Consider the following 175,431-nt stretch of genomic DNA (forward strand, 5'->3'; position numbering starts at 1 on the left):
AACGCCGCCCGCGCCGGCAGGCGCCACGCCGACGGCACCGGCAGGCGCGACGCCGGCGGCACCGGCCGCGGCTGCTGCGCAGACCGCGGTTCCGGTCGGCCAGAAGGCGATCTTCTATGAGGAACGCACCAGCGCGGCGCAGGGTTCGGCCGAGCCCGGCAGCATCGTCTGGTCACTGGTGCAGGAATCGCCCGGCGGCGACCTGCCGCCCGAGCCGGCGATCCGTGCCGAGGCGACCATTCCGGGCAAGGACATCCAGTTGCGCATGACCATCCGCCGCAACACCGACCAGACCCTGCCGGCGAGCCACATCATCGAGATGATCTTCCTGACGCCCGACGGCTTCGAGGGCGGCGGCGTCGACAACATATTGCGCGTCGCCATGAAGAGCTCCGAACAGGACGCCGGCAGCCCGCTGATCGGCATCCCGGCCAAGATCGCCGACGGCTTCTTCCTCGTCGCGCTCAACGACACCAAGGCCGACGAAGACGCCAACATGACCCTGTTGCGCGGCCAGGACTGGATCGACGTGCCGGTGGTCTACAAGACCGGACGGCGGGCATTGCTGACCATGGAAAAGGGCCTTCCCGGCGAGAAGGTGTTCGACGAGGCGATCAAGGCCTGGCAGGCCAAGACGGCGGGTTGAGAAGGCGGCGCAACGGTCGCCTTCGTTCAGAAACCCTGGAACAGCATGTCGAGTGCGGCGACGATGTCGTCGTGATGCCGGGAAAGATTTCCTTCGACCTCCGGCAATTCGGAGGCCGTCAAGGCTGAGATGAACTGTGTGACCATCACATGGTCTTTGCCGTCGATGGCGAAGGTCGGGTTTAGTCGGCGGCCCGGCACCGGAGCCATATTGGGCGGCATCAACGGAATGACGACTCTCGTAGTCAACCTATCAAGAAGGTCGGCCTGAACATCGAGGAGATAACCGTCGCCGTCGATATTCCGATAAAGATCGTAGCGTGCCATCAAAACAGCCGGTATTTGGCCAATGGCAGTCCGTTGCGCTCCACGTAGGCGTTGGAACTTTCAATCGCTTCCTTGTTCTCTTCTTGCCAACGGCGCGTTTTTTCCGCTGCAATTGCCTTGGCAATACCTGCTGCGGCAGCGCGGGAGATGTTGATGCCCAGCGCTTTGGCATCTTCGATCAGCTGGGCGTCAATGGACGTGTTGACCGACTTTCGCTGAGATTTCTGCGTCGATTGCAGCATGGAAATCGCCTTCCTTTATGCGCATAATATACGCGCACCAAAGGCCGCATGCAATCTTCACCCTTCCATCTCTTCCCGCAGCATCTCCAACTCCAGCCATTCTTCCTCGAGCGCCGCCAACGTGGCACGCTCGTTGTCGAGGGCGGCGATCGTCTTCTGGAAGGAGGCCGGGTCGCGCTCGTAATAGGCCGGGTCGGCGATGTTGTTCTCCAGCCGCGAGATCGATGCGGTCACCGCCTCGATTTTCTTGGGTAGGGACTCCAAGGCGAACTTCTGCTTGAACGACAGTTTCTTCGCCGGCCCTTTCGGCGCCGCCGGCTCGCTCCTGCCCGGCATGGGCACATCGCCGGCTTCGGCCTTGGCGCGTGTCTTGCGATCGTCGAGCCTTGTGCCGCCGCGTTGCGCCAGCATGTCGGAATAGCCGCCGGCATATTCGACCCAGCGGCCGCCGCCGTCCGGCGCGATGATGCTGGTGACGGTGCGGTCGAGGAAATCGCGGTCGTGGCTGACCAGGATGACGGTGCCGGCAAAACCGGCAACCAGTTCCTGCAGCAGTTCCAGTGTCTCCATGTCGAGATCGTTGGTCGGCTCATCGAGCACCAGAAGGTTCGCCGGCCGCGCCAGCACGCGCGCCAGGATCAGCCGTGCCCGCTCACCGCCGGACAACTCGCGCACCGGCGTACGCGCCTGTTCCGGCTTGAACAGGAAATCCTTCATGTAGGAGACGACATGGCGCTGCTCGCCATTGATGACGAGGTTCTCGCCGCGCCCATCGGTGAGATATTGCGCCAGCGTCTCCTGCGGGTCGACGGCCTCGCGCTTCTGGTCGAGCGTGGCGATTTCCAGATTGGTGCCGAGCCGCACCGATCCTGCGTCCGGCGCCAATTCGCCGGTCAGCATCTTCAGGAGCGTCGTCTTGCCGGCTCCGTTCGGCCCGACAAGACCGACGCGGTCGCCGCGCTGGATGCGGGTCGAGAACCCCTTGACCACGGTGAGATCACCAAAGCTCTTCTCGATGTTCTTGGCTTCGATCACCAGCTTGCCGGATTCGGCGGCGTCGCTTGCCACCATGGTCGCGGAGCCTTCGGCGCCGCGATGGCCGCGAAAGCGCTGGCGCATGGTCTGCAGTTCGCCCAATCGGCGCATGTTGCGCTTGCGCCGCGCCGTCACGCCATAGCGCAGCCAGTGCTCCTCGCGCACGATCTGGCGGCCGAGCTTGTGCTGCTCGCGCTCTTCCTCTTCCAGCACTAGGTCGCGCCATTCCTCGAAATGGCCAAAGCCCTTGTCCAGCCTGCGGGTCTGGCCACGGTCGAGCCAGACGGTGGCGCGCGACACGCGTTCAAGGAAGCGGCGGTCATGCGAAATGACGATGAGCGCCGAGGAAGTCCGGACGAGCTCCTCTTCCAGCCATTCGATGACAGACAAATCGAGATGGTTCGTCGGCTCATCAAGTAGCAGGATGTCGGGCTCTGGCGCCATGACACGGGCAAGCGCGGCGCGCCTGGCCTCGCCGCCGGACAGGTCGCCTGGCCGTTCCTCGCCCGACAGGCCGAGATGCTCCATCAGATAGCTGGCGCGGTAGGGATCGTCGGCTGGCCCGAGCCCGGCTTCGACATAGGCCCGCACGTTCGCAAAGCCGTCCATGTCGGGCATTTGCGGCAGATAGCGCACTGTCGCGGAAGGCTGGCGGAACACCTCGCCGTCCTGCGGTTCGATCAGGCCGGCGGCGATCTTGAGCAGCGTCGACTTGCCGGACCCGTTGCGGCCGACCAGCGCGATCTTGTCGCCGGTCGACGCGGTCAAGGCGGCGCCGTCGAGCAGCGGCGTGCCGCCAAAAGTCAGTTTTATCCCGTCGAGATTGAGAAGAGGCGGGGCCATGTCAGCTTTCAGGCAATGGATAGGGATGGGCGAGCAGCAGCGCTCGGCCATGGCCAAGCGCGACGTCGAGGCGGCCCTTGACCTCGTTGGAAATGGTCAACGACGAACCGAAAGCCACCTCGACCTTGTCGAGCGGCCATTTGGCGCCGGTGACGGTCAGGCCGGAGAGTTCGGAGAAGCCAAGGATCGAAAACAGCGTGCCGTCGGCATAATCGAAGCTGGCCCTGCCGAGCAGCAAGGGGACAGCTTCCTCGGCACCGCTGGTCAGAAGCACATCCGTTCCGGCCTCGGCCAGCCGCAGGCCAAGCGCCAGGTGCAGGAAGGCGTGGTCGGCGCGCTTGCCGCCGAAGGCGCCCGCCAGCACAAGGCGCGTCGCCCCGCGTTCAAGGGCTGCCGCGATCGCCAGTTCGCCGTCGGTCTTGTCCTTTTCCGCCGGGAAGGTCTGCCTGGGCACGGCGGCGAGATCTTCCGGCAGATCGGCTGGTACGGAATCGAAATCACCGACCCACAGTTCCGGCACAAGGCCCAGCATCCGCGCATGGCCGATGCCGGCGTCGGCGGCGATGACGCGCGAGCCTTCGACCTGGCGGTCGAGCCGGGGCGTGCGGATGAGGTCGCCGCCAAGCAGGATGGTGAATGTGCTCATATCCCGTCGCCCTTACCAGCCCGGCACTGGAAACGGAAGGCGGCAAACTCCCACTTGCGTGTCCCATCGGCCGGGCTTATGTGTCGAAACGCTCTAACGGGGTGCCGGACGCGACTTTCGCGGGCCGGCTGAGAGGCAGTCTCGCCAACCCGCTGAACCTGATCCGGTTTGTACCGGCGGAGGGATTAGACGTTTCGGACAATCCGACGCCTCAATTCCTTTCAACGCAAACGAAGGAGGCGCCGATGCGCACGCTTTTATATTCCCTCATCGCGGCCACGGTAGTGACCCTGTCCGGGCCGGCTTTGGCCAAGGACAAGCTCACCGTCTACACCTATGAGAGCTTCACCGCCGACTGGGGTCCAGGCCCGGTGGTGAAGAAGGAATTCGAAGCCGAATGTGGCTGCGATGTCGAGTTCGTCTCGGTCGCCGATGGCGTGGCGCTGCTCAACCGCGTCAAGCTGGAAGGCGCTTCGACCAAGGCCGATATCGTGCTCGGCCTCGACACCAATCTCACCGCCGATGCCAAGGCGTCGGGCCTGTTCGCGCCGCACGGCGCGGTGAGCGATGTCAATGTGCCGGGCGGCTGGAGCGACGATACTTTCGTCCCCTTCGACTATGGCTATTTCGCTGTCGTCTACGATACCGAAAAACTGAAGACGCCGCCGAAAAGCCTGAAGGACCTGGTCGAGGGCAGTGCCAATGACAAGATCGTCATTCAGGATCCGCGCACGTCGACGCCCGGTCTCGGCCTGCTGTTGTGGGTGAAGTCGGTCTATGGCGACAAGGCGCCGGAAGCCTGGGCCAAGCTCAAGGCCAAGGTGCTGACCGTGACGCCGGGCTGGAGCGAGGCCTATGGCCTGTTCACCAAGGGCGAGGCGCCGATGGTGCTGTCCTACACCACCTCGCCGGCCTACCACATGGTCGCCGAGAACACCGAGCGCTACCAGGCGGCATCCTTCGAAGAGGGCGAGTACCTGCAGATCGAAGTCGCCGGCATCACCACGACAGGCGCCAAGAACCCGCTGGCGGCCAAGTTCATGGCTTTCATGACCGGGCCGAAATTCCAGGACGCCATCCCGGAGACCAACTGGATGTTCCCGGCCGGCAAGACCGACAAGCCGCTCAACCCTGCCTTCGACAAACTGGTCAAGCCGACCAAGACCTTGCTGTTCAGCCCCGAGGAAGTCGCGGCCAACCGCAAGGCCTGGGTGGACGAATGGCTGGCGGTGATGAGCAAGTAGGTTTTGTGGGCTAGTCTCGTGAGATGACCGCCAAGGAACACAATGTTTCCCAAGTCGACGTTGGTTCTCAGTGCAAAAACGCGCTCTGACCCCCGCATCACAGCCGGCATTGTCGCGCTTGCCGCAACCTCGCTGCTGATCGGAGGCGCTTTTGCCGGGCTGCTAGTCGAAGGCGCGCACGATTTTTCCGGCGCCTGGGCCGCCTTCGATCCTTACCTCTTCCGTGTCGTGCGCTTCACGCTCTGGCAGGCGGCCCTGTCGACGCTGCTCTCGGTCGGGCCTGCCCTGTTCGTGGCGCGGGCGCTGTCGCGGCATCCACGTTTCCCCGGCCGCGCCTTCATCCTGCAGCTCTTCGCCGTGCCGCTGGCGCTGCCGGCGATCGTCGCGGCGCTTGGCATCCTGGCGCTCTACGGCCGAGCCGGCTATTTCGCCGGCCTGTCCAACTGGGGTGGCGGCCAGGGTTGGCCGGGCATCTACGGCCTCTCCGGCATTCTCGTTGCCCATGTCTTCTTCAACCTGCCATTGGCTACCCGCCTGTTCCTGGAGGCGCTGCAAACCATCCCCTCAGACCAGTGGCGGCTGGCGAGCCAGCTCGGCATGGGAGCGCGACCGGCGTTGCGGCTGATCGAATGGCCGACGCTGCGGGCCGCCTTGCCCGGCGTCGCCGGACTTGTCTTCATGCTCTGCATCACATCCTTCACCATCGTGCTGACGCTCGGCGGCGGACCGGCCGCGACGACGCTGGAGGTCGGCATCTATCAGGCATTGCGCTTCGATTTCGATCCCGCGCGGGCTGTCGCGCTGACATTGCTGCAGATCGCGCTGACCTTTGTCGTGGTGCTGGCGTTGACCCGGCTTGGCGCCAATGTCGTCGGCGACACCAACCTGCCGGTCGCGCCGCGCCGCTATCTCTCGGTCGACAGGACTGAGGCCGTGCTGAATGCCCTGCTCATCGGGCTGGCGCTGCTGTTCGTGGTGGGACCCATGGCGGCGACCGTGGCCGCCGGATTGGGCGCCGATCTCGGCCGGCTGGCCGGTGAGGCCACTGTCCGGCAAGCGACACTGACCAGTGCCGTGCTCGCGTTCCTGTCGGCGTTGCTTTCGGTGATGCTGTCGCTGGCTCTCACAATGGCGCGGAGGGCGCTGGCATTGAACCGCCGCTCCGGCTCAAGGACACTGCTCGAACATGCCACCGATACCGGCGCCGGCTTTGTGCTGGTCGTGCCGCCGATCGTCATCGGCGCCGGCTGGTTCCTTCTGTTGCGCCATCTCGGCGATGTCTTTGCTGTCGCTCCGCTCATGGTCGTCACCGTCAACGCCGTCATGGCAATGCCTTTCGCGCTGCGCGCCGTCCGTCCCGCCTATGATGCGGCAAGCGAGCGTCACGAGCGGCTCTGCGCACAGCTCGGCATTTCCGGCTGGCCAAGACTGTGGCTGGTCGACTGGCCGTCGCTTCGGCGGCCGCTCGCCACCGCCTTTGCCTTCGCCATGGCGCTGTCGCTTGGCGATCTCGGCGTGATCGCCCTGTTCGGCAGTGATTCCGTGCAGACCTTGCCCTACCTTCTCCTGGCGCGCATGGGCAGCTACCGCACGCAGGACGCCGCCGGCCTGGCGTTGTTGCTGGGCCTTGTCTGCCTGGCGCTGGTGCTGGCAGCGGACCGGCTGGGAAAGGGGATGGCCCGCGATGTCTGACGGGGCGGCTGACGGCAAAGGGGTTGCGGTGCGGCTGGACAGGGTCTCGTTCAGTTATGGCGAGGCGTTGTTCGCCTTCGATGTCGGATTCACCGCGACGCGGATCACCGCCATCATGGGGCCGAGCGGTTCGGGAAAGTCGACGCTGCTCAATCTGGTGGCCGGGTTCGAGACGCCGCGATCCGGCCGCGTACTGGTCGGCGGGGCCGACGTAGGTGCCGAGCCGCCGGCGACGCGGCCGGTGTCGATGGTGTTCCAGGAAAACAATCTTTTCGCCCATCTTTCTGTCCAGCAAAATGTCGGGCTCGGCCGTTCGCCATCGTTGCGGTTGACCGAAGCCGACCATGCCGATATCGCGGGCGCCCTTGCGCGCACCGGCCTTGCCGGCAAGGAGAAGCGGCTGCCGCGCGAGCTTTCGGGCGGCGAGCGCCAGCGCGTCGCCCTGGCCCGCGTGCTGGTGCGTGACCGCCCGGTGCTGCTGCTCGACGAACCCTTCGCCTCGCTTGGGCCCGCCTTGCGCGGCGACATGCTCGACCTGGTTGCCAGCCTCCATGCCGAGCGAGGCATGACGGTGCTGTTCGTCACGCACCAGCCGCAGGATGCCCGCCGCATCGCGCAGAAGGTGGTGTTCCTGGACAATGGCACCATCGCTGCCTCAGGCACCTCGGATGATTTCTTTGCAGGGGCTGGGCCGGAGGCGTTCCGGCGCTATATCGGTGCCGGTGCCGGGGATGCGTTATCACGAGATATTGCCCGGAAGCGGACATAATTTACGCTCAAACCGGCTTGAGGCGATGTGGCGCTTGCTTGCCATGACTGGAGTAGTGTGGCTAGGTCCGCTCGATACCGGTCCGGCACAGGCCGTGATTTGCCTACAGCATCTGCTGCCCGCCCAGAGGGGCGCGTGACGGACGCTGTAGCAGTTTGTTTTGCGCATGCCGTGGTCATGCGCAAGGACCTGAAAGGAAGCCATTCTGGCGATCAGCGCTGACAGGCTACGAATGAATCCGCTGGCGCGGTTCCTGGCGCTGGCTGGCTTTGCCGTGGCGCTGGCAAGCTGCCAGATGTTCACGCCTCCGGAGGTCCAGGAATCCGGCTTCCAGCCATCCGACAAGCCGATCACGGTGGACAATGTCGCCGCCAACAACAAGCTTGCCGAACTCGCCAAGGCGCAGCATCCGCGCATCCTTGCAACGTATGGCGGCGAATATTCCGATCCCAAGCTTGAGCGCATGGTCGCCAAGGTGGTCGGCAATTTGACCGTGGTATCGGCCAACCCGACCCAGACCTATCGCATCACCATCCTCAATTCGCCCAACGTCAACGCCTTCGCGCTGCCGGGCGGCTATCTCTACATCACGCGCGGCCTCTTGGCGCTGGCCAATGATTCGTCCGAGCTCGCCGCCGTCATCGCGCATGAAATGGGCCACGTCACCGCCAATCACGGCCTGCAGCGCCAGCAGCTGGAGGCCGAGGAAGGCCTGGCGACCAAGGTCGTTTCCGATGTGCTCGGCGACAGCCCGACCGCCAAGGCAGCACTGATCCGCGGCAAGCTCAGGCTGGCGCAGTTCTCGCGCAATCAGGAACTGGAGGCGGACGCCATCGGCATCAAGTCGATCGGCGAAGCCGGCTACGATCCCTATGCCGCCGGCCGCTTCCTGCAGTCGATGTCGGCCTACACCGATTTCCGTTCGATCAGCGGTGCCACGGACGCCAGCCTCGACTTCCTGGCCACCCACCCCAACACGCCGCAACGCATCGATCTGGCACAGCGCCACGCCCGCCAGTTCGGCGCGCCCGGTTTCGGCACGCGCGACCGCGATTCCTTCCTCGCCGGCATAGACGGCCTGCTTTATGGCGATACGCCGGAAGAAGGCTATGTGCGCGGCGAAACCTTCCTGCATCCGGGCCTCGGCGTGTCGTTCACCGTGCCGGACGGTTTCATCATCGACAATTCAGCGGCAGCGGTTACGGCGACCGGTCCGGGCGACATAGCGATCCGCTTCGACGGCGTTTCGATCGACAAGAACCGTGCCCTGACCGATTATATCAGAAGCGGCTGGGTGGCCGGCCTTGACGACAGCACCGTCAAGCAGGAAACCATCAACGGCAATGAGGCGGCGACCGCGCACGCAGGCGCCGAAGGCTGGCAGTTCGATATCGCCGTGATCCGGGCCGGCGGCCAGGTCTACCGGTTGCTGACCGCGGCGCCATCGGCCAGCACCTCACTGGAGACGGTGGCGCGCTCGGTCAGTGGCTCCTTCCGCATTCTCAGCCCCGCCGAAAAGGCGGCACTGAAGCCACTGCATATTCGTGTGCTCACCGTACAGCCGGGACAGACCATGGGTTCGCTTGCCGCCCAGATGGTGGGAGTCGACCGCAAGCTCGACCTGTTCCGCGTGCTCAACGCGCTGTCGCCGGGGGCCGCGGTTTCGGCCGGCGACAAGGTCAAGATCGTCACCGACAAGTAAGCGCCTGTCGCGGGAATCAGGCGGCAGTCGCCATGAATTCCGGGTTCTGCTTCACCAGCGCGACCTTGAGCTTTTCCATGGCGCGGGCCTCGATCTGGCGCACGCGTTCCTTGGAGATGCCGAGCGTTTCGCCGAGAGCCTCGAGTGTGGCGCCCTCGTCGGTAAGCCGGCGTTCCTCGATGATGCGGAGTTCGCGGGCGTTGAGAGCTTGAAGCGCCTCCCTCAGCCAGAGCGAGCGGCGCGCGACGTCGATTTTGTCGCCGACAATCTCGTCGGGCAAGGGATCATCCGAGACCAGGAAGTCCATCCGCTCGGTCGCACCCGCATCGTCGGCAAGCGGCACGTTGAGCGAGGAGTCGGGCGCCGACAGGCGTGAATCCATCAACTCCACATCAGCTTCGGAAACGCCGAGCGCAACCGACACCTCGCGGTAGAGAGTCGTGTTGGAGAGCGGTTCGGCGCCGTTCGCGAGACGGGCACGCAAGCGCCTGAGATTGAAGAACAGGGCCTTTTGCGCCGAACTGGTGCCGCCGCGCACGATCGACCAGTTGCGCAGGATGTAGTCCTGCATCGAAGCGCGAATCCACCACGTCGCGTAGGTCGAAAACCGCACCTCGCGCTCCGGCTCGAAGCGGGCGGCAGCCTCGAGCAGGCCGACATGGCCTTCCTGGATCAGGTCGCCGAGCGGCAAGCCGTAATGGCGGAATTTCGAGGCCATGGAAATGACCAGCCGCATATGGGCAACGGTGATGCTGTGCAATGCGTTCTGGTCGTTGTCCTCTTTCCAAAGCAGTGCCAGCCGATGCTCCTCGTCGCGCTCGAGGTAAGGCGCCCTCATTGCCGCGCGGACCATGACCCGACCTGCCGTGTCTTCCATCATAAGGCGCTCCTTGGCTCAGGCGTGCGAATGACAAACTGGCAGGAACCGGCTTGAAATGACGGCGTCGTGCCCTAGAACAGCCAAAACTGCCGTGCGCGGGAAAGGTTCCGCTGGCGCAGGCAGGCGAGCGATGACGTCCGGGCAATTTCGGCACGGCTGCCCGGAATCCTGATGCTGCAACGCAATTCCTTTTGGAGTATTTGATTTCTGGAATTAGCCCTCTTTGAAATTTTGTTCCTTATTTTTCCGAGCTGCATCTGTCATTTTCCAACTCTCACAACATGCCTGATATCAGGCCAAGGACGGGATCACAGAAAAATGAAATGGCTGAAGTCGCTCATCATCGCCGGAACGCTGCAGGTCCTGGCGGTCGCATCGGGGCATGCCGGCGCCAATCTCGACCAGATCAAGCAGGCCGGCGTCATCAAGGTCGGTACGGAAGGCACTTACGCTCCGTTCACCTATCATGATGCATCCGGAGCGCTCGTCGGATTCGACGTCGAAATCGCCAAGGCGATCGCCGACAAGCTCGGCGTCAAGGCGCAGTTCCTCGAGGGCAAGTGGGACGGCCTGATCGCCGGCCTCGACGTCAACCGCTATGATGCCGTCATCAACGAAGTCGGCATCACCGATGCCCGCAAGGCCAAGTATGATTTCTCCGATCCCTACATCGCCTCCAAGGCGGTGCTGATCGTGCGCGGCGACAATACCGACATCAAGACTTTCGCCGATCTCAAGGGCAAGAAGTCGGCGCAGTCGCTAACCTCCAATTTCGGCAAACTGGCCGAGTCGAATGGCGCCGAACTGGTCGGCACGGACGGCTTCGACCAGTCGATCCAGCTGCTTTTGACCGGCCGTGCCGACGCCACCATCAATGACAGCCTGTCGTTCCTCGACTTCAAGAAGCACAAGCCCGACGCCAATGTGAAGATCGCCGCCCAGGAAGAGAATGCCGATTACTCCGGCGTCATCGTGCGCAAGGGCGATCCGGAGCTGGTCGCGGCCATCAACAAGGCCCTGGCCGACATCAAGGCCGACGGCACCTACCAGAAGATCGCCGACACCTATTTCGGCCAGGACGTCTCGAAGTAATTCATAAGGCGGGGCGGGTTGTCGCCCCGCAGCCCATCCAGCGGCGAGCCGTCTTTGACGGCTCGCCGCTTTTGTCGTGATATGGCTGACGCATTCGCGCTTCGATGACGCTGCCCGTCCCTTCCGGAGGATATTTCGTGCCGCACTGGCTGCAACTGATGCTGGATTCGCTGCCCTCGCTGCTGTGGGCAGCGTTGATCTTCACCGTGCCGCTGACGCTGCTGTCCTTCGTGCTCGGCCTGACGGTGGGATTGGGCGCGGCGCTCGGCCGGCTGTTCGGGCCGAAGCCGCTGGTGGCGCTCGTGCGCTTCTATGTCTGGATCTTCCGCGGCACGCCGCTCCTGGTGCAGCTGTTCCTGATCTTCTACGGCCTGCCGTCGGTCGGTATCCTGCTCGACGCCTTTACCGCGGCGCTGATCGGCTTCACGCTCAATATCGGCGCCTACACGTCGGAAATCATCCGCGCGGCGATCGGCTCGGTGCCGAAAGGCCAGTGGGAGGCCGCCTATTCGATCGGCATGACCTGGAGCCAGGCGATGCGGCGCACCATCCTGCCGCAAGCCGGCCGGGTGGCGGTGCCGCCGCTCTCCAACACCTTCATCTCGCTGGTCAAGGACACGTCGCTGGCCGCCGCCATCACCGTGCCGGAGATGTTCCAGGCGGCGCAGCGCATTGTCGCCACCACCTATGAGCCGCTCATCCTCTATGTCGAGGCGGCGATCCTCTATCTGGCGATGAGTTCGGTGCTTTCGGCCTTGCAGACTCGGCTGGAGGAGCGGCTCAACCGCTATGGCGGCTTCCTGGAGGCACGCTCATGATCGGCCTCACCAACATCGAAAAGCGTTTCGGCGACAATCTCGTGCTGAAGGGGGTGACGGTTGCCATCGCCGAAGGCAGCGTTACCGCGCTGGTCGGGCCTTCGGGCGGGGGAAAAAGCACGCTGCTGCGCTGCATCAACCTGCTGGAGATACCAACCTCGGGCACGGTGCGGATCGGCGACGAGACGCTCGAGTTCCGTCCCGGCGGGAAGGTGTCGGCGGCGGACATAAGGCGTCTGCGCCTGCAGACCGGCATGGTGTTCCAGAATTTCCAGTTGTTTCCGCATCGCACCGCCATCGAAAATGTCATGGAGGGGCTGGTCACGGTGCTGAAATGGCCGGAGGCGCGCGCCCGCGAGCGGGCGCTCGCGCTGCTGGAAAAGGTCGGCATGGCGCACAAGGCGGATGCCTGGCCGGCGACGCTGTCGGGTGGCCAGCAGCAGCGCGTGGCGATCGCCCGGGCGCTGGCGCCGTCGCCGAAGGTGCTGCTGTGCGACGAACCGACTTCGGCGCTCGACCCGGAGCTGGCGCAGGAGGTGGTCGATGTGCTGAGTCAGCTCGCCAGCGAGGGAACGACCATGGTGATAGCGACGCATGATTTGCGCCTCGCCTCCAAGATCGCCCAGGAAGCGGTGTTCCTCGACGCCGGCGTCATCGTCGAGCAGGGGCCATCCGCCACGCTGTTCGGCAATCCGGAGCGCGAACGGACCAAGCGGTTCATCGCCACGCTGAAGCAGGAGGCGGCGGAGAAGGAGAGTGGCGCATAGGTGCGGCAATCTCCGGCGATCCCAAAGAAAACCCGGCGCGATGAACTGACCCCGTAAAGTTGGACGGTTCATTGGTCTGGTAGATTTAAGGGCTGGGTCCTGTATTGCACTGGGGCCAGCCCTTTCAGTTTCAGTTTGATGCGGCGGTGGTTGTAGTAGTCGATGTAGTGCTCGATGGCCGTATCGAGGCTTTGGACGGTTTCGAACCTTTCCGGATGGAAGAGTTCGGATTTGAGCGTGGCGAAGAAGCTCTCAATCGGTCCCAGCCCGCCAGGCAACCCGCGTTGCGAATGTTGAACAAAGCCGCGGTCTGTCGGTACGAAAGCCTGTCGTCCCAAATCCGCTGCAGAACCGACAGCTTGAATTCTGCGTCGTAGTGGCTGTGCTTGCGCGACAGCCCGGCATCGCCGTGCGCCTGGTACGCAGCGACCCACTTGCGAACCGCCGCAGCGTCAGTGCCAGCAGCGGCGCCAGCGCTTGCGTAACTCTCGTCCCCGCTCAAGGAGCGCTCAACAATCGAGCGCTTCTCAATCTCGCTGAATCTGGACATGCAAAACCCCCGAAGGTTGTGTCCAACTTTCGGGGGTCAGTTCACGAGGCCGGGTTTTCGTTAACTCGAAGGCGAAAAGCTCAGGCAGCTTCTTCCTGCTCGGCTTCCTCATTGTCGGCCTTGGCGCCACGCTTGGGGCCTTTGTTGAGGTTGACCTCGATCAGGCGCACGGCTTCGGTTTCCGACATGCGGTTTACGGCCGCGATCTCGCGAGCCATGCGGTCGAGCGCTGCCTCGTAGAGCTGGCGTTCGGAATAGGACTGCTCCGGCTGGTTGTCGGCACGGTAGAGGTCGCGCACGACTTCCGAGATCGAGATCAGGTCGCCTGAATTGATCTTGGCATCATATTCCTGGGCACGGCGCGACCACATGGTGCGCTTGACGCGGGCGCGACCCTGCACGACTTTCAGCGCGCGCTCGACATAATCCTCTTCCGACAGCTTGCGCATGCCGATCGAGGTCGCCTTGGCGACCGGCACCTTCAGGCGCATCTTGTCCTTCTGGAAGTCGATGACGAAAAGTTCCAGCTTGTGGCCGGCCACTTCCTGCTCGTCGATCGAGACGATCTGGCCGACGCCATGCGCCGGATAGACGATGTACTCGCCGGTCTTGAAACCGTGACGCGCGGCAGTGGACTTCTTCTGCGGGGTGATCGTTGCCATTACGCCCTGAACTCCTTGTTGTGGGCCGGCGGCGGTGCCGGCTGAACTCGCGTGATCGGGGTCACCGACCATTAGCCGCACAACAGATGAACCCACCGGAAAGGCCGGGACCGGCAAACCGCACGAACTGCGGCCGCCTGGCCCAGATCGCTCTGGTCCGGAATGGGATTTTCACCTTTCAGTGATTTGGGGCGTCTGCGCCATAAATCGACGTTGTGTCACCGGCATGTTTCGCTGATGTAACACAAAAAGTCGGAAGAATCAAGGTTTTGCTGCGTAAGCGAAGGCCACAACCAATCGCCGCCTGTCAAGGCGGTTAATCCGACCTGCCTGTTACGCTGCGTCATACAAGCCTTTACAGCGGCGTTGTCAATCGCCTTCGCCCGGCTCGGCGGAGAAGTATTTCTCGAACTTGCCGGCCTCTCCGTCGAAGGTCTTGGCGTCGGCCGGCGGCTCCTTCTTGGCGGTGATGTTGGGCCATTTCTCGGCGTATTCGGTGTTGATCTGCAGCCATTTGTCGAGGCCGGACTCGGTGTCGGGCTTGATCGCGTCGGCCGGGCATTCCGGCTCGCAGACGCCGCAGTCGATGCACTCGTCGGGATGGATGACGAGCATGTTCTCGCCCTCGTAGAAACAGTCGACCGGACAGACCTCGATGCAGTCCATATATTTGCATTTGATGCAGTTGTCGGTCACGACATAGGTCATCGGTCGGCTCCGGGATGTCCCGTTTTTGTTGGCTTTTTTTGTGAGGTAACGCCTTTATCGGCCGCTTGCAAGGGTGGCCATTCCCAGTGGCGCCAGGGTTTGGGAATGGAATTCCAGGCGGCCGGTGCCGCGAGGGCCCGACATGCCCCACCGGCCGTCGCGTTTGCCGGTCCCGGTTCTGCTTTTTGTTTGTCTTTGCCCTCGGGAAACACACCCCCGCGTCTGGTCGGCAAGGCTCAATCTTCGTCGAGCAATCGGTCGGTCTGGCGGCGCTCTTTTTTGGTCGGGCGGCCGCTGCCTGCCTCGCGCAGCGCCGGGATAGCATCGGGAAGGGCGTCGGCCTTGGGTGCGGGCGGCGGCGACATGTCTTCATAAAGAGTGCGGGCTTCCTCGGCCGGGCCGCGCCGAACACCAGCGCCGAGCACCTTCCAGACGAAGATACGCCGGTCGAGCGTGATGGTCAGCACATCGCCTGGCTTGACCAGATCGGAAGCCTGCGCTGCTTTGTCGCGATTGATGCGCACGCGGCCGGCTACAACCAATTTGGCCGCCAGCGAGCGCGATTTCACCGCGCGCGAGAAGAACAGCCATTTGTCGATGCGCTGGCGGCCTTCAGCAACCATCGAAGCGAGCCTACTTCTTTAATTGGTCGCGTAAGGCTGCGAGCTTGGCGAATGGGGAATCCGGGTCGAAGCGCACCGGGCGCTCCTCGCGCGGCTTGGGCTGGAAGGCGGGCTTTCCGCCCCCCTTGCCGCGATCGGGCCCGTTGCCTTCCGGCCTGCCACCCTTCCAGTCGGGGCGGCCTTCGCGGCGCTCGGGACGCTCGCCTTGCGGGCGGCCGTCGCGACGCTCAGCGCCTTCGCCTTGCGGCTTGGGCTTGAACTTCGAGCGGTCGAAGCGTGGCTTGCCGGCGCCGTCGCGGCGCCCTTCATGGGCGGGACGGTCCGCGGGCGCGCCTGTTGCCGGTGCGCCGGCGGCATCGGCCGTCGCATTGCCTCGGCCGCGCGCCTGTCCGTTCTGCGGGCGGTTGTTGCGGCCGTCGCGATGGCGCGGGCGCTGGTCAAAGCGACCTTGGCGCCACAACAGGATCGGCTTTGGCGCTTCGGCTTCCGGCGCGTGTTCGCCGGCAGCTTCCGCAACCGCCACTGGTTCGGTGGCTTCCGTCGGCGCGGAGGCCTCGACGGTCGGCTCCGCCGCTGCGGCGTTCTCTTCTGTGGGCGCGGCTTCAATCTCGGCGGTTTCAGGTTCGGCCTGCGGTTCAACCGGCGCCGGCTCGACCGGTTCAACGGCGGCTTCGGCTACTTGCGCCTCTTCACCGGCAACTTCAGCCGTGGCTTCCGCCTGTGCTTGCGCGACAGGCTCTGCTGCCGTTTCCGCGATGACCTCGGCCGGAGTTTCGATGGCGGCCTCGGCGGCTGCCGTTGCCGAACCCTCGGCCGCTGCCTCCACGGCCGCATCTACAGCGCCGGCTTCCGTTACTGCGGCTTCCACTGCCGCCTCTTCCGCCGCCTTGGCTTGTTCCGCGCGGGCTGCCTCGTCGGCTGCCTGCTTGGCTGCGGCGGCTTCCCGCGCGGCAGTGTCCTGCGCTTCCAGCCGGGCCTTGACTTCAGCAGCCGGTTTCGGCTCGGCGCGATAGCCTAGGCCCTTGAGGATCTCTTCCATGTCGTCGGCGGTGGCGCCGAGGATCGACATCATCGGCGGCGTCACCATGAAGGACTGGCCGTCATAGGCGCCGTCCGGTCGTTGGCCGAGGCCGGGCTTCCAGTTGGTCGCCGGGCGGATCAGGTCGGCCAGCCGCTCGAGAATATCGATGCGTACGGCGCGGCGGCCGAGATTGCGGTAGCCGGCAAGCTTGTAGAACGCCTTGTCGAAGGCCGGATCGATGACCACCGAGGTGCGGCCCGACGCCAGCGCATGGACGACGTCGCCGAAGCCAGGCTTGTCCTTGCCGTCGTTCTTCAGCGCCCACAGCAAGGTCACCAGTCCGGCGGGTGCCGGCTTGATCATAGCCGGCACGAAGACGTGGTAGGCACCGAAGCGCACGCCGAGCCGGCGAAGTGCCGCGCGACCTTCCTGGTCGAGCGACTTCATCTCCTCGGCGATGTCGCGGCGATTGATGAGGCCGAAATTCTCGACCAGCTGGAAGGCGATGCCGCGGCCGATGCCGGAAATCTGCTCGGCATTCTTCAAGTCGACCAGCGGCTTGAGCAGCGACTCGATCTGGAAATTGACGAAACGTTCGGCGCGCGCGGCGACCTTGTCGCGCGCCGGGCCGGTCAGCTGTTCGTCTGCCAGCAGCACCAGACGCGGCTTCAGCGCGTCCTCGCCCGAAACCAGCGTGCCGATCGGCGCGCCGATCCAGCGCAGCGTGCCGTCCGAACCGAGCGCGAGATCGCCATTGGCGCAGGCGCCGAAGCGCTCCGCGCGTGCCTCGAATTCGGCGGCCAGCGCCTTTTGCGCGGCCGTGCGCACGGCCTTGGCGTCCTCGCCGCCGGCGGTCTGGTCGGCGGTGAAACGGAACCCTTGCAACTCGCCGACATGATGGCCTTCGACAAGGACGGTTCCGGTAGGGCTGATTTCGGCTTCAGGCATGGTATTTTCTCTAAGGCGCCGCATGAGGACGGAAGTCCTGCGGTCTACGAAGCGTTTCGTCAACCGCTCATGCAGCGCATCCGACAATCTGTCTTCGATTTCGCGCGTCTTTTCCCGCCAGTGTGCCTGATCGGCCAGCCAGCCGGGCCGGTTCGACACGAATGTCCAGGTGCGGATCTGGGCGATGCGGTGCGACAGTGTATCGATATCACCCTCGGTGGTGTCGGCGCGGCGCACCTGCTCGGCCATGTAATTCTCGTTGACATGGCCATGGCGGGCGAGATCCATGTAGATCGAGGCGATGAGATCGGCATGCTGGGCCGGCGCAATCTTGCGATAGTCCGGCAGCGCGCAGGCTTCCCACAGCAGCGCCACACGTTTGGCATCGGTTGCGAGCGCGCGGATGTCTTCGTCGCGGGAGAGATGTTCGAGCGCTTGTGCATCGACGGCCGGCAGGGCACGTGTCAGGCCCTCGACCGGGGCGTTGGTTTCGATCGATCGCTTCAGCGCATCGAGGCTGGCGAAATCGAATTGCGCGGTGCGCCATTGCAGCACCTTCACCGGGTCGAAGTCATGGCCCTCGATCTTCTGGACCAGATCCTCGTCGAGCGGATCGACCTGGCCGGTGACGCCAAACGTGCCGTCGCGCAGATGCCGGCCGGCGCGGCCGGCGATCTGGCCGAGTTCGGCCGCCGTCAGATTGCGGTACTGGTAGCCGTCGAACTTGCGGTTCTGGGCAAAGGCGACATGGTCGAGATCGAGGTTGAGGCCCATGCCGATCGCGTCGGTGGCAATGAGGTAGTCGACATCACCCGACTGGAACAGCGCCACCTGGGCATTGCGGGTGCGGGGCGACAGCGCCCCGAGCACGACGGCGGCACCGCCCTGCTGGCGGCGGATCAGCTCGGCGATGGCGTAGACCTCGTCGGCGGAGAAGGCGACGATCGCGGTACGCCGTGGCAGGCGGGTCAGTTTCTTGGAGCCGGCATAGGCCAGATGCGACAGCCGCGGCCGCGTCACCACCGAGACGCCCTTCAGCAGCCGCTGGAGGATGCCGTGCATCGTGGCCGCGCCGAGCAGCAGCGTTTCCTGGCGGCCGCGCAGATGCAGGATACGGTCGGTGAAGATATGGCCGCGCTCGAGGTCGCCGGCCAGTTGCACCTCGTCGATGGCGACGAAGGCGGCATCGGTCTCGCGCGGCATGGCTTCGACGGTGCAGACCGAATATTTGGCGCCTTGCGGCTGGATCTTCTCCTCGCCGGTAATCAACGCCACCTTGTGGGCGCCGACCTTCTCGCAGACGCGCGTGTAGACCTCGCGGGCCAGCAGCCTCAGCGGCAAGCCGATGACGCCGGTTTCGTGCGCCACCATGCGCTCGATGGCGAGATGGGTCTTGCCGGTGTTGGTGGGGCCAAGCACCGCGGTCACGTCGCGGCCCGACAGGATCAGCGGCTCGGTGTGTTTCTGCTGGATGTTCATCGGCTCGGAAATAAGGCTTTCTGGCCTCTCGTGGTCGGGAGCGTGCCTGGACGGCGCGTATGACAGCCGACACATAGGGATTTCGGGCGCGAAGCGAAAGCGGAATGTTCCAACCGGTTTCCGAAGACGTCCGCGTCAGCCCGCAAATCAGCCCCTGCTTAACAGTTGGAACGAGTCTGGAACGAATCGGCGACGAATCGGTGACTCCGTCAGATTCAGCTTTTGTTCACGGCTAGATATGGATTTTGTGACCACGAGTCTCACCACATGCTGAATCGCCGGATTGGCCCGTTTTATGCTAGGCGGGCGTTGCCGTTAATCTTTGCCTGTGAACGATGCGGGAGGATCGGTATGCCCCGCTCAAGGTTCTGAAATCGTTAATCTTTCTGAACTCGATATTAAGGAATAGCAGGCAATCGCGGCCATTAATGTTAACATTGCGCTCAAAGCCGGAACGAATCGGCGACAAATCAGCGTCAGAGGTTTTTTCTCCTTTTGTTCCCCCAATATCTTGTGTTGTGAACAGCTTATCCACCGAGAATCCACAGGCTTGAGCACAGGGTTTCGCACAGGCGCGCTGCCGCCATTAACCTTTGCGTGCCGGATTGGAGCATCGCGCAAGCGAAGCCTTCCGAGGCCTCAGGCGTCATTTGAAAGCGGACCGATTTCCCGGTCCGCTTGTTGGGGGACACGCGTCGATCCCAGCCGTTGGCTGAGGTGAGAAGACGTCTCAGACGAAGTACTGGCCACCGTTGGCGGTGAGGGTCGAGCCGGTGATGAAGCCGGCGTCTTCGGAAGCGAGGAAGACGACGCAGCGCGCGATCTCTTCCGGTTCGCCGAGGCGGCCAACCGGGATTTGCGGGATGATGCGTTCGTTGAGCACTTTCTCGTCTATCGCCTTGACCATCTCGGTGGCGATGTAGCCCGGGCAGATGACGTTGACGGTGATGCCCGCGCGCGCGCCTTCCTGCGCCAACGCCTTCGAGAAGCCGATGTCGCCGGCCTTGGCGGCGGAGTAATTGACCTGGCCGGCCTGGCCCTTCTGTCCGTTGATCGAGGAGATGGTGATGACGCGGCCGAACTTGCGGTCGCGCATGCCGCTCCACAGCGGATGCGTCATGTTGAAGACGCCCGACAGATTGGTGTCGATGACCTCTTTCCACTGCTCGCGCGTGATCTTGTGGAACATGGCGTCGCGGGTGATGCCGGCGTTGTTGACCAGCACCGAGACCGGGCCGAGGTCGGCCTCGATCTGCTTGATGCCGGCGGCGCAAGCGTCATAGTCGGCGACCGACCATCTGTAGACCGGAATGCCGGTCTCGGCCTTGAACTTCGCCGCTGCGTCGTCGTTGCCGGCATAATTCGCGGCAACCGAATAGCCGGCAGTTTTCAAAGCGATCGAGATCGCCGCGCCGATACCGCGCGATCCACCCGTGACGATTGCAACTTTGGTCATGTGTCCTCCCTTTGGTCGGAGGGGCGAATGGGGAGCAGCCAATAGCGAATGGGGATTGATGTCCCGCAGCGCTGAGGCCGTTCTTCCCTATTCGCTCCTCCCTATTCGTTATTGGCTAGGTTAAATCGCTTCGACGCACATGGCGACCCCCATGCCGCCGCCGATGCACAGGGTGGCCAGTCCCTTCTTGGCGCCGCGTCGGCGCATCTCGAAGACCAGCGTATTGAAGATGCGGGCGCCCGAGGCGCCGATCGGGTGGCCGATGGCGATGGCGCCGCCATTGACGTTGACGATCGCGGGATCCCAGCCCATGTCCTTATTAACGGCGCAGGCCTGCGCGGCGAACGCCTCGTTGGCCTCGACAAGGTCGAGATCCCCTGCCGACCATCCGGCCCGTTCCAAAGCCTTGCGCGAGGCGGGAATGGGTCCGGTGCCCATGATCGCCGGATCGACGCCGGCGGTTGCCCAGGACGCTATCCGCGCCAGCGGGGTGATGCCGCGCCTGGCGGCTTCCGCTTCGCTCATCAGCAGCGCGCCGGCGGCACCGTCATTGATGCCGGAAGCGTTGGCCGCGGTCACGGTGCCATCCTTGTCGAAGGCCGGCTTCAGCTTGGTCATGGCATCGATCGTGGCGCCGTGACGGATGTACTCGTCCTGATCGACAACCATGTCACCCTTCTTGCCCTTGATGGTGAAGGCGACGATCTCGTCCTTGAACTTGCCGGCCTTCTGCGCGGCCTCGGCCTTGTTCTGCGAGGCTAGCGCGAACTGGTCCTGGTCATCGCGGGTGATCTGGAACTGGCGGGCGACGTTCTCGGCGGTGTTGCCCATGTGGTAGCCGTTGAAGGCGTCCCACAGCCCGTCCTTGATCATGGTGTCGATCATCTTGTAGTCGCCCATCTTGACGCCGGCGCGCAGGTGCTCGGCGTGCGGCGACAGCGACATCGATTCCTGGCCGCCGGCGATGATCACCTTGGCGTCACCGGTGGCGATCTGCTGCATGCCGAGCGCGATGGCGCGCAGGCCCGAACCGCAAACCTGGTTGAGGCCCCAGGCGGTGGTCTCCTTGGGCAGGCCGGCCAGGATCGAGGCCTGGCGGGCCGGGTTCTGGCCTTGCGCCGCGGTCAGCACCTGGCCGAGGATGACCTCGTCGACCTCGCCCGCCTCGACACCAGCACGCGCCAAAAGTTCCTTGACGACGACGGCGCCGAGTTCATGCGCGGGCGTGGCGGCGAAGGCACCGTTGAAGGAGCCTACGGCCGTGCGCGCGGCGCTGACAATGACGATGGAAGCGGACATTTTCTTCTCCAGACTTCAAGGGTGTTGTTGTGCCGTTGAGGACTTTTCTTGCCCTTTCCCAACCCCAAGTCAAACCGGAAATCGGCATGACGCCCATGCGCCGCAAGCAGGCCAAGTCTCGCCGCCCCGGTGGCCCAGCCGCTGCTGCGCAGCATATTTAGCCTGCCATGCAGCATTATATGATCCCGCAGTGCACAAACTGCTTGGAATTGTGAGGCTTTTGCGCATATCCTCAAAAAGGGCGCAATCGTTACCGGCTGCTTACTCAGGCGTGCCGGTGTCCGGGGAGGATGCAGATGGCCGCAAAAGACGACCCGATCATTATCAAGAAATACGCCAACCGCCGCCTCTATAATACGGGGACGAGCACCTATGTGACGCTCGAGGATTTGGCCGAAATGGTCAAGAAGGGCGAGGAATTCACCGTCCAGGACGCCAAGACCGGTGACGACATCACCCATCCGGTGCTGACCCAGATCATTTTCGAGCTGGAGAACAAGGATGGGCAGAACATGCTGCCGATCCCGTTCCTGCGCCAGCTGATCGCCTTCTACGGCGACCAGATGCAGATGATCGTGCCGAGCTTCCTCGAGCAGTCGATGATCGCCTTCTCAAAGGAACAGGAGCGGTTCCGCGAGCAGATGAAGGGCGCCATCGGCAAGTCGCCGCTGGACGTGATGAAGATGGCGACACCGATCAAGGCGCTGGAAGAACAGACGCGCCGCAACATGGAAATGTTCCAGAATGCGATGCGGCTGTTCACGCCATTTCCGCCTCTGGGCTCGGCGCCCGCCGCGGCTCCAGCCGAACCGGCCAGGAAAGAAACGCCGGAAAAGCCGGACGATCTGCAACAGCTGAAGGACCAGATCGCGGCCATGCAGCGCAAGCTCGACACGATGTCGTAAGCGCATAGCGCTCACGACATTTATGGCAGCAATCCTTCATAGCGGCCGCGCGGCCGGATGATGCTGCCGCTCACGATCTGTTCGACCATGTGCGCGGCCCAGCCGACGCTGCGTCCAAGCGCGAACAGGTGGAACGGTGCATCGCGCGGCAAGCCAAGGCCGCGCGTCAGCACGGCCAGGGCAAAATCTATGTTCGGTTGAGCGCCGGTCGCGGCAATGGCGGCGGCTTCCAGCGACCGCAACGTCTCGTCGGTGTTGTCGAGGCCCGCCAGAAGTGCTGCGGCCCGGGGATCGCCCTCGGGATAGAGCGGATGGCCGAATCCCGGCAGTGGCCGGTCGTGGCCAAGCCAGCGCCGGATCGCGGCATCGGCGCCATGCCGCGCCGCGTCTTCGGCGAGTTGCATCACCGCTTCGCCAGCGCCGCCGTGGCGGGGACCGGACAGTGTCGCCAGGCCCGCCAGCAGACACGCGGCGGGCGAAGCTCCGGTCGAGGCCGCGACGCGGGCCGCGAAGGTCGATGCGTTGAGTTCGTGATCGGCGAGCAGGACAAGGACACGACGGATCGCTTCCGCGCCATCATCGCCCACCGACCAGCCCTGTGCCAATCGCTGGTGCACCGGTTCCGGTCCCGCCATGGCACCGAGGGCGCTGGCCAGAACGCCGATCGCGTGCGCGGCGTCGGCGCACAGCGAGGCAGCACTTCGCCCAAGCGAAGGCCGCGCCTGGCCGGCTAGCAAGGCGAGTTGCGCAAAGGCCGAGGCGCGACCGATCTGGGGCGGTGCATCTGGCGACGGCGCTTCAAAACTGACCGGGCCGGGCAGAGCCCAGAGCAGTCCGGCGGTTTCTTCCAGCGTGGTACGGTCGGACAGCGCAACGGCGTCCCGGCCCCGATAGATGAGGTGGCCGTGCCAGACTGTCGAGATCGCGGTGACGATCGACGGCTCGCCCCAGGCGATCGCGCTTTCGGCAATGGCCGCAGGGCTGCGCCCGCGCGCCCTTCGCGTTGCCAGCGCCGCGATGTCGTCGGCGCGGTATTGGCTGCGGCGCGGGTCGTCCCGGTCCGGGCGCATGCCGATGCGGCCGCGACTGACATAGGCATAGAGCGTCTGCGGCCTCACCCCAAGCCTTTCCAGCGCCTCTTCCCGCGACAACCATTCCGACATATCGGTCCTGATATTGATTCAATTGATCAAGATTGATGCCTATGTTGCCCTGCCTTATCTCCCATCTGGAAAAGCTTCAAGGAGACAAGGCTATGGCGAATGGGCTCGATGACGTGGTGGCGGCCGAAACCGTGCTGTCCGACGTGGACGGTCTGGGTGGCCGCCTGACGATCCGCGGTCATTCGCTTGGGGAGTTGGCAGGGCGATGGAGTTACGCCCAGGTCGCACGCCTGCTGCTGGACGGGTTCTTCGACGATCTGCCTGGCGACGCCGAACTGTCGGCAAGCTTGGGTGAGGCTCGCGTCGAGGTGTTCGACCGGCTCGCGGCTTCGCTGCCCTTGCTGGCACCGCTCGATATCTACAGCGCCATGCGCGCCGGCATGGCCTTGCTGCCGGATGGCGAGACGCTGACGGACGCCTTGCGGCTGCTCGCGGCGCCCGCGGTGCTGACGCCGGCCCTGCTGCGCCTGCAGCGTGGCGAGCAGCCGATCGCACCCGACGGCAAGGCGGACCATGCCGCCGACATGTTAGGGATGCTCAGGGGTTCCGTCCCGTCGCCGGCATTGGCAAAGGCGCTCGACACCTATCTGGTCACCGTCTGCGACCATGGCCTCAATGCCTCGACCTTCGCCACCCGCGTCGTCGCTTCGACCTTGGCGGGCCTGACATCATCGGTGCTGGCCGGCCTTGGCGCGCTCAAGGGGCCGCTGCATGGCGGCGCGCCCGGCCCGGTCATCGAGATGCTCGACGCCATCGCCGCGCATGGCGACGCTGCCGGCTGGCTGCGCGACAAGATCGCGCATGGTGAGCGCATCATGGGCTTCGGCCATCGCATCTACCGCGTGCGCGATCCGCGTGCCGATGTGCTGAAAGCGGTGGTGCGCAAGCTTGGCGGCGAGGGCGATGCCGGCCGGCGGCTGGCTTTCGCCGAGACCGTCGAGCAAACCGCGCTCGACGTGCTTCGGATCGCCAAGCCGAAGCGCTCGCTGCAGACCAATGTCGAATTCTACACCGCGCTGGTGCTGGAAGCGGCGGGATTTCCGCCCGGTGCCTTCAGCAATGTCTTTGCCGCCGGGCGCGTTGCCGGCTGGGTCGCGCACGCGCGCGAGCAGCAGACGACCGGACGGCTGATCCGTCCGCAGTCCCGCTATGTCGGGCCGGTGCCGGGCCTCGTCGCCTAGATTCTCTGTCGGTTTCGAAAATTACGGCCTCTCCGTATTGCAGCGGAGGGGCTTTTCGCATGACCGAAATTTCATGTGATCAGGCGACCGTGTTCGTGTTCTTGCCTTGGCTCGCCCTTATATGCTGCACTGCACCATAGGCCGGCGACAGCTGCTTCCCTCCAATGACGGTGGGGCAGGCCGGCGCATCAGGATGACAGGAACGCCATGACGAAGAACGGCAAGGCGGAGGAAAAGAAGAAGATCAACATCGCCCTCCAGGGAGGCGGCTCGCACGGGGCCTTTTCCTGGGGCGTGCTCGACCGGCTGCTGGAGGATGGCAGGCTGGAGATATCGGCGATTTCGGGCACCAGCGCCGGCGCCATGAACGCGGTCGCATTGGCCGATGGTTTCGTGCGTGGCGGGGTTGAGGGCGCCAGGCGGAAGCTGGACGATTTCTGGCAGGCGGTGGCGGCAAAGGGCCGGTTCAGCCCGGTGCAGCGCATGCCGTGGGATGTCGCCTGGGGCAACTGGTCGATCGAGAACACGCCGGGCTATGTGTTCTTCGACACCATGTCGCGGGTGTTTTCGCCCTATGTCGCCAACCCGCTCGGCCTCAATCCACTGCGCGACGTGGTCGCGCGGGAGATTGACTTCAAGAATGTTCGCGCCTGCAAGTCGATGGAACTGTTCATCTCCGCCACCAATGTCGAGACAGGGCAGTTGCGGGTGTTTTCCGATGGCGAGATCGACCTCGACACGGTGATGGCGTCGGCCTGCCTGCCGCAACTGTTCCGCGCCGTCGAGATCAAGGGGGTGCCCTATTGGGACGGCGGTTATGGCGGCAATCCGGCGCTCTACCCGTTCTTCAAGACGGCGGCGACCGAGGACGTGCTTCTGGTGCAGATCAATCCGGTGGTGCGCGAGGGAACACCAAGAAGCGCCAACGAGATCCAGAACCGCATCGACGAGATCACCTTCAATGCCGGCCTGCTGCGCGAATTCCGCTCGATCGCCTTCGTCAAGGAACTGATCGCCGCCGGCCGCCTGCCGCATGGCGAATATCGTGACATCCGCATGCATCGCATCGATGCCGACGAGGCGTTCAAGGATTTGTCGGCATCGTCCAAGGTCAATGCCGAATGGGCCTTCCTGACCTATCTGCGCGACCTCGGCCGCACCGCCGCCAGCGACTGGCTGGAAGAGAATTACGACGCGGTCGGCAAGCGGGCTACGCTCGATCTCTCGGGCGAACTCGACGATGGGTTCAAGCCGGTACGCGGTCCCGCACCCGGCCGTCGGGTGAAGGAATTTCTCGCCGTGCGCAAGAACCCGGAGGCCGAGCGCCGTCGGGCCTAAATCTGACGGCACAGGCTTCGAGGGGCAGCGTTTGCCGGCAATCGCGGGCGAACATCCGCGGAGCTTCAGCGCGGTTGTTGGCGTGACAGCAACCTTGGCGTGCGGAAGAGCCCTCATCATCCTGACGTCTGCTGCCACTGACGGTCAGGGGCACCGCCCCGGGGCGCTCGTTACCTGCTCACATGCAGCGCTCGATACAGAATTGCGAATGGGACAGATACACCCGGTGTTCCCGCGCCTGCCTCGCGCCGCGGCCGACATCGCACGTGTCAGGGCACGACGATTCGGGACGTTATCGCGTCGGCGCATTGGCATTTGCAGCATCTGGTTTGACTTCGGTGCATTGGGATCGGCAAGCCTGATCCGAAGGGGCTGCCGTGCCTTTTCCTGAGCAATTCCAGGCTTTTGGCTGAGTATCGTGGCGCCGCAGCCATTGTCCCTCGCCGATCGCACTGACGCGGATCGTCGGTTTGTGCCCGAGCTTCAATCAGCGACGTGATGCGGATCGCGACTGTTTTCCGGAGACGGCCCAAGGCGAGCGGGGCTGGTCGTCCCGTAGCCGGCGTTTCAGGGCCTGCGTGAGCCGGCGGGCCGCTTCGTCAAGTAGACTGGCAAGTCACGAAGAACGGTTTCATGGCGGCCACACCTTGTCCGGCTATGCAATGCTGCTGCAACTTTCGGACTATATTGCGATGCAACTTTGATGTAGAAGCGCGCTCGCCGATCACGGCAATTTGAACACGGTCAGGCGCGCACCCATATCGGCGACGCGCCCGCGTCATAAGACGCGGTGCTGGCCGAACCCGCAGTGGAAAAATGACGATGCCTAAAATCAGGTTTCACAAGCTTGCAGCCATTGTTGTGCTCATCGGTTTCGCCGCGTGGATGGCGACAGGCGAGTTCTCGTCGGTCGGCAGTGTAGCGGCCAACAAGGCCAAGGCAGCCGAGGTCGAGCAGGGCAAGGCGCCGGACGCGAGCAAGCCGAAGACGGCGGAAGCCGAACCGAAGGCCCCGCTGCGCACCGTCGCGGTGGTGACGCCGCCTCGCAAGACCTATGCGCGCGCCATTCGCATTTCAGGGCTAACCGAAGCCGACAAGCGCGCGGTGCTGGCAACCCGCGTCGCCGGCGTCATCGACAGGCTGCCGGTCAAACAAGGCGATCACGTCAAGACCGGCGACCTTGTGCTGATGCTCGCCGCCGAGGAAAAGATCTCGATGGTCGACAATGCCAAGCAGCTCGTCGCGCAGCGCCAAGCCGAGCTGGACGCGTCGTTGCGGCTGATGAAGACCGGCAATTTGCCCAAGCTGCAGCTCGACACTGCTCGCTCCAATCTGACCCTAGCGCAATCCCAGCTGGACACCGCGCAGGCCGAGCTCGACCGCAACGAAGTGAAGGCGCCGTTTGACGGCGTCATCGACCGGGTGCCGGTGGAACTCGGCAGCTCCGTCATGCAGGGCGGCGAGGTAGCGACCATCCTCAAGCTCGATCCGGTGATCGCGCGCGGCGAGATCAGCGAGCGCGACCTCGGCTACCTCAAGATCGGTGACAAGGCCAGCGTTCGGCTGGTCAGCGGCCAGACCGTCGAAGGCACCGTGCGCTATATCAGCCGTGACGCGTCGTCGGCGACCCGCACCTTCCGTGTCGAGATCGCCATCCCCAATGCCGATGGCTCCGTGCCGGCCGGCATGACGGCGGAAATCCAGCTCAGCGCGTTGCCGACCGACGCCGTCCTGCTGCCGCGCTCGGTGGTGACGCTCGGCGACAAGGGTGATCTCGGCATCCGCGCCGTCGGCAAGGACAACAAGGTGGCATTCTTCCCGATCGACCTGGTCGACGATACGCCGACCGGTCTCGTGCTCGGCGGCATCCCGGCCGACGCGCGCATCATCGTCGCCGGCCAGGAACTGGTGAAGGAAGGCGATGAGGTCAAGCCGGTCGAGGCCGACCAGGCGACCATCAACAAGCTGATCGGCGAAGCCACCGCCGGGACGCAGTAGCGCGGGGCGCCGGCGCCGGGCCTTGCCCGGCGACAGCATGTCCGTTCGCCTCTCCCGAAAGCAACAGCAGGCATAAGTCATGGATATCGTCAGACTCGCAATCAACAATGCCCGCCTGACCATCTCGGTCCTGGTCTTCCTGCTGATTGCAGGCTGGGTCGCCTATCAGTCGACACCGAAGGAAGCGGAACCCGACGTTCCGATTCCGATGATGTATGTCAGCCTGATCTATCAAGGCATTTCGCCTGAAGATTCCGAGCGCCTTCTGCTGCGGCCGATGGAAAGCAAGCTGAAGAGCCTGAAGGGCCTCAAGGAGATGCGCTCGGCCGCTTTCCAGGGCGGCGGCTATGTGCTGGTCGAGTTCCAGCCGCAGACGAACCTGGCGACGGCACTGCAGGATACGCGCTCCAAGGTTCAGGACGGCAAGGCCGACCTGCCGCAGGCGGCCGAGGAGCCGGTCGTCACCGAGGTCAACATTTCCGAATTTCCGGTGCTCGTCGTCACGCTGTCGGGCGAATTGCCCGAACGCGTGCTGGCGGCCGCGGCGCGCGAACTGCGCGACCGTATCGAGGAAGTGCCCGGCGTCCTCGAAGGTTCCCTGCAGGGCTCCCGCGACGATCTGGTCGAAGTCGTCATCGATCCGATGAAACTGTCTTCCTACGGCTTGCAGCTCGATCAGCTGATCGGCGCAGTCGGTGCGTCCAACAGCCTGGTCGCCGCCGGCAACATCGAGGGCTCCCAGGGTAAATACGCAGTCAAGGTGCCGTCGCTTATCGAGAAGCCCGAGGATGTGGCGGCACTTCCCGTGGTTGCCGGTCCCAATGCCGTGGTTCAGGCCAAGGACATCGCGACGATCCGCTCGACCTTCGCCGATGCCACGACGATCACGCGCCTCAACGGCAAGCCGGCCATCGCCATCGAGGTCAAGAAGCGTATCGGCGCCAATTTGATCGACACGCTCACCAAGGTCAGGGAGGTGTCCGACACCTTCGTCAAGACCATGCCCGAAGGCATGCACGTCACCTACACGCAGGACAAGTCGGTCTTCGTCAACCAGTTGCTCGGCGATCTGCAGAACCACGTGATGATCGCCGTCATCCTGGTGTTCATCGTCATCCTCTACGCGCTGTCCGGGCGGGCCTCGCTGCTCATTGGGCTGGCCATTCCGTCATCCTTCCTGATCGGCATCCTGCTGCTGGCCATGATGGGCTACACGATCAACATGATCGTGCTGTTCAGCCTGATCCTGGCCGTCGGCATGCTGGTCGACGATGCCATCATCGTCACCGAGTTCGCCGAGCGACGGATGAGCGAGGGCATGCCGAAGCAGGAAGCCTTCGCGCTCGCCGCCAAGCGCATGGCCGGTCCGGTCATCGCGGCAACGATGACGCGAATCGCCGCCTTCTCGCCGCTGCTGTTCTGGCCGGGGATCATCGGCGATTTCATGAAGTACATGCCGATCACGCTGATCGTCACGCTGTCGGCCTCGATGCTCTATGCGCTGGTCTTCGCGCCGACGCTGGGGGCGATCTTCGCCAAGGCGCCGCAGCATCACGAGGATGGCAATCGCGACGGCTGGTACATGGCTGTCGTCAAGCAGGCAGTACGCTTCCCCATCACCGTGATGGTGCTGACCGTCGTCTTGCTGGCCGGCATCTTCGTTGGTTATTCGAAGTACGGAGCCGGCGTCGAGTTCTTCCCGAGCGTCGAACCCGACTACGGCCTGCTCTATGTGCATGCCCGCGGCAACCTTTCGCTGGCCGAAATGGATACCGCGACCAAGATTGCCGAAAACCGGCTGCTCGGCTGGCCGGGCGTGAAGTCGGTCTATACCCGCGTCGGCAAGTCCGAGGGCGGCGGCCAGGATGTGCCCGAAGACGTCGTCGGCGTCATCCAGTACGAATTCATCGATTGGCGCGAGCGCAAATCGGCCAACGATATCCTGAACGACCTGCGTGGCGTCATGGCCGGCATTCCCGGCGTCGATGTCGAGGTGCGCGTGCCGGAAGCCGGCCCGCCGACCGGCAAGCCGATCCAGATCAGGCTTTCGGCCATCGACCCCAAGGGATTGGACGAGAAGGCGCGCGAAGTCGCCGCGCGTATCGCCAAGGTGCCCGGCGTCATCGACATTTCCGATGGCTTGCCGCCGCCCGGCGTCGATTGGGCACTCGAGGTCGACCGGGCCAAGGCTGCCCAGTATGGCATCAGCCCGACCTCGGTCGGGACGGTGGTGCAGCTCGTCACCAACGGCCTGAAGCTTTCGGAATACCGGCCTGCCGGTGCTGACAAGGCGGTCGACATCCGGCTGCGCTTGCCGGAGGACCGGCGCACGCTGTCGACGCTCGACGAGCTCAGGGTGCAGACCTCGCAAGGATCGGTGCCGATCTCGAACTTCGTCGCGCGCAAGGCGAAGCCGAGCGTCGGCATCCTCAACCGCATCGACGGCGCCCGTACCGTGGTGGTGCAGGCCAACGTTGCCGCCGGCGCCCAGGTCGCCGCCGTGCAGCAGCAGGTTACCCAGGCGGTCACCGACATGAATCTCGGCAGCGGCATCCGCTGGAAGCTTGCCGGCTCGAACGAGGACAGCGCGGAGGCCAGCGCCTTCCTCAGCAAAGCCTTCGGTGCCGCTATCTTCCTGATCTTCCTGGTGCTGCTGGCGCAGTTCAACAAGTTCACCAGCGTCTGGCTGGTGCTGTCCTGCGTGGTCATGGCGACGATCGGCGTGTTCCTCGGACTGCTGATCACGGGCGAGACGTTCGGCATCGTCATGTCGGGCATCGGCGTCATCGCGCTGGCCGGCGTGGTGGTCAACAATAACATCGTGCTGATCGACACCTATGACCGGCTGCGTGAAGAGGGCTGGGACAAGATGGACGCGGTGCTGCAGACCTGCCGCGAGCGTGCCCGCCCGGTCGTGCTGACGGCGGTATCGGCCATTCTCGGCGTGCTGCCGATCGCCTTCGGGCTTGGGCTCGAAATCTTCCATCACGAGACGACGATCAACGCGCCGTCGACGCAATGGTGGATTTCGCTGTCCTCGGCGATCGTCTTCGGCCTGTCCTTCGCCACCATCCTGACGCTGGTGGTGACGCCGTCGATGCTGATGGTGTTCACGCGCGCCAAGGTCAAACCCGGTGCGCGGCGCGGCTGGTTCAGCCGCCTGTTCCGGCGCGGCAAGGGCGAGATCTCGTCGGACACGCCGGCAGCGGATGCAGGCGCCGAGCCGGCAATTGCCTACCCGAAAGCCGCCGAATAGACAGGCTTGCCGATCTGACTGGCAAAGGCCGCCCGGAACAACCGGGCGGCCTTTTGCATTTTCCCCAAGGCCGATGCCACGCATCGTCTCCGAAGCAACGCAGAGCGGGGAATTTGTCATGCCGATCAGCACCATCCTCATCATCGTCCTGATCCTTGTCCTCATCGGAGCGGTGCCGGCCTGGCCACACTCGCGATCCTGGGGCTATGGACCTTCGGGCATTGTCGGTGTGGTGCTGGTGGTGATTCTCGTGCTGGTGTTGATGGGACGGCTCTGAGCGGCTGTTGCCGCTGGCCGGCTTGGCCGCGACGAGCCTCAGGCTGCTTCCGCGGTGCCATTTACGGTAGCGATGCCGATATCTTCGAGAGCCTCGGCGACCGCCTGGTCGAGCGGCGTGTGGGGGATTTCGCCGATGATGCCTTCCAGCCGCGTCGAGGCCAGACGGTGCGGCTCGAAGCGCAGGTATGACATCGAGACTATCTCGCGCCACATCGCCACGAACGGGCTGCCGGCGCGCAGCACCCACCAGGGCATGGAAGTCATCTTGAGCTGATGGCCGATGGCCTTCTCGGCGGCCGCCTTGATCTGAAGATCGGTGACTGCGTGTCCCGGAAAGTTCAGCGCCTCATAGAGGCCGAGCTTGTCGAGATTGCGGGCCAGCGCGACGAAACCGACTGCGAAGTCCGGGAGATAGGCCCATTCATGCACGAGGTCGGACGGACCAGGCGCGGTGTAGATGCCCTTGTTGATCTTGGCGGCGACGATCTGGTCAAACCAGGAGCCGCTGCCGGTGCCACCGAAGAAATCGCCTGCGCGCAGAATAATGGTGCGCACGCGGCCGGCCTCGGCCTCACGGCGGAACAAATCCTCCATGGCGCAGCGAATGCGGCCCTTTTCAGCGGTCGGGTGGAAGGGGGTGTCTTCCGTGATCACCGCCGGCATTGGCGAGCCGTAATTGTAGACGGTGCCGGGGAAGAGGTGCAGCGCGCCGTTGGCATGGCAGGCGGCCATGACATTTTCTGCCATCGGCAGGCACTTGCCCCAGTCGGTGTAGATCGGGTTGAGGCCGTTGAAGATGATTTCGACGCCCTCGGTGGCCTGGATCAGCGATTGGCGATCCAGCGCATCGCCGGCAACAGCCGTGGCGCCCTTAAGCTCAGCCGGCACCTTGCCGGTACGGGTGACTGCGCGGACGTCGAAGCCGGCGTCGATGAAGGCCTTGGCAACCACGCGACCGAGCCGGCCATTGGCGCCGAGAATTGCGATCTTGGTCATTCTTCGTCTCCTTGTTCGTTTGAAGTGCGGGGATTCGTTTTGGAGTGCCGGGGTTTGTTTTGAAGTGCGGGTTTGCCGTGAAGCGACGGGACAAGCCCGCCGCTTTCTGGATCTTCCGAGGACCGTCGTTCAGCGGCTGCCGAAGAGGTCGCGGTTGCTGCCCGGTATGACAGGCTTCTGATTGGTCGGCTCCGATTCGCTGATCGAGGTCGTGGTCGTATTGTCGGTGCCGGCGACGGCCGGCTGGCTGGCATTGCCCGAGCCAAACTTGTCGCTGCCGGCAAAAGCGGTGCTGGCGGCGATGAGAAGGGCAGCGGCGGTGAGTGCGATCTTGGTCATTGGATTACTCCTGGTTGGTTGTTGCAGTCCGTATCGGTGTTTGCAGGGTGAATATGATTGATTCATCAATGAATTGAAATTGACTATGAATGCAGGTTTGATATTCATTATTGAATGGATGACATCGACTGGAACCTGATCAAGAGCTTTGTCACCGTGGCGGAAACCGGCAGCCTGTCGGCCGCGGCGCGAAAGCTGTCGGCAAGCCAGCCGACGCTTGGACGTCACATCGGGGAGTTGGAACAGGCGCTCGGCGTCACGCTTTTCCGGCGCGGGCGAAACGGCTACGCGCTGACGGAAGCGGGAGCCACGCTATTCGAACGCGGCAAGGTGGTGAGCGAACAGGCTAGTGCCTTCTCACGGCTCGCGCTGGGCTCGGTCGAGGCGATCGAAGGCACGGTGCGGATTGCCGCCAGTGAAGTGGTGGCCGCCTATGTGCTGCCCGACATGACGGCGCGGCTCGGCATCGAGGAACCCGGCATCGAGGTCGAGATCGTTGCGTCGAACCAGGTCGAGAACTTGTTGCGCCGGGATGCCGACATTGCCATCCGCATGGTCAAGCCGGCGCAGAACGAACTGGTGGCGCGCAAGGTCTGCGATATCCCGCTCTGCGCCTGCGCGGCCATCTCCTATCTCGATGGGCGCGGCCGTCCCATGGGGCCGGCCGATCTCGTCCATCACGCCCTGATCGGCTTCGATCGCAGCGACGAGATGATCCGAGCCTTTTCCCAATATGGTATCCCGGTCACCCGAAGCAGTTTCCGCTTCAGGGCCGACAATCAGACCGTGCTCTGGGAAGCGGTGCGGGCGGGAAACGGCATTGGTCTTGGCCAGGAGCCGCTGGCAGACCGCGATCCGCTGGTGGAAAAGGTGTTGCCCGGACTGCCATTGCCTGCTCTCCCGATATGGCTGGCCATGCATCGCGACGTGCGCGGCAGCGTGCGCATCCGCCGTGTGGCCGACTTTCTCCATGAGGAATTGAAACGTTATTCGGCGGGCGCGGCATCCGGAGCGAATTCGGCGCGGTGAGCCAATCCGGCCATCAGCAAGACGACGATAAGCAGAACCGCCATGGCGATGAAGATCGGGCCGAAGCTGGAATGCTCGGCGACGAAGCCGATCGCCGACGGCGCCACCAGAATGCCGGAATAACCCATGGTGGTGACGACGCTCATGCCGGTGCCCGACGACATGCCTTCCTGGTTGCCGCCGGCCGAAAAGATGATCGGCACCATGTTGGCGATGCCGAAGCCGCACAACGCAAAGGCTGATATGGCGAGCCAGGGCGAGGGCGACAGGCCGGCGATCAGCATGCCGGCGGCCGCGACGATGGCTGAGCCGCGCAATGTCATCACCGCGCCGAAGCGGTTGCGGACGCCATCGCCGAAAAAGCGCATGATCGCCATGACGCCGGAGAAGGCCGCATAGGCAAGGCCGGCGACGGCGAGGTCGGCGCCGAGTTCCTGCCGCAGATAGAGCGCCGCCCAATCGAGCACCGCGCCCTCGGAAATCATCGTCAGCAGGGCCATCAGGCCGATCAGGTAGACCAACGGATTTGCCGGCAGGGCGAATTTATGATGCTCGGCCGCCTGCGGCTTGTTTTCGGCCACGATATGGGGCACCGCCGCCGCGATTGCCGCGAAGGCGAGCGCGGTCACCACCGAAGCATGGGCGAGGTGGCCATAATTCTGGATGGCAAAGCCGCCAAGGGCGCCGCCGGCGAAACCGCCGAGGCTCCAGAAGCCGTGCGACGAGGACATGATGGCGCGCCCCAGCCGCCGTTCCACCACCACCGCATTGGCATTCATGGCTACATCCATGCCGCCGATCGAGCCGCCGAAGATGAACATGGCGACGGCCGCCAGCGGCACGTCGGGCGCCAGCGCCACGACCAGCAGGCCGAGGCTGCCGCAGAGACCGAACCAGCGCAGCACGGTGCGCGAGCCATGTTTGGAGATCAGGTGGCCGCACCATGTCATGGCGGTGACCGCGCCGGCCCCGAACAAAAGGATCAGCAGGCCGAGCGTGAATTTCGAGATGTCCAGCCGCGTCAGGAATACCGGAATCTGTGGCGCCCAGCTGCCGGTCAGGAAGCCATTGGCGAGGAAAATGGCCGCGACTGCCCATCGGCCGCGAATGGCAGTCTGCATGGCGTTCGGCGCGTTCATGAGGCGAATCCGGTCAGAAAATGGCTTTGCGCGGCAAATTAGATCGATTCAATTTTCAGTCAAGCGCTCTTTCGGGAAAGCATTTGGGCCAAACGGACTCAGTGATCCTTGGGACGCCTGGCTTCGAATTCCGCCTTCTTGGCATCCGAAGCCTCTGTCTGGTTGAGCGCCTGCCACTGCGCATAGGGCATGCCGTAGACGATCTCGCGCGACTGGTCCTTCGAGAGATCGACACCCTCGGCATTGGCCGCCTCGCGATACCAGTTCGACAGGCAGTTGCGACAGAAACCGGCGAGGTTCATCAGGTCGATATTCTGCACGTCGCCGCGTTCGCGCAAATGCTCGACCAGCCGGCGAAAGGCAGCGGCTTCGAAGTCGCGCTTCTTTTCGTCGCTGAGTTCGGTCATCGAAACCTCCATCATAGCGGCCCGGTACGCGAGCCGAACATCTTTACCGCATGTATATCGGGACGGCGGTCGATGGCGTCAACGATCGGCGCCAGCCGTTCGGCCCAGGCGCTGGCGCCCTTCTGGTCCGCTATCAGGTCCTGGCGGATTTCGATCAGCGCATGGGCATAGCCATTGACGATGGCGTGCTTGAACATGGTGTCGCCGTGCAGAGCGCCGTCATACGGTTCGTTGTCGCCGACGATGAGGTCTTTGTCTTCAGCCAGCATGTCGATCAGCAGCCGCGCCACCCGGTCGTCCTTGTCCCAGAGGATGCCGACGTGCCAGGGCCGCTGCTTGCCTTGCATGGCAGGCGTGAAGGAGTGCACCGAGAAGATGAAGGGCGCCTTGCCGGCGGCTTGCGCGACCGATGCAATCATGGCGCCGATCGCATCGTGATAGGGACGGTAGAAGCGATCAAGCCGCCTTTCGCGTTCCTCCGGCGCCAGGGGATAATTTCCCGGAATAATGGTGCCGTCGTAGAGCTGGCGAATGAGGGTTGGATCGTCCTCGCCGCGATTGGGATCGATCAGCAGCCGTGAGAAATTGGCGAGCACCGCAGGCGCATCCAGCAGGGCCGCCAGTTCGCGCGTCACGGCTTCGACGCCGATGTCGTAAGCGATATGGCGCTCGAATTCGACCGACGGCAGCCCCAGGCTGCCATAGTCCTCCGGCAGGTCGCGGCGGGCATGGTCGGCCAGGAGCACGATGCCTCGCTTGCGGTCGCCCTCGACGATATCGAATGGCGCGAAAACTGTGGATCGGGTCATTGGCGGGAAATGGGCTGTTCGCTGGCTTCCGGGGAGGGTGCTATCGTCATTCCACGAAGACGACGCGTGCGCAATGCCGTTGTTTGGCCAAGGTTTCCGCTGAAATCTGGCAAGGGGCGACGGATCGTGCGCCGAGAGCCTTCCTAAATCGATTGGATTGGTTGAAACGGTGCGTTGACATGCGCCCGGACTTTTCCGAAAAGGGGCGCAGAGAGATGCTGATGTGGTTCTTGAGGGGTTTTGGAATGGGTTCCGCCGGCAGGCAGCGCATGCGCTCCGGCTTCGCCATGCCGCTCCTGATCCTGACCGTCGGCGTGTCGGCTATGGTCATGGCCTCGCCGGCGCGCGCCGATTTCCGCGTCTGCAACGCCACACAGAACCTGGTCGGCGTCGGCATCGGCTATCGTGCCAAAGCCGGCTGGATCACCGAGGGCTGGTGGCACATCGAAGGATCGAGCTGCAAGACGTTGATCGAAGGGCCGCTGTCATCAAGGTTTTATTATCTTTATGCAGAAGACGCGGAGCGCGGTGGACGCTGGGACGGCCCGATCAACATGTGCGTGGCTGAAAAAGAGTTCAAGATCGCCGGCGTAAGCGACTGCGTCGCCCGAGGCTTCCAGCGCGCCGGATTCCAGGAATATGACACGGGCGAGCAGGCAAGCTGGATGGTCCAGCTCACCGATGAGCCCGCAACGGGAGGCGCCCCAGCCGCCCCGGGAACGAATAGTCAATGAGACGTAGCCGCAAGGTCAAGATCCTAGCCACAATCGGTCCGGCCTCCTCGTCCGAGGAGATGCTGCAGAAGCTGTTTGAAGCTGGTGCGGATGTCTTCCGCATCAATATGAGCCATACCGATCATGAGCTGATGCGCACGCTGGTCGCACGCATCCGCGCCGTCGAGGAAAAAGTCGGCCGGCCGATCGGCATCCTGGCCGACCTGCAAGGTCCGAAGCTGCGCGTCGGCAAGTTCGCCAACGGCAAGGAAGTGCTGACGCTGGGCCAGACGTTCACGCTTGACGACAATCCCGAGCCCGGCACCTCGACCAGGGTCTACCTGCCGCATCCTGAAATCCTGAGTTCGGTCGAGGCTGGCCATCGCCTCCTGATCGACGACGGCAAGCTCGAGCTGAAGGCGGTGAAGAGCGACGGCAAGTCGATCGCCTGCACCGTCATTGCCGGCACCACCATTTCCGACAAGAAGGGCGTCAGCCTGCCCGACACCGACCTGCCGGTCGGCGCGCTGACCGAGAAGGACCGCAAGGACCTCGACGCGGTGCTCGCCACGGGCGTCGACTGGGTTGCGTTGTCCTTCGTGCAGCGGCCGGAAGACTTGGCCGAAGCGCGCAAGATCGCGCGCGGCCGCGCGCTCATCATGGCCAAGATCGAAAAGCCGCAGGCCGTCACCCGCCTGGCCGAGATCATCGAATTGTCCGACGCGCTGATGGTTGCCCGCGGCGATCTCGGCGTCGAGATGCCGCTGGAAGCCGTGCCCGGCATCCAGAAGCAGATCACGCGCGCCGCGCGCCGCGCCGGCAAGCCTGTGGTGGTCGCCACCCAGATGCTGGAATCGATGATCACCGCCCCTGTGCCGACCCGCGCCGAGGTCTCCGACGTTTCGATCGCCGTCTTCGAAGGCGCCGACGCCATCATGCTGTCGGCGGAATCGGCGGCGGGCGCTTATCCAGTCGAGGCGGTTGCCATGATGAACCGCATCGCCACCAAAGTCGAAACAGATCCGACTTATGCCGGCATCATCAACGCACAACGTTCGGAGCCGGAAGCGACCGGCGCCGACGCCATTTCGCTGGCCGCCCGCGAAATCGCCGAAACGCTGAAACTGTCGGCGATCGTCACCTACACGGCATCAGGCACCACCGGCCTGCGCGCCGCGCGCGAGCGCCCGCAAGTGCCGATAATCGCGCTGTCGCCGATCGTCAACACGGCGCGGCGGCTGTCGCTTTTGTGGGGCACGCATTGCGTCGTGTCGCCGGACGCCACTGATCTCGATGACATGGTCAACCGCGCCTGCCGCATTGCGCTGGAAGAAGACTTTGGCAAGCCGGGCGACCGGGTCATCATCACCGCAGGCGTGCCGCTGCGAACCCCGGGATCGACCAACATGCTGCGCATTGCCTATGTCGGATCGGAAACCGGCCGGTAATCGGCCGCCAGCCTGGTCGCGATGCTGAGCGCTCCTGCCGCGGCTTCCGCGTGGTTTCTTCGCTGGAGAAACCGCCGCGCGCGGGGGATAGGATCGTACAGATACTGATCCGGGCCCAGCATCTTTCGCGGGTTGAGCTCGGTGGTATCGAGCAGATCGAAATCGACCTTCGCAATCGTGCAACGCCATCCGGCGTTCCGCGAGGCCCAGCCCCTTTCATGGTGTTCGAGCAACCGCTCTCGCGCGCAATAGCCGTGATAGTCGAAAGCGATCAGGCCGTCCGTCACTTAGATATGGTTTCCTGAAAAGCCTTCGTCAGGAATGATCCGTTCGCCGTAAAATCCCTCCACAGGCGGATGCTTGAGGAAGGTGCCGGCAAGAATGGCGCATGCGCCGTGCCCGAAGAAGATGCGATCCGGCAACGCCCACCGCTTTTCGGGATTTCTCTTTATGCCGTGTTTCAGGATGTACATGCCGCTCAGGTCCCGGTGGCGTCTTGTGATGACCATTTTCGGATGGCATGCATCAGGTCGGCGCGAGTTCCGCTCCAGGTTCCTTGATGTCGGCGCATTTGCCCACGCCATAGGCGTCGCCGGCGATCCGTGCCTCCACCTTCCTGGCAATCGCCCGCAGATCGATATCCCTGCCGGCGACCCTCTCGATGGCGCCGATGACGAGGTCGGCGGCGATCCAGTCCGGCTTGTGACCGAGATTATGCACCCAGACGAGCTCGGCGCCTGAGATGTCGCGCACCAGGCCAACGGAATGGATATGCGCGTAGACGACCTTGTCGCGGTCGCCGGAGATGACCACGGTCGGCGCCGTGATTTCTTTGTAACGAGGCGCGGCGCCAAGTGCATACCGATAGAGGCCGGCGACGTCGGTGGCATTGGCGCGGAAGGCCGATGGCCGCAGCACCAGCGGGATCGCGGCTGAGGCGAGATAATTGTCCGGCGCCTTGTTGGGCGAGAAGACGCAGGTCGTGGCGTCCGCCATCCGCAATGTTCCCGCAGGATAGCTCAGGGTCTCGGAGAACAGCCGGCCGATCACCGGAATGATGGTCAGGTCGTAGTACCAGGACGTCGCGCCGCCCGGCCAGGGATGGGTTGCCGGTGCCAGGAAGACGAGGCCGAGCGTCTTGTCCGCATGCTCGCGGCCGAAAGCCGCCGTCACCACGCCGCCGAAGGAATGGCCGACAATGATTGCCCTCCTGATGCCGAGACGGCCCATCAGTGCGGCAATGGTTGCGGCTTGCGCCGATGGATCCTCATTGTTGCCTGGGCCGCGTCCCGACCAGCCAAAGCCCGGCCGGTCGAAGAACAGCATTTCGGCACGGCCTTCGAGCAGTGGCCTCAACGGCAGCATCTGATCCCTGAGATTGGCGCTGGCGCCATGGATGAAGACGATCGGAGGCAGATCCGCATCGGCTGGGGCGGGGATGTGGACATAGTGGATGAGGGCGCCGTCGATGTCGGCGAATTCGCCGGCCGGCGGACTGCGGTGCTCGATCAGCCATGAGCCGACGCGGGTCACGCCGACAAGGGCAAGGACAAGCGCCATCAGGAAGGCGAGCGCGGCATAGATCAGGTTCATGCGGGAATATACGGGAATGGAGGGGGATAAGTAGGGGAGTAGGGGAGTAGGGGAGTAGGGGCTCTTCCCCAGTCTATCAAATGCCTTCGCCGGCAAGCTCTTCCGACAGGGTGGCGACCTGGTTCTGGGCGCTGCGCATCATCGGGTAGATGGCCAGCACCTTTTGCCAGGCCTCGAGCGCCGATTGCTTGTGGCCTGTCTCCGCCATGATCTGGGCCAGGCCCGACAGCGCGCCGAAATGGCGTGGCTCGAGCTGCAGCGCGCGGTCGATGTCGGCCATCGACTTGCCGTAGTTCTTCATCATGAAATGCACGGTGGCGCGGCGGTTCCAGCCTTCGGCGTAGTTTGGCTGCAAGGTCACCACCTGGTCCAGGAAATCGAGCGCGACATCGAACTTCCGATCGTTCATCGCTTTTTGCGACCACTGCATCATCAGGTCGATCGAGGCGCTGCCGGACTGGAACCATTCGTTCCAGATGTTGCCGGCAATGCGCTCGGCGGCCTTTTCGTTGCGCTCGCGTTTCAGGTCGGAGAACAGCTTGTCGATCCGCGCCTGCTTCGTCATTGGCGGGGCCGGAGTGTCCCGGGCCGCGGGCTGGGCATCGGAGGGCGCCGACTGACCATCCGTGGCTGCGACCGCGATCGGCCGATCACCGGCCTGCGTCGGCAGGGAGATGACGCCGGAAACCAGGAAAGTCGTCAAGAATGCAAAAAGAATCCGCATCGCCCGAGTTTACTCCCGGGCGGCGGAACATCAAAGTGATTTAGCGTGAGAAGATCGGCAGGCCGACAAACATCAATGGGCGGAGGCAAAAAGCCTCCGGCCGAAAACTCAACCCTGGCGCGCCTTGTAGCGGGGGGCGGTCTTGTTGATGATGTAGACGCGGCCCTTGCGGCGAACCAGCTGGTTGTCGCGGTGACGCGCCTTCAGCGCCTTGAGCGAATTCTTGATCTTCATGGTCTTGCCTGTCGGTGTGGACCCGGTTCCGGGTCGAAATTTTAAGGCGCGCCAGAAGACGCGCCTTTTGAACGGTGGGTGGCTCATAAACGAGGAGCCTTGCCCATGTCAACCGTAAGTCGATCGCAAGCGTGCTCCGCGTCCTGATATCATCAAATATCCGCCATGTCGGCCCCGTGGCATTGCGCGGCCATGAGCCGGCTGGGATGATGCCGTTTGCTTCAAGTGATTTGGGGACGACCATGCGCCGAATATTCCTGTCCGCCTGCCTCGTCGTCCTGGCGGCGAGCGCGGCTGCCCGAGCGCAGGAATGCGACCGTTCCGACGACAGCCAGCAAATGATGAACATCTGTGTCGGCGAGGACTATCAAGCCGCCGACGCCAGGCTCAACAAGGCCTATCAGGACCTGATCAGCTCCGATGATGCCGATGGAAAGAGATCGCTGCAGGCGGCGCAACGGGCCTGGATCGCCTTCCGCGACGCCGAGTGCACGCATTCCACAGCCGCCAGCCAAGGCGGGTCCATCCATGCGATGGAGGTCTCGCAATGCCTGACCGGGCTGACCAATGATCGCATCAAGCAGCTCGCCGCCTCGGCCAATTGCGAGGAAGGCGATGCGACTTGCGCCAGTCCCGGCGAGGACGAGAGCGACGAGGTGCAATAGGCGTGTTTGGTATCAGAGCGGTTGTTACGCAATTCCGGACGGAAAACCGTTACACATTTTTCCCGGAATTGCTCTAACCGCGGCGGCTGATGCGTGTGAAGTGGCCCATCTTGCGGCCGGCCCGGGCTTCCGCCTTGCCGTAGAGGTGCAGCATCAGGTCGGGCTCGGCGAGCAGTTCGGGAACGCGCAGCACGTCGTCGCCGATCAGGTTCTCCATCACGCAATCGGAATGGCGGTCGGGGCTGCCCAGCGGCAGGCCGGCAATGGCGCGGATATGTTGCTCGAACTGCGAAACGATGCAGGCGGCTTCGGTCCAGTGGCCGGAATTGTGGACGCGGGGCGCGATCTCGTTGGCCAGCAGCGAACCGTCGGCCAGTACGAAGAATTCGACACCGATGACGCCGACATAGTCGAGCGCCGACAGGATTTTCGTCGCCGCGTCTTTCGCGGCCCGCGCGGTCGCCGGCGCAATGCCGGCCGGCACGGTCGATGTGTGGAGAATCCCATTGCGATGCACGTTTTCGGCCGGATCATAGCCGGCGACAGTGCCGTCCAGCCCCCCCGCGGCGATAACGGAAATCTCGCGCTCGAACGGCACGAAACTTTCCAGGATCAGCGGCACATTGCCCATTGCCTCGCAGGTGCCGGCGAAACCGCCGGCTTCGATGTTGCGGAAGACGCGCTGGCCCTTGCCGTCATAGCCCATGCGCCGCGTCTTCAGGATGCCGCTGCCGTCGAATGCTTTGAGCGCCGCCGCCAGCCCGTCGTCGGTGTCGACCGGACTGAAATCGGCGGTGGCGATGCCGATGCCGTTGAGGAATGTCTTTTCGCTCACCCGGTCCTGCGCCACGTCGAGCGCGCGCGGCGGCGGATAGACCGGCACCTTGGCGGCAAGCGCGGTTGCAGCGGCCACCGGCACGTTCTCGAATTCATAGGTGACAACGGCGCTCGCCGTGGCCAGTTCAGCAAGCGCGGCCGGGTCGTCATAGGGGGCCGTGATCTGCCGGTTGGCGACCTGGGCGGCCGGGCAATCCGGCTGTGGCTCCAGCACGACGGTGCGGTAGCCGAGGCGGGCAGCGGCCATTGCCAGCATGCGACCAAGCTGGCCGCCGCCAATGATGCCGATGGTCGATCCGGCGGGCAGGCTCACGGTGTATCCGTCGGTTCGGCCGCGACCTTGGCGGTCTGCGAGGCGCGCCACGCGTCGAGGCGCTGGGCAAGCTTGTCGTCATTGAGCGCCAGCACGGCAGCGGCCAGGAGGGCGGCGTTGGCCGCACCTGCCTTGCCGATGGCCAGCGTTCCGACCGGAATGCCGGCCGGCATCTGGACTATGGATAGCAGCGAATCCTGGCCCGACAGCGCCTTCGATTCCACCGGAACGCCAAACACCGGCAATGGCGTCATCGCCGCCGTCATGCCGGGCAGATGCGCCGCCCCCCCGGCGCCTGCGATGATCACCTTGTAGCCGGCGGCCTTGGCGCCCTTGGCGAATTCATAAAGCCGGTCGGGCGTGCGGTGCGCCGAAATGATCAGCCGCTTATGGGGGACACCAAGCGCCTCCAGCGTCTCCGCTGCCTGGCGCATCGTCGCCCAGTCGGATTGGCTGCCCATGATGATGGCGACGTCGGCGCGTTGATCGTTCAAGCTTCTGCTCCCCGGCGACAAAGGCGCGCCTTAGCGGAATTCGCGCGGGGCCGCAAGGATTTCAGGCCATCGGCGAGGTGCCAATGGCCATATCCGGCTCATACCGCCGCCTTGCGGAAGCGGGCGACGAAGTCGTCGAGTTCGGGCCGCTCCATGTCGGAGATCGCCCAGTAGGAGAAGGCGCCGTCGCTCCAGTGCACCATCGCGAAGCCGCCGGAGGAAAGATCGTCCGGCTGAGTGGTCTTGCCGCCCTGCTGCGGTTCGGCGACGAGCGTGATCAGGTGCTCACGGTGACGGTAGACCAGTGCCGGCACCGGCCGGCCTGATATCACCTCGACCCGGCCGCCGATGAGGGCGAAACCGTCCTGGGCAAGGTCCGGCGCGGGCGGTGAGACGCCGATCCGGGCGTCGAGCCAAGGCTTGACCGTGTGGCGGTCGGAGGAAACGATGTCGATCGGGCTTGCGGCGAGCAGGCTGCGGCGATGGCCGCTGGCGACAGCGGCGGCAAAGCCGTCTTCCGCGCCGTTGAACATCACCCATTGCGTCGCGCCGCTGGCCAGCACCGCGCTGATCATGATCGATGCGGCCATGGCGCGCCAGTCGAACGAGCCGAAGCGGCGTGCCCTTGGCGATGTCCGCGCCTGCGAAGGACGCGTCCCGGCTTCCCGTCGCTGGCCTGCGCCGGCAATCAATCCCGGGAGCTTCGACGGCGTGCCGCGCTGCGGCTGGGCCGCATCGGCTTGGTCCTGCTGGTCGGTGCCCGCCATGCCGATTGCCGCGATGCGGGTCCGAAAGGCGTCGCTGACTTCGGGGCGCGGCAAGCGGCTGACCGCGCCTCGCAAGGCAAGTATGCGGGCATGCTCGGCGGCAAGCCGGGGGTCGGCGGCGATGCGACGCTCCACGGCAAGGGCCGCCGCCGCATCAAGCTCGCCATCGACAAGGGCGTGGATCATCAGTCTGATACCTTCGGGATCATTGGGCAGTCCGTCGTCATGGCCGGTCATGGCGCTCTCCCCAGTTCAGATGCCAGCAGGCTACGGGCACGGGCCAGCCTGGACATCACCGTGCCGATCGGCACGTCGAGCATGGCCGCAATCTCGCGATAGCTGAGGCCGTTAATGTCGCGCAGCACCAGCGTTTCGCGAAACGGCTGCGGCAGGGCAGCGATTGCCGCCTCGAGTGCCGCCGTATCGGCCCTGGCGATCAGGCTCGCTTCCGGACCGTCCCCATCGGGCAGGCTGGTGCCATGGGCCGCCGCCATGTCGTCGAGATCGCCCAGATCACCGACGGCCATCATGGCGCGCGGCCGATTGCGAGCCATCCAGGTGTAGGAGGTGTTGCGCACGATGGTCAGCAGCCAGGCACGGGCATTGCCGCCGGCATAGCCCGACATGCCGGCATGCGCCTTGATGCAGGCGTCCTGCACGACATCCTCGGCGTCGGCGGCATTGCCGGTCAGCCAGCGGGCAAGCGCCAGCGCGTCGCCGAGATGCGGCAGCACCACCTGGTTGAAGCGCTCTGCCTGGGCCCTCTCGCTCAAAGCAGCACCATGATCCCCTCCGGAGCGGACAGGCCGTGCCGCCTCAAGATGCGCCAGCGATTTTGCCTGGCTTGCAGGGGCAAAGCCCCCGGAAACGGGCAAAGTCGCTTGCCTTGCTGAAAGTGAATTCATCTGCCTCACCAGTGTCAAGCGCCATGAAAGGAAAGCGCGCCACGGAGGAGGGACTGACGACGGTCATGCTCGCCAGCGCATGACGGCGGCTGCCGCCGCAGCCAGGTTCGCTGTGCTCGCGATGATGGGGCATGCCGATCTCCTCAACGCCAGTAGTGGCGTATGTCGAGGAGACTTGTTGAGGAGACGATTTATTCCCGCACGGGCAAATCCGGCTGTTCACGGTCGCGTGATCAGCCGGTGCTTTCGGCATGGTCGGTTGGCGATCAATCCGGCCAGCGCAAAACACCCGACGAATCCTTGCGCGCAATTTTCATCGCGTCGCCCGGGCGCTCCTTCGCGGTCAGCACGGCGTGCAGGCGCTCAGCGACGAGTTCCGCCTCGCCCGGATGAAGATTACAGGGGTCGAGGAAGAAATGGCCGCGCTCGACCTCATGGTTGCGCACGATGATCGGCGGCGAGCCGGCGGCAAGCGCCGAGGCAAGACCGGCGGCGGTGAAGCGGCTCTCGGGCGAGACGAATATCTGCAGCCGGTCGAGCGGATTGGCGGTGGGGTCGGGAATGATGATGGCGGCGATGCCCGGCAGTCCCTGCAAAGCGTCCTTCCACAGATTGAGTGCCGCCTCCTCGCGCCGGCGGATGCCGGCATGGTCGCGCTTCTCCCAGGCTTCGAGCGCCGCCATGGTGCCGGCGATGCTTTCCTTGCCGACCTTCATGGCGCGGGCGACGCCGCGGTTCTGCAGATAGGCTGATCGCACAAGGTCCTTGCGGCCGGTGACGATGCCGCTGGTCGGCCCGCTCAGGAATTTGTGGCCGCTGTAGACGACGACATCGGCGCCGCGCGCGAGGAAACAGCGCAGATCGTATTCGGACGCGGCGTCGACGATGACAGGCACGCCCTTGGCGTGGCAGATCTCGCAGAACTCCTCCAGCGACAGCATGCCGTATTGCACGGTGTGGTGGGCGACGACGTAGAGGCCCGCCGCCGTGCGCTCGTTGATCGCTTCGCGCACATGATAGTCCTGGGTGACGCTGACCGTGCCGGCGGGCACTACCCTGGCGCCGGCAACGCGGACCGACTGGTCGATCGGCGCGCCGTAATTGACGATGTGGCCAAGCTGGATGACGACTTCCGATTTGAGGTCGCCGGTGTCGTCGGGCAGACGCTCGATGGCGAGCAGGTTGGTTCCGGTCATCGCTCCGGCGATCGCCATGGTGATGCCGCTCGCGCAACAGGCGGTGATGAAGCCGGCCTCGCCGCCAGTGAGGCGCGCGACAACCGTGCTCGCGGCGCGCTGGAGATCGTCCATCTCCACCCATTGCGAGGCCATTTCGGCCATGGCGCTGATGGCTTCCGGGACGATGATCGAGGCGCCGAGCGCGGTCATGGTGCCGGAGACGTTGATGATCGGCCGCAAGCCCAGCCGTTCGCGGATGGTGGTGTTGGAGCCGGTGTCGGAATAGGTTTTCATGTGAGCAAATCCCGTGGGTGGCAGGTCAGGCGGCGATCTCGACGACCGCTTCGATTTCGACGGTGATGTTTCCAGGCAGCGAGCCGACGCCGATCGCCGAGCGCGCGTGGCCGCCGATCTTGTCGAAGACATTAGCGAACAGGTCCGAACAGCCATTGACCACCTTTGGATGGTCGCTGAAGGTCGGCGTCGCATTGACGAAGCCGAGCAGCTTGACGACGCGCACAATGCGGCCGAGATCGCCGGCGGCGGCATGCATGACGGCAAGCAGGTTGAGCCCGGTCAGCCGGGCATGCTGATAGGCCTGTTCGACCGTCACATCCTCCCCGACCTTGCCGGTGCAAAGTGTGCCGTCGGCGCGCAGCGGCCCCTGGCCGGAGAGGAAGATCAACCGGCCGCTCTCGGCATGGGTGACGAAGTTGGCGATCGGCGTCGGCGGCTCGGGCAGCGTCAGGCCGAGTTCGGCGAGCCTGATATAAGGCGTCATGGATGAAGGCTCCTTGGGCGGCCTGGCCGCCTGAGTTTAGAAGTGCGAGGCGCGGAAGCGCGCCAGGAAAGTGCGGAGGCGCTCGTTGGTGGTCTCCGCCGCGAGGATCTCCCTCGGCGGTCCGACGGCGCTGACGCCGCCGTCGGCCATGAAGACGATGCGGCTCGAAGCGTCGCGGGCGAAGGCCATTTCGTGGGTCACCATCAGCATGGTCATGCCGTCCTCGGCCAGGCTGCGCACCACGGCCAGCACCTCGCCGACCAGTTCGGGGTCAAGGGCGGAGGTGATCTCGTCGAGCAGCAGGATCTTCGGTTCCATGGCCACGGCGCGGGCGATGCCGACGCGCTGCTGCTGGCCGCCGGAGAGTTCAGCCGGCAGGCTGTCGGCCTTGTGGGCGAGGCCGACGCGGCCGAGCCAGTGTTCTGCGATCGATCGCGCCTCGGCCTCTTTCTTTCCCCGCACCTTGGTCAGGCCCAGCATGATGTTGCCGGCCGCTGTCAGGTGAGGGAACAGGTTGAAGCTCTGGAACACCATGCCGGTCTCGGCACGCATGGCGGCAAGATCGCGCTCGCTGCGGCGCTGGCGCGTTCCGGCCTCACGGTAGCCGACCTCGTTGCCATCGATGCGGATCGAGCCGCTTTCGTAGCTTTCGAGGAAGTTGACGCAGCGCAGCAGGGTGGTCTTGCCGCTACCGGAAGGGCCGATGACAGTCACCACCTCGCCGCGCTTCACCTGAAGGCTGACGGAGCGCAACACCTCGACGGTGCCGAAGGCTTTTGAGACGTCGCGCACGTCGAGCAGTACCGGACCGGCGTTTGGGGCTTCGGACATCGTGCTATTCCCGGATGAAGGAGAAACGCCGCTCGAGCCGCCGGCTGGCGAGCGAGAGTGCGTAGTTGACCGCGAAATAGATGAGCGCGCCCAGTATATAGAGCGGCATCGCTTCATAGGTACGGCCGATGACCTGGTTGATGGCCTGCATCAAGTCGGTGATGCCGAGCAGCGACACCAGTGCGCTGCCCTTGACCGCGTCGGTGACCCCATTGATCCAGGGCGGCAGGAAGCGCCTGAAGGCCTGCGGAAAGATGACGTAGGTGAGCCGTTGGCGAAAGGTCAGCCCGATCGCCATCGCGGCCTCGGACTGTCCCTTCGGGATCGAGCCGACCGCGCCCCTGAGATACTCGATGACCTGCGCCGTCTTGAACAGAGTGAGCGCGGAAACCGCGGCCCAGAACGACGGCAGATGCAGCCCGATCGCGGGCAGGCCGTAATAGACGAAGAACATCAGCACCAGGATCGGAATGCCGCGAATGGTGTCCGAGAAGATGCGCACCGCCCAGCGCAGCGGCATTGGTCCATAGACCAGGCCAACGCCCAGCAGGACGCCGGCGATGAGCGACAGAACCACGACCAGCAGCGAGACCCACAAGGTCACGGCGAAGCCTGCGGCAAGGAAGGGCAGTGCGTAGAGGATCTGGCCCGGCATGTCAGCGCGCCGCCCTGAACCGGCGCTCCACGAGCCGCAGTCCAAAAAGCATGATGTAGCCCGTCACCAGATACATGGCGGTGGTGACTAGGTAGACCTCGACGATGCGGAAGGTGTTGAAGTTGATCCACTGGGCGCCGAAGGTGAGTTCCGGCACCGAGATGACCGAGGCGATCGAGGTGTCCTTGAACAGCGAAATGAAGGTGTTGGAGAGGGCCGGCAGCGTGATGCGCAGCATGGTCGGCAGGCGCACATGAAGCAGCCTTTGCCAAGGCGTCAGGCCGATCGCCTTGCCGGCGTCGAGCTGTCCGCGCGGGACAGCCTCGAGGCCCGAGCGAAACACCTCGACCAGATAGGCGCCGCTATAGACCGACAGGGTCAACACAAATGAGGTTGGTGCGCTGTAGGCCAGGTCGACCACGGTCGGCAGGCCGTAGAAGACGAGATAGACCAGCAGGATCAGCGGCACGTTGCGGATGAATTCGACATAAGCCGCGATCACCGCCCGCACCACGCGTCCGGCCGAGACATACCAGACCGCGAGCACCAGGCCGATGACGACGCCGATGGCGATCGAGATCACGGCAAGTTCGAGGCTGAGCAGCAGGCCGCCCCAGAGCTTGTCGAAATGCCGCCAGATCAGGTTGAAATTGAGGGCATAGCCCATGCATCCGCCTCGGTGTGAAGGGCGTCGAGTCGATTGCGGAAGGACTGGAATGCCGCCCTTCCGCAATCCGGGATCAGATGACCGGGAAGCCGGGGTGACGCGCCGGCGGTTCCTGGCCGAAATAGTCCTTGAAGGCTGCGTCGTAGAGCGCTGATTCATGGCCGAACATGGCGATGGTGAAGGTCTGGTTGACGAAGGTCAGCCAGTCGAGATCGCCTTGCCGAAGTGCTGCGCCGTAAAGCATCGAATACCAGCTCTTGCCGGCATCAAAATACTTGTCGGGATTGCGCGAGGCGAGCCAGCGAACGGTGGACAGGTCGACAGCGGCAGCGTCGGCGCGCTTGGATTCAAGAGCCTGCAGCACGTTGGCCTGGGTGTCGATCTGCAGCACTTGCGCCTGTGGCAGAGCGTAGTGGACCGAGCTTTCGGCGTCGACATTCTGCAGGATGGAAATGCGGGTCGCCGAACCGCCGGCGAGCAGCTTGTCGAAGGTCTTGTTCTCGGCGGTCGGCAGCGTCAGCAAGGCAACGCCCTCGACATAATAGGGTCGGGAGAAGTTGATCAGCTGCGAGCGCTGGGCCGTCATGGTCATGAACTGGATCGTTATGTCGACCTTGTTGGTGGTGACGTTGGGAATGCGCTGCGCCGGATCCTGCATGACGAACTCGACCTTGGTCGGATCGTCGAAAAGGCCCTTGGCGAGGATGCGGCCCATGGTGATGTCCATGCCGACCAGTTCGCCGGCATCGTTCTCGAAATGCCACGGTGCGTTGGTGCTGCCGGTGCCGACAATCAGCTTGCCGCGGTCGAGCACGGTGCGCAGCAGGCTGTCGGATGCGGCTTGCGCTGCGGCCTTCTGCGCATCGACGGTTGCCAGAACGCCTGCCGTCGCAAGTCCCGCCATTCCCAATTTCAGAAAATCACGTCTTCCGGATGTGTCGTTCACGGCGACCTCCTTTCGTGTTGTGTTCCCCATGCACAGGCCATGCACGCGACAGCGATTATCAAAGATTGTCTCTTACAAGAGACGCATGTATCCTGTACAAGACAGATACTAACACCGGGAATCGACAATGCAAGATGGTAGTGTTTTGGCTGTTTCAGCCGACGAGAAGACGCCGGGCTCCCGTGAAAAGGGTCTCAACCGGGTGCTGGAGATCCTGGAATTTCTTCACACGACGCAGCGTGCGATCGGCATTGGCGATCTCGCCAAGGGGGTCAATGCGCCGCGTTCGACCACCTACACGCTGGTGCGGTTCCTGGTCGATGCCGGGCTGCTGGAAATGGCCGGCGATGGCAACCGCGTCTATTTCGGCAAGAAGCTCTACCTCTACGGAATGGACTATGTGCGCGGCAACGACCTGTTGCGACGCGGGCGCCAGGAGGTCGATCATCTGTCGCGCGAGACCGGCGAGACCTCGGAACTGTGCATGCTGCAGAGCGGCCGTTACACGATCGTCCATTCCAGCCCCGGCACCAGGCCGTTCCGCATCAGTTCGGCCACCGGCCTGCAGATACCGCTGCCCTGGACCGCCTCGGGCCGCCTGCTGCTTGCGGGGTTGGATAGAGCGGCGATCGAGGCCATGGTGTCGGACGACGATCTCGTGCTGCCCGACGGCCGCAAGCTGCGGCTCGAGGATTTCATCGCCGACATCGCAAAGGCAGGGGTGACCGGCTACTGCGTCACCTCGGGTCTGGTCGACGCCTATACGAAATGCCTCGCCGTGCCGGTCTTTTCAGCGCCAGGCAAGGTCGAGGCAACGATGTGCCTGGTGGTTCCGATCGACACGTCGGAGGAGCGGACCGCCGATCTCATCGGCCTGCTGCGCGGCCGCGCCGCCGGGCTTTCGATTGGGGGGTAGGCGCCAGGCGCTGTCCGGCCGAACCGATCGCTCAGTTCAACCTTCCGATAACATCGGGGATTTCGCTCCAGTGGGAGACGATGGCGGCCGCGCCAAGCGCCAGCAAGCTGTCGGCATGCTGGCTTGAGCAGTGCGACCCGCCGACAAATCCGACAACCGGCATTCCCGCCGCGATCGCCGCGGTCACGCCTGCGATGCTGTCTTCGATCACGCAGGCGCGCTGCGGCGGCACGCCCATTTGCGCGGCGGCATAAAAGAACAGGTCGGGAGCCGGCTTGCCCCTGTCCACCAGGACGGAACTGAAGATGTAGGGATCGAAATATTTCCTCAGGCCCGTCACCGAAAGAGCCAGATCGAGCTTGTCTGGCCGACTGCTCGAGGCGACGCACTTTCGCAGGGCAAGCGAGCCGATCACCTCGGCAGCACCGGGAAGTGCCTGCAAGTCCGTGCTGATGGCCTCCTGAACACGCCTTTCGACGGCTCTGGCGAAGTCGCCGCCGATGGTGAGGCCGGTCTCTTTCTCGATCGAAGCGATCATGTCGTGCTGGGACATCCCGGCAAACCGTCGAAGCACGATTTCAAGTGTGTAGTCGGGAAATCCGCGCTGGCCGAGTTCTTCGGCGTCAACGCGACAGGCGATGATTTCGCTATCGACGAGCACGCCGTCGCAATCGCAAATGACAAGCTCAATCGACATGTGCAGTCCTTGGAATCCGATTTATTTGCCGGCAAACTTCTGCGATTGATCGCTGCCGGCCAGGAGAGTCGAGCGTGTTTACATGTATGGAGTAAAACTCCACACGTGTAAACACTATGGAGTGAAAATCCTTTTCACAGTATGTTCGGCGGGCCGGAGACGGCGGCAGGCGATCCCGGCGCGGAACAGGGTGGCCGGTTTCACCAGAAATTTGCACAAGGGCACGCAGCCTGGGATAGAAGACGTCATGAGCGAAGACTTGGCTATTCCCGATTCGACACAACGGCGCGATCGGACCGCGCCGGACCAGGGTCCGCTGGATCGGCTGGAGGCGAGGATTGGCGATCTGCCGACGGCGCTGGCGCGAGCGGCCGTCTACATCGTCGAAAATCCGGAGAAGGTGGTTCGCTATTCGCTGAAAGAACTCAGCAAATTCACCAAGACGGGCGAAGCCAGCATCGTGCGACTATGCCATATAGCGGGGTTCGAGGGTTTTTCGGAATTCAAGCTGGCGCTTGCCGGCCAACTGGCCATTCGACGAACCGCCGGCGTCCAGGCGGCGGGGGATGAACAGCATCCGGTGATTGCGATGGGGCACGAACTGGCGCGTTCCATCGACCATACCGTCGACGGGATCGATCTCTCCGAGATCGAACGTGTCGGCCGGCGACTGGGCAAGACCGTGAGGATCGATGTTTTCGGCTCCGGCGTTTCGGGGATCATCGCCGAACTCTTCGCTTACAGGCTGTTGCGTGCCGGCCTGAATGCCCACGCGATCCGCGATATCACGCTCGCCAATGAAGTGGCCAACGGGCTGGACGCCCGCGCCGCGGCCATTGCCATTTCGGAATCCGGCGTGACGGCAAACACCGTAGAGTTCCTGCGTTCGGCCCGATCGGCGGGCGCCTATACGGTTGCCGTCACCTGTCACTCCAGGAGCGATCTTGCCAGGACCGCCGATGCGGTCCTGCTGATGGCGCGGCTAAACATTCCGGCCTATGGCGGCTATATCAACGCCGTGCCGCGGGCCGTCTATGTCGCCGAAGCACTGTCGGCCTTTGCCAGCCCTTCCAGATAGGCTCTGTTGCCCTCGGTCTATCGAGGGGACCAATCTCCAGATCAACGCTCGATAGCCCTTCGCGGGGTTATCATGACGTTTTCTCAAGAATGGAGCAAAACTCCATTGCGCAATCCAAAATTCGGAGTTACGCTCCGTATCAGATGGCGCTTCCCCGTGGAAATCGATGAGCGGCTTGAGCCCTCTGCCGAAATGCAACTCTGACAAGCCGGGTGCCCCGATGCTTCTCATTCAGTCGAGCCAGACCGCAAGGCGCGATGTCGCTTTCCATCTCCACTCCCAGACCAATCCTCAGCTTCTGGAGGAAGGCGGGCCGCTCGCCGTCGCACGAGGGGAGGGGGTGCGTATCTACGATGGTGGCGGCAAGGCCTATATCGATGCCATGGCGGGTCTTTGGTGTGCGTCGCTCGGCTTCTCCAACAAGCGGCTGGCGGCGGCAGCTGGCCGGCAATATGCCGAACTCGGCTTCTATCACACCTTTTTCCAGCGCACGTCCGACGCTGTGGCCGGCCTTGCCGAAAGGCTGGTCGAGTTGACCGGGATCGAGAATGGCAAGGCCTATTTCGCGACCTCGGGATCGGAAGCGAACGAGACCATGGTCAAGCTCGCGTGGGTTTATCATTCCGTTCGCGGCAAGCCGACCAAGCGCAAGGTGATCGCCCGGGACCGTGCCTTCCATGGCTCCACCATAGCCGCCGCGTCTATGTGCGGCCTCGACTTCATGCATCGGGAGTTCGGGCTGCCCTTGCCAGGCTTTCTTCACACGCTCTGCCCCTCACCCTATCGCGGCATGTACCCGGACGAGAGCGAGGCGGAATTCGGGGAACGGCTCGCCCACGAACTCGGACGCATGATCCTGCGCGAAGGACCGGACACGATCGCTGCTTTCATCGCCGAGCCTATTCAAGCGGGCGGCGGCATCATCGTGCCGCCGCGAGGCTATTTCGCCCGGATCCAGGAGGTGCTCGACAGATACGACGTTCTTTGCCTCGACGACGAGATTGTCTGCGGCTTTGGACGCACCGGCAACTGGTTCGGCAAGGAGACCGTCGGTATGAAACCCGACATGATGGCGCTGGCGAAAGGCCTGTCCTCCGCCTACTTCCCGATCTCCGCGGTTGTCATGGCCCCGGCGATTTATGAGGCAGTGCGGGAGTTCAACAAAGCGGGCGGCAGCTTTGGTCATGGTTTTACCAATTCCGGACATCCCGTCGGCGTGGCCGTCGCCTCGGAGGCGATCCGGATCTACGAGGAGATGGATGTGGTCGAGCATGTCCGTCGGATGGGCGCGCGTCTTCACGGCCATTTTGAGGAGATGGCCCGCGACTCACCAATCATTGGCGAGGTCAGGGGGGCGGGTCTCATGCTCGGCATCGAGATCGTCGCGGACAAAGCTACCCGCCAGCCTTTCGCGCCAGCCTTCAAGGCGGGCCTTTCGTTCGATCGCCTGGCTTATGAGAACGGTCTCGTGGTTCGCTGCATGGGAGACGTGCTCGGCTTCTCGCCGCCTCTCATCGTCGACGAAAACGATATCGATGAGATTGCCGAACGCACGTGGAAGAGCCTGAAGCAGTTGCAAGGGCAGTTGCTGTGAGACGGCCCGGGTTCGTCTCCGCGTCGCATCCATGCCCCACAGCGGCGTATCGCGGAGTAAATCTCCATATTTTTTGTCATAAAAATGAAGCGTTACTCCATCATTATCCGATGAGAAAGCCCAGTGTTTACACGCCCGGTTTTCGCCGACATGAAGGAAGCAGCGCGTGAAGCCGGCCAGCCTGGAGATCAAGGGACTTGCAAAGCGCTTCGCCAGCGTCGAGGTGCTCCGGGATCTCGATCTGGCCGTCAAAGCTGGAGAGTTCCTGTGCCTGCTCGGACCCTCCGGCTGCGGCAAGTCGACCTTGCTTAGATTGCTGGCGGGTTTCGAGCAGCCGAGCCAAGGCGACATCACGCGGGACGGTCAGAGCCTGCTCGGAATCCCGCCGAGCCGGCGCGACATAGCCATGGTGTTCCAGAGCTTCGCGCTCTATCCGCACATGTCGGTGCGCCAAAACCTGGCGGCACCGCTGATCATGCGGCGGCTATCCTTTTCACAACGCCAGCCGCTGGTCGGAGCGTTTTTCCGGGGCACCCGGACGATCCGTGCCGAGATCGCCGGCGAGGTGGAGCGCGTGGCGTCGCTCCTGCACATCGAGGCGCTGCTCGACCGCAAGCCGGGACAATTGTCAGGTGGCCAGAAACAGCGCGTGGCCATTGGCCGGGCCATCATCAGGCAGCCGCGTCTGTTCCTGATGGACGAGCCGCTGTCCAGCCTGGACGCGGTGCTCAGGTCACAAATGCGCGCCGAACTGACCGATCTGCAGCGACGGCTTGGCATCACTACGATCTATGTCACGCACGACCAGACGGAAGCCATGACCATGGCCGACAGAATTGTGGTGATGATGGACGGGCGGGTCATGCAGGTCGGCACGCCGCTCGAGGTTTTCCACGATCCGCACCATATTGCCGTCGCCAGGTTTCTCGGCACGCCGGAAATCAATCTGCTGCCATGCCAGACCGTGGACGGGGGCCACATCCTTTGCCTCGGGCACAGGCTGGCCGCGTCGCTGTCTCCGGACCAGCCTGAGGCCGCCGAGATCGGCGTGCGCCCGGAGGATATGCGCGTGGCGCCGATTTCAGGAGCTGACCCTTCCCTGCCGTGGCGCGCCAGCATCGACCATATCGAACAGGTCGGGCACGAAGCCTTGATCCGTGTAGTGGTCGATGGTCCGCAACGATTCCGGCTGGTCGCCCGGCTGACTGGCGAGATGCTGAATGGTTTCTCGCCGCCCGCCGATGGCAGGGTCTGTGTCGGCTTCGACGCGGCACAGGCCAAGGTCTTCGACGCGAACGGGTCCCGCCTGCGCTCATCCGCCCGTGGAGCCTGCGCCCCGCGCCTGGCGCTGCTCGGGAACAAACGCGCATGACAGCCATGGCCCTGCCATCGCGTCGCGTCGTACACGCCGGGACAGACCGTTCCCAGGCTATCCAAGGCTGGGTGCTCGCCATGCCGGCCGCGATGCTGCTCGCGGTGTTGGTCATTGCCCCTTTGCTCATCGTCTTTGGCATGAGTTTCACGGATTACAGCCTGGCGGCCAGCCATTGGGCCTTCATTGGCCTCGACAATTATACGGAGATCTTTCGCGACCGCAGGGCTTTCGGCGCGGTGCTCCATACCGCCGCCTATATCGCGATCACGGTACCGCTTTCGGTCGGCCTCGGTCTTGTACTTGCGCTTCTCATCCAGCAGCGGAGGACGCTGCGCAATGTCTACGAAGTCGTGTTTTTCCTGCCGGCCACCAGCACCTTCATCGCCATGGCCATCGTCTGGCAGTTCCTGCTGCACGGCCGCATCGGGCCGATCAATGACTGGCTTGTGGCGCTCGGGCTGGGAAGGGTCGATTTCCTGACCGACCCGACGACCGCGCTCGCCACGCTCGCCGTCATCGGGGCGTGGCAGCTGGTCGGTCAGACGACGATACTGACGCTGGCGGGGCTTGCCTCGGTCCCAACCGACATCTACGAGGCTGCTGAACTGGACGGGATGACGAGGGGCTGGGACAGGTTCCTGCGGGTCACCATGCCGATGCTGGCGCCGACGCTGCTCTTCGTGACGGTCACCACGACCATCACCGCTTTCCAGGTCTTCGATTCAGTTGCCGCGCTGACACAAGGCGGTCCCGCCGGTTCGACCGAGACCTTGCTCTACAAGATCTATCTCGAGGCCTATCAGTACACGAACATGGGCTATGCCGCGGCACTGTCCGTGCTGTTCCTGGTGTTTATCGTCGTCTTCTCGATGATCCAGATCCTGTTTGCCGACAAAAGGATTCACTACTGATGGGCGCGCGGGCAATCCCACCCTCGCGGCATATCGCCGGAGCCATCGGCGCCAACACGCTGCTGATGGCGGCGGCCGCCATCGTCCTGATGCCTTATGCCTGGATGCTTCTCACCGTCACCCGGGCCCCGGCCGACATCTTTTCCGACCCGTTCGGCCTGCCGCACGATCCCGGCATCGTGGTCGAGAATTTCCGGCGCGCGTTCCAGACGGTGCCGATGGCGCGCTTCCTTTTCAATGGGGTCGTCGTCGTAGCGTCCCTGCTTGTGCTGCAGTTGGCGGTCGCCGTCCCCTGCGCCTACGCGCTGGCGAAATTCCGGTTTCGCGGCAATAGGGTGTTGTTTGCGATGGTCGTCTCGGCGCTTTGCGTCCCCATTCAGGTGCCGATGCTGCCGATCTACATTGCGCTGGCGTCGCTCAATGCCCTCGACAGCTATTTCGCGCTCATCTTTCCCTTCATCCTCTCGCCGTTCGCGATCTTCTTGCTGCGGCAGCGTTTCAAGTCCTTCCCGGACGAAATCATCCAGGCGGCGCGCCTCGACGGTTTCAGCGAAATCGAAATCCTGCTGAAACTCGTCGTGCCGAGCGCCAAGCCCGTCATTGCCGCCTTTGCCATCTTCTCGATAACCGCGCACTGGAACGATCTCTACTGGCCGCTGATCGTCGTTTCCTCGCAGACCATGGCAACGCCGCCGCTCGGCATGCTGTTTTTCCGCGACGGCGACATAGGCACGGACTACGGCGCCCTGATGGCCGGGGCGATCGTGACCGTTGCGCCGGTCATGGCCGTCTTTCTCGTTGCTCAACGCCATTTCATACGGGGCCTCGCCATGACCGGCCTGCGTTGAACTGAACATTTCCACCCGCGCGGCCGCAGCCCCGCCTTGCCCAACTCCAACACGAAATCAGGAGACGATCCGTCATGCCCAGATGGTTGAAATATCTTGCCGCGGCCTGTCTTGCCGCGTTCATCGCGCCGGCGCCCGGTATGGCCGAAACGGTCACCCTCAACGTCCAGTATGCCTGGCCTTCGCACAAACGCTTTCACGATCCGCTGGCCGAAGCCTTCATGAAAGAGCACCCCGACATCAAGATCAACTATCTGGCGCCGGCGGCGAGTTACACGGATGGCCAGCAGCGCATCCTGCGCTCGGCGGTCACCGGCAACCTGCCTGACGTCTACTATTCCGGCTACAATTACCTTGGCGAACTCGTTCACGCGCTCGCGGCCAAAAGCGAGATCTCCGATCTCTCGCCGCTGCTGACGGCTGAAGGCGCCGACTGGGTCAAGGCCAATTACTCGGACGCGATCCTCAACCTGGGCCAGGTGGATGGCAAGCAGTGGGCGATCCCACTCACCGCATCGACACCGATCATCTACTACAACAAGGACCTCCTCGCTTCCGTGGGCGCAAACGAGGAGGTGCTGAGGACCTGGGAGGGCATCATCGGCGCGGCGGAGAAGATTTCCGACGCGGGCGCCGCGGACGGCATGTCCTATGCCGTCAACGAATGGGGCGACGACTGGCTCTGGCAGGCGCTAATCCTGAATTCAGGCGGGCAGATCATGAATCCCGACAAAACCGCCGTTGCCTTTGGCGATGACAGCGGCAAAAGCGCGGTGACGCTGATCCGGCGCTTTGTCACCGAGACCAGGATGCCTTTCCTCGATGAGGATCAGGCCATCCAGCAATTTGCCGCGGGCAAGCTCGGCATTTATATCGGCTCGACGGCTGAAGTGCGTGTCATGGGCGACGCAATCGGAGGTAAATTCCATTTCGCGACCGCCCCCTATCCGGCGCCGCTGAAGGGTGCCGGCGGCTTGCCTGTCGGCGGCAGTGGGGCCGTCATTACCGCCACGGATCCGGCGAAGCAGAAAGCGGCCTGGGAGTTCGTCAAGTTCGTCACCGGCCCGGCAGGCCAGAAGATCGTCGTTTTGGGCTCCGGTTACATGCCGACCAATCTCGAGACGGTGAAGCCGGGCTATCTCGGCAACTTCTACGCCGAGCATAAGGACTGGACGACGAGCCTCGGCCAATGGCCGATCGCCAAGCCCTGGTTCGGCTACCCCGGCAGTTCCGGGCCGCGCATCTGGGACGAACAGAAGGCCGTGCTCTCGCAGGTGATGCGCGGCGAAGTGACGCCGGAGGCCGGATTGGCCGGACTGGTGGAAGTGACCGCGCGGCTGGCAAAGTCGACGAACTGACCTGGCAAGCGCGCGGGTCAGTTGGCCTGCGCGCCCCTTTCGACGCGGAGTTGCCCTTGAGCAAAATCATCCACCTTTCCGATATCTATATGTGCCCGGCCGGGGAGCGTGTAGTCGGCTTCGATCCCGCCGCCCGTCTTCAGTCCGTGATAGCGGCCCTGAACAGCGAACATGGCGATGCCGATCTCGTCATCATCAACGGCGATCTTGCCGACCGTGGGGACGAGGCCTCCTACGGACGGCTGCGGAGGCTGCTGGCCGACCTTTCCATTCCGGTCCGGCTGATGCTCGGCAATCATGACAACCGGCAGGCGTTTCGCCGTGTCTTCCCCGAAAGCCATGACGATGGCAACGGCTTTGTCCAGGCGGCCGTTGCGCTTGGTCCTGAGCGTCTGATCCTGCTCGACACGCTCGATGAGGCGAGGCCGAGCGCGGGTTTTCTCTGTTCATCCGGCTCGCCTGGCTGGCGGCCGAGTTGAGCGGTCATCCGGTGGCGCCGACGATCCTCTTTCTGCACCACCCGCCATTCCCGCTCGGCGTCGACTATTTCCGGGAAATGCTATTGCGAAATGGCGATGAGCTGGAAACGCTCCTCGACCGTCATCCTCAGGTGAAGCATGTGGCCTTCGGCCACGTGCATCTCACGGCTTATGGCTGGTCAAGCGGCAGGTCCTTCTCGGCAACGCGCGGAACCTGCCATCCGATCCACCCTCTGTTCGAGGGAATGTCCACCCGTTACGTCGATCGGCCGCCATCCTACGAGGTCGTGCTCGTGGAGGGCGGCCGCATCCTCGCCCATTCCATGGAGGTCGCGGACATGATCGTTGCACGTGAATATGCCGACGATGATGGCGGACCTGGCCGGATCGAGTTGCTCAAGCCGGAAGTGCAATGGGCCCGAAAGTGACGGCGGGTTCCGTCTCAGGCGATGATGTCTGGAATGATCTTGTCTTCCAGTTTCATCAGCCGGTCCTTGAGGGCCAGCTTCTTCTTTTTCATGCGCTGGATCTGCAGCGGGTCGCAATTCATGGCGATCATCGCGTTGATCGCGGCATCGAAATCGGCGTGTTCCTGCTTCAGCCGGGAAAATTCGAGGCGAGTATCGGCCTGTTCCTGATCGGACATTCTCTACCGTCTGCACGTCTGCGGCGCCCAAATACTGGGCCTGGTTGGGCGGGGGCGGCAACTTCTGCCACCGGCGCGCAGCCCATATCACATTTCACGTTGTCGTGGAATGCTACCACGCAGCATTCGACATCGCTGCCTGATGGTGGCACACTGTCATTGTGCCGTCACAGATGCGACCTGCGGTGGACGTGCCTTTGACGGCTGCAATCGAGGAAACCATGAAAGGGAGAACCAATCATGTCTCTTGCATCCCATCTTGATGAGTTGCAGCGGAAACACGGCGACATCGAACGCGAAATCGATGACGCGATGAATCACCCGTCGGTCGACGATCTCGACATCGTAAATCTCAAGCGACGCAAGCTGGCACTCAAGGATGCGATTGAGAAACTGAGGGCGCAACCAACCTCGCATTGACGCTCACCTGACATAGTCCGCTCACCACTGGCGGTCTTCCTTGCCGGCGGCGCCTGCCGCCGGTGCAGTGGTTTTAATTTCAGCGCTTCCATAAGTCGAAGCTAATATCCTTCACGCTCATTTGTGCCCGGCCGCCTTCAGGTCGGCGTGCTGTTTCAGGTCCCCGGCGGGATCAATTGCTGCCAGTGGCGACCTGTCGCCATTGACAAGCCATCTTTGCTCCTCCACCTCATGCCCGGACTTCAGCGCATCGGACCCGGCTTGTGCGTCCAGCGGACGCACGGGCTTCAGAGAGACGCATAGCGCTCCAGAGAGACGCATGGCGCTCCAGAGACAAAAGGCTGCCGGCATGACCGGATATTTTTCCTTTCCCTTCCCCCGCCGCACCTCGGTCGGCGTCGATGTCGGCGGTGTGGTCGTCGGCGGCGGCGCGCCCGTCGTCGTGCAATCGATGACCAATACCGACACGGCCGATATCGACCAGACGGTCGCGCAAGTCGCGGCGCTGCACCGCGCCGGTTCCGAAATCGTGCGCATCACCGTCGATCGCGACCAGAGTGCGGCCGCCGTGCCGCGTATCCACGAGCGACTGTTGCGGCTCGGCATCGATGTGCCGCTGGTCGGCGACTTCCACTATATCGGCCACAAGCTTTTGGCCGACCATCCGGCGTGCGCCGAGGCGCTGGCCAAGTACCGCATCAATCCCGGCAATGTCGGCTTCAAGGACAAGAAGGACCGGCAGTTCACCGATATCGTCGAAATGGCGATCAAGCACGACAAGCCGGTACGCATCGGCGTCAACTGGGGCTCGCTCGACCAGGAACTGTTGACCCGGCTGATGGACGACAACCAGGACAAGGGGTCCCCCTTGACCGCGCAGGAAGTCACGCGCGAGGCGATCGTGCAGTCGGCGATCCTGTCGGCCGAGATGGCCGAAGAGATTGGCCTTAGCCGCGAAAAAATCATCCTTTCGGCCAAGGTCAGTGGCGTGCAGGACCTGATCGCCGTCTACACCGAACTCGCCACCCGCTCCAATCACGCGCTGCATCTCGGCCTCACCGAAGCCGGCATGGGCTCCAAAGGCATCGTTGCTTCTTCCGCCGCGATGGGCATCCTCCTGCAGCAAGGCATCGGCGATACCATCCGCATCTCGCTGACGCCGGAGCCCAACGGCGACCGCACCCGCGAGGTGCAGGTGTCGCAGGAACTGCTGCAGACCATGGGCTTCCGGCAGTTCGTGCCGATCGTCGCGGCCTGCCCCGGCTGTGGCCGCACCACCTCCACCGTGTTCCAGGAACTGGCGCAGAACATCCAGGCGGACCTGCGCAAGAACATGCCGGTGTGGCGTGAGAAATACCCGGGCGTCGAGAACCTCAAGGTCGCGGTGATGGGATGCATCGTCAACGGCCCGGGTGAGTCCAAGCATGCCGATATCGGCATTTCGCTGCCCGGCACCGGCGAGACGCCGACCGCGCCCGTCTTCGTCGACGGCAAGAAGGCGGCGACGCTGCGCGGGCCGTCGATCGCGGCGGATTTTGAGAAAATGGTCGCCGACTATATCGAACAGAGGTTCGGTCAGGGCGGCAAGGCCGCGGCAGAGTAAGCCAGATGCGGCGTTTCCCCTGGGCGACGCTGATTTTCCTGTGCGGCATGGCCTGGTCGACGCTTGCCCAGGCCGACCCGCCGCAATCGGCCAAGCAGCGGCTGATCGACAAGGTCTGCAACCTGATCCAGGCGCATGCCGACCAGAACAGTCTCCCCCGGGACTTCTTCGCCCGCCTCATCTGGAAGGAAAGCCGGTTCGATCCCAATGCCGTCAGTCCCGTCGGCGCCGAGGGCATCGCCCAGTTCATGCCGGGCACCGCGAAGATGCGGGGGCTGGAAAATTCCTTCGATATTAACCAGGCGATCCCGGCGTCGGCTAGATATCTCGCCGAAATGAAGACCAGCTATGGCAATCTCGGCCTGGCTGCCGCCGCCTACAATGCCGGTGAGAGCCGGGTGTCGCGCTGGCTGAATTCCGGTGGCTTCCTGCCGATGGAGACGGAAAGCTATGTCTTCGACGTGATGGGCGAGCCGGTCGACAAGTTCACGGACCGGGCCTATGCCGGAAAAGTCGAGCCACTCGATGGCAAGCTGGATTTCGCGGTCGCCTGCCGCAAGCTGCCGGTGATCATGTCGAGAACGGTGGCGATGGCCTCGATCAACATCAAGCCATGGGGCGTCCAGGTGGCGGGCAATTTCCGCCGCAGCGCCGCGATCAGCCAATGGCTCAGGGTGCGGGGCCGTTTTCCGGCCCTGCTTGCCGGGCATGATCCGGTGGTGAGCCGGGTGCGCACGCCGATTGGCCGGCGCGGCATCTACGCCGTCAGGATCGGGATCGACGACCGAACTGCGGCCAATGTCATCTGCCAGAAACTGCAAAGCGTCGGTGGCGCCTGCGTGGTGGTGCGCAACCGGTAAAGATCTGAAGACGGCGCCCGTCGCATCCAGCAACAATTTCAGCTATAGCGGCCACCATCTCTCCTTGGGCAGCAGCCCTGTCATCGCGAGCGCCCATGTTCGACGGATACATCATCTGCGGCACGCCCAGAACCGGCAGCACCCTGCTGTGCAAGCTGCTGGCGGCCACCGGAACGACCGGCGATCCCCACTCATTCTACCGGCGGCAGGATGTGTCGGAGTGGGCTGAGCACTGGGGACTGCCCGCTCGCGACACGATGGGCGAGCTTGAATTCCAGCTTGCCTATCTCAATGCGGCGATCGGTGCAGGCAAGGGCGATACTGAAATCTTCGGTTTGCGCCTGATGCGGGAGAACCTGGGCGAACTTTCAGCGAGACTCGACGGGATTTTTCCGGAGCTCGCGTCGGACAAAGCGCGTTTCGAGAGGGCTTTTGGCCGTGTCCTCTACATACACCTGTCGCGCGAAAACAAGCTCGCGCAGGCCGTCTCCCTGGTCAAAGCCCGGCAAACCGGTCTTTGGCATATCGCCCCCGACGGAACCGAAATCGAAAGGGTAGGGCCTTCTAGGGAACCTCACTATGATTTCGAGCGCATCAAGGGTGAGGTCGAAGAATTGGAAGCCCATGATGGCGCCTGGAACATCTGGTTCGCGCAACAGGGCATAGCGCCATTGCGGATCGGCTATGAGCACCTTGCCGCCGAGCCGGCCGTGGCACTGCTGCGCATCTGCGAAGCCCTGGGCGCCCGGGCACCGGATGCCCGGCATGTCAGGCCCGGCGTCGCCAAGCTCGCCGACGAGACAAGCCTGGACTGGATGCGCCGCTTTCATCTGGACGCAGCCGTCTGAGGCGTTGATGGGTGGTCAGGCCGTCTTGGCCACCACCGTCTCGCTGAGCCAGGTGCCGATCTTGGCGCCGAGGCGATCGGGCGAAACGGGCTTGGGCAGATAGTCGTCCATGCCGGCCTCGATGCACTTGTCGCGGTCGCCCTTCAGCGCATGCGCGGTGACGCCGATGATCGGGATGTGACCGCCCGACGAAGCTTCGATCGTCCGAATGGCGCGTGTCGCCTCGTAGCCGTTCATTTCCGGCATCGAGACGTCCATCAGAACCAGCCTCGGGTGCAGCGACCGGTACATTTCGACCGCGGTGCGACCATTGCCGGCGATGCGATAGCTCAGGCCGAGCCCATTGAGGATCTGGCCGAACACCATCTGGTTCACGTCGTTGTCCTCGGCGATGAGGATGTCGATCGGGCTGTTCGGCGCGGCATTCGATTCTGGCACTGCCGCGACCGGTACGGCCGGGCCACGGATAACCGTGAAGGCCGGCGGAGTCGCCTGGGGCATCGGATGGACCGGCTCGCGGATGAACTGCGCCTTGCCGACCTGCGAGCGCGCCTTCTGGATGACCGAGATGACCGTGCCGAGCAGGACCGCCGACCGGGCCGGCTTGGTCAGATGCGCCGATATGCCGAAGTCGATGATCATCTTGCCGAAATCGACCTGGTCGACCGAGGTCAGGATAACGACCGGGATGGCGGACAGCCGGCTGTCCGCGGCGATGGCCCGGGCGACATCGGCGCCGTTCATGCCGGGCATCTGATAGTCGAGGATGATACAGTCGACGCTGGCGCCGAGTTGGCAGGCGCGATCGAGGAAGGCGAGGCCAACCGCGCCGCTTTCGGCGGCGGCGCAGTCGAAGCTCCAGCTTCTGAGCTGTTCGAGCAGGATCTCGCGGTTGACCGGATTGTCATCGATGACCAGCACGCGCGCGCCAGTGACGTCCACCGGCACGATAGCATCGCGCGCCTCGGCGCGGTGGACCGGCAGCGGCACGGCGAACCAGAAGACGGAGCCGCGGCCGATCTCGCTCTCGACGCCGATCTTGCCGGCCATCAGGTCGACGAGACGGGCGGCGATGGCGAGCCCAAGGCCGGTGCCTTCGTGACGACGGGTCGAGGAGCCATCGACCTGGGCGAACTTCTCGAACACGTTCTGCAATTTCTCGGCCGGGATGCCGATGCCGGTGTCCTCGACGCGCAGCTTGAGCTGGACCACGTCGTTGACGGTTTCACCGCCGACATCGATCAGCACATGGCCCTTCTCGGTGAATTTGACCGCATTGCCGACCAGGTTGGTGACGATCTGCCGAAAGCGGCCGGCGTCGCCGACGACATAGGCCGGCAGCCTGGGGTCGACGCGCACGATAAGTTCCAGGTTCTTCTCGGCGACGCGCGCCGACACAAGCGTCGCCACATCCTCCACCGCTTCCGAGAGGCGGAAGGGGGCAGGATCGAGCGTCAGCTGCCCAGCATTGATCTTCGAGAAATCGAGAATGTCGTTGATGATGGTGAGAAGCGCGTTGCCTGATTTGACGATGACGTCGGTGAAGGTCTTCTGGCGCGGGTTCAACTCGGTCTTGGCCAGCAATTCGGCCATGCCGAGCACGCCGTTCATCGGCGTGCGGATCTCGTGGCTCATATTGGCCAGGAATTCCGACTTGGCGCGGTCGGCGGCCTCTGCCTTGAACAAGGATTCGGCCGACTGGGCAAAGGCGCGGCGGATCGCTTGTTCCATCGGCCGGAAGATCCAGAAGGCGACGATGGCCAGGACGGCGAACAACAGGCCGCTCGCCCACAAAAGCAGCCGGTCGCTGGAGGCGTCCGCCAGATGGCGTTCCTCGTCCATCGCGGTGCGGACACGCACCAGCATGGGCTGAACGAAAAGGTCGTTCTGGTTGCGGATTTCGCGAGGGCTCCATTCATCGGTCTTTTGCGCCACCGACATCAGATTGAAATTGCGAACCATGTCACGCGGCGACCAGAACAGATCGCCGTTGACGGAAGCGGCTGCCAGTTCGTTGACGGTCTTGGCCGACAGGCGCTGACGTATCGCCGCGAACTGGGCGGTCAGTGCCTCGATCTCGCTGGTCAGACGCTCGGAATGATCGCGCGCCGAAGCCGTCAGCGCATCGCGCGTCTCGATCCGCCAGGCGGAACTGGTTGTCTCGGCGAAGCTCGTGGCGTTGCGCAGGTCGCGGGTGAAAACGACGAGATTGCTGCTCAGCGCATCGATCTCATGCCGCAAGGAATTGACGCGATTGAGCGCACCCATGATGGCGGCCGAAGCCAGCGCGAAAACCAACAATCCTGAAAGATAACGTATCCGGACGGACCGGATGAAAGAAGAATATTCCGGCATGCGCAACCCCAACACATACGCATTCTAAGAATTGGGATTACGCTTCATTTACATTAAGATTTCGTTGGCACAACCACAGGTGCAATGTGCAACCCGATATGGGCCTTCCGTCAGCTGTTGCGGGTTGCCACGAAGGTCGCGGCGGCCTTCAGCAGGGCCGCCTTTTCGCCATAGGGTTCGAGCAGCGCGTGCGCCTGGCCGACAAGACCGTCGAGCTGCCTGCGCGCCCAATCCGCGCCGTGCAAGGCAACCAGCGTCCCCTTGCCCGCGGCGGCATCCTTGCCGGTCGCCTTGCCCATCTGCCTGGCGTCGGCCGTCAGATCCAGCAGGTCGTCGGCGAGCTGGAAGGCAAGGCCGATCGCCGACCCGAACTCGGCCAGCCTTTCCCGGTCATCGGACTGTGCGCCGGCCAGGATTGCACCCGCCTCGCAGGCGAAGCGGATCAAGGCGCCGGTCTTCATCGCCTGCAGCCGGATGATGCCGGCCTCATCCGGTCGCACCAGCTCGGCTTCGAGATCAAGCTTCTGGCCGCCCACCATGCCGCCGGCCCCGGCGGCGCGGGCCAGCGCCAGCACCAGCGCAGCCCGCCGCTCCGCCGGCAGCGCGGTCGCTTCGCCGGCGAGGATATCGAAGGCGAGCGTCAGCAGTGCGTCGCCGGCCAGGATGGCGGTGGCCTCGTCGAAGGCCTTGTGCACGGTCGGCTGGCCGCGGCGCAGGTCATCATCGTCCATTGCCGGCAGGTCATCATGGATCAGCGAATAGCAATGCACGCATTCGAGTGCCGCCGCGACGCGCAGTGCCGCTTCACCATCGGCGGAAAACAGTGCCGCGCTTTCCATGACCAGGAAGGGGCGAAGGCGCTTGCCGCCGTTCAGTACGCCATGCCGCATCGCCGCCATCAGGCGATCGGGCCGCGCGATCTCGCCCGATAGCGGGCGGTCGTCGAGCAGCCGACGCAGCATCACCTCGACGGCGGCCGCGCGCCTGATGAGCGCCATTTCGAACGCCATTTCGCCCTCATTCGTCATGGCCGGGACCGGTAGCCGACACTCAGACGTTGCGCAAGAAGGCAAGCGCCATTATGCCGGAGCAAGGAGAAGTACGGGTTGGGCGGCTTGGCGGAACCGATCGTCGATCATGAGACCGAAAAGCTGGACATGGCGACGAGATCGCGAGGCTTGAACCGTCGCAGTCTCAGACGCTGGGTCCGGCGCGGCATCGTCGTGGCCGCCGTGCTGGCGCTTATCCCGGTGGTGCTGACCTTTCTCTACCTGCCGTTCTTCGTGCATCCGGTATCGACGCTGATGCTGAAGGACCTTGCAACCTTCTCCGGCTACGACCGGCGCTGGGTTTCCATTGATGACGTGGCACCCGTGCTCGCCCATTCGGTCATCATGTCGGAGGATGGGCAGTTCTGTTTCCACCGCGGCGTCGATCTCGGCGAGCTCAGGGGCGTCGTCGACGATGCGCTGGCCGGCGAGGCGACGCGCGGCGCCTCGACCATCACCATGCAGACGGTGAAGAACCTCTTCCTCTGGTCACGGCCGCTGGGCAGCGTGCGCAAGGTCGTCGAACTGCCGCTGGCCGTCTATTTCGACGCGGTGATGTCGAAACGGCGCATCATGGAGATCTATCTCAACATCGCCGAATGGGGGCCGGGCATCTACGGCATCGAGGCGGCGGCGCAGCACCATTTCGGCATTTCCGCAAAGCAGTTGTCGCGCCGGCAGGCGGCCCTTCTCGCCGTCACTCTGCCAAACCCGATCGCCCGCAATCCGGCAAAACCCGGACCGGGCCTCAGACGGCTTGCCAACCTGATCGAGCGGCGCGCCGGGCGCTCAGGCGCTTATGTCGGCTGTCTGGACTAGCCGGTACAAAAAAGATTCACCGCAGTGCTGGCCAAAACGGTGTCAGGCGTGTATAGGCACCCGACTTTCTCAGATTTAGGCCCCGACATGGCCCTTTCACGAGGGCGGGCGGGGCTTTTGACCATGTAGTGGAGCATATCCATGGCCGTTCCGAAACGCAAAACCTCTCCGTCCAAGCGCGGCATGCGCCGCTCGGCCGACGCCCTAAAGGCCCCGACCTATGTCGAGGACAAGAATTCCGGCGAAATGCGCCGCCCGCACCACATCGACCTGAAGACCGGCATGTACCGTGGTCGCCAGGTGCTGACGCCCAAGGAAAGCTGAGTCCAGCTTTTTTCGAAGGTTAGAGTTGCAAAAGACCGGCCTCTGGCTGGTCTTTTTGCGTTTGGTGCGGCGTGCGCGCCGGCTACCTCAAGCGCCGAGTTTTCGTCTCTCGTTTTTTCATGTCGGCCGGGCAAACGGCTGACATGGTTGTTGCGTCCGGTCTTCGACCGTGTTTGCGGCCGTGCACGAAAAATCTTGACGCCGTGCCTGTGGAGCATTCTACAGAAGGTGCCCCCATATGGAGACGCCAGATGTTCGGTGCCGTCCCGCTTTTGATCGTGCCTTTCGTGCTCTACAATCTCGGCCTGCTCGGTATTTTCGGCGGCGGCGACGATCCGTGGGCGAGCGAGATATTCTCGTTCCGCATGATGTCGGGCGGGGTGTTCTCGATGACGCTCGGCGACCTGATCGTGCTGATCGGGTTGATCTTCCTGTTCCTCGAAATGGTGAAGTCGGCGCGCACGACCACGGCCTCGATCATGGACCATCTCCTGTCGACGCTTGTCTTCGTCGCTTTCCTGGTCGAGTTCCTGCTGGTGAAGGGTGCCGCCCACTCCATCTTCTTCACGCTGATGATCATCGCGCTGTTCGACGTGCTGGCCGGGTTCGCGGTGTCGATGCGGTCGGCCAGCCGCGACATCAATTTGAATTGAGGCTCAGCCCGGGTCAGCGGTGAAGCCGGCGGCTTCAATGCCGGCAATCGCGGCTGCCTCGTCATTGTCTGATGTGTCGCCGGAAATACCGACGGCGCCGATGATGGCGCCGGATTTGTCGCGGATCAGCACGCCGCCGACGACCGGCAGCACGCGTCCCCCCGACACGTCGGAAATGCCGGCAACCAGATGCGGACGTTCCTTGGCGAAGGCCTCGACCTTGCGCGAACCCATGCCGATGGCCAGCGCGCCATAGGCCTTGCCTGCCGACATTTGCGGGCGCAGGAACGAAGCGCCGTCCTGGCGCTGGAAGGCGACCAGGTGCCCGCCGGCGTCGAGCACCGAGACGCCGAGCGGCTTGAGCTTGAGATCGGCGCCCCTGGCGAAAGCGGCGTTGATGATCTCGGCGGCCTTTTCGAGCGATAGCACGGTCATGGCGATCTCCTGCTGAACAGCCCAATCATCGACGGCCAGCCGGACGAGGCAATCCCGGTTTCGGTTGAAATTGCTTCCTGTGAAGCCGCGGGATCAAGGCACTCCGGTCCGACGGCGTCACGACCGCTCGATTCAAGGCGAGGAATTGGCGGAAAGGCGGGGCGTTACTTTTTCTTGGCGCGGGCCGGCTTCTTGGCAGGGGCGGCAGGCGTGTTGGCTAGATCTTCGGCTTCCTTGGCGAGCCGCAGCGCTCGCAGCTTGTCGGTCTTGGCCTTGCGGGCGTCGCTCTCGGCGACGTATTCGGCCATGGCCTTCTGACGGACCGTCGCCGCCTCCTCCTGCTTCTTGAAGCGCAGATCGGCACGCGCGCGGGCAGTGTCCCTAGAGTTCTCAACCAAGAGCCTATCCAATCCCGTCACGTGTGATTTCCGTCCCTTGTAGCAGAGCCGGCCTTTCAACGGGGAAAATAGTTGGTCAGGCGGCCGGGCTGGCGTTGAGGCCCTTTTCGGCAACGACCGCTTCATAGGCGGCCCGCAGCGTCGCGCGGACAGAGGGGCCGGGCGCTGTATCGAGGGGTGTGCCGAGGTGCTCATGGCGCAACTCGGCCATGAATTTCTCCCACATTGGCGGTCCGCCCCTTTCCAGGAGTTCGGCGCGGATCGAAAGTTCCTCGCTGGTCGGCAGCCAGACGCGGCCCCAGGCGCCGAGATGGGCCAGGATGGGCACCAGCGTGATGGCCATCTCGGTCAGGCTGTAGATCGCCTTCTGCTTGTGCGAAGGATCGTCCGCCTTGGTCAGCATGCCGAGCTCCATCAGCCGCTTCAACCGGTCGGCGAGGATGTTAGAGGCAATGCCTTCCATCGACCCGTTGAGCAGTTCACGAAAATGGCGCCTACCGCCAAAAATCATGTCGCGCAGGATGATCAGGCTCCAGCGGTCGCCGAACACCTCCAGCGAGAGGTTGATCGGGCAGCCGGACCGGCGATCGAGGGTCATTCCATTTTCTCCACAAAACCGGTTGCATTATCGTATCGGTTTTATTATCGTGCAACCGATTGCAAAATGCAAGCAGATGAGAAGGCCATGAGATGACAACCAAAGACCGTCCCGAGATCATATCCGAGACCTTCGGCGATCCAGCGGATCCGGCACTGCTGCTTATCATGGGCGCTATGGCCTCCATGCTTTGGTGGCCGGAGGCGTTTTGCCGGAAGCTGGCGGATGCCGGCCTATACGTGATCCGCTACGACAATCGCGATACCGGCCGGTCGACCAAATATCCGGTGGGACAGCCGCCCTATACTTTCGACGACATGGCCGAGGACGCAATTGCCGTTCTCGACAGCCACGGCATCGGCAAGGCGCATGTCGCGGGCATGTCGATGGGTGGCATGATCGCACAACTCGTCGCGCTCAAGCACCCCTCCCGTGTCGCATCGCTGACGGTGATCAGCAGTTCGCCCGTGGGGACCGACACCTCGCATTTGCCGCGGACGACCGACGCCTATTTGGAGCATTCGGCCGAGGGGGCCAAAGTCGATTGGGCGGACCGCCGCCAGGTCATCGATTTCATGGTCAGGAATGCGCGGGCAATCGCCAGCACCACCCATCCGTTCGACGAGGAGGGGATGAGAGCGTTCATCGAACGGGATTATATAAGGTCCGGCGGCTTCCTGAGCGCCACCAATCATTTCATGCTCAAGGGCACGGATCAGTGGAAGGGTCGCCTGCACGAGATGAAAGCGCCATTGCTGGTCATCCACGGCACGTCGGATCCGATCTTTCCGGTCGAGCATGGCGAGGCCCTGGCCCAAGCTGTTGCCGGCGCGAAACTCCTTCGCGTCGAAGGCGGCGGTCACGAACTGCATCCGGATGACTGGCCTGACATGGAAGCCGCCATCGTCGCGCACGTCCGATCCAGCTGAGACTTCGCGGGTCAGCCTTGATGAGCAAGGCTCACCGAAATAGTTAAGCAGATGATTCAGTATTGCCGCAGAAACAGACGAGCACAAGAATGTCCCTGACGCTGCATTTCCATCCGCTGGCCTCCTTCTGCTGGAAGCCGCTGATCGCCCTCTACGAGAACGCCACGCCTTTTTCGCCGGTCATTGTCGATCTCGGCGACGAGCAATCGCGCGCGGCCTTCCTGAAGGTTTCGCCGACCGGCAAGATGCCGGCGCTGCGCGACGACGCGCGTGACCGTACGGTGCTGGAATCAACCATTGTCGTGGAATATCTGGCCGCGCACTATCCGGGATCGGTCGACCTCGTGCCCGCCGACATCGACCTGGCGCTGGCGGTCCGCCAGGCCGACCGCTTCTATGATTTCTACGTGCAGGAGCCGATGCAGAAGATCGTCGGCGACAGGTTGCGGCCGCTGGACAAGACCGATCCATTCGGTGTCGAGCAGGCGCGCGGCCAGTTGCGCAATTCCTACGCCATCATCGAACAGGAGATGCAATCGAGAGAGTGGGCTGTGGGCGATGCCTTCACCATGGCCGATTGCGCTGCGTCTCCGGCGCTCTTCTACGCCAACAAGGTCGAGCCGTTCGGCGACAAATATCCTGCCGTGAAGCGCTATCACGACCGCCTGCTGCAACGCGCCGCCTTCATCAGGGTGATCGAGGAGGCGCAGCCCTATTTCAAGCTCTTCCCCTACAACAACGGCTGATCGCGATGCTGCATGATCCCGCCCAGCTCGACCTGATGTTTCAGGCGCTCGCCGATCCGGCGCGGCGGCAGATGGTCGACCGGCTGTCACGCGGCCCCGCCTCGGTGAGCCAGTTGGCCGAGCCGCTGGCCATGTCGCTGTCGGCGGTCGTCCAGCACCTCAATCTCCTGGAGGCGAGCGGCCTCGTGCACACGCTGAAGGTCGGGCGGGTGCGCACCTGCCAGATCGAGCCGAAGGCACTGCGAGCGGCCGAGCACTGGATCGACGAGCGTCGCCTCTCATGGGAACGCCGGCTGGATCGGCTCGGCGATTTCCTGGCCGAGAGCTAGACAGGGCGGGTACCGCGGCTAAAGCGCGTCGCGTCGAAAAGGACACTTGCGACCCGCCTTAGGTCTTTGCCCGATGCATGTCGTTGTCGCAAAACCGAGATCACTTTTGCGCGACATGCATTGGAAGTAATCAGGCTTCCCAGAATTGATCGAGCCAGATGTTGAGTCTCAGGAAGCCGGCATTGCTCACCGTATAGACACGCCTCGTGCCTTCAGGCTTGGCGTTGACCAGTCCGGCATCGAGCAACACTTTCAGATGCTGTGACACGGCCGGACGGGAGACCGGCAGCCCAGCCGCCAATTCGTTGACGGTCTTCGGACCGCGTCGAAGTTCTTCCAGAAGATGGCGCCGATTGGGGTCGGCGATCGCCATGAAGGCGTCGGAAAACATCATGCCTCATTTGTGAGGCAAAGTTTTTCAAATCTCAACTGTTTGCTTCTGCTTTTCTTCTCGGGTCAAGCCGCAATGCTTCGGGGGTCACCGAACGGTCGGCCGGCTGCGTCTTGAAGGCATCGCGATCCTCGATCGGCACCGGAGCGCGGCGGCTGATGCGCAGCAGCGTGTAGCCTGCCAGGGACAGATGCGCCAAGGCGGTCGCCAGGAACAGGCCCTCCGGGCGCATCCAGCCCATCAGGGCCGCCGCCAGCAACGGCCCGATCATGGTGCCGAAGCCGTAAAGCAGCAGCAGGCCGCCCGATACCTTGACGAAATCCTCGGAGCGCGCGTGGTCGTTGGCATGTGCCACGGCAATCGAATAGAGCGTGTAGGCGAAAGCGCCATATGCGGCGGTGAAGACGAGGACGAAGACTGCGGAGCGCGGCTCGAACAGGAAGATGAGAAGCGCAAACAGTGCCGCGCCGCAAGCGGCACCGGCCAGCACGAAACGCCGGTCGGTCTTGTCGGAGAGACGCCCGGCCGGAAGCTGCATGGCGGCACCGGCGACGACCACAAGGCTCATCATCAAGGCGATCTCGGCAGTAGGGATGCCGATGCGGGCTCCGTAGACCGCGCCAAGCGTGCCCCAGGCGCCATTGGCGATGCCGATCAAGAGGCAGGCAATCGCCGACACCGGAGAGTTGGCGTAGAGCCCCCTGACGTCGAGCTTGACGTCCTGCAGCGGCTTCGGATGCGAGGCCGTCGAGACCGCGGTCGGAATGAGCGACAGGCAGAACAGGATGCCAGTGATCATGAACAGCGACGCCGATTTCACGTCGCCGCCGGCGACGATCATCTGTCCGCCCATGATCGAGGCATAGGTGACCATCATGTAGAGGCCGAAGACGGTGCCGCGGTTCTCGTTGGTGGCCTTCTCGTTCAGCCAGCTCTCGATGACCATGAAGGCGCCGGCCATGGTAAAACCGGTGAAGGCCCGCAGCAGGATCCAGACATACTCGTCGATGACAAGGCCCGTCAGCAGCGCCACGATGGCGCCGGACGCGGCAAAGGCGCCGAAGGCACGCACATGTCCGGCGCGGCGCACGATGCGCGGCGCAAAGAAACAGCCGGTGACGAAGCCGCCGGCCCAGGCCGTGCCCATCAGGCCAAGCGACGCGGTCGAGAACCCTTCCACCTGGCCGCGCAGAGGCAACAGCAGCCCATGCAGTCCCGATGCCGCCAGAAGGAAGGCGGTGCCGCGAAGCAGGGAAAGGATCGGTCTGTAGGCTGCGAGCATTTTTTGATCCGGCTGGACTGGGAGGGACGCAGGTTTGAAGACAGTCGCATTCGGGCTTTTCGGCGGCGGGCGGTTACCTCAGCGAATTATCCGCGGCGAAACAGCGCCTCGGCGGCCGACTTGGTGTTGTCCTTGGTCTTGAGTTCGGCCTCCAGCCGGGCGATCTCGTCGCGCAGGATGCCGATGCGCTCGGACAGTTCACCGACGGAAAGCAGCGACAGGTCCTGCCCGATCTCGTGCGGGCGCGCCTTCTTCTTGGGTTCGTCGTCGAAGATCGCCATCGTTGCTCCTCCTCCGCCAGACCAGATTGGCCATTTGCCTGATTTGGCAATGAGCATACATAGGGCAGGGGTGTCGATGCAAACAGCCGGCAAGAGCGCGGCGAGGAAAGACGGGAAACTTCATGGCGAGCGGACAGAAAATTCCGGCACGGATGACGGCGATCGCGATCTCGGAGCCGGGCGGCCCCCGGGTGTTGAAGCCGGAAACGCGCGACGTGCCGCTGCCCGGCCCCGGAGAAATCCTGATCAAGGTCCATGCCGCCGGCGTCAACCGGCCCGACGTCCAGCAACGCAAGGGCGCCTATCCGCCGCCGCCCGGCGCATCGGACCTGCCGGGCCTCGAGGTGTCGGGAGAAGTGGCTGCTCTTGGCGACGAGATATCGCGCTGGCGCATCGGCGACCGGGTCTGCGCGCTCACGCCCGGCGGCGGCTATGCCGAATATGCTAGGGTTCATGCAGGCAGCGTTCTGCCGCTGCCGGCGGGTTTCACCCACACGGAAGCTGCGGCGGTGCCGGAAAACTACTTCACCGTCTGGCACAATGTGTTCGAGCGCGGCGGGCTCAAGAAGGGTGAGACACTGCTCGTCCATGGCGGCTCGTCCGGCATCGGCACCACGGCGATCCAGCTCGCCTCGGCCTTCGGCGCCTATGTCATCACCACCGCCGGATCCCAGGAGAAATGTGACGCCTGCCTGAAGCTCGGTGCCGATCGCGCGATCAATTACCGCGAGCAGGATTTCGTCGCCGCGGTCAAGGAGGCGACCGAAGGCCGGGGCGCCAACGTCATCCTCGACATGGTCGGTGGCGATTATATCCAGCGAAACTACGAGGCCGCCGCTGTCGAGGGCCGCATCGTGCAGATCGCCGTCCAGGCCGGCGCGGTGGCGAGCGCCGACTTTTCCAAGGTCATGGTCAAGCGGCTGTCCCATACGGGTTCGACGCTGAGGCCGCGCACCGTCGAATTCAAGGCCGCGATCGCGGCGGCGCTGGAGGCACAGGTGTGGCCTCTCCTGGGCACGCGCAAGGTGGCGCCCGTCATGGACATGATCTACCCGCTCACGGATGCCTGGCGGGCTCACGAGCGGATGGAGGAGGGCGAGCATATAGGCAAGATCGTGCTCGACGTCGGTTAAACCGGCATCACCTCAATCGCGGCACGTCCCCGGTGCGCGCCCTTGCTTACAAGATGAACAGAAGCTTAATGGTGCAATGCAGCATTTGCATCATTGCTATGCAAAATCAGCCGTTCAAGTCCTCATCGATGATCACTATTTGAGCATCATCGAAACGAACCCAATTCAGGAGGACTACCATGAACCCGATCCGCGCTTTCCGTAACTGGCGCATGTACAACGAGACCGTTCGCGAACTGAACCGCCTCAACGCACGTCAGCTGAGCGACCTCGGCATCAACCGCGCCGACATTGAGAGGATCGCCCGCCAGGCGATCTGATTGCAAGCGCGACCTCGCCGCAAGGCAGGGGTCGCAATGCAGAGCCGCTGTAGACGCTTGTCGTCGCCGGTTCCGAACCCGCTGGACCCTGTCCGGCGGGTTTTGTCTTTTGGGAGCAGAATAGCGGCGGAGGCAAATCGCGCCTGCCAGTTCGCGGTTTCCGGTGGGCTTCTCCAAAAACGTTGCGAAACAGGCAGGGAACGGTTATACAGGCCGCGAATTTCCCATTTTGGTGGCTCTAAACCACCGCCCGCGCGGGAACGCGGGCGAACGAGAAGGATTTTGCACATGGCCAATACGCTGCTGATGCCCAAGGCGACCGCCGTCTGGCTGGTCGACAATACCGCGCTTTCCTTCGAGCAGATCGCGCAGTTCTGCGGGCTGCATCCGCTCGAGGTCAAGGCGATCGCCGACGGCGAATCGGCGCAAGGCATCAAGGGCATGGACCCGATCATGACGGGACAGCTGACCCGCGACGAGATCGCGCGCGCCGAGAAAGACCCGAACCAGCGCCTGAAGCTTTCCGACCCCAAGGTGCGGGTGCCGGAATCCAAGCGCAAGGGTCCGCGCTACACGCCACTGTCGAAGCGTCAGGACCGGCCGAACGCCATCCTGTGGCTGGTGCGCAACCATCCCGAACTCAAGGACGCGCAGATTTCGCGCCTCGTCGGCACCACCAAGTCGACGATCGAGCAGATCCGCGAACGCAAGCACTGGAATTCGGCCAACCTTCAGCCGATGGACCCGGTGACGCTGGGTCTCGCCTCGCAGATCGACCTCGACATGGAAGTCAACCGCGCCTCGCGTGGCCGCGAGCAGGCGCAGCCGGTCGGCGACACGCTGCTGCCGGCGGCATTGACCGAGCGGCTGGTGCCAGCGCCGGAGAAGCCGAAGGACGAGGATGCGGAGCTCGACGCCAACGCCGTCTTCGCCAAGCTGTCGGCGCTGAAGTCGAAGGATACCGACAGGGACGACGAGGAATAGGCGTCGGCTCTTCCTTCTCCCCTTGTGGGAGAAGGTGGCCGAGCGAAGCTCGGTCGGATGAGGGGTGTTCCAGGGAACACCGACGCCTCACTCCGCTGGAACACCCCTCATCCGTCTCGGCGCTGCGCGCCGATCCACCTTCTCCCACAAGGGGAGAAGGAAGAAACCGTCAGCTTCGCGCCGCGCGGTCCGGCGCCATGCCGTAATCCTCGCTGCGCTCCACCGCCCGGTAGAAATCGGCAAGCTGCTTGCCGCGTTCCGGCTTGAAGATGCGCCCTGCGATGACCACCGAGGCGATGCGATCGATGCGGAAGGCGCGGAAATCATCGCGCATCTCGCACCAGGCGACCAGCGTCCACACCTTGCCCCAGAACCACAGGCCGAGCGGCCTGATATCGCGCGCGGTGCCGCGGCCGGCTTCGTCGGAGTAGTCGATGGTCAGCACCTGGCGCTTTTCGACCGCGCGTTCGATCAGGTCGATCGCCTCGCGGGCGGCGTCGCTGACCACCCACATCGGCGTGTGGATCTCGGTGCGGGCGATGCGGTCCTTTTCGGCATCGGGGAGCACGGCACCGATCTTGACCAGCGCTTCGTCGGCCGCCCGCGCCATCGCAGCGCCGCCAAAGGCGCGAACCATGCGGGCGCCGGCAACCAGCGCCACGATCTCGTCACGCGTGAACATCAGCGGCGGAAGGTCGAAACCCTCCCTCATCATGTAGCCAACGCCGGCCTCGCCATCGATTGGCACGCCCGTCGACTGCAGGTCGGCTATGTCGCGATAGATGGTTCGCTCGGAAACCTCGAGCCATGTGCCTAGCTTCTGGGCGGTGACCAGACGGCCACCACGCAGATGCTGCACGATCTGAAAGAGCCTGTCGGCGCGGCGCATCGTTTGCTTCCCCAGTGTTCTTCCCATGCATGCCGTGGCTCCCGGACCGGATCCACTTCCACGTGACATGCATTACGGTTTCAGCCCTTCGCGCTTGCGCTGCGTGGCGACAAATTCCGCGCCGAAGGACAGTTTCCTCGTCGTCGTCGTCTTCCCGTCGAGCACGCGCCAGAAGGGAGCGATGTCGCGGAGCGTCATGCCGCGCTCGACATCCTCCTTGGCAGCCTCGGCGACCGTGCGCAGATGATAGCCTATGGTGACCGGGCATGTCACTTCGGCGCCGTGCTCGATGGCAAGCGCCGTGCGCAGCCCACGAACGTCCATCTCGACGCCTTCAGGGATAGAGCGGATGAAATCATCGACCTGGCGCGCGGTCGGCACCAGCATCGGCTGGCCTTCGACGACGTCTCCCACCGTGCGCGGCGTTGGTTTCACACCGCTGATGCCAGGCGTGTTCAGCCTGTCGTTCCAGTTTTTCATCGATCGTCCTCTCGGCCGGCCATGCGCATCATCCCACCATCGCACGCGCCTCCTGACAGCATACTGTCAGGAGGCTTCAGCATACTCCTTGGCGAAGAGCGTCCGCATCTGTGCGAGATCGCCGCCTTTTTCCGGGTAAAGCGTCTGCAGAAAGGCAAGGGCGAAAGTGCCGGGCGCCGAACCCGGCGCGGACACGATCCTGCCGTCGGCCACGGCATAAGGCACGTCCTGATAATTGCCTTCGCCGGCATAGCCGGTCTCGCGGTGCTTGATCCAGTCACGGCCATTGCTGGTATGCCTGGCGTTCTCGAACATACCGGCTCGAGCCAGCGCAAGCGTCCCGGCGCAAATCCCGCCAACGACACCGCCGCGCCTGGCGACGGCCGCCAGCAGTTCGGATATATCCGGCGGCGCCTTGCCTGCCCACTGGTCGGAACCGATGACGGCCACTGCATCGAGATCGGTATTCTCATCGACGCTGGCCGACCGGACTGGCGTCAGCCGAAAACCGCTGATTCCGGTCACCGGCTTGCCTTCGGGCGTAACCGAGACGGCGCGAGCGCCGAACCATTCGACCGCCGAGGCCGCCAGCAGCCCATATTCCCAGTCAGCAAAACCCTCGATGAACAGAAAGCCGATTGTCTTCCGATCGGGCATAAGCTCGCTCCATCCCTCGCGCGCTGGACCTGATATCTGGGTGCTGACGCGCCAGCGTCCAACGCTGCGTTGAAAATTTCGTCTCAATTGCCGTGATGGCGACGTTCGGCATACATGTCGGGCCAGCCGATATCCTTGCGAATGTCGGCGGGCAGCGCATTCATGAACCGCTGGGTCCGGATCTCGTTGCGCATCGTGCGGATCTTGCCGACATAATGCTGCATGCCGCGCAGAATGGTAAAACCGTTCATGACCAATCTCCTCTCTCTAACTGGAGACAGTATCGCACACCCCTCCTGACAGCAGTCTGTCAGGAGGATGGCAGCTCGTGCGACGACAGTTCCGTTCTTGCAGTGACAGGTCATTCGGCTGCGGATCGTTCACCAGGATCAGGGTAATCGGGGCCGTATTGTTCATCGCCCGGTGACGAACTGTCGGGATAGGCGGCCTTCAGCGAGGTGGCCGGAGTTCTGATATGAAAGGAGAAAATTCTTCCCCCAAAAACAGGGAGACGACCATGAGCTTGCAACTGACAGGAATTCACCATCTGACAGCCATCACCGCCAATGCGCCCGGCAATCTTCATTTCTACACGAAGGTGCTGGGGCTGCGGCTGGTCAAGAAGACGGTGAACCAGGACGATACCTCGGCCTACCATCTCTTTTATGCCGACGGCGAGGCAACGCCGGGTACCGACCTCACCTTCTTCGACTGGCCGGTCGGCCGCGAACGGCGTGGCACGCACAGCATCGCGCGGACCAGTCTCAGGGTCGGCAGCCGGGAGAGCCTTGCCTGGTGGAAGCAGCACCTTGCCAGCGAAGGCATCGCTACAGGAGAGGTTGCCGATATCGGCGGTTACCCCAGCCTGGATTTCGAGGACCCCGAAGGCCAGCGCCTGCGGCTCGTCAACGATGACGGCGAGGGCGGCAGCCATCCCTGGCTGCAAAGCCCGGTGCCGGCGGAGCATCAGATCCGTGGGCTCGGGCCGATCGTGATCAGTGTCCCCGACATCACCAACACCGAGGCGGTGCTGACCGAGGTGATGAACATGCGCAAGGCGCGTGATTATGCCTCGCCGGATGGCGAGGGCCAGGTCCACGTCTTCGAGATGGGCGCGGGCGGGCCGGCGGCGGAGCTTCATGTGGCCGTGCAGCCTGGCCTGGCGCCCGCAAGGCAAGGCGCCGGTGCGGTTCACCACGTCGCCTTCAGGGCGCCGGACCAGGAGACGTTGCATCAATGGACAGCGCGCCTGGCCGAATTCCGGCTGCCGTCGAGCGGCGAAGTTGAGCGCTACTACTTCCGCTCGCTCTATTTCCGCGAGCCGAACGGCATCCTGTTCGAGATCGCCACCGACGGGCCGGGGTTCACCGCCGATGAGCCGCTGGAGACGCTCGGCGAAAGCCTTGCCCTGCCGCCGTTCCTGGAGGCAAAACGCGCCTCGATCGAGGCCGGCCTCAAGCCGCTGAAATAGATCGCTGCGCGGTCAAGGCGGGCGCCGCGTTCCGGTTCGGGATCGCGGCGCCTTTTCTCTTTCACGGAGACAGAACGAACCGCTTTGACAGGTGTCAGCGTTGCTGGTCAAAGGCTACATGACGAAACTCCTCGCCCTTGTCATTGTCGGGTTCATGGTGATTCAGATCATCAAGCCGCTCGGTTGGCCCGGGCTCAGGCGTCGCGGCGATTTCTGGAAATTGGCATTGCTCGCCATGGCGGCAATTTCGCTGGCGGCCGTGCTCGGGCATTTGACATAGGCCCTCGCGACACCTGCCGTCGGCTTCAGTCCGCAAGCACTGGGCCGACGAGATGTTCCGCCCACGCCCGGTAACCGGCCTCCGAGGCATGAAACCCGTCGGAGGCAAAGCCGGCCTCGGGATTGGTGATCGGCAGGCGCGGCGCCGGCACCGCGCCGCGTTCCAGGCAGAGGCGTTCGCCCATCCGGTTCATCGCGGTGGCGCGGATCTCGAGGATCTTGCCGAGCAGCGCCGGCATGGCCGGCGCACGCGTGAACTCCAGCACCGGCGACCATACCACGCGTGCTTCGGGCCATTTGGCGCGCAATGCATAGAGCAGGCCGCCGAACTCTCTCTTGAAACGCGGTACGGAATGAAAATTCTTGGTGTCGTTGGTGCCGATGGCAAGCACGATATGCGTCCACGCATCGGCCGACAGATTGGGCAGGACGTGGTCGCGGATCTGGCCCGACGTCGCCGAATTGAAGCCGGCGGCACGCCAGCGCACAGCGCTGCCGGTGCGCTGCGCAAGCATGACGGCAAGCTGCGCGGCAAGGCCGTTTTCGGAATTGCCGATGCCAACCGACGCGGCGGAGGAATCACCCAGCACCAGCAGCGAGATCGCCGGCTCGTTGCCGGCGAGATCGTGCATGACCGGTCCTTGCGCCGGCAGCATGCGCGAGGTGCGGCGGCGCACGCCCAACCCCTGCCAGACATAGACAGGGAAGGCGAGCCAGGTGAGGATGGTCGGAAAACCCATGGCAATACCGTGCAACAATCCGTGGCAGCCTTAGCGCATGTTTTGGCCGGCGTGAACGGATCCCTGCTTCATCGGCCGATGCCCTGGAGCGGCTCAGCGATTGGTAGAATCGCTGAACCGCTCTAACTCTTTGTTTTCACGCAATTCCGCAAGGGAAAGCGCTACGCGCTTTTCCCTACGCGCTTGCTTAGGGGCAGGCGTCGTCCTGCCGCGACCTGTTCCCATAGTTGTCGTGCAACCGCACCCAATCCATCGAAGTCCCATAAGGACCAGTCTCGCCGCGGCCTTTCGGCGCCATGTCGAGATATTGATAAGCGCCGATGAACTGCTCGCTGCCACGGGCGCGCGACATGAAGGTCAGAAAGATGTCGCCGGCTTCCTCCTTGTAGAAGACAGTGGTGCCGGGCAGGTCCTTCGACGTCGACACAGGTGTTTCGAAATTGTAGACGGCTTCGCCGGAGGCGATCTGCCTGTCGGTGAAAGAGACCTGCATGTCGAAGTTGAAGTCCGAGGCGTAAGAGGACACCCAGTCGAACTTCCAGCCCATGCGCTGCTTGTAAGGCAGCAGCTCGGCGAGCGGCGCGCGCGCGATCACGACAAGCGACACGTCATGATGCCTGAGATGTTGGTTGGCGCCGTCGATGTGATCGGCGACGAAGGCACAGCTCTCGCAGTGATGCGTTGAGCCTGGCGCGAACACGAAGTGGTAGACGATCAACTGGCTGCGGCCGGCGAAGAGATCGGCCAGTTTCTTCGGTCCCTGTCCCGTCTCGAAGACATAATCCTTCCGCACCTTCAGCCAAGGTAGCTTCCGCCGCTCGGCCGCAATGCGTTCGCGAAGCCGCGTCAGTTCCTTCTCGCGGGCCAGATGTGCCTTATGAGCCTCGAACCATTCTTCGCGCGAAACGACCTTGTTGCGATGCATGAACTTCTCCCTGTCTGCACCCCAAGGACGTACGGGATGGGCGCAAGCCGACATCGCCGCTGCCAGGAACGCCCAGAGGAAATAAGAATGCGAATGCCTTGCCCCAAGGGCCGGTGCGACAAAACGAAAAACCCGGGCATGTCGGCCCGGGTTTGACGGGAAGGGACAGCAGTGGGTCTTCAGGCAGCCTGTTCCAGGCTCGCCTTCCATTTACCGAGTGCCGCCAGGTGGTTCATGTGGGCGCGGTGGGTGAAGGCGGCCTGGCCGGCGGCGACGTTCGAGGCCTTGCCGCTCCAGGCCTTCTGCGGGGCGGCCTGCAGCGCGCGGCCGTAGGAGAAGGTCAGCTTCCACGGATGCGGGCCGATGGCATTGATGGCATTGAGGTTGGCGGTCGCCTCCTCGTCCTCCTGGCCGCCGGAAAGGAAGGCGATGCCCGGCACCGCCGCCGGCACCGTCTCGCGAAACAGTTTTATGGTCTTTGCCGCGACTTCCTCGGGGCTGTCCACCGTGCCCGACGTTTTGCCAGAGAGCACCATGTTGGGCTTCAGGATCGTACCTTCGAGCACGACACGGGCGGCATAAAGCTCGTCATAGAGCTTCGTCAGCGTGGCCTTGGAAACCTCGTAGCATGTGCCGATGTCGTGGGCGCCGTCCATCAGCACTTCAGGCTCGACGATCGGCACGATGCCGGCTTCCTGGCAAAGGGCGGCATAGCGGGCGAGCGCATGGGTGTTCGCGCCGATCGAGGTGGCCGAGGGCACGCCCCTGGTCGTGTCGATGTCGATCACCGCGCGCCATTTGGCGAAGCGGGCGCCGAGCTTGTAATAGTCGGCCAGGCGCTCTCGCAACCCGTCGAGGCCCTCGGTGATGGTGTCGCCGGGAAAGCCAGTCAGCGGCTTGGCGCCGGCATCGACCTTGATGCCGGGAATGGCACCTGATGCCTTGATGATGTCGACCAGCGGCGTCCCGTCGGCGGCTTTCTGGCGGATGGTCTCGTCATAGAGGATGACGCCGGAAATGTACCTGGTCATCGCGTCCTTGGTGCGGAACATCATCTCGCGATAGTCGCGACGGCTGTCGGCGGTCGATTCGACGCCGATGACGTCGAAGCGCTTCTTGATGGTGCCTGAGCTTTCATCGGCGGCCAGCAGGCCCTTGCCGTTGGCCACGATCGCGGCGGCAATGTCTTCGAGACGTTCGCTCATCATGCTTCTCCTGAACCGGTTGATCTGCGCCTAGCAGAACATTACCGCCAAAGGAATGACGCCGGAAAGCTCGAATCGATTGAAAGTCGCCGGCGCCGCCGCCGGCTCTCCTCGAGTTGATCGGATTGTTGGCGAGCCGCCGAACGCCTCAGCGCTTGAGCACGTCGACGCCGGGCAACGGCTTGCCTTCCATCCACTCCAGGAAGGCGCCGCCGGCGGTCGAGACATAAGTGAAGTCGTCGGCGACACCGGCATGGTTGAGCGCCGCCACCGTATCGCCGCCGCCGGCGACCGAAACCAGCTTGCCGGCCTTTGTACGCGCGGCCGCATGCCTGGCCGCCGCCACCGTGGCGTGATCGAACGGCTCGATCTCGAAGGCGCCGAGCGGACCGTTCCAGACCAGCGTCGCCGCGCGATCGATCCACTCGCCGATGGTCGTGACGGTCTTGGCGCCGACATCGAGGATCATGCCGTCGGCTGCCACGTCTGAGATGGCGACGGTTTCGCAGGCGGCACCCGCCTTGAATTCCTTGGCGACGACGCCGTCGACCGGCAGGATGATGGCGCAGCCGGCTTCGGCGGCCTCGATCATGATCTGCTTGGCGGTCGGGGCCAGGTCATGCTCGCACAGCGACTTGCCGACATCGGTGCCGCGCGCGGCGAGGAAGGTGTTGGCCATGCCGCCGCCGATGACCAGCGCGTCGACTTTCTTCACCACGTTCATCAACAGGTCGATCTTGGTCGAGACCTTGGCGCCGCCGACGATGGCGACAACCGGACGCACCGGGTTGCCCAGTCCTTTCTCCAGCGCCTCAAGCTCGGCCTGCATGGTGCGGCCGGCGAAGGAGGGCAACAGGTGTGCCAGCCCTTCAGTCGAGGCATGGGCGCGGTGGGCGGCGGAAAAGGCATCGTTGACGAAGATGTCGCCATTGGCGGCGAGCCGTTCGGCAAAGGCGGGATCGTTCTTCTCCTCGGCCTTGTAGAAGCGGGTGTTTTCGAGCAGCAGGACGTCGCCCTTGTCCATGGCGGCGACAGCGCTTCCCGCCGTGTCGCCGACGCAATCGCTGGCGAAGCCGACGGGGCGGCCGAGCACCTGCGCGGTCGCCCTGGCGATCGGCTCCAGCGAGAATTCGGGTGAGGGACCATCCTTGGGCCGGCCGAAATGGGCGAGCAGGATGACCTTGGCGCCCTTGCCGGACAATTCGGCGATGGTCGGCGCGATGCGCTCGATGCGGGTGGCGTCGGTGACCTTGCCGTCGGCGACGGGAACGTTGAGGTCGACGCGCACCAGCACGCGCTTGCCGCTGATGTTGCCGATATCGTCCAGTGTCTTGAAGGCAGCCATGCCGGTCCCTTTCGTCTGAAAATCGCCGGGACCATACCCCGCATCGGCGGCGATGCAAGGCTTTGGCCGGGGTCGGATGCGAAATTTTGAGACGGGCGCGGACATAGTCGGTGAAGACCGCCCGCCGTATGTCGGGCGGTGCGAACGGTCTGCCGTATCAGCTTTCGGCCGATGCCTTCTCGATCGGCGGCTCGGGGGCGTCATCCGCCCGTGCCGCCACCTGCGCCTCAGCCGGCTTGCGCCAGTCGCGGATAAAGGCGATGAGACGGTCGCCGATCTCACCGGCGCTGAGGAAGACAGGTACGCGCGCCACCGGCGCGGTCGGCTCGAAAGACAGGCCGAGACCGGTGATTTTGCCCTTGTCGTCGACGTCGCGCACGATCAGTTCGATCGGACCGAGCAGCACGCGGTCGGCATATTCGGCATGGCCGCCGAGCCGCGCCGTGACCAACGCACCGACGGTTTGCTTCTGCTCGGCCTCGGTGAGACCGGGCGCATAGGCGGCTTCCAGTTCGGCCGCGGAACGCGCCGGATCGACGGCGAAGGCACCGAAGAAATCGGCATCCTCCGGATCGACCACGGCGCGGCTGGCGAACAGCTTGTCGAGCAAGCGCGGATAGCGGTCGGGCACGAAGATGTAGACCTGATCGCCGGCGGCGAGCCGGCCCATGTCCTGGAAACGCATCGAGCGACCGTCACGCAGCACCAGCGAGGGCCGCGCCCAGCGCGGGATGCGCTCGCCGCGCGCCACCGGACTGCCCGGCGCCACACGATAGGCAAGGAGCTCGTGATGCGCGGAGCCGGGCAGTTCCAGCTCGACCTTGTCCAGCGGTCCGAGCCGCGCCGGCACGATCAGGCCCAGGCGACGCGCCAGTGGGCCGACGGTCCAGCCCTGGATGACCAGCGACACCAGAACAATGATGAAGGCGGCGTTGAAGATGGTGCGGCCGTTCTCCAGCCCGCCGAGCAGCGGTGTAATGGCGAGCAGGATAGATACGGCGCCGCGCAGGCCGACCCAGGAGACGAAGGCGACTTCGGGACGCGGCAGGCGGAACGGGACCAGGCAGAGCCAGACCGCGACAGGGCGGGCGACGAACATCAGGAACAGGCCAAGCAGCACCGCAGGCACCATGATCGCCGGAAATTGCGAGGGCGTGGCGAAGAGGCCGAGGATCAGGAACATGATGATCTGCGCCAGCCACGACATGCCGTCCTGGAAGCGCTTCAGGATGGTGACGGCGCGGATGTCGGAGTTGCCGGCAATCAGGCCTGCGATATACACCGCCAGGAAGCCCGATCCGCCGATCGCGCCGGCGGCTGCGAAGACCATCAGCGACAGGGTCAGCACGAAGATCGGCAACAGGCCATGGTCGAGGTTGAGCCGGTCGACCAGGCGTACGATGGCGAGGCCGCCAAGCACGCCGACGATGGCGCCGAGGCCCATGTTGACGAGGAAGCCGAGCATCAGATTGGTGACCAGGACGTTGGCTTCGGGATTGGCGTGGGCGGCTATGATCTCGACCAGTGTGATGGTCAGGAAGATGGCGATCGGATCATTGGTGCCGGATTCCACCTCGAGCGTGGAGCGCACGCGCTCGCGCAGGTTGATCTCGCCGGCGCGCAGCAGGAAGAACACCGCCGCCGCATCGGTCGAGGCGACGGCGGCGCCGAGCAGGAAGGATTCCAGCCAGCTGAGGTCGAGCAGATAATAGGCGGCGGCGCCGAACAGGCCGGTGGTGAGAAGCACGCCGAAGGTCGCCAGCGACAGGGCAGGTCCCGCCGCCTGTCGCAAAGCGTTGAGCGGCGTGCCGAAACCGGAATCGAACAGGATGACGGCGAGCGCCAGTGAGCCGGCAAAATAGGCGACGCGGGCGTTGTCGAATTGGATGCCGAGGCCGTCGGTTCCGGTGGCGAGCCCGATGCACAGAAACAGGAGCAGGAGCGGGGCGCCGAAGCGGAAGGCGATCAGGCTCGAAAACGCGGCGGCGACAACAAGCGCCGTGCCGACCAGCGTGACGAGATAGATCGCATGCTCCATCCGTGATTTGCCCCTCGAATTCCTCTGCTTGCTGGCTTTACGGCAGAGTGGGGCGAAGGCGTGACCAGCACAAGGCGGGAGGGTGGTTTTTTGCCCCGCGCCGCTGATTTTCGCGTTGCTGCTCCGGCAAACGAAAACGCCCGGACGAAGCCGGGCGTTTCGAGTGTCGAGAAGACGGATCTTCGATCAGGCGATGGTCTTGCCGAAAGCGACGGCGGTATCGCCCATGCGGTTGGAAAAGCCCCATTCATTGTCGTACCACGACAGCACCGAAACGAAGTTGCCGTCCATCACCTTGGTCTGGTCGAGCGCCATGATCGAGGAGCGCGGATCGTGGTTGAAGTCGATCGACACGTTCGGGTGATGGGTGACGCCGAGGATGCCCTTCAGCCTGCCGTTGGAGGCGGCGATCACCGCCTCGTTGATTTCCTGCACCGAGGTCGACCGCTTGGCGATGAACTTGAAGTCGACGACCGACACATTCGGCGTCGGCACGCGGATCGAGATGCCGTCGAGCTTGCCCTTGAGGTCGGGCAGGACGAGGCCGATGGCCTTGGCGGCACCGGTCGAGGTCGGGATCTGCGACAGGGCGGCGGCGCGGGCGCGGTAGAGATCCTTGTGCATGGTGTCCAGCGTCGGCTGGTCGCCAGTGTAGGAATGGATCGTCGTCATCATGCCCTTTTCGATGCCGACCGTCTCGTGCAGGACGGCCGCGAGCGGCGCCAGGCAGTTGGTGGTGCAGGACGCATTCGAGATGACGATGTGGTCCTTGGTCAGCTTGTCGTGGTTGATGCCGTAGACGACGGTCAAGTCAGCGCCGTCGGCAGGTGCCGAGACCAGCACGCGCTTGGCGCCGGCGGTCAGGTGCGCGGCGGCCTTGTCGCGGGCGGTGAAGATGCCGGTGCATTCGAGCGCGATGTCGACGCCGAGTTCCTTCCATGGCAACTGCGTCGGATCCTTGATCGCCGTGACCTTGAACTTCTCCTTGCCAACGGTGATCTGGTCGCCGTCGACCGACACTTCATGCGGGAAACGGCCGTGCACGCTGTCAAAGCGCAGCAGGTGGGCGTTGGTCTCGACCGGGCCGAGATCGTTGACGGCGACGACATCGATGTCCCCGCGGCCGGACTCATGGATGGCGCGCAGGATGTTGCGGCCGATGCGGCCAAACCCGTTGATGGCAACTCTGACGGTCATTGTTCTCTCCCTGGGAGCTGGAAGGCAGACGATTGGTCCGCAGCTTCATAGCGGCGGACGGGCGAAGAATCCAGCCGCAGCGGGCCGGATTTAAATCGATTAGGTTAGGCCAGTTCGGCAAAACCGCTTTTCACGCGATCTCGCCGGACCCCCAAAGTCATTTACCGTGCAAGCGAGCTTCCGCTGCCTTGGCGGCCGCCTCGGCGGTGATACCGAAATGCGGATAGAGCTGCTCGATGGTGCCCGAGGCGCCGAACCCGGTCATGCCGATGAAGATGCCATCGGAGCCGATAAGATGATCCCAGCCCTGGCGGATGCCGGCCTCGATCGCCATCTTGATCGGCGCGTCGCCGATCGTCTTCTTGCGATAGGCGTCGCTCTGCTTATCGAACAGTTCGAAGCAAGGCACCGAGACGACACGGGTCGGGTGGCCATGCTTTTCCAGAAGGTCGCGGGCGCCGAGCGCGATCTCGACCTCGGAACCGGTGGCGAAGATCGTCACCGCGGCTTCACCGCTGGCGGCGGCGAGTTCATAGGCGCCCAGGCTGCTCAGGTTGTTTTCGGTGAACTCGGTGCGCACGGTCGGCAGGTTCTGACGGGTCAGCGCCAGCGTCGACGGCGTCTTTTCGGATTCGAGCGCGATCTGCCAGCATTCGGCGGTCTCCACGGCGTCGGCCGGACGGAACACATTGTGATTGGGAATGGCGCGCAGGGCCGCCATGTGCTCGACAGGCTGGTGGGTCGGGCCGTCTTCGCCCAGACCAATGGAATCATGGGTCATGACGAAGATCGAGCGGATGCCCATCAGCGAGGCAAGCCGCATCGACGGACGGGCATAATCGGAGAAACACAGAAAGGTGCCGCCATAGGCGATGAGACCGCCATGCAGCGTCAACCCATTGATGGCCGCGGCCATGCCATGCTCGCGAACGCCGTGGTGAACGTAGCGCTGGCCGTAATCGTCCGGCGTGATGTTCTTGGTCTGGCTGGTCTTGGTGTTGTTGGAGCCAGTCAGATCGGCCGAGCCGCCGATGGTCTCGGGTACCACGCCGTTGATGACTTCCAGCGCCATTTCGGACGATTTGCGGGTGGCGACCTTCGGCTTGTCGGCCGTAAGCTTCTTCTTGTAGTCGGCGATCACGGCGTCGAAATTCGCCGGCAGCTTGCCCGCGGTGCGGCGCTCGAACTCGGCCTTCAGCTTCGGATCGGCCTTGGCGAGGCGGCCTTCCCAGTCGGTACGCGGTTTTGCGCCGGCCTTGCCGGCGGTGCGCCAGGCGTCGAGGATGTCGGCTGGAATCTCGAAGGGCGGCGAGTCCCAGTTGAAGAACTTGCGCGCGCCGGCGATCTCGTCGGCGCCCAGCGGCGAGCCATGCGCCTTGTTGGTGCCGGCCTTGGTCGGAGCGCCGAAGCCGATGGTCGTCTTGCAGGCGATCATCGTCGGCTTGTCGGAGTGACGGGCGGCCTCGATAGCGTAGGCGATCGCTTCCGGATCGGTGCCGTCGATATGGCTGGCATTCCAGCCGGATGCCTGGAAGCGGGCAACCTGGTCGGTGTTGTCGGCGAGCGAGACCGGGCCGTCGATCGAGATGTTGTTGTTGTCCCAGAAGACGATCAGCTTGTTGAGCTTGAGGTGGCCAGCAAGCGCGATGGCTTCCTGGGAAACACCTTCCATCAGGCAGCCGTCGCCGGCCAGCACATAGGTGTAGTGGTTGACGAGGTCGTTGCCGAAGGCGGCGTTCATGATGCGCTCACCAAGCGCGAAGCCGACCGAATTGGCGAGGCCCTGGCCGAGCGGACCGGTCGTGGTCTCGATGCCGGTGGCATGGCCGTATTCGGGATGGCCCGCTGTCTTCGAGCCCAGCTGGCGGAAGTGCTTGATCTGGTCGATGGTCATGTCTTCGTAACCGGTCAGATGCAGCAACGAGTAGAGCAGCATCGAGCCATGGCCCGCCGACAGGATGAAGCGGTCGCGGTCGGCCCAGTGCGGGGCCTTGGGATCGTATTTCAGGAAGCGGGTGAACAGCACCGTGGCGATGTCGGCGCAGCCCATGGGCAGGCCAGGATGGCCGGAATTCGCCTTCTCGACGGCGTCCATGGAGAGAAAACGGATCGCATTGGCCATCCGGTCATGTTGTTCACGCGACGTCATGGTACCTCCAGGGTGGGGGTTTGGGGGCTTGGGAGAGCCCTTGAAAAGGGTGCGCGACACATAGCAGGCGCGGGCTTTTAGTCAACAAATCGGGTGCACATTTGCCGGTCTTGTGATGTCGCAGGCGGGCCTACTTTAGCGTTAGCGGGGGACAGTCGCGAGAGCTTTGTTGACGTTGCCTTCACCCGGTGCCTAATGTTTCAGACATAACGCGTTCTGAACGCGAACGATTCGGTGATGGGCAGGGCACAGGACGAAGGCCATGACCGGGGAAACCACGCTCAAGGAAGTAATCGCCAGGCTGAGCAAGGCCATCGAGGGGCTGGAAAACGCCGTCGCGGCCAAGCTCGAGCACGAACGCGACTATTCGGAAGCCGAGGCAGAAGTGCAGCGGATGAATGCCGATCGCTCGCGGCTGGCGCAGGAGCTCGACAATTCCGAAGCGCGCGCCGAACGGCTGGAAGACGCCAACAAGGAAGTCTCGCGACGGCTGGTGACCGCGATGGAAACCATCCGCGCCGTGTTGGACAGATAGGAGCTGGCCCGATGGCACAGGTCACGGTTTCAATCGACGGCAAGCAGTACCGCATGGCCTGCGACGAGGGCCAGGAAGAGCATCTGATCGACCTCGCCGAACGCTTCGATCGTTATGTCTCGCATCTGAAGGATTCTTTTGGCGAGATCGGCGACCAGCGGCTGACCGTCATGGCCGGCATCATGGTGATGGACGAGCTTTCCGAACTGCAGAAGCGCGTCAAGGGCATGGAGAGCGAAGTGCTGACCTTGCGCAAGACGCGCGACGAGGCACTGACCAAGGCCGACAAGAGCGACAGCGTGCTGACCAACGCGCTCGGCGCCCTGGCGCAGCGCATGGAAGACCTGGCGACGTCGCTGGCGATCACCAAGGCCTGAGGCGGGCCTCGCCGATCCCTGGCGTTTGTCTCATGCCCAATGTCACGCCTTATTTTCGCCCCGATCCGCGGGCGCGAAAAAAATTTTTGCCCGTCGGGTGAATAGCCGTCATCTCCACCGTTTAATCAGTCACGTAGCGGTGCTAGGAATAGGTGCCGGCGCCGGCCGGCGATAGAATGCAGGCTAGATTTCATTAGGGGTAGGGATAGGTCATGAGTCTTCGTATCAACGACATCGCGCCGGACTTCACCGCCGAGACCACGCAAGGGACCATCAAGTTCCATGACTGGATCGGCGACGGTTGGGCGATCCTGTTCAGCCATCCGAAGAATTTCACGCCGGTCTGCACGACCGAGCTTGGCACGATGGCGGGGCTCGAGGGCGAGTTCAAGAAGCGCAACGTCAAGATCATCGGCATTTCGGTCGACCCGGTCGAAAGCCACGGCAAATGGCAGGACGACATCAAGACGGCGACCGGCCATTCGGTGCATTACCCGCTGATCGGCGACAAGGACCTCAAGGTCGCCAAGCTCTACGACATGCTGCCAGGCGGCGCCGGAGAAACCTCGGAAGGCCGCACGCCCGCCGACAACGCCACCGTGCGCTCGGTCTACGTCATCGGACCGGACAAGAAGATCAAGCTGGTGCTGACCTATCCGATGACGACGGGGCGCAACTTCGACGAGATCCTGCGTGCGGTCGATTCCATGCAGCTCACCGCCAAGCACCAAGTGGCGACGCCGGCGAACTGGAAGCAGGGCGAGGACGTCATCATCACGGCCGCCGTTTCCAACGAGGATGCGATCAAGCGCTTCGGCGCCTACGAGACCATCCTGCCCTATCTCAGGAAGACCAAACAGCCTTCCGCCTGAAGCCGGCGCATCGGAACAGTTTTTGGTTTTTCCGCTCCTGCGAGCCAAGTCATGCTTGACTGGCTCGACGGGGCGGACAACCATGCTTGCGGCGGGTTCCGGCGGAGAAAATCGTTCCTGCCGGCTGTGAGCGATGGAGCCGGAAGTGGATGTAGCTTTGGCCAGACCTTTGGTCAGCGGCTTCTATGACAAGCCGACCGGAGCCATCCAGTATGTCGTCGCGGACCCGACGACGAAGCGCTGCGCCATCATCGATCCGATCCTGGATTTCGACGAGAAATCCGGCGCAACGGGTACGAGGAGCGCGGATGCGCTGCTCGCTTTCATCGGGGAAAATGGGCTGGAGCTCGAGTGGATCCTCGACACCCATCCCCACGCCGACCATTTCTCGGCTGCGCACTATCTGAAACAGAAGACCGAAGCGCCGATGGCGATCGGCGACAGGATCGTCGACGTCCAGGCACTATGGAAGGTCATCTACAACTGGCCCGATTTTCCCGCCGACGGTTCGCAGTGGGACAGGCTGTTTGCCGAAGGCGAGACGTTTCGGATCGGAACCCTTCCAGTCAAGGTGCTGTTCTCACCCGGACATACGCTGGCCTCGATCACCTATGTGCTCGGTGACGCCGCCTTCGTGCATGACACGCTGTTCATGCCCGACAGCGGCACGGCAAGGACGGATTTTCCCGGCGGCAGCGCCGCGCGGCTCTGGCGTTCGATCCAGGACATCCTGGCCTTGCCGGAGGAAACCCGGCTGTTCGTCGGCCATGATTACCAGGCCGGCGGGCGCGAGCCGATGTGGGAAAGCACGGTCGGGGCGCAAAACGCGACCAACATCCATCTTGTCGCTGCCCGCAGCGAGGCTGAGTTCGTCGCCCTGCGCGAGGCGCGCGACCGCACATTGCCGATGCCGCGGCTGATCCTGCATGCGCTGCAGGTCAACATGAATGGCGGACGGCTGCCGGAGCCGGAAGCCAATGGCCGGCGGTACCTCAAGTTTCCGCTTGATGGGCTTTGAGGGTACGCTCCGGCTTCTTGTATACAAAAAGGGCGGCGCCAGTTTCCTGACGCCGCCCTCTATTTCGTAATCGGTCCCGGCTTTAAGCCGCCGGCTGTGCCTCGATGGTGCGCAGCGCCTGCATCTGGCGCTTGGCGGCGGCCTTGACGGCATCCTGCACCTTCTCGAAGGCGCGCACCTCGATCTGGCGCACGCGCTCGCGGCTGATGTCGAACTCGGCCGAAAGCTCTTCCAGGGTGAGCGGCTCCTCGGCGAGGCGACGCGCCTCGAAGATGCGCCGCTCGCGATCGTTAAGCACGGCCAGAGCGCCCGACAGCATGCCGCGCCGGTTTTCCAGTTCGTCCTGCTCGATCAGCATCTCTTCCTGGCTTTCGTGGTCGTCGACCAGCCAGTCCTGCCATTCGCCGGACTCGCCTTCCGTCGCCCGGATCGGCGCGTTGAGCGACGCGTCGCCGGACAGGCGGCGGTTCATCGACACCACTTCGGCCTCGGAAACGTTCAGCCGCGTGGCGATTTCGGCGATCTGGTCGGGCTTGAGATCGCCGTCGTCCAGCGCCTGAATCTTGCCCTTCACCTTGCGGAGATTGAAGAACAGGCGCTTCTGGTTGGCGGTCGTGCCCATCTTGACCAGGCTCCACGAGCGCAGGATGTATTCCTGGATCGAGGCCTTGATCCACCACATGGCGTAGGTCGCGAGGCGGAAACCGCGCTCGGGTTCGAATTTCTTGACGGCCTGCATCAGGCCGACATTGCCTTCCGAGATCACCTCGCCGATCGGCAAGCCGTAGCCGCGATAGCCCATGGCGATCTTGGCGACGAGCCTCAAATGGCTGGTGACGAGCTTATGCGCGGCCGTGGTGTCTTCATGCTCGGCATAACGCTTGGCGAGCATGTACTCTTCCTGCGGCTGAAGCATGGGAAAGCGGCGGATTTCTTCCAGATAGCGGCTGAGGCCGCCTTCGCCGGAAACGATACTGGGTAATGACTGGGCCATGATAGCGCCCCCTCTCTATTGGAGTAATGCCCCCGAAACGCGGCGGGCATGTGACGCGAGCACCAAAAGGCTCGCCCGCGACATCAGATCTTATACAGGAACAAAACCAGAAAAGACAGGCATTTGTTCAACACGAAACAGTGTGTCACGCTGAAGTGAACAATGACAGTCAGGTTTTTTGATGGTTGGTTCAGAGTTTGCGGAAGCCGTCGACGAGTTCCTCCATATCCTCCGGTATCGGCGCCTCGAACCTCATCGTTAGATGGGTAGTGGGGTGCCGAAATGCAAGGAGCCAGGCATGCAAAGCTTGCCGGGAAAATGTCTTGACCTGAGTTTTCAGGGGCTCCGGCAGCCGATTGGCCTTGGTGCGGAATGCCAAGCCGTAATCGGGATCGCCGATAACGGGATGGCCGATATGGGCCATGTGGACGCGGATCTGGTGGGTGCGGCCGGTTTCCAGCCGGCATTCCACGAGGCTCGCGGTGGCGAATTCCCGCTGGCCCTCGCCGAAGCGCTCTTGCACGGCAAAGCGGGTGACGGCGTGGCGCGCGTCGTCGCGGCCTTCCGGCACGACGGCGCGGCGCACCCGGTCGGCGGCGCGGCCAAGCGGCGCATCGATCGTGCCGGTCGGCCTTTGCGGTGTGCCCCAGACCAAAGCCAGGTAGGCGCGTTCGAGGTCGCCGGTCAGGCCGTGGTCGGCGAAGGCTTCCGATAGCGACTTGTGGGCGCGGTCGGTCTTGGCGACCACCATGACGCCGCTGGTCTCCTTGTCGAGGCGGTGGACGATGCCCGGGCGACGCACCCCGCCAATGCCCGACAGGCTGTCGCCGCAATGGTGGATGAGCGCATTGACCAGCGTGCCGGTCCAGTTGCCGGCGCCGGGGTGTACGACAAGCCCCGCCGGCTTGTTGATGACGATCAACTCGTTGTCTTCGTAGAGCACGTCGAGCGCGATGTTCTCGCCCTGCGGCAGCGCCGGTTCCGGTTCCGGCATGGCGACCGACACATTTTCTCCAGCGCTCATCTTGCGCTTGGTTTCGTTGACCGGCTTGCCGTCGATGACGACGCCGCCTTGCCTGATCAGCATCTGCACGCGACTGCGTGACATGTCCGGGCCAAGCGCTGCCGCCAGCCACTGGTCGAGGCGTTGGCCGGCCGCATCCGCGCCGGCGACCAGCAAGGTGGGCGCGGCCTCTATCAATTCAGGGGCCTCTTCGCTATGAGCGCTCATCGAAAAACCATTCCGGAATATTTGCCATGGCCCGGCCCGATGCCGATGAAGAGCAGGAAAAGCCGCTTGACCCCGCGGTCGACAAGCTGCGCGGCAGGCTCATCCGCTTCATGGCCATCAATCTCGGCCTGCTCCTTCTGGCTCTTATGGTGGTGATCGCGGCGATTGTCTACAAATCACGCAAGGCAACGCCGGTGAGCCCGCCGCTGGCCGGCGACGTCCAGGTGCCCGCCGGCGAACCGCTCAGCGGGGACATCGTGCTGCCGGTAGGCTCCCGGGTGGTCGGTCAGTCACTGTCGGGCAGCCGCCTTTCCATCGACGCCGAGCTTGCCGACGGCAGCCGTGCGATCTTCGTCTATGATATCTCCGAGCGCCGCCTGATCGGCCGTTTTGCAATCCGCAACAAATAGGCAGGCGGCAATGCAGCAAACAAGTTTGCGGCGGACATGACCGGGTTTGCCGAACATCGCCGTGTCGCGACCGTGGCGCTGGTCGTCGCCGATTATGACGAGGCGATCGCCCGGTATGTCGAGCGGCTGGGTTTTACCCTGACCGAGGATGTCGATCTCGGCGGCGGCAAGCGCTGGGTGACCGTCGCGCCGGCCAACGGACAGGGTGCCAGGCTGCTGCTTGCCGAGGCGTCCGACGAGGCGCAGAGGAAAAGCATCGGCAACCAGACCGGCGGCCGGGTCTTCCTGTTCCTCGAAACCGACGATTTTGCCCGCGATCACGCCGCCATGCTGGACAAGGGCGTCGAATTCCGCGAGGCGCCGCGCTTCGAGCCCTACGGCACCGTGGCCGTTTTCGCCGATCTCAACGGCAATCTCTGGGACCTGATCGAGCCGAAACGCTAGCTTGTGGGCGGTTTTTCGTTCGATGCTGCAAAGCCGCCGAACCCCAGTTGCTTTTTCCCAGCCGCCAGCCTATATCGCCCCTTCTTGAACGCGCCCATCGTCTAGCGGTCAGGACACCGCCCTCTCACGGCGGGAACAGGGGTTCGATTCCCCTTGGGCGTACCAAGCAGCGGCCCGGTCGTTGCCCTCCAGACAATCCAACAAGTTCGGACCAGCACCTGCATGGGCTCGGCATGCCTCGAAAGAGTGCACGATGCCCCGTGAAAAACCGGCAGTTCCCATGCCCGAATCCACCTGCCGGAAGCCGAGTTCAGGGCGGTCGCCTGGGCCATCCTACCGCAAGATGATGGCCTTCACGGCTATCGAATCCTGACTTGGTGCGTGGGACGGCAGGCACGTTAAGGTTTGGTTTACCAATAGCCTGTCTACTGGAGACAATTCGCTTTCGGCCCGCGACCACGGATGTACTGGCGCAACTGTCGAGGCGGAAAGGAAAGGTCGGCTCAGTGCCGGCCTTTTTGTTTTCGGCATTGGCTCGCATCGGTCTCGGTCAGTCGCCCGGGCGGCTTCGCAGTCGGCTCTCTCCGAACAACTTTTTGGCGAGGGATATTGCCATTGCCCGTATCGGCCCTACCATCGATTCCGGCAGTCCGACGCGGATTGCCGGCTGGTCGTGACGATGAGGCATGCGATGAAAGGCGTTGCAAAGCTGGTGATTGCGGGCGTGATATCGACAGGTGTCGTATGCGCATCGGTTGCCGCAACGCTCAACACCATGGACGATGTCGGGGCCGCGATCCAGTCGTGCTGGACGCCGCCCGCCGACGCCGGGAATTCGACTGTAACCCTGAGCTTCAGTTTCAAGCGCGACGGTACTCTGATCGGCGTGCCGCGACCAACCGCCGTCAAGGTGGCCGGCGACGACAAGGCGCGTCAGTCGTTCATCGAGGCGGCAATAACGGCGGTGAAGAATTGCACGCCGCTGAGTTTATCGCCGGAGCTGTCACGAGGAATTGCCGGCAACGTGTTCACGCTGCAATTCGTTTCGCCCAAGCAGTAGCGGCGCGCCTAAAAAATCTGCCATGGGGTGGGCATCAGCGTGGCTGGTTCGTCTGAATCGGAGAGCTGCGTCGGGCGTCTTTCCCCAAATCAACGGCTCAGGCGCCGTACTTCGGCATGCCGTGCCAGATCCGGTGTTTCAAAGACATAGTCGCTCCAGGCCGATTCAGGAATCTGCCCGGCCAGATAGCACTCGAGCAACAGGTTTTGCTCGGGGTTGAGCGGCCGTGGGCCACGCTCGTGATCCCGCCCGAGAGAGTGAAGAAGGTTTCTTGTCAGTTCCGACACCGTGAAGTGGATCGACATCTGCGTTCTCCTTCGCCCCTCAACGCAGCAGCACGAGCAAAGGTTTCAAGGCAGAGACCGGTAACGCCCGATTGATCGCATGGCTCGACGCATCGGCCTGCCGACAGCCGCGGATCTGTCTCCGTTGCTTCCCGGTTCGTCTCAATCTTGAAATAAAAATGTAATATGGAATTTACATGCAGGATTATACTACACTAGATGAAGGTCTGTTCAGGTCAGAAGTCTTAAAATATTAGGTATAGCTCATTTAGTGAAAGTTTGCCCAAGTCGAAAGAGCGTAGTTCCGGACTATCGGCAACAAGGATCATGGCGTTCAGATGACCCGTTTCTGTCTTTCCATGATGATCGCGCTGGCAACGGTCGCTGCGTTTGCGTCCGGCACGACATCTTCCTACGCGGACAGTTGTGGTGCGATCAAAAGTCAATTGCTGTCCGCTGCCCGCGGCGGAGGCGTGAGCCCGGCACTGGCTCAGCTTCGTCGCCAGCTCGCGGCGGTCCAGGGCCTGGAGAGGCAGCGCAAGTGCACCGCGCAAAGTGCCGCGGGCGGCTTCTTCAACGCTTGTGCCGACCTCGCTCGAAACCGGACGGAGGTGCAGCGCCAGATCGCGGCTGCGTCCAATTCCGGCCGTGACAATTCGGGTCTGCAGGCGCGGTTCGCGGCGCTCAGCTGTTCATCGGGGGTAAAGCAGGAGCGCCCGGCGCCGAAGGCGAAATCCACGACGGCAGCGGCCGGGGCCACGACCGGCGGCAATGCGATGCTGTTTTGCGTACGCCTTTCGGATGGGTATTTCTTCCCCGCGCCAAAGTCGCAATTCGCCGGCAACCGCGATCTCAAGGAAATGGCCGATCAATGCCGTTACATCTGCGATGATCCGGCGGTCGATCTCTACACGCTGAGCGATATCAGCCAGGAAACCGACAGCATGGTGGCGCTCGACACGCGCAAACCGTACACCGAGTTGCCGGCCGCTTTCCGGTATCGTGACGATGCCAATTTCAAGGCCTGCGACGTCAAGCGTTATTATCAGCGGGTTGCCGAACTGAGGGCTAGGACGGTGACGCCCACGAACATGACCAATGCAATCATCCCGTTGCCTCAGGCAAAGCCGGACTTCGGCAGCGTCGCGGCAATTCCAGAAACCGACATCGAGGCTCCGGGTGCCGCTCAGCTCCAGTCGATCGAGCCCGGCAAGCGCACCGTGCGTGTGGTCGGTCCCGCCTTCTTCCCGGCTGAATGACAGGCTGGGGCCAAGCAACCGAGGAAGGGCGCGGCGTCGCTATAGGACATTGTTCGCGGGAGCGGTCTGGCGACACTGTCAAACGCCGAACTTCTATTCGCAGACCATGCGAACCCTTTGGCCGGGCGCGCTCACGTTCCTGCATGCCAATTGCTTTTCGGAGTCCGATGACGGGGAAGGCGGCGGTGACGCCCTGGTCTGATGCCGTCTGTGCGGCGCAGGTTTCAGGGCCTTGCGCTCGGAAACCTGTCCGGGGGGTTGTGGCGGCCCCGGAAAGGCGCCGTTGTCGACCTGCGGCTGGTAATCGACATTGGGCGGAGGCCGGTCCCAGATACGCCTGGCGTCGAGCGGCCGCGGGATGATGACCGTGCCGTCATAGCTGCGCGAGCAGCCGCCGCCGAAAAGCAGCGCCACGCCCACCAAGAAAGGCCCTATTCGTCCATACATTAGCAACACCCCTGCGCATGCTTATAGCGCGGCCTTGCCGCGCGCCACAACCGGACGGAATAACGCAGCAGGAACAGGCCGGTTGCGCCGTTAAGGTTAGCGGATCGTTAATGCTTCTGCGGCACATTCCGCCGACGAACCGCGGAGGGAGGGTTCGGCCTTGATTTTCGGGGTGGGGACAGCATGGCGGAATCGAACGAAGCAATCGGCGCGCGCGGCAAGCGCGAGCCCGGCAAGGCAGCCGCGCATGGCGGTGATGGATCGTCCGGCGTAGACATGGATCGCGCCGGCGCGCTTCGCCAGCTCGTCGAAGCGGCTTCGGACTGGACCTGGGAAACCGACGCGGAGCTTCGCTTTTCCTGGCTTTCTCAAGACTATCAGGCTGCGACGGGCATCGATCCGGCTGATGTGCTTGGCCGGTTCCGGTTCGATTTTCTCAGTCAGGTCCGGAAGGGCAACCGCAGCGCGGCAGCCCATCTGGAGGACTTGCAGGCGCACCGGCCGTTCCGCGACTTCGTCTACGAACTGAAGGGTGGCCGCCCCGACTGCCGCTGGGTGCTGACGTCAGGTTTCCCGCGTTTCGACAGTGACGGAAAATTTGCCGGCTATCGCGGCATAGGCCGCAATGTCACCGCGCTGGCCAGCGCCTTCGAGGATATGGAGCCGCCGGCTGGCGGCGAGCCCGTCCAGCATCTTGCCGATCTCGAGCGGACGATGGACGCCATGCATATGGGCGTCGTGCTTCTGGATGCCGGGCTCGACACGCTGATCGTCAACAAGGCCTATCGCGACCTCTCCAGGATTCCGGATGGGGCCGTGACGGTTGGAGCGCCGTTCAGCCTTTTGATGGAACTCAACCGCCGCAACGGCATCTATGGCGACATCGACGAAGAGCAATGGCAGCGCTACCTCGCCACTCGCATCGAGGAGATCAGGGGCGGTACCGTCGCACCTCGGGAGTTTGTCCACACCGACGGGCGGACCATGATGTTCTCGGTCACGGCTCTGTCGGGAGGCAAGCGGCTGCTGACCTACTATGAGGTCACCGAGGTCAAGCGTCGTGACGCGGAGATCGAGAATGCCAACGCCAAGATCGCCGAGACATTCGCCAATCTCCGCACCATGGTCGATCAGATGCCGATCGGTGTCCTCGTCCTCGATGCCGACATGCGTGCCGAGGTCATCAACCGCGCCTTTTACGATTTCTGGCAGATCGACGCCCGGCGCGCCGAGATCGGCTGCAGCTTCCGCGATCTGATGGACGCGAGCCGCGACATAGACCCCTATGGTTCGGACGACGCGACATGGCAGCGGCATGTCGCCGAACGCGAGGCTGAAATCAGAGCCGGCACAGCCGGATCGCGGCAGTTCCCGCGCAATGACGGCCGGACGCTGATCTCGTCGATGGCGGCGCTGGCCGGCGGCAAGCGGTTCATTTCCTACGTCGATATCACCGACATGAAGGACCGCGAGGCTGAACTTGCCGAAGCACTGGAGAAGGCGCGGCTGGCGGAGGCCGTGATCAACGGCGTCAAGGATCCGATCTTCGTCAAGGACGACAATCTGCGCTTCGTCTTCGTCAACGAGGCCTTCGCGGCGCTGTTCAAGCAGGCGCCGCAAGCCATGCTTGGCAGGCCGGGAGGCGATTTCCTCGGGCCGGCCGACGTCGCGCTGTTCGAAAGCAGCGAACGTGAGGTGCTGGCTGGCGGGCGGCAATATGAAGTGGAAGAAAGCTTCGAGGCCGACGGCGCCAGCCGTTCGCGCATCGTCAGGAAGAACCGCGTCCGCATGGCAAGCGGTCGCGACTATGTCGCCGGCTTTCTCTTCGATATCTCCGACATGAAGCGGCGCGAGACCGAAGCCGAAGATGCGCGCAAGCATCTCGCCAGCGTGCTGGAATCGCTGCCGGCAGGCGTTATCATCTACGACCGGGACGACAAGTTCGTCTTCGCCAACCACAGGCTGCAGGATTCGCTGCCGGCGCTGAAGCCGTTCTGGCAGCCCGGCCGCACGTTCCGCGAAGCGCTGGAGTTCGGCCATTCGGTCGGCTATTTCCGGTCGAGCGGCGATCCTGGGATCGACAGCCTCTACGAAGTCGATTCCGAACGCTGGCTTGATGGCATCCTGGCGCGTTACCGCCTGCCGAATTCCTCCTATGAGCGCCTCAATGGGGATGGACGCTGGTACCAGGTCTACGACATGCGCACCGGAGACGGCACCTTCATCGGCGTGCGCGTCGACATCACCGACCTGAAGAGCCGCGAGGCCGCGCTTCATCACTCGATGCGCCAGATCGATCTCTTCCGGCATGTCATGGACGAGTTGCCGGTAGCCGCCTTCATCAAGGCGCAGGACCTGAGCATCGAATTCGTCAACAAGGCCTGGTGCGCGCTGACCGGTCTCGCCAAGGACGATGTCATCGGCCGGACCGACCGCCAGCTGTTCAGCGGCGAGGAAGCAGAGGGCTTCAGCCAGGACGACACCGATGTCGTGACGAACGGCAATGTGCGTGAGGTCGAGGAGCCCGTCACCCATCGTGACGGAACGGTGCGGCAGTTGGTGACGCGCAAGAGCCGCCTGGTGGCCACGGACGGATCGGTGCATCTGGTCGGCTCCAGCACCGACATCACCTACGTCAAGGCACGCGAGCAAGCTCTGGAAGAGAGCATGCGCGAGAACGAGGTGTTCCGCAGCCTGATCGACAATGTACCGGTGTCGATCTACGCCAAGCGCTCCGATCTCAGGCAGTTCTATGTCAACAAGGGCTGGTGCGACCTCACCGGCTTCAGCAAGCAGGAGGCGATCGGCAACACCGACGTCGAGATCTTCGGGCCTGATGGCGAGGCCTTCGTGGCCAGCGATCTCGCCGTGCTGCGTACCGGCGAGACCCAGGAGATCGAGGAGACGGTGCGCCTTCCCGACGGCAGCGTCAGGCATCAGTTCGCCCGCAAGGGCGCAATGATCGCCTCCGACGGTTCACTCTATTTGATCGGTTCGACGACCGACATCACGGAACTGAAGCAGCGCGAGGCGGAGCTCAGCGAAGCGCGTCAGCGCGCCGTGCTCGCCGACCGCGCCAAGTCGGAATTCCTCGCCAATATGAGCCACGAGATCCGCACGCCGATGAATGGCGTGCTGGGCATGGCTGAACTGCTGGCCAAATCCAATCTCGACCCGAAGCAGAAGACATTCACCGACATCATCGTCAAATCGGGCAATGCGCTGTTGACCATCATCAACGACATCCTGGATTTCTCCAAGATCGATGCCGGCCAGCTGGTGCTCGACCCGGCGCCCTTCAATCTCGCCGAGGCGATCGAGGACGTGGCGACGCTGGTGTCTACGCGGGCCAAGGAAAAGGACCTCGAGCTCATCGTGCGCATCGAGCCGCGGCTCGAGAGCCTGTTCATCGGCGATGTCGGCCGCATCCGGCAAATCGTCACCAACCTGCTCGGCAATGCGGTGAAGTTCACCGAAGAAGGCCATGTGCTGGTCGATGTGACCGGCGAACGGGTTCCGACGGGAACCAGGCTGACGATTTCGGTCACCGACACCGGCATCGGCATCCCCGAGGAAAAACTGAAACTGGTGTTCGAGAAATTCAGCCAGGTCGACACGTCGTCGACAAGGCGCCACGAGGGCACCGGGCTTGGCCTTGCCATCACCTCGCGGCTGGTCGACCTGATGGGTGGCGACATTGGCGTCGAGAGCGCCGAAGGCAAGGGGTCGACCTTCTGGTTCACGGTGACGCTGCCGGGGGCCGGGCAGCAGAACGGGCAGCGCATCACGCCGGTGGACGTGACGGGCGCGCGCGTGCTGATCGTCGACGACAATGCCGTCAACCGCGCCATCCTGACCGAGCAGATGACCTCGTGGACGTTCGATTCCTGCGCGGCCGAAAGCGGCGCGGAAGGTCTCAAGGTGCTGATCGCCGCGGCAGCCTATGGCGTGGCGGTGGATTGTGTCGTGCTCGACTATCAGATGCCTGAGATGAGCGGCGCCGAAATGGCGCGCATCGTGCGCAACACCGAGGGCCTCGCGGACACGCCGATCATCATGCTGACCTCGGTCGACCAGTCGCTTGCCAACACCAGCTACCGCGATCTCGGCATCGACGCGCAGTTGATCAAGCCAGCACGCTCCTCGGTACTCCTGGAGACCCTGGTCGCGACCATCCAGCGCCATCGCCACGCCACCAACGACCAGGCCGTTCAGCCGCCAGCGGGCGAGGCGCTCGAGATTACCCCGCGGTCGCCCCTGGCGCCTTCCGAGCAGCGCGCGCAGCTGCAGCCGCCGCCGGTTCGTCCCAGGCTGCCTGCCACCGGGGGCGGGCACAGGCTGGATATCCTCGTGGCCGAGGACAATGAGGTGAACCAGATGGTCTTCACCCAGATCCTCGGCGAGACCGGCTACGGTTTCGAGATCGTCGGCAATGGCCGCAAGGCACTCGACGCCTTCGGCACGCTCAATCCGTGCATGATCCTGATGGATGTCTCGATGCCGGAGATGAGCGGTCTCGAAGCGACGGCCGCGATCCGCCTGCTGGAGCAGGAAACCGGTACGCATGTGCCGATCGTCGGCGTCACCGCGCATGCGCTCAAGGGGGACCGCGAACGCTGCCTGGAGGCGGGCATGGACGACTATCTGCCCAAGCCGATCAGCCCCAAGGCCCTGCTCGAGAAGGTCGAGCGTTGGGTCGGCGCCGGCCGTCAGGTCCATCGCAACGCGGGATAGCGCCCGCCCGCGTCGCCTGGATTTAGGATCCAGTGAGGCAAATCGAGGGAATCAGCACGGGATTTGCCGCTACCTCCGCGTGCAGTGACTATGGTGCGATCGCGCCATATCAAAGATGGTGTCCAGCCGGAACAATAGCAAAATCGAATTCCGCTCTTCTCAGTTACGGGCGGGAGCAGCGACCGCCTGCAAGAAACAGTGTCACTCTACCCCAACGGACCTGTTTTTGGCGATGGCCCGGCCATGACACGCTCTGGCTGCGAGCAACGCGCTCCCGTCCGGATTTTCTTCACTTGGGAAAGCCCCCGTCGAATTCCGGGTGCTTTCACCCGTCGAACGGCTCAAGCCCCTGATTCCGGCGGTAAACTCGGACCGCGCCGCGAAGCGCCCGACACCGGTGCTTTTCCCGGTGCCGGCGACGCGTTACCGGGCTGACATGAAACTGTCATGCGACTGTTATAATCCAAGGCTATTGGCCTCAGCGGGCGCCGGAAAGAAGTGGCGCCGAGAGACCATCTTCCGAACAGGAGCAGGCCACATGAGACATTTCATCCGCTCGGCGGCCGTTGCGATTGCAATGGCTGCGGCGTCCACCCTCACCCTTTCCGCAGCAATGGCAGCTGATCTTTCCGGCGCCGGCTCGACCTTCATCTATCCGGTGTTCGCCAAATGGGCCGACACCTACAAGAAGGACACCGGCATCGGCCTCAACTACCAGTCGATCGGCTCCGGCGGCGGCATCAAGCAGGTCATCGCCAAGACCGTGACCTTCGGCGCCACCGACAAGCCGATGTCCGACGCAGACCTCGAAAAGAACGGCCTCGTGCAGTTCCCGATGGTGATGGGCGGCATCGTGCCGATCGTCAACCTCACGGGCATCAAGCCGGGCGAACTGGTCCTCGACGGCAAGACGCTGGCCCAGATCTATCTCGGCGCCATCACCACCTGGGACGACGCCGCGATCAAGGCGCTGAACCCCTCGCTCACCCTGCCGTCGACCGCGATCGCGGTCGTGCATCGCTCGGACGGTTCGGGCACGACCTTCAACTTCACCGACTACCTGGTGAAACTGTCGCCCGACTGGAAGGACAAGGTTGGTTCGGACACGGCCGTCGAATGGCCGACCGGCGTCGGCGCCAAGGGCAGCGAAGGCGTTGCCAACACCGTCAAGCAGACCGACGGCGGCATCGGCTACGTCGAATATGCCTATGCCAAGCAGAACAAGCTGTCCTACTCCAAGATGGTGAATGCAGCCGGCAAGGTTGTCGAGCCGTCGCTCGAATCCTTCGGCGCCGCCGCTTCGAATGCCGACTTCAAGGGCGCGAAGAACTTCAACGTCATCATCACCAACGAGCCCGGCGACGCCACCTGGCCGATCGCCGCCTCGACCTGGGTGCTGATCCACAAGGCTCCGGACGATGCCGCTGCCACCGGCGAAGCGCTGAAGTTCTTTGCCTGGGCCTATAAGGACGGCAAGGAAACCGCCAAGGCGCTCGACTACGTGTCGATCCCCGACAGCGTCGTCGACCTGATCAAGGCTTCGTGGAAGGCCGACATCCAGGCCGGTGGCAAGCCGGTCTTCGCTGGCGAGTAACATCACCCTAAGGAGCGCCGCTTCACGCGGCGCTCCTTTTTCTCAACACAAAGAGCCGAGCTTGACATGAGTGCTGTCCAGGAAGCCTTGCCAGCCATTAAGGGCTCGCGCGACGTCATCGTCAGACGCTTCGCGTTAACAGATTCGATCTTCCATGGGCTGACCCGCGCCGCCGCCATTCTCGTGCTGGTGCTGCTTGGCGGCGTCGCCATCTCGTTGTTTGCCGGTTCCTGGCAGGCACTGTCGACCTTCGGCTTCTCGTTTCTGACCAGCGAGAGCTGGAACCCGGTGACGGAGAAATTCGGCGCCCTGGCGCCTATCTATGGCACCATTGTCACATCGGCCATCGCCATCCTGATCGCCGTGCCGCTCGGCATCGGCATTGCCATTTTTCTCACCGAGCTTTGCCCGCGCCCGCTTCGGCGCCCAATCGGCATGGCGGTGGAACTGCTGGCCGGCATTCCTTCGATCATCTACGGCATCTGGGGCCTGTTCGTCCTGGCGCCGTTCCTGCAGACGACTGTGCAACCCTTCATCATCAGTGTTTTCCATGGCATTCCCGGCCTTGGCAGCCTGTTTGCCGGTCCGCCCTACGGCATCGGCCTGCTGACCTCGTCGCTGATCCTCGCCATCATGGTGCTGCCCTTCATCACCTCGATCACCAAGGACGTGTTCGACACGGTGCCGCCGGTGCTGAAGGAGTCCGCCTACGGCATTGGCTGCACGACCTGGGAAGTGACACGTCGCGTCGTCATCCCTTACACCCGCATCGGCATCATGGGCGGCGTCATGCTTGGCCTTGGCCGCGCGCTCGGCGAAACCATGGCGGTGACCTTCGTGATCGGTAATGCGCACCGCATCTCGACCTCGCTGTTCGCGCCGGCAACGACAATCTCCGCGACCATCGCCAATGAATTCACCGAAGCCGTCGGCGACCTCTACACGTCCTCGCTGGTGGCGCTCGGCTTGATCCTGTTCGTCATCACCTTCCTCATCCTTGCCATCGCACGTTACATGCTGATGCGCATCGACGCCCGCACCGGAGCCTGACCGATGTCGACAGCCTCGTCGCTTCACAGCCGCCGCAAGACCAGAAACTCGGTGATGATGACGCTGTGCGTCGCCGCCGCGGGCATCGGGCTTGCCTGGCTGGCACTGATCCTCGGCGCTCTGGTCTACAAAGGCGCAGCCGGGCTCTCCCTTGATGTGTTCACGCAGATGACGCCGCCCCCCGGCGATGCCGGCGGCCTGCTGAACGCTATCTATGGCAGCGTGGTGATGACCGTCATCGCCGTTATCGTCGGCACGCCAATCGGTGTTCTGGCCGGCACCTATATGGCCGAATATGGCCGCTTCTCGAAACTCACCACCGTGGTGCGCTTCATCAACGACATCCTGCTGTCGGCGCCGTCGATCATCATCGGCCTGTTCGTCTACGAATTGATGGTGCGGCCGATGGGGCATTTCTCGGCGATCGCCGGCGCCGTCGCGCTGGCCATCCTGGTCATCCCCGTGGTCGTGCGCACTACCGAGGACATGCTCAACCTGGTGCCGAACGCCTTGCGCGAAGCCGGAACCGCGATCGGCGCGCCGCGCTGGGTGGTCATCAAATCAGTGGCTTACCGTGCAGCACTTTCCGGCATCGTCACCGGCATATTGCTGTCGATCGCCCGTATCTCCGGCGAGACGGCGCCGCTGCTCTTCACCGCGCTCAACAACCAGTTCTGGTCGAGCAATCTCAACGCGCCGATGGCCAGCCTGCCGGTCACCATCTTCCAGTTCGCTCTCAGCCCCTATGAGGAATGGCAGCAGCTGGCCTGGACCGGCGCACTCATAATCACATTGACGGTTCTCGCGCTCAGCATCTTTGCGCGCAGCCTGACCGGACGCAGAGAGGACAAATGAGCCAGATGTTGTCTCCAGACATGACGATTGCCGCCGAGGCAGCCGCCAAGGCGAAGATCGAGGTCAAGAACCTCAATTTCTACTACGGCCAGTCGAAGGCGCTGAAGGACATCACGTTGTCGCTGCCCGAGCGCAGCGTGACGGCCTTCATCGGTCCGTCGGGTTGCGGAAAGTCGACGCTGCTGCGCGTCTTCAACCGCATCTACGAACTCTACCCCAAGCAGACCGCCGAGGGCCAGGTGCTGCTCGACGGCCAGAACGTTCTCGATCGTTCGCAGGATCTCAACCTGCTGCGGACCAAGATCGGCATGGTGTTCCAGAAGCCGACGCCGTTCCCGATGTCGATCTATGAGAACATCGCTTTCGGCGTCAGGCTCTATGAGAAGATCAGCAAGGCCGAGATGGACGGCCGTGTCGAGCAGGCGCTGAAGCGCGCCGCATTGTGGACCGAGGTCAAGGACAAGCTGAACGCCAGCGGTCTCAGCCTGTCGGGCGGCCAGCAGCAGCGTCTTTGCATCGCCCGCACCGTGGCGGTGAAGCCGGAGGTCATCCTGCTCGACGAGCCGGCCTCGGCGCTCGATCCGCTGTCGACCGCCAAGATCGAGGAACTGATCGACGAGTTGCAGGCCGACTACACGATCGTCATCGTCACCCACAATATGCAGCAGGCGGCGCGCGTGTCACGCCAGACGGCTTTCATGTATCTGGGCGAACTGGTCGAATTCGACAAGACCGAGAAGATCTTCACGTCGCCTCGCGAGAAGCGCACGCAGGACTACATCACCGGCCGCTTCGGCTGATATCACGCATACGAGGACCAGGATCATGGCCGAACATACAGTCGCAGCCTTCGACGAGGATCTCGGACAGATCAGCAGGCTGATCAGCGACATGGGCGATCTCGCCGGCACGATGGTCGGCGGCGCCACCAAGGCGCTGCTGAATTCCGATAACGCGCTGGCACAGCGGGTCGTCTCCGACGACGCCATCATGGACGCGCGCCAGCGCGAACTCGACGACCGCGCCATCACCCTGATCGCCAAGCGCCAGCCGATGGCCGACGATCTGCGTCATGTCGTCGGCTCGATCCGGATGGCAGGCGATCTCGAGCGCATCGGCGACCTTGCCAAGAACATTGCCAAGCGCGTCGGCTCCGTCGGCCTCTCCGCCACGCCGCGCGACCTGTCGCATTCGATCGACTCCATGGCGCAGCTGGTGCTGATCCAGGTGCAGGGCGTGGTCGAGGAATACGCGGCCGGCGATGCCGCCGCGCTCGCCAAGCTCAGGAATGACGACGAACGCATCGATGTCAAATACACATCGGTGTTCCGCGAACTCCTGACCTACATGATGGAGGATCCGCGCAACATCACGGCTTGCACGCATCTTTTGTTCTGCGCCAAGAATCTCGAACGCATCGGCGACCACGTGACCAACATTGCCGAGAATGCATATTATGTGCTGACCGGCACGCAACTGCCCGCCAACCGTCCGAAGCAGGACGAGACGGCGATGTCGGTGCCAGCGGCTTGACGGCAGGGATGATCAATCGATGATCGCGCCACGCATCATGGTGGTGGAGGACGAGGAGCCGCTCGGCGTGCTCCTCCGCTACAATCTGGAATCGGAAGGCTACCAGGTCGAGGTGGTGACACGCGGCGACGAAGCCGAGATCCGCCTCCAGGAGAACGTGCCCGACCTCCTGGTGCTCGACTGGATGGTGCCGGCGGTTTCCGGCATCGAACTCTGTCGGCGCCTGCGAATGCGGCCCGAGACCGAGAGGCTGCCGATCATCATGCTGACGGCGCGCGGCGAGGAGAGCGACCGCGTGCGCGGCCTCTCGACCGGCGCCGACGACTATCTGGTCAAGCCATTCTCGACGCCGGAATTCATGGCCCGGGTCAAGGCGCTGCTGCGCCGCGCCAAGCCGGAAGTGCTGTCCAGCGTGCTCAAGGTCGGCGACATCGTGCTCGACCGGGAATCGCACCGGGTCTATCGCAAGAAGAGCGAGATCCGGCTCGGACCGACCGAGTTCCGCCTGCTCGAATTCATGATGCGTCATCCCGGCCGCGTGTTCTCGCGCAGCCAGCTGCTCGACAACGTCTGGGGCGAGACGATCTATATCGATGAACGCACCGTGGACGTGCATGTCGGCCGGCTGCGCAAGGCGGTCAACAACGGCCGCATGCCGGACGTGATCCGCACCATTCGCGGCGCGGGCTACGCGATCAGGGAAGACTGAAATCAGGCTACATTCTTGCCCGGAACGCCGGGCCTCGCCAGCACGCCCGGCGCGAAAATCTCCTGGTCCACGAAGGTCAATGCGCGCATGGCGCAACCTTCGCGGATGAGCGGCAGCTCGTTCGGCTCGGTGTCGAAGGAAATCGATTCCGAATGCTGGCCGCCGGCGGTCTGGGCGATGGCCTCGCGCAAGGCCGGCTCGATCAGGTCGAAGGCGGCGGCGCTGACGCCGACCATGGCGACGGGTGCGGGATCGATCAGCGCGAACAGGCTGCCCAGCCCATAGCCCAGCGCCTCGCCGGCCTTGCGATAGGCTTCGCGCTCCGGTCCGTCTTTCTCCCTTGCCGTCGCGGCGAGTGCCCGCATCTGCGCATCGCTGACATCCGCGACCGGTTCGGCGTCCTCGCCAAGCTGCCTGGCGTTGCGCCAGATGGCGTAGTTGCCGGCATAGGCCTCGACGCAGCCGCGCCGCCCGCAGCGGCAGAGTGCGCCTCCCGGGCGATGGATCATGTGGCCGAACTCGCCTCCCGATGAATGCGTCCCGGTGAACAACTCGCCCTTCAGCACCAGGCCCATGCCGATGCCGTGCGAGAGCAGGATGGCGATGAAGTCGTCGCGGTAGCGTTCGGGGTCGCGCCAGCGCAGCGCCACCGCCATCATGTTGCAGTCGTTCTCCATGGTGGCGGGGATGCCGAACTCGGCTTCAAGTATGTCGGCGAAGGGAATGTCCGTCTGCGGCGTGATCGGCGACCACAGCATCGCACGCGCCTCGGTGTCGGTGATGCCCTGGATCGCCAGTGCGATGCGGGCAATACTACGGACGTCGAGATCGGGGTCCTCGAGGCGCCGCCGCACTATTGCCGTGCATTCGCCGATCAGCGCCTCGCGCGACATGGTCAGCGTGTCCAGCCGGCGCTGTTCCTCGGCGACCACCTGGCCGGAATAATCGATGACGGCGACGGACAGGAAATTCAGCGACAGCACCACGGTCATCACAGCCGCCGCCTCGGGGTTGAGGCCAAGGCCAACCTGCGGCCGGCCGCGTTTCAGTAAACCGGCCTCGTTCGGCTTGCCTTCGGTCAGGATACCCTCGTCGATCAGGTCGGCTGATATCGCCGATATGGTCGAGTGGCTGAGGCCGGTGGTGGCGGCGATCTCGGTGCGCGAGGGCTGACCACCCTGACGCACGGCTGCAATCACCATGGCGCGGTTGCGCCGGCGCAGATCGTCGTGGCGGATTCCGACCGACATGCTTCCCACATCCTCCCCGTCGCCGCGGTTCTTGACACCCCCCTCGAACATCTCCGGCAACGGATCGAATACTGGCAGAAGCGGCAGGAGCTGTCATTTATTTATTGCGGGACTCGAAAAAAGGTTCCCGGCACCTCAAAATCCATCAGAATCGATGTTGACAGTGTTCCGACGATGGATCAGTGTTTTTTCGAGGCTCGAAAAAATAGGGCCTTTGTGCCGGCCTTCGGGCCAGTTTGGTCGCGCCATACGCGGCGCAGGGAGGATATATCATGAAGAGATTCACAGTCGCCATCCTGGCGGGTGTCGCCATGTCGCTGACGCTGGCGTCGGTGGCGCAGGCGAAGGACAAGGTCATCGGCGTTTCGTGGTCGAATTTCCAGGAAGAGCGCTGGAAGACCGACGAGGCCGCCATGAAGAAGGCGATCGAGGCCGCGGGCGACAAGTACATTTCCGCCGATGCGCAGTCCAATCCCGGCAAGCAGCTGACCGATGTCGAAAGCCTGATTTCGCAGGGCGCCAATTCGCTGATCATCCTGGCGCAGGATGCTTCGGCCATCGGCCCAGCGGTGCAGAAGGCGCTCGACGAGGGCATTCCGGTCGTCGGCTATGACCGCCTGATCGAAAACAAGGACGTCTTCTACCTGACCTTCGACAACAAGGAAGTCGGCCGCATGCAGGCTCGCGAGGTGTTCAAGGTGAAGCCTGAAGGCAATTACGTCTTCATCAAGGGCTCGGGTGCCGACCCGAATGCCGACTTCCTGTTCTCGGGCTCGATGGAAGTGCTGAAGGAAGCCATCGACAGCGGCAAGATCAAGAATGTCGGCGAAGCCTATACGGACGGCTGGCTGCCCGCCAACGCCCAGAAGAACATGGAGCAGTTCCTCACCGCCAACGACAATAAGGTCGACGCCGTGGTCGCGGCCAATGACGGCACCGCCGGCGGCGTCGTCGCGGCGTTGACGGCGCAGGGGCTCGCCGGCACCGTGCCGGTCTCTGGCCAGGACGGCGACCACGCCGCGCTCAACCGCATCGCGCTCGGCACCCAGACCGTGTCGGTGTGGAAGGATGCGCGTGAACTCGGCAAGAACGCCGCCGAGATCGCCTCGCAGCTCGCCGACGGCAAGAAGATGACCGACATCGCCGGCACGAAGGACTTCACGACGCCTGGCGGCAACACCGTCAAGTCGCTGTTCCTGACCCCGGTCGCCATCACCAAGGACAATCTCAACCTCGTCATCGACGCCGGCTGGATCAAGAAGGACGAAGTCTGCGCGGGCGTCGCCGCCGGCAGCGTCGCGGCCTGCAACTGAGTTTGACCGCTTGAAGAAATGAAGGCGCCGCGGCCCCCAAGCCGCGGCGTTTTCTCAAAAAGATTTGTGTTTCCGCATCACGCGGATAGCTTCTAGGCTGGGTTCGGCATCCGCGTCAGACGGCCAGCCGGTTGGAGGAAATCATGACCGACACGACGTCCAACCTGCAGGCCGATACCGCGCGCGCTTCGGAACTCGGCGCGGTCGCCCGGTTCCTGAAAGCGACCGAGATCGACACCCGTATGCTCGGCATGATCGGCGCCCTGCTGCTGATCTGGGTCGCGCTGCATGTGATTTCGAGCTTGCGTCTTGGCGTCAATCCGCTCGATTTCGACAGCCGCACGTTTCTGACGCCGCGCAATCTGTGGAATCTGTCGGTGCAGACGTCAGCGGTCGCAATCATGGCCTGCGGCATGGTGCTGGTCATCGTCATGCGCAACATCGACCTGTCCGTCGGTTCCGCCGAGGGCCTGATCGGCATGGTCATGGGTTTTGCCCAGGTGCACTTCCTGGTCCGGTTCGTGGGGCTTGAACTCGGCAATCCATGGATCTGGGTGCTGGCACTGGTCATCGGCCTGGCGCTCGGCCTTTTGATCGGCGCCTTCCAGGGCTTCGTCATCGCCTATCTCGAAGTGCCGGCTTTCATCGTCACGCTGGGCGGCCTGCTGGTCTGGCGCGGTGCCGCCTGGTGGGTCACCAGCGGCCAGACGGTGGCACCGCTCGACGCCACCTTCCAGCTGATGGGCGGCGGACCGGCCGGATCGATCGGCGCGACCTGGAGCTGGGTCGTAGGAATCGTCGCCTGCCTGGCCGTCGTGTTTGCGCTGTTCAACGGGCGGGTGCAACGAAAGCGGTTCCGCTTCCCGCTGCGGCCGATCTGGGCCGAGACGCTGCTCGGCGTCGTCACCTGTGCCATCATCATGGGCGCGGTGTGGCTGGCCAACTCCTATCCGTGGCCGATCGGCATCGTGAACCGGTACGCGGCCGCCAACAACATCACCGTGCCGGAGGGCGGGTTATTCATCGCCCACGGCATCGCCATACCGGTACTGATGGCCGTCGCCGTCGGTCTGGTCATGACCTTCATCACAAAACGCACCCGTTTCGGCCGTTATGTCTTTGCCATCGGCGGCAATCCGGAAGCGGCCAACCTCGCCGGCATCAACACGCGCTGGATCACCATGAAGGTGTTCATGATCATGGGCGTGCTGGCCACGATCGCCGCCGCCATTTCGTCGGCCCGGCAGAACTCGGCCACCAATGTGCTTGGAACATTGGATGAGCTGCTCGTCATTGCCGCGGCCGTCATCGGCGGCACGTCGCTTGCCGGCGGCTCGGGAACGATCATCGGCGCCATGCTCGGCGCGTTGCTGATGCAGTCGCTGCAGTCGGGCATGGTGCTGCTCGGCGTCGATTCGCCGCTGCAGAGCATCGTCGTCGGCGCCGTGCTGGTCATCGCGGTGTGGCTCGACACCGTTTACCGCAAGCGCGTTTAGGGAGGCATCGCCGTGATTGACAAGACTGCTCCTGCAGCCACCCTGCTGGTCGACATGCGTAATATCTCGATCGCATTCGGCGGCATCCGTGCCGTCGACGATGCCTCGATCGATCTTTTCCCCGGCGAGGTCGTGGCGCTGCTCGGCCACAACGGCGCCGGCAAGTCGACGCTGATCAAGATCCTGTCCGGGGCCTACAAGCGCGACTCCGGCCAGATATTCGTCAATGGCGAGGAGGCAGCGATCTCCAACCCGCGCGACGCCAAGAAATACGGCATCGAGACGATCTACCAGACGCTGGCGCTGGCAGACAATGTCGATGCCGCCGCCAATCTGTTCCTCGGCCGCGAACTGATGACTGCCTGGGGCACGCTCGACGACGTCGCCATGGAGGCCGAGGCGCGCAAGGTAATGGGGCGGCTCAATCCTCGCTTCCAGCGTTTCAAGGAACCGGTGATCAAACTGTCGGGCGGACAGCGCCAGTCAGTGGCGATCGCACGCGCCATCCTGTTCAACGCCCGCATCCTGATCATGGACGAGCCGACGGCGGCACTCGGCCCCCAGGAAACGGCACAGGTCGGCGAACTGGTCAGGCAGCTCAAGTCCGACGGCATCGGCATCTTCCTGATCAGCCACGACATCCACGACGTGTTCGAGCTTGCCGACCGGGTCTGCGTGATGAAGAACGGTCAGGTCGTCGGCACGGCACGCACCACGGATGTCACCCAGGACGAGGTGCTGGGCATGATCATCCTGGGTAAATGTCCTCCAGGTGCCATACCGGGGCCGGGTGCGCTGAAGATCGCCGCCTGAGGCCGGCGAGGCTGCTCGGGCACGCCCCTTGCCGTTCACATGATATGCCAGTGATCACGATGGCTTGGCCTGACCATTGTGTTGGCCCGGCGACTTGCCCATAAAGGTCCTGTTTGATCGTGGACCGCATCATCAGTTGAAGAAGCTTTTTCCAATCGTCGCCTTCATTGCCGTCGCATTGATCAGCATGACCATGGCGGGATTCGCTTATTTCGCGACGCAGGAAGCCGCCCGCATCAAGTTCGAAGGGGCGGCCGATGACGCCCTCAATCGGATCGAGAGCCGCATCGACCTGCATCTGTCGCTGCTGCGCTCGACGCAGGCCCTGTTCGACGCGCGCAACGGCGATATTTCCCAGAACGAGTTCAAGGCCTTCTTCAAGGCGCTGGATGTCGACAGCAATTTCGGCGGCCTACGCGGCATCGGCTTCCTGCGGCTGGTCAAGACGGGCGACGAGGCAACGGTCGAACGCGACATCCTCCACGATTTCGGCGCCAGCCATCCGGTCTATCCGGATACGACGCAGCCCTGGCGGACGCCGATTGCGCTTTTCGAGCCGCTGGATGCGTCCAACCAGGCCAGCATCGGCTACGACATGTTCAGCGAGCCGGTGCGGCGCGCGGCGATCGAAAAGGCGATGGCCGACGACCAGCAGCATGCAAGCGGGCTGGTGCAGCTCGGCCAGGACACTGGTGCCGCGCAGACCTTCACCGGCTTCCTGGTCTTCGTGCGGCTCAACGTCGAAACGGCGCCGGAGGTCATCAACGCATCGCGCTCCTCGACCGCCGGCTTTCTCTATGCCGCCTTCCGCGCCCGGGACCTGTTCCAGATCGCGCTGAGCCGCGCGCCGCTGCTGCCGGTCAATACAGAGATCTATGACGGGGCGGCAAACAGCGACAATCTGTTGTTCCGCTCGGAGACGCCACCGGCTTCATCTCTGGGAGACCGGCTGCTGGTCACCCGCAAGATGACCGTGGCGGGGCGCCCTTGGACCGTTCTATTCAGGCCGACCAGTGCCTTCTCGCAACCCTCGTCGCGCGCCATCCCTGTCATGCTGGGACTGTTCGGCCTGCTCCTGGCCGGCGCCATCGCGCTGGTGGCGCGCTATCAGGAGCGGGCCTATGACGCGGTGTCGGCCTTGCATGAAACAACGGAAAAGAGCCTGCTCGAAAAGGACCTGATGCTGCAGGAGATGAAGCATCGCATCAAGAACTCGATCACCAGGGTGCTGGCGATCGCCCGGCAGACGGCGTCGCGGGCAACCGACGTCAATGAGTTCTCCGCTTCCTTCTCGGCCAGGCTGCAGGCGATGGCCGCCTCGCAGGACATGTTGACGCGCTCGCGCTGGCAGAAAGCCGACCTTGCCGACCTGCTGCGCATCGAGCTCGGCCAGGTGTTCGGCAAGGAGCTGCCGGAGGGGCTCCTGTCAGGCCCGGAGGTGCTGCTCGATGAAACCACGACGCAGGCGCTTGGGCTGACCTTTCATGAACTCGCCACCAATGCGCTGAAATATGGTGAAGCCGGCAATTCCGCGAATTCGTCCAAGGGGGATTGGGCGCTTAAAGTGGACTGGTCGCTGGAAGGGCGTGGACGCGAGCGAATCCTGGCGCTGAACTGGCGGGAAGCTGGAAAAAACAAGATCGAGGCGCCGGCCGTGACCGGATTCGGCACGAAACTGATCGACCTCAACGTCACCCGCGAATTGCGCGGCACGATCAAGCGCGATTTCCAGGCTGACGGCCTGAAGGTGGAAATCAGAATTCCGTTGGTCGGCTAATCCTGCCGATCGGCAACGGCCAAGAAAATCCGGAGGCCGGACATGGCCCCCGGTTTTGTATTCCATTAGAGCGGTTCAGCGTTTGATAGAAATCGCCGAGCCGCTCCTGATTGCTCTAATCGCTGAATTAGTTGCAGCGGGCCGTGTAGATCCGGCCGCGATGATCGCGATACTGGCAGTAGCCGTTGCGCAGGTTGCGAACCAGCAGGCCGGACCCGGCACCGACGGCCGCGCCGATCAGCGCGCCCTTGCCGCCGCCGACCAACCCGCCTACGCCCGCACCGATCAAGCCGCCGCCGACGACGTCCTGCTCGGTCGTGGTGCAGCCGCTGACGGCGACCACCGCAACCATGGCAATAAGTATTTTCCGCATAGAGTCACTCCTCACTTGTGTCCACACTTTAGTAAGCTCCAACCGCCGTTTAGCACGAAACGACGGCCTTTGCTGCTGCAATTTATTGTTGACTAAGGTGGTCTTTTTCTGGGCGGATCGTGTTCGATGCCATGAGGCGGTCGGAAATGGTCAACGAAGCGTCAAGGCTACCGTCTGGCCGCACCTTCCAGACAATTTGATCGTGGTCGCCCTCCAACGCGGGATCGACCGCGACGCATTTGGTGACGACATGCCGCGCCTGCCCCTGTACGTCGCCCATCGCAACGGGTCGCTTAGCGGTGCACCCGTCAGCAGTCGCAAAAACACTGACAGGGACCTGCAATTCCCGGCATTCGGCCAACGCGGCTATGTGTTGCATGACAGATGTTCCTCTGGCCGCAATAACGACCAACATCGTCAGAAAGTTCCTGTCATTCCAACGGGGCTCCCACGGTCGAAGGTGCGCCCGCGTTGACCGATCGGCGATTTCAACAGCGCGCACGGTGAGGAGAGCAGGACCTAAGTCAGGTCAACTGCCAAAGAACGGCCAGCAACATTATCGCGGCCAGGGCAAGAACGAGCCCCTTCATCAAACCCTTGCCTGCGTCAGGGAGTGTTCTTGCGGAGGATTCGGATTCCTGAAATTCGCCCATCGAAATCCGGGCGGCTTGTTCCAGTCTGTTCATGTCGGCAACCGTCAAGACGTTCCTCCCGTACCGCGCTGCAAGCCTGCCAACAATGTCCGAAAACGGGGTGGGTTCCGGCGATGTCTGGGAAAAACAGTATTCGCTCCTATGGTGAACAGCCGGTTAAGAATCGCTGCTTGCCGGGCTCTCACTGCGTCTCGAAATTACTGTGCGGAACGACCAGGCGGTATTCGAGGTGGCCGTCGCCGATATCGAGGTTCGCGGTTCCGTTCAGGGACGCTGGCACCACACGCTCCAACGCGACGCTGCCGAATCGCTTTTGGCCGCCCCCATCGTCGTCGGTCCCTATCGTTTCGGCCCATGTCAAAGACAAGGCTACGTCACCCGTGGCGGCGGCGTCGAGGTCGGCGGTGACCTCGACGAAACCGTCCGGCCGGGACAGAGCGCCGTAGCTGACGGAGTTGACGGCGAGTTCATGCATCGCCAGGCCAATATGCAGCGCGGCGTTGGGATTGAGGTAGGGATTGGCGCCACGGAAGCGAAGGCTGTGCGATGGGTTCGCTCCGTAGCGGCCGACCTGGCTCGCCACCAGTTCATGAAGGGCTGCCCCTCGCCAGTTGGAGGATGTCACCAGATCCTGGGAGGAGGCCAGCGACTGCAGCCGGCCGCGGAAGCGCGTCAGGAAGTCGCCGACGCCGTCGGAATAACGACCGGTCTGGGTCGCGATGCTCTGGATGATCGCCAGCAGGTTCTTCGAGCGGTGGCTGACTTCACGCAGCAACGTCGTCAATGTCTGTTCGCGCCGCTTCTGCTCGGTCGTCTCGACCATGGTGGTGACGACGCCTTGTACATCGCCATCATCGCCTCGGTCGGCGTCGACCCAGATCTGAAACCAGCGAACGCCGTTCTCGACCGGGACACTGATTTCAAGGCGCTGAGCATCGCCGGTCGCGACCACCTCGCGCTTGGCGGCGGCGATACGGTCTGCCTGCGCCATCGGCAGGATGCCATTCCCCTCGACCTCATCGGAGGCCCAGGGCGCGCGCATGTTGCGAGCCCATACGGTCTTCATCTCGCGATCCTGATAAAGGACGGAAATGCCGGCATTGTGCAGGGCGTGAAGAAGGGCACGGCCGAGCTGCATGCCGCTTTCAGCGGGGTGCATGGCGATGACTTCATCGCTCCGTGCGCCTTCCGTTTTATCTGAAGTCCTGGAGCGCATAGGTCAATCTGTTCACCCAACTCAGGCTGAACGGCTCACTGTCGAATGGGTTCCCCTAAAAGCGGTCCGCCGGACGGTGTCCATTGAAGGACGCCGCCCGGCGGTGGCTGGAAACCGTTTGAGGGGTGCGGCTTCCAGTGTTCGCCTGATGACTCGCCAGCCTCACGCCCGCCTGAACAGGCCGGCCAGAAGCGAAATGATCAGGAAAGCCAGGAAGATGAAGAACAATATCTGCGCGATACCGGCGGAGGTGCCGGCAATGCCGCCGAAACCAAGCGCGCCGGCGATAATCGCCACGACGAGAAATACGAGCGCCCAGTAAAGCATGGCTCATCTCCTTCCAATGATGCGACAAAAACGTGGGTGGATGCGGTTTGTTCCACCATTCGCCGAAAAAGACGGTGCTTGCAAATCGTTCCGGGTGGCGCGGGCCGGAAAGTCGCCAGTGGCCGATCCGGCTTGTCAAAAAGGCCGCCGGAAACAATCGCATCCAACGGCCTTGATGTCTCTGTCCTGCGTCCGAGGCAGCGATCTATGCGGCAGCCTTGGCCTGCCGGTCGAAGAACAGCGCCTGGCTGATCAGCGCCTTGACCATGTCGGGATTGAACGGTTTGGTCACGAGGAAGGCGGGTTCGGGGCGCTCTCCGGTCAGGAGACGTTCGGGAAAGGCGGTGATGAAGATCACCGGCACCGATGTCGACGAGAGGATTTCGTTCACGGCCTCGATGCCTGAACTGCCGTCGGCGAGCTGGATATCGGCCAGCACCATCTTCGGCCGGGTCTTGCCGAACATCGTCACCGCTTCGGCATGGGTGCGCGCCGTTCCCACGACCCGATGACCGAGGCTTTCGACCATCTCCTCTATGTCCATGGCGATCAGCGGCTCATCCTCGATGATCAGCACGTCGGTCGCCACCTGACGGGAAATCTCGTTGCTTGCCTGGGCGAGCAGCTCGGAGAACTGCTGGTCGCCGACATCGAGGATTTCGGCCGCCTCGTCCTCGCTGAAACCTTCGACGGCAACCAGCAGGAAGGCCTGGCGGGGAAGCGGCGCGATCGCATTGAGGTTGGCGGCCGCGCGCTGCTCCCAGGCCGATTGTGACTGCTCCTGCGGAACGCGGATGGCAACGGATGTGAAGAGCTTGGCAAAAACCTTGTACAAGGCGATCCGGTCACTCGACGCCTCCGGGAAGATGTCGACATCGGCAATGATGGCCTCAAGCATCGCGGCGACCAGCGCGTCGCCGCTCTCCTGCGATCCCGAGACGGCACGCGAGAAGCGCCGCAGGAACGGCAGATGCGGAGCGATGGTGGCGGACAAGCTCATGATGAACGTCTCCCTCAGATGACGCGGTTGGATGCATTGCGGGTCACGCTGATTGCAAGCCCCGTGGAAATAACGCCGCTTTTCCGAAAAAGTTCCGCCGATATGGAACGAATCAGTGGCAATGGCGTTTGGACGTCGGGTTGGGCAAACCAGACGAGGGCAACGCTTGTCTTGTGTTGTGTATGAGCGGCTTGAGTTCTGGGAATAAAAGGGCGAAATGAAGGATATGACGAAAGATATTCTGGCTGGCGCCGCGGGCAGGCGCCGGAACGGCGTCGGCGACCCTCTTGGGCCGAACTCCGAAATCGGGCGCAAACTCAAGCAATATTATGACGAGCTGGTCTCCGACAATGTGCCGGATCGCTTCGCCCGGTTGCTCAGCCAACTGGAACAGGCCGAACCCGCACAGAAGAAGGACTGAGGCATGGCAGCGGTCTCCCAAGGCTTCAAGACCGATTTGCTTGGAGCAATCCCAAGCTTGCGGGCTTTTGCCGTGTCGCTGACGCAGAATGCCGACAAGGCCGACGATCTCGTTCAGGAAACGCTGGTCAAGGCCTGGGACAAGCATGAGAGCTTTCAGCCCGGCACCAACCTCAAGGCGTGGCTTTTCACGATCCTGCGCAATGAATTCTATTCGCAGATGCGCAAGCGCGGCCGCGAGGTGCAGGACAGCGACGGCATCATGACGGCCCGGCTTGCAGTGCACCCGGCCCAGCACGGCCAACTCGACCTCAAGGATTTTCGCGGCGCGCTCGAGCAATTGCCGGAGGACCAGCGCGAAGCCATCATCCTGATCGGCGCTTCGGGCTTCTCCTATGAGGAGGCCGCTGAAATCTGCGGTTGCGCGGTCGGAACGATCAAGAGCCGCGTCAGCAGGGCCCGCACGCGCCTGCAGGAAATCCTGAAAATCTCCGGCGAGGACGAGTATGGTCCCGATGCGATCTCGGCTCAGGTCACGGGGACGGCGGCGCATTGAACGCGGGCCGAATAACGGCGATGCGGACGTGTCGCGTCAGTCTCTGCCAGGTCAGTCTCTGCCAGGGGAGCCGCGACCGTAGGCCAGCGCCACGGCTTCGACGAGGTCTTCGCCTGAATAGGGCTTGGTGACCAGCCTCACCCCGGGGAATGACGCCTTGATCTCGTCCGCATCCGAATAGCCGGACGCGAAAACGAACGGGACGCCGGTTTCACGCAGGCCCGCGGCGAATTCAAGCGTCGAGGCACCGCCCAGCACTAGATCGACAATGGCCGCGTCGAAATCCGTCGCGACCTTCCGGCCATCGACCTCGGACAGGTCGCGGGCAACCACCACCTCGCTTGCACCGTGGTCGCGGCAGAGTTGCTCGACATCCATGGCTATGAGGTATTCATCCTCCAGGACAAGAATGCGCAATCCGTCAAGTAATTGAGGCACAGGCAATTGCTCCTTGAAACGTCCGGACTAATGATCGCAATTCGGTGTGTTGTCATTTAAAAAAGATATGCGTCGCCGATGAAAGGCCAATCTCAGGCAGGCGCGTAGAACGGACCTGCTGGCGGCAGGCATTTGCAAGGGGCGAGATGCCAAGCAAGACCGAGCGCGTTTTTTCAAGCCGGCAATATCCTTGCGAGCAATGGCCGTTACGGCCGCTGATCTGACGCAGGCTTCTTGCCAGAGATGGGGATCGGGTGCGCATGACCTGGTTTTCGCCTAGTTTGCCCCGGCATCGGAACCTTGGGACGCGCATCGCGTTTGAAATCGAGCAATCACAAGGAGTTAAGCAATGGCAACCGCCGCAGGGAAAACCGCCAACGAAGCCCGGACGAATTCGGATCTTGAAGCCGACATCAGGCAGTTGAAGGCCGATATCGACAAGCTCACCAAACAGTTGGCCCAGACCGGTGAACACGGCTACGGCACGGCGCGCCGGGCGGCGGCCGAAGGCGTCGAGCAGTTGCGCGCCCAGGGGGAGGCCGCCTTCGACAGCCTGCGCGGCAACGCCAGGGATATCGAGGCGCAGATGGTGGCAAGCGTACGCGAAAAGCCGGTAACGTCGCTGGCAATCGCCGCTGGCGTCGGCTTCCTGTTCGCGCTGCTCGCGCGTCGCTAGTTTCGCCGAGATGGGACTGCTGGCTTCCCTGCTCTCGGGTTTCGCCTCGGGTGAAACAATGGCTGCGGTGCGCCGCGCGCGCACGGCGGCCATCGTCTATGCGCTTGCAGCGCTGGCGGCATTCTGCGGCCTCGGCTTCCTGGTCGGGGCGGCTTACATCTGGACATCGGCACGCTATGGATCGCTGGCTGCCGCGGTTGGTTTCGGTGTCGGCTTCCTGGTGATCGCGGGCCTTGTTGTTCTGATCCATCGGCTGGTGTCGGGCGCCCAGGTCCGCCGCGAAGCAAGGCGGCGCAAGGCCGACATGAAGGCGATCGGCATTGCGGCCGCGCTCGCGGTGCTACCGACTTTGCTCAAGGGAAAAGGTGGGCTCAAGGGAAAAGGTGGGCTCAGGGGAAAAGGTGGGCTCAAGGGAAAAGGTGGGCTCAGGGGAAAAGGTGGACTCGGGATCATTCTTGGTCCGGCCGTGGCACTCGCGGCCTATGCCATCTACCGCGAGAACGCGAAGTCCGACGCCGACCGTCCGGATGCCGGCGAGGGATAGCAGCGCCGGCCGGCTCGCCTCGTGTCACTTCGACAGATCTTCCAGCGCCATCGATATCTCGGCGAAGACGCCGTCGCGCCGGACACTGTTTCCACCCTGCTATCCAACCAGGTCTCCAACGGCTTGCCTTGATGTCCTCGCCGACCCGAGACAACCCTGCAGCCGGAACCATCCTTGCGAGGGACCGTTACCCGAGCGTGAGTTGCCGATCGCGCCAGCCGACGCGGAACCAAACGAGGAACCGCCATGACCAAGAACATTCCCGAAAACAAAGCGCGTCAGGGGCGATGGGGTTGGCATGGGTTCCAAATCCTGATCGCCGGACTACTCCTGGCGCTCATCGCCTGGGGCGTCGCCGAGATCTACGGCGAGTTGATCAAAGCACCGAACACAGGCGAACAACACGTCCCCGCTCCGCCGGATTCCGGCCCGGCGCCCTCCGGCTAAAATCGCGGCTCCCGTGGCTTCACACCGCATCAGGCGGCCTTCGCCTGGGCCACGCTGGCCGGCACCAGCACATTGAGCGCTCCGGGTTTGATTTCGATCGTCGTCTCACGATCGAGCCTGACCAGTTCGCCATCCATCACGGCGCGAAATTTTCTGCCGCCGGAATGGATTTTCAGCACTGCACGGTCGGCCTGATGGATTTCAACGTGCTCGTTGTCGCGCCATTTGCCGCGCGCCATGTTGAAGAAGAACTTGACCAGTTCAGCCCGCTGTTGCGCCACCGTGACGTAGATGCCAAGCACGCCGCCCGCAGGGTTGTCGGCATAAGGCAAATGGCCTTCGCCGAACAGATTGTTGGTGACGCCGATGCCCGATATGCGCGCCGTCACCTCGGCGTCGCCAATGGCGAGCGTAACGTTCATTGCCGGGGGGTTCTTGATCGTCGCCCAGGCGGCCTTGGCTGAAGCCCCGATCTTGCCCAGGCGCGAGCCGAATTCCATCTTCTGGCGCAGTTGCACCATCTTGGCATGCATGCCGATCGAGAACTGATGAACGAATGGCTGGCCATTGGCCGTGGCCATGTCGACCGCAATGATTTCGCCGTCGGCGAAGGATTCCAGCGCGGCATCGAGCGACTGCGGAATGCCGAGGCCGCGCGCGAACAGGTTCATCGTGCCGGCCGGCAATATGGCGAGCGCCTTTTTCTTGCCCATCAGCCTCGCAGCCGCGGCTGAGATGGTTCCGTCGCCGCCGCCGGCGAGCACGACGTCGACGGTGCGGCGCGAGACGGCGCTGTCGAGAGTTTCCGCGATATCCCGGCCGGCAACGATGTCGATGCTGAGAGAATGGCCCGCCGACTCCAGCGTCTGACGCATCCGGTCGGAAAAGGCCATGAGATCGGTGGTGCGCAAGGTGCCGCCGTCCCGGTTCAGCACCGCCGCAAAATTCATGCCCGGCTCCGCTGTTCAGTCAAAACTGGCCAAGGCGTACCTAGCCGGAGGCTGGAACGCAGCGGACCAGGAAAGGTTCCGCTTGCGCTGGAATCCAGGCCAGTATCCAAGGCCGGAATCCAGGGGTTGCGTCGGTTGGCGGTTACGCATCCGCTTGGTGGTTTTGGTCTCGGATGTCGCGGTTTTTTGTCGGAACAACAGCATGGTCACGACGTTGTGAACCTGTAGAGATGCCGCGCCCGATCTCCCAGCGACGGTTCAACCGGACGTGGCGTGCACGAAATCAGGCACGAGGAGAGATTATCATGATCCGCACCCTTTTAGCGACCACCGCCCTTGCAACAATGGTTGCAACCGGTGCCTTCGCGCAAAACGCAACCCCAGCCCCCGCGAACCCACCGGCCGCCCAGGAGCCGGCAGCGCCAGTGATCCGGGCGGAAGGCAGCATCGTCACCAATATCATCGGCGAAACCGTCTATAACGGCACTGGTGACAATGCCGAGAATATCGGCAAGGTCACGGACGTCGTCTTTGACAAGGACGGCATGGCGAAATCCGTCGTCATCGGCGTGGGCGGCTTCCTCGGCGTCGGAACCAAGAACGTCGCCTTCGACTATGACAAGCTGCAATGGGCCGAGAAGAACGGCGACCGCTGGCTCGTGGCCCAGACAACCAAGGACGAGCTGACGGCGCATCCGGAGTTCGACAGCAAAGTTTATGCGCCGGCCCCGGCCGCATCGACGACTGCCCAGGCGCCGGCCACGTCGACCGACACGGCACAGAAGCCCGCAGAGGCGAACGCGCAACCGGTGAAACAGGCTGATGGCAACCTGGCCACAAACATCATCGGCGAAAATGTCTACAACGGCACAGGCGATGACGCGCAGAAGATCGGCGACGTGAACGACATCGTACTGACCAAGGAAGGCAAGGCGCAGTCGCTGATTATTGGCGTGGGCGGCTTCCTCGGCATGGGCGAAAAGAACGTCGCATATGATTTCGCCAAGGCGCAGTGGGCACAGAAGAATGGCGACCGCTGGCTGGTGGCGCAGACCACCAAGGAAGAGCTGCAGGCGCAGCCGGACTTCAACCGCAAGGCCTATGATCCGGCGCCGGCCACGACGGCATCGAACGCACCGGCGGCAATTGCGCCCGCGACGGCGCCTTCCGCCGCGACAGCCCCCGCTGCCGCTCCGGCGGACAAGACGGCGGCTGCGCCGGCTGACGCCACGGCTCCTGACCAGACGAAGACCGCAGCCATCGACAAGTCGAAGCTGACGGAGATGCCGGTCGGCGAGATCAGGGGTGACGATCTGAAGGGCACGACGGTCTATGGCGCCAACGACGCCAAGGTCGGCGAGATCGGCGATGTCGTGCTGGCGCCCGACAAGAAAACCGATGCCGTGATCGTCGATGTCGGCGGTTTCCTCGGCATCGGCTCGAAGGAGGTCGCGGTCGGCATGGATAATTTGAAGTTCATGACCGACAAGAACGGCAAGAAGTATCTGTATACGACCTTCACCAAGGAGCAGCTTGAGAAGCAAGCGGCTTACGACAAGGGCTCCTACGCCCAGAAACGCGACGAGCAGCGCCTCGTCGTCCGGTAGGCAAGGATGCGGGCGGTAGGGGAAGTCCCTTACCGCCCTGCTTGCGACCTGGCATATCCAGCCACCCCGTTTTCCGTCAGTTCCCAGAGTGCAAGCGACTGGTCGAGATGTTCGGCCCGCCAGGCAAGCAGCCTTTCGGCGAATTCCAGCCGGGTGGAACGGTGTGCCGGACTGCTGGCGAGGTTCTTCAGTTCGCCAGGGTCGTCCTCCATGTCGAAAAGCAGGGGCGGCAAGCCGCCGCCAAAATGCACATATTTGAATTTCTGTGTGCGGATGACAGCGAGGTTGCACTGGCGCGAGGTAATGCCGAAGTGCTGTTCGGCTTCACCGTCCGCGACCGAGCGGAAGTCGAACTCCCAGTGCGCGGCGTCGCGCCAGACGGCTGGAGTTCCACCGCTCAAGAAGGGTTTCAGCGAGCACCCGTCAAGATGCGGCTCGGGAGCCACGCCGAGCAGGTCGATGAGCGTAGGCAAAATGTCCACCGCCTCGGTGAAGCGATCGATCGTGCTGGCGGCGGCCTTACGGTGGCGTGGATCGCGGATGACCAGCGGGATATGGTAGCTGCCGTCGAAATAGCCGCCCTTGCCCAGCATGAAATGGTCGCCCATCATTTCGGCGTGGTCGGAGGTGAGCACGATAATGGTGTTGTCCCACGCGCCTTCGGTCTTCAGTGCTTGCCATAGGCGGCCGAGCTGCGCGTCGACCTCCGAGATCATGCCGTAATAGATTGCCCGGATACGGCGGAAATCGTCCTCGCTCCAGTCGTGTACCTTGCCCGTGGCGCCGGGGCGGAACTTCGCGCGTTCTTGCCGGCCAAGATCATAGGCGATGTAGGGGTGGCCCTGAGCTTCGGCACGCCAACTTTCCGCGCGGTGAAAAGCGGGGCCGTCCCCCGGATCGTATTGGAAGTTGTACGGTTCCGGCACGATGAAGGGCGGATGCGGGCTGATAAAGGAAAGATGCGCAAACCATGGCGTGGCTTCCTCTTGCTCGCTCAGCCAGCGGATGAATTCGCCGGCGAGGAAGGCCGTTGGCGTCTGATCCTTCGAGTAGATGGGTGGCGCCTCAGTCACCGCGCCGTCCGCCTCGCCAACGGGACGATGGATATCAGGACTTCCAGCGCTGGCATCGATGCCCTGCTGCTTCAGCCAGGACAACCACTGCTTCTGATGTTCGGGCAGCAATTGGCGCACAGTGAAGCCGGGCAGCACGCCTTCGTAGCTGTGCAACCGCGGATCGGCCGGTGCAAGCTGGCGCGGATCGAGCGACACATCGGTATAGCCGAACAAGGTTGGATCGTAACCGACGCTGCGCGCGGCAAGCGCAATATTGCCGTGGCGGGCATCGAGCGGTGTGCCGTTGCGACATACACGGTTGTTCATCTGGTAGAGGCCCGTGTAGAGGCAGGCACGCGCGGGCGAGCACGGAGCCGCACCACCGTAATGGCGCTTGAACAGCACACCTTCGGCGGCCAGGGCATCGGCATTCGGTGTCTTCACCTGGGCATGGCCGGCAGCCGACAGGCAGTCGCCGCGCCACTGGTCGCAAGTGATGAGGAGGACATTCGGCCGCCTGCCTTTTCCAGTCACTTGCGCTACCCCTTCCCAGTATATTCGAATGCGCACATGGAACCGATTTCCATCAACCGCGCAAGACCAGGCTGTTGGCTGGATGGTGAACAAGCGCGTTCTCATTGTTCACTTTTGAAGCACAGTCCATTCTGTGTTTGCCGCCTTTGCCACAATCGATCGCGTCCTCATATTGGCGTGGACAGCGGCGAGGCCGCACCAGCACCAAGGGAAGGAGCAAAGACCATGCTCGACCAGATCAAGGGCCTGCATCACGTCACCTCGATGGCCAGGGATGCACGGCAGAACAATGATTTCTTCACCCACAAGCTCGGCCTGCGCCGGGTCAAGAAGACGGTCAATTTCGATGCGCCCGACGTCTACCATCTCTACTATGCCGACGAGGTCGGAACGCCGGGTTCGGTGATGACCTATTTCCCCTTTCCCAATATCGGCAAAGGCCGCCATGGCGTCGGCGAAGTCGGCACCACGGTCTACTCCGTGCCGGAAGGCACGCTCGCCTATTGGGAAAAACGCTTCACCGACGAAGGCGTAACCAATGTCGCCCGCGAGGACAGCTTTGGCGAGAAGCGGCTCGGATTTGCCGGCCCGGACGGCGATGGCTTTGCCCTCGTCGAGGACAAGGCCGACAGCAGAGCGCCCTGGGTGAAGGGCGGCATTGCCGCGGACGAGGCGATCCGCGGCTTTCACTCGGTTTCGCTCAGGCTGAAGGATGGCGGCGCCACCGAGGAGCTGTTGAAGTTCATGGGCTACGAGGAGGTCGACAAGTCAGGCAATGTCAGGCGGCTCGCCATCAGGAACGGCAACGGCGCCGATGTCGTCGACATCGAAGCGCTGCCGACTGCCCCTTTCGCCGATCTCGGCGCGGGCTCCGTCCATCATGTCGCCTTCTCCGTCGAGAACCGCGCCAAGCAGCTCGAAGTGCGAAAAGCGCTGATGGATACAGGCTACGGCGTGACGCCGGTGATCGACCGCGACTATTTCTGGGCGATCTATTTCCGCACGCCAGGCGGCGTGCTGTTCGAAGTCGCCACCAACGAGCCGGGCTTCGACCGTGATGAGGACACCGCCCATCTCGGCGAGGCGCTGAAGCTGCCCACCCAGCATCAGCACCTGCGGCCCTATCTCGAACAGCATCTGCAGAAGCTGGAGGGCTGAGACGATGAGCAAGGACGCTTTCATCCACAAGGTGCTGCCCGGTTCGCCGGGCGGTCCGCTGCTCTTCGTCTTCCATGGCACGGGCGGCGACGAGAGCCAGCTTGTTTCGCTGGGGCGTGATCTCGCGCCCCAGGCCACCATCATCTCGCCGCGCGGCGATGTTTCCGAACAAGGTGCGGCGCGTTTCTTCCGCCGCACCGGCGAGGGCGTCTACGACATGGACGACCTGGCGCGGGCGACGGGCAAGATGGCTGAATTCGTCAAGGCCCATGTCGAGGCTGCGACGCCGTCGGCCGTGCTGGGCCTCGGCTATTCCAACGGCGCCAACATCCTGGCCTCGCTGGTGTTCGAAGCCCCTGACCTGTTCGACGCTTCGGTGCTGATGCATCCGCTGATCCCGTTCGAACCGGAGGTGAAAGGCAGCCTTGCCGGCCGTCACATCCTGGTGACCGCCGGCAGGCGCGATCCGATCTGCCCGCCGAACCTGACGGCGCGGCTGGAAGCCTATTTGCGTGCCGATGGCGCCGATGTCACAGTGGAGTGGCACGACGGCGGGCACGAGGTGCGGCCAAACGAAATCGAGGCGGCGCGGCGGCTTTTTGCCGGTGTCGCCCAAGGAGTGTAGAGATGCCCGATCAACTGCCAGAGATCGAACTTGAAGATCGCGGATCCAAGGGCCGCTACTTCCTGCGCGGCCCCGGCGGCGCCGAGGCCGAGATGACCTTCACCAAGATCGGCGAGCACCAGCTCATCATCGACCACACCGAAGTGCCGGACGCCTTTCGCGGCCAGGGCGCCGGGCTTCGGCTCGTCACCCGCGCCGTCGAGGACGCGCGGGCAGCGGGCAAGAAGATCATCCCGCTCTGCCCGTTCGCCAACGCCCAGTTCCGCCGCCATCCGGAATGGGCCGACGTGCTGAAGCAATAGGTCGGACAGGCTTTGTCATTTGCGCGGGTAGCACATCGTGCCTAAGTGGGTATGATATATCGCTCCCGCGCCGATGAACGAACCGAATGACCCCCTATGACAGACTCCGACCTCGTCCCCGTCTTCGACGGCCATAACGACACGCTGCTGAGGCTCTATCAGTCCAAGGACAGCGACGTCGAAAAGCTGTTCATCGACGGGAAATCGGGCGGCCATATCGACCTGCCGCGTGCGAGGGCCGGCGGATTCGCCGGCGGCATGTTCGCCATCTTCCCGCCGCCGGTCGAGAAAGCGCGGCGCAGCGCCGTGCCTTCGGCGCCGAGCGACAGCGAGCCGCTGCCGCCCGAGGTTCCGCGCGCCGATGCGCTCAACTCGACGATCGCCATGGCGTCCATCCTGTTCCGGCTTGAGCGCGCCGGCGCATTGGCGATCTGCCGCAGTGCCGGCGACGTGCGCAACGCCATGGCACAAGGCACGATTGCCGCGGTGTTCCACATCGAGGGCGTCGAGGCGATCGATCCCGAACTCACCATGCTCGACGTTCTACATGCCGCGGGCCTGCGTTCGCTCGGCATCGTCTGGAGCCGGCCGAATGCGTTCGGTAATGGCGTGCCGTTCCGCTTTCCGTCCTCGCCCGACACCGGACCTGGCCTGACCGATGCCGGCAAGGCGCTGGTCAAGGCCTGCAATGAGCTGAAGATCATGATCGACCTCTCGCATCTCAACGAGAAGGGCTTTCGCGATGTTGCAGCACTTAGCGATGCGCCGCTGGTCGCCACCCACTCCAACGTGCACGCGATCTGCGGCCATTCGCGCAATCTGACGGACTGGCAGCTCGGGGCGATCCGCGAGTCCGGCGGCATGGTCGGCCTCAACTTCGCCACCGGCTTCCTGCGCGAGGACGGCCGCATGAATGCCGACACCAGCCTCGACATTATGGTGCGCCATATCGATTCCCTGCTGCAGGCTTTGGGCGAGGACGGCGTCGGTCTCGGCTCGGATTTCGACGGCGCCATGATCCCGGCCGTCATCGGCGACGTCGCTGGCCTGCCGAAACTCATCGATGCGCTGGCGGCGCGCGGTTTCGGCCGCGCACTGATCGAAAAGATCGCCTACCGCAACTGGCTCAGCATGCTGGAAAGAACGATAGGTTAGAGTGGCTTATTCGAAGCCCATGCGCTTCAGCCAATCCTTGCCGACGCCACGATCCCTGATGATCGGCAGCGGATTTTCGGCATCGAGCCGCGCGCAGATGCGGTAGACTTCGAGCGTCTCGGCGCTCATCTCGCCCTGCTTGTAGAAGAACATGGCGGCAGCATAGCGCGTGCGGCCCGACCATTTCTCGCCGAGCGGTGTGTTGACCAGCTCCCACTGCTCGGCGGCTTCGCCTTCTTCCTGGTGCTTGCCCGCTTCCTCGGTCATGGTCAGAAATCCGATGGCGGGTTGGCGGTGCGGCGGTCGAGCTTTATGAAGGGTCGCGCCACGACCTTGGCCCGTTTCATCAGCTTCTGGTACTGCAGCTCGCGCATGGCGTAGATCTCGACCCAGAGGTCCTCCACGACTGTATCACCATAGGGCCGCGCCAGCGAGGCGATGGCGATGTTGCGCTTGGCCATCGGCGACCACATGGCGGCGCTGACCAGGCCGACGTCCCTTGACTTCTTGTGGTAGACGATCGCGTGTTCGGCCGGGATGTTGCCCTCGATCTCCAGCCCGACCACGACATGGCGAAGCTTGCGTTTCGCCCTCGCTTCGAGGATGGCACGACGGCCGTTGAAATGGCCCTTTTCCAGATCGATCATGAAGCCGAGCCCGATCTCGTCGGGCATGCGCAGGCGGTCGGCGCGGATGGCGTGTTCGGCGGTGGTGAAATCGGCGTTGGCGACGATCAGCCCTGCTTCGAGCCTAGCTCGATTAAGCGCGGTGTAGCCGATGGCGCGGATGCCGCGAAGTTCGCCCGCGGCCATCAACCGATCCCATAGGCTGAGCGCCTTGTCGGCGGGCACGAACAGCTCGTAGCCGAGATCACCGGTAAAGCCGGTGCGTGAAATGATGACCGTGCCGTCGTCGTGCGGGAACTCGGCAAGGTCGAATATCTTCAGCTTCTCGACACCGGCGAAACCGGCATCGCGCAGCACGGCGAAGGCGGTTGGGCCCTGCAAGGCGAGCCCGGCGACGGCCTCCGTTTCTTCCTCGACAATGACGTCGAAGCCAAGGGCACTGTCCAGCAGCCACGGCAGATGCCGCTCCTGCGAACACAGCCGGAAGCGTGTCGGCGACAAGCGAAAAAGCGTACCATCGTCCAGGACAAAACCTTCGTCGTCACACCACGCGGTGTATTGAACGCGGCCCGGCCTGAGTCTGGTGACATCGCGCAAGGTGACGCGGTCGAGGAAGGCTTCGGCATCCGGTCCCTCGATCCGGTATTTGGTCATCGGCGAGATGTCGAACAGTGCTGCCTGGCTGCGGATGGCGAAGTATTCGAGCTCCTCGTCCCAAAGCGAATGCGGCGCGCGGTAGCCGGCCCAATTGTACCAGTCCTGGGTCTTGGCTAGGGCGTCGATACGCGGTTGGAACGGCGTGCCAATGCGCAGCGTGCGGAAGTGGGATTGCGCCAGGGTGCGGACCGCGTTGTCGAGCTGACTGGTCATGGCAGCGTTCCTTCGCAGTGGAAGGCGGCGTTGATTAGCTGAAGCATCAAATCACCCTTTCATCGCTATGATGTGCCGTGCGGCGTTCAAGCCGGGCGCACCCGAAACACCACCACCGGGATGCGAACCCGCACCGGCCAGGAACAGCCCGTCGAGCGGCGTGTCGTAGCCCGACCGGCCGGAGACGGGGCGCGAGATCAGCATCTGATCGGCCTGCAGTTCACCATGGTGCCAGTGGCCGCCCGGCATGCGGAAGCGCTTCTCGATGTCGGCAGGGGTGAGCAGTTCGGCCTGAACCACGGTCTTGCCTATGCCAGGTGCGTAGGCTTCCAACTGAGCCATGATAGCCTCGAGGAATTTCGGCTTGACGGCATCCCAGCCTACCTTCAGTGCATAAGGCGCATATTGCACCACGGCCGACAAGACGCAGGCGCCGCCTGGCGCGAGCGATGGGTCCGCAAGGCTGGGCAAGGTGATTTCCATCACCGGCTCGGGCGAGAATTCGCCATATTTGGATGGATTGAAGGCACGCTCGACATGATCTGGGGAGGGCGCAATGATCAGCCGCCCCTTGCTGCCGGCAACATCGACCCCGGAAAATTGCGGCGACCGGTCGAGCGCCAAATGGAGCTTGGCGGCATCGCCCTTCATGCGGATATTTCTGACCTTGCGCATGAAGCCGGTGTCGATCCCGCGCGGCCCGACAAGATCGAGGAAGGTGGTCGCCGGATTGATGGCGGAGACGATCGTCCTGGCGCGAAGCTCCTCGCTATTGTCGAGTACGACGCCGACGGCGCGGCCTTTCTCGACAATGATCCTTGCGACGGGCACCGACGTGCGGATCGTGACGCCAGCCTTTTCGGCGGCAGCGCGGAGGGCGGCGACCACCGCGCCCATGCCGCCCTGGGGCAGTATTTGCGCTCCGGCCGCACCGCCGATCTCTCCGGCCAGACGGTAATAGAGGCCGAGCAGCGAGGTCGGCGAGCGCGGGCCAAGATGGCTGCCGAGCGTGGCATCGAAGGCGAGCAGGCCTTTCAGCCTGTCGTCGGCGAGCTGCTCGTCAAGCAGGTCGGCGACGTTCATCAAAAGCACGCGCAGGAAGTCGCGCATGTCTTCCTTGCCGAGCTTCTTCAGCGCCAGCGCTGTCTGGCCAAGTGCCGCGCCTTCGAACAGCGACATGCCGCCGAGATCGGGCGGGCGTCGAGAGAGAAAGGGCTTCAGGATGCCTGCGTAGCGCAGCAGTTGCGCGCGCAATTCCTTCCAGGCGGACTGTTCCGACGAACTGGCGCCGGTCAGCACCTCGCCATAGGCGCCATGCAGGACAAGCGGTGGTCCATCTTTCGACAAAGCGACCGACGGGGCAAAGTCGGCGCGAGCGATTTGCAGCCCGTGTTTTTCCAGCTCCAGCGTCTTCACCACATCGGGATGCAGCCGGTTCAGCACATGCGCGACCGACGAGATGCGAAAGCCGGGCGCGAATTCCTCGGTGCGCGCGGCGCCGCCGAGATCGGCTCCGGCTTCCAGCACCAGCGCCTTGCGGCCGGCCTTTGCCAGCGTGGCGGCGGCGACAAGCCCGTTGTGACCGCCTCCAATGACAAGCACATCCCATTTTGGCGCATCAAATGACGTCATGGGCCGGGCTCATATGCGAGGTGGACTTTGCGAGATCGCGCAGGATTTCGGCTGCGGCGTTGCGTCCGGGCGCACCCATGACGCCGCCGCCGGGATGGGTCGAGGAACCGCACATATAGAGCCCACTGAGCGGTGAACGATACTGCGCGTAGCCCGGCACCGGGCGGTTGAACAGCAATTGGTCGAAGGTGAGTTCGCCCTGAAAGATGTTGCCTTCGGTGAGGCCGACCTCGGCTTCGATCTCGCGCGGCGTGCGCACCTCCATATGGACGATGCGCTCGCGGAAACCCGGCGAATACTCAGCGATCTGCGCGACCACGCTTTCGGCAAAACCGTCGCGATCGGCGTCCGTCCACTCGCGACCAGCGATCTTGGGCGGCGCGTACTGCACGAAGCAGCTCATGAAATGCTTGCCAGGCGGCGCCATGGTCGGGTCGAGCGTCGTCGGGATGACCATGTCGAGGAAGGGATCGGCGGACCAGCGGCCGGCCTTCCAGTCGTCATAGGCGCGCTCCATGCGCTCCATCGAATCGGTGAAATGCATGTCGCCGCGGTAGACCGGCGAGTCCTTCGGCAGCGCGGGAAATTCCGGCAGCGAATCGAGTGCGATGTTGACTTTGCCTGAGGAGCCCCGGATCTTGAAATTCTTGACCCGGCGCAGGAAGATGTCGGGCAGTTCCTTCTCCTCGACCAGCTTCAGGAAGGTGCGCTTCACGTCGGCATTGGAGACGACCAGCTTGCCGTAAATCTCCTCGCCGCCGGCCAGAACGACGCCTTTCGCCTTGCCTCTGTTTACCAGCACGTGGTCGACCTCGGCGCCGGTGCGGATGGTTCCACCCGAGGCCTTGAAGGAAGCGGCCAGTGCCTTGGTGACCGCGCCCATGCCGCCGCGCGCATAGCCCCAGGCACCGACCGAACCGTCGACCTCGCCCATATAGTGGTGCAGCAGGACGTAAGCCGTGCCGGGCGACATCGGCCCGAGTGCCGTGCCAATGATGCCGGACAGCGCGAAGTTCGCCTTGATGACATCGGTCTCGAAATATTCGTCGAGGAAGTCCGCGATGGACATGGTCCAGAAGCGCAGGGTCAGCGCCATTTCCCCGGCGGAGAGACCGGCGAATTTCTTGCCGAGAAAGAGCAGTTCGCCGAGATCGCGCGGACGCAGGCTGGTCGGATCTGGCGCCGTGCGCATCAGCAGCGGCTGGATGAAGCGGCACTGTCGCGTCACGTCGCGGGAATAGCGGTCATAGGCCTCGGCATCCCTTTTGGAGAAGCGGGCGAATTCGCGCCGGTGCGCGTCGTGGTCGCGGTAGTTGGCGAGATAGTCGCCATCCCGGGTGAAGACCGCGCCGCCTTCATAGGAAATCACCTGCAGGCCGAAGCGCGGCAGCTCGAGATCACGCATGATCTCGGGCCGGAACAGCGAGCAGACATAAGAGCAGTTGGAATAGAGGAAGCCCGGCGTCAGCTCGCGGCTGGTGGCGGCACCGCCGACCCAGTCGTTCTTCTCCACCACCAGTACGTCAAGACCGGCGCGCTGCAGGTAACAGGCGTTGACCAGGCCGTTGTGTCCGCCGCCGATGATGATCGCGTCCCAAGCTTTCATTTTGGCCCAGTTCTCATCTGCGACCCTTCATTTTCGCGTGATCTGTTCCCGAATACGTGGAATTTGGCATGGTGTCAGCCATTCTGTCCAGCCATTCTGAATGAATGTTCAACAAATGATGTTGCGTTTTTCCAGACATGGATTACGCTTTGCCGGGCGTTCGAAACAGGCATTCGTCGGGACCGAGGGCTGATGATCGAAACGGCGGAGGCCGAGCCGGAATATGACGATGCCGCCATCCGCTCTTCGAGGCGCTATGGGGTTGAAGGGATCGCTATTCGGCCATTGCTGTCGTGGTCGGTCGGCCTATGTCGACAACATTCGAACCCGGGAAGCCATGCAGAAGGTGCTTGACAGTGGCGGGCACCGTCCCACTCATCTTCGCGGGTGGAAGCCGGATGCAAAGGGATAGCCGGCGATGCTGGAGACCATCATACGCATGAAGACGGCAGACGCCAGGGACGCGCTCCTTGAACCCGTACGGAAGGCTGAATCCGAAAAGCGCGGGCGCAAGGCCTCTAAGGAGATCAGGCAACTTCAGCTTATCGAGGCGACGATCGATTCGCTGGCCAAGCGCGGCTATTCGGAAACGACGATGGCCGATGTCGCCGATGGCGCCGGTCTGTCGCGCGGCATCGTCAATTTCCATTTCGAGAGCAAGGAAAAGCTGCTCATCGCGACCTTGCAGTACATGTATGACGAATACTCGGCGCATTGGCGAAATGCGCTGCAGAAGGCAGGCGACGATCCTGCCGACCAGCTCCAGGCGCTGGTCGCGGCCGATTTCGACCGCTCGATCTGCAACAAGCGCAAGCTTGCCGCCTGGTGCGCCTTCTGGGGCGAGGCCAAATCGAGGCCGACCTACCAGGCGCTGAGCAGCGCGCGGGATGCCGTTTACCAGAATATTTTCATCGACCTCTGCACGGCGCTCAAGCAAGGCGGCGGCTATGCCTACGAGCCGCAGGTCATGGCGCTGGCTCTAAGCGCCATGCTGGAAGGCTTGTGGCTGCGGTTGATGATGGGCACCGAGGACACGACCCGCGAGACGGCCTTGCAGGCAGCCAATGAATTCCTGTCGGCGGCCTTCCCGAAACACTACCCACGGAAGGCGGCCGGCCCAACGAAATCATAAGAAAACCACAGAGGATGGAGCAGCAATGAAGACACTGACAAGACGCCTGACAATGACGGTCGCACTGGCCGGTGCACTGGCGGCTTCCGCCGCCGCCCTGGCGATCGCCGCCGACAAGGATCTTATCGTGTTCGACTGGTCCGGCTACGAGGCCCCGGGCTTCCACCCGAAATACGTCGAGAAGAACGGCGATTCGCCGACCTTCGCCTTCTTCGGCGATGAGGACGAGGCGTTCGAGAAGGTCCGTTCCGGCTTCAAGGCCGACCTTGGCCATCCCTGCTCGCAAAGCGTGGTGAAGTGGCGCGAGGCTGGCCTGCTGCAGCCGCTCGACACCTCTAGGATCACGGGCTGGAAGGACCTCAATCCCGGCATCATGGCGATGAAGAATCTCGCCACGACCGATGACGGAAAAGCCTGGTTCATGCCCTGGGACTGGGGCAACACGCAGCTTACCTACAATTCCTCCAAGATCGACGAGAAGGACGTGCAGTCGCTGAAAGCGTTCGCCGATCCGAAGTTCAAGGGCCGGGTCTCGATCGGCGACAATGTCGACGATGCCTATGCGCTGGCGAGCCTCGCCATCGGCGTGAAGGACTGGACCAAGATGACCGACGACCAGTTCAAGCAGGCCTCCGACTTCCTGCGCCAGGTACACAAGAACGTGCGCTCCTACTGGACCGACACCACCGACGTCGTCCAGCTTCTGAGCGGCGGCGAGGTCGATCTCGCCTGGGCCTGGAACGATGCGACCGTGCAGTCGGTCGCCGCCGGCGTGCCGATCAAGTCGAAGAAGGACACGGCGGAAGGCATCTCGACCTGGGTCTGCGGCTATGTGCTGTTCAAGGACTCACCCGGCAATACCGACAAGGCCTATGATTATCTCAACGCAGTCAACGATCCGGAGATCGCCAAGGTGCTGGTCAAGGATTGGGGCTACGGCCAGGCCAATGCCAAGGGCATGGCCGGCGTCGATCAGGCCGTCCTGAAGGAAAAGGGCTATGACGACGTGCAGAAATTCGTCGACAAGACGCTGTTCCAGCAGCCGCTGCCGTCCGATCTCAAGCTCAAGATGATCGCCGAGTTCGAGAAGATCAAAGCGGGCTATTAAAACCTTTGCCTGGCGGACCCGTCCGTGCGCCGGCAGGAGCGGTCGATGGGCTCGCCAAAGCGCTTGAATTTGCCTAACCTCGCTCTCGGCATCTTTCGCGATGGGGGAGTTTTTCGCACCATGAATTCCGTGCTTCGCCGCCTTGTCATCGCCGCCGCCTGCACGTTCGGTGCCGGCGCGGTTTACGCGCTCGCCGAGGGCGGCGGCGACCTCGTCGTGTTCGACTGGTCGGGCTATGAGGACCCGCTGCTACACCCGGCGTACACGACCAAATATGGCGCCGAGCCGACCTTTGCTTTCTTCGGCGACGAGGACGAGGCGTTCGAGAAGATGCGGGCGGGTTTCAAGGCCGATATCGCGCATCCCTGCTCGCAAAGCGTGGTGAAGTGGCGCGAAGCCGGCATGCTGCAGCCGCTCGACACGTCCAGGATAGAAGGCTGGAAGGATCTCAATCCCGGTATCATGGCGATGAAGGATCTCGCCGTCACCGCCGACGGCAAGGCCTGGTTCATGCCATTCGACTGGGGCAACACCTCGCTGCTCTACCGCACCGACAAGGTGACGGCCGAACAGGCGCAGTCGCTCAAGATTTTCGCCGATCCGCGGTTCAAGGGCCGCGTCACCATCGGCGACAATGTTGATGACGCCTATGCCTTGGCGAGCTTGGTCATCGGTCTCAAGGACTGGACCAAGATGACCGACGACCAGTTCAAGCAGGCGTCCGCTTTCCTACGCGACGTGCACAAGAACATCCGTTTCTACTGGACCGACGACACCGACCTCAACCAGGCCTTTATCGGCAACGAGGTCGATCTCGTCTGGGGCTGGAACGAGACCTTCGTGACGCTGAAGGGACAGGGCCTGCCGATCGCCATGAACCGAGAGACCAAGGAAGGGATTTCGACCTGGGTATGCGGCTATGTGCTGATGAAGGATGCGCCAGGCAAGCTCGACGAGGCCTATGATTTCCTCAGCGCCGTCAACGCGCCCGGCGTGTCGGACTATTTGGTCAAGACCTTCGGCTACGGCCACGGCAATGGCGCCGGGATGGCTGAAATCGACCACAAGGTGCTGGCCGACCGCGGCTTCGACAATCTCGACAAGTTCCTCGACAAGACCCTGTTCCAGCAGCCGGTGCCGCCGGAGCTGAAGAAGCGCATGATCGACGAGTTCGAGAAGATCAAGGCTGGGTATTGAACGACAAGATCGAAAGAACCGACGTCGTCATCGTCGGCGCCGGCTTCACCGGCCTATCGGCCGCGATTGAATTGAAGCGCGCCGGCGTCGACTTCGTGCTTGTGGAGGCCCGCGATCGTGTCGGCGGCCGCGTCGAGACCGTGCGAAATGGACTTGGCGAGCGCATCGACAGCGGCGGCCAGTTCCTGTGCGAGGACATGCCGCAGCTGATGGAACTGGCCCGGGCTCGCGGCAAGACCTTCGTCGAGACTTACGTCGAGGGTGATTTCATCACCCACCCGTCAATGTCGGTCGACCAGGCCGAGCGGACCTATCACGCCTCCATGGCAATCCGCGAACGCATGAACAGGATCGAGCCCAACGATCCTGCCATTGCGGGATTGACCGTTGCCGGGTGGCTGGAGACGCAGGATGACGCGGGCGAGGCCAAGGCGGCCTTCCGGTCGATGATCGAAGGCCTGTGGTGCCTGGCATTGGAGAAGGTGCCACTGTGGTATCTCATCGACAATGACCGGCGCATCACCAACGAGGTGCCGGAGCTGCAATATTCCCTGCGCGAGACCATGCAGTCGGTGGCCGATGATCTGGCTAGGGACCTCGGCGGCCGTGTGAGGCTGGGTGAACCGGTGACCCACATCGAATACGATCAGTCAGGGGTTCGTGTTGTGTCGAGCAATGGCGTGGTCGAAGCGCGCGAAGTTCTGGTCGCCGTGCCGCCGGCGACAGCCGCGAAGCTCGATTTTACGCCAGCCTTGCCAGCAGCCCTGGAAACGGCGCTCGGCGCCTGGGAAAGCGGCGCGGTGATCAAGATCCTGCTGCGCTATCCCAAGCCATTCTGGCGCGAACGGAATTTGAGCGGGATGGTGATGTGGCGGGATCTGCCAGGGCTGTTTGCCTGCGACGCCAGCAGGGATTCCGAGCATGCGGCGCTAGTCGTCTTCATTGGCGGGCCGCTGGCGCTGCGCTGGCACGAACTCGGCGAGGCGGACCTGCGGGCGCAGGTGACGACGAGGCTTGTGGAGGCTCTCGGTTCCGAGGCTGCCGATAGTCTCGATTTCAACCGCCGCGACTGGACGCATGATGGCTGGAGCGGCGGTGCCTATAGCGACCTGATCGTCGATGTGACGGCGAGGGATGCCGAGCGCACCATTCTTGCCGGTGCGCCGCCGGTGCATTTCGCTTCGTCGGAACTGTCGCCGTCATTCCCGGGCTATGTCGAAGGCGCGATCGTGGCCGGGCGCATCGCGGCGCGCAGGATCATCGCCGATGTTCAGTCGGCCATCGCGACCAGGGCTTCGGGATCGTAGGCGAGGCGGATGGAGGTGCCGACCGGGATATCATCGGCACCGAAATCGTTGGTCTCGGTCACCGACAGCGGCTTTTCCAGTCCGGGGATCTCGACGATCAGATGGGTGATCTCGCCGAAATAGTGGCGCTCGACCACCTTGCCGCCGACCTCGAACTTGGCTGTCGCATTGTCCCATAGCACGCGCAGGCGCTCCGGCCTGATGCCGAGCGTGGCGCCGCCGCCGTTGCGCACGAAAGCCTTGGGCTTGTCGGTCTTGATGCGGCCGAAACCCAGCGTGTCGACGATCAGCGAGGCGCCGTTCTCCTCGACGATCTCGGCCTTGACGAAGTTCATGCCGCCAAGGAAGTCCGCGACCTGGCGGTTGACCGGGCGCTGGTAGATTTCCTTCGGCGAGGCGACCTGGGCGATCTTGCCGCCGAACATCACGGCGATGCGGTCGGACATGGCGAGCGCCTCGTACTGGTCGTGGGTGACCAATACGAAGGTGATGCCGACGGCCTGCTGCAGGCGGCGCAGTTCGACCTGCATCTGCTCGCGCAGCTTCTTGTCGAGCGCCGAGAGCGGCTCGTCGAGTAAAAGCACCTTGGGCCGCATCACCAGGGCGCGGGCAAGCGCGACGCGCTGGCGCTGGCCGCCGGAAAGCTCCGTGGCAAGCCGTTTGCCGAGGCCGGTGAGCGAGACCTGCGCCAACGCTTCCTCGACGCGGCGCTTCTCCTCGCCGCCCCGCAGCTTCAGCCGCTTCAGTCCGTAGGCGACGTTCTGCTCGACATTGAGGTGCGGGAAGATCGCATAGCTCTGGAACACCATGTTGGTCGGCCGGCGGTTGGCCGGGATGCCTTCCATGGACTGGCCGCCAACCGCGATCGAACCGCTGGTCGGATTGTCGAACCCGGCGATCATGCGCAAAAGCGTGGTCTTGCCGCAGCCGGACGGACCAAGCAGCGAGAAGAACTCGCCTTCCCTGATGGTCAGGGAGGCGTCGTCCAAGGCCTTGAACGCTCCGTAGCTGCGGGTGACGTTGCGGATCTCGATCATCGGTCTTTCGGATTGGATCCTGTCCGCGTGAATGCGCTCGATCCGCGGCTGCTCAGGCATAGAGGCCTCCCTCGTTCTGGGTGCGTCTGGCCGCGCGGCGACGCAGGATTTCGGCGATTGTCATCAGCAGGAAGGAGGCGACCAAGAGCAGCGTGCCCAGCGCCAGCACGCCGGGCAGTTTCGAGGCGAAACGCAACTGGCCCCAGATGTAGATCGGCAGCGTCGCCTCGGTGCCGGTGAGGAAGAAGGCGATGATGAATTCATCCAGAGAGATGGTGAAGCAGACCAGCAGGCTGGAAATGATCGCCGGAGCCACCATCGGCAACGTCACGCGCCGGAAAGTGCCGAAGGCGCTCTCGCCGAGATCGGCGGAGGCTTCCTCGAGGCTGCGGTCGAAACCTTCGAAGCCGGAGGTCAGCACTGTCATCGAATAGGGAATGCAGATCAGCACGTGGCCGAGCACGACGGTGAACAGCGACAGGCTCAAGCCAAGCTGCAGCATCACCAGCAGCATGGAGATGGCAACGATCACTTCGGGCAGCACAAGCGGCGCCATGATCAGGCCATTGATGGCGCGGCGGCCGGGATAGCGGTAGCGGGTGATCGAGCGGGCGGCGAGGATACCGAGTACGGTGGAGAGGATGGCCGCCGAGACGCCGACGATCAGGCTGTTCCAGGCGGCGTCGAGCAGCGCCGGTGTGCGCGGCAGGTCCTCGTACCATTGCAGAGTGAAGCCGGTCAGCGGGAATTTCGGCGTCGCCGCCGTGTTGATCGAGAAGATCGGCAGGAAGATGACGGGCAGATACAGGAAGACGATATAGAGGAACGCGTAGGCGGACAGCCAGCCGCCCGGCAGGAAGCGCCGCGCCCTCATCGCGCCATCCTTTGCAAAGTGCGGATGATCAGCACCGTGGCGCCGGCCATCAGGGAGACGATCAGCATGGTGGTGACGGAAAGTGCGGCACCGAGCGGCCAGTTGGCTGCCTTGCCGAACTGTGCCTGGATGGCGTTGGCGATCATAACGCCGTCCTTGCCGCCGACGAGCTTTGGCGTGACGTAGTCGCCGACCGTCGGGATCATGACGATCAGCGCCGCGGAAATGATGCCAGGCGCCGACAGCGGCAAGGTCACGCGCAGGAACGAGCGCAAGGGGCCATCGCCAAGATCGGTGGCCGCTTCGACCAGCGTGCGGTCGACCTTCTCCAGGGACACGAAGATCGGCAGAATGGCGAAGGCCGCCCAGGCATGGGTAAGGGTGATGATGACGGCGCTCGAATTGTAGAGCAGGGCTGTCGACGGTTCGTCGATGATGCCCAGACCCATCAGGCCGGAATTCAAGACGCCGTTATAGCCCAGGATGACCTTCCACGACATCACGCGCAAGAGATAGCTGGTCCAGAACGGGATGGTGATGAGGAACAGCCACACGCTCTTGTGACGGCCGCCGTGGAAGGAAATGAAGTAAGCGATCGGGTAGGCGAGGATGACGGTGAACAGGCTGACCGTCAGCGAGATATAGAGCGAGCGCCATAACAGATCGCGGTAGATCGGCTCGGTCAGCGCGACGCGGTAATTTTCCAGCGTGAAGGTGCGGTCGATGGTCAGGTAGTGCTGTGTCCAGAAGGAGTGGGCGATGACCACCAGGATCGGCAGGACCAGCAGGATGAGCGCGTAGAGCAAGGTCGGGCTGATCAGGGCAAAGCCCTGTACGGGCTCGGATTGCAGAAGGGCATTTCGTCTGGCCCGCGTCATGCGCAACGGGGGCGACCCTTCCGCAGCCACCGTCATTGGAGCGCTCCGGGTGTGATCTCGGTTGCTGGCCTGGACTGTCCCGCCATACGGCATCCCATTGGGCTGGTGCCGGCTTTTGTTCCCCTTGCCGGCTTTCTTTCATCATGCGCGCATCCGCGGATTGAAATCAAGCGCCATTTCTGCAATGTTGATTGAACGGACATTCAAAATCGTGTGAGCGGAGCGATGATTTCGGCCATAGCGAACCGGATTGATGCCCGGGAGAATTCGGTGATGTGGAGGCGATGATGGCGGCGGTGAGAGATCTGAAGGCAGGCGAAACGGCTGGCCCTGGCGACGACGATGCAGTCGAGCTGGCCAAGCGTCATCTCATCCAACCCTGGCCTTATGCCGGTTCCGTCGGTTCGGAGGCGCGTGCGCTGATCGGCGAGGGCGATGGCATCTATATCACCGACAACACCGGCAAGCGGCTCATCGACGGCCCGGCCGGCATGTGGTGCGTCAATGTCGGCCATCGTCGCGAAGAACTCGCCAGGGTGATGTACGACCAGGCGATGGCGCTGTCCTACAACACGCCCTGGTACACGATGAACGCGCCATCGGCGGAGCTTGCCAAACGTATCGCCGGCCATGCCCCAGGCGACCTCAGCCATGTCTTCTACACCACGGGCGGCTCATCCGCGGTCGAGACGGCGTTGCGCTTCATGCAGTTCTACAACAATGTACGTGGCCGGCCGGAAAAGAAGCTGATCCTGAGCCGTGGCGGCGCCTACCATGGCTCGACCTATCTTTCGGCCTCGCTCAATGGCCGCCCGCGCGATCGCGACTGGATGGACGGCGCCGACGAGCTGGTGGTCAAGCTCTCCTCGCCCGACCCGTTCCGGCGTCCGCAAGGCATCAGCATTGCCGCCTTCACCGATTTCCTCGTCGACCAGTTCCGCGACACGGTCGCGCGCGTCGGAGCCGACAGAATAGGCGCGTTCGTCGGCGAACCGGTGCAGGCGTCCGGCGGCGTCGTCGTGCCGCCCGACGGCTATCTCAAGCGCATCCGCGAGATCTGCCGTGACAACGACATTCTCTATGTTTCCGACGAGGTGGTGACGGGCTTCGGCCGGCTTGGCCATGTCTTTGCCTCCGGCGACGTCTTCGGCATCGACCCCGACATGATCACCTTTGCCAAGGGCGTCACCTCAGGCTATTTCCCGCTGGGCGGCGTCATCATCTCGGAACGGCTGCTGGAAGAGCTGCGCCGCTCGAACCATCCCGACGCGATGTTCGGCCACGGGCTGACCTACACCAGCCATCCCGTCGGCTGCGCGGTGGCCTTGAAGAACCTCGACCTGCTGGAGGAAAGCGTGCTTGCCCACGCGCAGGCGGTCGCCCCCTATTTCCAGGCGCAGCTGAAGACGCTGGAAGAGCTGCCGCTGGTCGGCGAAGTGCGCGGCGTGGGGCTGATGGGTTGTGTCGAATGCGTCGCCGACCGCGAAAGCAAGGATCCGCTGCAACTCGACAAGAATGTCGGAAAACGCATCGACGCCCACTGCCATGAGCTTGGCCTGCTGGTGCGGCCACTGATCAACATGTGCGTGATGTCGCCGCCGCTCATCATCACGCGCGAGCAGATCGACGACATGGTCGGCATCCTGCGCGAAGGCATTTCGCGCACCATGGACGATCTCAGGAAAGAGGGTGTCTGGCGGGGGTGATAGCCAATCTCCCTCTTGTGGGGGAGAGCTTCGCGGCTTGCGCGGCTACCCTTGCGATCTCAGCGCATCGTTCAGGTTCCACATGTCCTTTTCTTCCGGCGCTGTTTCCAGGCCGAGCACCGGAAGCTGCTTGCGCAGATGGTCGTGGTGGGTGCGCACCCCATATTCGAGGTCGGAGAAGTAAAAACCCTCGAAGGACTCGGACAGCATGGATTCGTTCGACCAGACCGAAAGCTGCACATCTTCCGACATGGTGTCGCGATCAATGCGGAAGGAGAGGTAGCGGGCGGCGGCCTGCTCGCGACTTTCGTCGCGGTAGCGATAGATGGCGCCACGCAGCAGCGTCTCACCCGTCGACAGCGGGAACTCCTGATAGAATTGCACCGATTCCGGCATCACCGACAGGACGGCGTTCGGGAAGATGCCGTAATAGACCCAGGCCTTCCTGAGGTGGTCCGGCAGATGCGTCGGCTCCGGCGCGATCTTGACGTAGTTCCTGACGCTCCAGCGGCGGCCGGCATGCGGGTTATAGGTGGCGAAGGAGCGCGAGACGCCGTTGACGAAAGGTTCGTCGAAATAGGTGGCGCCGTAGAGATCCTGCAGGGCCGGATGCGCCATGGCGACGTGATAGCCTTCATTGTCGACGTCGCGAACCGACTTCCAGTTGACCGGTGTTTTCTGGGTCCAGATGCCCCAGGAGGGCACCATGTCGGCGGCATTGTAATGCGCGAATTCGGGTTCGATCGGCTTCAACAACTCGGCGACGGAAGCCTGTGGCCCGCCATTGCGGAAGCGGATGAAGATGAAGCCCATCCAGATTTCGAGATCGAGCGGCATCAAGCCGAACTCGGTCTTGTCGAGGTCGGGGAAGGAGCGCGGGCGGGCGGCGCCGCGCAGCGTACCGTCAAGATTATAGACCCAGCCATGGAACGGGCAGACCAGCGCGTTCTTGCAATTGCCCTGGCTGTCGGCCACGACGCGGCTGCCGCGGTGGCGGCACATGTTGTTGAAGCCGCGCACGACGCCGTCCTTGCCGCGCACGATCAGAGCGCGCTCGCCAATGACATCCATCGTGAGGTAGTCGCCGGCATTGGGTATGTCGCAGACATGCCCGGCGATCTGCCAATGATTGCGGAAGACATGCTCCTTCTCCAGTTCGAGAAGGGCGGTGGAATGGTAACTCCAGCCCGGCAATCCCCGCCGGTCCCAATCGTTCGGGATTGCCACGTCACGGAGGTGCGGGTTCATGAAAACGTCTCTTCTCTTTATTGAATATGCATTCAATATAACCATATTTTGCGTTGAAATGCAATGGTTTGTGGAAATGCTCAGGTCTAGGGGCGAAAATGTCAGCCCCGGTTCCAACGGAATTGTGCTCCGCTGCGGTCTCTGAAAACCCCGGAAAATCCGCGTGTTAGCCAGAGTTCCATAACCTCCACCCGTCGCCGGTTCACGCTTCAAATCGCGCCCTCCGACAAGGTACCCCGCTGGCAAGAAAAGCCCTGCCGTTCGCGTCGGCCACTAGCGGGGACGCTGGGCAACCCGCTATCCCGGATCAAAATAGTCGATGACCGATTTTGACCGTTTCTGCCCGCATTAACGTTTCAATCCGGTTACATTGCCGGGCTCTCGTCACCTTTCCGTCGTTACAAGGCGCGATTAAATTCGCTTTATCACAAAAAGAAAATCAACGAAGGGGACGATGATGCATGCGAAAGTCCAGATCACCAGCAGCAACCGCTTTCAGGCTCCAGAGCGCACTGACCGCCGCCCGAAGCTGGCGCTTCGCCAGCGTACCAGCGACCACCCGATGGCAATGTTCATGGCGCTGGCTGCTTGCGCCTTCGCCGGCATGGCGTTCACGCCGACGGTCGGCCCAGCCTTCGCTTCGTTGAATCCGCCCGCCAACATCGTCGAAGGTGCGCCGACCACGACCACGACCGCCCGCCTGCCGATGCCCGCCGTCGATTTCGCCTGCAAGGGGCAGGCCTGGGGCGCCGAGAGCGCGGATTGCCTGCGCGCCATTGCCGAGCAGTCCGGAACGCACAAGGCCCGCGCGATCCGCATGATCGCGAACGCCGCGCCGCTGACCAGCACGCCCAACATCTTCTGATTTCTGTCTCTGGATTTGCCTGGCATGATCCCGAAAACCGGTTCCCGTTTGGGGATCATGCCCTGATCTCCCCGAGCGTCCTCCAGCGCTCCCTTCGGCTCCCGCCGCGATGTCGGCCGGGGGCCTCTTTTTTATGCTTTCGACACGGCCTGCTCGGCGATGGTCGAAAGCACGCTGCGCACATCCAGCGTGCTGAACGGCTTTTCGAGGATCTGTGGCCGCTGCTGCGCCGGCAAGGCTTCGATTTCCGCCTTTGCGCCGATGAGGTCGCCGGTGACCAGCACGAAGCGCCGCGCCAGGTCGGGCCGCTCGGCGAGCAGTTCGCGATAGATCGAAATGCCTGATGTGCCGGGCATGCGCAGATCCGAAAAGACGATGTCCGGCGGCATGTGGCCGCTCAAGGTGGCGGCGCTCGATTCCCAGACCGGCGCGATCCGCGACTTGATGCCCATCAATTCGAGAATGTCGGACAAGGAGCCGGCGACGTCAGGTTCGTCATCGATGATCAGGGCATGGCGCAGGCCGCTCGATCGTGGCTGGCTTTCGCCAGCGGCGGCGATGCCTGTCGAAATAGCCGGCAACTGGACGACGAAACGCGCGCCTCTCGGCTGTACTTCCTCGAACCAGACATTGCCATTGTGCCGCTCGATGATGGATTTCGAAATCGACAGGCCGATACCGGTGCCGACGCCGACCGGCTTGGTGGTGAAATAGGATTCGAAAATGCGCGAACGGATGGCCTCGGGAATGCCGGGCCCGTTGTCCTCGACCGAGAAGCCCGGATTGCCCCGGTCGCTACGGAAGCTCCGCACCTTGATCAGCCGGTCGCCGGCGATGCCAGCCAGGGCATGCTGGCTGTTGATGAGGAAATTGGCCGCCACCTGCGTCACGTGGTCGGCGTCGGCCATGGCCAGCAGGGGACCCGGCGCGAAATCGGTATCGATGATGATGCCGCTCGAGCGCGCCCCGTAGGCGGTCACCTCGAGAGCGGCGCGGATCACCTGGTTGAGATCGGTCTCGGTCTGCGCCGCCGGATGGAGGCGGACCATCGACAGGAAGCTCTTGACGATGCGCCCGCATCGTTCGGCTGCGGCGCGCACTTTTTCGGCACGGACCTTGGTCTGCGGGTCCGAGGCGAATTCATGCAGCAGCGTCGATTGCGCGACCACCACCGCCAGCGGGTTGTTGAGCTCGTGCGAAACGCCCGCGAGCAGCGAGCCCATCGCCGCCATCTTCTCGTTCTGGTGCAGCTTCTCGCGCTGCCGGTTGATCTCCTCCTCGGCGCGCAGCCTCTCGCGCAGGTCGCGGATGGAGCCGAAGATAAGCCGGCGGTCGGCGACCCGCATCTCGGTCGCCGTCAGCTCGATCGGGAAGACCTCGCCGGCGGCATTCTGCGTCACCGTCTCGAGCCGCTGGCCGACCATCGGCGCGCCGCGGCCGGACATGTAGTCGGCGCCCGAGGCATAACCCTTGCGGTAGTATTCCGGAACGACGGTGTCGAGCAGATCCTTGCCGAGGATATCGCTGCGCTGGAAGCCGAACATCTTTTCCGCGGCCGGATTGAATTCGATGATCGATCCTGCCTCGTCGATGACGATGATGGCGTCGAGTGAGGCTTGCAGCATGGTGCGGCGGATCACCTCGCTGGCATGGGCATCGGAGGGGGAGTGTTCGATGGCGTCGCCGATGGCGAGCGCGATGATGTGCAGCGTCGCCTCTTCCTCGTCGGTCCATTCACGCTCCTCGACGCAATCATTGACGGCGAGCGTGCCCCACAGATGGCCGTGCGCGAAGACGGATACCGACAGGAACGACTTGATGTTCTGCTTTTCGAAATCGGCCCTGAGAAACCCTTCGAGATCGCGCGTGTGCCCGGCGAAGACCTTGCCCTGCCGCTCATCCTCGGCCAGCCGCTCCAGCAGCGGATCCGAATTGACGATCGACTGCATGATGACGGTCGGTGAGGCCAGTTCGCCGCCGAAATCGGGGTCGATCCAGTAGGCGGCGACCGACTGGGCGAAACCTTGGCCGGGCAATTCGCGCAGGCGGAACAGGATACCGCGCTGGCACTCCATGGCATTACACAGCGTTTCCAGTATGCCGTCCATTTCGCGCTGCCAGTCGCCGGCTTCGCGCAGCCGGCGCACGACACGCACGGCCGCCATCGCCGCGCCTTGCCTGAAACCCTGCACATCCGTGCTTGCCGTCTCGCCCGTCATTGTCAGCCGTCATTCCAGAGTCACGTCGATTCAATCGGCTGGCAACGGCTGCGGAGCGGAAACCCTGTGGGTTTGACGCTTAGTTGCCGTCACCGGTCGGCAGCGAGAAGATATAGCCTTCGCCGCGCACCGTGCGCAGGAATTTCGGGTTGGCCGGATCAGTCTCGATCTTCTTGCGCAGCCGCATGATGCGGATGTCGACGGCTCGCGATGATTCCGGATCCTCGGTGAAGCCGATCGCCTCGGAGATCGCGGCCCTGGTCAGCAGCCGGTTGGCGCGGGTCAGGAAAACCTCCAGCACGTCGAACTCGCTCTTGGCCATGTCGATCACCGTGCCGTTGGCACCGGTGACCAGCCTGCCGTCGAGATCGGCCTGGAAGGGGCCGAAAGCGACGGAACGGCGGTCGGTCCTGGCTTTCCTGTCCTGCGGCTCCGTCGGCTGCGGGACACGGCGCAGCACGCTGCGCACCCTGGCCAGCACTTCGCGCAGTTCATACGGCTTGACGATATAGTCGTCGGCGCCGAGTTCCAGCCCGACGATGCGGTCGAGCGCGGTGCCGGCGGCGGTCGCATAGATGATGCCGATGGGCATTTTCGAGCGCAGCCAGCGGCCGAGCGACAGGCCATCCTCGCCCGGCATTGCGATGTCGAGGATGGCCAGATGGAAGGGCTGCGTCTCGACCAGGCTGCGCGCGGCGGCCGCGGTTTCCGCGGTCGCCACATCATAGCCGGCGGCGCCGAGATATTCGGCGACCGCGTCCCTCAGGTCGGGCTCGTCCTCGACGATGACAATTCTTGCCCGCACGATACTCTCGCTCCCACTTTCAGTGGAAAGTAGATTGGGTATAAACATGATGTCCAGTACTCATATCCGGTTGCCAGGGAACGGTTGGAAAACATGGCCGCACGAGCCGTCATCGCGCTTGTTTCCGTCGCCGAAGTCGTGGCGACCGAGCTTGCCGACCATCTTGAGCGGCGCGGCCATGACGTGCGTCAGGCGCGGCAGCCCTGGGAGGCGGAATCGCTGCTGGCGGGCATCGGCATCGATGTCGTCGTCGTCGGGGACAGCGTTAGCCAGGCGGAAGGGCGGGATCTGCTCAGGCGTTATGGCGGCCAAAGTGGGGGTGGCGAGCATGGACCGGATTTCATCCTGATATGCCGGCCGGCCGATCTCCTCGACAAGGTGCTGGCGCTCGAGCTTGGCGCCGCCGACGTCGTCGAAAGTCCGCTCAATGTCAGGGAACTCGCCGCGCGTGTCGGCGGCCTGCTTTCGCGGCGCGGCAGGGGCACCCAGGAACTGATCGTGCTGGAGAACGCGACCGTCGATCTGAAATCGGCGATCGTCATGCATCGCTCCGGTACGCAGGAGCAGCTCTCGCCCGGCCAGGTGGCGCTGCTCAGGCTGTTCCTGGCGAGCCCGCGCAAGGTGCTGACGCGTGACGACATTATCGCCGCCGCACCGGCCGAGAATGCCGACGCCTTCGATCGCTCGATCGACTCGCGTATCGTGCGGCTGCGCCGCAAGCTCGACACCGAGACCATCACCACCATACGCGGCGCCGGCTACAGGTTCGATCCGCCACGGCAATTCGCCGACTGACGGCTGTCTTTTCCAGCTGGGTCCCCGGATGAGCATCGGACTTGCCATTTCCGCAGCCGACGCCCGAGAGGTTCAGCGCACCACCAGCAATGACGGGCCCGAAGCCGTGTCGCCGCCGGCGGCGAACTCGCTTGCGTGAGCGCGCTCCTTGAGGAGCACGCTGGCGAGTGCGGCAAAGCCGAGCAGGCCCTGCGCATAGAGCAGTGCGGAAAGCACGGAAGCTGCAAACTTAGTTTTCATGATCGGAATTCCCCAAAAAGATGACTGTGTCGCGGGTCGCTTCAGGAAACTCCCGAAGTGCCCGCGCCGCCCACGGAGCCCCCCGTCGCGGCGCGGGCCTTCGGTCCTCTCGGCAGCAAGTTGCCGGAGGGGCCGCGCAATGCCAGCAGCCGAAGGCCAACCCGCCAGAGGGCCTTCAACCGGGCGATGCGCAGGCTGGAAACGATCCAGACCGTGGCGCAAAACAGGGCGACGTGCAGGGTCGAAATCTCACTCGAACTCATCGTCGCCAGCTTCGCCATGGGGCCGCCGGCAATGGTGCCGACGCCGCCGATGGCCGCCGCCGCGATGCTGATCCTGAAGAGCCAGGACCGCGTGTTCGTTTTCGTTCCCATGGTCGTTGCCGTCTGCTTTCGTTACGTCAACTTTTGCCTCCGGTGCGTATCTGCATCATGCCGCCAGAATCCGCGCTTTGTTGCAGTTTGGTTTCGAAATCGACCTGAGCTCTTTCATATGAATGGTTCGAACTTTCGTTTCGGGGTGAATACCGATGTACTTCATTCTTGATCCCGCGTTTGGGGTGGGCAGTGCCGAGAATGCGGGGTTTGGCCTGTTAACCAGGGGAAACAAATTCGAAACACAAACGAGCATTTCGCGAAATCTGTCCGAAACATGCCGCAGGGATAAGCCGCTCATCGAATTGGAGCCGGCCGGGCCGGCAGAGAGAGGGGACATCATGCACACCACCATTTCCGCAAAGCTCATCAACATCACCGCCGCGGCGCTCGTGGGCAGTGCGCTTCTGTTCGGCGCCCACGCCGCCCACGCCGCCAACAGCATCGTGGCGCGCGTTTCGCTGTCGCAGCAGGTCATGGAAGTCTCGGTCGACGGCCGGCCGACTTTCGCCTGGAAGGTTTCCACCGGCGACAGGGCGCATGTCACGCCGACTGGCTCGTTCAAGCCGACGCGCATGCATGAGATGTGGTATTCGAAGAAGTACGACAACGCGCCGATGCCGCATTCGGTCTTTTTCAGCGGCGGCTACGCGGTTCACGCCACCTATGCCATCAAGCGCCTCGGCCAGCCGGCCTCGCATGGCTGCGTGCGGCTGCACCCGGACAATGCCGCCGATTTCTACCAGCTCGTCGAGACCTTCGGGCCGGCCAACACCAGCATCGTCATCGTCAAGTAGCAGGCAGGTTGCCGCATTCGGCCATGTGCCGGAGTTGCTGGAGCGACCGCCAAAAAAAGAGGCCGGGATTTCTCCGGCCTCTTTTTGTTTCTTGCGCCTTGTGCTTCAGCTCGGCAGCGCCGGCATCAGCTTTGGATCCGGCTTTTCCGCCAGATGCGGCAGGTCCTTGCTGGCGATGAAGGTGTAGAACATGGGCACGACGAACAGCGTGAACATGGTGCCGACCAGGATGCCGGTGAAGATGACCAGGCCCATCGAATAGCGGGCCGCGGCGCCGGCGCCGCTGGAAACGATCAGCGGCACCACGCCCAGCGCCATCGCGGCCGTCGTCATCAGGATCGGCCGCAGGCGCACCTTGGCCGAGGCGATGATGGCGTCTCGCCGCCTCATGCCATGCAGTTCGCGCTGCTGGTTGGCGAATTCGACCAGCAGGATGCCGTGCTTGGTGATCAGGCCGATCAGCGTGATCAGGCCGACCTGCGTATAGATGTTGAGCGTGCCGAGGCCCAGATTGAGCGGCACGATCGCGCCGAAGATCGACAGTGGCACCGCCATCATGATGATCAGCGGATCGCGGAAGCTTTCAAACTGCGCCGCCAGCACCAGGTAGATGACGATGACGGCCGCGCCGAAAGCGATCAGGATCGTGTTGCCCTGCTCCTTCTCCTGCCGGGATTGGCCGGAATAGTCGATGAAGAAGGTGTCGGGCAGGCTCTCCCTGGCAACGTCCTCGAGGACTTTCAAACCGTCGCCCGTGGTGACGCCGGGCAGCGGCAGCGCCGAGATCGTCGATGAATTCAGCTGGTTGAACTGCTCGATTGCCGCTGGCGACGCATTGTTCGAAATCTTCACCACGGCTGATAGCGGCACCATCTCGCCCGTCACACTGCGCACGAAATACTCGCCGAGCTTTTCGGGGTTGTCGCGGAATTCCTGCGGCACCTGCGGGATGATGTCATAGCTGTTGGAGTCGCGGTCGAACTGCGCCACTTCGGCGCCGCCGACCAGCAGCGTCAGCGTCCGGCCGATATCGGCGATCGGCAGGTTGAGCGCGGCGGCGCGGTCGCGGTCGATGGTCACCGTCACCTGCGGCGCGTCATAGGCCATCGAATTCTGCACGACGATGAAGCGGCCCGACGCCTGCGCCTTGTTCTTGATCTTCTCGGCTTCCTCGTAGACCTGAGCGGAATCCCCGGTCGAGCGCACCACCATGGATATCGGCAAGCCGCCGCCGGAGCCCGGCAGCGTCGGCGGTGCGAAGACAAACGCCTGGACACCCGCCACCTTGGCGATACGAGCCGTGATGTCGGCCTGCAGCTCCTTCGAATTGCGCTTCCGCTCCGCCCAATCCTTGAAGGCAAAACCGACGAAGGCGCTGTTGGTCGTGCCGCCGAACGCGACGGCCGAGAACTGCGCCCGGGTTTCGGGAATATCCCTCACCAGGCCCAGGATCTGGTTGACGTAGGTCTCGGTGTAATCGGAGGTAGCATAGCGCGGCCCCGTCACCAGCGAGAGCAGGAAGCCCTGATCTTCTTCCGGCGCCAGTTCCGTCGAGGTCTTGGTGAACATGAAGCCGGTCACGCCAACAAGCGCCAGCACGATGAGCAGCGTCAGCGGACGATAGTTCAAAGACCCGGTGACGGCGCGCTCATAGACGTGCTCGACGCGCGAGAAGGTGCCGTCGACGATACGCTGGAAACGGCCGGCATTGCCGGGCTTCAGGAGACGCGCCGACATCATCGGCGTGATGGTGATGGCAATGACGCCAGACAGCACCACCGATCCGGCGAGCGTCACCGCGAATTCGCGGAACAGGGCGCCGGTCAGGCCGCCGGTGAAAGCCAGCGGCGCGAACACGGCGGCCAGCGTCATCGTCATGGCGACGATGGCCGACGCGATCTCGCGCATGCCGCTGAAGGCCGCCTGCATGGGCGGCATGTGGTCTTCTTCCATGTGGCGATGGATGTTTTCCACCACCACGATGGCGTCGTCGACGACAAGGCCGATCGCCAGCACCATGGCCAGCAGCGACAGAAGGTTGATCGAATAGCCCACCGCGAACAAAAGGAAGCAGACGCCGATCAACGACAGCGGAATGGTGATGATCGGCATCATCACCGAGCGGAACGAACCGAGGAACAGGAGGATGACGACGACGACGATGGCGACCGCCTCGCCGATGGTCTTGAACACTTCTTCGATCGAGGCGCTGATCTGCCCGGTCGCGTCGTAGACGACCTCGATCGTCATGCCTTTGGGCAGCGTCTCCTGGATCTGCGGGACGAGCTTGGTGAGCGCCGCCGCGGTGGTCAGCGGATTGGCTGCCGGGGTCGGGAAGATGGCGAGGAAGGTCCCGGGCTTGCCGTTGAAGGAGACCCTGGTGTCGGTGTTCTCGGCGCCGAGTTCGACACGGGCCACGTCGCGCAGGCGCACGACATTGCCGTCGGTCGAGCGCAATGGCAGCTCGGCGAAGGCCTGCGGTGTCTGCAGCGTCGAGCGCACGGTGATCGACGAGACGACATATTCGTTCTGGGTGTTGCCGGGCGCCGACAGGAAGTTGGAATTGTTGATCGCCGTCAGCACTTCGGCCGCCGTCACGCCGCGCGCTGCAAGCCTGACCGGGTCGATCCAGACGCGCATCGAATATTCCTGGGCGCCGAAGATCTGCACGTCGGCGACGCCTTCGACCGTCGACATGCGGGGCCTGATGACGCGCTCGATATATTCGGTCAGCTGCTCCTTGGTCATGTTCGGATTCTGCATCGAGATGTACATCATCGCGAACTGCTGACCCGTACCCTTGACGATGACCGGGTCCTTGGAGGCGTCCGGCAAGGTGCCGCGCACGCCCTGGACCTTGGACAGCACTTCGGTCAGCGCCACGTCGGGATTGGAACCGAGCTTCATCTGCACCGTCACGGTGCTGGAGGACGGCCGGCTGGACGAGGTGACGTAGTCGATGTTCTCGGTCGAGGCGACGGCGCGCGCGATCGGGGCTGAAATGAAGCCCTGAATCAGGTCGGCGCTGGCGCCCGGATAGGCCGTCGTGATGGTGATCGCAGTTTCGTCGACCTTCGGATACTGCCGGATAGACAGGTTGAAGATGCCCTGGAAACCGAGCAGCAGGATCATGCAGGCAAGGACGGTCGAAAGGACCGGCCGGCGGATGAAGAGATCGGAAAAGCTCATTGCTGGTCGGCCTGCTTGTTTGCCGATTTGGTCGGGTCGATGGTGTTGTCGACGTTGACGGTCATGCCGTTGAAGAGGCGGTTCTGACCCGCGGTGACGACCTCGTCGCCGGCCTTGAGCCCTTCGACGATCTCGACCATGCCTTGATTGCGGCGGCCGGGCTTGACGAAGACCTGCGACAGCACCAGCGTGGGCTTCTCACCTTCGGCCGCCGGCTTGGCCGGATCGGCCGCTGCTGGCTTGGCGGCATCGGAAGCAGCCTTGTCCGCTGGCTTGGCGTCCGCCGGCTTGGTGGCATCGGCCGCCGGCTTCATTGCGTCCGCAGGCTTGGCGTCCGCCTGCTTGTCGGTGGCCGCAGCGGCTGGCTTTTCGCCCGGCTTGGCTGGCTGCGCCGGGGGCGCCCCGGCGGGTTTCGCCGGTTGCACCACGAATATGTAGTCGCCATAGAGGCTGGTGGTCAGCGCCGTCTGCGGCAGGGAGAGCACGTTCTGCTCCGCGGGCAGTTCGACGCGCACCTGCACGAACTGGCCTGGGGTCAACTTCCCTTCGGGATTGGCGACTTCCGCCCGGATGTTCACCAGCCGGCTGGAGGGGTCGATCTTGGGGTCGATGCCGCGAATGGCGCCGGCAAATGGCTTGTCGTCGCCACCAAGGCCGAGCCGAACGGTCTGGCCGATCTTGAGCAGCGGGAGTTGCTGTTCGGGCACTGAAAAGTCGACCCGCATCGTGTCGAGATCCTGGAGCGTCACCACCGAGGTGCCAGGTGACAGGTACTGGCCGAGATCGATCTTCGGAATGCCGACGGTGCCGTTGAAAGGCGCGGTAAGCTGCTTCTGGTCGAGCACGGCCTGCAGCCTGGTGACCTGGGATGCCGAAGCGGACGCCGCCGCACGCGCGGTGTCCAGCGTCGAGTCGGAGCCGACACCACGCTTTGTCAGTTCGATGGCGCGGGTCAGCGTGGTCTGATCGAGCGCCGCCTGCGCCTTCTGAGCATCGAGATCGGCGCGCTCGACGGCGTCGTCGAGTTGCAGCAGCACCGCATTGGCCGCCACCTTCTGGTTGGCATGGAAAGGGATTTGCTTGACGATGCCGGCGGTCTCGACCGTCAGGTCGACACCGCGCACGGCCCGCACCGTACCGATCGCCTCGACACCCGGCGTCCAGCTCGACGGCTTGACGATGGTCGTCGACACGGTCGCCGCCGGCGGCTTCATGGTGGCGAAATACTGCTTGATGCCGTTGTCGCGCAGGAAGTTGAAGCCGACGATGCCGCCGACCACAATGACGAGCACGGCAAGAACCACAATAATGATAAAGACACGGAGTATGCGCTTGAACAAGGAAGTCCCCTCAGTCGAAAATCCGGCGCAAAGCACGGACATCGGGACACATACCGACTGCGGGTCCCGATTTCAAATGGTGGCGGTCTTACTGTACCGTCTGGACGGTCTTGTCAATTGGGCCTAAGCTTGCGATGGGAGGCGCCATGAGAGCCCAAAGACCGAACTCGCGCGAGAAGATTCTCGCCGCGGCGGCTGATGTTGCCCGGGAATCCGGGCCTGGCAGCCTGTCGCTCGATGCCGTCGCCAGCCGCGCCGGCGTGTCGAAGGGTGGGCTGCTCTACAATTTCCCGACCAAGGCCAAATTGATGCAGGGCCTCGTCGAAGACTATCTGCACGATTTCGAGCAAGCGCTGGAAACCGCGAACAGCAACGACAACGGCAAAAATCCCCTCGCCGTCTATATCAGACTGTCAGCCGAGGATTGCGAGGAAAAGCAGCCGTCGGCATCCTGGATTTTTTCGGCGATCGCCGAGGATCCCGATTTCATGACGCCGATAAAGACATTCAAGCGGCAGCTTTTCGAGCGCCTGAAGGGCGAGGCGCCGGACCTCAGATCGCTGCTGGTCTGCTATCTCGCCATCGAAGGACTGCGCAGCATGAACCTGTTCGATTCCGACGTGCTGTCGAAGGACGAGCGCCAACTCTTGGTATCGTCACTTCTCGAGATCGCCAAATAGGCCTGCCCGCGCGGGCGCAGGACGACGCTGTGATTTCAAATCGCCGGCAAGGCCTTGCCTGTCGAGGGGTCGAACAAGCGAAGCGCGGCCTCGTCGAAGGTGAGGTTGTGCTTTTCGCCTTTGGCGAGCTGGGCTCGCGGCGGCAAGCAAGCCGTCAGCCGCTGCGCGCCGATCCGGGCCGTGGTGACCAGTTCAGGGCCAGTCAGTTCGACCACCTCGATCTCCACCGGCAATGACAGGTCCGTGGCGGCTCCGGTCGCCACACGAAGCGCTTCCGGCCTGATGCCGACGACCATTTGTGCGCCCTCACGAGCCGCATTCGCATAGCGTGCGGGCAAAGGGATCCGTACATCGGACCCGGCAATGGCCAGCCTGCCGCCGGCAATGGTGGCCTGAAGCATATTCATCGACGGCGCGCCGACGAAGCCGGCGACATAGAGTGTTGCCGGGTCGTTGTAGATTTCTTCCGGGGTGCCGAGCTGCTCGATCCTGCCGTCGCGCATGACAGCAATGCGGCTGGCCAGCGTCATCGCCTCGATCTGGTCGTGGGTGACATAGACGACGGTGGTCTGCAGCATCTGGTGCAGGCGCTTCAACTCGGTGCGCATTTCCAGGCGCAGCTTGGCGTCGAGGTTGGACAACGGCTCGTCGAAGAGGAAGACCTGCGGCTTGCGTACCAGCGCCCGGCCGATGGCGACGCGCTGGCGTTGGCCGCCGGACAGCTGGCTCGGCTTGCGGTCGAGCAGAGCTTCGATCTGCAGCAGCCTTGCCGCTTCGTTCACCGCCCTGTCACGCTCGTCGGCCGCGACGCCGCGCATCTCCAGTCCGAAGCCGATGTTGCGGCGCACGGTCAGGTTCGGATAGAGCGCATAGGACTGGAAAACCATGGCTATATCGCGGTTCTTGGGGTGTACGCCGAGTATCGAGCGGCCGCCGATCAGCACGTCGCCGCTCGTGGCTTCGGCCAGTCCCGCGATGATGTTGAGAAGCGTCGATTTTCCGCAGCCGGATGAGCCGAGCAGCACCAGGAATTCACCGCTCTGCAGCGCGATGTCGATGCCTTTCAGCGTTTCGACACTGCCATAGCTCTTGCGGATGCCGCGGATTTCAAGCGCGCTCATGCATGGGACCCTCGAACTGCATCGGCCCGCCATAGTTGCGGGGCAAGGTGGAAATGGCGCACGAGGCGACATGCGTCGCGGCGCGGAGGCAGGCGGACAGCGGCTGTTCCTGCGCCAATGCGGCCAGGAAGGCGGCATTGAAGACGTCGCCGGCCCCGATCGTGTCGACGACACGGACATCGGGCGCGACGGCTTCGACAAGCGTATTGTCCGGGCCGATGGCGATGGCGCCACGCGGCCCGCGCTTGGCCACAAAGGTCGCACCTTGCCTCATGCTGGATCGGATTTCACGCGCCGCTTCCTCAGGACCTGGCAATCCCGCCAGGGTCACCGTCTCGACTTCGTTGAACAACGCCAGCGCGCAGCGCGAGAGCCACGCCCTTGTCGCGGCGCAATTGGCCTCGGTCCAGCCATCGATCGGCCAGCCAGTGTCGAGCGCCACTGATATGCCGTGGCTGTCGGTCCAGTCGAAGAAAGCTTCATAGTCACGCGTGAGGTCCTCGGTCAGGAAGGAGCCGGAGAGCAGTGCATAGCCACCGGAAAGCGCGCCGCCGTCGAGAACGGACAAGACGTCGCCGAGGCTGAAGCGGGGCAGGTGGCCGCGCGTGGTCAAGAAAGTTCGTTCGCCATCGGGATGGGTCATGCCGACCGACAAGGTCGTACCTTCGGGACGGACCGCCCATTTCTCGGCGCGAAATCCAAACGCTTCGCGAAGCCAGCGGCCAAACTGGTCGTCACCGACATTGGCGGCAATCGCGAAATCGACGCCCAGCGCTTGCCAGGCAAGCCCGGTGTTGCCGGCCTGGCCGCCGACCCGCAATTCGTCATGGTCGACGACGGTCTCGGTTCCCGCCTTCGGCCATGGCGCGATCGGGCCGACAATCAGGTCGACATTGACGTTACCGATCACCGCTAGCGGACGCATCACTCGCTCCTGGTGATCTTGGTTGTGCGCACGGGCGTGCCGGCATTGTCGACACGGCTGTCGGCGAAGGCGATCATCAGGCGCTGCGCCACCGGTAGCATGGCGAAGACAGTGGCCATCCCCGATGCTGATCTGAACGAGAGCGTGACGGCGCCGGCGACAGGCGGTTGCCCGGACGCGTCGAAGATGACCAGCGGCGCGCCGGCCTCGACCACTGAAAGGGCCATGGCGGTGACAAGGTCCGACGTCGGGTCGTCACCACGAAACAGGACGAGGCCGATCTGGGGGCCGAGCATCTCCATCGGCCCGTGCCGCAACTGGCCGCCTTCTAGCGAAAAGCAGGGGAGCCGCGACAGTTCGGTCAGCCCAAGCGCCAGGGCTTCGGCCACGCCTTGCAGGCGGCGACCGGAGGTGACGATCGTGTCCACCTTGCCAAGCGCGACGAGTGCGGGGGCGATGTCGCAATCCTGCGGAGCCTCGAGCACAGCAAGCGCGGCGGCCGGATCCTCACCCAGAGCAGCCAGGATGGCCATATGCAGGGCCAGGGTCACGGTCAGGCTGCGGGTCGCGGCGAAAGCCAGCTCAGTGCCACCAGCGCCGACCAGGCAAGGCGCAGTGCGGGCGAGAAATGAACCGCCTTCGAGCGTCAGGCCGAAACTATCCGAGCTGCCGCCGGCCTGCGAAAACCATCTGACGACCTCGGCGCTCTCGCCGGATTGCGAGGTCACGATCACTGTGCGGCCTGCGAGCGGCAATGGCTGGCCGAGCTGTTCGGACAGCGGCAGCGCCAGCGCATCGATGCCCAGCGTGCGATAGAGCGGCTCAACGGCACGCCCCACCGCATGCGAGCCGCCCATGCCAAGCAGGAGCAGGCGTCCGGTCTTCCTGATCGAGGCGGCGACCTTTAGCGCCATGGCGGTGTTTTGCTCGAATGAAGCGCGCGCATCCGCATGCTGGCGCTGCATTTCGCGATCGATGGCGACCAGTCCGGCCGGCCGAATTCCTGTTGCAGTCATGGTCATCCTTTCACACCGCCGCTGGTCAGGCCCGAGATCAGCGCCCGCTGCATGACAAGGCCGATCAACACCGGCGGTAGGGCGGCCAGCACGCCGGCCGTGGCGATCAATCCGTAGTCGGAAACACGGCCGCCGGCCAAATCGGCGATGGCGACGGTCAAGGTCTTGGCGCGCTGGTCTGAGGTGAACAGCAGCGCATAGAAAAATTCGTCCCAGGCCAGCAGCACGGCGAAAAGCGCCGATGTCGCCATCACCGGTGCCGCCAGCGGCAACGTGATGATGCGCAGTGTCTGGAACAGGCCGGCGCCGTCGATCATCGCCGCCGCCTCGATCTCACGCGGGATGGAATCGAAACCGGATTTCATCAGCCAGGTGGTGAAGGGCGCCAGGATGGTGAGATATACCAAAGCCAGACCGAAGACATTGTTGAGCAGGCCGAAATGCGACAGGCCCATATAGAGCGGCACGGCCAGCGCCACCGGCGGCAGCATGTAGGTGGCGATGACCATCGACAGCGACCAGCCGATCGCGGGCGTGCGCGACACCGCCCAGCCGGCGGGAATGGCCAAGGCGAGTGCCGCCAGCGTCGCCATGCCGGCGATCTCGAGACTGTTGCGCAGCGAAGAGGTGAAGGCGGCGCCGGCGCTGTTTTCAGCCGTCGACAGCAATAGCTGGTAGCGGGAGAAATCGGCTGCCTGCGGCCACCAGCGCAGCGGCTTGGCGGCAAGATCGGCGGCCGGCGAAATGCTCATGATGAATAGCCAGGCGATGGGCGCAAGGATGATCGCGGCGAGCAGCAGCGCGCAGGCATGGATGAAGATGGTGAAAACGGGGCTCTTGCGTTCCATCAGGCGGCACTCCCTGCGGTCTTCCTCACCAGGGCCGCATAGGCGACGGCGAGCAGCGTGACGAGCAAGGTGACGATCAGCGCCAGCGACGCGCCCGAGCCGGCACGCTGGAAGGAGAACGCTTCCTGGTAAACGAGGATCGACAGTGTTCGCGTGGTGTTTGCCGGCCCGCCGCGGGTCATCACCCAGATGATGTCGAAGACCTTGAAAGCCTCGATGGTGCGCAGCACCAGCGCCACCATCAGCGGGCCTGCGAGATAGGGCAGGATGACGAAACGGAAGCGATTGAACGGTCCCGCGCCGTCGACGAGCGAGGCCGCAGTGATGTCGCGTGGTACCGCCTGCAGGGCGGCGAGCGCGATCAGCGCCACCAGCGGAAAGTTCTTCCAGCAATCGGCGACGATGAGGGCAGCCAGCGCCGTGCCCGGCTCGCCGAGCCAGGACCGATAGGCGTCGATGAGATGCAGTTGCGTCAGCGCGGCGTTGAGCGCGCCATATTCGGGATTGTAGATCAGCCGCCACAGCGTGGCGTTGACTACCGTCGGCAGCGCCCACGGCAGGATCATGAGGGCGCGCAGGATGGCGCGGCCGCGAAATTCCTGGTTGAGGAGAAGGGCGGCGAGGACGCCGATCACCATTTCGGCGGCGACCGAAATGACCGCGAACAATGTCGTGGTCACCAGCGTACGCGAGAAATTCGAGCTCGACAGCATGTTGGTGTAATTGTCGACACCGACGAAACTGCCGGCCGTGCCAACCAGCCTGGCATCGGTAAAGGAGAGCCCGACCGTATCGACCAGCGGCCAGCCGATGACGGCGACCATGACCACGAGCAGCGGCAGCATCAGCAGCCAGGCGCGGGTTGTCATCCAGGTGCTCGACATCGGAGCAGCCTCTCTCAATTCAACACGATTTCAGAAATAGCACGGGCGGCACAAGGCCGCCCGCCCGCAATGGGTGGAAGTCAGAGGCCGCTGTTCTGCGCGGCGGTCTTCAGGGCATCTTCCGGCGAGGCCGTGCCGAGCAGCGATTCCTGGATTGCCTGCTGCAGGGCGGTCGACAACTCCTGGTATTTCGGCGTGGTCGGGCGCGGATACATGGCGGCCAGGCCAAGCTTGGCGGCGGCGATCAGTTCCTCCTGGCCCTTGGTGACGGCCGGGTCGTCATAGGACGAGCCCCAGATCGGCAGCGAGAGTTTGGCGTACTGGTTCTGCGTTGCCTGCGAGGTCATGAAGGTGATGTACTTCCAGGCCTCGTCCGGATGTTTGGAGACCGCGGTGACGCCGAGGCCCATCGAGCCGTTGACGGCCGACACTTCGCTGGTGCCGGCAACGCCCGGCGCCGGCACGACGCCGACCTTGCCGGCCACTTTCGAGTCCTTCGGGTCGTTGGCCATGTTGTACATATAGGTCCAATTCAGCGCGAAGGCGGCATCGCCATTTTCGAAGACCTTGCGAACGTCCTCTTCCAGGAATTCCTTGGAATTGGGATTGGTGAGACCCGACTTGTAGCTGTCTACCATGTACTTCAGCGCCAGCAGGCCGCCGCCATTCTGGAAGTCCGGCTTGCCGTCCTTGAGGAAGTCGCCGCCATAGGCGCTGACCAGCGTGGTGTAGTCGCAGATCGCGGCTTCGGCCTGCGACCAGCTCCAGGCGATCGGGGTCTTCAGCAAGCCCTTGTCCTGGATGATCTTGGCCTGTGCGCCGAGCTCTTCCCAGGTCTTCGGCGGGGTCTTGATGCCGGCTTTCTCCAGGATGTCCTTGTTGTAGAACAGGTACTTGGTGTCGAGGATCCACGGCATGCCGTAATACTTGCCGTCATACTGGACGGTGGTCCAGGCGCCGGGCAGCACGCCCTTCTTCATGTCGTCGGTGATCTTCGAAGACACATCGACCAGCACCTTGTTGGTGGCGTATTCGGCCGGCCAGATGACATCGAATAGGACGACATCGTAGCCGCCGCCCGACCCTTGAGCGAGCACGGTCTTGTCGTGCAGGCCCTCATAGGGAACGAATTCGAGATTGATCTTGACGTCGGGATTGGCCTTGGTGAAGGCATCCGTCATGGCGCGCACGTCGGCCTCGCTGTAGGCGGCCTGCGCCATGAAGAGCGCGTTGAGCGTCGTCTCGGCGAAGGCGTGGGGGACGAGCAGTCCTCCGGCAAAAACCGCGCCGACCAGTGTCTTGGTGATCGTCCTAAGCATTTTCTTCTCCCATTGCAGCGTTGACGGGCCGGCGCTGCCAGGCAATCGGCATCGTCTTCCCGGATCCGTGTCGCGTGACCTGATGGTTACCCGGCTGACCAGTGGCGACAGGCGGAGGCCTTGGCCATCTTGTTTTTGGGCGCTCGGTTTACATTAAGTCAATTCGCTTGACTTAATTAGTCGATCAATATCCTAATGGAGTCAAGAGGGAAACGCCGATGGACGACATCAGCCAGATCCGCGCCAAGAGCGGCACCAACCAGGAAGGCACAAGCGCGCACAATCGCCGCGTCATGATCGAGGCGCTGCGTCTCAATGGCGCGCTGTCGCGGGCCGACCTCGCGCGAGCGACGCAGCTCACCAAGCAGGCGGTCTCCAACATCATCGAGGACCTGGAAAGCGATGGCCTGGTCGTCGCGCTCAAGGCGGTGCGCAGGGGCCGGGGCCAGCCGTCGACCCCCTACAGGCTGGTTCCTGAAGGCGCTTTCGCCATCGGCCTGCAGATCGACCGTCACATGACGCGGGCGGTCGCGGTCGACCTGATGGGCAGCGTGCTGGCGCGCGCCGAGGCGAACCTGCCTTTCGATGAGCCGTCAAGGGGCGTCGAGGTGATCCTGGACCTGATCGATGGTGTCCGGCGCGAGCTGTCCGGCATCTCCTCGCAGTCGGAAAAACGCCTCGTCGGTCTTGGCGTCGCCATGCCCGGCCCGTTCGGCCTGAAGAATTCGGACGACAAATGGATGATGCCGGCCTGGCAGAAGTTTCCGCTGCTGGACACGCTGGCCAAAGGCACTGGACTGAATGTCGGCCTGCAGAACGATGCCGCGGCCTGCGCGACGGCCGAGCGCATCGTGGGTGCCGCGCATGGCGTCGATCACGCGGTGTGTCTCTATGTCGGCTATGGCATCGGCGCCGGACTGATCCTGAACGGCGAACTGTACAGCGGTGGTCATGGCAATGCAGGCGAAATCGGCATGGCCTTGCTGTCGCCGGCTGGTCCCGGCTCGACACCGCTCGAACATCGCGCGTCGCTGGCCTCGCTTTACCAGCATCTTGGTCTCGATCCAGCCGACGAGGACCTCTACGAAAAGATCGGCGCGCTGGCCGCGGCGGGTGACGTGAAGATCATGGCCTGGATCGACGGGGCGGCCCATGACCTGCGCTGGAGCGTGCATCTGATCGAAACCATCTTCGATCCGCAGACAGTGATCCTGACCAGCGGCGCGCCGGAAGCGCTGGCGCGCCGGCTCGTCGAGGCGATGCATCCGCTGCTGCCGTCGATCGCCGACAGGCCAGGCCGGACCTTGCCGCGCCTGCAACTCGGCACCACCGATCCCTGGTCGATCGCGCTTGGCGCGGCCGCGGCGCCGATCAGCCGTGCCTTCGATCCGCTGTTCTCGGCGATCCTGAAGACACGCTCCGGTCCCGCTTGAAGGACACCGTGCGTCGAGGCAGAGCCTCTCCCGGCGTCACACAGGGTTCATCGTCCGGACATAGCGTCTTTTCCAGTTCTTTGCTGCAATGCAAAAGGAGTGGGACATGGTGGACATAGTTTCTAGTGAGGCGGGCATTCCGAGGCCGGATCATCCGCTGGATAGTTCAGGCGGCGCGAAGTGGTTCCTCCCGGTCTTCGGTGTGCTGGTGCTGGTTGGCGTGGTCTATGTCGGCTACGCGCTGAGCCAGGACCTGGCGGTGGCCAAGACGGTGCCGTGGATCCTGCTCGGCATCGCCTTGCTGATCGCGCTCGGCTTCGAATTCGTCAACGGTTTCCATGACACCGCCAATGCGGTGGCGACCGTCATCTACACGCGCTCGCTGCCGGCGGAATTCGCCGTCATGTGGTCGGGCGCCTTCAATTTCCTCGGCGTTCTCACCTCCAGCGGAGCGGTCGCCTTCGGCATCCTGTCGCTGCTGCCGGTCGAGCTGATCCTGCAGGTCGGTTCCTCCTCCGGCTTTGCCATGGTGTTCGCACTGCTGGTGGCCGCGATCCTGTGGAACCTCGGCACCTGGTTCCTCGGCCTGCCGGCGTCGAGCTCGCACACCATGGTCGGCTCGATCATCGGCGTCGGCCTTGCCAACCAGTTCATGGCACCTGCCGGCAGCGCCACCAGCGGCGTCGACTGGTCGCAGGCCACCAATGTCGGCGTGACCTTGCTGGTGTCGCCGATCATCGGCTTCTTCGCCGCCGCCATCCTGCTCTACGCGATGAAGCTTCTCGTCCGCAATCCGGCGCTCTACGAGGCGCCGAAAGGCAATGCCCCGCCACCCTGGTGGATCCGCGCGCTGCTGATCTTCACCTGCACCGGCGTCAGCTTCGCGCATGGCTCCAATGACGGACAAAAAGGCATGGGCCTGATCATGCTGATCCTGATCGGCGTGGTGCCGACGGCCTATGCGCTGAACCGCACGCCTGACATCAACTATCTCGAAGCCTACAAATCGGCTTCGGTCAGCGTGGAGACCGCGCTGGGCAAATATGTGAAGCCCGGTGTCACCGTCGCCGATGCGAAGGATGCCAAGGCAGCCGTGCAGGATGCCGTGCGCACCCGGACCTGGAGCGACAAGACGACCGTCGCGCTGCAGAGCTATATCCACAACACGACGGCCGAGCTGCAGCCCTATGCTTCGGTCGATACCGTGCCAACAGATCTGGTGAGCAACGCCCGCAACGACATCTATCTGATCGGCGAGGCGCTGAAACTGATCGACAAGAAGAAGTTGCTGCCGATGGAGGCCGCCGATCTCAAGGCGGTCACCGATTATCACAAGGCCGTCGATAACGCGACGAAGTTCATCCCGATCTGGGTGAAGGTCGCGGTGGCACTGGCGCTTGGCCTCGGCACCATGGTCGGCTGGAAACGCATCGTCGTCACGGTCGGCGAGAAGATCGGCAAGAGCCACTTGACCTATGGCCAGGGTGCTGCCGCCGAACTCGTCGCGATGGTCACCATCGGCATGGCCGACCGTCTGGGTCTGCCGGTGTCGACGACCCATGTGCTGTCATCCGGCGTTGCCGGCACGATGGCGGCGAACGGCTCGGGCCTGCAATGGTCGACGGTGCGCAATCTGCTGCTCGCCTGGGTGCTGACCTTGCCTTGCTCGATCACGCTAGCCTTTGTGCTGTTCATCGTCTTCCGCCAGGTGTTCTGAGCGGGCGACGTAAGCGACGACAGTACCGACGGCGCCAAATTGGCGCCGTCTCGTTTTCCAACGTTATGTTGGCTGTAATCTCGGACGGCAATTATGAACGACGCATCGCATCTGGCCTTGCTTGCCGTCGACGACCAGCATCCGGCGCCCGGGCTGGTCTGGGCCTATCGCGGCTTGCCAGGCAAACCCGCTGTGGCACTTGCTCCGCGCGATATCGATGCCGCACTGGCGATGCCGGAAGGCTGGGTCTGGCTGCATGTCGATCTCGTCGACCAGCGCGCCCATTCCTGGGTCAGCCACGCCTGCGCCTTGCCGGCCTCGGCGCATGCGATCCTCGAAGGCCATGAAGATAGCCCCGCGTTGGCGCATGAGGATGGTGTCGTCCACGGCATTTCCGCCGACCTGCACAGCGAAATCGCGCGTCAGTCGACCACCATCGGCAGGTTGCGCTTCGCGGTCTCGGAGCGGCTGCTGGTAACCGGCCGCCGCCATTCGCTGGCAGCGGTCGAGGAGGTGCACGAGGCGCTGGCCGCGGGGCTGCGGCCCGCCACCGCCTTCGAACTCTTCGAGGCGATCGTGCTGGCCTTCTGCGGCAGCACCAGCCTGCGGCTCGCGGCCGCCACCAAGCGGCTCGATGAGGTGGAGGATCATCTGGTGACCGAGCGGCTTGCCGACGAAAGGCAGAGGCTGAAGGATGTGCGCCGTCTCGCGGTCTCCCTGCATCGCCCGATCTCGGCGCTGGCGGCACTTTTCCAGGACGAGGACCGCTCGGACTGGAAATTATCGGAAGGCGCACACGAGACGTTGCGCCGGCTCACCACTCGTCTTGAACGGCTCGACCGGGAGGTCGTCATGGTCAACGATCGGGCGCGGCTGCTGCAGGAGGAAGTCGCCGCCGAGCTCGCGGACGAATCCAACCGCAGCCTGAAGGCACTGGCGGTGATGAGCGCGCTGCTTTTGCCGGGCTCGCTGATCGTCGGCATGTTCGGCATGAACACCGCCGGGCTGCCGCTCACGCAAACACCGGGCGGCTTCGAGCTGGCGCTGTTGATCGCCGCGGGGGCGACCGGCCTGTTCTATTGGCTCTTGCTGAGAGCCGGCGCCAATCTCAGATTCTGAGCCCGGCTCAGTGTTCCGAGCCAGGCGTTTCCGGCCTGAAACTCAGGTCGGATCTTCGCGATGCAGGTCGTGGATGGTGACGCCGTCGGCATTGGTCGGCAGCATCAGCCACTTCTTGTGACGCAGCGTGCGCTCGGTGTCCTCGAGGCCCATCTCCCAATGCTCGCGCATCGAGGTGCCCGAAAACTCGTAGTCCTTGGCGTGGCCCTCGTAGCCTTTGTGCTGGTAGATCAGGTGGACGATGTTGACGACGCCGGCGTTGGAATAATCGGCGATCAGCTCCTTCTCGCCGTCCTTGAGCTGCTCCGGCGGCACGCGCTTCAGCGCATCGAGCAGCTTCATCTTCAGCGCATGGATGCGCTCGAAATTGTCGGTGTTCTGCCGAGTCCGGCTCGAATACATGATGTCCTTGTGGCGCGACAACACGTCGGCCATGCCGCGCGGCAGCACGCCGCGGGCGCTGAACAGATCGACCTGGAAGACCAGCGAGGAACGGTCCTCTTCCTGGTCGAGCAGATATTGCAGCGGCGTGTTGGAGACGATGCCGCCATCCCAGTAATATTCGCCCTCGATGCGGATCGAGGGGAAGGCCGGCGGCAGCGCGCCGCTCGCCATGATGTGCTCCGGCTCGATACGCACGTTCTCGGTGTCGAAATAGACGAAGTTACCGGTCCTGACATTGACCGCGCCGACGCTCAGCCGCTTCTTGCCGTCGTTCAGCACGTCGAAATCGATCAGGCTCTCCAGCGTGTCCTTCAACTCGGCGGTGTCGTAGAAGCTGGTGGCGCCTTCCGCTCCCGACAGCTGGAACCAGGGATTGGGATTGCGCGCCTTGAAGAAGCCGGGCTGGCCCATCGTCATCGTCATCAACGACGAGGTCTGGTTGCGGATATCGCGGTAGATGTCACCTTCGGGCGTGTAGGACCAGATCTTGCGGCCGGAAATCGTCTGCCAGAACTGTTCCAGCCGTTGCAGCCGGCGGCTCGGTTCATTGCCGGCGATGATCGCGGCGTTGATGGCGCCGATCGAGACGCCTGATAGCCAGCTCGGCTCGCAGCCGGCGTCGGCCAGCGCCTGGTAGACCCCTGCCTGATAGGCGCCGAGCGCGCCGCCGCCCTGAAAGACCAGCGCGATACGGTCATACTGTGCCGTGATTTCCTCGATGGTGGCGGCGGCTGCCTTGTTGCGGTTACGCTCAAGCACTGACTTTCTCCAGCTCGGTTGCGCTGGCAGCGGATCGGCCGTGGTCAGCGAGGTAGTCATGCACGACTTCGCCCAGGCCGAGCGTCAGATCGGCCTTGAAGTGAACCGCCGACACGATGTCGAGCACAGGCAGCTTCGCCACGTCGGCCATGACATGAGGCCGCAGATCGAGCGCGGCCGGCGCCGTCCAGGCTTCCTTCAGCGTGATATCGGTGAGGTAGTAGCGGACCAGCTCGCAAACGCGCGGCGTGCCGTCGACATGCGGGATGATCTTGATCAGGAAATTGGGGGCGGCGAGCGAAGCGAGCACCTGGTCATGATCAGCCTCACGGTGCTTGTAACCCATCGTGCCGGTGGCGCAGAGCACACTACCATAATGCAGCGTGCCGACGATCACCTCGCCTTCATGAACGATCTTGGGATTGGCGAGCTTTTTCGGGAAACCCCACAGTTCACGCCCGCCGGCGATCGGCGCATCGTCGTCAAGATACATGGAATGGACATAGCCGCCATGTTGGCCCTTGTAGCGTACCGGGATGACCTGGCCGGTCTCGGTGTAGTCGCCGAAGCCGGTCGAATCCGGCATGCGGATGAATTCGTACTTGACCAGCGGCTCGTCGATCTCCAGCGGCGCCGGCACGACGGCCTCGAGGGCCTCGCGTGTCGTGCGGTAGGTGATGATAATGTATTCGCGGTCGAAGAAACGATAAGGGCCCGGCGGGAAGGAGGGATTGGTGAGCGGCATCGCATAGGCGCGCTTCACGACATCGGCGATTTCCATCCAGGTGCCCCCAACGGTCCGAAAATGACCCCGCGCGAATGCGCTGGCAAATATGTTGCACGGCACCATGACAATGCCGTGTCACCTCGAAGACGCCTTCTCACCGAGTTGGCAAAGGCCGTCGCGGAGCTGTAATCGAGCCGACATATGGCCGTGGCATTGTCGTGTTGCGTCGCACAAACTATTCTCATCAGTCCTCCCACCTCTTGCGAGATCTCCCATGGGTTCCCTGTCTTCGAAGAATGCGCTTGTCACCGGCTCGACCAGCGGCATCGGCTTGGCAATCGCCCGCGCGTTTGCCGCCGAGGGTGCCAACGTCACCATCAATGGCCTGGGCGACGCCGCCGCCATCGAGCAGGAGCGCGCCGGCATCGAGAAGGATTTCGGCGTCAAGTGCCGCTACTCCGATGCCAACATGATGGATGGCGCCGCCGTCACCGCCATGGTCCATGACGCCGAAGAGGCATTCGGCAGCCTCGACATCCTGGTCAACAATGCCGGCATCCAGCATGTGGCGCCGATCGAGGCATTTCCCGACGACAAGTGGGAAGCCATCATCCGCATCAACCTTTTGGCCGCCTTCTACGCCATCAAGGCGGTGGTGCCAGGCATGAAGAGCCGCAAATGGGGCCGCATCATCAACACGGCCTCGGCGCATGCGCTGGTCGCCTCGCCGTTCAAGTCGGCCTATGTCTCGGCCAAGCATGGCATATCAGGCCTGACCAAGACGGTGGCGCTGGAAGTCGCGCAGGACGGCATCACCGTCAACGCGATCGCGCCCGGCTATGTCTGGACGCCGCTGGTCGAGAAGCAGATCCCCGACACGATGAAGGCGCGCGGCATGACCGAGGAACAGGTCAAGCACGACGTGCTCTTGGCCGCGCAACCGACCAAGGAATTCGTCACCGTGGAAGAGCTTGCGGCGCTGACGCTGTTCCTGTGCTCGGATGCGGCCAAGCAGATCACCGGCACCACCTTGCCGATGGACGGCGGCTGGACGGCACAGTAGAGCTGGTCGAGAGATAACGCCTTCAGGCCGACGCCAGGGGCGCCGGCAGGAAGCAGTGCGCGGGCCCATGAAAATCATCCAACTCTCCGATCCGCATCTGATGGCGCCGGGTGATCGTCTCCATGGCTCCGATCCGCTCGACCGGCTGGAGGCCTGCCTGGCGGACATCGGCAGGAACCATGCCGATGCCGATCTGGTGGTGATATCAGGCGACCTGACCAATGATGGCGAGCGCGCCGCCTATGCGGCATTGAGGGAGGCGCTGTCGGGGTTCGTGCCGGCTTGCCGGCTGATGCTCGGCAACCATGACGACAGGGCGCTTTTTGTCGAGATGTTCCCGCAAACGCCAGCCGAGCGCGGGTTCGTCCAGAGCGTTTTCGATGGCAGCGATGGCCGCCTGATCCTGCTCGATACGCTGGACAGCGGACATGTCGAGGGCAGGCTGTGCCCGGCACGGCTGGGCTGGCTGGACGAGAAGTTGCAGGAAGCCCGCGACCGGCCGGTCTTCCTCTTCATGCACCATCCGCCGTTCCGGATCCACATGCCGGTGCTTGACCAGGTCAAGCTCGCCGACTCCGATACCTTCCATGACGTTCTCCTGCGCCACGGCAATGTCGGCCACATCTTTGCCGGCCACGTCCACAGGCTGATCGCCGGCAGCTGGCGCGGCATACCGGTCAGCACGCTGCGCAGCACCAACCATCAGAGCGCCCTCGATTTTTCGGACAGCTGGCAACTGGGCCACGAGCCACCCGCCTATGCCGTCATCTTCATCGATGCCGATGGAGTGGTCGTCCATTTTCACGATTTTCCTGTCGCCGGATAACGCCGCCAACAGGATCAGGACGCCGACCGCTCGACTGTGAGCCCGCGTGGGCCGATGAATTCCGAGATTTGCCGGCTTTCCCGACCTCTTTTCCACCCTGCGGTGGACGCCGGGAAAGTGCTGCAAAAGCACACGGATTTGGACATTAGTCTTGACAGAAATACAGATGTTCAATACCCGTCAGACAATTGAACAGGCCTGCATTATGGGAGGAATGAGCGGTATGGCTTCCAATGTTTCGTTGACGGGCCTTGCCCGCGACCTCGAGGAACGCGGCAAATCGGGCAAGCCGATCCGCATCGGTCTGATCGGGTCGGGCGAGATGGGAACCGACATCGTCACCCGTGTCGCCCATATGTCGGGTATCGAGATCGGTGCCATCTCCGAACTGAACCTGCCCGCCGCCAGCAAGGCGGTGGACATCGCCTTCCAGGAAACCGGCCATGCGCGCGAGGTTTCGAACGCTTCGGCGATGACGGCTGCCATGGAGGCCGGCAAGGTAGCGGTGACCAACGACGCCAGCCTGGTCATCAACAACGATCTTATCGACGTCGTCATCGATGCGACCGGTGTTCCCGCCGTCGGCGCAGAGATCGGTTTGCGCGCCATGGAGCATGGCAAGCATCTGGTGATGATGAATGTCGAGGCCGACGTCACCATCGGCGCTTATCTCAAGAGCGAGGCCGACAGGCTCGGCGTCACCTATTCGCTGGGCGCCGGCGACGAGCCGTCCTCCTGCATGGAGCTGATCGAATTCGTTTCGGCCATGGGTCACCCGATCGTCGCCGCCGGCAAGGGCAAGAACAACCCGCTCAACATCGACGCCACGCCGCCCGCCTATGAGGAAGAGGCCAGGCGCCGGCACATGAATGTGCGCATGCTGGTCGAGTTCGTCGACGGCTCCAAGACCATGGTCGAGATGGCGGCGATCGCCAACGCCACCGGTCTGGTGCCCGACAAGGCCGGCATGCATGGCCCGGCCGCGACGCTCGGCGAATTGAACAAGGTGCTGGTGCCGCGGAAGGACGGCGGCGTGCTGTCCAGGGTCGGCGTCGTCGACTATTCGATCGGCAAGGGTGTCGCGCCCGGCGTCTTCGTCGTCGCCGACATGTCGCATCCGCGCATCTCGGAACGCATGGAAGATTTGAAGATGGGCAAGGGTCCGTACTTCACCTTCCACCGCCCCTATCACCTGACGTCGCTCGAAGTGCCGCTGACCTGCGCCCGCGTCGTGCTCTACGGCAAGGCCGACATGGTGCCGCTGGCAAAGCCGGTGGCCGAAGTCTGCGCGGTGGCCAAGAAAGACATGCAGCCGGGCGAAAAGCTCGATGCGATCGGCGAATATTGCTATCGCGCCTGGATCATGACGGCGCCGGAAGCGCATGCCGTCAGGGCCATTCCCTGCGGCCTGCTGCAGGGCGGTTCGGTGACGGCGCCGATCAAGAAGGGCGAGTTGATCACCTACGCCAATGCCGTCCCGGCAGCGGGCTCCAAGATCGCCGAACTGCGCGCCCGCCAGGACAAGCTCGTCTACGGAACCGTGGAGGCCTGATCATGGCCGGAGCCAGCAAAGCCGTCGCGGACAGTCGCGCCAACCTGCCCTTCGTCTATCGCCAATACAGCGCCGAGCAACTGAAGCAGGTGCTCTACAAGATGTACCTCATCCGCCGCTTCGAAGAGGGCGCGGAGGAAAGCTACACGCGGGGCCTCATTCACGGCACCATGCATCTGTCGATCGGCCAGGAGGCCAGCGCCATGGGCATATGCATGCCGCTTGGCGAGGATGACCAGATCACCTCTACCCATCGCGGGCATGGCCACTGCATCGCCAAGGGCGCCGAGGTCAAGCGCATGTTCGCCGAGTTCTTTGGCAAGACCACCGGCTACTGCAAGGGCCGTGGCGGTTCGATGCACATCGCCGATGTCGCCAAGGGCAATCTCGGTGCCAACGGCATTGTCGGCGGCGGCATTCCGATCGCCGTCGGCGCCGCGCTCTCCTCCAAGATGATGAAGACCGGCAAGGTCGTGGTCTCCTTCTTCGGCGACGGCGCCAACAATGAAGGTGCCTTCCACGAGGCGCTCAACATGGCCGCGGTCTGGAAGTTGCCGGTGATTTTCGTCTGCGAGAACAATGGCTACGGCATGTCGACATCGACTGCCCGCTCGACCGCTGTCAAGAACATCGCCGACCGCGCCGCCGCCTATTCGATGCCGGGCGTCATCGTCAACGGCAACATCTTCTCCGAGGTCGCCGAGGCTTCGTACAAGGCGGTCGAGCGGGCGCGTGCGGGCGAGGGGCCGACGCTGATCGAATCCAAGACCTATCGCCATCGCGGCCATTCCAAGAGCGACCGCAACCGCTACCGGACCAAGGAAGAGATCGAGGACTGGATGTCGAACCGCGATCCGATCACGCTCTTCGAGAACGAACTGCGGGAATTCGGTTTCGTCGACGACAAGGGCATCGACGCTATCCGCGAGGCGGTGGTGCGGGAGATCGCCGACGGCATCGAGTTCGCCAAGGCGAGCCCTTCACCCGATGTCAGCGAGACCGGAAATTACGTATATACGGAGCAGGCGTGATGGACGCGATGGTGCGTGAACTGAGCTACGCCCAGGCGATCCAGGAGGCCATGGCGATCGCCATGGACATGGACGACCGCGTCTTCCTGATGGGCGAGGATATCGGCGTCTACGGCGGCGCCTTCCAGGTGACCGGCGATCTGGTCGAGCGCTATGGCGCTGAGCGGGTGCTGGACACACCGATCTCTGAACTGGGCGGCGCGGGCGTCGCTGTCGGCGCCGCGCTAACGGGCATGCGGCCGATCTTCGAATTCCAGTTTTCCGACTTCGCCACGCTCGCCATGGAGCAGATCGTCAACCAGGCCGCGAAGATGCGCTTCATGCTGGGCGGCGAGATTTCAGTGCCCGTCGTGATGCGCTTCCCCGCCGGCTCCGGCACGGGTGCGGCGGCGCAGCACAGCCAGAGCCTTGAAGCCTGGCTCGGCCATGTGCCGGGGCTGAAGGTCATCCAGCCGGCGACACCCTATGATGCCAAGGGCATGCTTCTGGCTGCCGTCGCCGATCCCGATCCGGTGATGATCTTCGAGCACAAGCTGCTCTACAAGATGAAGGGGCCGGTGCCCGAAGGCTACTACACCGTGCCGATCGGCAGGGCCGATATCCGCCGCGAGGGCCGCGACCTCACGATCGTCGCCACCTCGATCATGGTGCAGAAGGCGCTCGACGCCGCCGCCACGCTGGAGGCCGAAGGCATCGACGTCGAAGTCGTCGATCTCCGGACCATCCGGCCGATGGACAAGCAGACGGTCATCGACAGCGTCAAGAAGACGTCGCGGCTGATGTGCGTCTATGAAGCGGTCAAAACGCTGGGCATCGGCGCCGAGGTCAGCGCCATGATCGCCGAGAGCGAGGCGTTCGACTACCTCGACGCACCGATCGTGCGGTTGGGTGGCGCGGAAACGCCGATCCCGTACAATCCGGAGCTGGAAAAGGCCACGGTGCCGCAGGTTCCCGACATCATCACCGCCGCGCGCGACCTCGTGAAAGGGGTTCGCTGAGACATGCCGACCGAAGTCATTCTTCCCAAGGTCGACATGGACATGGCAACCGGACAGATCTCGCGCTGGTTCGCAAAGGAAGGCGCGCACGTCAAGAAGGGCGACGTGCTGTTCGAGATCGAGACCGACAAGGCGGCGATGGAAATCGATGCACCGGCCAGTGGCGTGTTGCGTGACGTGACGGGCAAGGAAGGTGTCGACATTCCGGTCGGCGCGCCGGTTGCGTGGATTTATGCCGACGGCGAGGCTTATGGGGCCAAGCAGGAAGCGGCGCCAATCTCCCCCCCCGTGGGGGAGATGTCGGCGGAGCCGACAGAGGGGGGCGCTGTCCCGCCAGCGCCTCATTCCGTCACGCCCCCCTCTGCCCTGCCGGGCATCTCCCCCCCAGAGGGGGAGATTGGCCAATCGCCGTCGGGCGGACGCGCGACACCGCTGGCTCGCCGTCTGGCGCGCGAGGCGGGCCTCACCCTTTCAGCCATATCCGGCACCGGCCCGCATGGCCGGGTGGTGAAAGCAGATGTCGACGCGGCGATCGCCGGCGGTGGTGCCAAGGCAGCGCCCGCCGCCAAGGCTGCGGCTGGCGCACCAGCCTCTGCTCCGGCGGTGAAGCCAATGTCGGACGACCAGGTGCTGAAGCTGTTCGAGGAAGGCTCCTACGAACTCATTCCGCATGACAATATGCGCAAGACCATCGCGCGGCGCCTGGTCGAAGCCAAAACCACCATCCCGCATTTCTACCTGACGCTCGACTGCGAACTCGATGCGCTGCTGGCCCTGCGCACGCAACTCAATGCCGCCGCGCCGGTGAAGAAGACCGACAAGGGTGAGGCGCCCGCCTACAAGCTGTCGGTCAACGACATGGTGATCAAGGCGATGGCCATGGCGCTGAAGGCGGTGCCGGATGCCAATGCCTCGTGGACCGAGAGCGCCATGGTCAAGCACAAGCATGCCGATGTCGGCG

General features: G+C 63.4%; 176 protein-coding genes, 1 tRNA gene, 4 pseudogenes and 1 riboswitch. Of the genes and pseudogenes, 90 read left to right on the plus strand and 91 right to left on the minus strand.

The window, feature by feature from the left end; genetic code table 11:
- Positions 1-646, plus strand: a pseudogene (locus O7A70_RS26475) (hypothetical protein); the annotation flags it as partial.
- A 26-nt stretch (positions 647-672) separates the two neighbouring features.
- Here O7A70_RS26475 and O7A70_RS26480 read toward each other — a convergent pair.
- From O7A70_RS26480 to O7A70_RS26495, 4 genes are read right to left on the minus strand one after another with little or no spacing between them, the layout of a single operon-like run.
- The gene (locus tag O7A70_RS26480; RefSeq protein ID WP_337143010.1) at positions 673-972 is read right to left on the minus strand and encodes a CcdB family protein; all 300 of its coding nucleotides are present in this window, start codon (positions 970-972) and stop codon (positions 673-675) included.
- Complete coding sequence (locus tag O7A70_RS26485) at positions 972-1,214, minus strand: type II toxin-antitoxin system CcdA family antitoxin (RefSeq protein WP_337143011.1); 243 nt, start codon at positions 1,212-1,214, stop codon at positions 972-974. Before O7A70_RS26485 ends, O7A70_RS26480 begins: the two co-directional genes overlap by 1 nt.
- A 57-nt stretch (positions 1,215-1,271) precedes the next feature.
- Positions 1,272-3,092 (minus strand): ABC-F family ATP-binding cassette domain-containing protein, encoded by a 1,821-nt coding sequence (locus tag O7A70_RS26490; protein WP_337143012.1) that lies wholly within the window; start codon positions 3,090-3,092, stop codon positions 1,272-1,274.
- Position 3,093: 1 nt separating this feature from the next.
- Complete coding sequence (locus tag O7A70_RS26495; protein ID WP_337143013.1) at positions 3,094-3,738, minus strand: thiamine diphosphokinase; 645 nt, start codon at positions 3,736-3,738, stop codon at positions 3,094-3,096.
- A gap of 87 nt (positions 3,739-3,825) precedes the next feature.
- Positions 3,826-3,940, plus strand: a riboswitch (TPP riboswitch).
- 43 nt (positions 3,941-3,983) lie between these two features.
- Between O7A70_RS26495 and thiB the strand changes: the two genes are divergently transcribed.
- The 4 genes from thiB (at position 3,984) to O7A70_RS26515 (ending at position 9,145) form a co-directional block, all read left to right on the plus strand.
- Positions 3,984-4,982, plus strand: coding sequence for a thiamine ABC transporter substrate binding subunit (gene thiB, locus O7A70_RS26500; RefSeq protein WP_337105697.1), 999 nt, complete (start codon positions 3,984-3,986; stop codon positions 4,980-4,982).
- A 42-nt stretch (positions 4,983-5,024) separates the two neighbouring features.
- Entirely contained in the window at positions 5,025-6,674 is a 1,650-nt protein-coding gene (gene thiP, locus O7A70_RS26505; RefSeq protein WP_337143014.1) for a thiamine/thiamine pyrophosphate ABC transporter permease, read from the plus strand.
- Positions 6,667-7,443, plus strand: a complete 777-nt coding sequence (gene thiQ, locus O7A70_RS26510; RefSeq protein ID WP_337143015.1) for a thiamine ABC transporter ATP-binding protein — start codon at positions 6,667-6,669, stop codon at positions 7,441-7,443. Before thiP ends, thiQ begins: the two co-directional genes overlap by 8 nt.
- Before the next feature lie 232 nt (positions 7,444-7,675).
- Positions 7,676-9,145 carry a M48 family metalloprotease gene (locus tag O7A70_RS26515; protein WP_023784820.1) on the plus strand — a complete coding sequence of 490 codons (1,470 nt, stop codon included), beginning with the start codon at positions 7,676-7,678 and terminating at the stop codon, positions 9,143-9,145.
- 16 nt (positions 9,146-9,161) lie between these two features.
- Here the strand turns inward: O7A70_RS26515 and O7A70_RS26520 are convergent, their stop codons facing one another.
- Entirely contained in the window at positions 9,162-10,025 is an 864-nt protein-coding gene (locus O7A70_RS26520) for an RNA polymerase factor sigma-32 (RefSeq protein ID WP_027141824.1), read from the minus strand.
- 318 nt (positions 10,026-10,343) lie between these two features.
- Here O7A70_RS26520 and O7A70_RS26525 point away from each other — a divergent pair, with 318 nt between their 5' ends.
- The 3 genes from O7A70_RS26525 (at position 10,344) to O7A70_RS26535 (ending at position 12,702) form a co-directional block, all read left to right on the plus strand.
- Complete coding sequence (locus tag O7A70_RS26525) at positions 10,344-11,117, plus strand: amino acid ABC transporter substrate-binding protein (protein WP_337143016.1); 774 nt, start codon at positions 10,344-10,346, stop codon at positions 11,115-11,117.
- A gap of 137 nt (positions 11,118-11,254) precedes the next feature.
- Complete coding sequence (locus tag O7A70_RS26530; protein ID WP_027141826.1) at positions 11,255-11,935, plus strand: amino acid ABC transporter permease; 681 nt, start codon at positions 11,255-11,257, stop codon at positions 11,933-11,935.
- Positions 11,932-12,702, plus strand: a complete 771-nt coding sequence (locus O7A70_RS26535; protein ID WP_337143017.1) for an amino acid ABC transporter ATP-binding protein — start codon at positions 11,932-11,934, stop codon at positions 12,700-12,702. The genes O7A70_RS26530 and O7A70_RS26535 overlap by 4 nt, the downstream gene beginning before the upstream one ends.
- Before the next feature lie 68 nt (positions 12,703-12,770).
- Here O7A70_RS26535 and O7A70_RS34240 read toward each other — a convergent pair whose 3' ends face one another.
- From O7A70_RS34240 to O7A70_RS26580, 9 genes and pseudogenes are all read right to left on the minus strand, one after another.
- Positions 12,771-13,136: an IS3 family transposase gene (locus O7A70_RS34240; protein ID WP_442921216.1), complete on the minus strand. Its 366-nt coding sequence runs from the start codon at positions 13,134-13,136 to the stop codon at positions 12,771-12,773.
- A pseudogene (locus O7A70_RS34245) lies at positions 13,100-13,252 on the minus strand (helix-turn-helix domain-containing protein); the annotation flags it as partial. The pseudogene O7A70_RS34245 and the gene O7A70_RS34240, both read right to left, overlap by 37 nt.
- 80 nt (positions 13,253-13,332) lie before the next feature.
- Positions 13,333-13,914: a CarD family transcriptional regulator gene (locus O7A70_RS26550; RefSeq protein ID WP_006327799.1), complete on the minus strand. Its 582-nt coding sequence runs from the start codon at positions 13,912-13,914 to the stop codon at positions 13,333-13,335.
- 369 nt (positions 13,915-14,283) lie between these two features.
- Positions 14,284-14,622 (minus strand): ferredoxin FdxA, encoded by a 339-nt coding sequence (fdxA, locus tag O7A70_RS26555; protein WP_013892564.1) that lies wholly within the window; start codon positions 14,620-14,622, stop codon positions 14,284-14,286.
- A gap of 236 nt (positions 14,623-14,858) precedes the next feature.
- Entirely contained in the window at positions 14,859-15,245 is a 387-nt protein-coding gene (locus O7A70_RS26560) for an RNA-binding S4 domain-containing protein (RefSeq protein ID WP_127279399.1), read from the minus strand.
- Positions 15,246-15,255: 10 nt separating this feature from the next.
- A complete protein-coding gene (locus O7A70_RS26565; RefSeq protein WP_337143018.1) occupies positions 15,256-18,693 on the minus strand; it encodes a helicase-related protein in 3,438 nt (1,145 codons plus the stop codon).
- 298 nt (positions 18,694-18,991) lie between these two features.
- Entirely contained in the window at positions 18,992-19,228 is a 237-nt protein-coding gene (locus tag O7A70_RS26570) for a hypothetical protein (protein WP_337143019.1), read from the minus strand.
- Positions 19,229-19,423: 195 nt separating this feature from the next.
- A complete protein-coding gene (gene phbB / locus O7A70_RS26575; protein ID WP_027141832.1) occupies positions 19,424-20,149 on the minus strand; it encodes an acetoacetyl-CoA reductase in 726 nt (241 codons plus the stop codon).
- A 120-nt stretch (positions 20,150-20,269) separates the two neighbouring features.
- Positions 20,270-21,448: an acetyl-CoA C-acetyltransferase gene (locus tag O7A70_RS26580; protein WP_337143020.1), complete on the minus strand. Its 1,179-nt coding sequence runs from the start codon at positions 21,446-21,448 to the stop codon at positions 20,270-20,272.
- 296 nt (positions 21,449-21,744) lie between these two features.
- Between O7A70_RS26580 and phaR the strand changes: the two genes are divergently transcribed.
- Positions 21,745-22,353: a polyhydroxyalkanoate synthesis repressor PhaR gene (gene phaR, locus O7A70_RS26585; protein WP_337143021.1), complete on the plus strand. Its 609-nt coding sequence runs from the start codon at positions 21,745-21,747 to the stop codon at positions 22,351-22,353.
- A 20-nt stretch (positions 22,354-22,373) separates the two neighbouring features.
- Here phaR and O7A70_RS26590 read toward each other — a convergent pair whose 3' ends face one another.
- Complete coding sequence (locus O7A70_RS26590) at positions 22,374-23,516, minus strand: citrate/2-methylcitrate synthase (RefSeq protein WP_337143022.1); 1,143 nt, start codon at positions 23,514-23,516, stop codon at positions 22,374-22,376.
- 92 nt (positions 23,517-23,608) lie between these two features.
- Here O7A70_RS26590 and O7A70_RS26595 point away from each other — a divergent pair, with 92 nt between their 5' ends.
- The 5 genes from O7A70_RS26595 to O7A70_RS26615 all read left to right on the plus strand — a co-directional run bounded on the left by O7A70_RS26595 (position 23,609) and on the right by O7A70_RS26615 (position 31,566).
- Positions 23,609-24,697, plus strand: coding sequence for a citrate synthase/methylcitrate synthase (locus O7A70_RS26595; protein ID WP_337143023.1), 1,089 nt, complete (start codon positions 23,609-23,611; stop codon positions 24,695-24,697).
- A gap of 207 nt (positions 24,698-24,904) precedes the next feature.
- Positions 24,905-26,035: a patatin-like phospholipase family protein gene (locus tag O7A70_RS26600; RefSeq protein WP_337143024.1), complete on the plus strand. Its 1,131-nt coding sequence runs from the start codon at positions 24,905-24,907 to the stop codon at positions 26,033-26,035.
- Between the two features lie 822 nt (positions 26,036-26,857).
- On the plus strand, positions 26,858-28,033 hold the full coding sequence (locus O7A70_RS26605; RefSeq protein WP_337143025.1) for an efflux RND transporter periplasmic adaptor subunit: 1,176 nt from the start codon (positions 26,858-26,860) through the stop codon (positions 28,031-28,033).
- Between the two features lie 79 nt (positions 28,034-28,112).
- Positions 28,113-31,289 carry an efflux RND transporter permease subunit gene (locus O7A70_RS26610; protein WP_337143026.1) on the plus strand — a complete coding sequence of 1,059 codons (3,177 nt, stop codon included), beginning with the start codon at positions 28,113-28,115 and terminating at the stop codon, positions 31,287-31,289.
- A gap of 118 nt (positions 31,290-31,407) precedes the next feature.
- On the plus strand, positions 31,408-31,566 hold the full coding sequence (locus O7A70_RS26615) for a DUF3309 family protein (RefSeq protein ID WP_337143027.1): 159 nt from the start codon (positions 31,408-31,410) through the stop codon (positions 31,564-31,566).
- Between the two features lie 38 nt (positions 31,567-31,604).
- Here O7A70_RS26615 and O7A70_RS26620 read toward each other — a convergent pair whose 3' ends face one another.
- Positions 31,605-32,564 (minus strand): SDR family oxidoreductase, encoded by a 960-nt coding sequence (locus O7A70_RS26620; RefSeq protein WP_337143028.1) that lies wholly within the window; start codon positions 32,562-32,564, stop codon positions 31,605-31,607.
- A gap of 129 nt (positions 32,565-32,693) precedes the next feature.
- Positions 32,694-32,903 (minus strand): DUF680 domain-containing protein, encoded by a 210-nt coding sequence (locus O7A70_RS26625; protein WP_027141841.1) that lies wholly within the window; start codon positions 32,901-32,903, stop codon positions 32,694-32,696.
- 114 nt (positions 32,904-33,017) lie between these two features.
- Here O7A70_RS26625 and O7A70_RS26630 point away from each other — a divergent pair, with 114 nt between their 5' ends.
- Positions 33,018-33,932, plus strand: coding sequence for a LysR family transcriptional regulator (locus tag O7A70_RS26630; protein ID WP_337143029.1), 915 nt, complete (start codon positions 33,018-33,020; stop codon positions 33,930-33,932).
- On the opposite strand, the gene O7A70_RS26635 is transcribed toward O7A70_RS26630, so the two are convergent.
- The 3 genes from O7A70_RS26635 to O7A70_RS26645 form a co-directional block, all read right to left on the minus strand.
- Positions 33,890-35,071: an MFS transporter gene (locus tag O7A70_RS26635; protein WP_337143030.1), complete on the minus strand. Its 1,182-nt coding sequence runs from the start codon at positions 35,069-35,071 to the stop codon at positions 33,890-33,892. The two genes, O7A70_RS26630 and O7A70_RS26635, sit on opposite strands and share 43 nt — an antisense overlap.
- Positions 35,072-35,169: 98 nt before the next feature.
- The gene (locus O7A70_RS26640; protein ID WP_140509032.1) at positions 35,170-35,478 is read right to left on the minus strand and encodes a DUF1244 domain-containing protein; all 309 of its coding nucleotides are present in this window, start codon (positions 35,476-35,478) and stop codon (positions 35,170-35,172) included.
- Positions 35,479-35,489: 11 nt separating this feature from the next.
- Positions 35,490-36,287 (minus strand): N-formylglutamate amidohydrolase, encoded by a 798-nt coding sequence (locus O7A70_RS26645; RefSeq protein ID WP_337143031.1) that lies wholly within the window; start codon positions 36,285-36,287, stop codon positions 35,490-35,492.
- Positions 36,288-36,574: 287 nt separating this feature from the next.
- On the opposite strand from O7A70_RS26645, the gene O7A70_RS26650 reads away from it, so the two are divergent.
- Both O7A70_RS26650 and pyk read left to right on the plus strand, forming a co-directional pair.
- A complete protein-coding gene (locus O7A70_RS26650) occupies positions 36,575-37,021 on the plus strand; it encodes a DUF1036 domain-containing protein (protein ID WP_245262044.1) in 447 nt (148 codons plus the stop codon).
- Positions 37,018-38,448 carry a pyruvate kinase gene (pyk, locus tag O7A70_RS26655; RefSeq protein ID WP_337143032.1) on the plus strand — a complete coding sequence of 477 codons (1,431 nt, stop codon included), beginning with the start codon at positions 37,018-37,020 and terminating at the stop codon, positions 38,446-38,448. The genes O7A70_RS26650 and pyk overlap by 4 nt, the downstream gene beginning before the upstream one ends.
- On the opposite strand, the pseudogene O7A70_RS26660 reads toward pyk, so the two are convergent.
- The 4 genes and pseudogenes from O7A70_RS26660 to ykgO form a co-directional block, all read right to left on the minus strand.
- Positions 38,421-38,921: pseudogene (locus tag O7A70_RS26660) on the minus strand (hypothetical protein). The gene pyk and the pseudogene O7A70_RS26660 overlap by 28 nt on opposite strands.
- A gap of 52 nt (positions 38,922-38,973) precedes the next feature.
- Positions 38,974-40,041: an alpha/beta fold hydrolase gene (locus tag O7A70_RS26665; protein ID WP_337143033.1), complete on the minus strand. Its 1,068-nt coding sequence runs from the start codon at positions 40,039-40,041 to the stop codon at positions 38,974-38,976.
- Positions 40,042-40,117: 76 nt separating this feature from the next.
- Positions 40,118-40,765 (minus strand): tetratricopeptide repeat protein, encoded by a 648-nt coding sequence (locus tag O7A70_RS26670; RefSeq protein ID WP_337143034.1) that lies wholly within the window; start codon positions 40,763-40,765, stop codon positions 40,118-40,120.
- Positions 40,766-40,873: 108 nt separating this feature from the next.
- Complete coding sequence (ykgO, locus tag O7A70_RS26675) at positions 40,874-40,999, minus strand: type B 50S ribosomal protein L36 (protein ID WP_006327841.1); 126 nt, start codon at positions 40,997-40,999, stop codon at positions 40,874-40,876.
- A 242-nt stretch (positions 41,000-41,241) separates the two neighbouring features.
- Here ykgO and O7A70_RS26680 point away from each other — a divergent pair, with 242 nt between their 5' ends.
- Positions 41,242-41,664, plus strand: a complete 423-nt coding sequence (locus O7A70_RS26680; RefSeq protein WP_337143035.1) for a lysozyme inhibitor LprI family protein — start codon at positions 41,242-41,244, stop codon at positions 41,662-41,664.
- 73 nt (positions 41,665-41,737) lie between these two features.
- Here the strand turns inward: O7A70_RS26680 and O7A70_RS26685 are convergent, their stop codons facing one another.
- The 11 genes from O7A70_RS26685 to O7A70_RS26735 all read right to left on the minus strand — a co-directional run bounded on the left by O7A70_RS26685 (position 41,738) and on the right by O7A70_RS26735 (position 49,996).
- Positions 41,738-42,814: a 5-(carboxyamino)imidazole ribonucleotide synthase gene (locus O7A70_RS26685; protein ID WP_337143036.1), complete on the minus strand. Its 1,077-nt coding sequence runs from the start codon at positions 42,812-42,814 to the stop codon at positions 41,738-41,740.
- Positions 42,811-43,308 (minus strand): 5-(carboxyamino)imidazole ribonucleotide mutase, encoded by a 498-nt coding sequence (gene purE / locus O7A70_RS26690; protein ID WP_027141852.1) that lies wholly within the window; start codon positions 43,306-43,308, stop codon positions 42,811-42,813. Before purE ends, O7A70_RS26685 begins: the two co-directional genes overlap by 4 nt.
- A 98-nt stretch (positions 43,309-43,406) precedes the next feature.
- A complete protein-coding gene (locus tag O7A70_RS26695) occupies positions 43,407-44,312 on the minus strand; it encodes an anti-sigma factor family protein (protein ID WP_337143037.1) in 906 nt (301 codons plus the stop codon).
- On the minus strand, positions 44,309-44,848 hold the full coding sequence (locus tag O7A70_RS26700; protein WP_337143038.1) for a sigma-70 family RNA polymerase sigma factor: 540 nt from the start codon (positions 44,846-44,848) through the stop codon (positions 44,309-44,311). The genes O7A70_RS26695 and O7A70_RS26700 overlap by 4 nt, the downstream gene beginning before the upstream one ends.
- Positions 44,849-44,891: 43 nt before the next feature.
- Positions 44,892-45,113 carry a hypothetical protein gene (locus O7A70_RS26705; protein WP_337143039.1) on the minus strand — a complete coding sequence of 74 codons (222 nt, stop codon included), beginning with the start codon at positions 45,111-45,113 and terminating at the stop codon, positions 44,892-44,894.
- Positions 45,114-45,246: 133 nt separating this feature from the next.
- Positions 45,247-46,452, minus strand: coding sequence for an aminotransferase class V-fold PLP-dependent enzyme (locus O7A70_RS26710; protein ID WP_337143040.1), 1,206 nt, complete (start codon positions 46,450-46,452; stop codon positions 45,247-45,249).
- Positions 46,453-46,477: 25 nt separating this feature from the next.
- Positions 46,478-46,939, minus strand: a complete 462-nt coding sequence (locus O7A70_RS26715) for a RidA family protein (RefSeq protein ID WP_027141856.1) — start codon at positions 46,937-46,939, stop codon at positions 46,478-46,480.
- Positions 46,940-46,975: 36 nt separating this feature from the next.
- Positions 46,976-47,770: an amino acid ABC transporter ATP-binding protein gene (locus O7A70_RS26720; RefSeq protein WP_337143041.1), complete on the minus strand. Its 795-nt coding sequence runs from the start codon at positions 47,768-47,770 to the stop codon at positions 46,976-46,978.
- A gap of 4 nt (positions 47,771-47,774) precedes the next feature.
- The gene (locus O7A70_RS26725; protein WP_337143042.1) at positions 47,775-48,425 is read right to left on the minus strand and encodes an amino acid ABC transporter permease; all 651 of its coding nucleotides are present in this window, start codon (positions 48,423-48,425) and stop codon (positions 47,775-47,777) included.
- Position 48,426: 1 nt separating this feature from the next.
- Positions 48,427-49,092: an amino acid ABC transporter permease gene (locus tag O7A70_RS26730; protein WP_027141859.1), complete on the minus strand. Its 666-nt coding sequence runs from the start codon at positions 49,090-49,092 to the stop codon at positions 48,427-48,429.
- 73 nt (positions 49,093-49,165) lie between these two features.
- Positions 49,166-49,996, minus strand: a complete 831-nt coding sequence (locus O7A70_RS26735; RefSeq protein ID WP_010911956.1) for a transporter substrate-binding domain-containing protein — start codon at positions 49,994-49,996, stop codon at positions 49,166-49,168.
- Between the two features lie 169 nt (positions 49,997-50,165).
- On the opposite strand from O7A70_RS26735, the gene O7A70_RS26740 reads away from it, so the two are divergent.
- Positions 50,166-50,954, plus strand: coding sequence for an IclR family transcriptional regulator (locus tag O7A70_RS26740; protein WP_337143043.1), 789 nt, complete (start codon positions 50,166-50,168; stop codon positions 50,952-50,954).
- A gap of 31 nt (positions 50,955-50,985) precedes the next feature.
- On the opposite strand, the gene O7A70_RS26745 is transcribed toward O7A70_RS26740, so the two are convergent.
- Positions 50,986-51,651, minus strand: coding sequence for an HAD family hydrolase (locus tag O7A70_RS26745; RefSeq protein WP_337143044.1), 666 nt, complete (start codon positions 51,649-51,651; stop codon positions 50,986-50,988).
- A gap of 247 nt (positions 51,652-51,898) precedes the next feature.
- Here O7A70_RS26745 and O7A70_RS26750 point away from each other — a divergent pair, with 247 nt between their 5' ends.
- The 8 genes from O7A70_RS26750 (at position 51,899) to O7A70_RS26785 (ending at position 59,722) form a co-directional block, all read left to right on the plus strand.
- On the plus strand, positions 51,899-52,729 hold the full coding sequence (locus tag O7A70_RS26750) for a MurR/RpiR family transcriptional regulator (RefSeq protein WP_337143045.1): 831 nt from the start codon (positions 51,899-51,901) through the stop codon (positions 52,727-52,729).
- Between the two features lie 220 nt (positions 52,730-52,949).
- Positions 52,950-54,323: an aminotransferase gene (locus O7A70_RS26755; protein ID WP_337143046.1), complete on the plus strand. Its 1,374-nt coding sequence runs from the start codon at positions 52,950-52,952 to the stop codon at positions 54,321-54,323.
- 166 nt (positions 54,324-54,489) lie between these two features.
- Positions 54,490-55,695, plus strand: a complete 1,206-nt coding sequence (locus O7A70_RS26760) for an ABC transporter ATP-binding protein (RefSeq protein ID WP_337143047.1) — start codon at positions 54,490-54,492, stop codon at positions 55,693-55,695.
- Positions 55,692-56,609, plus strand: coding sequence for a carbohydrate ABC transporter permease (locus O7A70_RS26765; protein ID WP_337143048.1), 918 nt, complete (start codon positions 55,692-55,694; stop codon positions 56,607-56,609). The genes O7A70_RS26760 and O7A70_RS26765 overlap by 4 nt, the downstream gene beginning before the upstream one ends.
- Entirely contained in the window at positions 56,609-57,457 is an 849-nt protein-coding gene (locus tag O7A70_RS26770; protein ID WP_442921214.1) for a carbohydrate ABC transporter permease, read from the plus strand. The genes O7A70_RS26765 and O7A70_RS26770 overlap by 1 nt, the downstream gene beginning before the upstream one ends.
- 74 nt (positions 57,458-57,531) lie before the next feature.
- On the plus strand, positions 57,532-58,815 hold the full coding sequence (locus tag O7A70_RS26775) for an ABC transporter substrate-binding protein (protein ID WP_337143049.1): 1,284 nt from the start codon (positions 57,532-57,534) through the stop codon (positions 58,813-58,815).
- Between the two features lie 56 nt (positions 58,816-58,871).
- The gene (locus tag O7A70_RS26780; protein WP_337143050.1) at positions 58,872-59,294 is read left to right on the plus strand and encodes a metallophosphoesterase; all 423 of its coding nucleotides are present in this window, start codon (positions 58,872-58,874) and stop codon (positions 59,292-59,294) included.
- A gap of 11 nt (positions 59,295-59,305) precedes the next feature.
- Positions 59,306-59,722, plus strand: coding sequence for a hypothetical protein (locus O7A70_RS26785; RefSeq protein WP_337143051.1), 417 nt, complete (start codon positions 59,306-59,308; stop codon positions 59,720-59,722).
- 14 nt (positions 59,723-59,736) lie between these two features.
- Here the strand turns inward: O7A70_RS26785 and O7A70_RS26790 are convergent, their stop codons facing one another.
- Positions 59,737-59,940 carry a YdcH family protein gene (locus O7A70_RS26790; protein WP_027141861.1) on the minus strand — a complete coding sequence of 68 codons (204 nt, stop codon included), beginning with the start codon at positions 59,938-59,940 and terminating at the stop codon, positions 59,737-59,739.
- 240 nt (positions 59,941-60,180) lie between these two features.
- On the opposite strand from O7A70_RS26790, the gene O7A70_RS26795 reads away from it, so the two are divergent.
- The 4 genes from O7A70_RS26795 to O7A70_RS26810 all read left to right on the plus strand — a co-directional run bounded on the left by O7A70_RS26795 (position 60,181) and on the right by O7A70_RS26810 (position 63,671).
- Positions 60,181-60,360 carry a YdcH family protein gene (locus tag O7A70_RS26795; RefSeq protein ID WP_027141862.1) on the plus strand — a complete coding sequence of 60 codons (180 nt, stop codon included), beginning with the start codon at positions 60,181-60,183 and terminating at the stop codon, positions 60,358-60,360.
- Positions 60,361-60,709: 349 nt separating this feature from the next.
- The gene (ispG, locus tag O7A70_RS26800) at positions 60,710-61,963 is read left to right on the plus strand and encodes a flavodoxin-dependent (E)-4-hydroxy-3-methylbut-2-enyl-diphosphate synthase (RefSeq protein WP_337143139.1); all 1,254 of its coding nucleotides are present in this window, start codon (positions 60,710-60,712) and stop codon (positions 61,961-61,963) included.
- 5 nt (positions 61,964-61,968) lie between these two features.
- Positions 61,969-62,823, plus strand: coding sequence for a lytic transglycosylase domain-containing protein (locus tag O7A70_RS26805; protein WP_337143052.1), 855 nt, complete (start codon positions 61,969-61,971; stop codon positions 62,821-62,823).
- Between the two features lie 95 nt (positions 62,824-62,918).
- Positions 62,919-63,671, plus strand: a complete 753-nt coding sequence (locus O7A70_RS26810; RefSeq protein WP_337143053.1) for a Stf0 family sulfotransferase — start codon at positions 62,919-62,921, stop codon at positions 63,669-63,671.
- Between the two features lie 15 nt (positions 63,672-63,686).
- Here O7A70_RS26810 and O7A70_RS26815 read toward each other — a convergent pair whose 3' ends face one another.
- Positions 63,687-66,026 (minus strand): response regulator, encoded by a 2,340-nt coding sequence (locus tag O7A70_RS26815; protein ID WP_337143054.1) that lies wholly within the window; start codon positions 66,024-66,026, stop codon positions 63,687-63,689.
- Between the two features lie 110 nt (positions 66,027-66,136).
- Entirely contained in the window at positions 66,137-67,054 is a 918-nt protein-coding gene (locus O7A70_RS26820; RefSeq protein ID WP_442921215.1) for a polyprenyl synthetase family protein, read from the minus strand.
- Between the two features lie 78 nt (positions 67,055-67,132).
- Here O7A70_RS26820 and O7A70_RS26825 point away from each other — a divergent pair, with 78 nt between their 5' ends.
- The 3 genes from O7A70_RS26825 (at position 67,133) to O7A70_RS26835 (ending at position 68,871) form a co-directional block, all read left to right on the plus strand.
- Entirely contained in the window at positions 67,133-67,894 is a 762-nt protein-coding gene (locus O7A70_RS26825; protein WP_337143056.1) for a biosynthetic peptidoglycan transglycosylase, read from the plus strand.
- A gap of 141 nt (positions 67,895-68,035) precedes the next feature.
- Positions 68,036-68,218 carry a 50S ribosomal protein L32 gene (gene rpmF / locus O7A70_RS26830; RefSeq protein WP_008834724.1) on the plus strand — a complete coding sequence of 61 codons (183 nt, stop codon included), beginning with the start codon at positions 68,036-68,038 and terminating at the stop codon, positions 68,216-68,218.
- Positions 68,219-68,469: 251 nt separating this feature from the next.
- Positions 68,470-68,871, plus strand: coding sequence for a hypothetical protein (locus tag O7A70_RS26835; RefSeq protein WP_027141869.1), 402 nt, complete (start codon positions 68,470-68,472; stop codon positions 68,869-68,871).
- 3 nt (positions 68,872-68,874) lie between these two features.
- Here O7A70_RS26835 and O7A70_RS26840 read toward each other — a convergent pair whose 3' ends face one another.
- The 3 genes from O7A70_RS26840 to O7A70_RS26850 all read right to left on the minus strand — a co-directional run bounded on the left by O7A70_RS26840 (position 68,875) and on the right by O7A70_RS26850 (position 70,302).
- Positions 68,875-69,306, minus strand: a complete 432-nt coding sequence (locus O7A70_RS26840; RefSeq protein WP_337143057.1) for a GlcG/HbpS family heme-binding protein — start codon at positions 69,304-69,306, stop codon at positions 68,875-68,877.
- Positions 69,307-69,470: 164 nt separating this feature from the next.
- The gene (locus O7A70_RS26845) at positions 69,471-69,704 is read right to left on the minus strand and encodes a hypothetical protein (RefSeq protein ID WP_135863133.1); all 234 of its coding nucleotides are present in this window, start codon (positions 69,702-69,704) and stop codon (positions 69,471-69,473) included.
- A gap of 76 nt (positions 69,705-69,780) precedes the next feature.
- Positions 69,781-70,302, minus strand: a complete 522-nt coding sequence (locus O7A70_RS26850; RefSeq protein WP_337143058.1) for a winged helix-turn-helix transcriptional regulator — start codon at positions 70,300-70,302, stop codon at positions 69,781-69,783.
- A gap of 92 nt (positions 70,303-70,394) precedes the next feature.
- Between O7A70_RS26850 and O7A70_RS26855 the strand changes: the two genes are divergently transcribed.
- From O7A70_RS26855 to O7A70_RS26865, 3 genes are all read left to right on the plus strand, one after another.
- Positions 70,395-71,231, plus strand: a complete 837-nt coding sequence (locus O7A70_RS26855; protein ID WP_337143059.1) for an alpha/beta fold hydrolase — start codon at positions 70,395-70,397, stop codon at positions 71,229-71,231.
- An 89-nt stretch (positions 71,232-71,320) separates the two neighbouring features.
- Complete coding sequence (locus tag O7A70_RS26860; protein ID WP_337143060.1) at positions 71,321-71,977, plus strand: glutathione S-transferase family protein; 657 nt, start codon at positions 71,321-71,323, stop codon at positions 71,975-71,977.
- Positions 71,978-71,982: 5 nt separating this feature from the next.
- Positions 71,983-72,306 carry an ArsR/SmtB family transcription factor gene (locus O7A70_RS26865; RefSeq protein WP_337143061.1) on the plus strand — a complete coding sequence of 108 codons (324 nt, stop codon included), beginning with the start codon at positions 71,983-71,985 and terminating at the stop codon, positions 72,304-72,306.
- Positions 72,307-72,436: 130 nt separating this feature from the next.
- Here O7A70_RS26865 and O7A70_RS26870 read toward each other — a convergent pair whose 3' ends face one another.
- From O7A70_RS26870 to O7A70_RS26880, 3 genes and pseudogenes are all read right to left on the minus strand, one after another.
- Positions 72,437-72,700 carry an ArsR/SmtB family transcription factor gene (locus O7A70_RS26870; RefSeq protein ID WP_140754603.1) on the minus strand — a complete coding sequence of 88 codons (264 nt, stop codon included), beginning with the start codon at positions 72,698-72,700 and terminating at the stop codon, positions 72,437-72,439.
- Between the two features lie 31 nt (positions 72,701-72,731).
- Positions 72,732-73,991, minus strand: a pseudogene (locus tag O7A70_RS26875) (MFS transporter); the annotation flags it as partial.
- 74 nt (positions 73,992-74,065) lie between these two features.
- Positions 74,066-74,260: a DUF1192 domain-containing protein gene (locus tag O7A70_RS26880; RefSeq protein WP_027141877.1), complete on the minus strand. Its 195-nt coding sequence runs from the start codon at positions 74,258-74,260 to the stop codon at positions 74,066-74,068.
- 122 nt (positions 74,261-74,382) lie between these two features.
- Between O7A70_RS26880 and O7A70_RS26885 the strand changes: the two genes are divergently transcribed.
- The 3 genes from O7A70_RS26885 (at position 74,383) to O7A70_RS26895 (ending at position 76,697) form a co-directional block, all read left to right on the plus strand.
- The gene (locus O7A70_RS26885) at positions 74,383-75,393 is read left to right on the plus strand and encodes an NAD(P)H-quinone oxidoreductase (protein ID WP_337143062.1); all 1,011 of its coding nucleotides are present in this window, start codon (positions 74,383-74,385) and stop codon (positions 75,391-75,393) included.
- A gap of 179 nt (positions 75,394-75,572) precedes the next feature.
- Positions 75,573-75,713 carry a DUF1127 domain-containing protein gene (locus tag O7A70_RS26890; protein ID WP_064987068.1) on the plus strand — a complete coding sequence of 47 codons (141 nt, stop codon included), beginning with the start codon at positions 75,573-75,575 and terminating at the stop codon, positions 75,711-75,713.
- 288 nt (positions 75,714-76,001) lie between these two features.
- Entirely contained in the window at positions 76,002-76,697 is a 696-nt protein-coding gene (locus tag O7A70_RS26895) for a DUF1013 domain-containing protein (RefSeq protein ID WP_140509080.1), read from the plus strand.
- 169 nt (positions 76,698-76,866) lie between these two features.
- On the opposite strand, the gene O7A70_RS26900 is transcribed toward O7A70_RS26895, so the two are convergent.
- The 4 genes from O7A70_RS26900 to O7A70_RS26915 all read right to left on the minus strand — a co-directional run bounded on the left by O7A70_RS26900 (position 76,867) and on the right by O7A70_RS26915 (position 78,974).
- Positions 76,867-77,586: a helix-turn-helix transcriptional regulator gene (locus tag O7A70_RS26900; protein WP_013529238.1), complete on the minus strand. Its 720-nt coding sequence runs from the start codon at positions 77,584-77,586 to the stop codon at positions 76,867-76,869.
- A 72-nt stretch (positions 77,587-77,658) separates the two neighbouring features.
- Positions 77,659-78,066, minus strand: a complete 408-nt coding sequence (locus tag O7A70_RS26905; RefSeq protein ID WP_337143064.1) for a hypothetical protein — start codon at positions 78,064-78,066, stop codon at positions 77,659-77,661.
- A 66-nt stretch (positions 78,067-78,132) separates the two neighbouring features.
- Positions 78,133-78,723, minus strand: coding sequence for a DJ-1/PfpI family protein (locus O7A70_RS26910; protein WP_337143065.1), 591 nt, complete (start codon positions 78,721-78,723; stop codon positions 78,133-78,135).
- 83 nt (positions 78,724-78,806) lie between these two features.
- Positions 78,807-78,974 carry a hypothetical protein gene (locus tag O7A70_RS26915; RefSeq protein WP_015315361.1) on the minus strand — a complete coding sequence of 56 codons (168 nt, stop codon included), beginning with the start codon at positions 78,972-78,974 and terminating at the stop codon, positions 78,807-78,809.
- Positions 78,975-79,240: 266 nt separating this feature from the next.
- Between O7A70_RS26915 and O7A70_RS26920 the strand changes: the two genes are divergently transcribed.
- Both O7A70_RS26920 and O7A70_RS26925 read left to right on the plus strand, forming a co-directional pair.
- Positions 79,241-80,194: a ring-cleaving dioxygenase gene (locus tag O7A70_RS26920; protein WP_337143066.1), complete on the plus strand. Its 954-nt coding sequence runs from the start codon at positions 79,241-79,243 to the stop codon at positions 80,192-80,194.
- Between the two features lie 100 nt (positions 80,195-80,294).
- Entirely contained in the window at positions 80,295-80,474 is a 180-nt protein-coding gene (locus O7A70_RS26925; protein WP_210242231.1) for a hypothetical protein, read from the plus strand.
- Positions 80,475-80,499: 25 nt separating this feature from the next.
- Here the strand turns inward: O7A70_RS26925 and O7A70_RS26930 are convergent, their stop codons facing one another.
- The 7 genes from O7A70_RS26930 to tkt form a co-directional block, all read right to left on the minus strand.
- Positions 80,500-81,213, minus strand: coding sequence for an SGNH/GDSL hydrolase family protein (locus tag O7A70_RS26930; RefSeq protein WP_337143067.1), 714 nt, complete (start codon positions 81,211-81,213; stop codon positions 80,500-80,502).
- Positions 81,214-81,400: 187 nt separating this feature from the next.
- On the minus strand, positions 81,401-82,138 hold the full coding sequence (locus O7A70_RS26935; RefSeq protein WP_337143068.1) for a DUF899 domain-containing protein: 738 nt from the start codon (positions 82,136-82,138) through the stop codon (positions 81,401-81,403).
- Positions 82,139-82,317: 179 nt separating this feature from the next.
- On the minus strand, positions 82,318-83,343 hold the full coding sequence (locus O7A70_RS26940) for a class I fructose-bisphosphate aldolase (RefSeq protein WP_337143069.1): 1,026 nt from the start codon (positions 83,341-83,343) through the stop codon (positions 82,318-82,320).
- Between the two features lie 148 nt (positions 83,344-83,491).
- A complete protein-coding gene (locus tag O7A70_RS26945; protein ID WP_337143070.1) occupies positions 83,492-84,688 on the minus strand; it encodes a phosphoglycerate kinase in 1,197 nt (398 codons plus the stop codon).
- Between the two features lie 157 nt (positions 84,689-84,845).
- Positions 84,846-86,726, minus strand: coding sequence for a potassium/proton antiporter (locus O7A70_RS26950; RefSeq protein WP_337143071.1), 1,881 nt, complete (start codon positions 86,724-86,726; stop codon positions 84,846-84,848).
- A gap of 186 nt (positions 86,727-86,912) precedes the next feature.
- Positions 86,913-87,923 (minus strand): type I glyceraldehyde-3-phosphate dehydrogenase, encoded by a 1,011-nt coding sequence (gene gap, locus O7A70_RS26955; RefSeq protein WP_337143072.1) that lies wholly within the window; start codon positions 87,921-87,923, stop codon positions 86,913-86,915.
- Between the two features lie 157 nt (positions 87,924-88,080).
- A complete protein-coding gene (gene tkt, locus O7A70_RS26960) occupies positions 88,081-90,072 on the minus strand; it encodes a transketolase (RefSeq protein ID WP_337143073.1) in 1,992 nt (663 codons plus the stop codon).
- A gap of 262 nt (positions 90,073-90,334) precedes the next feature.
- On the opposite strand from tkt, the gene O7A70_RS26965 reads away from it, so the two are divergent.
- From O7A70_RS26965 to O7A70_RS26980, 4 genes are all read left to right on the plus strand, one after another.
- Positions 90,335-90,607 (plus strand): DUF4164 domain-containing protein, encoded by a 273-nt coding sequence (locus tag O7A70_RS26965; protein WP_015315371.1) that lies wholly within the window; start codon positions 90,335-90,337, stop codon positions 90,605-90,607.
- Between the two features lie 11 nt (positions 90,608-90,618).
- Positions 90,619-90,984 (plus strand): cell division protein ZapA, encoded by a 366-nt coding sequence (locus tag O7A70_RS26970; RefSeq protein ID WP_027141889.1) that lies wholly within the window; start codon positions 90,619-90,621, stop codon positions 90,982-90,984.
- Positions 90,985-91,196: 212 nt separating this feature from the next.
- The gene (locus tag O7A70_RS26975) at positions 91,197-91,856 is read left to right on the plus strand and encodes a peroxiredoxin (protein ID WP_140509714.1); all 660 of its coding nucleotides are present in this window, start codon (positions 91,197-91,199) and stop codon (positions 91,854-91,856) included.
- 133 nt (positions 91,857-91,989) lie between these two features.
- Positions 91,990-92,874 carry an MBL fold metallo-hydrolase gene (locus tag O7A70_RS26980; RefSeq protein ID WP_337143074.1) on the plus strand — a complete coding sequence of 295 codons (885 nt, stop codon included), beginning with the start codon at positions 91,990-91,992 and terminating at the stop codon, positions 92,872-92,874.
- An 82-nt stretch (positions 92,875-92,956) separates the two neighbouring features.
- On the opposite strand, the gene rpoH is transcribed toward O7A70_RS26980, so the two are convergent.
- Together rpoH and O7A70_RS26990 are read right to left on the minus strand one after the other, a co-directional pair.
- Complete coding sequence (gene rpoH / locus O7A70_RS26985) at positions 92,957-93,868, minus strand: RNA polymerase sigma factor RpoH (RefSeq protein WP_015315375.1); 912 nt, start codon at positions 93,866-93,868, stop codon at positions 92,957-92,959.
- A 190-nt stretch (positions 93,869-94,058) separates the two neighbouring features.
- Positions 94,059-95,099 carry an RluA family pseudouridine synthase gene (locus tag O7A70_RS26990; protein WP_337143075.1) on the minus strand — a complete coding sequence of 347 codons (1,041 nt, stop codon included), beginning with the start codon at positions 95,097-95,099 and terminating at the stop codon, positions 94,059-94,061.
- A gap of 26 nt (positions 95,100-95,125) precedes the next feature.
- On the opposite strand from O7A70_RS26990, the gene O7A70_RS26995 reads away from it, so the two are divergent.
- From O7A70_RS26995 to O7A70_RS27010, 4 genes are all read left to right on the plus strand, one after another.
- Positions 95,126-95,509, plus strand: a complete 384-nt coding sequence (locus O7A70_RS26995; RefSeq protein WP_337129484.1) for a fimbrial protein — start codon at positions 95,126-95,128, stop codon at positions 95,507-95,509.
- Positions 95,510-95,545: 36 nt separating this feature from the next.
- Complete coding sequence (locus O7A70_RS27000; protein WP_337143076.1) at positions 95,546-95,953, plus strand: VOC family protein; 408 nt, start codon at positions 95,546-95,548, stop codon at positions 95,951-95,953.
- A 90-nt stretch (positions 95,954-96,043) separates the two neighbouring features.
- A tRNA-Glu gene (locus O7A70_RS27005) sits at positions 96,044-96,118 on the plus strand.
- A 526-nt stretch (positions 96,119-96,644) separates the two neighbouring features.
- Positions 96,645-97,013 carry a cell envelope integrity protein TolA gene (locus tag O7A70_RS27010; protein WP_337143077.1) on the plus strand — a complete coding sequence of 123 codons (369 nt, stop codon included), beginning with the start codon at positions 96,645-96,647 and terminating at the stop codon, positions 97,011-97,013.
- An 89-nt stretch (positions 97,014-97,102) separates the two neighbouring features.
- Here O7A70_RS27010 and O7A70_RS27015 read toward each other — a convergent pair whose 3' ends face one another.
- Positions 97,103-97,318, minus strand: coding sequence for a hypothetical protein (locus tag O7A70_RS27015; RefSeq protein ID WP_337143078.1), 216 nt, complete (start codon positions 97,316-97,318; stop codon positions 97,103-97,105).
- 317 nt (positions 97,319-97,635) lie between these two features.
- Between O7A70_RS27015 and O7A70_RS27020 the strand changes: the two genes are divergently transcribed.
- The 8 genes from O7A70_RS27020 to phoB all read left to right on the plus strand — a co-directional run bounded on the left by O7A70_RS27020 (position 97,636) and on the right by phoB (position 109,478).
- The gene (locus O7A70_RS27020) at positions 97,636-98,556 is read left to right on the plus strand and encodes a DUF2865 domain-containing protein (protein ID WP_337143079.1); all 921 of its coding nucleotides are present in this window, start codon (positions 97,636-97,638) and stop codon (positions 98,554-98,556) included.
- A gap of 630 nt (positions 98,557-99,186) precedes the next feature.
- Entirely contained in the window at positions 99,187-103,737 is a 4,551-nt protein-coding gene (locus tag O7A70_RS27025; protein WP_337143080.1) for a PAS domain-containing protein, read from the plus strand.
- A 538-nt stretch (positions 103,738-104,275) separates the two neighbouring features.
- Positions 104,276-105,331: a phosphate ABC transporter substrate-binding protein PstS gene (pstS, locus tag O7A70_RS27030; protein WP_337143081.1), complete on the plus strand. Its 1,056-nt coding sequence runs from the start codon at positions 104,276-104,278 to the stop codon at positions 105,329-105,331.
- 66 nt (positions 105,332-105,397) lie between these two features.
- Positions 105,398-106,381 carry a phosphate ABC transporter permease subunit PstC gene (gene pstC, locus O7A70_RS27035; protein ID WP_337143082.1) on the plus strand — a complete coding sequence of 328 codons (984 nt, stop codon included), beginning with the start codon at positions 105,398-105,400 and terminating at the stop codon, positions 106,379-106,381.
- A 3-nt stretch (positions 106,382-106,384) separates the two neighbouring features.
- A complete protein-coding gene (gene pstA, locus O7A70_RS27040; RefSeq protein ID WP_337129490.1) occupies positions 106,385-107,236 on the plus strand; it encodes a phosphate ABC transporter permease PstA in 852 nt (283 codons plus the stop codon).
- Entirely contained in the window at positions 107,233-108,036 is an 804-nt protein-coding gene (pstB, locus tag O7A70_RS27045) for a phosphate ABC transporter ATP-binding protein PstB (RefSeq protein ID WP_337143083.1), read from the plus strand. The genes pstA and pstB overlap by 4 nt, the downstream gene beginning before the upstream one ends.
- Before the next feature lie 25 nt (positions 108,037-108,061).
- Complete coding sequence (gene phoU / locus O7A70_RS27050) at positions 108,062-108,769, plus strand: phosphate signaling complex protein PhoU (RefSeq protein WP_337105762.1); 708 nt, start codon at positions 108,062-108,064, stop codon at positions 108,767-108,769.
- 19 nt (positions 108,770-108,788) lie between these two features.
- Positions 108,789-109,478, plus strand: coding sequence for a phosphate regulon transcriptional regulator PhoB (phoB, locus tag O7A70_RS27055; RefSeq protein WP_010911896.1), 690 nt, complete (start codon positions 108,789-108,791; stop codon positions 109,476-109,478).
- 2 nt (positions 109,479-109,480) lie between these two features.
- Here the strand turns inward: phoB and O7A70_RS27060 are convergent, their stop codons facing one another.
- Positions 109,481-110,728, minus strand: coding sequence for an ROK family protein (locus O7A70_RS27060; protein WP_337143084.1), 1,248 nt, complete (start codon positions 110,726-110,728; stop codon positions 109,481-109,483).
- A gap of 272 nt (positions 110,729-111,000) precedes the next feature.
- On the opposite strand from O7A70_RS27060, the gene xylF reads away from it, so the two are divergent.
- The 4 genes from xylF (at position 111,001) to O7A70_RS27080 (ending at position 116,127) form a co-directional block, all read left to right on the plus strand.
- A complete protein-coding gene (gene xylF, locus O7A70_RS27065) occupies positions 111,001-112,041 on the plus strand; it encodes a D-xylose ABC transporter substrate-binding protein (protein ID WP_337143085.1) in 1,041 nt (346 codons plus the stop codon).
- A gap of 143 nt (positions 112,042-112,184) precedes the next feature.
- A complete protein-coding gene (locus O7A70_RS27070; protein ID WP_337143086.1) occupies positions 112,185-113,537 on the plus strand; it encodes a sugar ABC transporter permease in 1,353 nt (450 codons plus the stop codon).
- Between the two features lie 54 nt (positions 113,538-113,591).
- Positions 113,592-114,350 carry an ATP-binding cassette domain-containing protein gene (locus O7A70_RS27075; RefSeq protein ID WP_246672658.1) on the plus strand — a complete coding sequence of 253 codons (759 nt, stop codon included), beginning with the start codon at positions 113,592-113,594 and terminating at the stop codon, positions 114,348-114,350.
- 136 nt (positions 114,351-114,486) lie between these two features.
- Complete coding sequence (locus tag O7A70_RS27080; protein WP_337143087.1) at positions 114,487-116,127, plus strand: CHASE domain-containing protein; 1,641 nt, start codon at positions 114,487-114,489, stop codon at positions 116,125-116,127.
- A gap of 127 nt (positions 116,128-116,254) precedes the next feature.
- On the opposite strand, the gene O7A70_RS27085 is transcribed toward O7A70_RS27080, so the two are convergent.
- The 6 genes from O7A70_RS27085 to O7A70_RS27110 form a co-directional block, all read right to left on the minus strand.
- On the minus strand, positions 116,255-116,500 hold the full coding sequence (locus O7A70_RS27085; protein ID WP_027141909.1) for a YMGG-like glycine zipper-containing protein: 246 nt from the start codon (positions 116,498-116,500) through the stop codon (positions 116,255-116,257).
- 82 nt (positions 116,501-116,582) lie between these two features.
- Entirely contained in the window at positions 116,583-116,879 is a 297-nt protein-coding gene (locus tag O7A70_RS27090; RefSeq protein ID WP_337143088.1) for a hypothetical protein, read from the minus strand.
- Between the two features lie 145 nt (positions 116,880-117,024).
- Positions 117,025-117,201 (minus strand): hypothetical protein, encoded by a 177-nt coding sequence (locus O7A70_RS27095; RefSeq protein ID WP_337143089.1) that lies wholly within the window; start codon positions 117,199-117,201, stop codon positions 117,025-117,027.
- Positions 117,202-117,334: 133 nt separating this feature from the next.
- Complete coding sequence (locus O7A70_RS27100; protein WP_337143090.1) at positions 117,335-118,369, minus strand: sensor histidine kinase; 1,035 nt, start codon at positions 118,367-118,369, stop codon at positions 117,335-117,337.
- A 162-nt stretch (positions 118,370-118,531) separates the two neighbouring features.
- Positions 118,532-118,696, minus strand: coding sequence for a DUF1328 domain-containing protein (locus O7A70_RS27105; protein WP_006203859.1), 165 nt, complete (start codon positions 118,694-118,696; stop codon positions 118,532-118,534).
- Positions 118,697-118,901: 205 nt separating this feature from the next.
- Positions 118,902-119,696, minus strand: coding sequence for a response regulator (locus O7A70_RS27110; protein ID WP_337132144.1), 795 nt, complete (start codon positions 119,694-119,696; stop codon positions 118,902-118,904).
- 217 nt (positions 119,697-119,913) lie between these two features.
- On the opposite strand from O7A70_RS27110, the gene O7A70_RS27115 reads away from it, so the two are divergent.
- Entirely contained in the window at positions 119,914-120,117 is a 204-nt protein-coding gene (locus tag O7A70_RS27115; RefSeq protein ID WP_032934943.1) for a NepR family anti-sigma factor, read from the plus strand.
- A 3-nt stretch (positions 120,118-120,120) separates the two neighbouring features.
- The gene (locus tag O7A70_RS27120) at positions 120,121-120,672 is read left to right on the plus strand and encodes an RNA polymerase sigma factor (RefSeq protein WP_010911883.1); all 552 of its coding nucleotides are present in this window, start codon (positions 120,121-120,123) and stop codon (positions 120,670-120,672) included.
- Between the two features lie 51 nt (positions 120,673-120,723).
- Here O7A70_RS27120 and O7A70_RS27125 read toward each other — a convergent pair whose 3' ends face one another.
- A complete protein-coding gene (locus tag O7A70_RS27125) occupies positions 120,724-121,110 on the minus strand; it encodes a response regulator (RefSeq protein ID WP_337143092.1) in 387 nt (128 codons plus the stop codon).
- Positions 121,111-121,459: 349 nt separating this feature from the next.
- Here O7A70_RS27125 and O7A70_RS27130 point away from each other — a divergent pair, with 349 nt between their 5' ends.
- From O7A70_RS27130 to O7A70_RS27140, 3 genes are all read left to right on the plus strand, one after another.
- Positions 121,460-121,786 carry a DUF883 family protein gene (locus O7A70_RS27130; protein WP_337143093.1) on the plus strand — a complete coding sequence of 109 codons (327 nt, stop codon included), beginning with the start codon at positions 121,460-121,462 and terminating at the stop codon, positions 121,784-121,786.
- Positions 121,787-121,796: 10 nt separating this feature from the next.
- Positions 121,797-122,330, plus strand: a complete 534-nt coding sequence (locus O7A70_RS27135) for a hypothetical protein (protein ID WP_337143095.1) — start codon at positions 121,797-121,799, stop codon at positions 122,328-122,330.
- 246 nt (positions 122,331-122,576) lie between these two features.
- Positions 122,577-122,777, plus strand: a complete 201-nt coding sequence (locus O7A70_RS27140; RefSeq protein ID WP_337143097.1) for a hypothetical protein — start codon at positions 122,577-122,579, stop codon at positions 122,775-122,777.
- A 29-nt stretch (positions 122,778-122,806) separates the two neighbouring features.
- On the opposite strand, the gene O7A70_RS27145 is transcribed toward O7A70_RS27140, so the two are convergent.
- Entirely contained in the window at positions 122,807-123,727 is a 921-nt protein-coding gene (locus O7A70_RS27145; RefSeq protein ID WP_337143099.1) for a diacylglycerol/lipid kinase family protein, read from the minus strand.
- A 305-nt stretch (positions 123,728-124,032) separates the two neighbouring features.
- Here O7A70_RS27145 and O7A70_RS27150 point away from each other — a divergent pair, with 305 nt between their 5' ends.
- The gene (locus O7A70_RS27150; RefSeq protein WP_337143100.1) at positions 124,033-125,334 is read left to right on the plus strand and encodes a PRC-barrel domain-containing protein; all 1,302 of its coding nucleotides are present in this window, start codon (positions 124,033-124,035) and stop codon (positions 125,332-125,334) included.
- Between the two features lie 29 nt (positions 125,335-125,363).
- On the opposite strand, the gene O7A70_RS27155 is transcribed toward O7A70_RS27150, so the two are convergent.
- The gene (locus O7A70_RS27155) at positions 125,364-126,923 is read right to left on the minus strand and encodes an alkaline phosphatase family protein (protein WP_337143102.1); all 1,560 of its coding nucleotides are present in this window, start codon (positions 126,921-126,923) and stop codon (positions 125,364-125,366) included.
- Between the two features lie 225 nt (positions 126,924-127,148).
- Between O7A70_RS27155 and O7A70_RS27160 the strand changes: the two genes are divergently transcribed.
- The 4 genes from O7A70_RS27160 (at position 127,149) to O7A70_RS27175 (ending at position 130,163) form a co-directional block, all read left to right on the plus strand.
- Complete coding sequence (locus O7A70_RS27160; RefSeq protein ID WP_337143104.1) at positions 127,149-128,081, plus strand: VOC family protein; 933 nt, start codon at positions 127,149-127,151, stop codon at positions 128,079-128,081.
- Positions 128,082-128,085: 4 nt separating this feature from the next.
- Positions 128,086-128,706: an alpha/beta hydrolase gene (locus tag O7A70_RS27165; protein ID WP_337143105.1), complete on the plus strand. Its 621-nt coding sequence runs from the start codon at positions 128,086-128,088 to the stop codon at positions 128,704-128,706.
- Between the two features lie 2 nt (positions 128,707-128,708).
- A complete protein-coding gene (locus tag O7A70_RS27170) occupies positions 128,709-129,008 on the plus strand; it encodes a GNAT family N-acetyltransferase (RefSeq protein WP_006200562.1) in 300 nt (99 codons plus the stop codon).
- Positions 129,009-129,104: 96 nt separating this feature from the next.
- On the plus strand, positions 129,105-130,163 hold the full coding sequence (locus tag O7A70_RS27175; protein WP_140509769.1) for a dipeptidase: 1,059 nt from the start codon (positions 129,105-129,107) through the stop codon (positions 130,161-130,163).
- Between the two features lie 6 nt (positions 130,164-130,169).
- Here the strand turns inward: O7A70_RS27175 and O7A70_RS27180 are convergent, their stop codons facing one another.
- From O7A70_RS27180 to O7A70_RS27195, 4 genes are read right to left on the minus strand one after another with little or no spacing between them, the layout of a single operon-like run.
- A complete protein-coding gene (locus O7A70_RS27180; RefSeq protein ID WP_027141923.1) occupies positions 130,170-130,430 on the minus strand; it encodes a hypothetical protein in 261 nt (86 codons plus the stop codon).
- 2 nt (positions 130,431-130,432) lie between these two features.
- Positions 130,433-131,659: an aminomethyltransferase family protein gene (locus tag O7A70_RS27185; protein ID WP_337143106.1), complete on the minus strand. Its 1,227-nt coding sequence runs from the start codon at positions 131,657-131,659 to the stop codon at positions 130,433-130,435.
- Positions 131,660-131,710: 51 nt separating this feature from the next.
- Positions 131,711-133,291 (minus strand): phytoene desaturase family protein, encoded by a 1,581-nt coding sequence (locus tag O7A70_RS27190; RefSeq protein WP_337143107.1) that lies wholly within the window; start codon positions 133,289-133,291, stop codon positions 131,711-131,713.
- Positions 133,278-134,897 (minus strand): phytoene desaturase family protein, encoded by a 1,620-nt coding sequence (locus tag O7A70_RS27195; protein WP_337143108.1) that lies wholly within the window; start codon positions 134,895-134,897, stop codon positions 133,278-133,280. Before O7A70_RS27195 ends, O7A70_RS27190 begins: the two co-directional genes overlap by 14 nt.
- A 418-nt stretch (positions 134,898-135,315) precedes the next feature.
- On the opposite strand from O7A70_RS27195, the gene betI reads away from it, so the two are divergent.
- From betI to O7A70_RS27215, 4 genes are all read left to right on the plus strand, one after another.
- Positions 135,316-136,029: a transcriptional regulator BetI gene (gene betI / locus O7A70_RS27200; protein ID WP_337143109.1), complete on the plus strand. Its 714-nt coding sequence runs from the start codon at positions 135,316-135,318 to the stop codon at positions 136,027-136,029.
- A gap of 25 nt (positions 136,030-136,054) precedes the next feature.
- Positions 136,055-137,137 carry an ABC transporter substrate-binding protein gene (locus tag O7A70_RS27205; RefSeq protein WP_337143110.1) on the plus strand — a complete coding sequence of 361 codons (1,083 nt, stop codon included), beginning with the start codon at positions 136,055-136,057 and terminating at the stop codon, positions 137,135-137,137.
- A 120-nt stretch (positions 137,138-137,257) separates the two neighbouring features.
- Positions 137,258-138,334, plus strand: coding sequence for an extracellular solute-binding protein (locus O7A70_RS27210; RefSeq protein ID WP_337105782.1), 1,077 nt, complete (start codon positions 137,258-137,260; stop codon positions 138,332-138,334).
- Positions 138,331-139,641 carry a flavin monoamine oxidase family protein gene (locus tag O7A70_RS27215; RefSeq protein ID WP_337143111.1) on the plus strand — a complete coding sequence of 437 codons (1,311 nt, stop codon included), beginning with the start codon at positions 138,331-138,333 and terminating at the stop codon, positions 139,639-139,641. The genes O7A70_RS27210 and O7A70_RS27215 overlap by 4 nt, the downstream gene beginning before the upstream one ends.
- On the opposite strand, the gene O7A70_RS27220 is transcribed toward O7A70_RS27215, so the two are convergent.
- Genes O7A70_RS27220 through O7A70_RS27230 form a run of 3 tightly spaced genes read right to left on the minus strand, consistent with a single transcriptional unit; the run spans position 139,605 to position 142,466 of the window.
- Positions 139,605-140,678, minus strand: a complete 1,074-nt coding sequence (locus O7A70_RS27220) for an ABC transporter ATP-binding protein (protein WP_337143140.1) — start codon at positions 140,676-140,678, stop codon at positions 139,605-139,607. The two genes, O7A70_RS27215 and O7A70_RS27220, sit on opposite strands and share 37 nt — an antisense overlap.
- Positions 140,679-140,730: 52 nt before the next feature.
- On the minus strand, positions 140,731-141,552 hold the full coding sequence (locus tag O7A70_RS27225) for an ABC transporter permease (RefSeq protein WP_337143112.1): 822 nt from the start codon (positions 141,550-141,552) through the stop codon (positions 140,731-140,733).
- The gene (locus O7A70_RS27230; protein ID WP_337143113.1) at positions 141,549-142,466 is read right to left on the minus strand and encodes an ABC transporter permease; all 918 of its coding nucleotides are present in this window, start codon (positions 142,464-142,466) and stop codon (positions 141,549-141,551) included. The genes O7A70_RS27225 and O7A70_RS27230 overlap by 4 nt, the downstream gene beginning before the upstream one ends.
- 251 nt (positions 142,467-142,717) lie before the next feature.
- On the opposite strand from O7A70_RS27230, the gene O7A70_RS27235 reads away from it, so the two are divergent.
- Positions 142,718-144,136 carry an aminotransferase gene (locus tag O7A70_RS27235; RefSeq protein ID WP_337143114.1) on the plus strand — a complete coding sequence of 473 codons (1,419 nt, stop codon included), beginning with the start codon at positions 142,718-142,720 and terminating at the stop codon, positions 144,134-144,136.
- 45 nt (positions 144,137-144,181) lie between these two features.
- Here the strand turns inward: O7A70_RS27235 and O7A70_RS27240 are convergent, their stop codons facing one another.
- Complete coding sequence (locus O7A70_RS27240; RefSeq protein ID WP_337143115.1) at positions 144,182-145,384, minus strand: aromatic ring-hydroxylating oxygenase subunit alpha; 1,203 nt, start codon at positions 145,382-145,384, stop codon at positions 144,182-144,184.
- Between the two features lie 457 nt (positions 145,385-145,841).
- Between O7A70_RS27240 and O7A70_RS27245 the strand changes: the two genes are divergently transcribed.
- On the plus strand, positions 145,842-146,249 hold the full coding sequence (locus O7A70_RS27245) for a hypothetical protein (protein WP_337143141.1): 408 nt from the start codon (positions 145,842-145,844) through the stop codon (positions 146,247-146,249).
- A gap of 131 nt (positions 146,250-146,380) precedes the next feature.
- Here the strand turns inward: O7A70_RS27245 and O7A70_RS27250 are convergent, their stop codons facing one another.
- Together O7A70_RS27250 and O7A70_RS27255 are read right to left on the minus strand one after the other, a co-directional pair.
- Positions 146,381-148,468: a PAS domain S-box protein gene (locus tag O7A70_RS27250; RefSeq protein WP_337143116.1), complete on the minus strand. Its 2,088-nt coding sequence runs from the start codon at positions 148,466-148,468 to the stop codon at positions 146,381-146,383.
- Between the two features lie 79 nt (positions 148,469-148,547).
- Positions 148,548-149,321, minus strand: coding sequence for a response regulator transcription factor (locus O7A70_RS27255; RefSeq protein WP_337105791.1), 774 nt, complete (start codon positions 149,319-149,321; stop codon positions 148,548-148,550).
- Between the two features lie 45 nt (positions 149,322-149,366).
- Here O7A70_RS27255 and O7A70_RS27260 point away from each other — a divergent pair, with 45 nt between their 5' ends.
- The gene (locus O7A70_RS27260) at positions 149,367-150,068 is read left to right on the plus strand and encodes a response regulator transcription factor (RefSeq protein ID WP_337143117.1); all 702 of its coding nucleotides are present in this window, start codon (positions 149,367-149,369) and stop codon (positions 150,066-150,068) included.
- A gap of 72 nt (positions 150,069-150,140) precedes the next feature.
- Here the strand turns inward: O7A70_RS27260 and O7A70_RS27265 are convergent, their stop codons facing one another.
- Together O7A70_RS27265 and O7A70_RS27270 are read right to left on the minus strand one after the other, a co-directional pair.
- Positions 150,141-150,308 (minus strand): hypothetical protein, encoded by a 168-nt coding sequence (locus O7A70_RS27265; protein WP_337143118.1) that lies wholly within the window; start codon positions 150,306-150,308, stop codon positions 150,141-150,143.
- Between the two features lie 41 nt (positions 150,309-150,349).
- The gene (locus O7A70_RS27270) at positions 150,350-150,682 is read right to left on the minus strand and encodes a hypothetical protein (RefSeq protein WP_337143119.1); all 333 of its coding nucleotides are present in this window, start codon (positions 150,680-150,682) and stop codon (positions 150,350-150,352) included.
- Between the two features lie 341 nt (positions 150,683-151,023).
- Between O7A70_RS27270 and O7A70_RS27275 the strand changes: the two genes are divergently transcribed.
- Entirely contained in the window at positions 151,024-151,479 is a 456-nt protein-coding gene (locus tag O7A70_RS27275; RefSeq protein WP_337143120.1) for a L,D-transpeptidase, read from the plus strand.
- Positions 151,480-151,584: 105 nt separating this feature from the next.
- Here the strand turns inward: O7A70_RS27275 and O7A70_RS27280 are convergent, their stop codons facing one another.
- Positions 151,585-154,668, minus strand: a complete 3,084-nt coding sequence (locus O7A70_RS27280) for an efflux RND transporter permease subunit (protein WP_337143121.1) — start codon at positions 154,666-154,668, stop codon at positions 151,585-151,587.
- Positions 154,665-156,008 (minus strand): efflux RND transporter periplasmic adaptor subunit, encoded by a 1,344-nt coding sequence (locus O7A70_RS27285; RefSeq protein WP_027141943.1) that lies wholly within the window; start codon positions 156,006-156,008, stop codon positions 154,665-154,667. The genes O7A70_RS27280 and O7A70_RS27285 overlap by 4 nt, the downstream gene beginning before the upstream one ends.
- Positions 156,009-156,154: 146 nt before the next feature.
- Between O7A70_RS27285 and O7A70_RS27290 the strand changes: the two genes are divergently transcribed.
- Positions 156,155-156,688 carry a TetR/AcrR family transcriptional regulator gene (locus O7A70_RS27290; RefSeq protein ID WP_337143122.1) on the plus strand — a complete coding sequence of 178 codons (534 nt, stop codon included), beginning with the start codon at positions 156,155-156,157 and terminating at the stop codon, positions 156,686-156,688.
- Between the two features lie 35 nt (positions 156,689-156,723).
- Here O7A70_RS27290 and O7A70_RS27295 read toward each other — a convergent pair whose 3' ends face one another.
- From O7A70_RS27295 to O7A70_RS27320, 6 genes are all read right to left on the minus strand, one after another.
- Positions 156,724-157,809, minus strand: coding sequence for an ABC transporter ATP-binding protein (locus O7A70_RS27295; RefSeq protein WP_337143123.1), 1,086 nt, complete (start codon positions 157,807-157,809; stop codon positions 156,724-156,726).
- On the minus strand, positions 157,796-158,734 hold the full coding sequence (locus O7A70_RS27300) for a PfkB family carbohydrate kinase (protein WP_337143124.1): 939 nt from the start codon (positions 158,732-158,734) through the stop codon (positions 157,796-157,798). The genes O7A70_RS27295 and O7A70_RS27300 overlap by 14 nt, the downstream gene beginning before the upstream one ends.
- Positions 158,734-159,756: an SIS domain-containing protein gene (locus tag O7A70_RS27305; protein ID WP_337143125.1), complete on the minus strand. Its 1,023-nt coding sequence runs from the start codon at positions 159,754-159,756 to the stop codon at positions 158,734-158,736. Before O7A70_RS27305 ends, O7A70_RS27300 begins: the two co-directional genes overlap by 1 nt.
- Positions 159,753-160,598, minus strand: coding sequence for a carbohydrate ABC transporter permease (locus O7A70_RS27310; RefSeq protein WP_337143126.1), 846 nt, complete (start codon positions 160,596-160,598; stop codon positions 159,753-159,755). The genes O7A70_RS27305 and O7A70_RS27310 overlap by 4 nt, the downstream gene beginning before the upstream one ends.
- Positions 160,598-161,482: a carbohydrate ABC transporter permease gene (locus tag O7A70_RS27315; protein ID WP_337143127.1), complete on the minus strand. Its 885-nt coding sequence runs from the start codon at positions 161,480-161,482 to the stop codon at positions 160,598-160,600. Before O7A70_RS27315 ends, O7A70_RS27310 begins: the two co-directional genes overlap by 1 nt.
- A gap of 80 nt (positions 161,483-161,562) precedes the next feature.
- Positions 161,563-162,801, minus strand: a complete 1,239-nt coding sequence (locus O7A70_RS27320; RefSeq protein WP_027141950.1) for an extracellular solute-binding protein — start codon at positions 162,799-162,801, stop codon at positions 161,563-161,565.
- 218 nt (positions 162,802-163,019) lie between these two features.
- On the opposite strand from O7A70_RS27320, the gene O7A70_RS27325 reads away from it, so the two are divergent.
- The 3 genes from O7A70_RS27325 (at position 163,020) to O7A70_RS27335 (ending at position 167,070) form a co-directional block, all read left to right on the plus strand.
- Complete coding sequence (locus tag O7A70_RS27325) at positions 163,020-164,234, plus strand: ROK family transcriptional regulator (RefSeq protein ID WP_337143128.1); 1,215 nt, start codon at positions 163,020-163,022, stop codon at positions 164,232-164,234.
- Positions 164,235-164,340: 106 nt separating this feature from the next.
- Complete coding sequence (locus O7A70_RS27330; RefSeq protein ID WP_337143129.1) at positions 164,341-165,951, plus strand: inorganic phosphate transporter; 1,611 nt, start codon at positions 164,341-164,343, stop codon at positions 165,949-165,951.
- 93 nt (positions 165,952-166,044) lie between these two features.
- A complete protein-coding gene (locus O7A70_RS27335; protein ID WP_337143130.1) occupies positions 166,045-167,070 on the plus strand; it encodes a transporter in 1,026 nt (341 codons plus the stop codon).
- Positions 167,071-167,112: 42 nt separating this feature from the next.
- Here the strand turns inward: O7A70_RS27335 and O7A70_RS27340 are convergent, their stop codons facing one another.
- Positions 167,113-168,273, minus strand: coding sequence for a patatin-like phospholipase family protein (locus O7A70_RS27340; protein ID WP_337143131.1), 1,161 nt, complete (start codon positions 168,271-168,273; stop codon positions 167,113-167,115).
- On the minus strand, positions 168,266-169,054 hold the full coding sequence (locus O7A70_RS27345; RefSeq protein ID WP_337143132.1) for an acetoacetate decarboxylase: 789 nt from the start codon (positions 169,052-169,054) through the stop codon (positions 168,266-168,268). Before O7A70_RS27345 ends, O7A70_RS27340 begins: the two co-directional genes overlap by 8 nt.
- A gap of 220 nt (positions 169,055-169,274) precedes the next feature.
- Here O7A70_RS27345 and O7A70_RS27350 point away from each other — a divergent pair, with 220 nt between their 5' ends.
- From O7A70_RS27350 to O7A70_RS27375, 6 genes are all read left to right on the plus strand, one after another.
- Positions 169,275-170,063 carry a 3-hydroxybutyrate dehydrogenase gene (locus tag O7A70_RS27350; protein ID WP_140748026.1) on the plus strand — a complete coding sequence of 263 codons (789 nt, stop codon included), beginning with the start codon at positions 169,275-169,277 and terminating at the stop codon, positions 170,061-170,063.
- Between the two features lie 67 nt (positions 170,064-170,130).
- A complete protein-coding gene (locus O7A70_RS27355) occupies positions 170,131-170,889 on the plus strand; it encodes a phosphodiesterase (protein ID WP_337143133.1) in 759 nt (252 codons plus the stop codon).
- Positions 170,890-171,112: 223 nt separating this feature from the next.
- The gene (locus O7A70_RS27360) at positions 171,113-172,441 is read left to right on the plus strand and encodes an NAD(P)H-dependent oxidoreductase (RefSeq protein WP_337143134.1); all 1,329 of its coding nucleotides are present in this window, start codon (positions 171,113-171,115) and stop codon (positions 172,439-172,441) included.
- Positions 172,442-172,443: 2 nt separating this feature from the next.
- Positions 172,444-173,472, plus strand: coding sequence for a thiamine pyrophosphate-dependent dehydrogenase E1 component subunit alpha (locus O7A70_RS27365; protein WP_337143135.1), 1,029 nt, complete (start codon positions 172,444-172,446; stop codon positions 173,470-173,472).
- Positions 173,472-174,470: an alpha-ketoacid dehydrogenase subunit beta gene (locus O7A70_RS27370; RefSeq protein ID WP_337143136.1), complete on the plus strand. Its 999-nt coding sequence runs from the start codon at positions 173,472-173,474 to the stop codon at positions 174,468-174,470. Before O7A70_RS27365 ends, O7A70_RS27370 begins: the two co-directional genes overlap by 1 nt.
- Before the next feature lie 3 nt (positions 174,471-174,473).
- The coding region (locus O7A70_RS27375) for a dihydrolipoamide acetyltransferase family protein (RefSeq protein WP_337143137.1) at positions 174,474-175,431 on the plus strand (958 nt) is incomplete at its 3' end.

Source organism: Mesorhizobium sp. Cs1299R1N1 (genome assembly GCF_037179655.1).
Taxonomy (GTDB): domain Bacteria; phylum Pseudomonadota; class Alphaproteobacteria; order Rhizobiales; family Rhizobiaceae; genus Mesorhizobium; species Mesorhizobium salmacidum.

Coding starts and splice junctions, on each gene's coding strand:
- O7A70_RS26480 (WP_337143010.1), bottom strand. CDS start 972: ATGGCACGCTACGATCTTTATCGGAATATCGACGGCGACGGTTATCTC.
- O7A70_RS26485 (WP_337143011.1), bottom strand. CDS start 1,214: ATGCTGCAATCGACGCAGAAATCTCAGCGAAAGTCGGTCAACACGTCC.
- O7A70_RS26490 (WP_337143012.1), bottom strand. CDS start 3,092: ATGGCCCCGCCTCTTCTCAATCTCGACGGGATAAAACTGACTTTTGGC.
- O7A70_RS26495 (WP_337143013.1), bottom strand. CDS start 3,738: ATGAGCACATTCACCATCCTGCTTGGCGGCGACCTCATCCGCACGCCC.
- thiB (WP_337105697.1), top strand. CDS start 3,984: ATGCGCACGCTTTTATATTCCCTCATCGCGGCCACGGTAGTGACCCTG.
- thiP (WP_337143014.1), top strand. CDS start 5,025: ATGTTTCCCAAGTCGACGTTGGTTCTCAGTGCAAAAACGCGCTCTGAC.
- thiQ (WP_337143015.1), top strand. CDS start 6,667: ATGTCTGACGGGGCGGCTGACGGCAAAGGGGTTGCGGTGCGGCTGGAC.
- O7A70_RS26515 (WP_023784820.1), top strand. CDS start 7,676: ATGAATCCGCTGGCGCGGTTCCTGGCGCTGGCTGGCTTTGCCGTGGCG.
- O7A70_RS26520 (WP_027141824.1), bottom strand. CDS start 10,025: ATGATGGAAGACACGGCAGGTCGGGTCATGGTCCGCGCGGCAATGAGG.
- O7A70_RS26525 (WP_337143016.1), top strand. CDS start 10,344: ATGAAATGGCTGAAGTCGCTCATCATCGCCGGAACGCTGCAGGTCCTG.
- O7A70_RS26535 (WP_337143017.1), top strand. CDS start 11,932: ATGATCGGCCTCACCAACATCGAAAAGCGTTTCGGCGACAATCTCGTG.
- O7A70_RS26550 (WP_006327799.1), bottom strand. CDS start 13,914: ATGGCAACGATCACCCCGCAGAAGAAGTCCACTGCCGCGCGTCACGGT.
- fdxA (WP_013892564.1), bottom strand. CDS start 14,622: ATGACCTATGTCGTGACCGACAACTGCATCAAATGCAAATATATGGAC.
- O7A70_RS26560 (WP_127279399.1), bottom strand. CDS start 15,245: ATGGTTGCTGAAGGCCGCCAGCGCATCGACAAATGGCTGTTCTTCTCG.
- O7A70_RS26565 (WP_337143018.1), bottom strand. CDS start 18,693: ATGAACATCCAGCAGAAACACACCGAGCCGCTGATCCTGTCGGGCCGC.
- phbB (WP_027141832.1), bottom strand. CDS start 20,149: ATGACCAAAGTTGCAATCGTCACGGGTGGATCGCGCGGTATCGGCGCG.
- O7A70_RS26580 (WP_337143020.1), bottom strand. CDS start 21,448: ATGTCCGCTTCCATCGTCATTGTCAGCGCCGCGCGCACGGCCGTAGGC.
- phaR (WP_337143021.1), top strand. CDS start 21,745: ATGGCCGCAAAAGACGACCCGATCATTATCAAGAAATACGCCAACCGC.
- O7A70_RS26590 (WP_337143022.1), bottom strand. CDS start 23,516: ATGTCGGAATGGTTGTCGCGGGAAGAGGCGCTGGAAAGGCTTGGGGTG.
- O7A70_RS26595 (WP_337143023.1), top strand. CDS start 23,609: ATGGCGAATGGGCTCGATGACGTGGTGGCGGCCGAAACCGTGCTGTCC.
- O7A70_RS26600 (WP_337143024.1), top strand. CDS start 24,905: ATGACGAAGAACGGCAAGGCGGAGGAAAAGAAGAAGATCAACATCGCC.
- O7A70_RS26605 (WP_337143025.1), top strand. CDS start 26,858: ATGCCTAAAATCAGGTTTCACAAGCTTGCAGCCATTGTTGTGCTCATC.
- O7A70_RS26610 (WP_337143026.1), top strand. CDS start 28,113: ATGGATATCGTCAGACTCGCAATCAACAATGCCCGCCTGACCATCTCG.
- O7A70_RS26615 (WP_337143027.1), top strand. CDS start 31,408: ATGCCGATCAGCACCATCCTCATCATCGTCCTGATCCTTGTCCTCATC.
- O7A70_RS26620 (WP_337143028.1), bottom strand. CDS start 32,564: ATGACCAAGATCGCAATTCTCGGCGCCAATGGCCGGCTCGGTCGCGTG.
- O7A70_RS26625 (WP_027141841.1), bottom strand. CDS start 32,903: ATGACCAAGATCGCACTCACCGCCGCTGCCCTTCTCATCGCCGCCAGC.
- O7A70_RS26630 (WP_337143029.1), top strand. CDS start 33,018: ATGGATGACATCGACTGGAACCTGATCAAGAGCTTTGTCACCGTGGCG.
- O7A70_RS26635 (WP_337143030.1), bottom strand. CDS start 35,071: ATGAACGCGCCGAACGCCATGCAGACTGCCATTCGCGGCCGATGGGCA.
- O7A70_RS26640 (WP_140509032.1), bottom strand. CDS start 35,478: ATGACCGAACTCAGCGACGAAAAGAAGCGCGACTTCGAAGCCGCTGCC.
- O7A70_RS26645 (WP_337143031.1), bottom strand. CDS start 36,287: ATGACCCGATCCACAGTTTTCGCGCCATTCGATATCGTCGAGGGCGAC.
- O7A70_RS26650 (WP_245262044.1), top strand. CDS start 36,575: ATGCCGCTCCTGATCCTGACCGTCGGCGTGTCGGCTATGGTCATGGCC.
- pyk (WP_337143032.1), top strand. CDS start 37,018: ATGAGACGTAGCCGCAAGGTCAAGATCCTAGCCACAATCGGTCCGGCC.
- O7A70_RS26665 (WP_337143033.1), bottom strand. CDS start 40,041: ATGAACCTGATCTATGCCGCGCTCGCCTTCCTGATGGCGCTTGTCCTT.
- O7A70_RS26670 (WP_337143034.1), bottom strand. CDS start 40,765: ATGCGGATTCTTTTTGCATTCTTGACGACTTTCCTGGTTTCCGGCGTC.
- ykgO (WP_006327841.1), bottom strand. CDS start 40,999: ATGAAGATCAAGAATTCGCTCAAGGCGCTGAAGGCGCGTCACCGCGAC.
- O7A70_RS26680 (WP_337143035.1), top strand. CDS start 41,242: ATGCGCCGAATATTCCTGTCCGCCTGCCTCGTCGTCCTGGCGGCGAGC.
- O7A70_RS26695 (WP_337143037.1), bottom strand. CDS start 44,312: ATGACCGGCCATGACGACGGACTGCCCAATGATCCCGAAGGTATCAGA.
- O7A70_RS26705 (WP_337143039.1), bottom strand. CDS start 45,113: ATGCCCCATCATCGCGAGCACAGCGAACCTGGCTGCGGCGGCAGCCGC.
- O7A70_RS26710 (WP_337143040.1), bottom strand. CDS start 46,452: ATGAAAACCTATTCCGACACCGGCTCCAACACCACCATCCGCGAACGG.
- O7A70_RS26715 (WP_027141856.1), bottom strand. CDS start 46,939: ATGACGCCTTATATCAGGCTCGCCGAACTCGGCCTGACGCTGCCCGAG.
- O7A70_RS26720 (WP_337143041.1), bottom strand. CDS start 47,770: ATGTCCGAAGCCCCAAACGCCGGTCCGGTACTGCTCGACGTGCGCGAC.
- O7A70_RS26725 (WP_337143042.1), bottom strand. CDS start 48,425: ATGCCGGGCCAGATCCTCTACGCACTGCCCTTCCTTGCCGCAGGCTTC.
- O7A70_RS26730 (WP_027141859.1), bottom strand. CDS start 49,092: ATGGGCTATGCCCTCAATTTCAACCTGATCTGGCGGCATTTCGACAAG.
- O7A70_RS26735 (WP_010911956.1), bottom strand. CDS start 49,996: ATGGCGGGACTTGCGACGGCAGGCGTTCTGGCAACCGTCGATGCGCAG.
- O7A70_RS26740 (WP_337143043.1), top strand. CDS start 50,166: ATGCAAGATGGTAGTGTTTTGGCTGTTTCAGCCGACGAGAAGACGCCG.
- O7A70_RS26745 (WP_337143044.1), bottom strand. CDS start 51,651: ATGTCGATTGAGCTTGTCATTTGCGATTGCGACGGCGTGCTCGTCGAT.
- O7A70_RS26750 (WP_337143045.1), top strand. CDS start 51,899: ATGAGCGAAGACTTGGCTATTCCCGATTCGACACAACGGCGCGATCGG.
- O7A70_RS26755 (WP_337143046.1), top strand. CDS start 52,950: ATGCTTCTCATTCAGTCGAGCCAGACCGCAAGGCGCGATGTCGCTTTC.
- O7A70_RS26765 (WP_337143048.1), top strand. CDS start 55,692: ATGACAGCCATGGCCCTGCCATCGCGTCGCGTCGTACACGCCGGGACA.
- O7A70_RS26770 (WP_442921214.1), top strand. CDS start 56,609: ATGGGCGCGCGGGCAATCCCACCCTCGCGGCATATCGCCGGAGCCATC.
- O7A70_RS26775 (WP_337143049.1), top strand. CDS start 57,532: ATGCCCAGATGGTTGAAATATCTTGCCGCGGCCTGTCTTGCCGCGTTC.
- O7A70_RS26790 (WP_027141861.1), bottom strand. CDS start 59,940: ATGTCCGATCAGGAACAGGCCGATACTCGCCTCGAATTTTCCCGGCTG.
- O7A70_RS26795 (WP_027141862.1), top strand. CDS start 60,181: ATGTCTCTTGCATCCCATCTTGATGAGTTGCAGCGGAAACACGGCGAC.
- ispG (WP_337143139.1), top strand. CDS start 60,710: ATGACCGGATATTTTTCCTTTCCCTTCCCCCGCCGCACCTCGGTCGGC.
- O7A70_RS26805 (WP_337143052.1), top strand. CDS start 61,969: ATGCGGCGTTTCCCCTGGGCGACGCTGATTTTCCTGTGCGGCATGGCC.
- O7A70_RS26810 (WP_337143053.1), top strand. CDS start 62,919: ATGTTCGACGGATACATCATCTGCGGCACGCCCAGAACCGGCAGCACC.
- O7A70_RS26815 (WP_337143054.1), bottom strand. CDS start 66,026: ATGCCGGAATATTCTTCTTTCATCCGGTCCGTCCGGATACGTTATCTT.
- O7A70_RS26820 (WP_442921215.1), bottom strand. CDS start 67,054: ATGACGAATGAGGGCGAAATGGCGTTCGAAATGGCGCTCATCAGGCGC.
- rpmF (WP_008834724.1), top strand. CDS start 68,036: ATGGCCGTTCCGAAACGCAAAACCTCTCCGTCCAAGCGCGGCATGCGC.
- O7A70_RS26835 (WP_027141869.1), top strand. CDS start 68,470: ATGTTCGGTGCCGTCCCGCTTTTGATCGTGCCTTTCGTGCTCTACAAT.
- O7A70_RS26840 (WP_337143057.1), bottom strand. CDS start 69,306: ATGACCGTGCTATCGCTCGAAAAGGCCGCCGAGATCATCAACGCCGCT.
- O7A70_RS26850 (WP_337143058.1), bottom strand. CDS start 70,302: ATGACCCTCGATCGCCGGTCCGGCTGCCCGATCAACCTCTCGCTGGAG.
- O7A70_RS26855 (WP_337143059.1), top strand. CDS start 70,395: ATGACAACCAAAGACCGTCCCGAGATCATATCCGAGACCTTCGGCGAT.
- O7A70_RS26860 (WP_337143060.1), top strand. CDS start 71,321: ATGTCCCTGACGCTGCATTTCCATCCGCTGGCCTCCTTCTGCTGGAAG.
- O7A70_RS26865 (WP_337143061.1), top strand. CDS start 71,983: ATGCTGCATGATCCCGCCCAGCTCGACCTGATGTTTCAGGCGCTCGCC.
- O7A70_RS26870 (WP_140754603.1), bottom strand. CDS start 72,700: ATGATGTTTTCCGACGCCTTCATGGCGATCGCCGACCCCAATCGGCGC.
- O7A70_RS26880 (WP_027141877.1), bottom strand. CDS start 74,260: ATGGCGATCTTCGACGACGAACCCAAGAAGAAGGCGCGCCCGCACGAG.
- O7A70_RS26885 (WP_337143062.1), top strand. CDS start 74,383: ATGGCGAGCGGACAGAAAATTCCGGCACGGATGACGGCGATCGCGATC.
- O7A70_RS26890 (WP_064987068.1), top strand. CDS start 75,573: ATGAACCCGATCCGCGCTTTCCGTAACTGGCGCATGTACAACGAGACC.
- O7A70_RS26895 (WP_140509080.1), top strand. CDS start 76,002: ATGGCCAATACGCTGCTGATGCCCAAGGCGACCGCCGTCTGGCTGGTC.
- O7A70_RS26900 (WP_013529238.1), bottom strand. CDS start 77,586: ATGCGCCGCGCCGACAGGCTCTTTCAGATCGTGCAGCATCTGCGTGGT.
- O7A70_RS26905 (WP_337143064.1), bottom strand. CDS start 78,066: ATGAAAAACTGGAACGACAGGCTGAACACGCCTGGCATCAGCGGTGTG.
- O7A70_RS26910 (WP_337143065.1), bottom strand. CDS start 78,723: ATGCCCGATCGGAAGACAATCGGCTTTCTGTTCATCGAGGGTTTTGCT.
- O7A70_RS26915 (WP_015315361.1), bottom strand. CDS start 78,974: ATGAACGGTTTTACCATTCTGCGCGGCATGCAGCATTATGTCGGCAAG.
- O7A70_RS26920 (WP_337143066.1), top strand. CDS start 79,241: ATGAGCTTGCAACTGACAGGAATTCACCATCTGACAGCCATCACCGCC.
- O7A70_RS26930 (WP_337143067.1), bottom strand. CDS start 81,213: ATGGGTTTTCCGACCATCCTCACCTGGCTCGCCTTCCCTGTCTATGTC.
- O7A70_RS26935 (WP_337143068.1), bottom strand. CDS start 82,138: ATGCATCGCAACAAGGTCGTTTCGCGCGAAGAATGGTTCGAGGCTCAT.
- O7A70_RS26940 (WP_337143069.1), bottom strand. CDS start 83,343: ATGAGCGAACGTCTCGAAGACATTGCCGCCGCGATCGTGGCCAACGGC.
- O7A70_RS26945 (WP_337143070.1), bottom strand. CDS start 84,688: ATGGCTGCCTTCAAGACACTGGACGATATCGGCAACATCAGCGGCAAG.
- O7A70_RS26950 (WP_337143071.1), bottom strand. CDS start 86,726: ATGGAGCATGCGATCTATCTCGTCACGCTGGTCGGCACGGCGCTTGTT.
- gap (WP_337143072.1), bottom strand. CDS start 87,923: ATGACCGTCAGAGTTGCCATCAACGGGTTTGGCCGCATCGGCCGCAAC.
- tkt (WP_337143073.1), bottom strand. CDS start 90,072: ATGACGTCGCGTGAACAACATGACCGGATGGCCAATGCGATCCGTTTT.
- O7A70_RS26965 (WP_015315371.1), top strand. CDS start 90,335: ATGACCGGGGAAACCACGCTCAAGGAAGTAATCGCCAGGCTGAGCAAG.
- O7A70_RS26970 (WP_027141889.1), top strand. CDS start 90,619: ATGGCACAGGTCACGGTTTCAATCGACGGCAAGCAGTACCGCATGGCC.
- O7A70_RS26975 (WP_140509714.1), top strand. CDS start 91,197: ATGAGTCTTCGTATCAACGACATCGCGCCGGACTTCACCGCCGAGACC.
- O7A70_RS26980 (WP_337143074.1), top strand. CDS start 91,990: ATGGAGCCGGAAGTGGATGTAGCTTTGGCCAGACCTTTGGTCAGCGGC.
- rpoH (WP_015315375.1), bottom strand. CDS start 93,868: ATGGCCCAGTCATTACCCAGTATCGTTTCCGGCGAAGGCGGCCTCAGC.
- O7A70_RS26990 (WP_337143075.1), bottom strand. CDS start 95,099: ATGAGCGCTCATAGCGAAGAGGCCCCTGAATTGATAGAGGCCGCGCCC.
- O7A70_RS26995 (WP_337129484.1), top strand. CDS start 95,126: ATGGCCCGGCCCGATGCCGATGAAGAGCAGGAAAAGCCGCTTGACCCC.
- O7A70_RS27000 (WP_337143076.1), top strand. CDS start 95,546: ATGACCGGGTTTGCCGAACATCGCCGTGTCGCGACCGTGGCGCTGGTC.
- O7A70_RS27010 (WP_337143077.1), top strand. CDS start 96,645: ATGAAAGGCGTTGCAAAGCTGGTGATTGCGGGCGTGATATCGACAGGT.
- O7A70_RS27015 (WP_337143078.1), bottom strand. CDS start 97,318: ATGTCGATCCACTTCACGGTGTCGGAACTGACAAGAAACCTTCTTCAC.
- O7A70_RS27020 (WP_337143079.1), top strand. CDS start 97,636: ATGACCCGTTTCTGTCTTTCCATGATGATCGCGCTGGCAACGGTCGCT.
- O7A70_RS27025 (WP_337143080.1), top strand. CDS start 99,187: ATGGCGGAATCGAACGAAGCAATCGGCGCGCGCGGCAAGCGCGAGCCC.
- pstS (WP_337143081.1), top strand. CDS start 104,276: ATGAGACATTTCATCCGCTCGGCGGCCGTTGCGATTGCAATGGCTGCG.
- pstC (WP_337143082.1), top strand. CDS start 105,398: ATGAGTGCTGTCCAGGAAGCCTTGCCAGCCATTAAGGGCTCGCGCGAC.
- pstA (WP_337129490.1), top strand. CDS start 106,385: ATGTCGACAGCCTCGTCGCTTCACAGCCGCCGCAAGACCAGAAACTCG.
- pstB (WP_337143083.1), top strand. CDS start 107,233: ATGAGCCAGATGTTGTCTCCAGACATGACGATTGCCGCCGAGGCAGCC.
- phoU (WP_337105762.1), top strand. CDS start 108,062: ATGGCCGAACATACAGTCGCAGCCTTCGACGAGGATCTCGGACAGATC.
- phoB (WP_010911896.1), top strand. CDS start 108,789: ATGATCGCGCCACGCATCATGGTGGTGGAGGACGAGGAGCCGCTCGGC.
- O7A70_RS27060 (WP_337143084.1), bottom strand. CDS start 110,728: ATGTCGGTCGGAATCCGCCACGACGATCTGCGCCGGCGCAACCGCGCC.
- xylF (WP_337143085.1), top strand. CDS start 111,001: ATGAAGAGATTCACAGTCGCCATCCTGGCGGGTGTCGCCATGTCGCTG.
- O7A70_RS27070 (WP_337143086.1), top strand. CDS start 112,185: ATGACCGACACGACGTCCAACCTGCAGGCCGATACCGCGCGCGCTTCG.
- O7A70_RS27075 (WP_246672658.1), top strand. CDS start 113,592: ATGCGTAATATCTCGATCGCATTCGGCGGCATCCGTGCCGTCGACGAT.
- O7A70_RS27085 (WP_027141909.1), bottom strand. CDS start 116,500: ATGCGGAAAATACTTATTGCCATGGTTGCGGTGGTCGCCGTCAGCGGC.
- O7A70_RS27090 (WP_337143088.1), bottom strand. CDS start 116,879: ATGCAACACATAGCCGCGTTGGCCGAATGCCGGGAATTGCAGGTCCCT.
- O7A70_RS27100 (WP_337143090.1), bottom strand. CDS start 118,369: ATGCGCTCCAGGACTTCAGATAAAACGGAAGGCGCACGGAGCGATGAA.
- O7A70_RS27105 (WP_006203859.1), bottom strand. CDS start 118,696: ATGCTTTACTGGGCGCTCGTATTTCTCGTCGTGGCGATTATCGCCGGC.
- O7A70_RS27110 (WP_337132144.1), bottom strand. CDS start 119,696: ATGAGCTTGTCCGCCACCATCGCTCCGCATCTGCCGTTCCTGCGGCGC.
- O7A70_RS27115 (WP_032934943.1), top strand. CDS start 119,914: ATGAAGGATATGACGAAAGATATTCTGGCTGGCGCCGCGGGCAGGCGC.
- O7A70_RS27120 (WP_010911883.1), top strand. CDS start 120,121: ATGGCAGCGGTCTCCCAAGGCTTCAAGACCGATTTGCTTGGAGCAATC.
- O7A70_RS27130 (WP_337143093.1), top strand. CDS start 121,460: ATGGCAACCGCCGCAGGGAAAACCGCCAACGAAGCCCGGACGAATTCG.
- O7A70_RS27135 (WP_337143095.1), top strand. CDS start 121,797: ATGGGACTGCTGGCTTCCCTGCTCTCGGGTTTCGCCTCGGGTGAAACA.
- O7A70_RS27140 (WP_337143097.1), top strand. CDS start 122,577: ATGACCAAGAACATTCCCGAAAACAAAGCGCGTCAGGGGCGATGGGGT.
- O7A70_RS27145 (WP_337143099.1), bottom strand. CDS start 123,727: ATGAATTTTGCGGCGGTGCTGAACCGGGACGGCGGCACCTTGCGCACC.
- O7A70_RS27150 (WP_337143100.1), top strand. CDS start 124,033: ATGATCCGCACCCTTTTAGCGACCACCGCCCTTGCAACAATGGTTGCA.
- O7A70_RS27160 (WP_337143104.1), top strand. CDS start 127,149: ATGCTCGACCAGATCAAGGGCCTGCATCACGTCACCTCGATGGCCAGG.
- O7A70_RS27165 (WP_337143105.1), top strand. CDS start 128,086: ATGAGCAAGGACGCTTTCATCCACAAGGTGCTGCCCGGTTCGCCGGGC.
- O7A70_RS27170 (WP_006200562.1), top strand. CDS start 128,709: ATGCCCGATCAACTGCCAGAGATCGAACTTGAAGATCGCGGATCCAAG.
- O7A70_RS27175 (WP_140509769.1), top strand. CDS start 129,105: ATGACAGACTCCGACCTCGTCCCCGTCTTCGACGGCCATAACGACACG.
- O7A70_RS27180 (WP_027141923.1), bottom strand. CDS start 130,430: ATGACCGAGGAAGCGGGCAAGCACCAGGAAGAAGGCGAAGCCGCCGAG.
- O7A70_RS27185 (WP_337143106.1), bottom strand. CDS start 131,659: ATGACCAGTCAGCTCGACAACGCGGTCCGCACCCTGGCGCAATCCCAC.
- O7A70_RS27190 (WP_337143107.1), bottom strand. CDS start 133,291: ATGACGTCATTTGATGCGCCAAAATGGGATGTGCTTGTCATTGGAGGC.
- O7A70_RS27195 (WP_337143108.1), bottom strand. CDS start 134,897: ATGAAAGCTTGGGACGCGATCATCATCGGCGGCGGACACAACGGCCTG.
- betI (WP_337143109.1), top strand. CDS start 135,316: ATGCTGGAGACCATCATACGCATGAAGACGGCAGACGCCAGGGACGCG.
- O7A70_RS27205 (WP_337143110.1), top strand. CDS start 136,055: ATGAAGACACTGACAAGACGCCTGACAATGACGGTCGCACTGGCCGGT.
- O7A70_RS27210 (WP_337105782.1), top strand. CDS start 137,258: ATGAATTCCGTGCTTCGCCGCCTTGTCATCGCCGCCGCCTGCACGTTC.
- O7A70_RS27220 (WP_337143140.1), bottom strand. CDS start 140,678: ATGATCGAGATCCGCAACGTCACCCGCAGCTACGGAGCGTTCAAGGCC.
- O7A70_RS27225 (WP_337143112.1), bottom strand. CDS start 141,552: ATGAGGGCGCGGCGCTTCCTGCCGGGCGGCTGGCTGTCCGCCTACGCG.
- O7A70_RS27230 (WP_337143113.1), bottom strand. CDS start 142,466: ATGACGGTGGCTGCGGAAGGGTCGCCCCCGTTGCGCATGACGCGGGCC.
- O7A70_RS27235 (WP_337143114.1), top strand. CDS start 142,718: ATGGCGGCGGTGAGAGATCTGAAGGCAGGCGAAACGGCTGGCCCTGGC.
- O7A70_RS27240 (WP_337143115.1), bottom strand. CDS start 145,384: ATGAACCCGCACCTCCGTGACGTGGCAATCCCGAACGATTGGGACCGG.
- O7A70_RS27245 (WP_337143141.1), top strand. CDS start 145,842: ATGCATGCGAAAGTCCAGATCACCAGCAGCAACCGCTTTCAGGCTCCA.
- O7A70_RS27250 (WP_337143116.1), bottom strand. CDS start 148,468: ATGACGGGCGAGACGGCAAGCACGGATGTGCAGGGTTTCAGGCAAGGC.
- O7A70_RS27255 (WP_337105791.1), bottom strand. CDS start 149,321: ATGTTTATACCCAATCTACTTTCCACTGAAAGTGGGAGCGAGAGTATC.
- O7A70_RS27260 (WP_337143117.1), top strand. CDS start 149,367: ATGGCCGCACGAGCCGTCATCGCGCTTGTTTCCGTCGCCGAAGTCGTG.
- O7A70_RS27265 (WP_337143118.1), bottom strand. CDS start 150,308: ATGAAAACTAAGTTTGCAGCTTCCGTGCTTTCCGCACTGCTCTATGCG.
- O7A70_RS27270 (WP_337143119.1), bottom strand. CDS start 150,682: ATGGGAACGAAAACGAACACGCGGTCCTGGCTCTTCAGGATCAGCATC.
- O7A70_RS27275 (WP_337143120.1), top strand. CDS start 151,024: ATGCACACCACCATTTCCGCAAAGCTCATCAACATCACCGCCGCGGCG.
- O7A70_RS27280 (WP_337143121.1), bottom strand. CDS start 154,668: ATGAGCTTTTCCGATCTCTTCATCCGCCGGCCGGTCCTTTCGACCGTC.
- O7A70_RS27290 (WP_337143122.1), top strand. CDS start 156,155: ATGAGAGCCCAAAGACCGAACTCGCGCGAGAAGATTCTCGCCGCGGCG.
- O7A70_RS27295 (WP_337143123.1), bottom strand. CDS start 157,809: ATGAGCGCGCTTGAAATCCGCGGCATCCGCAAGAGCTATGGCAGTGTC.
- O7A70_RS27300 (WP_337143124.1), bottom strand. CDS start 158,734: ATGCGTCCGCTAGCGGTGATCGGTAACGTCAATGTCGACCTGATTGTC.
- O7A70_RS27305 (WP_337143125.1), bottom strand. CDS start 159,756: ATGACCATGACTGCAACAGGAATTCGGCCGGCCGGACTGGTCGCCATC.
- O7A70_RS27310 (WP_337143126.1), bottom strand. CDS start 160,598: ATGGAACGCAAGAGCCCCGTTTTCACCATCTTCATCCATGCCTGCGCG.
- O7A70_RS27315 (WP_337143127.1), bottom strand. CDS start 161,482: ATGTCGAGCACCTGGATGACAACCCGCGCCTGGCTGCTGATGCTGCCG.
- O7A70_RS27320 (WP_027141950.1), bottom strand. CDS start 162,801: ATGCTTAGGACGATCACCAAGACACTGGTCGGCGCGGTTTTTGCCGGA.
- O7A70_RS27325 (WP_337143128.1), top strand. CDS start 163,020: ATGGACGACATCAGCCAGATCCGCGCCAAGAGCGGCACCAACCAGGAA.
- O7A70_RS27330 (WP_337143129.1), top strand. CDS start 164,341: ATGGTGGACATAGTTTCTAGTGAGGCGGGCATTCCGAGGCCGGATCAT.
- O7A70_RS27335 (WP_337143130.1), top strand. CDS start 166,045: ATGAACGACGCATCGCATCTGGCCTTGCTTGCCGTCGACGACCAGCAT.
- O7A70_RS27345 (WP_337143132.1), bottom strand. CDS start 169,054: ATGGAAATCGCCGATGTCGTGAAGCGCGCCTATGCGATGCCGCTCACC.
- O7A70_RS27350 (WP_140748026.1), top strand. CDS start 169,275: ATGGGTTCCCTGTCTTCGAAGAATGCGCTTGTCACCGGCTCGACCAGC.
- O7A70_RS27355 (WP_337143133.1), top strand. CDS start 170,131: ATGAAAATCATCCAACTCTCCGATCCGCATCTGATGGCGCCGGGTGAT.
- O7A70_RS27360 (WP_337143134.1), top strand. CDS start 171,113: ATGGCTTCCAATGTTTCGTTGACGGGCCTTGCCCGCGACCTCGAGGAA.
- O7A70_RS27365 (WP_337143135.1), top strand. CDS start 172,444: ATGGCCGGAGCCAGCAAAGCCGTCGCGGACAGTCGCGCCAACCTGCCC.
- O7A70_RS27370 (WP_337143136.1), top strand. CDS start 173,472: ATGGACGCGATGGTGCGTGAACTGAGCTACGCCCAGGCGATCCAGGAG.